The 230,686-nt window shown below is 31.2% G+C and carries 199 protein-coding genes and 4 tRNA genes (2 of these 203 only partly in view); 132 read left to right on the forward strand and 71 right to left on the reverse strand.

Translation table 11 applies throughout. The features are described 5' to 3' along the window. Nucleotides 1-653 carry the 3' portion of a hypothetical protein gene (locus AWN65_RS00250; RefSeq protein ID WP_060381319.1) on the forward strand. It extends 10 nt beyond the left edge of the window, so the window shows 653 of its 663 coding nt (coding positions 11-663); its start codon lies off the left edge, out of view; it ends in the stop codon at nucleotides 651-653. A gap of 96 nt (nucleotides 654-749) precedes the next feature. Here the strand turns inward: AWN65_RS00250 and mfd are convergent, their stop codons facing one another. Together mfd and AWN65_RS00260 are read right to left on the reverse strand one after the other, a co-directional pair. Further along, entirely contained in the window at nucleotides 750-4,103 is a 3,354-nt protein-coding gene (gene mfd / locus AWN65_RS00255) for a transcription-repair coupling factor (RefSeq protein WP_060381320.1), read from the reverse strand. A gap of 5 nt (nucleotides 4,104-4,108) precedes the next feature. Then, nucleotides 4,109-4,738 carry a hypothetical protein gene (locus tag AWN65_RS00260; protein WP_060381321.1) on the reverse strand — a complete coding sequence of 210 codons (630 nt, stop codon included), beginning with the start codon at nucleotides 4,736-4,738 and terminating at the stop codon, nucleotides 4,109-4,111. Between the two features lie 118 nt (nucleotides 4,739-4,856). Here AWN65_RS00260 and AWN65_RS00265 point away from each other — a divergent pair, with 118 nt between their 5' ends. Further along, on the forward strand, nucleotides 4,857-5,810 hold the full coding sequence (locus tag AWN65_RS00265; protein WP_060381322.1) for an NAD-dependent epimerase/dehydratase family protein: 954 nt from the start codon (nucleotides 4,857-4,859) through the stop codon (nucleotides 5,808-5,810). Between the two features lie 10 nt (nucleotides 5,811-5,820). Here the strand turns inward: AWN65_RS00265 and AWN65_RS00270 are convergent, their stop codons facing one another. From AWN65_RS00270 to AWN65_RS00310, 9 genes are all read right to left on the reverse strand, one after another. Further along, a complete protein-coding gene (locus AWN65_RS00270; protein ID WP_060381323.1) occupies nucleotides 5,821-6,309 on the reverse strand; it encodes a nuclear transport factor 2 family protein in 489 nt (162 codons plus the stop codon). Between the two features lie 272 nt (nucleotides 6,310-6,581). Beyond that, nucleotides 6,582-6,655 (reverse strand) — tRNA-Asp (locus AWN65_RS00275). 552 nt (nucleotides 6,656-7,207) lie between these two features. Beyond that, nucleotides 7,208-7,281 (reverse strand) — tRNA-Asn (locus AWN65_RS00280). Between the two features lie 35 nt (nucleotides 7,282-7,316). Further along, a tRNA-Asn gene (locus AWN65_RS00285) sits at nucleotides 7,317-7,390 on the reverse strand. Between the two features lie 71 nt (nucleotides 7,391-7,461). After that, nucleotides 7,462-8,811 carry an RIP metalloprotease RseP gene (gene rseP, locus AWN65_RS00290; protein ID WP_060381324.1) on the reverse strand — a complete coding sequence of 450 codons (1,350 nt, stop codon included), beginning with the start codon at nucleotides 8,809-8,811 and terminating at the stop codon, nucleotides 7,462-7,464. A 75-nt stretch (nucleotides 8,812-8,886) separates the two neighbouring features. Then, entirely contained in the window at nucleotides 8,887-10,842 is a 1,956-nt protein-coding gene (locus AWN65_RS00295) for a M1 family aminopeptidase (protein WP_060381325.1), read from the reverse strand. Nucleotides 10,843-10,921: 79 nt separating this feature from the next. After that, complete coding sequence (locus AWN65_RS00300) at nucleotides 10,922-12,523, reverse strand: fumarate hydratase (protein WP_060381326.1); 1,602 nt, start codon at nucleotides 12,521-12,523, stop codon at nucleotides 10,922-10,924. 52 nt (nucleotides 12,524-12,575) lie between these two features. Further along, the gene (locus AWN65_RS00305; RefSeq protein ID WP_060381327.1) at nucleotides 12,576-13,517 is read right to left on the reverse strand and encodes a leucine-rich repeat domain-containing protein; all 942 of its coding nucleotides are present in this window, start codon (nucleotides 13,515-13,517) and stop codon (nucleotides 12,576-12,578) included. 29 nt (nucleotides 13,518-13,546) lie between these two features. Beyond that, the gene (locus tag AWN65_RS00310; RefSeq protein WP_060381328.1) at nucleotides 13,547-14,221 is read right to left on the reverse strand and encodes an SCO family protein; all 675 of its coding nucleotides are present in this window, start codon (nucleotides 14,219-14,221) and stop codon (nucleotides 13,547-13,549) included. Between the two features lie 193 nt (nucleotides 14,222-14,414). On the opposite strand from AWN65_RS00310, the gene AWN65_RS00315 reads away from it, so the two are divergent. From AWN65_RS00315 to AWN65_RS00350, 8 genes are all read left to right on the forward strand, one after another. Continuing rightward, a complete protein-coding gene (locus AWN65_RS00315; RefSeq protein ID WP_060383786.1) occupies nucleotides 14,415-16,427 on the forward strand; it encodes a M13 family metallopeptidase in 2,013 nt (670 codons plus the stop codon). A 179-nt stretch (nucleotides 16,428-16,606) separates the two neighbouring features. Further along, nucleotides 16,607-18,289, forward strand: a complete 1,683-nt coding sequence (locus AWN65_RS00320) for a DUF6909 family protein (RefSeq protein WP_060381329.1) — start codon at nucleotides 16,607-16,609, stop codon at nucleotides 18,287-18,289. Nucleotides 18,290-18,533: 244 nt separating this feature from the next. Continuing rightward, nucleotides 18,534-20,822 (forward strand): polysaccharide lyase 8 family protein, encoded by a 2,289-nt coding sequence (locus AWN65_RS00325; RefSeq protein WP_060381330.1) that lies wholly within the window; start codon nucleotides 18,534-18,536, stop codon nucleotides 20,820-20,822. A gap of 2 nt (nucleotides 20,823-20,824) precedes the next feature. Continuing rightward, the gene (rfbC, locus tag AWN65_RS00330; RefSeq protein ID WP_060381331.1) at nucleotides 20,825-21,376 is read left to right on the forward strand and encodes a dTDP-4-dehydrorhamnose 3,5-epimerase; all 552 of its coding nucleotides are present in this window, start codon (nucleotides 20,825-20,827) and stop codon (nucleotides 21,374-21,376) included. Further along, complete coding sequence (gene rfbD, locus AWN65_RS00335; RefSeq protein ID WP_060381332.1) at nucleotides 21,370-22,224, forward strand: dTDP-4-dehydrorhamnose reductase; 855 nt, start codon at nucleotides 21,370-21,372, stop codon at nucleotides 22,222-22,224. The genes rfbC and rfbD overlap by 7 nt, the downstream gene beginning before the upstream one ends. After that, nucleotides 22,221-23,204, forward strand: coding sequence for a UDP-glucuronic acid decarboxylase family protein (locus AWN65_RS00340; RefSeq protein WP_060381333.1), 984 nt, complete (start codon nucleotides 22,221-22,223; stop codon nucleotides 23,202-23,204). The genes rfbD and AWN65_RS00340 overlap by 4 nt, the downstream gene beginning before the upstream one ends. A 3-nt stretch (nucleotides 23,205-23,207) precedes the next feature. Beyond that, the gene (locus tag AWN65_RS00345) at nucleotides 23,208-24,539 is read left to right on the forward strand and encodes an exopolysaccharide biosynthesis polyprenyl glycosylphosphotransferase (RefSeq protein ID WP_060381334.1); all 1,332 of its coding nucleotides are present in this window, start codon (nucleotides 23,208-23,210) and stop codon (nucleotides 24,537-24,539) included. After that, entirely contained in the window at nucleotides 24,540-25,292 is a 753-nt protein-coding gene (locus AWN65_RS00350) for a glycosyltransferase family 2 protein (protein WP_060381335.1), read from the forward strand. It abuts the gene before it with no gap. Here AWN65_RS00350 and AWN65_RS00355 read toward each other — a convergent pair. After that, on the reverse strand, nucleotides 25,289-26,599 hold the full coding sequence (locus tag AWN65_RS00355) for a phenylacetate--CoA ligase family protein (protein ID WP_060381336.1): 1,311 nt from the start codon (nucleotides 26,597-26,599) through the stop codon (nucleotides 25,289-25,291). The two genes, AWN65_RS00350 and AWN65_RS00355, sit on opposite strands and share 4 nt — an antisense overlap. A gap of 90 nt (nucleotides 26,600-26,689) precedes the next feature. Here AWN65_RS00355 and purD point away from each other — a divergent pair, with 90 nt between their 5' ends. Next, nucleotides 26,690-27,970, forward strand: a complete 1,281-nt coding sequence (gene purD, locus AWN65_RS00360) for a phosphoribosylamine--glycine ligase (RefSeq protein WP_060381337.1) — start codon at nucleotides 26,690-26,692, stop codon at nucleotides 27,968-27,970. Between the two features lie 80 nt (nucleotides 27,971-28,050). Here purD and AWN65_RS00365 read toward each other — a convergent pair whose 3' ends face one another. Further along, nucleotides 28,051-28,281 (reverse strand): DUF6341 family protein, encoded by a 231-nt coding sequence (locus AWN65_RS00365; RefSeq protein ID WP_060383787.1) that lies wholly within the window; start codon nucleotides 28,279-28,281, stop codon nucleotides 28,051-28,053. A gap of 47 nt (nucleotides 28,282-28,328) precedes the next feature. Here AWN65_RS00365 and AWN65_RS00370 point away from each other — a divergent pair, with 47 nt between their 5' ends. Further along, on the forward strand, nucleotides 28,329-29,261 hold the full coding sequence (locus AWN65_RS00370; RefSeq protein ID WP_060381338.1) for a DUF6427 family protein: 933 nt from the start codon (nucleotides 28,329-28,331) through the stop codon (nucleotides 29,259-29,261). On the opposite strand, the gene upp is transcribed toward AWN65_RS00370, so the two are convergent. The 3 genes from upp to AWN65_RS14970 are packed head-to-tail and all read right to left on the reverse strand — an operon-like array spanning nucleotide 29,256 to nucleotide 30,880. After that, the gene (gene upp, locus AWN65_RS00375) at nucleotides 29,256-29,909 is read right to left on the reverse strand and encodes a uracil phosphoribosyltransferase (RefSeq protein ID WP_060381339.1); all 654 of its coding nucleotides are present in this window, start codon (nucleotides 29,907-29,909) and stop codon (nucleotides 29,256-29,258) included. The two genes, AWN65_RS00370 and upp, sit on opposite strands and share 6 nt — an antisense overlap. Nucleotides 29,910-29,912: 3 nt before the next feature. Beyond that, nucleotides 29,913-30,410 carry a glycosyltransferase gene (locus AWN65_RS14965; RefSeq protein ID WP_201025143.1) on the reverse strand — a complete coding sequence of 166 codons (498 nt, stop codon included), beginning with the start codon at nucleotides 30,408-30,410 and terminating at the stop codon, nucleotides 29,913-29,915. Next, nucleotides 30,398-30,880, reverse strand: a complete 483-nt coding sequence (locus AWN65_RS14970) for a hypothetical protein (protein WP_201025133.1) — start codon at nucleotides 30,878-30,880, stop codon at nucleotides 30,398-30,400. Before AWN65_RS14970 ends, AWN65_RS14965 begins: the two co-directional genes overlap by 13 nt. Nucleotides 30,881-30,910: 30 nt before the next feature. On the opposite strand from AWN65_RS14970, the gene AWN65_RS00385 reads away from it, so the two are divergent. Both AWN65_RS00385 and AWN65_RS00390 read left to right on the forward strand, forming a co-directional pair. Next, nucleotides 30,911-31,513 carry a DUF4254 domain-containing protein gene (locus tag AWN65_RS00385; RefSeq protein ID WP_060381340.1) on the forward strand — a complete coding sequence of 201 codons (603 nt, stop codon included), beginning with the start codon at nucleotides 30,911-30,913 and terminating at the stop codon, nucleotides 31,511-31,513. Between the two features lie 81 nt (nucleotides 31,514-31,594). Further along, entirely contained in the window at nucleotides 31,595-32,623 is a 1,029-nt protein-coding gene (locus AWN65_RS00390; RefSeq protein ID WP_060381341.1) for a glycosyltransferase family 9 protein, read from the forward strand. Nucleotides 32,624-32,653: 30 nt separating this feature from the next. Here AWN65_RS00390 and AWN65_RS00395 read toward each other — a convergent pair whose 3' ends face one another. Further along, a complete protein-coding gene (locus AWN65_RS00395) occupies nucleotides 32,654-33,709 on the reverse strand; it encodes a ferredoxin--NADP reductase (protein ID WP_060381342.1) in 1,056 nt (351 codons plus the stop codon). 173 nt (nucleotides 33,710-33,882) lie between these two features. Here AWN65_RS00395 and AWN65_RS00400 point away from each other — a divergent pair, with 173 nt between their 5' ends. The 10 genes from AWN65_RS00400 to atpG all read left to right on the forward strand — a co-directional run bounded on the left by AWN65_RS00400 (nucleotide 33,883) and on the right by atpG (nucleotide 44,529). Beyond that, a complete protein-coding gene (locus AWN65_RS00400; protein WP_060381343.1) occupies nucleotides 33,883-35,496 on the forward strand; it encodes a galactose-binding domain-containing protein in 1,614 nt (537 codons plus the stop codon). 149 nt (nucleotides 35,497-35,645) lie between these two features. After that, nucleotides 35,646-38,240 (forward strand): type IX secretion system periplasmic lipoprotein PorW/SprE, encoded by a 2,595-nt coding sequence (porW, locus tag AWN65_RS00405; protein ID WP_060381344.1) that lies wholly within the window; start codon nucleotides 35,646-35,648, stop codon nucleotides 38,238-38,240. Between the two features lie 3 nt (nucleotides 38,241-38,243). Continuing rightward, a complete protein-coding gene (locus AWN65_RS00410; RefSeq protein ID WP_060381345.1) occupies nucleotides 38,244-38,633 on the forward strand; it encodes a bactofilin family protein in 390 nt (129 codons plus the stop codon). Continuing rightward, nucleotides 38,620-38,853, forward strand: coding sequence for an AtpZ/AtpI family protein (locus AWN65_RS00415; RefSeq protein ID WP_060381346.1), 234 nt, complete (start codon nucleotides 38,620-38,622; stop codon nucleotides 38,851-38,853). Before AWN65_RS00410 ends, AWN65_RS00415 begins: the two co-directional genes overlap by 14 nt. Before the next feature lie 534 nt (nucleotides 38,854-39,387). After that, nucleotides 39,388-40,602 (forward strand): F0F1 ATP synthase subunit A, encoded by a 1,215-nt coding sequence (gene atpB / locus AWN65_RS00425; protein ID WP_060381348.1) that lies wholly within the window; start codon nucleotides 39,388-39,390, stop codon nucleotides 40,600-40,602. A gap of 60 nt (nucleotides 40,603-40,662) precedes the next feature. Further along, a complete protein-coding gene (locus tag AWN65_RS00430) occupies nucleotides 40,663-40,857 on the forward strand; it encodes an ATP synthase F0 subunit C (protein ID WP_014165720.1) in 195 nt (64 codons plus the stop codon). An 88-nt stretch (nucleotides 40,858-40,945) separates the two neighbouring features. After that, entirely contained in the window at nucleotides 40,946-41,446 is a 501-nt protein-coding gene (locus AWN65_RS00435; RefSeq protein WP_060381349.1) for a F0F1 ATP synthase subunit B, read from the forward strand. Nucleotides 41,447-41,456: 10 nt separating this feature from the next. After that, nucleotides 41,457-41,990 (forward strand): ATP synthase F1 subunit delta, encoded by a 534-nt coding sequence (atpH, locus tag AWN65_RS00440; RefSeq protein ID WP_060381350.1) that lies wholly within the window; start codon nucleotides 41,457-41,459, stop codon nucleotides 41,988-41,990. Nucleotides 41,991-42,022: 32 nt separating this feature from the next. Continuing rightward, complete coding sequence (gene atpA / locus AWN65_RS00445) at nucleotides 42,023-43,600, forward strand: F0F1 ATP synthase subunit alpha (protein ID WP_060381351.1); 1,578 nt, start codon at nucleotides 42,023-42,025, stop codon at nucleotides 43,598-43,600. A gap of 71 nt (nucleotides 43,601-43,671) precedes the next feature. Further along, complete coding sequence (atpG, locus tag AWN65_RS00450) at nucleotides 43,672-44,529, forward strand: ATP synthase F1 subunit gamma (protein ID WP_060381352.1); 858 nt, start codon at nucleotides 43,672-43,674, stop codon at nucleotides 44,527-44,529. Nucleotides 44,530-44,622: 93 nt separating this feature from the next. Here the strand turns inward: atpG and AWN65_RS00455 are convergent, their stop codons facing one another. Further along, nucleotides 44,623-45,213, reverse strand: a complete 591-nt coding sequence (locus tag AWN65_RS00455) for a riboflavin synthase (protein ID WP_060381353.1) — start codon at nucleotides 45,211-45,213, stop codon at nucleotides 44,623-44,625. A gap of 54 nt (nucleotides 45,214-45,267) precedes the next feature. Here AWN65_RS00455 and pdxA point away from each other — a divergent pair, with 54 nt between their 5' ends. The 6 genes from pdxA (at nucleotide 45,268) to accC (ending at nucleotide 50,336) form a co-directional block, all read left to right on the forward strand. Beyond that, nucleotides 45,268-46,305 carry a 4-hydroxythreonine-4-phosphate dehydrogenase PdxA gene (pdxA, locus tag AWN65_RS00460; protein WP_060381354.1) on the forward strand — a complete coding sequence of 346 codons (1,038 nt, stop codon included), beginning with the start codon at nucleotides 45,268-45,270 and terminating at the stop codon, nucleotides 46,303-46,305. A 184-nt stretch (nucleotides 46,306-46,489) separates the two neighbouring features. After that, the gene (locus AWN65_RS00465) at nucleotides 46,490-47,005 is read left to right on the forward strand and encodes a YceD family protein (RefSeq protein ID WP_060381355.1); all 516 of its coding nucleotides are present in this window, start codon (nucleotides 46,490-46,492) and stop codon (nucleotides 47,003-47,005) included. Nucleotides 47,006-47,014: 9 nt separating this feature from the next. Beyond that, nucleotides 47,015-47,209, forward strand: a complete 195-nt coding sequence (gene rpmF / locus AWN65_RS00470) for a 50S ribosomal protein L32 (protein WP_014165712.1) — start codon at nucleotides 47,015-47,017, stop codon at nucleotides 47,207-47,209. Nucleotides 47,210-47,375: 166 nt separating this feature from the next. Next, a complete protein-coding gene (locus tag AWN65_RS00475; protein ID WP_060381356.1) occupies nucleotides 47,376-48,371 on the forward strand; it encodes a beta-ketoacyl-ACP synthase III in 996 nt (331 codons plus the stop codon). Nucleotides 48,372-48,399: 28 nt separating this feature from the next. Further along, on the forward strand, nucleotides 48,400-48,894 hold the full coding sequence (gene accB / locus AWN65_RS00480) for an acetyl-CoA carboxylase biotin carboxyl carrier protein (protein WP_060381357.1): 495 nt from the start codon (nucleotides 48,400-48,402) through the stop codon (nucleotides 48,892-48,894). A gap of 92 nt (nucleotides 48,895-48,986) precedes the next feature. Further along, nucleotides 48,987-50,336 (forward strand): acetyl-CoA carboxylase biotin carboxylase subunit, encoded by a 1,350-nt coding sequence (accC, locus tag AWN65_RS00485; RefSeq protein WP_060381358.1) that lies wholly within the window; start codon nucleotides 48,987-48,989, stop codon nucleotides 50,334-50,336. 292 nt (nucleotides 50,337-50,628) lie between these two features. On the opposite strand, the gene AWN65_RS00490 is transcribed toward accC, so the two are convergent. The 6 genes from AWN65_RS00490 to AWN65_RS00515 all read right to left on the reverse strand — a co-directional run bounded on the left by AWN65_RS00490 (nucleotide 50,629) and on the right by AWN65_RS00515 (nucleotide 58,558). After that, nucleotides 50,629-51,819 (reverse strand): C1 family peptidase, encoded by a 1,191-nt coding sequence (locus tag AWN65_RS00490; RefSeq protein ID WP_060381359.1) that lies wholly within the window; start codon nucleotides 51,817-51,819, stop codon nucleotides 50,629-50,631. 201 nt (nucleotides 51,820-52,020) lie between these two features. Further along, nucleotides 52,021-52,863, reverse strand: a complete 843-nt coding sequence (locus AWN65_RS14705) for a T9SS type A sorting domain-containing protein (protein ID WP_060381360.1) — start codon at nucleotides 52,861-52,863, stop codon at nucleotides 52,021-52,023. 91 nt (nucleotides 52,864-52,954) lie between these two features. Further along, the gene (locus AWN65_RS00500; protein WP_060381361.1) at nucleotides 52,955-53,920 is read right to left on the reverse strand and encodes a T9SS type A sorting domain-containing protein; all 966 of its coding nucleotides are present in this window, start codon (nucleotides 53,918-53,920) and stop codon (nucleotides 52,955-52,957) included. Nucleotides 53,921-54,239: 319 nt separating this feature from the next. Continuing rightward, nucleotides 54,240-54,578, reverse strand: a complete 339-nt coding sequence (locus AWN65_RS00505) for a T9SS type A sorting domain-containing protein (RefSeq protein WP_060381362.1) — start codon at nucleotides 54,576-54,578, stop codon at nucleotides 54,240-54,242. A gap of 96 nt (nucleotides 54,579-54,674) precedes the next feature. Next, a complete protein-coding gene (locus tag AWN65_RS00510) occupies nucleotides 54,675-55,844 on the reverse strand; it encodes a hypothetical protein (protein ID WP_060381363.1) in 1,170 nt (389 codons plus the stop codon). A gap of 35 nt (nucleotides 55,845-55,879) precedes the next feature. Further along, a complete protein-coding gene (locus AWN65_RS00515) occupies nucleotides 55,880-58,558 on the reverse strand; it encodes a TonB-dependent receptor (protein WP_060381364.1) in 2,679 nt (892 codons plus the stop codon). A gap of 182 nt (nucleotides 58,559-58,740) precedes the next feature. Between AWN65_RS00515 and AWN65_RS00520 the strand changes: the two genes are divergently transcribed. The 3 genes from AWN65_RS00520 (at nucleotide 58,741) to AWN65_RS00530 (ending at nucleotide 60,919) form a co-directional block, all read left to right on the forward strand. Then, nucleotides 58,741-59,424, forward strand: coding sequence for a response regulator transcription factor (locus tag AWN65_RS00520; RefSeq protein WP_060381365.1), 684 nt, complete (start codon nucleotides 58,741-58,743; stop codon nucleotides 59,422-59,424). Next, entirely contained in the window at nucleotides 59,424-60,479 is a 1,056-nt protein-coding gene (locus tag AWN65_RS00525; RefSeq protein ID WP_060381366.1) for a sensor histidine kinase, read from the forward strand. The genes AWN65_RS00520 and AWN65_RS00525 overlap by 1 nt, the downstream gene beginning before the upstream one ends. A 122-nt stretch (nucleotides 60,480-60,601) precedes the next feature. Further along, on the forward strand, nucleotides 60,602-60,919 hold the full coding sequence (locus AWN65_RS00530) for a toxin-antitoxin system YwqK family antitoxin (RefSeq protein WP_060381367.1): 318 nt from the start codon (nucleotides 60,602-60,604) through the stop codon (nucleotides 60,917-60,919). Between the two features lie 202 nt (nucleotides 60,920-61,121). On the opposite strand, the gene AWN65_RS00535 is transcribed toward AWN65_RS00530, so the two are convergent. Beyond that, nucleotides 61,122-62,189, reverse strand: a complete 1,068-nt coding sequence (locus AWN65_RS00535) for a glycosyltransferase (protein ID WP_060381368.1) — start codon at nucleotides 62,187-62,189, stop codon at nucleotides 61,122-61,124. An 85-nt stretch (nucleotides 62,190-62,274) separates the two neighbouring features. On the opposite strand from AWN65_RS00535, the gene trmB reads away from it, so the two are divergent. From trmB to AWN65_RS00565, 6 genes are all read left to right on the forward strand, one after another. Next, entirely contained in the window at nucleotides 62,275-62,949 is a 675-nt protein-coding gene (gene trmB, locus AWN65_RS00540) for a tRNA (guanosine(46)-N7)-methyltransferase TrmB (protein ID WP_060381369.1), read from the forward strand. Between the two features lie 944 nt (nucleotides 62,950-63,893). Then, nucleotides 63,894-64,520 carry a LysE family transporter gene (locus tag AWN65_RS00545; RefSeq protein ID WP_060381370.1) on the forward strand — a complete coding sequence of 209 codons (627 nt, stop codon included), beginning with the start codon at nucleotides 63,894-63,896 and terminating at the stop codon, nucleotides 64,518-64,520. After that, a complete protein-coding gene (locus AWN65_RS00550; protein WP_060381371.1) occupies nucleotides 64,514-64,855 on the forward strand; it encodes an MGMT family protein in 342 nt (113 codons plus the stop codon). The genes AWN65_RS00545 and AWN65_RS00550 overlap by 7 nt, the downstream gene beginning before the upstream one ends. A 168-nt stretch (nucleotides 64,856-65,023) precedes the next feature. Next, nucleotides 65,024-66,151: an Mrp/NBP35 family ATP-binding protein gene (locus tag AWN65_RS00555; RefSeq protein ID WP_060381372.1), complete on the forward strand. Its 1,128-nt coding sequence runs from the start codon at nucleotides 65,024-65,026 to the stop codon at nucleotides 66,149-66,151. A 70-nt stretch (nucleotides 66,152-66,221) separates the two neighbouring features. Then, nucleotides 66,222-66,461, forward strand: coding sequence for a NifU family protein (locus AWN65_RS00560; protein WP_060381373.1), 240 nt, complete (start codon nucleotides 66,222-66,224; stop codon nucleotides 66,459-66,461). Between the two features lie 105 nt (nucleotides 66,462-66,566). Then, entirely contained in the window at nucleotides 66,567-67,625 is a 1,059-nt protein-coding gene (locus AWN65_RS00565) for an NAD(P)/FAD-dependent oxidoreductase (RefSeq protein WP_060381374.1), read from the forward strand. A 148-nt stretch (nucleotides 67,626-67,773) separates the two neighbouring features. Here the strand turns inward: AWN65_RS00565 and AWN65_RS00570 are convergent, their stop codons facing one another. Further along, nucleotides 67,774-68,640 carry a DMT family transporter gene (locus AWN65_RS00570; protein ID WP_060383788.1) on the reverse strand — a complete coding sequence of 289 codons (867 nt, stop codon included), beginning with the start codon at nucleotides 68,638-68,640 and terminating at the stop codon, nucleotides 67,774-67,776. Nucleotides 68,641-68,733: 93 nt separating this feature from the next. Between AWN65_RS00570 and AWN65_RS00575 the strand changes: the two genes are divergently transcribed. The 3 genes from AWN65_RS00575 (at nucleotide 68,734) to rnpA (ending at nucleotide 76,108) form a co-directional block, all read left to right on the forward strand. After that, nucleotides 68,734-69,057: a heavy-metal-associated domain-containing protein gene (locus AWN65_RS00575; protein ID WP_235588335.1), complete on the forward strand. Its 324-nt coding sequence runs from the start codon at nucleotides 68,734-68,736 to the stop codon at nucleotides 69,055-69,057. Nucleotides 69,058-69,215: 158 nt separating this feature from the next. Further along, complete coding sequence (locus tag AWN65_RS00580; protein WP_060381376.1) at nucleotides 69,216-75,614, forward strand: S8 family serine peptidase; 6,399 nt, start codon at nucleotides 69,216-69,218, stop codon at nucleotides 75,612-75,614. 98 nt (nucleotides 75,615-75,712) lie between these two features. After that, the gene (gene rnpA / locus AWN65_RS00585) at nucleotides 75,713-76,108 is read left to right on the forward strand and encodes a ribonuclease P protein component (protein ID WP_060381377.1); all 396 of its coding nucleotides are present in this window, start codon (nucleotides 75,713-75,715) and stop codon (nucleotides 76,106-76,108) included. Here rnpA and AWN65_RS00590 read toward each other — a convergent pair. From AWN65_RS00590 to AWN65_RS14500, 4 genes are all read right to left on the reverse strand, one after another. Further along, nucleotides 76,101-76,754 carry a response regulator gene (locus AWN65_RS00590; protein WP_060381378.1) on the reverse strand — a complete coding sequence of 218 codons (654 nt, stop codon included), beginning with the start codon at nucleotides 76,752-76,754 and terminating at the stop codon, nucleotides 76,101-76,103. The genes rnpA and AWN65_RS00590 overlap by 8 nt on opposite strands. Nucleotides 76,755-76,774: 20 nt before the next feature. Then, nucleotides 76,775-78,739 carry a tetratricopeptide repeat-containing sensor histidine kinase gene (locus AWN65_RS00595; protein ID WP_060381379.1) on the reverse strand — a complete coding sequence of 655 codons (1,965 nt, stop codon included), beginning with the start codon at nucleotides 78,737-78,739 and terminating at the stop codon, nucleotides 76,775-76,777. Between the two features lie 238 nt (nucleotides 78,740-78,977). Further along, complete coding sequence (locus AWN65_RS14495) at nucleotides 78,978-79,181, reverse strand: hypothetical protein (RefSeq protein ID WP_081078364.1); 204 nt, start codon at nucleotides 79,179-79,181, stop codon at nucleotides 78,978-78,980. A gap of 111 nt (nucleotides 79,182-79,292) precedes the next feature. Beyond that, nucleotides 79,293-79,496 carry a hypothetical protein gene (locus tag AWN65_RS14500; protein ID WP_081078365.1) on the reverse strand — a complete coding sequence of 68 codons (204 nt, stop codon included), beginning with the start codon at nucleotides 79,494-79,496 and terminating at the stop codon, nucleotides 79,293-79,295. Nucleotides 79,497-79,599: 103 nt separating this feature from the next. On the opposite strand from AWN65_RS14500, the gene AWN65_RS00600 reads away from it, so the two are divergent. From AWN65_RS00600 to AWN65_RS00695, 20 genes are all read left to right on the forward strand, one after another. Continuing rightward, nucleotides 79,600-80,325 (forward strand): metallophosphoesterase, encoded by a 726-nt coding sequence (locus AWN65_RS00600; protein ID WP_060381380.1) that lies wholly within the window; start codon nucleotides 79,600-79,602, stop codon nucleotides 80,323-80,325. Nucleotides 80,326-80,358: 33 nt separating this feature from the next. Beyond that, nucleotides 80,359-80,856 (forward strand): DUF6646 family protein, encoded by a 498-nt coding sequence (locus AWN65_RS00605; RefSeq protein WP_060381381.1) that lies wholly within the window; start codon nucleotides 80,359-80,361, stop codon nucleotides 80,854-80,856. Next, a complete protein-coding gene (locus AWN65_RS00610; protein WP_060381382.1) occupies nucleotides 80,856-81,425 on the forward strand; it encodes a PhnA domain-containing protein in 570 nt (189 codons plus the stop codon). Before AWN65_RS00605 ends, AWN65_RS00610 begins: the two co-directional genes overlap by 1 nt. 278 nt (nucleotides 81,426-81,703) lie before the next feature. Then, nucleotides 81,704-81,776: transfer RNA gene (locus AWN65_RS00615), tRNA-Gly, on the forward strand. Nucleotides 81,777-82,298: 522 nt separating this feature from the next. After that, on the forward strand, nucleotides 82,299-82,685 hold the full coding sequence (tssD, locus tag AWN65_RS00620) for a type VI secretion system tube protein TssD (RefSeq protein ID WP_060381383.1): 387 nt from the start codon (nucleotides 82,299-82,301) through the stop codon (nucleotides 82,683-82,685). A 220-nt stretch (nucleotides 82,686-82,905) separates the two neighbouring features. Further along, nucleotides 82,906-83,295, forward strand: a complete 390-nt coding sequence (tssD, locus tag AWN65_RS00625) for a type VI secretion system tube protein TssD (protein ID WP_060381384.1) — start codon at nucleotides 82,906-82,908, stop codon at nucleotides 83,293-83,295. A gap of 33 nt (nucleotides 83,296-83,328) precedes the next feature. Next, nucleotides 83,329-85,248 carry a type VI secretion system Vgr family protein gene (locus AWN65_RS00630; protein WP_060381385.1) on the forward strand — a complete coding sequence of 640 codons (1,920 nt, stop codon included), beginning with the start codon at nucleotides 83,329-83,331 and terminating at the stop codon, nucleotides 85,246-85,248. A gap of 3 nt (nucleotides 85,249-85,251) precedes the next feature. Beyond that, nucleotides 85,252-86,769: a zinc dependent phospholipase C family protein gene (locus AWN65_RS00635; RefSeq protein ID WP_060381386.1), complete on the forward strand. Its 1,518-nt coding sequence runs from the start codon at nucleotides 85,252-85,254 to the stop codon at nucleotides 86,767-86,769. Between the two features lie 367 nt (nucleotides 86,770-87,136). After that, a complete protein-coding gene (locus AWN65_RS14870; protein ID WP_158447568.1) occupies nucleotides 87,137-87,280 on the forward strand; it encodes a hypothetical protein in 144 nt (47 codons plus the stop codon). A 145-nt stretch (nucleotides 87,281-87,425) separates the two neighbouring features. Continuing rightward, nucleotides 87,426-88,526 (forward strand): hypothetical protein, encoded by a 1,101-nt coding sequence (locus tag AWN65_RS00640; RefSeq protein WP_060381387.1) that lies wholly within the window; start codon nucleotides 87,426-87,428, stop codon nucleotides 88,524-88,526. A 20-nt stretch (nucleotides 88,527-88,546) separates the two neighbouring features. After that, nucleotides 88,547-89,002: a hypothetical protein gene (locus tag AWN65_RS00645; protein WP_123884601.1), complete on the forward strand. Its 456-nt coding sequence runs from the start codon at nucleotides 88,547-88,549 to the stop codon at nucleotides 89,000-89,002. Nucleotides 89,003-89,062: 60 nt separating this feature from the next. Further along, a complete protein-coding gene (locus AWN65_RS00650) occupies nucleotides 89,063-89,887 on the forward strand; it encodes a hypothetical protein (protein WP_060381389.1) in 825 nt (274 codons plus the stop codon). Between the two features lie 35 nt (nucleotides 89,888-89,922). After that, nucleotides 89,923-90,375, forward strand: coding sequence for a hypothetical protein (locus AWN65_RS00655; RefSeq protein ID WP_123862011.1), 453 nt, complete (start codon nucleotides 89,923-89,925; stop codon nucleotides 90,373-90,375). An 80-nt stretch (nucleotides 90,376-90,455) separates the two neighbouring features. Next, a complete protein-coding gene (locus AWN65_RS00660; RefSeq protein ID WP_201025134.1) occupies nucleotides 90,456-90,773 on the forward strand; it encodes a hypothetical protein in 318 nt (105 codons plus the stop codon). 78 nt (nucleotides 90,774-90,851) lie between these two features. After that, the gene (locus AWN65_RS00665; RefSeq protein ID WP_060381392.1) at nucleotides 90,852-91,238 is read left to right on the forward strand and encodes a hypothetical protein; all 387 of its coding nucleotides are present in this window, start codon (nucleotides 90,852-90,854) and stop codon (nucleotides 91,236-91,238) included. Between the two features lie 243 nt (nucleotides 91,239-91,481). Beyond that, nucleotides 91,482-91,694 carry a hypothetical protein gene (locus AWN65_RS00675; RefSeq protein WP_060381394.1) on the forward strand — a complete coding sequence of 71 codons (213 nt, stop codon included), beginning with the start codon at nucleotides 91,482-91,484 and terminating at the stop codon, nucleotides 91,692-91,694. A 2-nt stretch (nucleotides 91,695-91,696) separates the two neighbouring features. Beyond that, nucleotides 91,697-93,244 carry a hypothetical protein gene (locus AWN65_RS00680; RefSeq protein WP_060381395.1) on the forward strand — a complete coding sequence of 516 codons (1,548 nt, stop codon included), beginning with the start codon at nucleotides 91,697-91,699 and terminating at the stop codon, nucleotides 93,242-93,244. Beyond that, nucleotides 93,241-93,888 (forward strand): hypothetical protein, encoded by a 648-nt coding sequence (locus AWN65_RS00685; RefSeq protein ID WP_060381396.1) that lies wholly within the window; start codon nucleotides 93,241-93,243, stop codon nucleotides 93,886-93,888. Before AWN65_RS00680 ends, AWN65_RS00685 begins: the two co-directional genes overlap by 4 nt. A gap of 375 nt (nucleotides 93,889-94,263) precedes the next feature. Continuing rightward, a complete protein-coding gene (locus AWN65_RS00690) occupies nucleotides 94,264-94,569 on the forward strand; it encodes a hypothetical protein (RefSeq protein WP_060381397.1) in 306 nt (101 codons plus the stop codon). A gap of 478 nt (nucleotides 94,570-95,047) precedes the next feature. Continuing rightward, the gene (locus tag AWN65_RS00695; RefSeq protein WP_060381398.1) at nucleotides 95,048-96,202 is read left to right on the forward strand and encodes a beta-ketoacyl synthase N-terminal-like domain-containing protein; all 1,155 of its coding nucleotides are present in this window, start codon (nucleotides 95,048-95,050) and stop codon (nucleotides 96,200-96,202) included. On the opposite strand, the gene AWN65_RS00700 is transcribed toward AWN65_RS00695, so the two are convergent. Beyond that, complete coding sequence (locus tag AWN65_RS00700; RefSeq protein ID WP_060381399.1) at nucleotides 96,194-96,655, reverse strand: regulatory protein RecX; 462 nt, start codon at nucleotides 96,653-96,655, stop codon at nucleotides 96,194-96,196. The genes AWN65_RS00695 and AWN65_RS00700 overlap by 9 nt on opposite strands. Nucleotides 96,656-97,139: 484 nt before the next feature. Between AWN65_RS00700 and AWN65_RS00705 the strand changes: the two genes are divergently transcribed. The 6 genes from AWN65_RS00705 (at nucleotide 97,140) to AWN65_RS00730 (ending at nucleotide 105,333) form a co-directional block, all read left to right on the forward strand. Next, nucleotides 97,140-99,908, forward strand: a complete 2,769-nt coding sequence (locus AWN65_RS00705; protein ID WP_060381400.1) for a TonB-dependent receptor — start codon at nucleotides 97,140-97,142, stop codon at nucleotides 99,906-99,908. Nucleotides 99,909-99,934: 26 nt separating this feature from the next. Beyond that, a complete protein-coding gene (locus tag AWN65_RS00710; protein WP_063744152.1) occupies nucleotides 99,935-101,539 on the forward strand; it encodes an SGNH/GDSL hydrolase family protein in 1,605 nt (534 codons plus the stop codon). 187 nt (nucleotides 101,540-101,726) lie between these two features. Continuing rightward, on the forward strand, nucleotides 101,727-103,238 hold the full coding sequence (atpD, locus tag AWN65_RS00715; protein WP_060381402.1) for a F0F1 ATP synthase subunit beta: 1,512 nt from the start codon (nucleotides 101,727-101,729) through the stop codon (nucleotides 103,236-103,238). Nucleotides 103,239-103,314: 76 nt separating this feature from the next. After that, the gene (locus tag AWN65_RS00720) at nucleotides 103,315-103,596 is read left to right on the forward strand and encodes a F0F1 ATP synthase subunit epsilon (protein WP_060381403.1); all 282 of its coding nucleotides are present in this window, start codon (nucleotides 103,315-103,317) and stop codon (nucleotides 103,594-103,596) included. A gap of 127 nt (nucleotides 103,597-103,723) precedes the next feature. Further along, entirely contained in the window at nucleotides 103,724-104,188 is a 465-nt protein-coding gene (locus AWN65_RS00725; RefSeq protein ID WP_060381404.1) for a hypothetical protein, read from the forward strand. A gap of 2 nt (nucleotides 104,189-104,190) precedes the next feature. Continuing rightward, the gene (locus tag AWN65_RS00730; RefSeq protein ID WP_060381405.1) at nucleotides 104,191-105,333 is read left to right on the forward strand and encodes an aminotransferase class I/II-fold pyridoxal phosphate-dependent enzyme; all 1,143 of its coding nucleotides are present in this window, start codon (nucleotides 104,191-104,193) and stop codon (nucleotides 105,331-105,333) included. On the opposite strand, the gene AWN65_RS00735 is transcribed toward AWN65_RS00730, so the two are convergent. Beyond that, on the reverse strand, nucleotides 105,296-107,599 hold the full coding sequence (locus AWN65_RS00735; RefSeq protein WP_060381406.1) for a helix-turn-helix domain-containing protein: 2,304 nt from the start codon (nucleotides 107,597-107,599) through the stop codon (nucleotides 105,296-105,298). The genes AWN65_RS00730 and AWN65_RS00735 overlap by 38 nt on opposite strands. A 692-nt stretch (nucleotides 107,600-108,291) precedes the next feature. Beyond that, nucleotides 108,292-108,672 (reverse strand): hypothetical protein, encoded by a 381-nt coding sequence (locus AWN65_RS00740; protein WP_060381407.1) that lies wholly within the window; start codon nucleotides 108,670-108,672, stop codon nucleotides 108,292-108,294. Between the two features lie 66 nt (nucleotides 108,673-108,738). On the opposite strand from AWN65_RS00740, the gene AWN65_RS14975 reads away from it, so the two are divergent. From AWN65_RS14975 to AWN65_RS00795, 12 genes are all read left to right on the forward strand, one after another. After that, nucleotides 108,739-108,912, forward strand: coding sequence for a hypothetical protein (locus tag AWN65_RS14975; RefSeq protein WP_201025135.1), 174 nt, complete (start codon nucleotides 108,739-108,741; stop codon nucleotides 108,910-108,912). Between the two features lie 2 nt (nucleotides 108,913-108,914). After that, nucleotides 108,915-109,148: a hypothetical protein gene (locus AWN65_RS00745; protein WP_060381408.1), complete on the forward strand. Its 234-nt coding sequence runs from the start codon at nucleotides 108,915-108,917 to the stop codon at nucleotides 109,146-109,148. Next, nucleotides 109,136-109,705: an antA/AntB antirepressor family protein gene (locus AWN65_RS00750; protein ID WP_060381409.1), complete on the forward strand. Its 570-nt coding sequence runs from the start codon at nucleotides 109,136-109,138 to the stop codon at nucleotides 109,703-109,705. Before AWN65_RS00745 ends, AWN65_RS00750 begins: the two co-directional genes overlap by 13 nt. Before the next feature lie 292 nt (nucleotides 109,706-109,997). Continuing rightward, the gene (locus AWN65_RS00755; protein WP_060381410.1) at nucleotides 109,998-110,297 is read left to right on the forward strand and encodes a helix-turn-helix domain-containing protein; all 300 of its coding nucleotides are present in this window, start codon (nucleotides 109,998-110,000) and stop codon (nucleotides 110,295-110,297) included. Between the two features lie 83 nt (nucleotides 110,298-110,380). After that, complete coding sequence (locus tag AWN65_RS00760) at nucleotides 110,381-110,701, forward strand: hypothetical protein (RefSeq protein WP_060381411.1); 321 nt, start codon at nucleotides 110,381-110,383, stop codon at nucleotides 110,699-110,701. Between the two features lie 99 nt (nucleotides 110,702-110,800). Further along, the gene (locus tag AWN65_RS00765) at nucleotides 110,801-111,055 is read left to right on the forward strand and encodes a hypothetical protein (RefSeq protein ID WP_060381412.1); all 255 of its coding nucleotides are present in this window, start codon (nucleotides 110,801-110,803) and stop codon (nucleotides 111,053-111,055) included. Continuing rightward, complete coding sequence (locus AWN65_RS00770) at nucleotides 111,048-111,671, forward strand: DUF6046 domain-containing protein (protein WP_060381413.1); 624 nt, start codon at nucleotides 111,048-111,050, stop codon at nucleotides 111,669-111,671. Before AWN65_RS00765 ends, AWN65_RS00770 begins: the two co-directional genes overlap by 8 nt. A gap of 11 nt (nucleotides 111,672-111,682) precedes the next feature. Beyond that, nucleotides 111,683-112,747 (forward strand): head maturation protease, ClpP-related, encoded by a 1,065-nt coding sequence (locus AWN65_RS00775; protein WP_060381414.1) that lies wholly within the window; start codon nucleotides 111,683-111,685, stop codon nucleotides 112,745-112,747. A 33-nt stretch (nucleotides 112,748-112,780) separates the two neighbouring features. After that, nucleotides 112,781-113,656, forward strand: a complete 876-nt coding sequence (locus tag AWN65_RS00780) for a phage capsid protein (RefSeq protein WP_060381415.1) — start codon at nucleotides 112,781-112,783, stop codon at nucleotides 113,654-113,656. Nucleotides 113,657-113,814: 158 nt separating this feature from the next. Beyond that, nucleotides 113,815-114,000: a hypothetical protein gene (locus AWN65_RS00785; protein ID WP_060381416.1), complete on the forward strand. Its 186-nt coding sequence runs from the start codon at nucleotides 113,815-113,817 to the stop codon at nucleotides 113,998-114,000. Between the two features lie 294 nt (nucleotides 114,001-114,294). Continuing rightward, a complete protein-coding gene (locus AWN65_RS00790; protein ID WP_060381417.1) occupies nucleotides 114,295-114,651 on the forward strand; it encodes an arsenate reductase family protein in 357 nt (118 codons plus the stop codon). Then, nucleotides 114,644-115,537: a DMT family transporter gene (locus tag AWN65_RS00795; protein WP_060381418.1), complete on the forward strand. Its 894-nt coding sequence runs from the start codon at nucleotides 114,644-114,646 to the stop codon at nucleotides 115,535-115,537. The genes AWN65_RS00790 and AWN65_RS00795 overlap by 8 nt, the downstream gene beginning before the upstream one ends. A 47-nt stretch (nucleotides 115,538-115,584) precedes the next feature. Here AWN65_RS00795 and AWN65_RS00800 read toward each other — a convergent pair whose 3' ends face one another. Beyond that, a complete protein-coding gene (locus AWN65_RS00800; RefSeq protein WP_060381419.1) occupies nucleotides 115,585-116,607 on the reverse strand; it encodes a cytochrome-c peroxidase in 1,023 nt (340 codons plus the stop codon). 230 nt (nucleotides 116,608-116,837) lie between these two features. On the opposite strand from AWN65_RS00800, the gene AWN65_RS00805 reads away from it, so the two are divergent. The 5 genes from AWN65_RS00805 (at nucleotide 116,838) to nadD (ending at nucleotide 119,701) form a co-directional block, all read left to right on the forward strand. Next, complete coding sequence (locus AWN65_RS00805) at nucleotides 116,838-117,698, forward strand: YicC/YloC family endoribonuclease (RefSeq protein WP_060381420.1); 861 nt, start codon at nucleotides 116,838-116,840, stop codon at nucleotides 117,696-117,698. A gap of 42 nt (nucleotides 117,699-117,740) precedes the next feature. Continuing rightward, entirely contained in the window at nucleotides 117,741-117,959 is a 219-nt protein-coding gene (locus AWN65_RS00810; RefSeq protein WP_081078367.1) for a four helix bundle protein, read from the forward strand. Between the two features lie 150 nt (nucleotides 117,960-118,109). Beyond that, nucleotides 118,110-118,685: a guanylate kinase gene (gene gmk / locus AWN65_RS00815; protein ID WP_060381421.1), complete on the forward strand. Its 576-nt coding sequence runs from the start codon at nucleotides 118,110-118,112 to the stop codon at nucleotides 118,683-118,685. Nucleotides 118,686-118,720: 35 nt separating this feature from the next. Then, nucleotides 118,721-119,086: a four helix bundle protein gene (locus AWN65_RS00820; RefSeq protein WP_060381422.1), complete on the forward strand. Its 366-nt coding sequence runs from the start codon at nucleotides 118,721-118,723 to the stop codon at nucleotides 119,084-119,086. Nucleotides 119,087-119,119: 33 nt separating this feature from the next. Continuing rightward, a complete protein-coding gene (nadD, locus tag AWN65_RS00825; RefSeq protein WP_060381423.1) occupies nucleotides 119,120-119,701 on the forward strand; it encodes a nicotinate (nicotinamide) nucleotide adenylyltransferase in 582 nt (193 codons plus the stop codon). Nucleotides 119,702-119,823: 122 nt separating this feature from the next. Here nadD and AWN65_RS00830 read toward each other — a convergent pair whose 3' ends face one another. From AWN65_RS00830 to AWN65_RS00890, 14 genes are all read right to left on the reverse strand, one after another. After that, nucleotides 119,824-120,726, reverse strand: coding sequence for an N-acetylmuramoyl-L-alanine amidase (locus AWN65_RS00830; protein ID WP_060381424.1), 903 nt, complete (start codon nucleotides 120,724-120,726; stop codon nucleotides 119,824-119,826). 592 nt (nucleotides 120,727-121,318) lie between these two features. Next, nucleotides 121,319-121,447, reverse strand: coding sequence for a hypothetical protein (locus AWN65_RS15350; protein WP_256380903.1), 129 nt, complete (start codon nucleotides 121,445-121,447; stop codon nucleotides 121,319-121,321). Nucleotides 121,448-121,653: 206 nt separating this feature from the next. Beyond that, a complete protein-coding gene (locus tag AWN65_RS00835; RefSeq protein WP_060381425.1) occupies nucleotides 121,654-123,105 on the reverse strand; it encodes a nicotinate phosphoribosyltransferase in 1,452 nt (483 codons plus the stop codon). A gap of 124 nt (nucleotides 123,106-123,229) precedes the next feature. Then, entirely contained in the window at nucleotides 123,230-123,961 is a 732-nt protein-coding gene (locus tag AWN65_RS00840) for a metallophosphoesterase family protein (RefSeq protein WP_060381426.1), read from the reverse strand. A gap of 32 nt (nucleotides 123,962-123,993) precedes the next feature. After that, a complete protein-coding gene (locus AWN65_RS00845; RefSeq protein WP_060381427.1) occupies nucleotides 123,994-125,424 on the reverse strand; it encodes an ATP-binding protein in 1,431 nt (476 codons plus the stop codon). Nucleotides 125,425-125,535: 111 nt separating this feature from the next. Continuing rightward, nucleotides 125,536-126,018: a macro domain-containing protein gene (locus AWN65_RS00850; protein WP_256366393.1), complete on the reverse strand. Its 483-nt coding sequence runs from the start codon at nucleotides 126,016-126,018 to the stop codon at nucleotides 125,536-125,538. A 72-nt stretch (nucleotides 126,019-126,090) separates the two neighbouring features. After that, the gene (locus tag AWN65_RS00855; protein ID WP_060381429.1) at nucleotides 126,091-126,648 is read right to left on the reverse strand and encodes an RNA 2'-phosphotransferase; all 558 of its coding nucleotides are present in this window, start codon (nucleotides 126,646-126,648) and stop codon (nucleotides 126,091-126,093) included. A gap of 238 nt (nucleotides 126,649-126,886) precedes the next feature. Further along, nucleotides 126,887-127,522 carry a DUF4291 domain-containing protein gene (locus AWN65_RS00860; protein ID WP_060381430.1) on the reverse strand — a complete coding sequence of 212 codons (636 nt, stop codon included), beginning with the start codon at nucleotides 127,520-127,522 and terminating at the stop codon, nucleotides 126,887-126,889. 136 nt (nucleotides 127,523-127,658) lie between these two features. Beyond that, nucleotides 127,659-127,841, reverse strand: a complete 183-nt coding sequence (locus AWN65_RS15110) for a hypothetical protein (RefSeq protein ID WP_235588336.1) — start codon at nucleotides 127,839-127,841, stop codon at nucleotides 127,659-127,661. A 122-nt stretch (nucleotides 127,842-127,963) separates the two neighbouring features. Then, complete coding sequence (locus AWN65_RS00870; RefSeq protein ID WP_060381432.1) at nucleotides 127,964-128,527, reverse strand: MBL fold metallo-hydrolase; 564 nt, start codon at nucleotides 128,525-128,527, stop codon at nucleotides 127,964-127,966. An 85-nt stretch (nucleotides 128,528-128,612) separates the two neighbouring features. Beyond that, entirely contained in the window at nucleotides 128,613-129,455 is an 843-nt protein-coding gene (locus tag AWN65_RS00875) for an ADP-ribosylglycohydrolase family protein (protein WP_060381433.1), read from the reverse strand. Then, nucleotides 129,452-129,988, reverse strand: coding sequence for an NADAR family protein (locus tag AWN65_RS00880; RefSeq protein WP_060381434.1), 537 nt, complete (start codon nucleotides 129,986-129,988; stop codon nucleotides 129,452-129,454). Before AWN65_RS00880 ends, AWN65_RS00875 begins: the two co-directional genes overlap by 4 nt. Next, nucleotides 129,985-130,815 (reverse strand): ribose-phosphate diphosphokinase, encoded by an 831-nt coding sequence (prs, locus tag AWN65_RS00885; protein WP_060381435.1) that lies wholly within the window; start codon nucleotides 130,813-130,815, stop codon nucleotides 129,985-129,987. The genes AWN65_RS00880 and prs overlap by 4 nt, the downstream gene beginning before the upstream one ends. A 422-nt stretch (nucleotides 130,816-131,237) precedes the next feature. After that, the gene (locus tag AWN65_RS00890; RefSeq protein WP_060381436.1) at nucleotides 131,238-131,930 is read right to left on the reverse strand and encodes an NUDIX hydrolase; all 693 of its coding nucleotides are present in this window, start codon (nucleotides 131,928-131,930) and stop codon (nucleotides 131,238-131,240) included. A 309-nt stretch (nucleotides 131,931-132,239) separates the two neighbouring features. Between AWN65_RS00890 and AWN65_RS00895 the strand changes: the two genes are divergently transcribed. From AWN65_RS00895 to AWN65_RS00925, 7 genes are all read left to right on the forward strand, one after another. Next, nucleotides 132,240-137,225, forward strand: a complete 4,986-nt coding sequence (locus AWN65_RS00895; RefSeq protein ID WP_060381437.1) for a hypothetical protein — start codon at nucleotides 132,240-132,242, stop codon at nucleotides 137,223-137,225. Between the two features lie 28 nt (nucleotides 137,226-137,253). Then, nucleotides 137,254-142,596 carry a SprB repeat-containing protein gene (locus tag AWN65_RS00900; protein WP_060381438.1) on the forward strand — a complete coding sequence of 1,781 codons (5,343 nt, stop codon included), beginning with the start codon at nucleotides 137,254-137,256 and terminating at the stop codon, nucleotides 142,594-142,596. Between the two features lie 11 nt (nucleotides 142,597-142,607). After that, a complete protein-coding gene (locus AWN65_RS00905) occupies nucleotides 142,608-144,686 on the forward strand; it encodes a fibronectin type III domain-containing protein (RefSeq protein ID WP_060381439.1) in 2,079 nt (692 codons plus the stop codon). A gap of 57 nt (nucleotides 144,687-144,743) precedes the next feature. Next, nucleotides 144,744-147,221 (forward strand): hypothetical protein, encoded by a 2,478-nt coding sequence (locus AWN65_RS00910; protein WP_060381440.1) that lies wholly within the window; start codon nucleotides 144,744-144,746, stop codon nucleotides 147,219-147,221. A 71-nt stretch (nucleotides 147,222-147,292) separates the two neighbouring features. Continuing rightward, nucleotides 147,293-153,223 carry a fibronectin type III domain-containing protein gene (locus tag AWN65_RS00915; protein WP_060381441.1) on the forward strand — a complete coding sequence of 1,977 codons (5,931 nt, stop codon included), beginning with the start codon at nucleotides 147,293-147,295 and terminating at the stop codon, nucleotides 153,221-153,223. A 1-nt stretch (nucleotide 153,224) separates the two neighbouring features. Further along, entirely contained in the window at nucleotides 153,225-154,508 is a 1,284-nt protein-coding gene (locus tag AWN65_RS00920) for an endonuclease V (RefSeq protein ID WP_060381442.1), read from the forward strand. A gap of 712 nt (nucleotides 154,509-155,220) precedes the next feature. Continuing rightward, nucleotides 155,221-156,384: an iron-containing alcohol dehydrogenase gene (locus tag AWN65_RS00925; RefSeq protein ID WP_060381443.1), complete on the forward strand. Its 1,164-nt coding sequence runs from the start codon at nucleotides 155,221-155,223 to the stop codon at nucleotides 156,382-156,384. Between the two features lie 104 nt (nucleotides 156,385-156,488). On the opposite strand, the gene AWN65_RS00930 is transcribed toward AWN65_RS00925, so the two are convergent. Beyond that, nucleotides 156,489-157,373 carry a hypothetical protein gene (locus AWN65_RS00930; protein WP_060381444.1) on the reverse strand — a complete coding sequence of 295 codons (885 nt, stop codon included), beginning with the start codon at nucleotides 157,371-157,373 and terminating at the stop codon, nucleotides 156,489-156,491. Between the two features lie 181 nt (nucleotides 157,374-157,554). Here AWN65_RS00930 and AWN65_RS00935 point away from each other — a divergent pair, with 181 nt between their 5' ends. Continuing rightward, complete coding sequence (locus tag AWN65_RS00935; protein WP_060381445.1) at nucleotides 157,555-158,550, forward strand: NAD(P)H-dependent glycerol-3-phosphate dehydrogenase; 996 nt, start codon at nucleotides 157,555-157,557, stop codon at nucleotides 158,548-158,550. 277 nt (nucleotides 158,551-158,827) lie between these two features. Continuing rightward, complete coding sequence (locus AWN65_RS15115) at nucleotides 158,828-160,189, forward strand: hypothetical protein (protein ID WP_063744209.1); 1,362 nt, start codon at nucleotides 158,828-158,830, stop codon at nucleotides 160,187-160,189. A gap of 186 nt (nucleotides 160,190-160,375) precedes the next feature. Here the strand turns inward: AWN65_RS15115 and AWN65_RS00945 are convergent, their stop codons facing one another. The 3 genes from AWN65_RS00945 to AWN65_RS00955 all read right to left on the reverse strand — a co-directional run bounded on the left by AWN65_RS00945 (nucleotide 160,376) and on the right by AWN65_RS00955 (nucleotide 162,328). Then, complete coding sequence (locus tag AWN65_RS00945) at nucleotides 160,376-160,783, reverse strand: hypothetical protein (protein ID WP_060381446.1); 408 nt, start codon at nucleotides 160,781-160,783, stop codon at nucleotides 160,376-160,378. Nucleotides 160,784-160,865: 82 nt separating this feature from the next. Beyond that, nucleotides 160,866-161,885, reverse strand: a complete 1,020-nt coding sequence (gene pheS / locus AWN65_RS00950; protein ID WP_060381447.1) for a phenylalanine--tRNA ligase subunit alpha — start codon at nucleotides 161,883-161,885, stop codon at nucleotides 160,866-160,868. 86 nt (nucleotides 161,886-161,971) lie between these two features. Continuing rightward, the gene (locus AWN65_RS00955; RefSeq protein ID WP_060381448.1) at nucleotides 161,972-162,328 is read right to left on the reverse strand and encodes a hypothetical protein; all 357 of its coding nucleotides are present in this window, start codon (nucleotides 162,326-162,328) and stop codon (nucleotides 161,972-161,974) included. 124 nt (nucleotides 162,329-162,452) lie between these two features. Between AWN65_RS00955 and AWN65_RS00960 the strand changes: the two genes are divergently transcribed. Beyond that, nucleotides 162,453-163,019, forward strand: a complete 567-nt coding sequence (locus tag AWN65_RS00960) for a CvpA family protein (protein WP_060381449.1) — start codon at nucleotides 162,453-162,455, stop codon at nucleotides 163,017-163,019. A 196-nt stretch (nucleotides 163,020-163,215) separates the two neighbouring features. Here the strand turns inward: AWN65_RS00960 and sufD are convergent, their stop codons facing one another. From sufD to AWN65_RS00985, 5 genes are all read right to left on the reverse strand, one after another. After that, complete coding sequence (sufD, locus tag AWN65_RS00965) at nucleotides 163,216-164,532, reverse strand: Fe-S cluster assembly protein SufD (RefSeq protein WP_060381450.1); 1,317 nt, start codon at nucleotides 164,530-164,532, stop codon at nucleotides 163,216-163,218. 453 nt (nucleotides 164,533-164,985) lie between these two features. Continuing rightward, nucleotides 164,986-165,735 carry a Fe-S cluster assembly ATPase SufC gene (gene sufC / locus AWN65_RS00970; RefSeq protein WP_060381451.1) on the reverse strand — a complete coding sequence of 250 codons (750 nt, stop codon included), beginning with the start codon at nucleotides 165,733-165,735 and terminating at the stop codon, nucleotides 164,986-164,988. Nucleotides 165,736-165,746: 11 nt separating this feature from the next. After that, a complete protein-coding gene (locus tag AWN65_RS00975; RefSeq protein ID WP_060381452.1) occupies nucleotides 165,747-166,238 on the reverse strand; it encodes a flavodoxin family protein in 492 nt (163 codons plus the stop codon). Continuing rightward, nucleotides 166,238-167,686 carry a Fe-S cluster assembly protein SufB gene (gene sufB, locus AWN65_RS00980; RefSeq protein WP_060381453.1) on the reverse strand — a complete coding sequence of 483 codons (1,449 nt, stop codon included), beginning with the start codon at nucleotides 167,684-167,686 and terminating at the stop codon, nucleotides 166,238-166,240. Before sufB ends, AWN65_RS00975 begins: the two co-directional genes overlap by 1 nt. A 446-nt stretch (nucleotides 167,687-168,132) precedes the next feature. After that, nucleotides 168,133-168,462, reverse strand: a complete 330-nt coding sequence (locus AWN65_RS00985) for a HesB/IscA family protein (RefSeq protein WP_060381454.1) — start codon at nucleotides 168,460-168,462, stop codon at nucleotides 168,133-168,135. A gap of 164 nt (nucleotides 168,463-168,626) precedes the next feature. Between AWN65_RS00985 and AWN65_RS00990 the strand changes: the two genes are divergently transcribed. From AWN65_RS00990 to AWN65_RS01010, 5 genes are all read left to right on the forward strand, one after another. After that, entirely contained in the window at nucleotides 168,627-169,586 is a 960-nt protein-coding gene (locus tag AWN65_RS00990) for a YjgN family protein (protein WP_060381455.1), read from the forward strand. Then, on the forward strand, nucleotides 169,586-170,665 hold the full coding sequence (locus AWN65_RS00995) for a M48 family metallopeptidase (protein WP_060381456.1): 1,080 nt from the start codon (nucleotides 169,586-169,588) through the stop codon (nucleotides 170,663-170,665). Before AWN65_RS00990 ends, AWN65_RS00995 begins: the two co-directional genes overlap by 1 nt. 386 nt (nucleotides 170,666-171,051) lie before the next feature. Continuing rightward, complete coding sequence (locus AWN65_RS01000; protein WP_060381457.1) at nucleotides 171,052-171,912, forward strand: MBL fold metallo-hydrolase; 861 nt, start codon at nucleotides 171,052-171,054, stop codon at nucleotides 171,910-171,912. A 60-nt stretch (nucleotides 171,913-171,972) separates the two neighbouring features. Then, nucleotides 171,973-173,583 (forward strand): S8 family peptidase, encoded by a 1,611-nt coding sequence (locus tag AWN65_RS01005; protein ID WP_060381458.1) that lies wholly within the window; start codon nucleotides 171,973-171,975, stop codon nucleotides 173,581-173,583. Nucleotides 173,584-173,644: 61 nt separating this feature from the next. Then, nucleotides 173,645-175,510: a M1 family metallopeptidase gene (locus tag AWN65_RS01010; RefSeq protein ID WP_060381459.1), complete on the forward strand. Its 1,866-nt coding sequence runs from the start codon at nucleotides 173,645-173,647 to the stop codon at nucleotides 175,508-175,510. Between the two features lie 1,682 nt (nucleotides 175,511-177,192). Here the strand turns inward: AWN65_RS01010 and AWN65_RS01015 are convergent. The 6 genes from AWN65_RS01015 to AWN65_RS01040 form a co-directional block, all read right to left on the reverse strand. Continuing rightward, on the reverse strand, nucleotides 177,193-179,091 hold the full coding sequence (locus tag AWN65_RS01015) for an amidophosphoribosyltransferase (RefSeq protein ID WP_060381460.1): 1,899 nt from the start codon (nucleotides 179,089-179,091) through the stop codon (nucleotides 177,193-177,195). An 89-nt stretch (nucleotides 179,092-179,180) separates the two neighbouring features. After that, nucleotides 179,181-180,107, reverse strand: coding sequence for a PfkB family carbohydrate kinase (locus tag AWN65_RS01020; RefSeq protein WP_060381461.1), 927 nt, complete (start codon nucleotides 180,105-180,107; stop codon nucleotides 179,181-179,183). A 298-nt stretch (nucleotides 180,108-180,405) separates the two neighbouring features. Then, the gene (gene hflX, locus AWN65_RS01025) at nucleotides 180,406-181,626 is read right to left on the reverse strand and encodes a GTPase HflX (protein WP_060381462.1); all 1,221 of its coding nucleotides are present in this window, start codon (nucleotides 181,624-181,626) and stop codon (nucleotides 180,406-180,408) included. A gap of 96 nt (nucleotides 181,627-181,722) precedes the next feature. Next, nucleotides 181,723-183,159: a DUF5689 domain-containing protein gene (locus tag AWN65_RS01030; RefSeq protein ID WP_060381463.1), complete on the reverse strand. Its 1,437-nt coding sequence runs from the start codon at nucleotides 183,157-183,159 to the stop codon at nucleotides 181,723-181,725. 6 nt (nucleotides 183,160-183,165) lie between these two features. Beyond that, nucleotides 183,166-183,798, reverse strand: coding sequence for a choice-of-anchor J domain-containing protein (locus AWN65_RS01035; RefSeq protein WP_158447569.1), 633 nt, complete (start codon nucleotides 183,796-183,798; stop codon nucleotides 183,166-183,168). Between the two features lie 10 nt (nucleotides 183,799-183,808). Then, entirely contained in the window at nucleotides 183,809-186,619 is a 2,811-nt protein-coding gene (locus tag AWN65_RS01040; protein WP_060381465.1) for a carboxypeptidase-like regulatory domain-containing protein, read from the reverse strand. Between the two features lie 138 nt (nucleotides 186,620-186,757). On the opposite strand from AWN65_RS01040, the gene AWN65_RS01045 reads away from it, so the two are divergent. The 4 genes from AWN65_RS01045 (at nucleotide 186,758) to AWN65_RS01060 (ending at nucleotide 191,724) form a co-directional block, all read left to right on the forward strand. After that, complete coding sequence (locus tag AWN65_RS01045) at nucleotides 186,758-187,849, forward strand: endonuclease/exonuclease/phosphatase family protein (protein WP_060381466.1); 1,092 nt, start codon at nucleotides 186,758-186,760, stop codon at nucleotides 187,847-187,849. A 52-nt stretch (nucleotides 187,850-187,901) separates the two neighbouring features. Then, entirely contained in the window at nucleotides 187,902-188,432 is a 531-nt protein-coding gene (locus AWN65_RS01050) for a 3-hydroxyanthranilate 3,4-dioxygenase (protein ID WP_060381467.1), read from the forward strand. Between the two features lie 78 nt (nucleotides 188,433-188,510). Next, nucleotides 188,511-190,079, forward strand: coding sequence for an L-piperidine-6-carboxylate dehydrogenase (amaB, locus tag AWN65_RS01055; RefSeq protein ID WP_060381468.1), 1,569 nt, complete (start codon nucleotides 188,511-188,513; stop codon nucleotides 190,077-190,079). A gap of 496 nt (nucleotides 190,080-190,575) precedes the next feature. Beyond that, nucleotides 190,576-191,724, forward strand: coding sequence for a cystathionine gamma-synthase (locus AWN65_RS01060; protein WP_060381469.1), 1,149 nt, complete (start codon nucleotides 190,576-190,578; stop codon nucleotides 191,722-191,724). Nucleotides 191,725-191,772: 48 nt separating this feature from the next. Here AWN65_RS01060 and AWN65_RS01065 read toward each other — a convergent pair whose 3' ends face one another. Continuing rightward, nucleotides 191,773-192,576 carry a THC0290_0291 family protein gene (locus tag AWN65_RS01065; protein ID WP_060381470.1) on the reverse strand — a complete coding sequence of 268 codons (804 nt, stop codon included), beginning with the start codon at nucleotides 192,574-192,576 and terminating at the stop codon, nucleotides 191,773-191,775. Nucleotides 192,577-192,770: 194 nt separating this feature from the next. On the opposite strand from AWN65_RS01065, the gene gdhA reads away from it, so the two are divergent. From gdhA to recO, 4 genes are all read left to right on the forward strand, one after another. Beyond that, nucleotides 192,771-194,114, forward strand: a complete 1,344-nt coding sequence (gdhA, locus tag AWN65_RS01070) for an NADP-specific glutamate dehydrogenase (RefSeq protein ID WP_060381471.1) — start codon at nucleotides 192,771-192,773, stop codon at nucleotides 194,112-194,114. A 107-nt stretch (nucleotides 194,115-194,221) separates the two neighbouring features. Then, nucleotides 194,222-196,510: a type IX secretion system anionic LPS delivery protein PorZ gene (porZ, locus tag AWN65_RS01075; RefSeq protein WP_060381472.1), complete on the forward strand. Its 2,289-nt coding sequence runs from the start codon at nucleotides 194,222-194,224 to the stop codon at nucleotides 196,508-196,510. Between the two features lie 6 nt (nucleotides 196,511-196,516). Next, the gene (locus AWN65_RS01080) at nucleotides 196,517-197,512 is read left to right on the forward strand and encodes an acyltransferase family protein (protein ID WP_081078368.1); all 996 of its coding nucleotides are present in this window, start codon (nucleotides 196,517-196,519) and stop codon (nucleotides 197,510-197,512) included. A gap of 4 nt (nucleotides 197,513-197,516) precedes the next feature. Next, the gene (gene recO / locus AWN65_RS01085) at nucleotides 197,517-198,236 is read left to right on the forward strand and encodes a DNA repair protein RecO (RefSeq protein WP_060381474.1); all 720 of its coding nucleotides are present in this window, start codon (nucleotides 197,517-197,519) and stop codon (nucleotides 198,234-198,236) included. Between the two features lie 6 nt (nucleotides 198,237-198,242). On the opposite strand, the gene AWN65_RS01090 is transcribed toward recO, so the two are convergent. Continuing rightward, nucleotides 198,243-198,908, reverse strand: a complete 666-nt coding sequence (locus tag AWN65_RS01090; RefSeq protein WP_060381475.1) for a hypothetical protein — start codon at nucleotides 198,906-198,908, stop codon at nucleotides 198,243-198,245. A 5-nt stretch (nucleotides 198,909-198,913) separates the two neighbouring features. After that, nucleotides 198,914-199,624, reverse strand: a complete 711-nt coding sequence (locus AWN65_RS01095; RefSeq protein ID WP_088466442.1) for a hypothetical protein — start codon at nucleotides 199,622-199,624, stop codon at nucleotides 198,914-198,916. Nucleotides 199,625-199,780: 156 nt separating this feature from the next. Here AWN65_RS01095 and ileS point away from each other — a divergent pair, with 156 nt between their 5' ends. The 3 genes from ileS to AWN65_RS01110 all read left to right on the forward strand — a co-directional run bounded on the left by ileS (nucleotide 199,781) and on the right by AWN65_RS01110 (nucleotide 204,393). Then, on the forward strand, nucleotides 199,781-203,248 hold the full coding sequence (gene ileS / locus AWN65_RS01100; protein WP_060381477.1) for an isoleucine--tRNA ligase: 3,468 nt from the start codon (nucleotides 199,781-199,783) through the stop codon (nucleotides 203,246-203,248). Nucleotides 203,249-203,304: 56 nt separating this feature from the next. Beyond that, nucleotides 203,305-203,685 (forward strand): TraR/DksA family transcriptional regulator, encoded by a 381-nt coding sequence (locus AWN65_RS01105; RefSeq protein ID WP_060381478.1) that lies wholly within the window; start codon nucleotides 203,305-203,307, stop codon nucleotides 203,683-203,685. A gap of 114 nt (nucleotides 203,686-203,799) precedes the next feature. Then, a complete protein-coding gene (locus tag AWN65_RS01110) occupies nucleotides 203,800-204,393 on the forward strand; it encodes a lipoprotein signal peptidase (protein WP_060381479.1) in 594 nt (197 codons plus the stop codon). A gap of 565 nt (nucleotides 204,394-204,958) precedes the next feature. Here AWN65_RS01110 and rnhA read toward each other — a convergent pair. Together rnhA and purN are read right to left on the reverse strand one after the other, a co-directional pair. Continuing rightward, nucleotides 204,959-205,432 (reverse strand): ribonuclease HI, encoded by a 474-nt coding sequence (gene rnhA, locus AWN65_RS01115; RefSeq protein WP_060381480.1) that lies wholly within the window; start codon nucleotides 205,430-205,432, stop codon nucleotides 204,959-204,961. Nucleotides 205,433-205,450: 18 nt separating this feature from the next. Then, entirely contained in the window at nucleotides 205,451-206,014 is a 564-nt protein-coding gene (gene purN / locus AWN65_RS01120; RefSeq protein ID WP_060381481.1) for a phosphoribosylglycinamide formyltransferase, read from the reverse strand. A gap of 218 nt (nucleotides 206,015-206,232) precedes the next feature. On the opposite strand from purN, the gene AWN65_RS01125 reads away from it, so the two are divergent. The 3 genes from AWN65_RS01125 to rnc all read left to right on the forward strand — a co-directional run bounded on the left by AWN65_RS01125 (nucleotide 206,233) and on the right by rnc (nucleotide 208,673). Continuing rightward, nucleotides 206,233-206,469 (forward strand): acyl carrier protein, encoded by a 237-nt coding sequence (locus AWN65_RS01125; RefSeq protein ID WP_014166687.1) that lies wholly within the window; start codon nucleotides 206,233-206,235, stop codon nucleotides 206,467-206,469. 197 nt (nucleotides 206,470-206,666) lie between these two features. Further along, entirely contained in the window at nucleotides 206,667-207,917 is a 1,251-nt protein-coding gene (gene fabF / locus AWN65_RS01130; protein ID WP_060381482.1) for a beta-ketoacyl-ACP synthase II, read from the forward strand. A gap of 9 nt (nucleotides 207,918-207,926) precedes the next feature. Then, nucleotides 207,927-208,673: a ribonuclease III gene (gene rnc / locus AWN65_RS01135; protein WP_060381483.1), complete on the forward strand. Its 747-nt coding sequence runs from the start codon at nucleotides 207,927-207,929 to the stop codon at nucleotides 208,671-208,673. A 20-nt stretch (nucleotides 208,674-208,693) separates the two neighbouring features. Here the strand turns inward: rnc and AWN65_RS01140 are convergent, their stop codons facing one another. Continuing rightward, on the reverse strand, nucleotides 208,694-209,830 hold the full coding sequence (locus AWN65_RS01140; protein ID WP_060381484.1) for an ATP-binding protein: 1,137 nt from the start codon (nucleotides 209,828-209,830) through the stop codon (nucleotides 208,694-208,696). 174 nt (nucleotides 209,831-210,004) lie between these two features. Here AWN65_RS01140 and AWN65_RS01145 point away from each other — a divergent pair, with 174 nt between their 5' ends. From AWN65_RS01145 to AWN65_RS01180, 8 genes are all read left to right on the forward strand, one after another. Then, on the forward strand, nucleotides 210,005-211,009 hold the full coding sequence (locus AWN65_RS01145) for an AAA family ATPase (RefSeq protein ID WP_060381485.1): 1,005 nt from the start codon (nucleotides 210,005-210,007) through the stop codon (nucleotides 211,007-211,009). A gap of 70 nt (nucleotides 211,010-211,079) precedes the next feature. Then, a complete protein-coding gene (locus AWN65_RS01150) occupies nucleotides 211,080-211,946 on the forward strand; it encodes a DUF58 domain-containing protein (protein WP_060381486.1) in 867 nt (288 codons plus the stop codon). 131 nt (nucleotides 211,947-212,077) lie between these two features. Next, the gene (locus AWN65_RS01155) at nucleotides 212,078-213,664 is read left to right on the forward strand and encodes a BatD family protein (RefSeq protein WP_060381487.1); all 1,587 of its coding nucleotides are present in this window, start codon (nucleotides 212,078-212,080) and stop codon (nucleotides 213,662-213,664) included. Beyond that, nucleotides 213,665-214,666 carry a vWA domain-containing protein gene (locus AWN65_RS01160; protein WP_060381488.1) on the forward strand — a complete coding sequence of 334 codons (1,002 nt, stop codon included), beginning with the start codon at nucleotides 213,665-213,667 and terminating at the stop codon, nucleotides 214,664-214,666. 35 nt (nucleotides 214,667-214,701) lie between these two features. Continuing rightward, nucleotides 214,702-215,745 (forward strand): vWA domain-containing protein, encoded by a 1,044-nt coding sequence (locus AWN65_RS01165; protein WP_060381489.1) that lies wholly within the window; start codon nucleotides 214,702-214,704, stop codon nucleotides 215,743-215,745. A gap of 34 nt (nucleotides 215,746-215,779) precedes the next feature. After that, the gene (locus AWN65_RS01170; protein ID WP_060383790.1) at nucleotides 215,780-216,523 is read left to right on the forward strand and encodes a tetratricopeptide repeat protein; all 744 of its coding nucleotides are present in this window, start codon (nucleotides 215,780-215,782) and stop codon (nucleotides 216,521-216,523) included. Between the two features lie 17 nt (nucleotides 216,524-216,540). Then, nucleotides 216,541-218,337, forward strand: a complete 1,797-nt coding sequence (locus AWN65_RS01175; RefSeq protein ID WP_060381490.1) for a BatD family protein — start codon at nucleotides 216,541-216,543, stop codon at nucleotides 218,335-218,337. 86 nt (nucleotides 218,338-218,423) lie between these two features. Further along, nucleotides 218,424-219,170, forward strand: coding sequence for a tetratricopeptide repeat protein (locus tag AWN65_RS01180; protein WP_060381491.1), 747 nt, complete (start codon nucleotides 218,424-218,426; stop codon nucleotides 219,168-219,170). 254 nt (nucleotides 219,171-219,424) lie between these two features. Here AWN65_RS01180 and AWN65_RS01185 read toward each other — a convergent pair whose 3' ends face one another. Then, complete coding sequence (locus AWN65_RS01185; protein ID WP_060381492.1) at nucleotides 219,425-220,762, reverse strand: serine hydrolase domain-containing protein; 1,338 nt, start codon at nucleotides 220,760-220,762, stop codon at nucleotides 219,425-219,427. Nucleotides 220,763-221,326: 564 nt separating this feature from the next. On the opposite strand from AWN65_RS01185, the gene AWN65_RS01190 reads away from it, so the two are divergent. From AWN65_RS01190 to pyk, 10 genes are all read left to right on the forward strand, one after another. Next, nucleotides 221,327-222,541 carry an aminotransferase class V-fold PLP-dependent enzyme gene (locus AWN65_RS01190; protein ID WP_060381493.1) on the forward strand — a complete coding sequence of 405 codons (1,215 nt, stop codon included), beginning with the start codon at nucleotides 221,327-221,329 and terminating at the stop codon, nucleotides 222,539-222,541. A gap of 12 nt (nucleotides 222,542-222,553) precedes the next feature. After that, complete coding sequence (locus AWN65_RS01195) at nucleotides 222,554-223,078, forward strand: hypothetical protein (protein ID WP_060381494.1); 525 nt, start codon at nucleotides 222,554-222,556, stop codon at nucleotides 223,076-223,078. Nucleotides 223,079-223,103: 25 nt separating this feature from the next. After that, entirely contained in the window at nucleotides 223,104-223,523 is a 420-nt protein-coding gene (locus AWN65_RS01200) for a SufE family protein (RefSeq protein WP_060381495.1), read from the forward strand. A gap of 179 nt (nucleotides 223,524-223,702) precedes the next feature. Then, nucleotides 223,703-224,026: an SUF system Fe-S cluster assembly protein gene (locus AWN65_RS01205; protein ID WP_014166706.1), complete on the forward strand. Its 324-nt coding sequence runs from the start codon at nucleotides 223,703-223,705 to the stop codon at nucleotides 224,024-224,026. 70 nt (nucleotides 224,027-224,096) lie between these two features. Continuing rightward, entirely contained in the window at nucleotides 224,097-224,603 is a 507-nt protein-coding gene (locus tag AWN65_RS01210; protein WP_060381496.1) for a DUF2480 family protein, read from the forward strand. A gap of 11 nt (nucleotides 224,604-224,614) precedes the next feature. Beyond that, nucleotides 224,615-225,505: a DUF3078 domain-containing protein gene (locus tag AWN65_RS01215; RefSeq protein WP_060381497.1), complete on the forward strand. Its 891-nt coding sequence runs from the start codon at nucleotides 224,615-224,617 to the stop codon at nucleotides 225,503-225,505. Nucleotides 225,506-225,908: 403 nt separating this feature from the next. Beyond that, nucleotides 225,909-226,526 carry a dethiobiotin synthase gene (gene bioD, locus AWN65_RS01220; protein ID WP_060381498.1) on the forward strand — a complete coding sequence of 206 codons (618 nt, stop codon included), beginning with the start codon at nucleotides 225,909-225,911 and terminating at the stop codon, nucleotides 226,524-226,526. Nucleotides 226,527-226,582: 56 nt separating this feature from the next. Continuing rightward, entirely contained in the window at nucleotides 226,583-227,854 is a 1,272-nt protein-coding gene (gene bioA / locus AWN65_RS01225; RefSeq protein ID WP_060381499.1) for an adenosylmethionine--8-amino-7-oxononanoate transaminase, read from the forward strand. Nucleotides 227,855-228,273: 419 nt separating this feature from the next. After that, complete coding sequence (locus AWN65_RS01230) at nucleotides 228,274-228,759, forward strand: IPExxxVDY family protein (protein ID WP_060381500.1); 486 nt, start codon at nucleotides 228,274-228,276, stop codon at nucleotides 228,757-228,759. 2 nt (nucleotides 228,760-228,761) lie between these two features. Then, complete coding sequence (gene pyk / locus AWN65_RS01235; RefSeq protein WP_060381501.1) at nucleotides 228,762-230,195, forward strand: pyruvate kinase; 1,434 nt, start codon at nucleotides 228,762-228,764, stop codon at nucleotides 230,193-230,195. Nucleotides 230,196-230,201: 6 nt separating this feature from the next. On the opposite strand, the gene dinB is transcribed toward pyk, so the two are convergent. Further along, nucleotides 230,202-230,686, reverse strand: the end of a protein-coding gene (dinB, locus tag AWN65_RS01240; protein ID WP_060381502.1) for a DNA polymerase IV. It continues 592 nt past the right edge of the window; only the last 485 of its 1,077 coding nucleotides appear in the window; the start codon falls outside the window, past its right edge; its stop codon occupies nucleotides 230,202-230,204.

A 230,686-nucleotide genomic window follows, 5' to 3' on the forward strand; every position in this document is an offset into this window, starting at 1 on the left:
TTTCTTCTGTAGTAGAAAACTACATCAGGTCTAAGCCATTTTTATTAAATGCGTTATCGCAAGGTATTATCAATCTTACTTCTTTAGCAAGATTAATCACAGAAGAGCTCGAAGCTGAATTAGGAAAAGATGTAAAACAAGGTGCTATTATTATGGCTCTGAAAAGACTATCGGAAGATTTAAGCTTTCAGGTAAACCATAAGATTACAAAGGTTTTAAGAGAAATCGGTGAAATAACAGTTCGTTCTTCTTTGAATGATTATACGTATTTAGTTTCTGATAGTATTTTTCAAAAACAAGCCGAGTTAATAACTGAGCTTAATAAACGACAAGATGTATTTTTTACTTCTTCGAGAGGTGTTAATGAAACGAACATAGTTGTTAGTGATTCTGTAAGTGAACTCGTTGATAAATATTTTAAGGATGAAAGATTAACTCAAAAATTAGAAAATCTTTCCTCTATAACTGTTAAACTTCCTAAAGAAAATACTGTTACCCCTGGTATTTATTATTTTATTTTCCAGCGCCTTGCTTGGGAGGGTATTATTATATATGAAGTTATTTCTACCTCTAATGAATTTACAGTATTAGTAGATGATAATGTAGTAGATAAAGCCTTTAAAATAATTAAAGACTTAAAGTTAACGAAATAGAATTTTTCAACTAAGTAAGTGATTTCATCTAACTCATCAAGAAAATTTTCTTTTCTTGATGAGTTTTTTACCTTTTTTGAAATTTAAGATATTTTTCTAAATCATTTGAATTAACTCTAATGCTTTTTTGATAGATTTTACATTTTCGAAAGTTAACAATAAACGAAGCCCGTTTTTAGTTTCTTTTTCCTTCATTTTGCAAAGATTTGCATTTTGTTGTATAAATTGTAAGACTTTGTGAAAACGGGAAGATTGATAGTAATCACTTTGTTGATCTCCTACAAAATAACAAACCAGTTTACCTTGTTTTAATACTATTTTTTCAATTCCTAAATGAGTTGCTTTCCATTTTAAACGCAAGCTATCTAATAAGGCTAAACCAGATTTAGGTAATTTCCCGAAACGATCTTCCAATTGTTTTTGGTATTCTTGTAGTTTTTCTTCGGTTTTAATGATCGCTAATTCATTATACAAATTCAAACGTTCAGTTACACTGTTTATGTATTCATCTGAAAAAAGCAGTTCAAAATCAGTATCAATTTGAAGGTCTTTTACATATTCCTTTGTTTCAATATTACTTTCTTCTGGATATAAATCTTTAAATTCGTTTTCTTTTAATTCTTCAATAGATTCTTGCATAATTTTTTGATAGGTTTCAAAACCAATTTCATTAATGAAACCGCTTTGTTCACCACCTAATAAATCACCAGCACCTCGAATTTCTAAGTCTTTCATTGCAATATTAAAACCGCTGCCTAATTCACTAAATTGTGTCAATGCTTGAATACGTTTACGCGCCTCTTCGGTCATTACGGAATAAGGAGGAGTTATAAAATAACAGAAAGCCTTTTTATTACTTCTTCCCACACGACCACGCATTTGATGTAAATCCGATAATCCAAAATTATTGGCATTGTTTACAAAAATAGTATTGGCATTTGGTACATCTAAACCGCTTTCAATTATAGTAGTAGCAACCAAAACATCAAATTCGCCTTCCATAAATGAAAGCATAATTTCTTCTAATTGTTTTCCTTCCATCTGTCCATGACCAATACCAACTTTTGCATTGGGTACTAAACGTTGAATCATTCCAGCAATTTCCTTGATATTTTCCAAACGATTATTTATGAAATAGACTTGACCTCCTCTTTCAATTTCGTATGAAATAGCATCACGAATTACTTCTTCATTAAATCCTATTATTTGTGTATCAATAGGATAACGATTAGGAGGGGGAGTGCTAATTACAGATAGATCTCTTGCAGCCATTAAAGAAAATTGTAACGTTCTAGGGATAGGTGTTGCCGTCAGTGTTAATGTGTCCACATTATTAGCAATCGTCTTTAATTTGTCTTTTACGTTTACCCCAAATTTTTGTTCCTCATCAATAATTAGTAATCCTAAATCTTTAAATTTAATATTTTTGTTGACCAATTGATGAGTACCTATAATAATATCTAATTTACCAGATTCAAGATCTTTTAGAATTTCAGATTTTTGTTTGGTTGTTCTAAAACGGTTTAAGTAACTGACGTTTACAGGTAAGTCTTTTAATCGTGATTTAAATGTTCTAAAATGTTGGTAGGCAAGAATAGTTGTGGGAACTAAAACAGCAACTTGTTTACTATTATCTACGGCTTTAAAAGCGGCACGAATGGCAACTTCTGTTTTCCCAAATCCCACATCGCCACAAACTAAACGATCCATAGGACGTTCGTTTTCCATATCCGCTTTTACATCTTGAGTTGCTTTTAGTTGGTCGGGTGTATCTTCATAAATAAAAGAACTTTCTAGTTCGTGTTGTAAATAACTATCAGGTGCAAAAGCATATCCTTTATCTAAACGACGTTTGGCATAAAGCTGAATTAAGTTAAATGCAATATGTTTAACACGAGCTTTTGTTTTTTGTTTTAAGGTTTTCCAAGCATTTGAACCTAATTTATAGATCTTAGGAGGTGTGCCATCCTTTCCATTGTATTTTGATATTTTGTGTAATGAATGAATGCTTACATATACAATATCATTATCAGCATAAATTAGCTTAATAGCTTCTTGCGTTTTGCCTTCAACTTGAATTTTTTGTAGACCACCAAATTTTCCAATTCCATGATCTATATGTGTTACATAATCACCTACACTCAAAGAATTTAGCTCTTTTAGTGTGATATTTTGCTTTTTAGCATATCCATTTTTAATGGAAAATTTATGATAACGTTCAAAAATTTGATGATCAGTATAACAAGCTATTTGATTTTCTTCGTCTATAAAGCCTTGGTATAGAGGTAAAACAATAGTTTCATAATCTTTAGCAAAATGTTCGTGCTGTTCTTCATCCATTGACTCAAAAATATCATGGAAACGTTTAGCTTGTTGTTCATTAGCACAAAACAAAAAGTTTTTTAGCTCATTCTGACGATTATTTTTTAAATTTTCCATTAATAAATCAAATTGTTTATTAAAGGAAGGTTGTGGTTTTGTATAAAATTCAAAAGTGTTTTGAATCTTAAAAGTAGGTTTAGCAGATATTTCTACTATTGAAAAATTTAATGCTTGTTTGATAAATGTTTCTTGGTTTACGAATAAATCATTAGGGGTAGCATGTTTAAGATCTTTCGATAATTTTTCAAAACTTTCTTCTGCTTTTGCAAAAAGCTTATCTAAACTATTTAGTAAGGAATCTGCATTTTGAATAAAAATGGAGGTTTTAGGATGAATGTATTCTAAAAAACTTTCACGTTTTTCTTCTAATAATTTATTTTCAAAATTAGGAATAATCGTAATTTTATTCTTAGTTTCAATAGATAATTGAGTACTTACATCAAAGGTTCTTATGCTATCTACCTCATTGCCAAAAAATTCGATTCTATAAGGATTGTCGTTTGAGAAAGAAAAAACATCTAAAATACCTCCACGTACTGAAAATTCACCAGGTTCTGTAATAAAATCAACACGCTTAAAATCGTATTCAAATAGTACTTCATTGATAAAATCAATTGAAACTTTATCATTAATTGAAATTTTTAAAGTGTTTTTATCTAATTCTTTTTTAGTGACTACTTTTTCAAAAATGGCTTCAGGATAGGAAACAATAATACAAGGTTTCTTTCTAGAATTAATCCTATTTAGTACTTCTGAACGAAGTAAGACATTTGCGTTATCGGTTTCTTCTATTTGATAAGGTCTTCTGTAAGAGCTAGGATAAAAGAGAACCTCTTTTTCTCCTATTAAGTGTTCTAAATCGTTTAATAAATAAGCGGCCTCTTCTTTTTCATTGGCTAATAATAAAAAAGATTTGTCTGTTTTTTGAAATAAGGCTTCTATGACAAATGACAAAGAAGAGCCTATTAAACCTTTAAGATGAACTTTGTTATCATTGTTTAATAAATGAGCTATTTGACTGATCTTAGAATGATTAAAAAATGACTGCTTGATATAATCGGTATTCAAAATAATTACTTTATTTCTTCGAATGATGGAACTTCTTGTTTTGTTGGATTTTGGAGATCAGGATTTATATAATATTCTGATTGTTTTCCATTAATGCGTTTAATCATATCTTCCTCTCCTTCCTCCATTTGGATATGACTACGACGTACAATTTCTTCTATTTGATCGTTAAAAGCATTTACTTCTAAATTTAAATCTGAAACTAACATGACTACTCTTTGTTCAGGGATACGATCAACATTTAAGAACATATTTAGAGCTTTAATTTTTGTAATGATAGCTGAAAGCCTTACATTAATTTGGGGTTTTTGAAGTTTTATGGGAATTGTGTTGGGTAAAACATCTACTTTTTGTACCAAATTTTTAGTTTTCAATTTAAAAGCATTGAGAGAACTTTTGGGTTTCTGATATAACTCATTAATAAATAAACGCCATTCATTCCAGTTTAAAGCTATTATTTCTGATTCAGGAGTTAGTTTTCTTTCAGAAAAAACCCAAGCTTTGTCTAAAGAATTAAAAACTAATTCTTTTTGTTTAATTGATTTTTGAATTTCAATAGAATCGTCTTGTTTTTCTTTTTTACAAGAAATAAAAACTAAGATCAAACCTAAATTATAGATAAAAAAAGATTTCATTTTAAAAAATTATAGATTACAAAAATACAACTTTTGTGTAATGGAAACTAAATCTATAATAGATCTTGAAACAGCATAATCATAATTACGTATATTTGCTTCCTAACTATTTTTAAGAATGGACACTAAAATCTTGATTATTGGAGCTTGTGGACAAATAGGCACCGAACTTACACAAAAATTACGTCAATTATACGGCGTAGAAAATGTAATTGCTTCTGATATTAGAAAATTAAATATTGATGTTGTAAATGATGGTATTTTTGAAGTTGTAAACGCATTAGATTACAATCAAATAGAGTTTTTAGTTGAAAAATACAAAATTACGGATGTTTACCTAATGGCGGCTTTACTTTCAGCTACTGCTGAAAAAAATCCTGCTTTTGCATGGGATTTAAATATGAATTCTCTTTTCCATGTTTTGAATTTAGCTAAGGTTGGAAAAATAAAAAAGATATACTGGCCATCTAGTATAGCTGTTTTTGGTCCTACAACACCAAGAGAAAATACACCACAATATACCATTATGGAGCCTTCGACAGTTTATGGAATTAGTAAACAAACTGGAGAAAGATGGTGTGAATATTATCATAAACAGTATGGAGTTGATGTGCGTAGTTTACGTTATCCAGGATTAATTTCGTGGAGTACACCTCCAGGAGGAGGGACTACTGATTATGCAGTAGATATTTATCATAAGGCAATTACAGAAGGTAAATTTACCTCCTTTTTATCTGAAAATTCAGGATTACCTATGATGTATATGGATGATGCTATAAAAGCTACCATAGGAATTATGCAAGCATCTGCCGAAGATATAAAAATTAGATCATCCTATAATTTAGGAGCTATGAGTTTTACCCCAGCAGAAATAGCAGAGGAAATAAAAAAGCAATACCCTGATTTTACGATTGATTATGCTCCCGATTTTCGCCAACAGATAGCAGACAGTTGGCCTGCAAGTATAGATGATTCTTGTGCAAGAAAAGATTGGAATTGGCAAAATGATTTTGATTTAGAATCAATGACGAAGGAAATGTTTAAGCAATTGAAAGAAAATGTCTATAGATAATTTTTGATAATTATTTTTTTAACTTTTCAATTAAAGCGTCTTCTATAGGCGCTTTAATTTTGATTACCTCAGAAGTATTATCATTAGGTATTGTCATAGATAATACGTAATGTTTGATTTTCCAATTTTTGCCTTCTTTCATGAGAACGCCACTACCTCTACAAATTTTCATTTGAGTTTTGAGTAACTCATCAAACCAAGCCATTTTTTTGTTAGGAGATAAATAAATGTTTCTTTCTAAAACGGAAAAACTCCATGCTTTTCCTTTGTCAAAATAAGGTTTAGCAAAATTCATAAAAGCTTTTTTATTCCAATTTTCTGTGGCATCAGTACCAATGAAAACCGATTGATCAGACATAGCCTTGAAATAAGGGGTGAATTTTGCTTCTGAGGCAGCTTTATGCCAATTGTCTAGCAAAGTATGGATTTGAGTATTTTCTTTTGCTTGAGCTAAATAAAAATAAGGTGTAAGTAGTAATAATAACAAAGTTCTGCTCATATTATTTATTTTTATTTTAGAAAATCATAAGTTTTGTATTCAAATATATTAAAATAATTATTCTGATGAAAGTGGTTTAGGAGAGAAGATTAATTAAGTTGTAATTTAGAGGTGCTAGAAAGACGGGGCAAGTGTTGTTAGTGGTTATCCGATTTTTCTGCTTAGTGCCCAATCTTTGGTTTTTAGTGTTGATTCCTAGATCTTCTTTGAATGGACAATTGAATAACGTGAAGTGTTTAAAAAATAAAAGCTCTTCTAAAGAAGAGCTTTTGCGGTCTGGACGGGACTCGAACCCGCGACCCCATGCGTGACAGGCATGTATTCTAACCAACTGAACTACCAAACCTTTTGTAACAGTGTTTCTGTTTTGTGAGTGCAAATATACGACTGTTTTCTAGATTTACAAGTAAAAAAACGCATTTTTTTTAAAAAAAATAAATTTAAAAAATCAATATATTGATTTTTAGTGTGTTATGTTTTTGTTTTTTTGTTTGATAATAAGAATGTAGTCTTATTTATACTATTTAAACTTTGAGATTTCCTTATAATGCTATTTTTTAAATCTTGAGATTGTCTAAAAAGTTCGTAATCTTTCATTTCGACCTAAGGGAGAAATCACATAATATTGATTTAGGTACTATCCTATAAAGTAATAAAAATTAGTATTGATTCTCGATGCGCTTCGCGTTCGAACTAACGATGATTTCGGTTCAAGCTAAAAAGTTGTGGAGAAATTAAAAAATACATTCTTTTGTGTTTTTAATTTTTAGTATGACTTCTTCCGTGATTTCAATTATATACTTAACCGGTTTTGGACTTGATCCACTTGATCCTTGATCCATCCTTGATTGGTTTATAGTAAGTACAAAAAAAGTCGATACATAAGTATCGACTTTTGCTCCCCCTCTTGGGCTCGAACCAAGGACCCTCTGATTAACAGTCAGATGCTCTAACCAACTGAGCTAAGGAGGAATCACCTCATGGGTTTTATGTTTTGCTAAAAGTTGCTCCCCCTCTTGGGCTCGAACCAAGGACCCTCTGATTAACAGTCAGATGCTCTAACCAACTGAGCTAAGGAGGAAGATTATTACCGTTTAGCGAGTGCAAATATAAGACAGATTTTTGATTATACAAGCACTTTTTGAAAAAAAATTAAAAAAACTTTTGTGCAATTATTTCAAATATGTCCTTTCCAAAAGTTAATGCCATCAAACTCAATAATATAACCATTCCTATGGTTTGGACAATTTCTGCGGCTTTATCATTTAATTTTTTTCCAGTAATCATTTCTGCTAAGGTAAAAATGGCATGTCCACCATCTAAACCAGGTATGGGAAGCAAGTTCATAAAAGCTAATCCAATTGAGAACATAGCGGTGAAACCCCATATAAATTCCCAATCCCATACAGTTGGTAGCATTTTAGTAATGCCAATTGGACTCTTTACTTTTTTGTAAGCACCTGTTTTAGGTGATAATAATAATTTGAATTCTTTTATTTTGTATTTTATCTGGCTGTATGATTCTTTGATTGCTTCAGGAATGGCCTGTATGAAGTTTATTTGATTTGTTACTAAGTATTTTGCTTTCATTTCTTCTTCTGATGGCATTTTATTAGTAAAACCTAAACTTCCTTCTGAACTAACTTGAGCTTCTAAATTAAGGAGGTTTCCATTACGTAATATTCCTAGTTGTATTTTTTTATTTTTATAATTTTGTAAAGCATCTTTTAATTCGTCAAAAAATGTCACCTTGTTATTGTTAATAGATACAATTTGATCCGCTTTTTGTAGTTTAGCTTTATCTGCTGGAAATCCAGGAATAATGGAATCTATTACTACAGATCTTAATCTAGGTACTATAAAGTTTTTTCCTTCGGACGAAATAATTTCTCTTCTATGTGTGTCATTTATAGGTAAATCTAATTTAGTATTAGCTCTTTCCACTGTTACTTTATTAGCAAATAATACATCAATTCCTGCTTTTCTAAGATTTTTGTTTACTGGTTCTCCGTCGATGGCTATGATTTTATCACCATTTTTAAACCCTATCTTTTTGCCAACTTCGCTAAAAGCTAATCCGTTTTGTTGAATTTTATTTGTTGCAACATATTTTTGACCATAAGTAGTAAAAAGCATGATATAAATAAACCAAGCTAATACAATATTAACAGTTACTCCTCCGAGCATAACAATTAAACGTTGCCACGCTGGTTTTGAACGAAATTCCCAAGGTTGAGGAGGTAGAGCCATTTGTTCTTTATCCATACTTTCATCCATCATTCCAGCAAGTTTTACATAGCCTCCAATTGGCAACCACCCAATTCCCCATTCAGTATCACCTATTTTCTTTTTTAATAAGGAGAACCAAGGATCCATAAATAAATAGAATTTTTCAACTCTTATTTTAAATAGTTTAGCAGGAAGATAATGACCAAACTCATGTAAAATAACGAGAACGGAGAGAATAAACAGAATTTGTGCGATTTGAATAAGTGTATCCATTTTTACTTTTTAGTGTTTCTATAACAGCAAAAGTAAGACTTTCGTCTTACTTTTTTTAAAATATCTAGTTGAGTATTATTTTTTTAAGAGTTTTTTAAGAGCCCTGCCTTGGGTTGTTTCTATTAGCACTTGGTAAAGCCCATTGTTTAAATGATAAATGTTTATTTTTTTTTCATTTGTTTTTAGTACTTCTTGTCCTAAATGGTTTAAAATTTTAATTTTTTGTAATTGAATTGTATTAGGTAATTCAATTTGTATTTGATCGTAACTTGGATTTGGAAATAAATTTATACTTGTCGATAATTCAAAATTTTCGTCTGATAACGAGGTAGTACTCCCTTTGGAAATAATATCATTATTTGGATCAAAAAGTATTTTACTAACAGAGGTTCCTATTGGTAAATCTATAGTATAGAGCTGATTATTGAAAGTATTGTTTAATTTTAAATCTAAATGACTACCATTATTTAGGATTAATCTTATAGGTACAGGCATTTCAAAATAAGAAACATACCCAATTTGGGAATTATCAGTAATAGATTGTATTTGATTAATTCTTATTGTAGCTTGATTTGTTTCTGAATTATGTACTTTTATGTTGTAAATAGGGTACCCTTCTTTATATACCCAATCATTAAAAAATTCTTGTAAACTACTACCGTGAACTGCTTCTAAATGAGCTTGAAATTGAGGGGTTAATGCACATTTATAAGCTAATATAGGATCATTTAAATAATTGCGTAATGCTTGAAAGAAATTAGTATCTCCCATTATATAGCGTAGCATGTGAGAAACCATAGAGCCTTTATTGTAGGTAATTTGGTTACTAAATATTCTGTTTACATCACTTAATTGGTAGTCGTATAAATATAAATTATCTTTTGTATTAGAAGTGATACTAGTAATTTTTGAAGATTTCCACGCATTAAAATCTGTAATACCATCTAAATTTTCAACTACACAACCTGAGATGTATTCAGTTAATCCTTCATTTAACCATATATCTTTCCAAGAGCCGCAGGTTACTTTGTTACCAAACCATTGATGTGCCATTTCATGAGTTATTAAGTTTCTGTTAAAACTTTCCATAAATGAAATGGTGGTATGCTCCATTCCTCCTGACCAGTTAAATTGTGCGTGGCCATATTTTTCATTATGAAAAGGATAGGAGCCTAACTTTGTTTCCAAGAAATTTATAATAGGTATTGTGTTTGCTAATGAATGAGATGTATTTATATTATCAAATTCAGGATATATGTAATCTATTATTGGAAAAGTAGGGGTAGGAGGAGTGTTATTGCCTCCTGCTGTTCCTGTATTTTTAATAGAATAATTGGTTACCGCAAAGGCAACTAAATAGGCTGCAATAGGATAATTATGACGGAAATGAGTAGTAGCATTTGGACCGTTAATAATTCTGGATACTTGAATACCATTTGAAACGCTAGTATATTGTGAAGGTGCTGTTATATATACATCAATATGTTCTAATTTATCATTTAAATCCTGTTTGCATGGCCACCAATCAGCTGATCCATAAGGTTCTGAAAGTGTATATATAATAGGGGTACCATTGTGTTTAGAAGCCGTAAAAGCATTGTTTTGAAAAGAAGGAAGACCCGCGTAATTTATTTCAATTGTTTCTTCATTTCCAATAGTAATAATAGAAGGAAGTGTAATTATGAGTTCTCCATTTATGTTATGGATAAATTGTAAATCAGTATTTCCTTTCTTTACAGAGGATACAATTAAAGGTTTAGAGAGTTCAAAAGTAACAGTTTTTATGTCTTCTAAAGCCTTAAAGGTTAGAGTTACTTTACCATTAATATTGTAAATGTTAGGATCAACGTTAAATTCTAATTTTCCATAGATTAAATCATAATTTTGAGTATTAGGATTTATCTTTAGATTCATTTTTTTTGTTGCTGCTTTCATTTCAGAGAGAGCTATTTCTTCTGTTTTATGTTTCTCGTAATTTTGAGAAAAGCTAAAAGAAGACAACAATAAAAATAGGAAAGTTATTTTTTTCATTTATTAAAAAAGTTTAGCGAGCCAATTTACATAAAAATAAGCTCGCTAAATATTAAAAAATAGTCAAGTCTATTTTTCTTTATAGATTTGCAAAAAAGTCATTTCCTTTGTCATCTGTAATAATAAAAGCTGGGAAATCTTTTATTTCAATTTTTCTAACAGCCTCCATTCCTAATTCTTCAAAATCAACTATTTCTACAGAAAGAATATTTTCTTTAGCTAAAATAGCAGCAGGACCACCTATTGAACCTAAATAAAAGCCTCCGTATTTATGACAAGCATTTGTTACATCCTTGCTACGATTACCTTTTGCTAACATAATCATGCTACCACCTGCTGCTTGGAACTCATCTACATATACATCCATACGACCTGCAGTAGTAGGACCAAAACTACCAGAAGGCATTCCTTGTGGAGTTTTAGCGGGGCCTGCATAATATATTGGGTGATTTTTAAAATATTCAGGCATTGGTTTGCCAGCATCTAATAGTTCTTTGATCTTAGCATGTGCAATATCGCGTGCTACAATTAGAGTACCATTTAATTTTAAACGAGTTTTAATAGGGTATTTAGATAATTCTGCTAAGACTTCTTTCATTGGGCGATTTAAGTCTATGATTACAGGTTCTTCTAAGTGAGGAGCTGTTTCGGGTAAGAAGCGTTTTGGATTGGTTTCTAATTGTTCTAAGAAAATGCCTTCTTTTGTTATCTTTCCTTTAATGTTTCGATCTGCTGAACAAGAAACTCCCATGCCAACGGGACAAGAAGCTGCATGACGAGGCAAACGAATTACTCGTACATCGTGTGCTAGATATTTGCCTCCAAATTGAGCACCTATAGCACTCTCTTGACAAATTTTTTGAATTTTAACTTCCCATTCTAAATCACGAAAAGCTTGACCTGACATATTACCTGAAGTAGGTAAGTTGTCATAATAACCTGCTGAAGCCTTTTTAACAGCTGCTAAATTAGCCTCAGCTGAAGTTCCTCCAATTACAATGGCTAGATGATAAGGAGGACAGGCTGCTGTTCCTAAATCCATAATTTTTTCGCGAATGAATTCGTCCATTGATTTGTCATTCAAAAGCGATTTTGTTTTTTGATATAAGAAGGTTTTGTTTGCGGAACCACCACCTTTTGCTAGAAATAAAAATTCGTATGAACTTCCTTTCTTTGCGTAAATATCAATTTGAGCGGGTAAATTAGAACCTGAGTTTTTTTCCTCAAACATTGAAATTGGTACAATTTGAGAATAACGCAAATTCTTATTTTGATAGGTATTAAAAATACCTTTTGATAGCCACTCAGCATCATCTGAACCAGTAAATATATTTTCGCCTTTTTTGGCCATTACAATAGCAGTTCCTGTATCTTGACAAGAAGGGAGCTCACCTTCTGCCGCAACAATAGCATTTTGTAATAGGTTGTAAGCTACAAAACGATCATTATCAGTTGCTTCTGGGTCATCAATTATTTTGCGAAGTTTTTCTAAATGAGAAGAGCGGAGCATAAAAGAAACATCTTTCATGGCCTCTTCAGCTAATAATTCTAACCCTTTAGGATCTATATTAAGGATTTCACGATCTCCTAATTGTTCTACATTTACGTAATCAGAAGTCAGTTTTTTATATTGCGTATCATCTTTTAAAATAGGATACGGATCTTGGTATAAAAAGTCCATTATATATGTTTTTGAAAGGTAAATATACTAATTTATATAAAACAGCCGATATTTAGTCGGCTGTAGGTTTTTTTTGAGTTACTATTTTTTTTACTTCGTCTGATTGTCCATAGAGCATTTTTTCTAGCAAAGGTTTTAATGATTCTGGAAAAGAAGACCAAGGATTAGTACCTAAATAAATTTCTTTTAATAAGGATAATTGATTTAATTCTTCAGGCAGTGTGCGTAACTGATTTTCATCTAAATCTAGATACGATATTGTGATACATTTACCAATTGAAGCAGGTATTTTTTTAATCATATTTTTTTCTAAATTCAAATAACTTAATTTAGATAAGTTGCCAATCTCTTCGGGTAATACAGTTATTTTATTCTGATTTAAAAGAAGTGTTGTAAGATTTGTTAATAAACCTATTTCTGTAGGAAAAACTTCTATTTTATTTTTTTCTGCGTTTAGGATTTTTAAATTTCTCAAATTTTCAATACCTGGAAAAAAAGTTTTAATAGTATTATTAGAAAAATTTAATTCTGTAAGATTAATCATACCAGCCATTTCTATGGGTAAGTCAGAAATTTTATTACCACTAATATCTAATTTCTTTAATTTACTTAATTTGGCAACGGATGGTGAAATATATTCCATTTTATTCTTGTTTAATTCTAGTTTTTCTAGACAAGCTAATTTGCAAATTTCGATAGGAAAGCGTTGAATAAGATTATTAGTTAAGTAAATTTCTTTTAATTTAGTCAGATTTGTTATTTCAATTGGTAGAGAAACAATGGTATTATTTTTTAAATATAATTTTTCTACATTCACGAAATTACCAATTTCGGGTGGAATTTTGGTCATTTGTTTATTAGATAAATCTAATATCTTAACAGTGGCAGGATTTTCACAAAATAAATCATTTTCTACACGTTGATTACTTTGCGCTTTTGTTAAAAAACTAAAAAGTAGGAGTAAGTTCATTACTCCATTTAATGTTTTGTTCATAGTTTATAATTTGGGGGCTGGTTAAATTACTATTTTTTTTCGTCAGTACATAAAAATTCTATATCTTTTAATAATTTTTCTACTTCTTCTCTTTTGGTGCCATCATAAAAACCTCTTACTCGTTTTTTTTGATCTATTAAAATAAAGTTTTCTGTATGTACCATATCATAAAGCTCTTCTGGCTTGCCTGTTTTAACCGCTAAATAGGATTTTCTAGCAATATAATAGATATCTTTTTTATTACCTGTTACCAAATTCCATTTTCCACTAATAGCACCTTTTTCCAAAGCGTATTTTTTTAAAACAGGAACACTGTCTATATCAGGTGTTACAGAATGAGAAAGAAGCATAACTTTAGGATTATTTTTAATTTGTTCTTGTAACCACGACATATTATTTGTCATCAAAGGACATATAGTTTGACAACTCGTAAAGAAGAAATCAGCTACATAAATCTTGCCCTCATAATCTTTTTGAGTTACAATTTTTCCATCTTGATTGATAAAAGTAAAATCAGGAATTAAATGTTTATTAGCAATGTGTTGTACGGTAGTATCTACTAATTCTGGATTAACCATTGAAGGGGTGTAAATAGGTAATGTTTTCTTAGGTTTTAAAACCATATAAAAAAGTGAAATACACAATATAGAAATCACACTTAATGTGATTATAAAAACGCGATATTTTTTTATTCTTTCAATCATAACTTAACTTTGTACAAAGGTATAAAACCTAATTTAAGGAGTAAATACTAAATCTTTACTTAATTTAATTTTTTAGAACATAATCAAATCGTTTTTTGAATGTATTTTGTAACAAAAAACTATAAAGTATACTAATAGGCATTAAATAATTATAGAAGAAAACAAAAAAATGAGAAGAACTGTATGGCGTGTTATGACACTATTATCGTTTATTTCGATAAGTGTTATAGCTCAAGAAAAACCAGGAATTAACCTTAATTACATGGATAAGAATGTAAAGCCAGGAGATGATTTCTTTCGTTATGTAAACGGAGCTTGGTATGATAAAACAGAAATTCCCGCAGATAAAACACGTTGGGGAAGTTTTGATGAGTTGCGTTTTAACACAGATAAAGATGCTTTAGCAATTCTTAAAGAAGCTATATCTAAAAATTTAGATGCAAAATCAGATCAAGGAAAGGCAGTAAATGTTTATAAAACCTATATGGATACCATCACAAGAAATAAAAGAGGTATCAAGCCTTTGCAGCCTTATTTAGCAAAAATTAATGCTATTAAAAATGTACAAGACCTTAATAAATTAATTACAGAATTAACCCCAGAAGGAGGTATAGGATTTTATAATGCAGGTGTTGGTCCCGATGCTAAAGATTCTAATAAAAATGTAGTTTACATTAGTTTAGGTAGTTTAGGTCTGCCAGATCGTGATTATTATATCTCAGATGATAAAGATTCTAAAGAAAAACGTGAAAAATATGTTTTACACGTAACACGTATGTTACAATTTTTAGGCGAAAAACCAGAACTAGCAAAACAAAACGCAGAGAAAATTTTAGCTCTAGAAATAGAAATGGCTAGACCTAGATTAGATAGAGTACAGCGTCGTGATAGAAGAAATACATATAACCCAATGACTGTTGCTGATTTACAAAAATTAACACCATCAGTAAATTGGGATGCTTATTTACAAGGAATAGGACTTGGTAAAATAGAACAAGTTATTGTTTCGCAGCCTAAATACATGGAAGCTTTAGAAACTATTTTTAAAGCTAATAAAATAGAGGATTGGAAAGCTTATTTACGTTGGATTTTATTAGATGAATCATCAAATGAATTGACTACTGAAATAGAAAAAGCAAACTGGGATTTTTACAGTAAAACCTTACAAGGTGCTTTAAAACAAAGACCCCGTGAAGAAAGAGCTTTACAAGTTGTAAATGCCACTGTAGGTGAGGCATTGGGAAAATTATATGTTGAAAAAAAATTCCCAGCAGAAGCAAAAGCAAAAGCAAAAGCAATGATTGAAAATGTATTTCTAGCTTTTGAAAATCGTATAAATAAACTTCCTTGGATGACTCCAGAAACACGTAAAGGAGCGATTGATAAATTACGTAAGTCAACCATTAAAATCGGATACCCTGACAACTGGAAAGATTATTCTAAACTAGAAATTGTAGCGAAGGAAGCTGGTGGAAATTATTTTGAAAACATGAAAAATGTTGCAAAATGGGCCTATCAAGATGATATAGAAAAATTAAATAAACCTGTTGATAAAACAGAATGGGGTATGTCTCCGCAAACAGTTAATGCGTATTTTAACCCTACCTATAATGAAATTGTATTCCCGGCTGCTATCTTACAACCGCCATTTTATGACTATAAAGCAGATGAAGCAGTAAATTACGGTGGAATAGGAGCCGTAATAGGACATGAAATTTCACATGGTTTTGACGATTCAGGTTCTCGTTATGACGCTGATGGAAATTTAAAAAACTGGTGGACAGATGAAGATTTAAAACAATTTACAGGCTTAGGAAATGCCTTAGCATCACAATACAGCGCTTTACAACCACTACCAGGTATTTTTGTTGATGGAAAGTTTACTCTAGGTGAAAACATTGGCGATCTAGGGGGGGTTAATGCAGCTTATGATGGATTACAATTATTCTTAAGTAAAAATGGTAGACCTGCTACAATTGATGGTTTTACGCCAGAACAACGTTTCTTTATTTCATGGGCAACTATATGGCGTTCCAAAATGAGAGATGAAGCAATTAAAAATCAAGTAAAAACAGATCCACACTCTCCAGGAATCTATCGTGCCTATATACCACTTACAAACGTAGACGCTTTTTACCAAGCTTTTAATATTAAAGAAGGAGATAAACTCTTTGTTAAACCTGAAAATAGAATAAAAATTTGGTAGTTTAAACTATTTTAATAAAAGTGAAACCCTTGAAGTAATTATTATGTTATTCAAGGGTTTTTTTATTTTCTCAAAGTGTTAAAATAAATACAATATTGGGAAGTACTTTGATTCTTATCTGTTTTTATTATAAATTGCCGAATAAAATCGTACATTCGCAGGTTAGAAAAATATAAATGATGATAGAAATCAAGAACATTTCGCGCTCCAGAGCGCAAGAGTCGTCGGCGGCTATCGAACGACTGTACATTACCATGAGACATTTGTTTAACAGAGGTTTTTATAAACCAATGGGCGTTTCAGGGGATACTTTACGCGAAGCTTTATTAGAACTTCGTCCAGAAATTTATGGTTCCATTGCAGAAGAAAAAGTAGAATTAAACGGCTTGTTGTATGTAATTGAACGTTTGCCAGTAGGAATTGAAGAATGTCGTTATATCAACCTAACTTCCGATGAAGGGTATTCTAATTCGCATTTTCAACCAATTGTTCCTCCTAAACGTCGTAGAAATTGTTATCGAATTGATGACGAACAAATGAATGTAGAAATTACAAGAGGACGTTCGGATATCTATGATATTTTAACACACTTGACTTTTATTTTTATCGAATCACACAAAATTAAAGATCGTGTATTAATTAGTGATGAAGGAAGAGTTTCACGTGATTGGCAAAAATTAGAACAAGCTGCATTACAAACAAAAAAATTAACATTAATAGAACGTGAAAAAGCTATTTCACATGCTGCGAATGTATTAGGGAGAACTTTTGCAGAAGTAAACAGTATCTATGACTCTTTTGGAAACGCATCACAACCAGATCGTTTCTTACATGTAATTTATTGGTTAGGAAAATTAGCAATAGAAGAAGTAGTTGACAATAATAAACGTACAATTACTTTCAGCCCAATTTTAAGAGAACGTTTAGGACACCATATTTATGGAGATATATGGGCAACTAATATCAAAAAAACCTTAGCAGATAATAAATTATTAGAAAGACCTATTCATATTATTAGTGCTAATATGCACAGCGTAATGAATTCAGTATTTGCACCTTATGTTTTAGCCTCTAAATACAAAGGAAAAGGAGAATACCAAATTTATGAAGACTTATCAGCATCTGGTAATAAAGAACTGCGTAAAAAAGTAGAGGACTTTGCTTTACAAAATGGTATGATTTCAATACCCGATACATCAGGAACTAATATTGATGTTCAGATTTTTGATACAGCTAAGTTTGATTGGAAAAAAACAGCTTTCCCTCTAACAAATACTACGACTCAAGCCCCTGTTCTAATCGTAATGGATTACGCCTTTGGAGAACAAGCCTTTGAAACAATTGATGAATTATTAAAACCTTATAAAACAGAAAAAGGAAAAATATTCCTGAACGTAGAATCTGTTTCTATTATGGGTAAAGCAGGGATTCTAGAAGGAGGTAAAGGTGATATTATGATTCCTAACTCGCACGTTAATGAAGGTACAGCAGATAATTATCCTTTTGAAAATGAACTAACAAAAGAACTATTTGAAGGAAACGATATTCCAGTTTACGAAGGTCCTATGATAACTGTTTTAGGAACTTCTTTACAAAATAGAGATTTGCTTAAATTCTTCCACGAATCTACTTGGGCAGCTATAGGTTTAGAAATGGAAGGAGCGTATTATCAAAAAGCTATTCAATCAGCTTCCAAAATACGTAAAAGCATCAATCCTAATGTAAAAGTACGTTATGCGTACTACGCATCAGATAATCCGTTAGAAACAGGAAGCACACTGGCTTCAGGAGGATTAGGAACTACAGGTGTAAAACCCACCTATTTAATTACAATAAAAATCTTAGAGCAAATATTCAGTTAAAATACATCTTTGCTTTTACTTAAACTGTACACTAAACAATAATTAATGGAATCAAAAATCATTCATAAAAAATTAAAATGACTTCTTATTTTAAATGAATGATTTCCATTAAAAAACTTTTAAAAAAATAAAAGTACTACAATATGTATTCCTTATTGTACATATTGTAGTACACAAATAAATCAAATAATAATAAATTAAAAACAAGCACTTATATAGGGCTGTTTTTATAATTCACAAAATTATGAGACAAACAATTTTTCTATTTTTTCTGTTTGCATTAGGAATTAATGCACAGAACACCACCGATTTTGATAAAATGCTAGACAATATTAAAAGTGAATACACTCAAAATCCAAATAAAAAGAATATTGATGATATTAGAAAGAGTTTGAAAGTAGACGGGTCTTTTACAGGTATTGATTACACAATAAAAGACAAAGATTTAAGAAGTCATCTTAGTAAAATGTCTCGTTTAGCCCAAGCGTATTCAAATTCAAGTAATACATATTATCAAGATCAATCCGTTTATAACGATTATGTTAAATCTATAGAATTTTGGATTACAACAAATCATACACCTTCAAACTGGTGGTATAGACATATTGCATATCCTAAAGAGATGAATAAAGGACTTGTTTTTGTAATTGAAGAAATCAAAACCAAAAATCCAACTCTTTATAGAAAAATTATTGATTATCAAGAATGGGCTTATTTACAACAAGACCACATGGAAGGAGCTAATGGTGCAGATAAAACCATAGGGGCATTTGTTGCAGCAGTAGCAGAAAAAGATGCAAATTTACTAAAACAATTTAGTGATTTGATGAAGAGATTAACATCTATTCAAGAAGGAGGAGAAGGTATTGAAAAAGATTATGGATTTTATAGCCACAGTGGTAACGGTAGACAGATATACACTTTTGGATATGGAAAAGAATATTTAAAGTCAGTACTTGATTACTTCGTATTTACAAAAGGAACACAATACAATGTTCAAACGTTAGTTAATTTAGAAAAAATGGTAATTGATCATGTTCAATACCTTTTTCATGCAGGAAATTACGATCCTAACCCAACAGGAAGATATAATAATACTTTCGAGTACATGGATGATCTAAAAAATATTGTAACTAAAATGGTTGCCTTAAATACAGCTAATAAATCCGCATTACAAGATGCCCATGATAGAATGTCAGGACAAAAAAAGGATTTAGAAGGAAATAAAATGTTTTGGAGAGGAGATTATATGGCACATAAAAGATCAAATTTCTTATCTACAGTTAGAATGACTTCAACTAGAACAGTAGGTGCTGAAGCAGGTAATAATTCAGGGAATTATAACTATTATGCAGGGGCAGGAGTGAATTACACAATTCATACAGGAAATGAATACAATGGAACATATTTTTCTAAATTTAACCCAAGACAATTTCCAGGAACAACTGTTGAACAAAACACAATAACATTACCTGTACCTAATTGGGGAAAAGAGGGTAAAAACAACAATGATTTTGCAGGAGGAGTATCTGATGGGAAAAATGGAGCATCAGCTATGATCTATGATAAACAAGGCATAACCGCTAATAAATCATGGTTTTTTATAGGAAATCTAGTACTTGCATTAGGTTCAGAAATATCTCAAACGAATGGAACTTCGGATGTATATACAACGCTTAACCAAACAAATTTAGACGCTTCTAAATTGTCATATTTTCAAAATGGCACTCGTTTTCAGTTAAATGCTAATACTAATATGACAAAAAATGCCAATACATTTGTCTTATCTTCTGGTATTGGTTACGTACCTTTTGATAGTAATACATATACCATTTCTACTGAAAATGATCTTTTTAAAATGTATATAAATCATGGTGTTAATCCTAGTAAAATAAACTATGCGTATTTATTAATGCCGAATGTAACTGATTCTAATATTGTAAGTGAAGCAGCAAAAGCAAAAAACAATTTAAAAATTGAATCTCAAAATGAATCTTGTCATGCCGTATATGATTCTGCTACTTCTCAATATTATATTGCTTTTTTTAAACCATATACCTTAAATTTGTCAGGTGGATTAGTTGTTAAAGTAGATAATCCATGTATGATAATAATAAATAATAATGCTAGTAAATTTTATGTTTCAAATCCATACGGTGAAAACGCAACTTTCCAAAATATAAAATTGTCTATTACTAAAAATTCAAGATCTTTGTTTGATAATAATATTCAAATCATAAAAACAAATGAAAGTGGTAAAACATTTGAATATGCTTATTCAAGTCCTGGTCCTATAACAGCAAGATTAAATAAAGGTTTATCTTCAGAAGATAATATTAATATTGTTAGATCAGAAGGAAAATTAAAGATCGAATCAAAAGATATGAGAAATGTGGAATTATACACTATTAATGGTAAATTAATATTTTCTAAATACAACATGAATGCAAATGAATTAGTTATAGATGTAGTTGATAAAGAAGGAATTCTTATATTAAAAATTAACGAAAATAAAACAATAAAGATATTCTAATAATGAATTTTATAGAGACCAAACTAAGAGGTTGTTTTGTATTAGAACCTAAAGTTATTCATGATGAACGAGGTTATTTCATGGAAAGTTTTAATCAAAACACTTTTAATGAAGGAATAGGGAAAGAAGTAAATTTTGTACAAGACAATCAATCGTATTCTTCAAAAGGGGTTTTGAGAGGTTTACATTACCAATGTGGAGAATATGCTCAAGCTAAATTAGTACGAGTACTAGAAGGTGAAGTATTAGATGTAGCTGTAGATTTACGTCCCGATTCCGATACGTATGGTCAATCTTATAGTATCTTATTAACGGCTGAAAATAAAAAACAGTTTTATATTCCAAGAGGATTTGCTCACGGGTTTATTGTATTGAGTAATAAGGCCTCCTTTTTTTATAAATGTGATAATTTTTATAACAAAGAAAGTGAAGGAGGACTCATTTATAACGATCCAACTGTAGCAATTGATTGGGGTATACCTGAATCAGAGTTGATTATATCTGGAAAAGATAAAATATTACCAACTCTAGAAAATGCTCGAAAAGTATGGTAGTTTTAGTAACAGGAGCTTCAGGACAACTAGGCCAGTCATTACAATTTATTGCATCTCAGTACGCTGAGATGCAATTTATTTTTGCTAGCTCACAAGATTTAGATATTACAAATCAAGATCAAGTAAATACTTTTTTTGATAATAATAAAATAGATTTCTGTATAAACACAGCTGCTTATACAGCTGTAGATAAAGCAGAATCAGATCAAGAAAAAGCATATTTAGTTAATGTCATTGGTCCTAAAAACTTAGCAATTGCTTGTGAAAAAGTAAATGCAACATTAGTTCACGTGTCAACTGACTTTGTTTTTAATGGTTCAAATAAAGAACCTTATTTTGAAACAGATCAGACCAATCCCTTAGGAGTATATGGGCAAACCAAGTTAGAAGGAGAAAATGAGGTAATGACCAATTGTACCAAGTGTTTTATTATCAGGACTTCTTGGGTGTATTCTCAGTTCGGAAATAATTTTATGAAAACGATGCTCCGATTGGCTCAAGGACGTGAGGAACTAAATGTAGTGGCAGATCAAATTGGAACACCAACGAATGCTGTGGATTTAGCAAATGCAATTTTAAAAATTTTAGAGCAACAATCTACCACCCATAATTCATTTGGTATCTATAATTTTAGTAATGAAGGGGTCTGTTCTTGGTTTGATTTTGCAGTAGAAATTTTTAAACAAAATTCAATATCTATAAAAGTAAATCCAATACCAACAGAAGCTTACCCAACGCCCGCTAAAAGGCCTAAATATAGTGTGTTGGATAAAACAAAAATTAAAACTAATTTTAAAATTACTATTAAAGATTGGAAAGAAGCATTAGCGCAAACAAAATTACAATGAAAAAAATTCTTATAACCGGAGCTGCAGGATTTTTAGGATCTCATTTATGTGATCGTTTTATCAAAGAAGGTTACCATGTTATAGGTATGGATAATCTGATTACAGGAGATTTAAAAAATATCCAACATTTATTTAAACTTGAAAATTTTGACTTTTACCATCACGACGTTTCAAAGTTTGTACATGTTCCAGGAGAATTAGATTACATTCTTCATTTTGCCTCTCCAGCATCGCCAATTGATTATTTAAAAATTCCTATTCAAACCTTAAAAGTAGGTTCTTTAGGAACTCATAATTTATTAGGATTAGCTCGAGTAAAAAAGGCACGTATCTTGATTGCTTCAACTTCAGAAGTCTATGGCGATCCGTTAGTTCATCCTCAAACAGAAGACTATTTTGGTAATGTAAATACTATAGGACCTAGAGGAGTGTATGATGAAGCGAAACGCTTTCAAGAATCTATTACTATGGCATATCATCGTTTTCATGGATTAGAAACGCGCATTGTACGAATTTTTAATACGTATGGACCTAGAATGCGTTTAAACGATGGTCGTGTAATTCCCGCTTTTATTGGTCAAGCGTTGAGAGGTGAAGATTTAACTATTTTTGGTGATGGTAATCAAACACGTTCTTTTTGCTACGTAGATGATCAAATAGAAGGAATTTATCGGTTATTGCTGTCAGACTATCCTTATCCTGTAAATATTGGTAATTCTGATGAAATTACAATTAAAGATTTTGCAGAAGAAATTATTAAGCTGACAGGAACAGATCAGAAAATTGTATACCAACCGCTTCCAGAAAATGATCCTTTACAACGTCAGCCCGATACAACGAAAGCAAAAGAAATTTTAGGATGGGAAGCTAAGGTATCTCGTAGTCAAGGTATGAAATTGACGTATGAATATTTTAAATCACTTCCTAAAGAAGAATTATTAAAAGAAGAACATAAAGATTTTAAAGATTATATCCGTTAATAAATGGCAGTAGGTAGATACTCAAAATATATTAGACCTATTTCTTATTTAGTCGACTTTCTTTTGATTGTTTGGCTACTGCTATTATTATTTCCTGTTCTCACTTTTAATTTAAAGGAAATCATTTGTTTATTTATTATTTGGATAGTTACATCCAATTCTACCGAATTTTACGAGGTATTTCGTTTTACTGCACCTGTTAAAATTCTTTTTAAAGCACTTAAACAATTATCCATATTTTCACTGGTATTCATTACACTTGTTTTTATCTTACAAAAAAGAATTACACCTCAATTGGTTTTTAAATACCTTTCTTGTTTATCCTTTTTTGTTATTTTTTTTAAATTCGGAATTTATTATGCTTTAAGAAAATATAGACAATTTTTAGGAGGTAATTATAGAAAAGTAATCATTATAGGTCAAAAAGAAAAAGCAATAGAATTAGCTAACTTTTTTAAAGAAAATAAAGATCTTGGATATAGATTATACTCAATGATATCCGAAAACATTTCCTTTTTAGAATTAAAAAAAATAATTCAAGAACAATCAATAGATGAAATTTACTGTGATTTGAATAGCGTTTCAAAAGAATACTCAAACGATGTAATTGCCTGTGCACATAACCATTTTAAAACAGTAAAATTAATACCCGATAATTCTACACTTTCCCATAATATGTCTTTAGATTATTACGGGTATATTCCTTTGATCTCAATTAGAAAAACACCTTTAGAATTATGGTTTAATCATTGGGTAAAACGTTTGTTTGATGTCCTTTTTTCAACTTTAGTTATCCTTTTCGTACTTTCTTGGCTTATTCCTTTAATTGCACTTTTAATTAAAATTGATTCTAAAGGATCTGTTTTTTTTAAACAAGAAAGACACGGAATTAATAATGAGAGTTTTTATTGTTTTAAATTTCGTTCAATGAAAATTAATAAAACGGCAAATATACAATTAGCATCTAAGGGAGATCAGCGCGTTACCTCATTTGGTAAGTTTTTAAGAAAATCAAGTATAGATGAAATGCCTCAGTTTATTAATGTTTTATTAGGAGATATGTCAGTAGTGGGACCTCGTCCTCAAATGCTGAGTGTTAATGAGGATTATGCTAAGCGTTTTGATAAATTTATGGAGCGTCATTATATCAAACCAGGTGTTACAGGTCTCGCCCAAATAAAAGGATGTCGAGGGGAAATTCATACAGATCAAGACGTAGAAGACCGATTAAAATTTGATTTGTTTTATATTGAAAATTGGACCCTTTTGCTTGATATAAAAATTATTTTAGTGACTCTTAAAAAATTCATTTTAGGAGATGAAAAAGCGTACTAAATGGATAAATTAGTTTCTATTATAACGCCAACGTATAATTCTGAACGATATATAGCAGAAACCATACGGTCGGTTCAATCTCAAACCTACACAAATTGGGAAATGTTGATTGTAGATGATGGGTCTTCGGATAAAACAGTCGAAACCATTCTTAATTTTATGGATAAAGATAATCGTATTAGTTTAACCAGATTAGCTAAAAATTCAGGTGCATCAAAAGCAAGGAATGAAGTAATAAAATTAGTGAAAGGAGATTATATGACTTTTTTAGATGCGGATGATATTTGGTTTCCTTCTTTCATTGAAACAAGTGTTAAAACAATACAAGAAACAGGAATTAATTTTGTTTTTTCGTCATATAAGAGAGCAAATGAAAATTTAGAATTTGTTTATTCTGATTTTATAGTTCCACAAAAAGTTACTTATACAGATATATTAAAAACAAATTCAATCAGTTGTTTGACTGCTTTCTTAAATGTAAAAGTATTGGGCGTAAAACAAATGCCTGATATTTTGAAAAGACAAGATATGGGACTGTGGTTAAAATATTTAAAAGAGATACCCTATGCCTATGGTATTCAAGAACCAAAGGCAATTTATAGAATTAGACAAAATTCTCTATCTCGAAATAAAAAAGCATTGGTAAAATATCAATGGCAATTTTATAGAGAGGTTGAAAGATTATCTTTTTTAGAATCTACTTATTATATGATTCAATGGACTATTAGAGGTTTTTTAAAATATAGAAATTAAAGATAACTTTGAAATTGTTTTAATTTTCCTCTCTTATTTCTTAACAATACACTTTTTCGATTATAAATAAAATTTAAATCAGGTTCTAAATATAAATTGATCGCCTGATTTATTTTCTGAATTTGTTCTAAACGTAATTCTTTTTCACTTACGTAATCAATTTCAAACGTATTGAGTTTGGTTTGTTTAATAATAAACTCTTTTACATTTCCATCATCTTCTATGATGCTTTTTGTAACATAATAAAAAGTAAGACCAGGTGATTTTTTACCACTTGGTAGAATAGCTATATCATTAGTTCGTCCTACTAATTTTTTTAGTAAAGGTCTTGTAGGAGAACTTTTTTCATCAATAACCCCTATATCTCCTATATCATATCGTATAAAAGGATGTGCTTTGTTATAGAGAGAAGTAATTACGATACGCCCTTCTTGACCAAAAGGTAATGTCTTACCTTTTTCATCTACTATTTCTACAAATAATGTTTCATTATTAAGATGCCAAGTACTATTTGCATCCTGAAAAGCAATTAAATCTAATTCCGAAGCACCATATTCATTAATTACAGGAATACCAAATTGTTTTTCTATTAAATTTTTATCCTCATTAAATAGCATTTCTGAAGTTACAATACAAACAGTTAAAGAGGGACATACCTCTTTTAAAATTATATTTTTTCGTTGTAAAAATTTACCAAAAAGAACTATTGAACTCGTATAACCATTGATATAATCAAATTTCTTTTTTTTAAATTTTTGCAAAATATTTTCTAATACAGTATCTGATAAATCAAAAATTGGAAACCGATACCGATTGCTTAGAAAATCTTTGATGCGCTCTTTAGCATATCCAGAAAAATCTAATGGAATACCATAAAACCTAGCTTGATAACTTGTATTAAAATTAATGCCATGCCAACTAAATCGGTAAATTATAGATGCCCAAGTAAGAGCATGAGCGTATTTATCCTTTGCAAAAATAAAAGGATCTCCACTAGAACCAGAAGTTTTATTTTTGAAAACATTTTTTTCAGTAAAACCTTTAGAGAGTCTTTCTTTTAGCGGTTTTTGTAAATCTTTTTTGGTCATTAGAGGAATATCTTCCCAATGCTCAATATGTGTATTGCCTACGAAGTTTTTGTAATAACTATTATTACGTAAGTGATATTCTAGAATTTCTTTTTTTCTTTTTTCGACAAATTCAATAGGTGATTTTTTAGAAAGAGTAAGGATAGCGTCAAATTCCGCCTGTGCTTCTTTTATAGGAAAACCATTCAATTTTAAACTCCAATCGAAAAAACGAAACATATTTCTTTTTTTCCAAAAATAAGAAAACAAGTGTTTTCATAATAATTTTAAACGGACTATTTTTACAACTTAAAACAACAACACAACACGATGATAATTTTACTTTTAGGTTCAGGCGGAAGAGAGCACGCTTTAGCTTGGAAAATGCTCCAAAGTTCAAGATGTACAAAATTATTTGTAGCCCCAGGAAATGCTGGAACAGGGCAAATAGCAACTAATGTTTCTGTTAATCCATTGGATTTTAATGAGGTAAAGAATTTTGTAATTGAAAACAAAGTTGAAATGATCGTAGTAGGTCCAGAAGACCCATTAGTAAATGGTATTTATGATTATTTTAAAAACGATTTAGAATTACAAAATATTCCTGTAATAGGTCCATCAAAAATAGGTGCACAGTTAGAAGGAAGTAAAGAATTTGCAAAACAATTTTTGGTAAAAAATAATATCCCAACAGCTCGTTATGAAAGTTTTACTAAAGATACGGTTGAGCAAGGATGTGAATTTTTAACCACTTTGGAAGCACCTTATGTATTGAAAGCCGATGGTTTAGCGGCAGGTAAAGGTGTTTTAATACTAAATGATTTGACAGAGGCACAACAAGAATTACGAAATATGTTAGTTGATGCTAAATTTGGAGACGCTTCTTCAAAAGTAGTGGTTGAAGAATTTTTAGACGGTATAGAGTTAAGTTGTTTCGTTTTAACCGATGGTAAATCATATAAAATTTTACCTACAGCTAAAGATTATAAACGTATAGGTGAAGGAGATACAGGTTTAAATACTGGAGGTATGGGAGCGGTTTCGCCAGTTCCATTTGCTGATGCCGTTTTTATGGAAAAGGTAGAAAACCGGATCGTGAAACCAACGGTTGAAGGTTTGCAAAGAGAAGCGATTGATTATAAAGGATTTATATTTATTGGATTAATCAATGTAAAAGGAGAGCCCATGGTTATAGAATATAATGTACGTATGGGAGATCCAGAAACAGAAGTAGTAATGCTTCGTATTAAATCAGATTTAGTAGAATTATTTGAAGGACTAGCAAAAGAAGAATTAGATTCAATTATTTTAGAAACGGATGAAAGAGCAGCAACTACTATAATTCTTGCATCAGGAGGTTATCCAGAAAATTATGAAAAAGGAAAAGTAATATCCGGAATCGAAAATGTAAAGGATTCTATTGTTTTTCACGCAGGAACTAAAAAAGAACATGAAACTGTATTAACAAGTGGAGGACGTGTACTGGCGATTTCCTCTTACGGCACAACCTTTACAGAAGCTTTGACTAAGTCATACGATAGTATTTCCAAAATTTCTTTTGAAAAAATGTATTTTCGAAAAGATATAGGGAAGGATCTAAATACACTATAACAAATGCAAAAATCTTGCAGTTTTGTATAGCTGAATAATAATAAATAAAAAATGCCACAATAAAATTGTGGCATTTTTTATTATTTTAAGAACGAATGAGCGGTCGTATCTTGTTGGTCTTCGTTACTATCTTTGAATATTTTTAATTGTTTAATCCAATACCAAATATAATAACAAATAATAGCCCATAATACCCAGTTAATAAGGTTTGCAACCCACCAGTTTTCTAACTCCGCGGAGCGCATTAAGTCGTGTGGAGCAAGTAAAACAGCTTCAAATAACCATTGAATTGCTTCAAAAATTGATTTCATCATGACGAATGTATTATATTTACACAGCAAAAATATAAAATATACTTATGATTACAAGTGTTTTTAGTAAATCTCGACCAATAAATTATGTAATAGTGATCGTTTTATTGGTGGTTTGTTTTTTATTTTACCAATTCAGTATCAGTCCAGCAGATCTAACAGTAATGGAGATTGGACAAAAAATAGTAGTATTATTACTGTTAGTAGGATCTTTGTTAATTACTAATTTTATTACAAAGAAAAACGGATTAAGCAAAGATAACAGTTACACCTTTTTATTATTTTTTATTTTCTTAATATTATTTCCAGCTACATTGTCAGATCTTAAATTAATTCTTTCTAATGCTTTTATACTATTGGCTTTACGAAGATTGATTTCTATGCACTCCATGATCACACCCAAAGAAAAAATTTTTGATGCGTCATTATGGATTTTTTTAGCTTCATTAATTAATTTTTGGTGTATATTGTTTTTATTACTCGTTTTCTCTTCTATTATACTGCATGTATCAAGAGATTATCGTAATTGGCTTATACCTTTTATAGCTTTTTTCACTGTTTTAGTTATTGGACTGATGTTTTCCTTAGCTTTTTATCCTGATTTTTTAAGACTATATTCTAAACAAATTTATATAGATTTTACGATAAAAGATTTAACCAATGTTTTTCAAAATATAGCAGTAGCAATTTACGTCGTGGTTTCTTTGATTGCTTTTGTTAGCATGTTGTTTATTTTACAAAGTAAGATGTCTCATTTAATATCTTCTTATCGTAAAGTTATTTTTGCTTTTTTAATAGCATTAGTAGTTTATTTTATAATGCCTAATAAAAATAATAGCTACTTGATATATACTTTTGTACCCGTAGCTATTATGTTGACTAATTACCTAGAAAAGATTAAGAAAATTTGGTTAAAAGAAGGAATAGTTCTTTTTTTAGCATTAGCTAGTTTAGTAACTTATTTGTTGCAAATATTATAGTTTTTCACCGTATGCCAAATCACCAGCATCGCCAAGACCTGGTACTATATAGTTCTTTTCGTTTAATTTTTCATCTATAGAAGCAATCCATAAATGTGTGTTTTTAGGTAAGTTATTTTCTAAGTATTGTATACCTTCTGGAGCCGCAATGACTACAGCTATATGAATTTCTTTAGGTTGGTGTTCTGAACATAATTTGTTTAGTACTGCAACTATAGATTGTCCTGTTGCTAGCATGGGATCTATAAGAATAAGGCTTTTGTCTTCAAGAGAAGGACTAGCTTGGTATTCTACTAATATTTCAAAGTGGTCATCATGATTATAATGGTGTCTATAAGCTGATATAAAGCCGTTTTCAGCCTCATCAAAGTAGTTCATAAAACCTTGATGTAGGGCAAGTCCTGCACGCAAGATAGAGCATAAAACGATAGCGTTAGCTAATTTTGTAGTATGTTTTATTCCAAGAGGTGTTTTTACCTCTACATTTTCGTAATACAATGTTTTACTTATTTCGTAGGACATGATTTCACCAATGCGTTCTATGTTTTTTCTAAAACGCATACGATCCTTTTGTATGTTTGTATCTCTTATTTCAATTAAGAAATGATTTAAAATACTATTGTTTTCAGAGATATGATGTATTTTCATAGATTAAATTTGATTGGTTTTTTCAAAATATTTTTTCATGACAAGCAATCCTATTAATTTTTCTCTTTTTGAATCATAGAATTGTTTGCAGTATGTGTTTGCATTTTTAATAATTTGGATTGCTTCCGAAGGATTTTCTATATAGTAATTTATTTTTTCTTCCAAATTAGAAAAATCAGCATTAACTTCTATATAATGAAAGTCAGGTATTAATTTTCCTTCCATAAACCATGTTTCGTATGTAGGCTTGGGCATTACAGCAATTGAATTAGATGACATAACCCATTTTAAATTACTAGCTACATCATTACCTTCTAATGCCATAATAAATTTGTAATCTAGATGTTCCCACAATGTTTTTTTAGGAACTTTCCATTCTTTCTTTGTTACGCTTTTTGAAACATCTCCAAGATCAAACAAAGGATTTCCAAAGAATTTGTTCATAAAATCTATTCTTTGTTGCTTACCTATTATTTTGCCTCTAAATATTATTTTATTGATTTTTTTATCAAATGTCTTACCTTATCAAGATTTAATAATATACTATTTTGATTATTTCCTAAAATAGGTCTACTTTTTAGTATAGAAGGTTCATTAGGAATGTGCGTTATATCTCCATAACAACTAAAGAACTTTAGACTAGGATTAAAATATCTTGTTATAAACTCTGTATCGTAATAGTATACAGATCCTGCTTTTTCTATTTTGTTATCTTTTAGTTGCTTAGCGTTTGAAGGTAAGCTGGTGTTTTTATTTAATTTGTTATAATAGTTTACTCTTTCGAGTATATAATCTTTGTCTGGTCTTCTATTAAAATTTACAATTAATTTAGGATATTGACTTCTAAATATAAATTTTGGCAAGAAATTTAGGACAATATTAATGAAATAGTATTTCCATTTAGGATTTTTTCCACTATTAAATAAAAAATTAAGGTTCATATAAGATGAATTAATTTCGTAAAAATACATAATTTTGTGGAACATTTTAATAACGTACCTATGTTCGCAGAATTTGCTTTTCCTATATTCGAAAGAAGTATTCAAGAGTATCATATAAAAGACAATGTTTATCAAGAAATTACAAATCCTTATGAGAAAGGTTCTATAGAACATTTGTTATATGCAAAAAATTGGGTAGATACCGTTCAATGGCATTATGAGGATATTATTCGTGATCCTCAAATTGATCCTATAGCAGCTTTAGATTTGAAACGTAAAATTGACGCTTCAAATCAAGTGCGTACAGATATGGTAGAATACATAGATAGTTATTTTCTTAAAAAATATGAAACTGTTCAAGTAAAAGTAGATGCCCGAATTAATACAGAAAGTCCAGCTTGGGCTATTGATAGATTATCTATTTTGGCTCTTAAGATTTATCACATGAATGAAGAGGCTACTCGATTAACAGCTACAAAAGAGCATAGGGCAAAATGTCAAGAAAAATTAAGTATTCTTTTAGAGCAAAAGAAAGATATGTTTATTTCAATAAGTCAATTGATCGAAGATATTGAAAAAGGAGATAAGTACATGAAGGTTTATAAACAAATGAAGATGTACAACGATGAAGAATTAAACCCTGTTTTGTATCAAAATAAATAATGATTCTAATTTAATTTCAGAAAAACATTGATAAGATAAGTTCTTTACATTATCAATGTTTTTGGGTTTTAAAAAAATATTATGAAGCATCTATTGATTATTCGTTTATCAGCTATGGGAGATGTTGCTATGACAGTTCCTGTTTTAAGGGCTTTATCCTTAAAACATCCCGAGTTGAAAATTACAGTAGTTTCACGTCCCTTCTTTCAGCCTTTTTTCAACGGTTTAGAAAATGTTAGTTTTTTTCCAGTAGATCTGAATAAAAAACATAAAGGAATGATTGGACTTGTCCGATTATACAATGATTTGAAAAAATTAAATATTGATGCTGTTGCTGATTTTCATAATGTACTTCGTTCAAAAGTTATTAGAGGTTTATTTGCAGTCAATGGAAAAAAAGTAGCATTTACAGATAAAGAACGTAAGGATAACAAGGCATTAACTCGACCTAAAAATAAAGTTTTTGCTCCTGTAAAATCCATGTTTGAAAGACATAAAGATACGCTTGTTCGTTTAGGATTTTCTTTTGATCTATTAAATCCTCAGTTTCCAGATAAAGCCTTATTATCGGATCAAATTCTTGGTATAACAGGAAATAAAATGAATAAATGGATAGGAATAGCACCATTTGCTCAGTATGAGTCTAAAATATATCCATTAGATTTGATGCAAAAAGTTGTAGACGGCTTAGCAAAAGAAACGATTAAAATATTCCTATTTGGAGGAGGAAAAAAAGAAATAGAAAAATTATATCAACTTAAGAGAGATTATCCCAACGTTCAGGTAGTTGCAGGTAAAATTAAGCTTCAAGAAGAATTAAATTTAATTTCTAATTTAGATTTGATGCTTTCTATGGATTCAGGGAATGGACATATAGCCTCTATGTTGGGAGTTAATGTTATAACACTTTGGGGAGCAACTCATCCTTATTCAGGCTTTAGTCCTTTTAATCAACCTTTAGAAAATTGTCTCACAGCTGATAGAGAAAAATATCCAATGTTGCCAACTTCCGTTTATGGCAATAAAGAAGTAGAGGGGTATGAAGACGTAATGCGTACTATAGAACCAGAAATAATAATTAATAAAATTAAAAAGGATTTAGATTTATAAACAACCCAAATCCTTTTTCAAAATTATTTTTTATACATCATCAAAATCAATACTGATTTCAGCAGATGTTGGGTGCGCTTGGCAAGTTAAAATTAAACCATCTGAAATCTCTTTATCACTTAGGATAGAATTTTTCTTCATAATAGCGCTTCCTGAGGTAACTCGCGCGATACAACTACTACAAACACCACCTTGACATGAATAAGGAGCGTCCATACCTTGTTTTAAGATAGCTTCTAACAATGTTTGTTTTGTAGACATTTCAAAAGATTCTTCATCACCATCTAGTGTTACTGTAATCTTTGTGTGTTCAAAAGTGTCAGAAGAAGATGAATTATTTTCAATTGTTGGTGAAGTTGAAAATAATTCAAATTTTATATTTTTTTCTGCTATACCTTTTTCTTTTAGAGTACTATTAACATCATTGATCATTTCCTCTGGACCACATAAAAAATATTTATCAAACTCTTGACCAATATGTTTTTCGTGAATTCTATGAACAACTGATTTATTAATTCTACCTGCTAATTGTCCTTCTATTTCTTCTTGACTGTACACATAGTGTACCGTTAACCTGCCAAGAAATTGTTTTTGCAATTCAGCTAATTGATTGTGAAAAATGGTTTCATTAGATGTCTTATTTCCATAAACTAACACGAAAGAACTTTTAGGTTCTTCTAATAAAACGGTTTGTAAGATAGACATTACAGGTGTGATACCACTACCAGCCGCAAATCCCATGTAGTTTCGTTGACGATCTACTTGTGGTTCAAAACAAAAACGACCTTCAGGCAAACCAACATCTAGTATATGCCCTTTTTTTAATTGGTCATTTGCAAATTTTGAAAAAGTTCCGTTTTTTATAGCTTTAATAGTTACACAAAATTCTCCAGAAGAAGGAGCGGTACATAAAGAATATGCCCTTCTTATTTCATGACCGTCTAAAGTTAATTTAATTGTAACGTATTGTCCTGCTTTAAATTGATAAAAATCTTTAAACTCTAAAGGAACATTAAAAGCTATTGAAATAGCATTAGGAGTTTCTCTTTTTACTTCTTTTATAGATAGTTTATAGAATATTGACATAGGTTTTGTTTTATAATACAAAGGTAAAAAATATTAACTTTTATAAATTGTAATTTATAAATGTAATAATTTAATAATATTACTTTAAAAGTCCTTTTTGCTCTTTTTTTTTGGACTTTTAGAATAAAATTTAAAAAGGATTTTTGTTTTATATTTGAAAAAAATAAATATCTATGAAAAAAATTTACTTATTATGTGCTGCTTTTTTTACAAGCTTATCGATAAAGGCACAAGAAACAACTTTTTTTGTACATGCCCATCAAGATGATGCGGTTTATTTTTGTGGTGTACCACTATTTGATAAAGTAAGCTCAGGTGTTAAGACAGTTGCAATTGTAACGAGTGCTTCAGATCAAGGAGCACATGATGGTGTTTATACCCCTGATGCTGGGGTAGGTATTAAAACACCTTTTTATGAAGCTCGTGATAACGGTTACAAAAAAGCCTTAGAATATTGTTATACGAATGGAAACTTGCCTTTAAATTTCAATGAAACGACTACAGAAGTGTTAATGGCTGGTAAAAAAGTACGCAAATGGACTTATGGAAATAATATTACTATGTATTTTCTGGATTTACCAAACGGAGATTGTTGTAGTTTGAATATGAATGGTTATTCTGCAAATAATTATCAAAGTATTGAAAAATTAAAAAAAGGAAGTATATCGACTATCACAAATGTTACGGGTACAGCAACTTATACTTGGTCAGAATTAAAAGAGACAATAAAAGCTATTTTTAATACAGAAAAGAGTACCACATCAAATGTTTATTCTACAGATGTAGATATGACAATTAATCCTGGTGATCATGCGGATCATTATATTACGTCAGTTTTAGCACTAGAAGCTATGGATGGTATAACTGGTTTTAATTCGAAATTACACACAGACTATCAATTATCAAATTTAGACATCCCTTTACTTTCAAATGCTGAAATTATAAAGAAAGTGTCTACATTTGGAGCGATGATATCTGGAATTGTAGCCAAAGGATATAGACCTAATAGACACTTTGGAACAAATTATGAGAAATGGTTCTTAACAGAAAGTATAAGAGATGTAGCAGATATTCATGCACAATTAGTAAATCTTAGCTCAGATTTAGGAGGGAATCCATATGCCGTCACTAATAATATTGCATTAAACAAAGCAACAACAGTTAGTGGTTCAGATATACCATCAACAGATGGTCCGAAAGCGAATGATGGAAATATTGATACTTATTGGGGGAATACAGCTTATCCACAGTGGTGGAAAGTGGATTTAGGCGCTAACTATAATGTTAATGATATAACTGTAGTTAACTATTTTAAAGATACTAGACATTATAAATATACAGTTTCTTCATCTACTGACGGGGTAAATTGGACTCAGGTAGCTGACAAATCAGATACTTCTAATGCTACACAGGCTGGTAATACATTTACCTTTAATACACCTGTTCAAGCTAGATATTTTAAGGTAGATATGAACTTTAATTCCGTAAACCAAGGTGTTCATATATCAGAATTTATTGCTCATGGAGATTTAGTAAATACTAAGGTAAGATCTGTAAATAAAAATGTTAAATTTAGTTTTAAAAATCCAATAAAAAGAGGTGAACAATTAACTATAAATTTTGAAAAATTAGAAGATAATGAGGTTCAAATTTTTGATTTAACAGGGAAAAAGGTTTTCAATAAAAAAAGCAAAGATAATTCAATAACTATTGATACTGATATGTTAACCAAAGGTACATATATTTTAGATAGTAATAATTCGAAAAGTAAACTTGCTATTGAGTAGAAAAATTATAATCTTAAAAATCCCAAAAGTTATTCCGCTTTTGGGATTTTTTTTATTTTTACTTCATTACTTTTTAAAAGAAGTGTACTTTTACCAGTCAAAATACTAAAAAAATATTTTTAGAGTTTATATTTAAAAATTACAATCGTTTGAAAAATCACCTAATATATATAGCATCTTTTGGACTATGCGCATTTATAATTGCTTGTTCAACTAAAAAGGACACATTAATTTCTAGGAATTGGCATGCTTTAAACTCTAAGTATAATACGGTATATAATGGTGATGTTGCTTTGCAAGCAGGTATAGATGGACTTAAAAAAAGTTATGTTGATGATTTTTGGGGAATTTTACCTGTTGAACGTATGCAGGTTGAAGAGGAAAATTTCTTACCAGGACAAAAAGGAAAAAATGCTAATTTTACACGTGCAGAAGATAAAGCTGTAAAAGCCATTCAAAAACACTCTATGAATATTGAAGGTAGAGAACGAAATTCACAAATGGATGAGGCTCATTTACTACTAGGAAAAGCCCGTTATTACGATAAAAGATTTGTACCCGCATTAGAAGCGTTCAATTATATCTTATACAAATACTCTAATTCAGACAAAATTTATGAAGCTAAAGTTTGGAGAGAAAAAACAAATGTACGATTAGAAAATGACGCATTAGCAGTTAAGAATCTAACTTTACTTTTAAAAAGATACGACTTGCCACCTCATATAAAAGCAGAGGCCAACGCGCTTTTAACACAAGCATATATTAATCTTGAAGAAAAACAAAAGGCTCTAAATCCCATAAAGGAAGCTATTCAATATGCTTCCAACAAAGAAGAAAAAGCCCGCTATAGATTTATTTTAGGACAATTATACGAACAATTGAAATATAAAGATAGTGCTTATGTAGCTTTTCAAGAAGTCATAAACATGAAAAGACAATCCCCTCGTATATATGTTATTCAAGCACATGCCAAACAAGCAAGTTTAATAGATGTTACAAAAGACACATTAATTTTTACGAAAAAATATGCTAAACTATTAAAAGATAGAGAAAACCGCCCGTATTTAGATGTCTTAAATCATCAAGTAGCACTCTTTTATGACCAACTTAAAGTACACGAAAAAGCTAAAATATTTTACAATAAATCATTAAAATCAATTTCAAGTGATAATTACTTGATGGCATCTAATTATAGAAATTTAGCTAAAATTTATTTTGATCAAACAAAATACGAAATAGCAGGTAAGTATTACGATAGTACTCTAACCAAATTTACTAAAAAAAATAGAGAATATTTTCTAATAGAAAAGAAAAGAAAGAATCTAGATGCAGTCATAAAATATGAAAATATAGCCCAAAAGAATGATAGCATTATAATGCTTATTCAAATGTCAAGTGAAGAACGTATTTCTTATTTTCAAAAATTCATAAAAGAATTAAAGAAAAAAGATTCATTGAAAGTGGCATTAGATAAAAAAAAGCAGGTTATAGAACAAAATCGCCAACAGAATGATAACATGTTTTTTGATCCCAATATAGTGCCAACTCCAGGAGAAAAAAGAAGTATTGCACCATTAGGATTAGATGAGTCCAAAAATTCATTTTATTTTTATAATCCTTCAACCGTAGCTTATGGAAAACTAGAATTTACAAAAAAATGGGGTAAACGAGCATTGATTGACAATTGGAAATGGTTAGCACAAATACAAAATCAAAAAGATGAAGAGGTAAATCCAGTTGATTTAGAAGTTGCTAAAAATCAATCAGAAACAGTAATCGTTAACGAAAAATATACCCCAGAGTTTTATTTAGCTAAACTACCTACATCAAAAAAAGTAATTGATAGTTTAACAAAAGAAAGAAATAATGCGTACTACAACTTGGGCTTGATCTACAAAGAGAAATTCTTTGAAAACAAAGTGGCTGAAGAACGTTTTGAACGATTATTGGCAAATAAACCAGAAGAACGTTTTATACTTCCAGCCAAATATAATTTATTTCGTTTGTATGAAATTTCCGATACAGAAAAAGCGCAAAAATTAAAGGCAGACATCATTGAAAATTATCCCAACACTCGATATGCACAATTGGTAAACGGACAAATATCCGAAAATACGGATCCAGAAGCTCCAGCTGAAGTATATAAAAATTGTCTTTCTATATCTGATAATCAAGAATATAAAGCAGCATTAGAAAAAATCAATCAATCAATAGAATTATTCTCTGGAGATCCCTTATTGCCTAAGTTTGAATTATTAAAAGCTCTTTTAAATGGAAAATTACTTGGTTTGAATGCCTATCGTGAAGGAATCCAAAAGGTAATAAATGGATACCCAGACACAGAAGAAGCAACAAAAGCAGAAGATATTTTACGTTTAGATATTCCAAAGATGGAACAAATGACACTATCAGCGGATACTATTTCAACTAAGTGGAAAGTACTATATAAAGTAGGGCAGAAAGAGGATGAAGCCACTAAAAAGTTAATAGAAAAAATAGAAAGATATATAAAAGAGAAACAATATTACAAGTTTTTTGTATCTTACGATATCTATAATGAAACCGATAATTTTGTTGTAATTCATGGTATATCTTCTCGTGAATATGCACGTTTTCTAATCGAATTATTAGCTAAAACAAAAGGATATGAAGTAAAAGAAAAAGCTACAGTCATTTCAAGCCAAAATTATTCGGTCATTCAAACCAAGAAAAATTTAAATGAATATCTACAAATAAAACTTTAATTTATGTTTGACAAAAAGCCCAAAAATTATACAGACCTACTAGGAAAGACAAATCGTATTGTTGAAGGAACTACAATAAAAGGGGATATAGAATCAATCGCAGATTTTAGATTAGATGGTCACCTGATAGGTAATTTTAACTCAAAAGCTAAACTAGTAGTTGGGCCTGCAGGAAGTGTTTTGGGAGATATAAACGCCCAAAATGTCGATATAGAAGGCAAGTCCGAGGGAAAAATAATCGTAGAAGAAATGTTAAATGTAAAAGCAACCGCAATTATAAATGGAGATGTAAGTTGTGGTAAATTAGCTGTTGAGCCTGGAGCTAAGTTTACAGCAACTTGTGTAATGAAAACAACAACACCTTCGTCAAATCTAGTAAATGAACAACAATAATACAGAAGAAAAAGAAAAAATTAAAAGAAATAAATGGCTCTCACTAGTCGCTATTCCATCACAAATGGGAGTTACGATTTTTTTATTTTTCAAGCTAGGGCAATGGTTGGATACTAGTTATCCTAATTCGGTATTCTACTATGATAAAGTATTTACATTAGTGGGAGTCTTTCTAGCCTTGTATAATGTTATCAAACAAGTTAATGAAATCAATAAATAATGCTTATTAAAGATTTTTTTAAAAAGCTATCTCTTGCAGGGGTGGTTTTTTACTTCATCAATTTTGGATGCTTATTTTTGTTAAATCAAACAATCTCTCCTGCTTTTTATTTAATACACGCTTTTTTCTTCCTTTTCTATTTACTCGGAACTCTAGCGATGGCATTCTTGTTAGAAAATAAAAAAGATCAAGTAGGAGTAGGTTTTTTAGTGGTTATTACCAACCTTTTTATTTTTACATATATTTTTAATAAATGGTTATTGCAAAAGAATTTTATGTTCTCTAAATGGAACTTCTTTATTCTGTTTATAGCATACCTAACTACAATAACATTTTTAGTGGGTAAAAAATTAAATCAGATTAAATTTTAATTAATTGATATAGTGTGTTTAAAGAGGTAATATGGCACTCTAAAATGATTTAGTTTAAAATAGAATTAAGATTGATATATTTTTTTTCAAGCAATCGTTTTTCATATAAATAAAAAATGTACCTTTGCACCGAAATTTACGAACATAGAAATTTTTCATTCCTATGATGATTACAAGAAAACCTGTATCATTACTAATGTCGGCCTTTATAGGCTTATTCTCTTGGGTAGCAATGGCTAACCCAACGACGGATTCAACTCACGCAACTACAAAACCAGCTCATGAGGCACACGCAGTGGCGCACGACAGTGCACATGCTCAAGCAGCACATGCTGAAGGTGAGCACGCAACTGCTGGTCATGAAGCTAACCACGGTGGTCCAGTTGATGAGAAACCAGAAGTACAAGCATTTATCAAACATCACTTGTTGGATTCGCATGATTTCAATTTGTATGCTGATGGAGAAACGGGACACCATGTAGGTTTTCCATTACCAGTTATCTTAGTAGATAATGGTCTTCATGTGTTCATGTCATCTGCTTTTCACAATGAAAAAGAATTAGCAGAAGTGGATGGTAGCTTCTATAAAATGGTTCATGGGGTAATCTATAAATCAGATGTTGAAGGTACAATTACAAACGATGCACATGGTCACCCAACAAATGCTAAGCCTTTAGATTTTTCAATCACTAAAAATGTATTTTCATTATTAGTAACGGCAATCTTAATTTTCTTTGCTTTCACATCGTTAGCAAAAACCTATAAAAAAGGAAATCAGTTACCAACTGGTTTTGGACGTATCTTAGAGCCACTTGTAATTTATGTGCGTGACGAAATTGCTCGTCCAAACATTGGTGAAAAAAAATACAAAAAATTCATGCCGTATCTATTAACGGTATTCTTCTTAATCTGGACGTTGAACTTAATTGGTTTAACTCCGTTAGGAATTAACGTAACTGGGAATATTGCTGTAACTTTATGTTTAGCTTTATGTACTTTAGTAATCACAAACGTAAGTGCTAATGCTGATTATTGGAAACACATTTTCTGGATGCCAGGGGTACCTGTACCGATGAAAATCGTTTTAGCGCCTATTGAGGTTTTAGGGATTTTCACCAAGCCTTTCTCGTTAATGATTCGTTTGTTTGCAAACATCACAGCGGGTCACTCAGTAGTAATGGGATTAATTGCGATTATCTTCCTATTCAAACAACAGTTAACCGCTGGTGGAGCTATGGGAGTATCGTTAGCATTAACCTTATTCATCTCAGTAATTGAATTGTTAGTAGCATTCTTACAAGCATTCATCTTTACTATGTTATCATCATTGTTCATTGGTATGGCGGTTCAAGACCACCATCATGATGACCATCATTAATAGAATAAAAAAGTAGAATTTTTTAAAAAAATTGTTTAATTATTATATAAATCTTTTATTATGACAATTCCAAATTTAGTAGGTGCTGGTTTAATCGTAATCGGAGCTGGTTTAGGTTTAGGTAAAATTGGTGGATCTGCAATGGATGCTATTGCTCGTCAACCAGAAGCTGCTGGTAAAATCCAAACAGCGATGATCATCATCGGTGCCTTATTAGAAGGTTTAGCATTCGGTGCCTTAATCTTAGGTGCTTAATCAAATTTAAATTACGCTTTGCAACGGTTGGTTGCAAAGTGTAATTTTATTTAACCTATTTTTATTAATTAAACAGAAAACATCAATAATGGAAAAAATATTTAACGATTTTGGATACGGTCTATTCTTTTGGCTAATTGTAATTTTAACGATCTTAGTTGTTTTATTAGCTAAATTTGCTTGGAAACCTATTATGGAATCTATAGAAACCCGTGAAGAAGGTATTCGTAGTGCATTGCAAGCAGCTGAAAATGCTAAAAAAGAAATGCAAGAATTGCAAGCAAACAACGAACGTATTTTAAACGAAGCACGTGCTGAGCGTGATACAATGTTAAAAGAAGCTCGTGAAATCAAAGAAAAGATGATTGCTGACGCTAAAGAAGAAGCACAAACACAAGGTGCTCGTTTAATTGAGCAAGCTAAAGCTTCTATCGAAAGTGAGAAAAATGCAGCGATGGCTGAATTGAAAACACAAGTTTCTGCTTTATCATTACAAATTGCAGAGAAAATATTAAAAGACCAATTATCTAGCAACGATTCTCAAGTAAAATTAGTTGAGAAAATGTTGGATGAAGTGAAATTAAACTAATACGAGAAGTATGTCAGGTAATAGAGCCGCAGTACGATATGCAAAAGCAATTTTAGATGTTGCTACTTCAAAGAGTGTTGCTCAGGAAGTAAACAACGATATGACTTTGATTGCTAAAACTATCCAAGATAATGCTGAGTTAGCGTCATTTATTGCTAACCCAACTTTAAAAATCGAAGTAAAGAACAGTGCTTTATTAGAAGTTTTTAAAGACGCAGGTGCAGTAACAAAATCGTTATTTCAGTTATTATTAGAAAACAAACGTTTTGAACTTTTAGACAAAGTAGCTACGCAATATACAAAATTGTATGATGAAGCTAACGGAGTTGAAGTAGCAACAGTAACTACTGCTATTGCTATCACTCCTGAATTAGAAGCTAAAGTATTAGCTAAAGCAGGTACTTTAACAACTAAAAAAGTTACTTTAAAAAATATTGTAGATCCAGCAATCATTGGCGGATTTATTTTAAGAATTGGTGACAAGCAATATAACGCTTCAGTTGCAAACAGTTTATTAACATTAAAGAGAGAATTGAGTAATTAATTATAACACGAAAGTGTAAAAATTATAAAACAATGGCGGAAATCAAACCAGCTGAAATTTCAGCAATATTAAAGCAACAATTATCAGGTTTTGAATCTGGTGCTACTTTAGAAGAAGTAGGTACTGTACTTCAAGTAGGTGACGGTATTGCTCGTATTTATGGGCTTTCTAATGTACAATATGGTGAGTTAGTGGTTTTTGAAAACGGTATGGAAGGTATCGTATTGAACCTTGAAGAAGATAACGTAGGGGTAGTATTATTAGGACCATCTACAGGTATCAAAGAAGGTTCAACTGCTAAAAGAACACAACGTATTGCTTCTTTAAAGGTTGGTGAGCAAATGGTAGGGCGTGTTGTAAACACTTTAGGGCAACCTATTGATGGTAAAGGTCCTATTGGTGGTGATTTATACGAAATGCCTTTAGAGCGTAAAGCACCAGGGGTAATTTTCCGTCAACCAGTAACAGAACCATTACAAACAGGAGTAAAAGCTATAGATGCTATGATTCCAGTAGGTCGTGGTCAACGTGAGTTAGTAATTGGTGACCGTCAAACAGGTAAATCTACGGTTTGTATTGATACTATCATAAATCAAAAAGAATTTTATGATGCAGGTAAACCCGTTTTCTGTATCTATGTTGCAATTGGTCAAAAAGCTTCTACAGTAGCAGCTTTAGCAAAAACTTTAGAAGAAAAAGGAGCAATGGCTTATACAGTTATCGTTGCTGCTAATGCTTCTGATCCAGCTCCAATGCAAGTTTATGCTCCTATGGCAGGTGCTGCTATCGGAGAGTACTTCCGTGATACAGGTCGTCCAGCTCTAATCGTTTATGATGATTTATCTAAACAAGCTGTTGCTTACCGTGAGGTGTCTTTATTATTAAGAAGACCACCAGGACGTGAGGCTTATCCTGGAGACGTATTCTACTTACACTCTCGTTTATTAGAAAGAGCGGCTAAAGTTATCGCTGATGACGATATCGCTAAAAATATGAATGACTTACCTGAGTCATTAAAACCAATCGTTAAAGGGGGTGGTTCATTAACTGCTTTACCTATTATCGAAACGCAAGCGGGTGACGTTTCTGCGTATATCCCAACGAACGTAATTTCGATTACTGACGGACAGATTTTCTTAGAGTCTGATTTATTCAACTCAGGGGTTCGTCCAGCAATTAACGTAGGTATCTCTGTATCTCGTGTAGGAGGTAATGCGCAAATCAAGTCTATGAAAAAAGTATCGGGTACTTTAAAATTAGACCAAGCGCAGTTCCGTGAATTAGAAGCGTTCGCTAAGTTCGGTTCTGACTTAGATGCAGCTACATTAAACGTAATTGAAAAAGGTAAACGTAACGTGGAAATCTTAAAACAAGGTTTAAACTCTCCATTTACTGTAGAAGACCAAGTTGCAATTATCTATGCAGGTACTAAAAACTTATTAAGAAACGTACCAGTAGCTAAAGTGAAAGAATTTGAAAAAGATTATTTAGAATTCTTAAAGAACAAACATAGAGATACTTTAGACGCTCTTAAAGCAGGTAAATTTGATGACAACATCACTGACGTTTTAGAGAAAGTAGCAAAAGAAGTATCTGCAAAGTATAACTAATAAAGTAAATAGTGAGTAGTGATTAGTAATTAGCTAATCACTATTTACTAGTCACTAATTACTATAAAAAAATGGCGAATTTAAAGGAAATCCGTAATAGAATTACATCCGTTTCATCAACGATGCAAATAACGTCAGCGATGAAAATGGTTTCGGCAGCAAAGCTTAAAAAGGCGCAAGATGCCATTACGGCAATGCGTCCTTACGCTGAAAAATTAACAGAGTTATTACAAAATTTATCAGCTACTCTTGAAGGTGAAGTAGGTGGAGCTTATACGACGCAACGTGAAGCAAAGAAAGTACTTTTAGTAGTTATTACTTCTAACCGTGGTTTATGTGGTGCTTTTAACGCTAATGTGGTTAAGGAAGTAAAAAGCCTCACAGAAAAATATAAAAATGCACAACTTGATGTGTTAACTATAGGTAAAAAAGGTAATGACGTATTGCGTAAAACGCATACAATAATAGCAAACGAGAGTACAATTTTTGATAATTTAACTTTTGATAATGCGGTAACTATTGCTTCTGATTTAACTGAAAAGTTTGTTGCTGGTGAATATGATAAAATCGAGTTAGTATATAATCAGTTTAAAAATGCTGCTACCCAAGTAGTAAAATCAGAACAATTCCTTCCATTGGCTCCTATTGCTAAATCTGAAGCTGTTGCAGGTGATTACATTTTCGAACCATCGAAAGAAGAAATCATCATGACTTTAATTCCTAAGTCATTAAAAACGCAATTGTACAAAGCTATTCGAGATTCATTTGCTGCAGAGCACGGAGCGCGTATGACAGCGATGCACAAAGCGACAGATAACGCTACTGAATTAAGAAATCAATTGAAGTTAACTTATAATAAAGCACGTCAAGCCGCTATTACAGGAGAAATTTTAGAAATTGTAGGAGGAGCTGAGGCTTTAAATGGATAATTAATAATTAATATTTATAGTATTGATACAAAAAAAAGTCCTGTTATTAGGACTTTTTTTGTTTAAATAAATTGTCTTAACTTTCTAGTTTAGCTAAAGATGTAAAGAATGAAGTCTGCTAACATATTTTCCTATTACATCAAATTCAAGATTTACATTAGTACCTACACTGAAAGTATGAAAATTAGTATGTTCATAAGTATAAGGAATAATAGCCACACTAAATTCATTTAATTTTGAATTAACGACGGTTAGACTGGTTCCATTAACTGTTATAGAGCCTTTTTCAATGGTAATGTTCTTTAAGTCTTTACTATATTCAAATGTAAAATACCAACTACCATTCGCCTCTTCTATTTGTTTACAAATCCCTATTTGATCCACATGCCCTTGTACAATATGTCCATCGAGCCTATCTCCTAATTTCATGGCGCGCTCTAAATTAATAAGATCCCCTATTTTCCATTCGCCTAGATTCGTTTTTTCAATAGTCTCCTTAATTGCAGTAACAGTATATATATCGTTATTTATATTAACAACTGTCAGACAAACCCCATTATGGGATACACTTTGGTCTATTTTGAGTTCTTTTGTTATAGAAGATTGTACTGAAACATGAATGTTTTCACCTTCTTTTTCAAGAGCAATAATCTTACCTAGAGTTTCTATAATTCCTGTAAACATTAACTGATTAATTTTAGTAAATTTGTATTCAAAATTAGTATAAATATTAAAGCGATGACAAAAAAGCCTGAAAATATAATGGTCGGTATTTCAATAGGAGATCTAAATGGTATTGGTAGTGAGGTTGTATTGAAATCTTTTGAAGATACTCGTATGCTTGAATTGTGTACGCCTATTATTTTTGCTAATGTTAAGATTATATCTTATTTAAAAAAACAACTTAATCTAAACGTTAACCTACACGGTATTGATAAGATTGACCAAGCACTTGTTGGTAGAGTAAATGTTTTGAATGTTTGGAGAGAAGGTGTAAATTTAGAATGGGGAGTAGAAAATCAGAATGTTGGGAAATATGCCGTAAAATCTTTTGTAGAAGCTACGCAATCACTAAAAGATGGGAAAATAGATGTGTTAGTCACGGCACCTATTAGTAAAGTTAACATTCAAAGCGAAGATTTTTCTTTTCCTGGACATACAGATTATCTAGACCAAGAATTAGAAGGTGACGCTTTAATGTTAATGATTCAAGATTCATTAAGAATAGGTTTGTTAACAGATCACGTACCTATTAATAAAGTTGCATCTCATCTTACTGAAGATTTAATATTTAAAAAAATAAAAACGATTAATCATTCTTTAATTCAAGATTTTCAAATTAATAGACCTAAAATAGCAGTGCTCGGATTAAATCCTCATTCGGGAGATCATGGTGTAATTGGTCAAGAAGAAGAAAAAGTGTTAAAACCCACATTAAAAAAGTTATTTGAAGAAGGTATAATGGTTTTTGGTCCTTTTTCAGCTGATGGTTTTTTTGGTAGTGCTCAGTATGAAAAATATGATGCAGTAGTAGCCACTTATCATGATCAAGGTTTGATTCCTTTTAAAACATTATCTTTTGGAAAAGGAGTTAACTATACTGCTGGTTTAAATAAAATTCGAACATCTCCAGATCATGGAACTGGTTTTGATATTGCAGGTAAAGGAATTGCAAATCAAGTTTCTTTTACAGAAGCCATTTATACTGCATTAGATGTTTTTAAAGCTAGAAATATATATAAAGAAATAGTACTAAACCCATTGAAAATAAAATAAAATGAGTTATAAACAAAAAAATGTTTATAACCCTTTTGATTTTACAAATAATTTATATCTTTGCACACCTTAATTAAGGAGTAAATTGTTGACAGAATGAAGCGTAATTAAGTTTAAGTCTTTGATTAAAAGGGATTAAGTGATAATGTTTCATCTGAACCTATTAAAAATGTAGATTTATCTGATGAGAGTTACAAACGAGTATTTGATTCCTTATGCTGGATTGAAGATAGGAAAACATGAGTTTGAATACCTAATTAGTAAGACGTTCTTTGATTACTTTGAATATGACGAATTTGATTCGGCTGATATAAAAGTAAAATTGGTATTAGAAAAACAAAGTAATATGCTTGAGTTAAATTTTAAGCATAAAGGAACTGTAAATGTATTGTGCGATGTGAGAGGGGAACCTTTTGATTTTCCAATTAAAGGTAAGTTAAAGTTAATTGTGCGTTTCGGAGAAACATATAATGATGAAAACGAAGAACTCTTAATTCTTCCCTTTGGGGAGCACCAAATAGATATAGCTCAATACATATATGAGATGATCGTTCTTTCAATACCTTTAAAAAGAATAAGTCCTCAAGCTTTAGAAGAAGAAAGTTTTGAAGAAACAGAAATTGCAGAAGAGCAAGATATAAAAGAAGAAGAAATTGACCCACGTTGGGCAGCATTAAAGAAACTATTAACGGATAAATAATTTTGTAAAATGGCACATCCTAAGAGAAGACAATCGTCGACAAGAAGAGACAAGAGAAGAACTCATTATAAAGCAACTGTTGCTCAAATTGCAACTTGCCCAGTAACTGGTGAAGCTCATTTGTACCACAGAGCTTACTGGCATGAAGGAAAAATGTATTATAGAGGTCAAGTAGTTATTGATAAATCAGTAGCTGTTGCTTAATATATTTTTTAAAAGATACATGAATAACTCTCACAATGTGAGAGTTTTTTTGTTGAAAATGATTCATTTTTGAAAAAAAAACACCATTTTTGTATCTCTTTTGTAGAAATTTTGTAATTTCATCAACTTTTAGAATTGACCTTTAAAGGGTTCAAAATAAGACTTTATGAATAAGATTACTGCCGCAATTACTGCTATAGGTTCTTATGTTCCTGACTTTGTTTTGTCTAATCAAGTTTTGGAAACAATGATTGATACTACGGATGAATGGATTACCACTCGTACAGGTATTAAGGAGAGAAGAATCTTAAAAGAAAAAGGAGCAGGTACTTCCTATTTAGCTATTCAAGCTGCTAAAAACCTAATTGAAAAATCAGGAATAGATCCTAAGGATATTGACTTGATTATTATGGCAACAGCCACTCCGGATATGCCTGTTGCATCTACTGGAGTATATGTAGCATCTCAAATAGGTGCTGTTAACGCATTTGCTTATGATCTTCATGCGGCTTGTTCTAGTTTTTTATACGGAATGTCTACTGCTGCAGCCTATATACAATCAGGAAGGTATAAAAAAGTATTGTTAATAGGGGCAGACAAAATGTCTTCTATTATAGATTATACAGATAGGGCTACTTGTATTATTTTTGGAGATGGAGGAGGAGCTGTTCTTTTTGAACCAAATGAAGAGGGTTTAGGATTGCAAGATGAAATTTTAAGAAGTGATGGAATTGGTCGTGAATATCTTAAAATTGATGCAGGAGGATCTATTTTGCCAGCTTCTAAAGAAACTGTAGAGAAAGGAATGCACACCGTTTTTCAAGACGGGAAAACAGTTTTTAAGTATGCCGTTTCAGGTATGGCTGATGTGAGTGAAAAAATTATGAAACGAAATAACCTAACACATGATGATGTAAATTGGTTAGTCGCTCATCAAGCTAATAAACGTATAATAGATGCTACGGCCGAACGTATGGGGCTTGATGAATCTAAAGTTTTAATTAATATTCATCGTTATGGAAATACAACATCAGCAACTTTGCCACTTGTTTTGTGTGACTTTGAAAAACAATTAAAAAAGGGAGACAATATCGTCTTTGCTGCGTTTGGAGGAGGCTTCACATGGGGAGCTATTTATTTAAAATGGGCATATAATTCATAAAAACATAATAAACCAAAATCGAAATATCATGGATATTAGAGAAATTCAAAACCTAATTAAGTTTGTAGCTAAATCAGGTGCTACTGAGGTAAAGCTAGAGATGGATGATTTTAAAATCACGATCAAAACAACACCTGAAGGTACTGAAAACACTACGTTTGTGCAACAGGTGCCAATGCAAGCGGCTATTCAGCAAATGCCAGTTGCTGCTGCTCCAGTACCAACACCAGCTGCACCAGCTGCACCAGTTGTAATAGAATCAGTTGCTGATGATACTTCTAAATATATTACTGTGAAATCGCCAATTATTGGTACATTTTATCGTAAACCAGCTCCAGATAAACCAATGTTTGTAGAAGTAGGTTCTGTAATTTCTAAAGGTGATACTTTATGTGTTATTGAAGCAATGAAGTTGTTTAATGAGATTGAAAGTGAAGTGTCTGGTAAAATCGTTAAAATTTTAGTAGATGATGCCTCACCTGTTGAGTTTGATCAACCATTATTCTTAGTAGATCCATCATAAGTTATTTTAAATGCTAAATTTTGAGTAATAAATAACCTATTTATTCTCAAATAATTTAAAATTTATAATTCAACATTTAAAATTTCATTAAGATGTTTAAAAAAATACTAATCGCTAACAGGGGAGAAATTGCACTTCGTGTAATTAGAACTTGTCGTGAAATGGGAATTAAAACAGTTGCAGTATATTCTACAGTTGATGCAGATAGTTTGCATGTGAAATTCGCCGATGAGGCTGTATGTATAGGACCAGCTCCTAGTAATCAGTCTTATTTAAAAATGTCCAATATTATTGCGGCTGCTGAAATTACTAATGCTGATGCCATTCATCCAGGGTATGGATTCCTTTCAGAGAATGCTAAATTTTCTAAAATTTGTCAAGAACACGGAATCAAATTTATTGGAGCTTCTCCTGAAATGATTGAAAAAATGGGGGATAAAGCTACTGCTAAAGCTACTATGAAAGCAGCAGGTGTGCCTTGTGTTCCAGGTTCTGATGGAATTTTAGAGTCATTAGAAGAGGCTAAGAAAGTAGCTAAAGAAATAGGTTATCCAGTAATGATGAAAGCAACAGCTGGAGGTGGTGGTAAAGGAATGCGTGCGATATGGAAAGAGGAAGAGCTTGATAAAGCTTGGGAAGGTGCTCGTATGGAAGCTGCTGCTGCTTTCGGTAATGATGGCATGTATATGGAAAAGCTTATTGAGGAACCTCGTCATATTGAAATTCAAATTGTAGGTGATTCTTTTGGTAAAGCTTGTCACTTATCGGAAAGAGATTGTTCTGTACAACGTCGCCATCAAAAATTAACAGAAGAAACTCCTTCTCCATTTATGACGGATGAATTACGCCATAAAATGGGAGAGGCTGCTGTGAAAGCTGCTGAGTATATTAGTTACGAAGGAGCAGGAACAGTAGAGTTTTTAGTAGATAAGCACCGTAATTTCTACTTTATGGAAATGAATACTCGTATTCAAGTAGAACATCCAATTACGGAGCAAGTTATTGATTATGATTTAATTCGTGAACAAATTTTAGTTGCAGCAGGTGTGCCTATTTCGGGTAAGAACTACTTGCCGCAATTACATTCTATAGAATGTCGTATTAATGCAGAGGATCCTTATAATGATTTTCGTCCTTCTCCTGGTAAAATCACTGTTTTACATGCGCCAGGAGGTCACGGAGTGCGTTTAGATACGCATGTGTATGCTGGGTATACAATACCACCTAATTACGACTCAATGATTGCGAAGTTAATTACTACAGCACAAACTCGTGAAGAAGCAATTGCTAAAATGAAACGTGCTTTAGATGAATTCGTAATAGAAGGAATAAAAACAACTATTCCGTTCCATAGACAGTTAATGGATGAGCCAGATTATGTGGTAGGTAATTATACAACTAAGTTTATGGAAACTTTCAAAATGAAAGAACCTAAAAATTAAATAAAAAATTTGTACTGCACCCAAAAGTTTAGGCAAATTTAAACTTAATTTTGATAATAATGAGTTCGATGTTTTATCGGGCTCATTTTTGTTTAGATTTAGATTTTTCGTTATTGTGATATTAATGTATTCTTGAATTTCTTAGAGTTTTAATTTTGCTGCCCATTATTTTAAAACTTATATCGAAGATAATTTTTGTTTTCTACCTTTGATTGATCCTTTTTTTACGATTAAATAAAACAAAAAACCCGAATTAAAATTTTTCGGGTTTTTTGTTTTATATAGAGGTTTTTTATAGTTTTAATTTAGATACAATGCCTGTAGGTATCGCTTTTTTATGCAACATAATGGCGGTTGCTTTATATTTTGCAAATTCTTTCGTCATATACAAATATCCTTTGTAGTCATTTGTTGTACCCCAAGAGTTTTTAACAATATAATATTCTTTACCGTTTTGATCTTTAGAAATTCCAACAATGTGCATACCATGATCGTCAGTAGTTGTGTAATTATCAAATGCTTTTTGACGCATTTCCTCAGTTATTGTCATTTCTTTTTTAGGACCATTAAACATGTCTGATTTCTCATCAGCAGTCATCTCCTCAAATTTTTTCTCAGGAACATAAGCTACACCGTTTTTCCAAGAAAAACTTTTTTCGCTAACATCGCCAGCCCAAGCTACTGAATAACCATTTTTAATTGCGTTGTCAATGATGTCAGTTAATTCATTCATTTTTACATTGTAGACTTGATCAAAATTCCAATTGTCTGGAACCATTAGCACAAATTTAGTATAGTAGGGATATTCTTGCAAGGAAGAAATTTCTACATAATCATCGGCGTTAACCCCTACTACTTCTTTGGCAAAAGTTTCAGGAGTATAGGTTTTGCCTTCAAATTGAAAAGTTTTGGGTACTTGTCCAAGATAACTATCAATCATTGCAGTGTAGGCTTTTTCCCAATTAGGTGTTAGTTCTCCATTAGGATTGGTAACAACGGCTTTTAAAAAAGCTTCAATTAGAGAACTCATTTCAGCAAATTTATTTTTATCAGTTCCGTAATTTAAGCCTGTATAAACTGATTGAGGAACGGCTCCATATTTACGATACATATTAATTACGTCATGAAAAGCACCGCCATCACCTAAAGCAACTGAGCCATGCATACGGACATAGTTTCTACCTTTTTCTATATAAGCATTGCGAGCGGAATAAATTTGTGCTAATTCTACTGGTTTTTTACCCATGCGTATCATTTCTGATTCTAAAAATGAATTGGCAGAATAACTCCAACAAGTTCCCGAAGAACCTTGGTTTTTTATAGGTGTGTTTTCAATATTTATAACGTCAGTAAATTTGAAAGATTCTTTACTTTTTTCACTCGCATTTATTTTTAGTGAATTGACTAAATTATCTTGTGCAAAAGCACTGAAAGTTATAATAAACGAAGCTGTAAGGGCAATGTTTTTTTTAATTTTAAACATATCGTTTTTGGATTTTAATATTTTGGAAGTAAAAATAAGAATACTGAATGAATAAGATTTGAATTTAATGTTTTTTTACATTTTTTAGATAATAATATTTGGAAAAGCTAGTTTTAAAGAAGTCTGAATATCTTTATTGTAAAAAAAAGGCTGCCATATTTTTTTTGGGCAGCCTTTTATATTTTTGAATTAGTTGGAGTCTTATTCAACTATAATTTTTCTAGTTGCTGTTTTACCTTTTTCGGTGATTTTAGCAAAATAAATTCCTTTTGTTAATGATGAGATATTAACAGTTTGATCTGTTACTTTAGTTGATAAAGTTTTTTTACCCCAAGTATTATATACTTCAATTTGTTTTTCTTCAAAATTACCAGAAGTAATATTTAAAACTGAATTTGCGGGATTTGGGTGAACTGATAGCCCTTCTATTTCATTGTTTTTTTCATTGTTTAAAACGGAACTAGCTTCAATTTTTACGTTGTCTATTCTCCAGTTAGCGGTAGGGTCATAAACTCCTAAAATAGGTTCGTAGGTATCATTGTTTGGATTTACAATAGAAACAATTCGGAAACCAAAATTAGGATTGTTATTGCATCTGGGATCATTGATTAACAGAGACTTCATTGGAGAAGCTGTAAAACCATTTGTTAGGTCTCCATTGTTATTAGTTAAGATTTCCCAAGAATTTCCGCCATCAATAGTATATTCGTATTGTTGCCATTTAGAAGAAGCATCTTGTCCTCTTGGGTCAAATTTTATGATAATTCCTGAGTAGCCATTAGTACTTGCCATAAATTGATAACCAGCTGTTCCGGAAGCTGTTCCTTGAAGAGGAAAGTTTTTTATACTATGTGCAAACCCTCCGCCATTGCCGCTTTGATAAGTATTTGGGCTGACTCCTCCAATTAGGCTTAATGTTCCTGTTCCTAGGTTTGGATTGGTTGTTTGTCCATCAAAACTCCACGAGGTTAATGTGGTTTGTGCAAAGCTGTTCGAAATTAAAAGGAATAAACTGAATAGATAAAATAATGATTTTTTTTTCATTTTAATAGTTTTGTTTTTGTTTACAAAAGTATAAAAAATCCTCGTTAGATGTTTGTCTAAAGGGGTTGGCTTTGTTTTTATTGGGGATAATTTATTCAATTATGATTTTTCTGATGGCTATTTTGCCTTCTTCGGTGATTTTAGCTGTGTAAACTCCTTTGGTTAAAGGGGTAATGTTTATATTTTGATTAGTTGTTCTAGTGGATAAAATTATTTTTCCTAAAGAGTCATATATTTCAATTTGTTTTTCAGAAAAATTGTTTGATGTTATGTTTAAAATTGATTTGGTTGGATTGGGGAATATTTGTAGTCCAGAAATTTCATCTAATTTTTCATTAGATAAAAATTGTGGATCTATTGATGTTGCTTGAATACTGAAGTCGTCTAAGCCTATCATGGCATCATTTCCTAGATCGTTTGTGTCGGCCCATCTGATCCAAAGTGTGCCTCCATTAGCTAGCCAGCCATTACCTGTTAATCCAAAGGTAAAGGTGAAATTACTATTGTTTCCTAAAGCATTACCATCTATATTGGCTGTTGTGGGGGTCGTTGTGCTGGTAGTAGCATTTTGCTCTACTAAATCGCAGTTGGTTACCGTTGTCCAATTGCCTGTTGATAAAGAGGTAGCGTCATAGCTATAGGCAAATGCTATTTTTTCAACGATAGAACTAGTGGCTAATCTCCATTGTTCGGTTTTTCCACTAATTTGTATTTGGGTAATGTTTTGTGTCAGATTATTGATAAGGTTTAGACCTATTCCAGGGATTGTGCCTGAAGAGGCTAGTACTGCAAGGCATCTTTCATTAGTTGAATTAGTTCCTGCTGCATAAACTCCTCCGCTATTAGTAGATCCGTCATTATTTGTTAGTGTTAGAGCTGTAGTAGATGTGCCTGAAAGTCTTGCCATAAACCAATTGACGGGTAGGACTGGAGCTGTTGTTCCAGTAGTCATTGAGTTGAAATCCTGATTGTAGGGTGTGTTTAATGCTGAAATTGAAACTTGACAAAATCCAAAATTTGCTAATAATAACGTTCCAAATAGGTGATTTTTTTTCATGTGTTGTTGTGTGTAATTTGGTTTAGAAATAATTGGCTTTAAATTTAATGAAAAATATATTAAATTTATTTTTTTGATTGTTTTTTAATTATTTTGTAAGAATAATCTATATTTGTTTGAGTAAATTGAAATATATTTATTTTGAGGAATGATCTCAGGTCTTGTATTGGTTGAAAAAGAATGCTCTTAAAAATGAGTTTGTAAAAATCTATTATTAGTGTGTTTTGATGAGAAAAGGGGAAATGTTTTATAATAGATTCTCATTTTTTAATACATTAAAAAATGAAAGGTAGATTTAGGGGGGGATGTTTTAGGTAGATTATTTTACAATAAGTTTTCTAGTTATTCTTTGTTCTCCTTCTTTGATTTTTATTATGTAAACTCCTTCGTTTAAGCTTGTTATATTTAATTCTTTGGAGGATAATAAGGTTTGCAGTACTAATTTTCCAAGTACATCATAAATCTCAATTTCTTTTGAGGAAGTAGATCTGGAAGTAATATAAATTCTGCCTGTGCTAGATGGGTTCGGATATATTGTAAGGTTGTCTAAAGGTTGTTCTTGGTATTTTCCACTATAGGAGTCTCTAGCTTCCTGAGCTTGGAAGACTAACGTAAATAATGTGGAAATAAGGATACTGTACAAGTAGTTTTTCTTCATTTAATACGGATTTCTACAAAGTTAAAAAAAAAATATTTAGATAAAACAAAAGCCTCTATTTTTGAGGCTTTTGTTTTGTTAAAAAATGTTGAAAAATTAAAACGCGTATTTTGTCCAATTAAAAGCAGTTTTGTCAGCACCTATATTGGTTTCGTTTTTGTTTAATACTGCTGTTCCATTGATTTCTTTAGCTGGATTTGTTGTTAAATCTTTAAGATTAATATTAATTGTTGTAGTGGGATTTCCAGCTCCTTTTTTATCGTTCATGTTAACTAAGGTTACTGCATATCCTGTTCCCTTTACGACAGCGTTTGTTATTGTAGATTTTGCACCACGACGAACCATAAAGACATCCATCATTTGTTTTGTTATGTCATTAGTGGTTACAGGGTCTATTTTAAGGTCAATAGTTAAATTCTTGATGGTGTTATCAGATTGTAAGTTACAAGTAGGAGTGTTACCATCTAAATTACCATCTCCTTCTAGACCTCTTGGGTCGGCTTCTGTACTTGTAAAACCTTTTTCCCAAATTCCATAAGCATTGTCTAAAGTGCCTCTCCATCCTTGTGTGTAGTCAAACATATCGTCATCTGTGTTAATACATAAGATGTTTTTTAGGTTAACAGTTCCTCCAAAGAGTTCAACACCATCATCAGCGCAATTTTTTACAAGTATATTTTCAATAATGGTACTATTTCCAACACCATTTAGGGTTAAACCGTTGTGTTCAATATTGGCAGAGGATTTAGCTCCTGTATTATTGAGTATCAAATAACGAATAATGCCTGAGTTATCTGTATCATCATTGCCACCGTAAGTATAAGCTGAGTTAATTTCGGTTGAGCCAGTTGGGGTAGCATCTGATAATTTAGCTTTGCCATTAATGATTAAACCGCCCCAGTATCCTGATTCTGTTGTTTCTATGTCAGCTTGCATGATTACAGGTTTATCAGGAGTACCATTTATATTTATTTTGCCTCCTTGTAAGGCTAAAATGTAATTACTAAATCCTTTTTTAGATTTGATTATAGTACCTGCGGGAATGTTTAGAGTTCCTCCATTATCTATGATAAGAGAGCCATTTAAATAGTATGTTTTAGAAGGATCAAGAGTTATATTGTTTGTAATAGTACCTGATAAGTTTTCAGTTCCTACTGGAGTATTTGTATTTGAAAATGCTTCATCATCTGTTATCTTTGTACAAGATGTAAGGAAAGATCCTGTAACAGTTAGCAATGTTAATAAACTTAAAACTGATTTTTTCATTTTGGTTAGTTGTTTTAATTAGCAATTATATAATTTTAAAAATCATACGTTAAACCTAGGCTAAAATGGATTCCTTTTTGGAATGATTTAAGGACAATATTTTCGCCTCCATTAATGCCTTTTCTGCTTAGTGAATAAGTAGGATCTAGTAAGTTTCTGGCTTTTATTTTGATAGCGAGATGCTTATTGATTTTAGAAGTAGAAATAAAATCCAATCCTATTACTCCTTTTTCTATAATATCTTCATAAGTAAGGGTTCCAATAGTATAAATACGATCACTAAAATAGTTTAATACGAAGGTATTGGTAAAGTTTTTGTCATTTTTCGATAAAGTACTTGATAGATCAAAATTAACTAAGAAAGGGGAAGAACCTTCTAGTTGAGTTTCTTTTTTAGGTGTGTTCAAAACATCTAATGTTAATTTAGAGTAGATGTAAGAAGCATTAAGTCCTAATGCTAATTTAGCATCATAAGAATGAAATTGTGATTCTAAAATATTTTTTCTTAGTTCTACTTCTGCTCCTAAGACTTTGGCTACATTAGATATGTTTTTATATGTTAAATAACCTCCTGATCCCCCTTCTTCTACACGAGCTATTGGATTTTGAATATGTTTATAAAAACCGGTTAATGAAAATAGTTCTGATTTGCTTATATAAAAATCCCATTTAGCATCTAGATTATAATTTTCAGAGTACTTTAGATCTTTATTTCCTTGACTATTAAAGTTTACGTCTATGTAAATGTATGGCGAAATTTCTTTAGCTTGAGGAAGTGTATAGGTTTTGCTACTGGCTAAACGGAACGAGTTTTTTTCTGATGCGTCCCATTTTAAACTAGCGTTGGGTAATACGAATGTATTTTTAATAGTTGATTTTCCAATAGTACTACCTTCGTTTACATTGTATTGTACAGCTAGATTTACGTAATCTATGCTTGCTCCCATATTTAAGGTTAGTTTAGGAGTAACTAAGTAGGTTAAATCACCATATCCAGAATGTATATTTTTTTGTGTACTGTATTGATCTTTATTAGCATCAAATGTTACTTTTCCATCAATATAATTTTGTTTGTTATAAGCATTGTCTAAGTTTATATTTTCATCATATAATCCTGAAATAGCCCTAAAATTATATAGTATAGCTGAAAATTTATCTTCAACTTGTCTTCCATTGTAGCCAAACTTGATAAAAGAAGTTTTATCATTTGCATTTTGATTATTTAGTTTGTGAGAAACTTCTAGTTTTGTGTTTAAATCAGTTTCATCTAAATTCAAGAAAGTTCTTGTTTGTCTACCATCTCCTCCTGTAAAAATAAAATCTTTTTCGTTTCTTTGAGTTAGGTTGTTTACTCTTCTATCAGGCTCTTTGCCAGAAGTAATATTATATGATACGCCAGCATTGAAGTTTGTGTTTTTTCCTAATTGAAATTGAGTTAATAATTGATTTACAATTAATAAATTATCATTATTTTGTTGTCTAATCATTAACCCTTTATCATCAAAACCTCCCTGAAATTTATCATTATCTAGTCCGTAAAATTTTGAATAATATTGATTATTATTATGAATTGCCATACCGTTATAATCAAATCGGAACTTATTTAGTTTTAAAGATAAATTCAATAGTCCTAATTGATTAATACCGCGATTAAATTTATCGCCTACCTGATCTCTGAAGACTACTCCTGTGGTAGTTGTGTTTTTTACAAATTGTTTGGTGTAACTAAAATCCGTTGAATGTGACCCTACTAAAAATACAGAAAAACTATTTTCGCCAAATCTAATCTTTTTACCTATTGTTAGTCCCAAAGAGTGGTTGTATGGTAAGTGATTTGTGGTAGGATTAAGCTTGTTAGGGAAATTGTATTTTTGGTTAGTTAAACCAGGATTAGTGATATTAGATAATCCCCAGTAATCTACTCCTGATTGTTGTTTGAAATCAGTATTGAATACTCTTGTATTACTACCTGTTGAAAGGTCTAGTGATAAAACAGATGATGTATTTAATTCTTTAGAAGAAATATCTATATTAGCTCCGCCTACGTCACTAATTTTAGTAGAATTAAAAACTTTATTAACAGAAATGTTTTTGATAATATCAGTACCAAAAAAATCCAAGGAAATGTTTTTATATTCGGGATCTTCGGAAGGAATTGGGAAACCATTTAATGTTGTTGAATTATAGCGGTCTCCTAAACCCCTTACAAAAACATTTTTTACTCCTTCTTGTTTAGAAATTCCTGAAATTTTAGTAACAGCAGCCTGTGCATCACTTATTCCCTTTCTACCCATTTCTTGAGCACCCATGATCTGTTTCATTTCAACAGCATTTTTTTGCTCTAATAATAAAGCGGTTTCTTTTTCACGACTTACAGTTGCTTTTACTATTACATCTTCCATGGTTACGCTACCAGAACCAAGAATTTGATTAATTTCTTTTATTTCTTCAGCGTTAATAGTAACTTTTACCTCTTTAGTTTCATATCCTAAAAAACTGAAGACTAATATGTGCATACCCGAAGGGACACTTAATTTGTATTTACCTTGTAGATCAGTAGTGGTTCCTATTGAGGTACCTTTTAAAACAACATTAGCAAATGGCAATGCTTCGTTGTTAAGATCTTTATCGGATACTGTTCCTGTAATAGTAGCTTTTTGAGCCCATGTTAAGATTGTAAAAAATAAGAACAATAAAGAAAATTTGAATCTCATCTTGTTGTGTGTTTAATTTCGATGCAAAGTAATTTGAGCTATGTAAAAAAGAAGTTATTGAGATATTATAAATAAGTTTAGTAAATGTTACTTAATCGTTAACATATTAAATTTGTGTAAGGTTAAGTTTTTATATACGAATAATAGCTAATTTTACACTCAAACAAACACAAAACACAGTGATGAAAAAAAAGGATATCAGAATTCTGTTAGTAGACGATGAAATTGATATTTTAGAAATTGTTGGCTATAATCTTTCACAAGAAGGGTATCAAATATTTACCGCTGAAAATGGTAAAAAAGCAGTTGAAAAAGCAAAAAAATATTTGCCCCATTTAATCTTAATGGATGTCATGATGCCTGAAATGGATGGAATGGAAGCTTGTGAAATTATTCGTAATACGCCAGAATTGCAAAATACTATTATTGCGTTTTTGACTGCTAGAAATGAAGATTATTCCCAAGTTGCGGGTTTTGATGCAGGTGCTGATGACTATATAGCAAAGCCTATTAAACCTAAAGTGTTAGTCAGTAAAGTAAAAGCTTTATTAAGAAGATTTAAAGAAGTAGAAGTATCAGTTGAAAAATTAGATCTAGGAGGTATTGAAATAAATCGAGAGGAATACAAAATATATAAAGATAATAAAGAAATTATCCTTCCAAGAAAAGAATTTGAATTGTTCTACTTATTAGCTTCTAAACCAGGAAAAGTATTTAAAAGAGAGGAAATTTTAGATAAAGTTTGGGGGAATGAAGTGGTAGTAGGAGGAAGAACCATAGATGTTCATATCCGAAAATTAAGAGAAAAAATTGGCGAAGAACTATTTAAAACAATAAAAGGAGTAGGATATAAGTTTGAATACTAATGGGATTAAGACTTAAAAAATCATATAAATTCGCTTTTCGATCTTCTACATATATTACCCTGTTTTCAACAGGGTTAGTGCTTTTATTAACCTATTTGTTCTTTTTAATTAATTGGTTATTTATAAGTGTTTTTGCTTGCTTAACCATGTCTTTTTCATTTTTCGTTTTACAATATCGAGTAGAAAAATTTATTTACAAACGAGTAAAGAAAATTTATGATGAAATTTCTTTCTTAGATGCCGTAGATTTTAAAAACCAAGCTATAACTACCGATATGGCTACATTGACTAAACAGGTTAAAAAATTTGCAACGGATAAAAAGTTAGAAATTGAAATGTTAAAAGATCGTGAAGAATATAGAAGAGAATTTTTAGGAAATGTTTCACATGAACTAAAGACCCCTCTTTTTACAGTTCAAGGTTATATTTCAACCTTACTAGATGGTGCACATAAAGACAAAATATTAAGAAAGAAATATTTAGAAAGAGCAGAAAAAGGCGTTGAAAGATTGGTTTATATTGTTAATGATTTAGACATGATTGCTAAATTAGAATTAGGAGATGAAACGCTGAATATTCAATCATTTGATATTGTTGCATTAGCTCAAGAAGTAATGGATTTACTAGAGATTAAAGCAAATACTAAAGAAATTACCTTAAGTTTTGATGAAAAATATATTAAGCCTATAGAGGTAATGGCTGATAAACAAAAAATTCAACAAGTTCTGATTAATCTAATAGTAAATTCTATTAAGTACGGTAAAGAAAAAGGATCAACCGAAATTTGTATAGATGAATTAGAAAATAATAAAGTATTAATACGTGTTATGGATAATGGTGAAGGTATTGAACGAAAACATATTCCTAGATTATTTGAGCGTTTCTTTAGGGTAGATAAAAGTGGGTCTCGAATGGAAGGAGGCTCTGGTTTAGGGTTGTCTATAGTAAAACATATTATTGAAGCTCATCATGAAAAAATATATGTAAAAAGTACATTTAATAAAGGTTCTGAATTTTTATTTACACTTCAGAGTGCTAATCAACTTACTGCTTAAGACATTGTTTTATTATTTTTAATGTTAATAAATTGTAAAGTGAATGTTTTTTAATTGTTAATTGTATAAGTTTTTTTTAAATTTGATGGAGACTATTTGTAGAACCCATAAAATTTTGAATTATGAAAAAACGTATATCAATCATTACTTTATTATTTACAGTAGCCAGTTTTGCTCAGTTAATAGAGCCTAAATATGAGATTCAAAATAATTTAATAAAAGCCACTTACTATTATGACAATGGTAAAATAATGCAAGAAGGTTTTTATAAAGACGGGAAAGTTCATGGGAAATGGGTTTCCTATACGAAAGAAGGAAACGAGTTAGCTACAGGACAATATGAATCGGGACAAAAAGTAGGAACTTGGATTTTTAAAGAAAACGGGGTCATAGCTCAAGTAAACTATAATGATAATCGTTTAGTTAACTTTAAAAAATGATAACTGTTTGAAATAAATAAGGCGGTCCAAAAAGTAATAAATCAACATGCAGTTTGTCACTCCGAATGAGGAGTCTCATAGTCAACATTGTGTGATTTCTCCCTTTGGTCTAAATGAAAGATTGCGAACTTTTTGGACAGTCTCACTATAAATATTAATATCTTACCTTAAAAGAAGACAAGTAGAGTACGTTTAAAAATCACTATTTGTCTTCTAAATTAAAAACTTCTAAATATTTTTTCCAGTTAACTTTATTCTGAAATGGAATAAAACCTTTAAAATCATTTATTTGTTCTAGTTTTTTAAGACTAAATTCATCTTGCATACAATACGGACTTATCAGTTCATCACTTAGTTTATGTGCTAAATATATTTGTTCGTATTGTCCAGGAGTAGGAATAAAAAAAGCTTTTTTACCTATGCAAGCTAAATCCATAACGGTGGTATAGCCAGAACGGCAAATAATGTATTCACTCGTGTTAATGGCAATTTCTAATTGATCAGAACTCATGAAATTATAAAAAGTAAAAATGCCTTCATTGTTGATTTTTTGCTCTTTATCAACTTTCCCTTTTATAAATAAGACAGATCCCTTATAGTCTTTTAATTCTAATATTAATTTTTTTTCAAGAAGACTTCTTTGTGGTTCAGGACCTGATAAAATAACCATGAGATCATACTGAATATTTAATTTTTGTTTTTTAAAACGACTGATAGGACCTAAATAAAAAACATTTTTCAGAGGCTCTTTTAGATGACCTAAATCACCTGTTAAATTTTTATCTCCTTCAAAATCGGGTACCCAACAAGACGTATATTGTTTAACCACTAGTTGGTGTAACCAAGAAGTAATCAAAGTCGTATTGCCAGTTAAAACATTTAATTGATGAGTAATATAAACACAAGGTATTTTTTTTGAATAAATACCCAACCGATTATCAGAAATAATACCTTGTATATTGTAAATTCTAATAATCTTTTTTGTTGCTAATCTTTCTAAAAAAACGGCTTTTAAAATAGTATGACCATTGCTTATTAATTTCCATTTAAAAAAACAACCCTTTTTTGCATATTTTATTCTATACGAAGGAATTGAGATAAAAGTTAAATATGGAAATTCAAATTTTAATAATTCAAGAGCCTCACCATCTGAGGCTATAATAGGATTCATGCCATGGGCTAAGAGGGCTCTTATAATAGGAATACAACGCGTGGCGTGACCTAAACCCCAATTAAGAGGGGCTACAAGTATGTTTTTAGTTGTTTTCAAATACAATATTTATAAAAGAAAGGTAAAGATAAAACACTTTATTATACCACATAATTATTTAATTTTGCGAAAACTTTAAGAAATTGTGGGAAGTAAAAATAAATTAAAACGTTTTAAAGAAAATGAAATTTTTGATAATGTTATTCAACCTACTCGTGATGAGGTAGTTAATGGCGATTTTCCTTACAAAGGAAAATGGCGTTCAACATTTTTCAAAAATGATAATCCGATTATAGTAGAATTAGGATGCGGTAAAGGAGAGTATACCATAGGCTTAGCTTCAAGAAATCCGAATGTAAATTATATAGGAATAGATGTTAAAGGTGCTCGTTTTTGGAGAGGTGCTAAAACAGCCGTAGAAAATGGTATGAATAATACAGCTTTTGTACGCACTCAAATTGAGTTAATAGAAGGTGTTTTTGATGCGCATGAAATTGATGAGATCTGGATTACATTTCCCGATCCACAAATTAAATACAAACGTACAAAACATCGTATGACCAACAGTGAGTTCTTAAAAATATATAAAAGAATTTTAAAACCTGATGGAGTTGTAAATCTAAAAACAGACAGTGAATTTATGCACGGATATACATTAGGATTGCTACATGGTGAAGGACATGAAGTATTATATGCTAATCATAATATATATAAAAACGAGGGTGCTCCTAACGAAGTTCTAGAAATACAAACGTTTTATGAAAAGCAATATTTAGAAATTAATAAAGCAATTACCTATATCCGTTTTAGAATTAAATAGTGACAAAGAATAAAAAATAAAGAAAATATTATTTTTGATAACTATTCCTATAATATGAAGTTGCTCAACCAGTATTTCTACGAAGTTAGTAAATCAAAACTATTAAAAACTCAATGATAATAGCAACATAACAGTGTTAGAAAAGGATGATGCTTTGTCAAATAATTCAGAATTTATTGGATAGGTCAAAATTAGAGATACTGGATTTACTACTGATTTGCAGATATGACAAAGGCGTTACAGATGCAAAAAAATCAGGCAGAAATATTATAAAATTAATTAAAGCAAAAATATAAGAAATAAAAGGAAAATCCAGATTACTAGAAGATAGTGATTACGCACCGATTTACTTTCATAGACCGAGTTTTGCAATAAGAATTTTATTAGGTTGCAAAATAAAAGATTCTAATGATTTTATAATAGACAGGTTAAGGAATGAAAAAAAATGTTTATGAAACTAAGAATTTTGGTAGTCAGAGTTTTTGTGGAACTTTAAAAACGAAAGAAGAAATCAAAATTAATATCGAAAAGGAAAAGAATATTTCGTTAGATGTGGTATTAATTTAGGTGTCTTTATAGGGAAAGTTGAAATAGAATTAATCGAAAACCATATTAGAACGAGAGAATTAGATAAAATAGAATAAAGCGCTAAATAACCGTTTTACTAAACTATGGCTTTTTTGATTCATTACAATTGTTAGTTTTAGAAATTAAAATTGTATACATTTGCAACAAAAAGTGTTAAAAACATGCAACTTTATAAAGAGGTGATGTATTTAATAAAAGTCAAAAGAAGCTGTTTTAATAATCTTTTTTAATTTTGTAAAAGCTTCTTTTGATTTAGAAAAAACTTATTCAAAAGTAAAAATACGAGGTCATTTTCTATACTAAAAGACCAAAAGGTTTTCTTCTTGAATAAGTGCAAACCAACCAAATGATATAAAATGTCTATTCTTCTAGCCTTTTTTTTAGCTACTTTTTTTTCAAGTATGGGAGTTTTGCCACCAGGTATGCTTAATATGCGTGTAGCAGCTATCAGTATCAAAAAATCTATACGAAAAGCCAAAGAATTTATATTAGGAGTATCTATCATAGTAACATTACAAAGTTTTTTAGGGTTTTATTTTGCCACCTTTTTTCAAAACCATCCACAACTAACAAAAAATTTAAAACTAGTCGGAATCATTATATTTATTGCTTTAACTATATTTTTTTTAGGGAAAGGCGTACAAAACGTGATTCAAACCAGTAAATTAGAAGCAAGTGAAACAAAAAGTAAAATCTCTCCTTTTTATCAAGGAATTACATTATCCATATTAAATGTTTTTCCTATCCCTTACTATGCCTTTTTAAGTTTATATTTTTCCGCATTTATACCCAATTTTTTTACACCCATCATAGGAATAGCTTATGTTTTTGGAGCTGTATTAGGAAGTGCATTAGTTTATATCTTATACGCTTTTCTTTTTAAAAAATGGGAAAGCAAAATTTCATTTTTTGTAAAAAATGTTAATTTTATTATCGCTACAGTTACAGGAATAATAGCCCTTTTTACATTATACAAATGGTAATTTCTAAAAAAGATAATGAAAATTTTTTTGAACGAGTTTATGAAATAGTACGACAAATACCTTATGGTAAAGTAACGTCATACGGAGCCATAGCCAAAGCTCTTGGAGCTAGTAGATCTGCTAGAATGGTAGGTTGGGCAATGAATGCTTGTCATAGCATGAATGATGTACCAGCACATAGAGTAGTAAACAGAAACGGAGTCTTAACAGGCAAACATCATTTTGATGGATCTAACTTAATGCAACAACTTTTAGAAAATGAAGGTATTAAAATAGTAGACAACCAAATTATTAATTTTAAAAAACATTTTTGGGAACCCCAAGTAGAACTCTAAATAATACTCGATTTTTTAAAACTACCACCCATTGTTTTCATTTATTATAAGATAAAAACTTTTAAACCTCTAAAGTTTTAAACTCCTAAACTTCTCATTATCTTTGCAATCTAAAATCAGTTTAAATAAATATAAACTATTTAAATAGACTGCTAATAGTTATTAAAAATGAAACTAGATAGAAAAGAAATATTAAAAGCGTTAGAAACCATATCTATTGCAGGTGAAGGCAAAAATATGATTGAAAGCGGTGCTGTTACCAATGTATTAACTTTTGGAAATGAAGTAATAGTAGATGTTACTTTAACAACTCCAGCCATGCATATTAAAAAACGAGCAGAAGATGATATTCGTAAACTAATTCATGAAACATTTTCTCCAGAAATAACAGTAAAAGTAAACATAAAAGTAGAAGTACCTGAGAAAAATGAGATAAAAGGAAAAACAATTCCAGGAATTTCTAATATTATTGCGATTGCTTCAGGTAAAGGAGGAGTAGGTAAGTCAACAACCACTGCAAATTTAGCCGTTACTTTAGGCAAAATGGGATTTAAAGTAGGTGTTTTAGATGCAGATATTTATGGCCCTTCTATGCCTATTATGTTTGATGTTGAAAATGAAAAACCAACATCTATAGAAATAGAAGGTAAATCAAAGATGAAACCAGTAGAAAGTTATGAAATTAAGCTACTTTCCATCGGTTTTTTTACAGCACCTAGTCAAGCCGTAATATGGCGTGGTCCTATGGCAGCAAAAGCTTTGAATCAAATGATTTTTGACGCTGCTTGGGGCGAATTAGATTTTTTACTTATTGATCTACCTCCTGGAACAGGAGATATTCATTTATCAATCATGCAATCTCTACCTATTACAGGAGCAGTAGTAGTAAGTACTCCACAAGCTGTGGCGTTAGCAGATGCTAAAAAAGGAGTATCTATGTTTTTATCCGAAAGTATTAATGTACCTGTATTAGGAATTATTGAAAACATGGCATATTTTACACCAGAAGAATTACCAAATAATAAATACTATATTTTTGGTAAAGAAGGAGCTAAAAATTTAGCGGAAGATTTACAAGTACCATTCTTAGGTGAAATACCAATTGTACAAAGTATTCGTGAAGCTGGAGATTATGGTAGACCAGCAGCTTTACAGACAGCTTCACCCTTAGAAAAAGTGTTTGAAGAAATTGCTCGAAATGTAGTAGAAGAAACAGTTAAGAGAAACAAAGATCTTCCTCCTACAGAAGCGATTAAAATAACAACAATGGCTGGCTGTTCAGCTACAAAAAAATAGTCTTAAGATATCAGTCACAATGATTTGTCTATCTTGTGACTACAAGCCGTAAATGTAAATAGAAAGAAAGATGACAAATCAAGAATTAGAACAAAACGTTATAAAAGCTTTAGATGAAATACGTCCTTTTCTTAAATCCGATGGAGGAGATATTACACTAATTAGTATAGAAGATAAATTAGTGAAGGTTCGTTTAGAAGGAGCTTGTACAAATTGTAATTTAAGCATCAGTACGCTAAAAGCAGGAGTAGAAACCACAATCAAAAAATATGCTCCACAAATTGAAAGTGTAATTAATGTTAGTCAATAAATTTAAGAAATATTTACAAATTTTCTTATTGATAAATATCATGATTTTTATCCGATATTTAATAGAACTTTAAAACCTTAATCTCCCTTTTAAAATTTAAACGAAATGATAGAAACAGATATACTTATTATAGGTGCAGGACCTACAGGCCTTTTCGCGGTATTTGAAGCAGGTTTGTTGAAATTAAAATGCCACTTAATAGACGGTTTACCACAACCAGGAGGACAACTAACTGAATTGTATCCTAAAAAACCCATTTTTGATATTCCTGGTTTCCCTTCTGTAAATGCAGGTGACCTGATTGATAATTTAATGGAACAAATAAAGCAATTTCAACCTGGTTTTACACTAAATGAAGTAGCTGAAAAAATTCAAAAGTTAGAAGATGGAACCTTTATTGTAACTACCAATAAAGGAACAGAACATCATGCTAAGGCAGTAGCCATTGCTGGTGGATTAGGGATTTTTGAACCTAGAAAACCAGTTTTAAAAGACCTAGAATTTTATGAACAAGAAGATAGAGGAGTAGAATATTTTGTAAAAGATCCTGAAAAATTCCGTGATAAAAAAATTGTAATCTCAGGAGGAGGTGATTCCGCTCTTGATTGGACCGTTTTCTTGTCAAAAGTAGCTTCCGAAGTAACATTAGTACACCGTCGTAACGAATTTAGAGGAGCTTTAGATTCTGTTGAAAAAGTACAAGAACTAAAAAAACAAGGAAAAATTAAATTAATTACAGAAGCAGAAGTATGCGGTTTCAAAGGTTCTGAACGAATTGAATCAGTAGATATTCAAGTAGGAACAGCAAGAATGAACGTAGTTTGCGATTACTTTATTCCCCTTTTTGGTTTAACACCTAAATTAGGTCCCATCGCTAATTGGGGACTTGAAATAGAAAAAAACGCAATCAAAGTAAATAATGCGTTAGATTATCAAACAAATATAGAAGGTATTTACGCTATAGGTGATGTAAACATATACCCAGGTAAATTGAAACTTATCTTATGTGGTTTTCATGAGGCAACCCTTATGTGCCAGAGTGTTTACAATAAATTAAATCCAGGTAAAAAATACGTTTTAAAATATACTACAGTTTCAGGAATTGATGGCTTTGATGGATCAAGAAAAGAAGCTGAAAAAGCAGTTGTAAAAGCAATCCAATAAAATATAAGGCTGTTCAAAAAATAATAAAAACCTTTTTTATTAGTGATAGGAAGAAATTGTATCTACCTGTATTATCTAATTTGCTTCAAGTCTTCTTTTAAAATTAGTCAAAGCAAACAAATAAGAAGTATATTGTTTTAGAACAGCCTCATTTCTTACTCGCCAAGTATACTCCACTTAATATAATTCCTGTACCAACTAATTGCATAATATTTAAATCCTCACCATCTACTAGCCCCCAACCTAATGCTATAATAGGAATAAAATATGTTACAGATGAAGCAAATAATGGAGAAGATATTTGAATGAGTTGATAATATAAAATATTAGCAATACCTGTTCCTATCATTCCTAGTATTAATATAAATAAAGTTGATCGTATAGTTTCAGGTTGCGTGATAACTTCTCCATACCCATTATAAAATAAAATAAGAAGAGCAGGAACTAACATTATTGTAAAATTTCCAGTAGAAATACTTAATGGGCTAACATCAGGTAAGTATTTCTTTATTAAATTTATATTTAAAGCATAGCAAACAGTTGCAATAACCACTAATAAAACACAAAAATAATGTGTTTCACCATTGATTTCCTTTCCAAAATAAACTAAAAAAAGACATCCTATAAGCCCTAATAATATTCCGATAATCTGGTTTCTAATACAACTGAAACCAAAAGCCAATACACCTATTAATAAGGTATAAAGAGGAGTCAATGAATTGAGTATCCCACTCATAGAGCTTTTTATACCAGTTTGAGCATAAGCAAAAAGAAATACAGGCAAACCATTTCCAAATAAAGAGGTTAAGGCTACATATTTCCACTTATAAGAAGGTATTTTAAAAAGAGATTTAAATCCTACAATTATTAAAAAGCTAAAAGCAAAAATAAGCCGTAAAGCCCCTAACTGAAAAGGATTAAGTCCAACTAATCCTCTTTTCATTAAAATAAACGAACTACCCCAAATCAGAGATAATAAAAACAAAAGGAACCATTTGTTGTTTTTGCTCGGCATAATGTATGTTTTTGAGGTCAAAATTCTATTAAATTTTTTAATTACACTATTGAAATACATATTTTTGTTTCTAATAATTTTAAAATAATGATTATGAATAAAATAATTTGTGCAATAACTTTAGTAATTATGATGATCAGCTGTAAAAATGAGCGACAATCAGTAGATTCAAAAATTAAAAAAGAACTCGTTAAAACAGAAAAAATGACGGTAAAGATTAAAGGAATGACCTGTGCTATTGGATGTGCTAAAAGAATTGAAAATAAACTAAATGAATTAGAAGGAGTTCAAAAAGCGAAAGTTGATTTCAATTCAAAATTAGCAACTATTGAATATGATGGATCTATACATTCGAAAGAATCATTAGTTAAGTTTATTCAAGGTATTGCTGATGGTAAAACATATAAAGTTGAGTAAAATAATGAATGAGCCTCTTAAAAATGAATAAAAAACCAATTCTAAGTATTTGATTTTTTTTTATTTATTTCTGTTTATTTTTATTGAGTTTGTTTGTTTTTAAGCTTTTGATTTGGTATTTTGTTATTTTTTGATAGATTTGCGAAAAAAATAATAAAATGAGAAGAAAATTACTAAGCTTTAGTTTCTTTGCATTTTCATTTTTTGGTTTTGCCCAAGATGGTAATTTTATAACTATCAACGGTAATAGAATAAGTTCGAATGATGATTTTAAAAAATTGAAGTCAACTTATTCAAAAGAAAAAATGATTTCTGCAAGAAAAAAAAGTACAGAAGATCCAATTCTAATTGTACAATTTAAAAAACCTTTGAGTAAAAATGAGCAAAAAAGCTTATCGGAAAAAGGAATTAATGTATTGAGTTATTTCTCGGATAACGCCTATTATGCTAGATTAACATCTGGTTTTTATGAGAAAAATATTAGCAATTCTAATATCAAAACAATTTTTGTAATAAAACCAGAATACAAAATTGCATCAGAGATTGTTAAGAATGATATTCCGAACTATGCTAAGGATGGAGAATTGTTAGATCTAGTAGTTACGTATCATAAAGAAGGTAATAAAAATCGTCTAGACGAAAGTCTACGTGATATGGGAGTGAAAAACTTTAGAATAAATGAAGATTTTAATCAAGTTTTTTGTAAGCTATCAAAAGAAAAAATTTTAGAATTAGTAGAGTTAGGAATAGTTCAAAATGTTGAATTAGCTCCAGCACCCGCAGTTTTAGAAAATAATCCAGGAAGAACTTCTCATAAAGTAAATGTTTTATCATCTAATCTGAACGGATTAGGATATGGATTAACTGGTAGTGGTGTGAAAATTGGTATTTGGGATGGCAATGTAGAACCTCATAAAGATGCTACCAATAGACTCTTTACCAGAGAATATGAATCTCCAAGTACACATGGTAGTCACGTTTTTGGGACTATGGCAGGAGCAGGAATCATGGATCCTCTTGCAAAAGGAATGGCACCTAAAGCCACCGTATATGCTTGGAATTTTAATGTTCAATCTAACGGATTTAAAGTTTATGAGGAACGATTAATATGTGCTAATAATGATGGAATTGAATTAACACAAAATTCTTATGGTGTTAACCTTGAAAAAGGATACAGTACCACTAGATATGATGTTTCTGATAGAGGAGATGATGATGTAATGGTTAGAAAAAATTATTTGTTAACCATGTATTCAAATGGAAACTCACAATCAGCAAATCCTGCTGCTGGTGGGTTTTATACTTCTACTAAAAATTCTAAAAATGCGCTACACGTAGCAGCCAATGATCCTAATGAAAGTATAAGTAATTATAGTAGTTTTGGTCCTACAGCAGATGGACGTTTAGTTCCTCAAATTTCAGGTATAGGCTCAGATGTGTATTCTATGAGTTATAACAATTCATACGAAGTAATGAGTGGTACTTCTATGGCAACCCCAGGAGTTACGGGTACCGTAGCATTATTGTATGAACGCTATAAAAACAAGTTCGGAGGAAGACCTTTAGGATCTTTAATGAAAGCCATTGTATGTAATACAGCAGATGAACTAGGTAATATAGGACCAGATTATAAATATGGATACGGAAAAATTAATGGATTACGTGCCGTTCAAACAATTGATGAAAATAGATTTTATATAGGATCTATCACAAATGGAGTAGATAATCAAAAAGTAATTACAGTTCCAACTGGTACAAAACAGTTAAAAGTTATGTTATGTTATACTGACTTACCAGGTGTACCAGGTGCAAGTTCTGTTTTGGTTAATAATTTAGACCTTAAAGTGTTGCGTAATGGGGAAATTTATTTGCCTTGGGTATTAAATCCTATTCAAGCAAATAATCCAGCAACTAAAGGAATTGATAACTTAAATAATATAGAACAAGTTACAATTGATAATCCTGAACCAGGTAATTATACAATTGTTGTTAATGGTAAAAATATTCCCTTAGATGCACAAGAATTTTCAGTAGCGTATGATTATATAAAACCTGAATTTAAATTAACATATCCTATAGGAAATGAAAAATTAATTCCAGGAACAAAAGAATTTATTCGTTGGGATTATGTAGGAGAAGCAAAGCCTTTTATTTTAGAATATTCAAATGATGGAGGAAATAGTTACAAACAAATAGCAGAATTGCCTGCAGCAGCTAGAACTTATCTTTGGACAGTACCTAACGAAGTTGGAACTAATTTTAAAATTAGAATTTTAAATGGAGCAAAGATTGTATCGTCTAAACAAGTATTTACTTTAATGTCTAGACCTGTAAACTTCAAATCAGAAACCCTTACAACTTGCGGTACTACAAATTTTAAATTGACTTGGGATGCTATTCCTAATGCCAAATATGAAATTTTAAGATTAAGTGCTAATGGAGAAGAATTTGAAGTAATATCTGAAGTAGCAACAAACGAATATACGGTAAATGCTGTAAGTAATCAAGTTTATACAGTAAGAGCAATTGATTTAACAACTAATGCCCTTTCTGAAAGAGCAATTGCTGTAATGATAAATCCTATAGCTTCAAAAGAGTTAGCCGTAAATAGCCTACCATACAAAGAAGATTTTGAAACATTAAATCCTAACAACATTACCTTAACAGCTAATCCAACAGGTAATGCTTCTATCATGTATTCAAGTCCAAAAGGTAGAAACGGAATTGTATTTTCAGGTAATGGAATAGCAGGAGCAACACCATGGGTTGTGTCTTCTGTATCAGGATTTGGTGCTACATCAACTACAAATGCTTTTAAAGACAATCCAACATATATCAAAAAAGCTACATTTTGTGAATTTGATGCCACCGCTCTTGCAGGAAAAAAAATACGCTTAAAATATGATGTGCGTTATGAAAATCCTAATTTTTCATTAAATAAAATTTTCTTAAGAGTTCTTGTCAATGGTACAGAAATAGTAAGTGATCAAGGATATAAATTTATCACAGGAATAGCAGGTTCAGGATCGCCTATTTATGATCTAAGTGCTTATGCTGGTGGTAAGATAAACCTTGTTTTTGAAACGGTTATGGATGATAAGGATGTTAATACTACATCAAAAAAAACAAATACACTTAGCTTAGACAATATAATGCTTTATGAAGCAGCAGATGATCTAGGGATAAGTTTTGCTAATACTAGTGTTTCAACACTTTCAAGCACTTCAACAGCTGTAAAAATTTCACTTAGTTTGATTAATTATAGTCCTAATGAAATTACTAATATCCCAGTTTCGTATACAATAAATGGAGGGGCACCTATTAATGAAGTAATAGCAGGACCTATAGCACCAATGGGACGTTTTAGCTATGATTTTACCACAACTCAAAATATGAGTGCATTAGGAAAATACGCAGTAGTAGTTAAAGCAAATATGGTTGGAGATACTAATCCAGCAAATAATACCTATAGTTTTAATCGTACTAATAATGGTTCAGATATCGCAATTAGTTCACCTACACTTGTACATACTGGATGTGATATAAGTTTTACTGACGATGGTGGACGTTTTGATGACTATAAAAGTATATCAACTCCAACAGCTGCAAAAAAAGCTACTTTTAAACCCGCTATTGCTGGTAAAAAAGTTAAAGTAGATTTTACAAGTTTTAATTTAGAAGATCGTTGGGATTTTCTGAAAATATACAATGGACCAGATGAAAAATCACCATTAATTGCATCTTATACAGGAAATACTATACCTGCTTCTATAACTTCATCAGCCGCTAACGGAGAATTAACATTTGAATTTGTACCTGATGATGCCGTAGCAGAGAGTGGTTGGGTAGCTAATATTACATGTGTTGATTATGTACCATTTGTAGATGCTGGAATTATATCTATTACAAAACCTGAAATATTAGGTAAAAAGTCAACGGAAGTTGCTGTAACAATTGTAGTTAAAAACACCTCTTCTGATAGCAGATCTAACTTGCCTGTATTTTATCAGATTAATGGAGGACAAAAAGTGGAAGAAGTTATAGCTTCTATCAACGGTTTTGAAGAAAAAGAATATACGTTTACTACAAAAGCAAATTTGACCACAAATCCAGATGAAAAATTTGCTTATGTAATCAATGCAGGTATCAATGAAGATGATACGAATTTAGCTAATAATACAAAAGAAAAAGTAGTATATAATAAGTATGGTCTACCAGGAAATGTTAATACAGATGGATATGCAATCACAAACCTAAATTGGAATACTTTCTCTAATGCAAGCGGAGTAACAGGATATTCAGATTTTAAAAATTTATCCATTCCTGTATTCAAAACAAAGGTTTATTCTCCTAACGTTACTATTTCTAAAGCAGATTTACCTTTAACTAGATCATTAACGTTAAGTACAGGAGTATTTACAATTATGGTTGTAGACTTAAATAATGATGGTAATTTTGGAGATGAATATTATGCGGGTAAATATTGGGTAAATACAGAAGCAAACGAACCAATTTTAGCATCTACTAGAACTACTCACTATTTTAAAAATGTTCAAAACAATACAGTAGGAGTTTCCATCCCTTCTGATGTGCCAACAGGAAATCATACAGTTCGTTTTATACACATGTTTAGAGATAAAGCAGAATCTTTTAATGTAGTGTTAGGACCAACAAAAGACGGGTTAACAACTTCAAGAAATGATTTTGAAATTGAAGAATACACCTTAAATGTCCAAGAACTTCCAACTGCAGACGTTGAACTAGTTGAAATTCTTGATTTATATCCAAGACTTAATAATACAAGCGTTGTAACCGTTAAATTAAGAAATAATTCATCAGTTGCTTTAAAAAACTTTGATATTGCTTATAAAATAAATAACGGTGCAGAAGTTAAACAAACAGTAACAGCAGATGTTAATCCTGCTAGTGAAGCTATTGTTTCATTTACAACAGAAGCTGATCTAAGAGCTATTCAAGAATATACTATAGAAGCATATACCCAATTAGTAGGTGATGAAAATACTAGTAATGACAAGAAAGTTCTAACAATTAAACACGTAGCACAAAATATACCAAACAAAGTAGCTAATTTTGATGGTAATGATGATATATTGATCGCTAAGCCAAATCAATTATTTGAATTAACCAATGGATTTACCTTCGAAACATGGATTAATCAAAAAACACCAGCTCCAGGTTTTGGTAGATTTTTCGATAAAGGAAATATTATTGCATTTATAAACAATAATGCAGGACATTCACTATATAAAGAAAACAGTTTAATTATAAGCGTAACTAAAAATTCTGAAACATTTGCTTTAAATACAGCAGCAAACACCATCAAGTTAAACGAATGGATGCACATTGCGGTAACGGTAAGTAAAACCAATCAGTATAAAGTGTACATCAATGGAGTTGAGGTTCCTGCAAGATTGGTTTCTGGAACAGTTGGAGCAGTAAAAACTAATAATACTTCTCCCTTACTAATTGGTAATAGTGCAACTCTAACAAGAGGATTTAATGGAAATATTGACGAAGTAAGAGTTTGGAATACTGAAAGATCAGCAGAAGAGATTGCTAATAATCAAAATGTTAAGCTAACAGGAAATGAAGCAAACTTATTATTTTATCTTCCAATAGCTGAGGAAGAAGAAGTTTTTGCTTATGATAAATCAGCTTTAGATAATACAGCTAAGGCTAGTAATACAGGAACAAACTTTTTTGAGACACCTAAATTATTACGCAATTTTAATTTAGTAGGACAATTAAAAAACGTTTACAACGAAGCAGATAAGTCCTTTACTTTCCATGTATCTGATACATTTGATTTAACTAAAGCAATTTTTGATTTTACTACTAATATGTTTTCTAATGCAGTGATAAATAATGTTGTGCAAGTTTCAGGAGTAACTGAAAATAATGTTGCGACAGAGTTTGTTTTAACAGTTCTAGGTACAGGATTAAATGCAGAAATAATAGAAAACTATACCGTAAAAATTAAAAAAGGCCTAAATGCAGAATCAAAATTAATTAGCTATAAGTTTTTAACTACAGATAATAACGTCTTAGGTCAAAATTTAGAAACGATTATTAATGGAGTAAATGTAGTAGGAAATAAAAGAAATGCCAATCTTTCTAACTTAATTGCAACTTTTGAAACATCTCCAAATGCTACTGTTTTTATAGATGGAGTAAAACAATTAAATAATAAAACAGCTGCATTAAACTATGATGGACAATCAGTAGTGGTTTGCGTAGTGGCAGAAAATACATTGTCAAAAACCTATTATGAGGTAAGTTTTGAAGAATCTCTTTCTAATGATGATTTTGAAAATGAAATAATTTCAGTTTATCCAAATCCAGTAAATGAAGGAGAAACGATAACATTAAGCAAAGAAGGAAAAGTAGTTATATACGATTTAGTAGGGAAAAAAGTTTTAGAATCTAAAGACGAAACTAAAACAATTGATTTATCAAATCTAAAACCAAGTACTTATTTGTTAGAGTTAACGGCTAATAATAAAAATAAAATCCGTAAAAAAATTATTATTAAATAATAAATAGTTTTACCATAAAGAGAGGCTGTTCTTTTGAATAGCCTCTTTTTTTTGTCCTAAATGTCTTCTCTTTTAATATACTTTTTATCTTTGTTCAAATGAAGCAGAATTATCCTAACTATGAAAAATTAAAAAGTAGAACACTGATTGACCATTTGTTTGCAAATGGAAAATCCGTTTCAAAATACCCCATACGCTTAGTATTTGTTGAGGTACCAGAATTAAAAAATACAAGTACAAACATACAAATAGGGGTATCCGTTTCTAAAAAATATTTTAAGAAAGCCGTAGATCGGAATTATTATAAACGTGTATTAAGAGAAGTATATCGCTTAAATAAAACAGAATTTATAACGATTGTTTCAGAGAAAAAATACATAATGATGCTGATGTATCAAACAAAAGATCGCCTAGATTTTCATGAAATCAGTGATAAAATAAAAAGTTTATTAATCAAATTTAATGAACAATTAAATAAGCAGGAGTTTAAATAACTCCTGCCTTTTTTGCTGCCCTTACTATATCTTCATCACTTCCTACTTCAATATCTAAGAATTTTTTGATATTTGCCTTTCTCTTTTCAATAGAACTCATAGAAAGATTTATATAATTAGGAATATTTTTTGTTTTTATTCCCTTAGATAACAGGGATATGATTTGACGATTTGTTTCATCTAAATAAGCTTTATTTGATAATAATTCCTTTACATTATGATCTACCGTTAGACTCCTATAATTTTGCCCCTTTACTATTTTATCAAATGCTATTAATAATTCATCCGCAGTAAAATCACTTTTTACTAATATCCCATCTGGATCTACTCGTTTAATCATATCTAACAAAATGATAGATTCAGAGTGAGATGTAAGGAATACTATTTTTGTATTAGGTCTACTTTTTCTAATGATCTTAGCTAAATCTATCCCATTTTCAATATTACCTTCTTTATAAGGAGGTAAGTTATGATCCAAAAAAGCAATGTCAAAATGAGCATTTGATTCAATTAATTTTAAAGCACTCTCGCAGTTGTATGCAGCTGTGGTATTGATATTGTATCCAAAATCATTGTATGAAAGAATTACTTTATATCCTTCAATCATAGAAGGATGATCATCCACAATAAGTATTCTAATGTCCATGTTATTTTAAGTTAATTTTGTTAGTATGGCAATGATAAATTGATATGTGTTCCTTTGTTAATAGTTGAATAAAATTTTACCTCTCCATTCATTGATTTAGCTCTTGAATTTATATTTTTAATACCTATTCCTTCCTTTACTTTATTTACGTCAAAACCAACCCCATTATCTTCTATGTCTATCATTAAACGATCTAGTACCTTTTTGATTGATAAGACAACTAAGGTGGCATGAGAATATTTATACGTATTCTGAAGAGATTCTTGTAAAATTCTGTAGATATCAATTTTTATAGAAGTTTCAATAGCTTCCCAAACAATATTGGGATCTATATCCAATATATACTCTATATTAATTGCGTTGCAATAATCTTCAAATAGATTTTGAATAATTAATTTAAAACTTTCTTTTTCTAAAAAGGTGTCTTGATTTAAGTCATGTGAAATGTTACGTAATTCTTTTTCTATATTTTGAATGTTTTCAATGTGTTTTAAGCATTTTTGAATAGTTTCTGGGTCTTGTTTTTTTGATAGTATAAACAAATTTAGACGAGTACTGGTTAATTTACTCATAACTCCGTCATGTAACTCTTGTGATATCCTCTTCTTTTCTTGTTGTCTGGTGTCATTTATTACATGCTGTTGTTGAAGCATTAGTTTATAAATTTGTTCATTACTTTCTTGCTGCTCTCTTTCAAATTGAAGTTGTTTGTTTTTACTACTTTGACTTTTATTGTTATATAGCAAGATTAATAGAATAATCATACCGGAACTACCAAATAAAATAAGCCATCTTTGAGATGAAATTTGATCTTTTTCTTCTTGAATGATCCTTTTTTCGGTTAGAATCTCGTCTGTTTCATATTCAATTCTCGCAAAACTATTACGTTTGTTAAATTCAACCGTTTGTATACTATCATTTAAATTAATATATTCTTCGTATAAGTCATATTGATTTTTCTTGTCAATCTTAGAAAGAAGTCTTAACGATCTTAATTCATCTTCTAAAATCTTGTTTTTAGATGCAATTTGTTTAGCATTTCTAAGGAAATAAATAGCCTTTGAGATGTTTTTTTTATAAAGATAAAGTTCTCCTAAATAGATATTAGAAAGAACAATTCCAGGTATATTATTTTCTTTTTTTCTGATAGCTAATGATTCGTAAAGCTTTTCTTCTGCTATTTCTAAATTATCTAACTGCATTTCTGCATACGCCTTATTACTAATGAGTGATGAATAGATATAGGAGCCAATTTTTTCGGGGTTTGTAAAGAACAAACCTTCTTCATATTGGGCAATTGCTTCATGATAAGCCTTCTTTTTTGTATAAGCTTTCCCCAAAAAATTATAAATCTGGGCTTTTAATGATTCGTATTGAGGATCTTTTGTTAGTTGGGGTACAATAGAGAGTGCTTTGTTATAATATATGATGGCTTCATCAGGGCTGTTTAAACCTACAAGTACATTACCAAGATTTAAATAACAATCATATATAAGTCTTGTGTCATTAAGTATTTTGGCAATTTTTAAAACTTTTATAAATTCAACCTCCGCTCCAGAAAAATCTTTTTCATATAATAATATATCTGCTTTAGAAAACTTTACACGAGCTAATTCTTTTGTTTTTTTTAATAATTCATAGTTTTTTTCAGACTTGGTAAAATAATAATAAGCACTATCATTTTTAAAGTTTAAGTAAAAATAATCCCCAATATAATGGTAGCCTTTTGCTGTATTTTCGGAATCTTTAGCTTCTTTTGAAAGTTGAAAAGCTATCCTTGAAACGCGAAGATAATTTTCTGAATCCCCTAGATTATAATACTTTCCAGCCAGTTTGAAATAATTTTCTCTTAGGCTGGAGGTATTATGTGTATTTTTCTGTAACTCATTTTCAATTAAAAGTACATCTTTTTCTTTATCTTTTTTTAAAGAATTTGGATTATTAGCACTATCTAAATATTTTTTTATTTTTAGATTATGATCCATTTCTATTTCGTTTTTGCAAGAAATAGAACAAAGGATTAAGAAGATTATTAGTAAGTACCGATTCAAGTTTTTTTTACCAAATTTAATAAAAACTTTATTGATATGTTTTTTAAATAATGGCAAAACTCTTGAGATGTTATTATTGATTAAAATAAATTTATAAATGGTAATAAATTAATTAAAATGAGTTTTGTGGTGGTTGTTTAGTGTTGTAGAAAGAATCGGGTTTTAGTTGATACTATTCCGGTTTTTTAGGTTTAAGAATTGGTTCTCCATCTGTATCAATTTCGAATGTGTAATTAGATTGATCAATAGGCGGGATTTGTTCTTCAGACATTCTAGCGGTAGAGTCTATAGAATAAGATCCGTCTCCGTTTTCAGTACAAGTTACGGGAGAAATAAATAATAAAAACATGCCCGAAAGTAAATAAAGCTTTTTCATAATTTGCTAATTTTAATTTGTTAATATTTGAACTTAATGAAAGAACTAACGCTTTGAAAGCTTATAATTCTTTTTTAGATTTGTGTAAACCCAATCAGATTGTATATAATATTATTCTGGTTTTTTTGGTCTAAGTATAGGTTCCCCGTTTGCATCATACTCTAATGGGTAATTAAATTGGTTTAGAATAGGATTTTGTTTTTCAGTCATTTTAGTTTCAGGGTTTGTTGAGCAAGACTTATCTCCGTTTTCATTACAAGTTATAGGAGAAACAAATAGTAAAAACATACCCGAAAACAAATATAACTTATTCATAATTGCTTGATTTTAAGTTTGTTACTCAGGTTGTGAAATTAATTGTTTTTTTTTTGAATAAGTTACGGTTTTTCCGTACATTTTGTTAAATATTTTTAAGTTTATGGCAATTTACGTTATAGGAGACATTCACGGAGCTTATAGAGGACTATTACAAGTGATAGGTTTAACTCCTTTAGAATCAGGAGATACTATTATTTTTTTAGGTGATTACGTAGATGGTTGGAGCGAAAGTCCCCAAGTTTTAGATTTCTTAATAGAGTTAAACAAACAATATAATTGTGTTTATATAAAAGGAAATCACGATGAATTATTGTTAGACTGGTTAAAATATCAGAAAGAAAATTTATTATGGTACAATAGCGGAGGAAAATCAACTATTGAAGCCTATCAAAATGTAAGTGCAGAAATCAGAGATAAGCACATTCATTTTTTATCGAATTTAAAAGACTATTATTTAGATAATAAAAAAAGACTCTTTGTACATGCAGGATTTACGAGTCTAAAAGGAGTTGAATACGAATATTACCCAAGATTACTCTATTGGGATAGAACATTGTGGGAAATGGCTTTATGTTTAGATTCTAATATAAATTTTGAAAGTACATACTTTCCTAAAAGATTAAAAATATATAAAGAAATTTTTATAGGACATACACCTCTTACAGATATAGGGGTTACAACGCCTTTAAAAAAAGCCAATGTTTGGAATTTAGATACAGGAGCTGCTTTTAATGGTCGTATTACAATCTTAAATATTGAAAACAAGGAATTTTGGCAAAGTGATCCCATCTATAATCTCTACCCAAATGAAAAGGGTAGAAATTAATTACAAGTTTATATATTTGCCAAAAAAATAATTATGAAAAAAGTTTTTGTTTTAGTAGCAACTCTAATAGGATTTGCATCACAAGCTCAAGAAGCTTATAAAGGAAAAGGAGATACAAAGTTTCATGTTGGTGCTAATTTGCAGTCAGGAGGAACAGGTCTAAATGTAGGAACAGATTTTGGATTGGGAGAAAATATCTCAGTAGGAGTTGTAGCAAACTATTTATTAGGTGTAAAACCAATTGAAGGAGATGATTACGACTTTTTAGACAGAGCAGATCTTAAAGCGCGATTTAATGCAAACATAGGAAAAGTATTAACATTACCTGAACAAATAGATGTGTATCCAGGTTTAGATTTAGGATTAAGAAACTTTGGAGGTCATTTAGGAGCTCGTTATTTCTTTTCAGAAGGATTTGGCTTACAAGTAGAAACAGGAGTGCCTTTTGCTAAATATAAAAAAGATCCAGTTGGATTTGATCGTTTAAATAATCAGTTTTATGTTAATCTAAGCGCTGTTTTTAATCTGTAATGAGTGTTATTGAAAAAAAATTAAAGGATCGCAGTAATTCAAAATGTGAACTTTGCGGAACTGAACACGACTTACAAGTTTATACAGTAGCTCCTAAAACAGCTGAAAGTTTAGAAAATTCAATATTAGGATGCAAAACCTGTGTAGATCAAATAAACAATCCAGAACGAACAGATCCTAATCATTGGCACTGCTTGTCTGATTCTATGTGGAATGAACATTTGCCAGTACAAGTGGTATCTTGGCGTATGTTAACACGATTAAATAAAACAGATCTAGTTGATATGATGTACTTAGATGATGAATCATTAGAATGGGCCAAATCAACAGGAGAAGGTGTACAAGAAGAAAAAGTAATACATAAGGATTCTAATGGAAACGTGCTTCAAGATGGCGATTCAGTTGTTTTAATTAAAGATCTTGATGTAAAAGGTGCTAATTTTACAGCTAAAAGAGGAGCCGCTGTACATAACATTAAATTAGTTTGGGATAATCCTGAACAAATTGAAGGAAGAGTAGAAGGACAGTATATTGTTATTTTAACTCAATACGTAAAAAAAACAAAATAAGACCGCTTAAAAGTTTATGATTGTGTCATCCTTAACGAGTGAACCTGATCGTTTTATTTAAATACTTAAAATTAATTAATCCTATTAGGTGTAATAGTAAGACTATTTCTTGTGTTGGTATGATAAAATAGACATTTATTTTAAAAAGTTTGAAAATTTTATTTTGTTGTATTATTTTGATTGCTAGTCATTTAAAAAATAAAGTATATTTTTTTTTAAAAAAAGTCATTTGAGATTTGGAAATATAAAGAAAATGTGCTTATATTTGCACCAGCAATGCGGAAGTAGCTCAGTTGGTAGAGCTCCAGCCTTCCAAGCTGGTTGTCGCGAGTTCGAGCCTCGTCTTCCGCTCAAAGCCTTGAAGAAATTCAAGGCTTTTTTTATTTCCACTTTTTTGCTATAAAATAAATAGGGATCAAGGATCAAGTCCAAAACCTGTGGATTTGATAAATTAGGCATATAAATTTGCAAGTCTAAAAAGAAAGAACTCTATATTTCTTACGCCTCTAAATTTACGGATCAACTTCTAAAAGCTTTTGTTTTAATATTTAAAACAAAAGTTCCATAAAAAAAACGATAGAATTAATGCAAATCCTTTTTTAAAATAATAAAAAATAAAATACTGCTTACTTTTTAATTTTTTATAACAAAAACTTGTTTTTATAAAACAAGTTTACTATATTTGACTTAATCATATTTCCATAAATGGTTATTATTATTAAAAAAATATGTTATGAAAACACAAAAACCAAACGATCCTACTCAAATTGGTTATTACCTAACAAAACCCACCCCCAAATCATTTTTTAACCTACTCTATACCTTTATAGGTATATCCTTATGTATTTCTTAATTTTTTAAATATTTATAATTATGTCATTTAAAGCAAAATTAGCAGTAGCAGGAAAAGAGTACACAGTATTAAATGTAAACTACGGTTTATTTCAAGAAACAGACGCAACGGGTAGACCTTCTACTGTAACTAGAGGAGGAAAAATTGAATTAACAATTGAAGGTACTGCAGACACTTCATTCTTCGAGTGGATGACCAACTCATTTGAAAGAAAAGACGGAAGTGTAAAATTCTTTAAAAGAGACAGCGAAGCAGTTCTAAAAGAATTAAAATTTTCAGAAGCTTACGTAGTAAAATTCAGAGAAAACTTTGATTCAACAGGCGTAAATCCATTAACAGAAACCTTTACCATTTCAGCTAAAAAGATTGAACTAGGTTCAGGAGCTTACGAAAACGAATGGGTATAATCCCTTCAAAAAGGCGTTCCCTAAAAGCAACTTTTTAACCCCAGTTCTTTGTTACTTTCCATAAGGAAATGACATTGGCTAGATCAATCATTGTATTACCCCTAGGTTTTACACCGGTCAACCCTAGTCTAAAAAGAACTCCATTAAATGATAGTTGCGATCTTTTGGGATCGCCTTTTTCTTTTTTCTTTCAAATAAACAACCCTAAAAACAAATAAACATGTCCTTTTTAGCTAAATTAGAACTAGACGGAAACACCTATAACATACTCAGTTGCGACTATAATTTTACACAACAAATAGACGCTACAGGAAAACCCGAAGGAATGCCTCAAGGAGGCGAAATTAATATCCGTATAGAAAGCAACGGAAAATCCAACCTATTACAATGGATGCTCGACCACAGTCAAACCAAAAACGGTACCATTACATTCTTTAGAAGAGATGCCATGAGCAAACTACAAGAGTTAAAATTTGAAAAAGCCTATTGTGTTTCCTTTTCCGAATACTTTGATGCTAAAAACAACGAACCGCTACAAATAGCCCTACGCCTAATGGCCAAACGATTTGTTCTAAACGAAGCTACACACGAAAAGAAATGGAAAGATTAAACAACAACTAAACAACTAAAACACACACACGATATGGATACTTATAACAGTGACTACGGAAGACTCAATCATCCTGATGATATAGCACAATACGCCTCATTACGTTCCTTTAAAGACTTTTTAGCCGACAAATCAAGTCCATTAGTCTACTGCACCCTTACCATAGAAGGCAAATCCTTCCTAGAAAAATCCCATTTTAACCTACAATTCCATCAAAAAACCAATGAACACGACACCTTTACCCTAGATACCCGTGCCGATTCTCTAGACAATGAAGAAGCCTACATCATGGAAAATTCTAAAAATTATCTAGGAAAAACCATACACATCCACCTGCACCGATTTGGAGAAATAAAACAAACCTTTACAGGCATTATAACCCATTTAAACCTTTTAAAAAAAGACGGTTACGGCAGGCTATATATTACAGGACACGCTCCTACCATTATGTTAGAACAAGGACTTGAATCCCAAAGTTTTGAAAACAAAACCCTAGAAGAAATCTTTCAAGACATAACCGCCCAATACCCTAAAGACACCCTTCATACCATTGTCCGAAACAACAACACCCAAAATGTGTTGCCTTACACCGTACAATACAACCAAACAGATTATCAATTTTTACAACAACTTGCCATACGCTATGGCGAATACCTGTATTACAACGGACAGAGCCTAGTGTTAGGCAACAAAGTAGGTCCTAAAATCATAAACCTAGACGAAAGTGTAGACCTAGTACACGTATCCTTTGAAATATCAGTAAAACCACAACAATTTACCTACACCACCTACGATGTAGAATCAGGCACCAGCCTACAACGAGATAGCGCCTCGGCTCAATTACAAAACAAAGTCAACCCCTATCAACAAGTAGCCCTAAAAGCCTCAAAAAACGTATTCCATAAAAAACCCAACAAACTCCACAACCCCACGGGTATCAACAACCAAACCGATAGAGAGTTACAAGATGCCGTACGAAAACAAAAAGAACTCAGAGAAAACCTGATGATCGTAAAAGGCAAAAGCAAAGACCCCCAACTCAAACAAGGCGATCTAACCAAACTAGTTGATATAAACGACCGCCCTATGGAAACCTATCGCATCATAGAAATTCAACATTTTCATGATGGCAATAGCTATTACAACGAGTTCGTAGCCATTCCCGATTTATGGACCCCTCCTTATTTTGACGACAACACCTATCCTAATTGCGAAGAACAAACTGCACGGGTAGTAGACAACAACGATCCTATGAGCATGGGGCGTATACGCGTACAATTTCCATGGCAAGAAAGAAAAAACCAAAAAACCCCATGGATTCGCCTAATACAACCCCACTCAGGAGCAGGCAAAGGATTTCATTTTATCCCCGAAATAGGCGAAGAAGTCCTTGTAGGTTTTGAAAGCGGCAATGCAGAAAAACCTTTTGTACTAGGCACTCATTATAACGGAAGCGAAACCAGTGGGTACCATACTAGCGGCAATGATGTAAAAGCCATTCATACCCGATCTGGAACTAAAATTATTCTAAACGATGCCCAAGGTTCTGTTTTTATAGAGGATCCTAGTGGCAACACTTGGACGATGGACGGTCATGGGAATATTAATGTGAATGCGCCTAATGATATTACTATGAATGCTGGTGGAAATATTAGCATGACAGCAGGAATGAATATTACAACCTCCGCTGGTATGAATATAACTGAAAGTGCTGGAGCTAATAAATCAGCAACAGTGGGTATGATCAATAGTTTATTCGTAGCAGGCAATAGTTTAATAGATGTCAAAGGTAACTTAATAGAGAATATTATTGGAAATCTAGAATCGCACACTGAAAAGGAAAGGATTACAAATAGCCAAAAAGGAATTACCTCTAGTAGTGAAGGCGAAATAGCTAAACATTCAAAAAAAGAAGCAAAAATAAACAGTGCTGAACAATCTAAATCTTTTTAAAAAATGACTAGGATAAGAAATGTTGGCGGAAAAATTATAGAGACAACAAAAGGAAATGATATTTGGTATGCCAAAGAAGATATAGTATTAAATTCACTTAAATCTATAAGTTTTAAAGGTGATGAAAAAGGTGTGAGCTATGGGAAGCCTGAAGATCCTCCAGAATTTAAAATTGAGTCACAAGAACAAGTAGTATTTATAGAATCTGATTTATATTTTAAAAACACAGGAATATTAAAGCCCCCTTATTTAAACAGTAAAGATGTTTTTGATTATATAACCTCAAAACCATTTGTTGCTGGAATAAAAGGGATCTTTGGGAAAGATATTAAACATTCTTCAATTAAGAAATTGATGGAAAATTTAAAAAATGGATCTGTCCCAAAGTTAAATTGGAAAGCTAAAAAAGGACTTTCAGAATCAGAGTTAGGTTTTTATCATCAAAAAACAGTTTACTTAAATGAAAATTTAATATTTGAAGCGGAAAAAGATTCAAAAAAAAATTGGTTATTATTTAGAGTAATGCTTGAAGAGACAGGACATTACATTGAGGATCTTTTAAGAAATTATTATGATGATATTGGTGGAGAAACGTCTGGTGATGAAGGAACAATTTTTGCGGCTGATTTTATAAAATATAATAATTTATTAAATAAGGATTTTAATTATGCTTCTTTTAAGATTAAAAATTCAAAAGGAGAAATTCGTGATTTTGAAGGAAAAGTGGATAGTAATAATCCATCAAGAGAAGAAAAATCAAAAGATCTAATCTTCATTGAAGATGATTTAGACGACCATGGCTTGGTAACCCTTAAAAATGGTGAAAAAATAAATGTAGAGTTTTTTAAAATTAGAGGTGGTGGTGCTATCCATGAAGAGATTACAAAAACAGCGGCTAAGAAGGTAGGATTTGTTTATGACTATCGTTTAGATGAAGGATGTGCATGGCCAGATGTTCCTTGTAATAGTAACAATATTGAAACGTGTTACTATCGAACTTGGCGAGATTTAGATAAGAAGGGCACACTTGCCTACGAAAGTCACAATGGAAGTAAACAATTTTGGCATTCAATGGCACCAAAAGGTAAAAACACCAATGAACAAGTTAGAAATTTAATTCTTAACCAGGCTAAAATTTGGTTTACTGAAGCCATTAAGAGGAAAGGTGATGATGGTTTATTTGAAATAGGAAAAATATTGCATATGGTACAAGATTCATATTCATTATCGCATGTGCAGAGAAATAGTAAAGATGAAATAATTAAATTTCAGGGCTATGATGCACAAGATTCTCACAAACATGGGGAGCCTGACAAGCAAGGAAAATCAAAGGAGGCTATGAAGGCAACTATGGCTTCTGAAATTGTATTGTTAGTTTTTAAACGACACCGAGAAGAATGGAAAGACTTGAAAGTTTCAATAAAAGTCCTTGAAAATGTGTTGCTTGAAAAAATTTATCCTATAGAAAAAGGACAAGAAAACAAAATTGCGGGAGGATCTCTCGAGGCTTATAAAAAATAAAAAATCATGAATAAAGTTATTCCGTTTATAATATTTATATTTCAATTATTATCAATTGTAAGACTTTGGTATGTGCATAAATATCAAAGTTCAAAAATTCCATCAGATTTTATTGAATTTATTATTTTTTCAGGGGTTAATATAATTATATTGATTTTAGCATATTTTTATGTTTCAAATCTAAGAAATTCTGTTTGGCTATTTCCAGTAAGCATTTCAATAATTACAATAATAATAATGATAATCATACTCTTTATTATGTTAATAAATAAGTATTGATTTCCGTTTTTTTAAATTAAATGAGCTACAGGAAAGATAGAAAAAGCACCTTACACTGGCAATGGAAAATCGTTAAAAAAAATGTGCAATGAAACAATTGATAATTAATGCAATTTTATCACTATTAATGATGAATTGTAAAGGACAAATGACCTACGCTAAAAACACTAACAATCCAAAAAAAGATACAATGGAATACTTTAATAAAGATAAATATAAAGATTTCTATTAACTGTGCCCAAAAAGGCACATCATATAAAACGCCAATAGAGCCTCCCAAAATAGTATTAAACCAAGGAAAAGTAAAAAAAGTAGAACTAGTTACAAATTTAGATCTGGGTTCAAAGAATGATAAATCAGGAGGTACTCAGCTAGGAATGATTTTTGGAAAAGAATATACGTTTCAAGTCACACAATATGATAATGAAACACCTTTAACTCGTAGGCTAACCAAATGGCAAATGCGCTACCATAGTCCAAAATACTCACAAAATAAATGGATAGATGTACCGTTAAAAGTTACAGGGGACATTGTTAAAATTACTTTGAATGAAGAGGATATGTGTGACAGATTTATCTATGTTAGAGCTTATATTGACGACCCTAAAAGCGAAGGAGAAATAAAAGTTTGGAAACATAATAGGTTTAGATGGTTTGATAGAGAGGTGCTAGAAGAAGAAATGGAAGAGAGAACCACAAAAGGAATGCCTTGGAAAGTTAATCAAGCAGGAACTTCTTTGTGCGGAATGGCCTGCATATTCTATTTATTTGCTAAGGAAAAACCAAATGACTATAAAAAATTTGCTTTTGAATTGTTCAGAACAGGAGAAGCAACTTTTAATAGTTATACCTCTAAGCCCAGCAAAGAAGTTACAGAAAAACAAGTCAATAAAAATGGATTTCCGTTAAATACTGGAGGTATGCCTCTTGTTGATTATGTAACAATGGCAGGAACTAGAAATACAGATAATCCTGATTATAAAGGAGGGAATGAACAATTTCAAGCTATTAATTGGCCACCCTTAATGACCAATTTAAGTGAAATGTTATTAGGTTATAAAAATGTTATAACAAAAGGGATATATAATCCTGTTGCTCCGCTTATTTATACTTCCTTTGATATTGAAGAAAAAATAAAAAATATTAATAATCAATTTAATTCAGGATATAAATTAATTTTAATGATAGATTCTGACTTAATTGATGATGTTTGGGATTTTAAATCTTTAGATTTACATTGGGTAGTTCTAGAGAGTGAAATAAAAACTATAAATATGTTAAATGAAAAAGGAAAAAATGTAGAAATGTTAGATTTCAGAGTTTATAGTTGGGGAACCAATCCAAACAATGACATTCCATTAGTCCTAGATAAAAAATCTGGTAGAATGGTAGAGAATACTGAACATCGCTACTTAAAAAATCCTATTTCAAAAACTCACTTTATGAATAATTTTAATGGATATATTAAGGTAAAATGAAAAAAATAAAATATTTTATTATGCTAATTTTAGCTGTAATAATTAGTGGCATTTTATGGTTCTTTTATCAAACTTCTACAAGTAGTAAAAGACAAAAAAAAGATATAAGCAAATGTGTAAATACCTCGGTAATTACAGATAAACCTTCGTTTTGTATAAAAAACAATACTGCCAAAAATATAAATGAATTAAAAATTGTCCTTCTGAGAGATAATAAAGTTATTGATTCAGTTACTTTAAAAACTGGTGTTAAAAATAAAAACGGATATTTTATTTTCAATATACCCTTTAATCAATTTCTTAAAACTGATATTGTTGAGGTTTTTGAGAGAGAAAAGTTGTATAAAATTTCTGGATTTGGATATAGCTCAGATGGTGGACATTGGGGAATGTTTGGCTATTTAGGAGATGCTAATTGCTGTTTTGATTATTCTAATATAAAAATTAATGGTATAACCTATAAAGGAATAGAATAATTTAAAACTGAAGGAGAAACAAAAGTTTGGAAACATAATAGGTTTAAATGGTTTGATAAAATGGTTGTTTATGAGCAAGCAGAAGCAAGAGCAAAAGAACCGTGGAGAATTGATCAAGGTGGAACCTCACTATGTGGAATGGCAAGCTTATTTTATTTATTAGCAAAAAAAGATGGGAAAGGTTACGAAAAATTAGCTAAAGAACTATTCAGAACTGGCGAATATAAGTACAATAAATATATTGTGAAACCACACGAGAATGCTATTGAAATGTACTCTGTAAATCCCTACAAAGATAAAGACCACCCTAAATTACCAGAAGTAGATTGGTTAACTTTAACTTGTGTGAGGAGCAAAGAAAGTTCATTTTTTGGAAAATTATTGTATAAAGGTAAAAAAGGGCAAGATGCAGAGGCAATAAATTGGCCTACGCTAATGAAGCCTCTAGGAAAAAACCTTTTGGGTTACACAGATGTTGAAATGGATTATTATAAAGTTAATAAATCGTATTTGAGAGACTTTTTTGGTTCTGATGAAAAATTAAGAATACTTGAGAAAGATATTGATGTAGATTTTAAAAATGGATATCAAATATGCTTACTTATTGACGGAACTATGGTAGACTACAAACCAGGAGATGATTATTCATTAGATGATTTCAGCGAATATCACTGGGTTGTATATGAAGGTGGACTAGAAATTCTTAATGGTTTAAAACCTGAGTCAGATTATGACAATGTAACAAATATAAACTTCAATGTATTTACTTGGGGAGAGTTAAGAAATGATTCTGTGAATCCAACATCAGGTTTACCAATGAGAAAAATTAGATTAACAAAAAATCAGTTTAGAAGTAATTATTATGGTTATTTAAAGTTAAAGTAATGGAATATAAAAGTATAATTAAAATGTTTTTTTTAATGGCAATAATTAATTCTTGCAAAAGTGAAAAAAGAAAATGTGATAATGCAGAATTAAATAATGAAATAATTATAAAAGATTGGGGAGAAAATAAAATCAAGAAAGAAGACATCAAATTATACAAATATGACTCATTATTTTCAAAAAAAATAGATTCTTTTAAAATAGTTAAATTTTCCACTTATAATGATAAAAAAACAATAAAAGAATATTATGGTAGCATGAGTATTATTTTAGATAAGGAAATAGTATCAAAAGGCAACTATAGACTTATTTTATTAGACTCCTTAAAATACGACATTTCTAATATAAGAATTTTAACAAAAACAGTAATGATAGGGACGAGAGAAGAAAATATGTGTTTGATTGAAAGCTACAAAATAAATAACCGTGTAAGTAAATTAGGTTCTGGAGGAGTTCAAATAATTCTAAAAAAGGATTATAAACAGTAAGAGTTCACGATTATTTTTCAAATAGTGATTTAGAAAAATTAATAGAAATTGATAAAAGTCATAAATTAGGGCATACAAACTTGATGATGATTGATGCCGATATGATTGATAACAAATCGAGTTACAACTCTCTTGTAGATATTGGAAATGATTCACACTGGGTAGTTTATGAAGGTCGCTTACAGTTTTATGATAAAAATGGAAAAGTAACGTCAGTATTAGATGATGTTGACTCGTTAACTTTTAGAATTTTTACGTGGGGATATAACCCTGTGGATTACAAAAATGAAAAAGGGAAACCAATGTGGGATAAAAATAGTGTTTTTCTTTTGGGTAATAACAGAATTTCAGTTAAATCTTTTAAATCCAACTATTATGGTTATATCGAGGTATATTAAATTTTATTATTTATCATTTTTTTTATTTTATTAAGTTGTGATAATTATGAAACTATAAACGATTCTTTTAATTCTATAATGATAACAAATTGGGATTCTGATGAAGATTCTTTAAAAATTGACTTTTTTAAATACAAAAAAGGAAGTAACTTCAAAATAGTTGAATCTAAAAATTCTGATTTTATTATTGAAAACAATAAATCCCTAAAAATATTATATTTAACTCCAAAATTCAAAAATGAAGGAGAAATAAATTCGGATATTGTTTTAACAATAAACGATAGTTTGAAATATAAGTTTGAAAATATACAATCAATTAGAGACACTACCCATTTATCATTTACTTTAGGAAGACGATATACTATTTTTTATAAAATCAATGCTACAGTAAATAATCAAATTATAAAAGGGGAAGATTCTTTTATTGTATTGGATTCAAAATCTTCATTAAAAATAAAGAAATAACAACACCTAAAAACAGTTAGTACTAGGAGCAATGTACATTGACAGTGAAATTTCTGGTTATGAAACAGGCGGAAATGACAATAAAGTAATACAAACGCGAAGCGGATGTAAAGTCATCATTAACGACGCACAAGGTAGCATTCACCTTGAAGTCCCAAGCGGCAACACTTGGACAATGGATAGACAAGGGAATATTAGTGTGAATGCGCCAAAAAACTTTACAAAAACGAAACCATTGGAGCCATGAAAAATACTACAGTTGCAATGGATATGATGACGATAGTAACAGGTAAGTTGACGGAAGTTATTCAAGGAGATGTGCATAGTGAGACTAAAAAAGGCAAGACCTCCGTTAGCTCAGATAAAGGAATGGATATAACAAGTACAAAAAAATTAAATAAACATTCAGGCGAAGAAGTTCAAATAAATTCAGCTAATAAATCTAAGCAATATTAATTATGAGTAGAACTAGAATTGTTGGAGGGAAAATTACAGAAATTGTTGGAGGTGAATATAACATTTATTCTGAAGGACCTATTACTTTAACTTCTTTAGAAGGAAGTGTTAATATAACGGCAAGACAAGGAATTACACACGGAAATCCAGGAACTGCTCCTACAGTTAGCAAAATAACCACCGAATGTATTGTTGAGTTTAGAACAAAACAAGACGGCAGTTATACCGGACAATTTGGTTTTGACTGGTTGCGTGAAGATGATAATAGTTTAACAACAGAAGCTAAGTACTACGATTGTTTAGAAAATGGTTATGAAGCCCCTAATGGCAGAGCTCCACATAGAGACGCAAACACTGAATACGAATCTAAAGACGAAGCCTTTAAGGCACTACAAAAAGAATACAATAAAATACCTATTGATATAATTCCTAGACCAGCAACTGCACCGTTTACAAAAGATTATTTTGTTCCTTACCTAAACCTATTCCCCAAACCGTATAGTGACGCAGCAACAGTCCCTACGGGTATGCTAAAACCTCCTTTTGAAGCAGAACTCCGCACATTAGTAGAAGTAGGTGGTACAGATGCACCAGACCAAATAAGAATAGTTTTTGACAAACGTTATTTTGAAATAAATGGCAAAGACGGAAGCGATGCAAATCCTGTATTAATCAGCGACAAAGCACTTGGAGCAAAACGTGAAGCCACAGCCGATACTATAAAAATAAAATGTATTGAGGGATTTACAACAAAACAAGAAATAAAAGTTTTTGTTTACCCTAAAGGTACACTTGCAAAACCTGTAGCTGAACAAATTTTTGCCCGTAAATTGGCTGGCGAGATTATTGTATTACCTAATAAGAATACAACAGGACAAAATGCAGTGAAAAATATTAAAGAACAAAAGTTTGTGTTTGTGCAAGTAAGAACTAATTTATTAGGAGGTTTAACAAATATTAAGTTAGGAATTTTTACAGATTCGGAGAAAAAAAGTTTTCGAAATTCATTATACCAATCTTTAATTTTTCCAAAAATAGAAGATAAAGATACATCTGGAAATATATTGACATTTGATTTAACAACTGATATTGATTATAGTAGAGGTGGTAAATTTGACTTAGGAGGTAAATATAATGAGGATTATAGAAGTGGTGCCACTGATAAAGTTCCTCATTTTTTTAAAGATATGCGTACCAAATTTTTAGCATTACCGGGGAATAGCAAATACAACGATTATTTTACAGTATTTGTGATTGCTGATGATGTTTATGATAATGCAGCTGGACAAATTCAAGAAATTGGGATTAAAAATTTAGTTTTATTTAAAGGTAGAAATGATTTAACATTAAGTCACGAAGGTTTACACGGATTGGGTCTATTCCATGCGCATAAAGATGGTGTAATTACCAATCCAAATCAAAAATTTGCATACAAACATGCACATACAGATTCTCTTCATGGTACAGATAACATTATGAGCTATAATGGAGTATTAAGAAAAACAACGTGGAAATGGCAATGGGAAATTATTAAAAAAAATGCAAAATGAGAAGTATAATATTAATTACAAGTATTTTTATCTTTATATCTTGTAGGAGCCAAATAAAATCAAACACAGAAATTAATAATATGAAAAAATTTGATGTAAATCAATATATAGATTTGCCAACTGATGACATAACTGGGATGCAAATTCAAAAGAATGGAGATATGATCCAATATTTTCCGAATAATAATGGTTATATATTGAAAATAAAAAAGCAGAATAAACCATCTACCCAAACATTTGTGTATAATGATAAATTAAATCTTGTTGCTGAAGGAAATGACTTTTATAATTTCCCTATTAATTCTATTAAAGAATATGATGAAACAGGAAAACTAATTAAAGAAACTAATTTAGATTTACCTTATAAATTCTCGATAGAAGATTTAGAAAAAAAAATGAAAACTCAGTACGATGTTGATATTTATGACGTGAAACAAATTCATTCTATGAACAGGTATGAAGAAAAAAAGCATTTAAATATACCTTTATACGAAATTTGGACTAATCATAAAACTAACACGTTAAAATTCACTTGTTATATTATTAATGGGACTACAGGAGAAACCGTTTACGTTGGAGAAAGATTTATAGAAGGCAAGCAAGGAAGCTTACTTGATCAATACTTAAATTCTAAAAAAAATTAAACTACTTGCCCTAACAGCTAATATTTTAGACTGGTATGAGCCTTGGTTCGTTAATTCTTGGGGATATTTAGAAACAATTAAACATAAATTAGATAGTGACTTTCAGTATACTTCTGCACATGAACTTGGACATACTATTTTAAGAAAATATGGAGGTACATGGTTATCTTTTACCCACGATGGTTCATCCTCCATATTTCAAAATGCTAATGGAAATGAAAGCTATATAGTACAAAAAAATAATACCCAAATTAATTTAATGCATTATTTTAAAGATGACCCTAGTTTTTCAAATTGTGATTATAATTTAATTGTAGCTTCTGAACGTGATGTTTTAAGTCTTTTGTGGTTGACCAAAATTAAAATTCTATAAATATGAAACCAATCAATATCAGTTTATTCTTATTTCTAACTTTTGTCACTTTTAGCTGTAAAGACTATGCTTATATATTAGATGAAAAAGATCAGAAACCTTTAGAAAATGTAAAAGTGACAGATTTAGATGATAGCACTAATATCTCAATAACAGATAAAGAAGATAAATTCCAATTTAAAAGATGTGGAAATGTAGTAATTCAAAAAGAAGGATACGTAAAAGACACATTAGAGAAATTAGGATGTAAGCCTAATGGTAAATGCTTTGAAGGTCATATATTTTATATGAAACGTACTATGAGATAGTTATTTATTTTAGTTCTTCAAGGTTTAAATTACCATTGGGGAAGAAATAAAAATCATACAGTTGCAAAAGATGTTAAGATAAATGGAGTATCTTTTGAAGTTTATGTAAATGCTATCAATACAAAAGAAAAAGCTATAGTAACTATGGAGCTTGTTTATAATACAAATGGAGACTGGATGCGTTCGGGTTACTTCTTTCAAAAACGGTATCGTTAGCTGGGAATTTTATTTGAGATTTTCTATAATAAATTTATCTTGTAGATGATTTTTTAGGATTTCTAAAGGGAATTCAAAAAAGACAGAACTATAATAGGTCTAGATGGTTTTAAATAAAGGAATTGTAGAAATTTAAAAGAATAGAAAAACCACACTCTTGATAATTATTAAGAAAAGGTTTTATTCACAGAATACACGTTAAAATAAAAAGTTTTTTAGTGTTTTTTTAAAAACTTTGCGAACTTTGCCCAAACTTTATATTTTGAAACAAAAAATAGCCATCACTTCTGTAGCTTCTATGTCAGCTTTAGGAAATCAACCTAAACAAATTTGGAGTAACTATTTATTAGATTCTACCTGTATAACAACTCAAAAATTTAATAATAAAAAAGAATATATAGCTAAAATACCTAAAGATTGTAAAGTTGAACTAGAGGTTTTACGACAATCCGATTTAAAATATAAAGCATTAGATCAAACTGTTTTAATGGCAATTTTAACTTCTCGTAACGCTGTAAAACAAGCAGGTTGGAAAGAAGAAGATAATTTTGGAATTAATATAGGTTCATCAAGAGGAGCAACTCAACTTTTTGAATATTATCATAAAGATTTTTTAGAAACAGGTATTACTCCTACACTTACTTCTCCTACAACTACCTTGGGCAATATATCTTCTTGGGTAGCACATGATTTGAAGAATAAAGGATTGGCTATTTCACATTCTATAACCTGTTCTACAGGACTACACTCTTTATTAAATGGGGTAGCTTGGTTGCAGGCAGGAATGATGGATAAGTTTTTAGTAGGCGCTAGTGAAGCTCCTTTGACAGATTTTACGATTGCACAAATGAATGCACTAAAAATCTATGCTAAAGAAAATCAAGCGTATCCATGTCGAGCATTTGATTTACAAAAAACTAAAAATAGCATGATATTGGGAGAAGGAGCTACCTCTATTTGTTTAGATGCTAATCAAACAGTTAGTGCATTAGCTTATGTTGAAGGAGTTGGATTTGCAACAGATGAACTACAGCATAACATATCTATTTCAGAAGAGGCAATGTGTTTTCAAAAGTCAATGAAAATGGCGTTAGGTGATACTTCTTTAGATGCCGTTGATGTTATTGTTATGCACGCACCAGGAACCATTAAAGGAGATTCATCAGAATACAAAGCCATAGAAAAAATTTTTAAAAATAATAAGCCCTTACTCACAACTAATAAGTGGAAATTAGGACATACTTTTGGAACTTCGGGTTTATTAAGTATAGAAATGGCAATCTTGATGATGCAAGTTCAATATTTTATAGGAATACCTTATTTAAATATTTCCAATAGGCCTAAAACTATTAAAAAAGTATTAGTTAATGCAGTAGGATTTGGAGGAAATGCAGTAAGCGTTTTATTGTCAATCTAAAGTACATAAAGCTTCTATTTTTTCAAAAATTAAATGAGATTCATAGCCTTTTCTAAAAAGAAAATCACTTATTTTTCGTTTCTTTCTTTGAAGATCAATTGTTTTTGTATTATGCCACTCTTTTTCTGCTAACTCATTAAAATTTTGTACATATTTATCTTCTTCTATCTCTCTAAGAGCCGTTTTAATAATATAGCTAGATACTCCATGTAATTTTAACTCATTACTAATACGTATTTTCCCCCATTTTTTATAGTTATGTTTTCCCCTAGCAAATGCGCATGCAAAACGTTCCTCATTTAAATAATTATGATGAATTAGATAGACAATATATTCATCTATTAATTCATCCTCTATTTTTAGAGATTTTAATTTGATTCTAACTTCCTTATGAGATCTTTCTTGATAAGAACAGTAAAACTCTAGTTTTTTTAGTACAGTAGGATAAAGCATTTTATTTTAAAAAGAATTTACTCAAAATTTTAAAGTGTAAAAATAACAATCTTAAACTAGGTTATGTAATAGACTTTGTGATGAAGATGAAAAAGATGCAAAATTTTTTCCTACAGATGTAGTTTCGTTAAATTGAAAATGAAAAATGAAGTGCTTTTTTAGATTCAAAACATTTTTATTGGTAATAATTCCTATCCCATAATTGGAGCTAAAGATAGTTCAAAAATAAAAAGTAAGACTATTTTTTTCAACAATTATCAAGAATGTAAAAAAGAAATCCAGCAACTTAAAGTTTTGAAGTGAAATATTTAATTTTTATACATTCTTTGTGAAACTTAAAAAAGGCTACAAATTTAAAGTTTTTTTGATTTCATAATGTTTATAATAGTTAATAAAAAAATTATACTTTTTTGTTGTTTTGTTTAATTTTTCAAAAAAAAATATTGTAATTTGCTGACTATAAACCAATCAAAACCTTCAACGAATGAAAGTCTATTTTTCTATTTTAACATTGTTTTTTAGCGTGCTCACTTTTGCGCAAAATACAATAACAGGAGGTGTGACTGATGATAAAAATCAGCCAATACCAGGTGCAAATGTAAAGATCGTAGGATCAGCATCGGGAACATCATCTGGATTTGATGGCAATTTTACATTAAAAACAAATGCTCCGTTTCCCTTTTCTTTAGAAGTCTCTATGATGGGGTATTCTAGTCAAGTCTTAACTATTAATTCAAAAGAACAAAAAATAAAATTTGTTCTAGTTGAACAATCGACCTCTTTAAATGAAATAGTCGTTTCAGCGTCACGTGCTCCAGAGAGAATTTTAGAATCCCCAGTAACTATTGAACGAATGGGGTTAAAAGAAGTGAAAAATACAGCCGCCGCTTCTTTTTATGAAGGATTAGAGAATTTAAAAGATGTTCATTTTAATACTTCTAGTTTTAATTTTAAATCCGTTAATACACGTGGTTTTGCTACTATCGGAAATACCCGTTTTATGCAGTTAGTAGATGGTATGGATAACGCATCACCAGCACTGAATTTTGCAGTAGGTAACCTTCTTGGTATTTCTGATTTAGATGTGGCAAGTGTAGAGGTTTTGCCAGGAGCTTCGTCAGCACTCTATGGAGCAAACGCATTTAACGGGATTATGTTTATGAATAGTCGTAGTCCTTTTACTAAAGAAGGTCTTTCTACTTATTTTAAATATGGTCAAACAACACAAGATGTAGCAGGTACAAATAATTATTTTGATTTAGGTATCAGAGCCGCTAAAAAGTTTACAGATCACTTTGCCGCTAAAGTCAACTTTTCTTATATGAAAGCAACAGAGTGGATGGCAGATGATAGACGTAGTTTGACACCAGGAGGAATAGGGCATGAAAAAAATAGAAATTATGACGGATTAAATACTTATGGAGACGAAGTGAGTACATTTATTCCTAATGTCGGACAAGTAAGCCGTACAGGATATGCAGAGAGAGAATTATCAGATGGTAAAATTAACAGTGCTAAATTTGATGCGTCAATTCATTTAAGACCTTGGGTAAATACAGATTCTGAATTTGCTAAAAATATTGAATTAATAGCACAATATAAGGTAGGAATCGGAAATACGCTATATCAAGGAGCAAATCGTTATGCTCTAAAAAATTTCTTTATGGATCAAATTAAATTTGAAGTAAAAGGAGATAACTTCTTCATTCGTGTTTATAGATCAGGAGAAAATGCAGGTGATTCATACAATTTGGGTTTTGCAGCTTGGAATGTAAATAGAGAAGCAAAATCAGATAAAGCTTGGTTTACAGATTATGGAACTGCCTATGTGTTGTCAAGTACATTATTAGGTCTGCCAGCAGATCAAGCGGATAAAAGAGCTCGTGCTTTTGCAGATAATAATACCCCTTTTGAAATTCCACTTATTCCAAACGGAAATCCTCGTTTAATACCAGGAACAGCAGATTTTAATCAAGCCTTAACAAAAGTATTGTCAAATGCAGACTTAAGTAAGGGAGCTAAATTAGTAGATCGTTCCAGAATACATCATGGAGATTTGAACTATAATTTAAAAGATTTAATCAAATTCGCAGAAATTCAAATAGGAGGTTCTCTTCGTAGATATACGATGGAATCAGAGGGGTCTATTTTTACAGATAAACAAGGAAAACCTATTACATACGATGAATATGGGGTGTATACACAAATTCAAAAAAAAGCTGTTGACGAACGTGTAAAGCTTACAGCATCTATACGTTATGATAAGTCGCAAAACTTTAATGGAAATATTTCTCCTAGATTGTCCGTATCCTATGCTGGAGGAAAAGAAAAACAACATAATTTTAGAGTTTCCTACCAAACAGGCTTCCGAAATCCAACAACACAAGATCAATATATAGGATTAAATATAGGTCCCTTGGCCTTAATCGGTTCAGCTCCAGATAACTTAGATAAATATTCGGAAACTATTAAATTAAACTCAAACGGTAGTTTGGTTACTATAACAGGACGTGACGCTTATACTAGATCATTTACTACAGCTTCTGTAGGAGCTTTTAAACAATCATTAAATCCAGCAGATTTAAAGGTGGCAGATGTCTCCCTTGTAAAACCTGAAAGAGTACAAGCATTTGAAGTAGGATATCGTTCAATCTTTAAAGAGATTTCTTTTGATTTGAATGCGTACTATAACATTTACAATGATTTTATTAGCAACTCAAATGTAGTAACACCTTTATATGGTGATGCAAAAACGAACTTGCCAGTTGCAATATCAGCTTTGCAAAATGGAGATATTAGACCATTTCAAGTTTATACAAATTCTAAAAAACAAGTAACATCCTTAGGAGTAGGCGTAGGAGCCAGTCGTAAAATAGGTAAATTCAATTTGAGTGCAAGTTATAATTATTCTGATTTTAGATACGATGATAGTTTAGATCCTGATTTTGAAGCTGGATTTAATACGCCTAAACATCGTGTAAAAGCTTCTTTTGGAGGAGAAAACATATTGAAAAGTTTAGGCTTTAACGTAAACGCACGTTATAATTCTAAATATTTATGGGAATCAACAATGATAGATGCGTATGTTCCTGAAAATTACGTATACGATGCTCAAATTAATACAACTATTCCTGTTTTGAAATCGGTTATAAAAGTTGGAGGTACTAACTTGTTTGGTAAAGACTATATTCAAGTACCTGGAGCAGGTATGATAGGAAAACAATATTATATATCATGGACAATCAATCCATAACAATGTTTAATGAAAAACGAAAAATTATGATTAAAAAGATACAATGGGTTTTGTTTGTGTCGTATGCCTTAGTAGCATGTGAAACGAATTTAGAAGATGAAATAATAAAAGAAGTACCCGTAACAGCAGGAGAAGCTAATTTCTCAAAGTATGTAGCTATTGGAGATTCTTATGGGGCTGGCTTTAGTGATGGGTCACTGTTTATTGCTGGTCAATTAAACTCCTATCCAGAACAAATGGCAAGACAATTTGCAGCAGCTGGAGGAGGTTCTTTTAAATCACCATTAATGGCTGATAATACAGGAGGCTTGCTTTTTGGAGGAGCTCCTTTTCCTATTGATCCAACACAGTTTCCGCCTCGTTTAGTGTTTAGAGGGTTTTTGGGAAATGACACAAGCAAGCCTGTTATAAATTTAGTTTCAAGTCAAGGAACTCAAACAACAGAAGCTACTACTGTAATTTCAGGACCATTTAATAATATATCCGTACCAGGAGCTAAATCCTATCATATAGGTTTTGCGGGGTATGGTAGCGCACAAGGAAATCCTTATTTTAGACGTTTTGCTTCTTCTCCAGTAGCCACTATGTTGGCAGATGCCTTGTCTCAACAGCCTACATTCTTTTCGTTATGGATAGGAGGAAACGATGTGCTAACGTATGCTACTTCTGGAGGAATTGGGGTGGATCAAACAGGAAATCTTAATCCAGCAACCTATACGGGTAATGATATTACAGATCCAGCAGTTTTTGCAAATGTATTTAATAATGCTATTGATCTCTTAACGGCAAACGGAAGAAAAGGAGTGGTTGCTAATTTGCCAGATGTAAATACATTGCCTTTTTTTACAACCCTAGCGTATAACCCTATTCCTGCTTTACCTAAAGATAAAGCAACATCTTTAAATCAATTGTTTGGAGTTGTAAATCAGGTTACAAAAACCTTAAATTTACCTAATAGATTTGAAGTGATTTCTGAAGACGATAATAATCCTAATACAATTGAAAAGACAAATCCTTTGTTAATTGTTGATGAAACTTTAGTTGATTTATCAGGTCCCATAAGAGATAATTTAGCTCCTGTTTTAGGTTTACAAACAGCAACCTTTCTTGGGAATCTTTATGGTAGAGCACGTCATGCAAAAAACAATATAGCAGGAAGAGATTATATTTTGTTATCTACAAGTAGTATAATTGCTCCTCCAAATAATGTAGAACCAAATGTTCCGAGTGATTTTGCAATTAGGGGGATTTCGTATCCTTTGCAAGATGCTTCTGTCTTAACAATTGATGAAGCATCTAAAATAGCTAGAGCTACCGCTGCTTATAATCAAGTGATAGAAAATACGGCAAAAACTAAAAACTTAGCGTTTTTTGATGCAAGAAATGTTATGGATCAATTGGTAAGAGGAAATGTGCAGTTTGGTAATTATAGTTTAACTGCCAGTTTTATAACAGGAGGTGCTTTCTCACTAGATGGTGTACATCCAAGTCCTAGAGGATATGCGTTTATTGCTAATAAAATGATAGAAGCAATAAATTTACAATATAAATCTACAATACGAATGATAGACTTAGGAAAGAAGCCGGCATTGTTTCCAGTAGCGATTCCAGTGGGTAATTATGTAAATTAATTTGTAAAAAAAACAAATTTAAACCTCCTAAATTTTTAGGAGGTTTTTTGTACTATAAAAGGTATAATTTATATTTTAAAAAAAACAAAATTTTTATATTGGATTTCACAATATTAAAATTATCTTTGCAATCTGAAAAAACACAGCGTTTTTTATAACTAAATAGCTATTTAATAAATACATAAGTATGTCTAAGGTAATAGGAAAAGTTGCGCAAATCATTGGTCCCGTAGTAGACGTGGTTTTCAATGCTGCAGAAGTTGAACTTCCGAAAATTTACGATTCATTAGAAATCACTAACCAAGATGGTACTAAGTTAGTACTTGAAGTACAATCACACATTGGAGAAAATACAGTGCGTACTATCTCTATGGACTCTACTGACGGTTTAAGCCGTGGTGTTGATGTTGTAGCTACAGGTGCTCCTATTCAAATGCCTATCGGTGGTGATATTTACGGTCGTTTGTTCAACGTTGTAGGTGACGCTATTGATGGTTTAGGTGATTTACCAAAAGAGGGTGCTAACGGATTACCAATCCACAGACAAGCTCCTAGATTCGAAGATTTATCAACTTCTTCTGAAGTTTTATTCACAGGTATCAAAGTAATTGATTTGATTGAGCCTTACGCAAAAGGAGGGAAAATTGGATTATTCGGTGGTGCTGGTGTAGGTAAAACCGTATTAATCCAGGAGTTGATTAACAATATCGCTAAAGGTCACGGTGGTCTTTCTGTATTCGCAGGAGTAGGTGAAAGAACACGTGAAGGAAATGACTTATTACGTGAGATGTTAGAGTCAGGTATTATCAAATATGGTGATGATTTCATGCACTCTATGGAAAATGGAGGATGGGATCTAACTAAAGTTGATAAGACAGGAATGAGAGATTCTAAAGCAACTTTCGTATTCGGTCAGATGAATGAACCACCTGGAGCACGTGCACGTGTGGCATTGTCAGGTTTATCTATTGCTGAGTATTTCCGTGATGGAGCTGGTTCAGATCAAGGAAAAGATGTACTTTTCTTCGTAGATAACATTTTCCGTTTTACACAAGCAGGATCTGAAGTATCAGCGTTATTAGGGCGTATGCCATCTGCGGTAGGTTATCAGCCTACATTAGCAACAGAAATGGGTGCAATGCAAGAGCGTATTACATCAACTAAAAAAGGATCAATTACATCTGTACAAGCGGTATATGTACCTGCGGATGACTTAACTGACCCAGCGCCAGCTACAACTTTCGCACACTTAGATGCTACTACAGTATTGTCTCGTAAAATTGCTGAGTTAGGTATTTATCCAGCGGTAGATCCATTAGATTCTACTTCTCGTATCTTAACTCCAGAAATCTTAGGAGCGGATCATTATAACTGTGCTCAAAGAGTAAAAGAAATTCTACAAAAATATAAACAATTACAAGATATTATTGCTATCTTAGGTATGGAAGAACTATCTGAAGAAGATAAATTAGCTGTATCAAGAGCGCGTCGTGTGCAACGTTTCTTATCGCAACCGTTCCACGTAGCAGAGCAATTTACAGGTATTCCTGGTGTTTTAGTAGATATTAAAGATACAATTAAAGGATTTAACATGATTATTGATGGTGAGTTAGATCACTTGCCAGAAGCTGCTTTCAACTTAAAAGGTACCATCGAAGATGTGATTGAAGCAGGTCAAAAAATGTTAGCTGAAGCATAATCACGTATTTTAAATGCTGAATGTTGAATTATAAATTAATTTAAAATTCAAAATTTAAAATTCAAAATTTAAAAAGATGATTGTAGAAATAGTATCACCAGAAGCTACATTATTCAAAGGAGAAGTTACATCAGTAGCAGTTCCTGGAATTAATGGCGAGTTCCAAATGTTAAATAATCACGCTCCCATAGTGTCATTATTAGCAAAAGGTAATGTGAAAATTGTAGGTTCAAATATTAAAATTGCTAAAGAATTTCAAGATAAATTTAGTAAAATTAATGAACAAACATTTTGGTTGCCTATCAATTCAGGGACTATTGAAATGAATGATAATAAAATTATTGTTTTAGCTGACTAAAACGATAATAAAAATAGAAAGAAGCCAAGCATCACTGTTTGGCTTTTTTTTGTTATTTTAGTTTTTTATAATGATTTAAGCTCGTTATAATTTAGATCCGTTTATTTTGTAAATAATTTTTTTATTGATGAAAAAAATATACTTTCTTTTTACTTTTTTATTCTTAATGATAAATAGTATAATTGCCCAATCTGCTTGTGTATTGCAGCTAACAAATGTTAAAACAGGTAAGAAAATTAATATCTGTACAAAAATAGATCCTGATAAAGTAGAAGCTATTTTAGGTAAAGCGATTACTTTAGATAAAGAAATTCAAGAAAAAAATGAGCCTCCTGTTTTTAATTTCACATACGATGGATTGACGATGATTATGCAAGATAATCAGTTTAAAAATGTTACAATTACCAATAAAAAATGGAAAATTAATAATATTACTATCGGAACTTTGTTTGAAGAAATAGAGGCAAAGCATGAGCAGATAAAAAAAATTTATTTTGCAGATTATAAGTTTAAAATAAAAGATAGTAATGGGTTTCTTTTTATAGATGTTGATAATCTTAAAAATGTGAAGCGTTTAGGAGTTGAATTTTAGTTATGGTTAAATTTCCTAATAAGTTGGGACATAAACTCACCCATCGTAAAGAAATTAATGCTTTGAGAACACTTAATGCTCAGTCGTCTTTAATTGATTTTTCTTCAAATGATTATTTAGGTTTTTCAAAATCAGAAATCCTTTTTGATAAAGCACATGAGTTACTACTCGAAAAAAAAATTAAAATAAATGGTGCAACAGGATCCCGTTTGTTAACAGGAAATCATTTACTTTATACAGAAACAGAAAACCTTATTGCTCAATTTCATAATGCAGAATCCGCTCTAATATTTAATTCGGGTTATGATGCTAATGTTGGTTTTTTTGAAAGTGTTCCGCAAAGGGGAGATGTAATTTTATATGATGAATTATGTCATGCTTCTATTCGAGATGGAATTAGATTAAGCAACGCTAAATCCTATAAATTTCAACACAATGATCTAGAAGAATTAGAACGATTCATTCAAAAAAATCAAATAGAAACAGCAGATATTTATATTGTTATAGAGTCTGTTTATTCTATGGATGGTGATTCGCCTAATTTAGAAGAATTGACTACTTTGATTGAAAAATATAATTGTTTTTTAGTAGTAGATGAAGCACATGCTTTGGGGGTTTTTGGAGATCGTGGTGAGGGATTAATTCAATTATTAGGAGTGGAAGATAAGATCTTTGCTCGTATTATAACTTTTGGAAAAGGATTAGGATGCCATGGTGCAGCTGTTTTAGGCTCTCAAAAGTTAAAAGATTATATGATTAACTTTACTAGAAGCTTTATCTACACCACAGGACTTACACCACATACTCTGTCTACTATTTATACAGCATATAAAATGTTAACCGATCATTCAGAAGATCTAGGGAATTTAAAAGCAAATATCATTTGCTTTAATCAGCAAAAACAAATGTTAGGAATAAAACCTTTATTCGTTTATAGTAAATCAGCTATACAGTGTGCTATAGTACAAGGAAATGATAGAGTGAAATGGTTAGCTACTCAATTACAACAAGTAGGGTTTGATGTAAAACCTATTTTATCTCCCACGGTGCCTGAAGGACAAGAACGTTTGCGTTTTTGTTTACATTCCTATAATACCTCTGAAGAAATTATGACGTTGTTAAATTATTTTTATTCTTTTTTATAGCTGCTATATATAATCTTAATTCATCCCATGTAAATTGTTCTCCAAATTGTTCTTTTAATAAACCTAAACTTTCATCTTGGTATCCTTCAAAAGCAATTTCGAGTTCTTTTATTTTTTCCAATGGAAGTAAATCAGATAATTGAACTTGCCCTTCTAAAATTAATTTAGAAAAATGGTTATAAATGGTTTGATTCGTAAGTTTTCGCTCTTTGGCAATTTCGTGAATAGATTTAGTCTGTTTCCATAAATTAAGTGTTATTTCTATTGTGTTTTGTTTTATTTCATTGTTGTCTTTCTTTTTAGTTTTAGAACTGCTAGAAAGATTAGGAGTATATTCTTGATCAATAAGACCTGTAATTTGTTTGAATTGTTCTGAAAGTTGTGCCACTTTATTGATTTTGTAATACAATATATCATCTGATTGCATACTTTTTTTAGAAAGAGGAATCCCTTCTTGTGTATTTTTAAGTAGTAAGCGCATTTTTTTTAACCTTAAAATGGTTTTTAAGAGTGCTTCTTCTAAAAGTAATAATTCGTCTATAAATGTTTTTATCTTTTTTAGTTGTTTTATTTCTACTATTTTTAATAACAATTCACTATACTGTATATCATATTTATTTAAAAAATATAGATACCCTGCTTCACTCCGTTCGTTTAAATAAGCAATATCTACGGTTGGTTGATTTCCTATTTTTTGTAATTGAGAAATAAATTTTTTAGAAGTTTCAGTTAGTTCTGATAAATCTTTTAGTACTTTTTCTGCCCAAGATTTGTATTTTAATTTAGGAGAATTAGGTAATTCTTCTTTGAATGAAAATAAAAAATTACGCCATAATTGTGTTATATCATGACAATTAAAAGCTTTTATAACTTCTGTAAGTAAATAATTTTTAGTTTCTAAATTTAATGTATTGGATAAAATAGCCATATTAGCCTTATGTTGAGCGTAATTAATTACGGCTTGATCGGAAGGAATTCCATGTAATTCAATAGGTCTTAGAAGTGTTAATCCCTCTAAACTTTCTAATCTAGAAAGAGCTACATAAGCTTGACCTGGAGCAAATACAGATGATACATCTAATACTGCTTTTTTAAAAGTTAATCCTTGACTTTTATGTACCGTAATGGCCCAAGCTAATTTTAATGGATATTGGCTAAAAGTTCCTTCTGTTTTTTCTTCAACTTCTTGTGTATTACTGTTTAATTCGTATCGAATATTCTCCCAAGTGTATAAATCAACTTCTATGGTTTTATTTTCTTCAGGAAATGTTATCAAAATTTCTTCTTTTGAAAGAGATTTGACGATTCCTATTTTTCCATTATAATAACGTTTCTCGATTGAAACATCATTTTTTATAAACATTACTTGAGCTCCTACTTTTAACTCTAAAATAGAATCTAAAGGATACATTTTTTCGGGAAAGTCGCCTATAATTTGGGGTTTGTAAAAAATACTATCTGATCTCAAAGCCTCCAAAGCCTCTTTGTTTATACGGTCTGCTTTGACATTATGCGTTGTAATTACTATAGTACCTTTATCCTTTTTTATATCAAAATTGGGTTGGACATACTTGTTTAATATCAATAGATCTTGTGGAGTAATGGTATTATTTCTTAAATTATTGAGTATATCAATAAATAAATGATCTGTTTGTCTATAAATTTTATCTAATTCTAAATATAAAGGAGGTTCATCTTGCAAAACTTTTGAATAAAAGAAATACGAACCTTGATAATACTTTTGTAAAAAATGCCATTCTTCTTGTTTTATTACGGGAGGTAACTGCCATAAATCACCAATAAAGAGCAATTGTACACCACCAAATGCTTGACCAGATCTGCGCACCTTTTGTAATATAAAATTCATTGCGTCTAATACGTCAGGACGTAGCATAGAAACTTCATCTACAATTAATAATTCAAGACTGCGAAGTACTTGTTTTTTAGAAGCACTCATCTTAAATAATTTATCTAAACTTGTTTTGTTTTCTAAACGGATAGATTCATTTTGTAAATGACCAGAAACATAATCAGGAATAAATCCCGAAAAAGGAAGCTGAAATAGGGAATGAATGGTAACTCCTCCTGCATTAAGAGCAGCAATTCCAGTAGGAGCAACTATTGCAGTGTTTTTATGAGAGGTAGCAATAATTTCCTTTAGTAGAGTAGTTTTTCCAGTACCTGCTTTTCCTGTTAAAAAAACACTCCTATGAGTTTGATTTACAAATTGCAAGGCAAAAAGAGCAATATTCGATATATTTTCCACGTGGCATATAATTTTGATAATCAAATTTATAAAATAATTCTTTTGAGAAGTTTTAAAAAAACAAGTTTCTAGAAAAGATTATTCTACAGATGATATTTTTAAAAAGTATAAGACGACTTTAAAATTTACTTCCTTAATTTTATAGCCCCAATATTAAAATGTACATAAACTAATAAATATAAAAAAGGTCGAAAAGTCCAATAAAATCAACCTATTAGACCAAAAAAGGTCGAAAACTTTAAAAATTTAAATTGTACACAAACTTCTATTCACTTCCATTTAAACTCCATAAACTTCCATTTTAAATTAGCTTTAAAAGCCGTTTAAACGTATTTTCTACATTTATTAAGAGCATATATAGTTAAAAGGTTAATTACTTACTATTACTGGGTTTAATTGGCATTTAACTGCCATTAGATTAGTATCAAATTTAATAAGTATTCCCAAAACAAATAATTTTATGAATTTGGGATTAGTTGTGCGGTTAGTTGTGCAGTTAGTTGTGCAAAACCCTTTAAATTAAGCGATTGAAAGTAGCAATATATATCTATAAACACTAATTTTTGACTTATTTACGCTCTGAAACGTAGGGTATAACGACACTTTAAAACTGGTTAAAATCTTTGCGAGTACCTTATTTTATTGACTTTATTGTTATTTTAAACTGTTTTATACACCAATCCTGTGTACATTTATGCTTTCTCTTTTAGTGCCTGATCTAATTGTTCCTTTAACTCTTTCACTTCTTTTTCTAATTTCTCGATTAGCTTTTTTTGTACTTCAATCAGATAATCATTATTATTTGTTTCTTCTTCAATGTTATCGTGTAGATAAGTAGTTGGCTTTAAATTAAAAGTTTCTTTTAACATTTCGCCTTTATCCAAAACGAACCACTCTACGTTTAAATCAGGATAATTATCTATAATAAGACGCAGTTTATCAACTCCTAAACTACTACCACTGTCTAAAAAACCGACAGAAAGCCCTGTTGTAACATAAAATTTATTCTTACTAATACCTTTAATATTAAGGTATTGAAGTATTTTTTCTTTGTCAGTGATGATTTTTATCATTATTTATTTGTTTAGTAATGATTATTATCTATATATTTGCATATCTAATTTATAAAAACAAAGTAAATGAAAAATATTTTAATACACCCTACTTATAAAAATCAAATTGCAAAAGAATTTAAAGTTACCAAGCAAACGGTTGATATGAGTTTGAAGTATGTTTTTAAAAGTGAAACATCGCAACGCATAAGGAAACGTGCTAAAAAGCTATTAGAAATTGAAGCTAAAAAAATAAAATAGTTATGACAGCAGATGTACAAATACGTAGAGTTCACAAAAGGTCGCCTTTTAATGTTAAACATTATATTCCCGATGTGGCAGGAACAAACGAAAAACAAATTTTTGAAAGTGCTAAAATTCAGAACCTTATTAATGAAACCTTTGGCAATAAACTAATAGTAAGCATTATTCCTATTGGAATTGGAGGACAAACAGATTTTATAGTAACAAAAAACAAAGCAAGATGCAACAACTAATTAAGATTACTGAAAACAACGGCAACCGTGCCGTATCAGCTAGAGAATTATACGAATTTTTAGAAGTTGAAACACAATTTACTAAATGGTGTACAAGAATGTTTGATTACGGATTTGAAGAAAATATTGATTTTATTCTAGTCAAAAATGACCAGAATAAAGTTAGCAAATCTAATCCTATTGACTACGCATTGACCATAGACACGGCAAAAGAAATTTCGATGCTTCAAAGAACCGAAAAAGGTAAACAAGCAAGAAGATATTTTATTGAAATGGAAAAAGTGGCTACTAATCAAAAAGAAGCTCCAGTTATTGGTAATAGTATTGTTGAGAATAAAAAAAGGGAATTATTAGAAATCATAAAAGCCAATTTAAGGAGAGGAGATATAACTAAAATTGCAAGGGAACTAAATTCACGTAATGACAGAGTTAAAAACGCTCTACAGGGTGCATCTACTTCTAAAGTGGTATTAGAAGCTTTATATAAAACAGCACTTGACAATAAAAACACAATTTTATTTGACTATCAAACAATGATTGATATGTTAAAAGGCTAACTAAGTTTTTATAAAATGAAAAAAATCTTTAAAACAACAAAAACGCACTATTTAAACGATAGTTTAGATAAGATGACCACAAAGACAAATTACTATGTTTTTGGCATTTTAGTTTACTCTAGTAACTATGTTCAACAAGTACATTGCACAATCGAGGAGTAGATGAAAAAGAAAAAAATTATTACAATAGAGATAGTAAAACAATACAGTGAAAAATATTGTATTACAACTATTACTAAATATTTTATGTTTTTAGGTTTTTGCTTTTTCACTTATGAAATAATCGAATACAATGTGTGTGAGTAAAAACAAAGTACGCAAACGCCTTGCACTCGATTTATTAAACAACGAGGAGCTAACACAAAAAGAGGTGGCTTTAAGAGTTGGAGTAACGCAAAAGACTGTAAGCGATTGGGTAAAAAGATGGGAGCTATTGGATAGCGAAAAAAGAGAAACCATCACACAATTAAGAAAAGGGTTAAAATCTATGTCAATGGACGTAAGAACCAAGACAAACGAAATAGAAAGTTTAACCAATAGTATCTTAAAACTGGAAACCGAGCTTTATTTAAAACCAAGTTTCTACATATAAAAAAAGTAGCCACTACGAATGGCTACTCTTTAAAAATTCAAATTTTATTAACTAAAATTCAAATCCTTCACAGGTGCAAAATTATGGAAACAAATTTAAACAACCAAATCGTAACATTAAACCAAGAAAACAACAACCCAGTAAGTGGGGTAACGGCATCACACGCACTAATCACAAAAATAGAGTTAGAAAGTGGTAAAACCACTTCGATAGTAACGCTATTTGATTGTAGCGAAATTAGTTTTGAGGAGGTTAATTTAGGAATTACAAAAGCATTAGTAAGCGGAGCGAGTTTTGAAAATTATGTATCAAAAGAGGCATCACTTTACGCTTTGAAAAACGGAGCTTTAAAACAACAAATAACGTTTCCAAAAGTATATACAACTCAAAGAAATGCAAGTTAATTTTTTTTGTCAGCGGGTTGCTCGTCCGCATTTTTTTATTTGATGATAAACTCCGTAGCGATACGGAGTTTTGATGATTTTAGTAAGTAAGTAAAATATATGAATATAGAAAACGAATTAAACCGATTAGAACTACTTTTTTTAGTGTTACGCTATTGCTCCGAGAAAGGGCGATTTTTTACCATTGGGGAGCGTATATGTATCAATCAAGAACGTGCTTTATTGATACAGGAGGAGTACGATATTGAAAACCACAACTACCAACAACCGCAAACTATTTGCAATAAAATAGATTTTATAGTTAGAAAAATTAACGAAACAGGATACACTCCACAAACTGATTTTTATGAGTAACGATAAACGATACAATTTAGCTCAACTATTCCAAAAAGCCTTTGGCATTAACTCGCCAATATTTATAACCGAGCCACTATCAAAAAAAGAGGCTCAAAATTTAGACTTCAAAGGAATTGAAATGTTACCCGATTATTACAAAAAAGAGGCTACCAGTTGGATGGGAACGCCAATAATAGGGCAACTCACTTTTAAGGGCGGAACTTACAAATATTTTAACGGCATTGGCGAGGTTAAAGAAATAGAAATGGACGAATTTACCCTCCCACCAGCAACGCTATTTTCGTTCCGTAGAGCAAAGAATATAACCAAAACAAACCTATTAGGTAGTAACGGAACGGTTAAAGAGTTATTTGGTTTTGATGACTGGATAATTGATTGCAAAGGCATTGCCGTAGATACTCCCGATGTGAGTGCCTCTACTCAAATTGAAAATCTATTAAAATGGGAGCGTTTGGCATCTTCAATACAAATAAGTGGGAGCTTGTTTACCACTAAAGATATTAACGCCATAACCATTGAAGACTACAAACAAGATGCCGTACAGGGCAGTCCGAGTATTATACCATTTTCAATGGTTCTAAACTCCGATGAACCAATTGAACTAATACTATAAATTACAAAAATATGAGAATTGAAATTTCGCAAAATAGAGAAGAAACAACGATTTACTTCTATGGTAGAATTGGAGGCGTTACAAACGCAATAACCGATATTGATTTTATAAACGCTATAAATTCAGTCAATACCAATATTTTAAACATACGCATTAACTCGCCAGGAGGCGACGTATTTCAAGGCTATGCAATGTACCGAGCCTTGCAGTCTTTTAACGGCGTGGTTAATACCTACATTGACGGCGTTTGTGCCTCAATGGCTACCGTTATTGCACTTGCAGGAGCTAAAGTATTTATGGCTAAAAATGCTTTGTTTATGATACACAACCCACAATTAGAAACTCGTGGCGATGCACGAAAACTAATAAAAGAAGCGAAGCTATTAGACAAAGTAAAAGAAACTTTAATGAATGTTTATTCAGGGCGTACAGGTTTAGCCATTGACGAACTATCTACAATGTTAGACAATGAAACGTGGCTCAATGCACAGGAGGCACTCGATATGAAATTCATTGACGAAATAACGGGCGAGGTTCTAACAAAAGACGAAAACCAATCTGTAACCAATAGCACCTCAAACGAGGTGTATAATCTTTATAAATTTAAAAATGATGCAAATATGAATTTAGATGAATTAATCTCAAAATTGAAACTCCAAAAGGGTGCAGATATGCCAACAATTTTGGAAGCAATCGACAAACTCCAAAAAGAGAATGACGAGCTAAAACAAGTCAAGCAAAAAAAAGATGCTAAAGACAAAAAACAAATTGATAACATTTTAACCGATGCCGTAAGAGCCAAAAAGATTACGGCGGATTTAATGCCTCAATTTAGAAACTTATTAGAGAAAGACTTTGACGGAACTGTTGAGGCTCTCGATGGAATGCAAGGCGTTTCAAAAGTATCGGACTTACTCGATAGAGGCACAGGAACTGGAGGCGACTTTGACCCTGTTAAAACTCCGAAAAGTAGTTGGACTTTGGACGATTATAGAAAACACGCTCCAAACGATTTAAGAAGAAACCCTACTCTATATAAGCAATTATTAGAAAAAGCAGGAATTAAAGACGAATAACAACAAACAAAATTTTAAAACAATTATATATTTATGGCTACATTAAAAAAGCAAATTTGGACAGACCAACTAATGAAGAATTTTTACCCAGACGCATCGTTTTTAGCGTTCTCAAAAAACTTCACGGCATTAGTTGAGTATGATAAACTTCACATGGCTGAAGTAGGAGTTGATCCGCAGGTATTAATTAATAATACTACTTACCCAATTAATACAACCAATAGAGTTGATACTCCTATTGAAATTGAATTGGATTTATTTGAAACTGAAAATACATTGGTTCGTAGTCCCGACCTTGTGGAGCTATCTTATGACAAATTAGATAGCGTAGTTTACGGACACAAACAAGCGTTAAGAACTTCAACGGCTATGAAGGCGGCACACGCTTATGCTCCAAACTCCGACACTCCATTTACTCCAGTAATTGAAACAAGCGGAGAAGACAACGGCGAGGGATTTAGACGTTTAACCATCAAAGATATTCTTTTGCTAAAAAGAAGATTTGACGATTGCGATATTCCGAGCGATGACCGTTTTATTGTGTTGAACCCACGCCACACAGAAGATTTACTATTACAAGACTCAAACATTTTCAAAGATATTTTTGAAATGAAAGAGGGCAAACCGAGAAAATTTGCAGGGTTTAACTTTTTAGAGTTCAGTAAAACTCCAAAATACAACGCCGTTACAAAAGAAAAAATTGTTTTCGGAGCTGTTGGAGAAAATCAAACGCATTGTTCTTTTGCTTTTCACAAAGACGAAGTTATGCGAGCTGATGGAACGGTTAAGATGTATGCAAACAAAGACGATGCCGAAAAACGTGCCACAATTATTGGTTTTGACAAACGATTTATTGCTTTGCCAATCCGCAACAAAGGTATCGGCTCAATCATAGCTAAAAAGGTTTAAAAATAGCTCTTACCACAAAAAAACTTCTTACGGTGTTTTAGAGGTGTAACTTGAAAGGGTTGCACCTCTTTTTTTATGGTTTAATCAATATTTAAAAGCCATTTAAACGCAAAAAAAATCGGGTTGCACCAAACAAAAAGAGTTTTTAAATTTGCAATATGGCAGTAGAGAAAGACAACACCGCAAGACAATATAACGACATTAAAAAAGAGTTTACAAAACTTTCAAATGTTCGTGAGTTTGGAGTGCCTAAATACTCCGAAAAATGGATTTATGCTAAATTGGCTCATAGTTTTTATAAAAGCCCTAAAACGATTGAAAATATTGTTTTTAATAGATGTTGATGATTGTTTGATTTATATTTGTGTAATAAGCCTCTCGGCTTTTCCTTGAGGTGGTTTACTTAAAAATGCAGTTTTCGGACTGCATTTTTTTTGACTATATGAAATAAAAAAGCAAGGCGTTTGCCTTGCTTATGTGATGGACGTCCAAAGATTTACTAAGGCTTTAATCACACCACAAATATACTAAAAAAAGTATAGTTAAAAATAGTACATTAGCTCCGAAAAAATGTACATTTTAAAATTGAAATTTGCACTTTTTAATTTTTGGATTATAATTTTGCAAAAAAGATTTTTATGAGAAAAATATATTATCTTAAAACCTGTAGTACGTGTCAACGTATCCTTAAATCATTGCCACAATTAGATACTTTTATTTTACAAGATATAAAAACAGAACCGTTAACAGTTCAACAAGTTGATGAAATGAAGGGATTAGCAGGTAATTATGAAATTTTATTTAGTAAAAGAGCTACTTTATATAAAGAAATGGGATTAAAAAATGAAGTTTTAACAGAAACAGATTATAAAAGATACATTCTAGAACACTATACTTTTTTATCGCGTCCTGTGATTTTAGTTGATGGCAGAATATTTATAGGAAATAACGTTAAAGTAGTAACCGAGGTTGTAAACTTTTTAAACAATGAATAAAAGAACTTGGGCGTTAGTTGCTGCTTGGTGTGTAGCTATCATTTATGGTGTGACTTTTACTATTGCTAAAGATGTAATGCCGAAATATATTGACGCTTTTGGTTTTATCTTTTTACGTGTTGGGGGAGCAATGTTATTGTTTTGGTTAACAACGTTATTTGTAAAGACAGAAAAAATTGACAAAAAAGACTTCCCAAGAATTATAGCAGCCTCTTTTTTTGGAGTAGCTTTTAATATGTTGACCTTTTTTAAAGGATTGAGTTATACATCACCTATCATGGGAGCTGTTTTAATGGTGACTACCCCTATAATTGTATTAATTCTTTCAGCAATTATTATGAAAGAACGAATGAAAAATCAAAAAATATTGGGAATTCTTTTAGGTTTGGCAGGTACTATAACGCTTATATTATATGGAAAATCTTTAAAAAACGCCTCTAATGCTACTTTAGGGAATTTTTTAGTATTTGTTAATGCTATTTCTTATGGTTTTTATCTCATTATTGTTAAAAAATTAATGGACAAGTATAATGCCTTTTCCTTTGTGAAATGGATTTATTTATTTGGTTTTTTGATGGTTATACCGTTTGGATGGGGTGAATTTCAAGCTGTAGAATGGTCGAATGTTCCGACTATTGCATTTTTAAAAATAGGTTTTGTAGTCGTGTTTTCAACTTTTTTAACCTATCTTTTAAATTTACTGTCAATGCGCGAGTTAAAACCAACTACTGTGGCTGTTTTTATTTACTTACAACCGTTTTTTGCTTCAATTTTTGCTGTTGGATTAGGAAAAGATGAATTGAATTGGATAAAAGTAGGATCCGCTATTTTGATTTTTTTGGGAGTATACCTTGTAACACATAAAAAAAAGTTGTCAGAAAACTAAAATAATGCTTTTTTAGAAAAAAGTAAATTTTCTGACAACTTGATTATTTATGATTTTTTGTATTTTGATTCTACGTCTGCTGTAAGCGTTTTTAAAAAAGCTTCAATATTATTAACATCTTTTTCTGGTAAATCTTTATTTAATTGTGCTTTACCCATGATCTTGATAGCTTCAGATAATGAGGTAACTGAGCCATCATGAAAGTAAGGAAAAGTTTTTTCAGCATTTCTTAAACTAGGTACTTTAAACATGAATTCATCTCCTTTTTTCTGAGTTCTTTCAAAAACTCCCTTGTCAACCTTCTTGCTATGAGTTAGGTTTGTATAGCTTCCATAAATCCCAAATTTTTGTATCATTTGTCCGCCTAAAGCAACTCCGCTATGACACATTACACAGTTATTATCTATAAAAGATTTTAAACCTTCTTTTTCATTATCAGATAACGCATTTTCATCTCCATCTAAATATGAATCAAACCTACTTTTTGGATGTAATTTTCTTTCAAAAGAGCCAATTGCATTGGTAATATTTGAAAAAGTAATAGGCTCTTTTTCATTTGGATAAACGTTCTTAAATAAAGTTACATATTCAGGATTTTTACGTAATTTTTCTTCTAAAAAGGCTTTGCTAGGAAGGCTATGTTCTACAGGATTCAACAAAGGACCACCCGCTTGCTCTTCCACGTCCTTAGCCCTTCCGTCCCAAAATTGCATCGAATGTAATGAAGCATAAATAGAAGAAGGAGAATTTCTACCACCCAATTTTTTAGTATCACCCAAAGATAACGCTTTATTATCAACTCCATAATTTTCTAAATTATGACAAGAATTACAACTAATAGTTCCATTTTTAGAAAGAGAAGAATCAAAATACAACCTTTTTCCTAAATCAACTTTTTCCTCAGAAATATTTTCTTCTGCTACTGTAGAAATAGATTTGAAATAGTTAGAAGATTTGATTAATAACTCACTCTTATTACGACCATCTTCAGCTGGTTTGGAAAAATTTTCTTGATTTTCCTTTTTACAGGCTACCAAAATTAGAGGAATTAAAAATACTGTTTTTCTCATAAAATGTTTTTTAAAGTTTATAGTAAGAATCGTTTATTTTTATAAGACCTTTTAATTATAAATTAAATAGTGATATAATACCCAACTTATTGATCTTATTCTACACTAAATTAGGTTGTTTATCTGTCTAAAAAAATGATTTTTATCACTTAAAAATTAAGCCTGAAAACTATACTAGGAAACCATAACTACGACTAAAAATAGTTATCTTTGGCATCAAATAAAAAAGAATGATACTATCAATGACAGGTTTTGGAAAGGCAACATTACAATTGCCTACCAAAAAAATTACCGTTGAAATAAAATCCTTAAATAGTAAAGGTTTAGACCTAAATGTTCGTATGTCTTCTATTTATCGTGAAATGGAACTAGGCTTACGTAATCAAATTTCTCAAAGTTTAGAAAGAGGTAAAGTTGATTTTTCATTATATTTAGAAACAACAGGAGAAGAAACCACTTCCAAAATAAATATTCCCATCATAAAGGCTTACATTGCACAAATGAAGGAAATACTTGTTGATGCTGATCCTACTGAATTAATGAAAATGGCTGTACGTATGCCAGATGCTTTAAAAACAGAAAGGGAAGAAATAGATGAAACAGAATGGGCTGAAATTCAAAAAACAGTAAACGAAGCATTGATAAATATTAATCAATTTAGAAAAGATGAAGGACTCGCTCTTGAAAATGAATTCAAAACGAGAATAGGAAATATTCGTCAACTAATGGATAGTGCTGTAGCTTATGATGCAGAACGTATAGAGACTGTAAAGACGAGATTACGTACTGCTTTGGATGAACTTCAGGTAAGCACAGATGAAAATCGTTTTGAGCAAGAATTGATATTTTATTTAGAAAAATATGATATAACGGAAGAAAAAGTACGTTTAGGAAATCATTTAAATTATTTTTTAGAAACGCTGAACGGAACCGAGGCTAATGGTCGTAAGTTAGGATTTATTACTCAAGAAATGGGACGTGAAATTAATACTATGGGCTCAAAATCTAATCATTCTGAAATGCAGAAATTGGTTGTGATGATGAAAGATGAATTGGAGAAAATAAAAGAACAAGTATTGAATGTTTTATAAAATTAATAATTAGTAAAGAGTGACCAAGTAAAAAGTCAATTTATGAATACCATTAATTCTTATAAAGATTTATTGATTTGGCAAAAAGGTATTATTTTAGTCGTTAAAGTGTATCAATTGGTAGAAACATTTCCACAAGAAGAGTTATATGCTTTGACAAGCCAGTTGAAAAGAGCCGTAATTTCTATTCCTTCAAATATAAGTGAAGGATATGGTAGAAATACCGACAAATCTTTTAGCCATTTTATAGGATATTACTAAAGAATTAGGTTTTCTAACTAATTGGGACTTGTATCATGAAATTATGTGTTTAATAACAAAAGAATCAAAAATGATAAATTCTTTTTCAAAATCATTCAAATAAAAAATGCAACTTATCACTAATTACTAATCACTTTTTACTTTATTGAAATGAACAAAGAAGGAAAATTAATCGTATTCTCAGCACCATCAGGTTCTGGAAAAACCACTATAGTAAGACACTTATTAGGTATTGACGAATTGAATTTAGAATTTTCAATCTCGGCTGCAACTCGTGAACCTAGAGGACAGGAAGTAAATGGAAAAGACTATTACTTCATGTCGATCGAAGATTTTAAAAAACATATTAAAGCAGAAGACTTTGTCGAGTGGGAAGAAGTATACCGAGATAATTTTTATGGTACGCTGAAAAAAGAAGTAGAACGCATTTGGGCGATGGGCAAAAATGTGATTTTTGATATTGATGTTGCCGGTGGTTTGCGTATCAAAAAGAAATTCCCAGAACAAACTCTAGCCGTTTTCGTAAAGCCACCTAGTGTGGACGAATTGAAACGTCGTTTAAAAGAACGTTCGACAGAAAGCGAAGATAAAATCAATATGCGTATTGCTAAAGCTCACGTAGAATTAGCTACCGCTCCTCAGTTTGACACCATCATCAAAAACTATGATTTAGATGTGGCCAAACAAGAGGCTTATGAATTGGTGAAGGGGTTTGTATCCAAATAGTGATTAGTAAAAAGTAATGAGTAATTAATAGCTTTATGGGTAGTATTAATTCTTATAAAGATTTATTGATTTGGCAAAAGGGAATTACATTGGTTGTAAAAGTGTACCAATTGATTAGATTTTTTCCACCTGAAGAATTATACTCTCTAACTAATCAGATTAAAAGAGCAGCAGTATCTATACCTTCAAATATAGCAGAAGGTTATGGGAGGAATACGGATAAATCTTTTAGCCATTTTATTGATATTTCAAGAGGCTCTTTAAATGAGTTAGAAACACAGCTTATTATCGCTAAAGAACTTATATTCATTACAGATATAGATTTGTACAATGAAATTTTATTGTTAATTGAAGAAGAGTCAAAAATGATTAATGCTTTTTATAAAACTCTCAAAAACTAATTACTCTTCACTAATCACTTTTCACTATAAAAAATGAAAATAGGACTATATTTCGGTACATTCAATCCCATCCATATTGGGCATTTAATTATTGCGAGTCACATGGCGGAACATTCTGATTTGGAACAAATTTGGATGGTGGTTACCCCGCACAATCCGCACAAGCAGAAGAGTTCGTTGTTAGATGATTATCATCGCTTGCAGATGGTTCATTTAGCTACAGAAGATTACCCAAAAATCAAGCCTTCTGATGTTGAGTTCAAATTGCCTCAACCAAATTATACCGTCAATACGTTGGCACATTTACAGGAAAAATATCCACAGCATGAGTTTGCCTTGATTATGGGTGAGGATAATTTAAATTCACTACATAAATGGAAAAATTACGAATATATTTTAGAAAATCATAATATTTATGTCTATCCAAGATTAAACTCGGAAATACTAGATAGTCAATTTGTGGCTCACCCTAAAATTCACCGAGTAGATGCGCCTGTCATTGAAATATCCTCAACATTTATCCGTGAAAGTATTAAAAACAAAAAAAATGTAATCCCTATGTTGCCTAACAAAGTTTGGGAATATATTGACCATAATTTGTTCTATAGGAAATAAATTAAGTAATAATAAAAAAGAGGCTGTCTAAAAAGTTCGCAATCTTTCCACTAAAGGCAGAAATCGCATAATGTTGATTTATTACTTTTTGGACAGTCTCCTTTTTTATTTAGATAACACTGTTACTGTTTTTTAAAGATTGCATAGATAGTATTTAATGTTTTTTGATCTATAACCGAGTCAATTTCTGTTTTGATATAATGCAATTTAAACGCTTTGATTGCGGCACTCAAATTTTTAGTATCATATCCAATTATTCGTAAAGCCATTTCGGGATTAAAATCTGCGGGTGCAGTTTCTAATGGTGCATCTGGCCAGATTCCGAAACCTTTTTCAGCTAATAATTGCCAAGGAAATAAAGCACTAGGATCTACTTTTCTAGTTGGAGCAATATCAGAATGACCTATGAAATTTTGTGTAGGAATATTATAGTCTTTCTTCAATTTTGTTAATAGAGCTAATAAGCTATTGATCTGTTGTACTGAAAAGGGTTTAAGTCCATTGTTGTCAAGTTCAATCCCAATAGAAGCAGAGTTAATGTCGCTATTTCTTCCCCAAACTCCGCTGCCTGCATGCCATGCTCTTAAGTAATCATTTAGCATTTGTACTACCTTTCCATCTTTTGCTATTACATAATGTGCACTAACATTTGTACTGGCTAATGTGAAGGTTTTTAATGTTTGTCTTAAAGAATCTTGTGCGGTATGATGTATAATTACAAAATTTGGTTTCCTTAGATTAAAGTTTACTGTTCCAATCCATTCTGTAGTTATATTTTCGAATGTAGTTGGATTAAATTTAGAGATAGAATCCTTTAAGGTTTTAATTTGTTTCGTATAAAGCGTGTCCAAAGAAGTGGTGCTAGTCTCTACTTTTTGTAGAGTAATAGCTTCTTTTTCGGCTATTTTTCGCTGTAAAACTTTTAGTTGTTTCGCGTATATTTTATTACTTTCTTTATAAGGATTAGTTCCACATGAACTTATAAGTAAACCCAAAGTAATACTAAGTAAAAGTTGTTTGTACATTTGTAAATTGATTAGTTGTTATAGCAAGTTTGGCTTCTTTTATTTCTTTTTGAATCCTCTTGCAATTATTTTTTTGTAAATATATTTTTGATCTGAATTTAATAACTCTAGTATTTTTTGGTCGGTATTTTAAGAGATCACTTTAATATCCTCGCTTTTACTTTCGTTAGAATCGTCTTATTTTAGAATTACGCCTTGTGCATTTAGACTTTGGATCAAAATGTTTTTAATAGCAATCCCTTGCAAAGTATCCAAACTCATTATCTGTTTTTAAGATTTTCCATTACTCTGCTAGCTATTTCTTTATTAGAATGCAGTTTTAGAGTGCTTCGTGTAGGTCTAGATCCATTTGGTTTATTTGGCTCATTCTTTCATTGTTACTATATTCATTATTGAATTGTGTCAACTAGTTTGAGTGAAAACAAAGTGCATCCTAAAAAAATAAAAATGAAATCTTTTGCATTGCAATTGATTTATAAATTCAAATATACTAATTAAATAAGATTTAAACCAATTTGTTTATCAATAATTCTTTGGACTTTTTCTATATTGATTTCCATTTTATTTAATCTTCCTAAAAGTCAAACTCATTCTATCTTGATCCGTGTTGGATTTTGGGATAGCGAGATATCATTCGTTCGTCCCACGTAATTCCTTCTAAGTTATGAAATAAATTTTGGGGTTGCGAAATGAAATTTTCAACATATAAGATACCTTCCATTAATTTTATTTTTAAATAATGAACCACAGATGCACAGATATTCAATATTCAAATTGTATAACTTTATTTCACCTTATTTGAAAACAATCTTAGATTGACAAAGTAATTCGCATAATATTCGTGATGTGACTTCTCCTTTTGTCGAAGTGACAAATAAACGATTAATTATTACTAATTGAATACCATTTGCATCTGTGGTTAAAAACTTATTTTTTAATTCGATTTCGAATTTCGGACAATGAATCATCAACAATCAATTTCCCATCACGGAAAACTTCTTTTAATTCGCCTTGTTGTTCTTCTTCCCAAGAAACTTGATCTATTAATTGATATATTCCGTTTTCCAAAACCACTTTCATTAATCCTTTGGCTGATTTTTTGGTACCGTCATCTGTTATTGGATCTTTGAAAATTTCGCGTCCTTCGCCATTGACTTCACCATAAGTTGCTTTCATCGCAAAACCAAAGGTGTCGCGAGTATTATATTGATAGGTATAAGAGCCAATTCCTAACATGACATTAGTCGATGCAAATCCTTTTTGTTTTAGTTTTTCACAAATTTGAGTAGCTCTTTCAACCGTAATACTATCGCCATATATGGCTCCAATTTGTGGTGCTAATTCTTTATACCCTTTGGCGTTAGTCGTTCCACCGAAAACATCCCAAAGTAATTCTACTACTCCTTTGCGTTCTTGTTCGGTTTTTCCATCAGGGTTACCACATAAAATAAGTACTGGATTTCCACTATCAGGTCGAATCACTACTTTACCTTCTCTTGCCAATATCGTTTCTTTTAGTCGAGGCATATAATCAGTTAGTACTTTCCATAAATCCCAAGTATCTGAAACGATAGATACAATTCCTTTAGGATAGATTTCACAGATTAAACGTTGGAAGGTTTCAAACTCGCCTTCGGTTGTTCCCATACACATTACCGAATGTTCTGTTGCAGCTACGGATCCTCCCACTAATTCAGCATCGGAATTGGCATTATAATAAGTTTCCAAAGCATCAATCGCTGGTATAGTATCAGTTCCTGTAAAACTTAACAAGTGTCCCATTCCTGAAATCACCGCCGATTCTATGCCGCCCATTCCTCTCATCGAGAAATCGTGTCCTTGCCAATCTACAAATTCGGGGATGGAAGAAGTTTCTTGGGCGTAAGCGCCTAGTACTTTTCTGTACTCTTTGGCAATTGTTGCAGAGGTACAAGGCAACCAAACCACGGCGGATAATAGGGTTTCGAAATAATTGGTCAACCAAAAGAATTCGGATTTGGTGTTGTACATGGTAAACATTGGCACACGAACAGGCACGCTCACTCCTTCAGGTAGGGCTTTGAAAACCATTGGGATATAACCTAAATCGTGTAGGTCTTCGATGTGTTTTGTACCGACTTGGTTTTCGCCTAAGTAGTTGTTGATACGTCGGGCGTAACGCGACACTACAGTTTCTTTAGGTTGGTTGAAGAAATTGGTTTGAAAATCTTCGATAATGTATTTCTTAATAAAATACTGTAAACCGAAAAATACGACTTCATTCACTCCTTCTATTCTGGATTTACGCGGCGTCCAGTTGGAATATACTAAGGTGGTGTTGTTTGGGTACTGACGACGGTGGTCTACTTTGTAGCCATCGGTTAATAATAATGGATTCATATATTCTTTTATAAAATTAAAAACTTCTATAAACTTTGTGCTTGTACTTTGTGTGACATTGTGTAACTCAAAAATTGTTACACAAAGTACACTAAGTTTTTCACAAAGTTACACTAAGGGATATTTAATTCCTCCCTCTTTCATTTGGATATAATTCCCATACAATATCACTTTGCCAAAACTCTTTAGTTGCAACATCCATACAGGTTAGTTTCCCTGAAAAACCTGCTCCGGTGTCGATATTCCAAACATTGCCACCTTGCATAGGAACATCAACATCATAATTCAAGGTAGGTGTATGTCCAATAAAGATTTCGTGATAATGTAATAATCGCTTGGGGAACAATTTGGAATCTTTTTTGATTCGTTTGTCCATAGTCAAAGCCATTTCCCACAGGGTTCTATCAAAGCAAAAATCCAATCGGTTTTCTTCTTTTTCTACTCCGTGCATAGAAGTAAAACCCGCGTGAATGTAAAGACGGTTATGCTCGTCGATATGGTATTCTTGGAGATTTTCATAAAACATTTTATGTTCGGTAGAAACAAGTAAACCTGACTGGATATAACTCTGAATGGTTGCTTTCCCACCGTGTTCTTCCCAAACGGGGTTTGATACTCCCAAATTCAACCAACGTCCGCACCACAAATCGTGATTTCCTTGTATAAAAACACAATGGTGTTTTTTACTTAATTGGATAAGATATTCTACCGTTTGAGCAGATTCACTCCATCCATCGACATAATCACCAAGAAAAATTAATTTATCAGTCGGAGTGATGCCTACCTTTTCTATCAATTGTTCCAAGGCGCGAAGTCCTCCGTGTATGTCGCCAAAAACTAGTGTTCTTTTTTCCATTTGTATGTTTATAACTTTGAAAGCAGGATCCTTTATCTATTTTTCTTTTTTTCCAAAGTATTTTTCCCTATCGTATATGCATAGGATGAAGCAGGGAAATATTTTATATTTAAACCATTGTGTTCTAGATCACCTTCTTTGTCAATGGTCGTAACAATTGGAAAATCTAATTTATTTTCTTCACAAAATTTATACAGACTTTTAAGGTCACTTGGCTTATCAAAATATCGATTACTCCATTTTATTTCAAGTGCCCAAATAGGTTTTAAACTTGAATCACTTAAAGCAACCATATCTACTTCTCCATTATTCCAACGAGCATACCAAGGAGTAAACCACTCTCTGTGCATCCATTGAGCAAATACTGCTGTTTCTACCAAATTACCAATGAGCTCATCATTATATGTTATCGGAGAAAACAAAGCACTTCTCAAAGATGGATTGGTTAAATAAATTTTAAAGAAATTATCCCGTTTAAACTTTTTACCTGATTGGTCTATTCTTTTAACTTGCTTGATTAAAAAGGCTGCTTCTAAATATTCTATATATTTTTTTAAAGTATTTTTAGGTACTTGCGATTGAATACTTAATGTTTCTAATGAAAACTCATTTCCCGTATTATAAGCTATCGTTGTAAATAAGGAATTTAATTCTCTAGTATCACTTATCCCATATAGACTAGGCAAATCTCTTAATAAAACCTTATCTACTATATCTTGTCTAATATATCTACCAGGATTTTCTTGCATTCTTTGTGAAAATATTACTTCTGGATATCCTCCAAAATTTATATAATCTATAAAATGTTTATTGAGTTCTTCAATATGAGAAGCAGTAAAAAATTCGATCGTAGAATCCTGCCATTGTTTTTGAGTAGGTATTATTATTCTATCTAGTTTTTTTAAATGTATGTATTCATTAAATGTTAGTGGAGGTAATAAAAAGTCAGTGAATCTACCTGCACCACTCTCATTACTGGCAAATTTTAACGCTGCTGCCGCTGAACCAGATACCACAAATTTATCTTTACGATAACTATCAACTAAAGATTTGAGATGTACTTCCCAATTCTTACAGTATTGAATTTCATCAAAAATAATTGTCCAACCCTCTTTATCTGTTAAACCAGTAGCTTCTTTTCCTAAAATAAAAAGTTGCTCAAGGCTAATATTGTTATAAATTGGGTTTTCGATAGTCAAAAAAATAATTTTTTTTGGATCATAATTATTATCAATTAAGTCTTGAACTGTATGATACAGCATTACTGTTTTTCCTACTCGACGTGGTCCCATTAATACTACCGCTCTTCGGATTTCTCTTTCGTGCACCAATGGTTTGAATAATTCGAAATACAACCTTCTTGATAGTTCATTATAGTCACTTTCAATACAACCATCAACCCACCAAGGATTTTCAAAACGCATTCTGTCCTGAACCTGTTTTTTAGATATTTCTTTTAACATAAAATTCCTTATTTTATACAAAAATAAAAAATAAGATCAAATAGTTGACTCTATTTTCAATAAATATTAATTTTAAGAATAAATATAAAGTTAAAAATGCTTATTTACCGATTAATAATCCCAAATAAATCCCTTTTCATTTAGTCGGTATTGATACTTTTGAGCATCGCCAAAGTTTTCATAGGTTCTATGATTCCCATTGATGACCTCATCATACGCTAAAAACATTTGGTTGGAAGCAATATGAAAAGGCATTCGTCCAGAACCTGTACAAAGTCCTGGTATTGAAACCGTTTGTATTTTATCATTTTTGCTAGCCGCAATTAATATTGCTTTCATTGCTAAATAAGCATTTACCGAAGTAGCAATATTAAAACTCATAGGTACTCGCATAGTGGGTGCCGAAATGAGATAAGGAATTTTATCATTTCCTGTTTCAATGGTGATAGATTTGCCAATTAGCAATTCTTTTTCATCTAATTGCGCTATTTGCTTTTGCAGGTTTTCTTCAATATGCCAACCCAAGGTTTCCGAAATATGCAAATCGAGTCCGCCATCCATAAATCCGAAGGAATTTGTAAAATATCTCTTGATATAATTTCAACATTTTGACAGTCTGCAAAATCGTTTCTCCCAAAGCTTCTTCTCTATATACTAATTGAATTTTTAACATCGCTGAATATATTTTGGTGGTACTTCATCGGTCAGCCAAACGCCATTTTCGGAACAATAAAACAGATAGCCGTCTTTGGTCATTTGGTGGGTATTGATTTTTAAAATGATAGCTGCTCCTCGACGACTACCTACTTTGATTGCGGTTTCTTTGTCTTTGCTTAAATGTACGTGTTGCCGACTCATTTTTTGTATTCCGTCTTTCAAAATGGCATCCATAAACTTTGCCACTGTCCCGTGGTATAATTCATCCGGTGGGGTTTGTGGTTGTAATTCTAAATCTATAGTAATGGAATGTCCTTGATTGGCTCTGATTTTTGTTAAATCCTCATTGAAGGAAAATCGTTTTTTGTCATTAGTTTCCACCACTTGACTTATAATTTCAAAATCCAATTCCTTGTGAAATTCATTTCTATTTTTATTGGCTTTTTCAATGAGTTCGTCAACGATTGCCCATCCGTTTTCGTCTAGATTCAGATGAATTGTTTCTGGGGAATGTCTGAGAATTAGACTCAGGAATTTGCTTATATTTTTTATCTCTTTTTCGTTCATTGTAATATTAGTTTTGTTACACAGAGTTACACAAAGTTTTTCACGAAGTCACACAAAGTTTTTTAAATTTTGTGAATCTCTGAGTCATTTCTCTTTAAATCTCTGTGATATTTAATTTTTTTATAATTCAATTTTTATTTAAAGGATTTCTATTAAAATATCCATTTTCATTTTTTTTCTTGTTACACAAAGTTGCACAACGTTTTTCACGAAGTCACACGAAGTTTTAAAATTTGATTTAAACTAACTTCAATTTTTTATTCAATTCTTCATTTTTAAACCGAAGTGGTTTTTCTTCAGGAATAAGAAGTTGTTCTAATTCATTTTTTTTCACGAATTCGTATTGTTCAGCTACAAATGGGCTTATATTTTCGATTTGAAGTATATCCGTCTTTGCAAATGACCGACTAAATTCGTTTCGTAATCCAATTTGTATGGCTCTTCTTTCTAATTTGTTTCCGTAAGGGTCGTGATCTGGATCCCATTGCAAACGAACATTGGATGTTTTTACTGCTTCCTGCCATTGTTCGATAGACATACCTTCTACTTGATTAAAGGAAGAATAGACAGCATTTTCCAAATATTTTTTGAAGGCTTCTAGTTTTAAATGAATGGCTAAAACGACTTCTTGTCCTTCTTTTGTTCCCCAACCGTTGCGATACATCATCCAAAGGAAATTGGGTTTAATCCACGTCATTCGGTCGAGGCTAAAAGCACCTCCAAAATATTGATTCTGGACTGCAAAATTTCCAATTTCCGGTCGGTACGATTGATAAACGATTATTTTTTCTTGGTCATACTGCGCCATAATATGGTGTCCGCTTTGTGGCCATTCTTGTAATTGTTCTGTATATTTTTTTAATTCTAAGTTCATATTTTTTCTTGTTACACAGAGTTGCACAAAGTTTTTCACGAAGTCACACGAAGTTTTTCAAATTCTGTGCATCTCTTAGCTATTTCTCTGCGCATCTCTGTGACATTTAATTTTTATAATTCAACTTTTTAGGTTTTTAATTTACAGTATTCCCATTCAAAATATCCTTTTTCATTTTTCCAATAGGCATCAAATAAATAGGCACTTTGATGTTGTAATGTATACTCCATTTTTTGATGGCTTCGATAATTTGTTCGTTGGTGTAGCGTGATGAAAAATGTCCTAAAATAACTTCTCCGACTTCAATTTCTGCGATCATTTGCATTACTTCTTCCAGTGAGCTATGTTGGTTTTTGTCATTTTTAGTGGCTTGCTCTTCTTTGGTTAAAAAAGTGGCTTCGTGAATTAAAACTTTTGAACCGTTATACCGTTGGTAATCCGTTACAGGGGTGTCGCCTGAATAGGATAGAAGTAGTGATTTTTGTTCCTCGAATAGTGCTGTTTCCCTTTTTCTATTCGTAATTCTTTTAATTCGTTAGCCGAACAAGCTAAAAACTCCTGTTTCAGTTTCTTCTTGGTTTCCCAAACTTTGTAACTCAAACTTTTATTTTCACCATTGGGTGTGTAAATATGTTCGTTTTTTATGGCTTCGACTACTAATTTTTCTTTTATGGCTATCGTCTCCTTTGCTTCAATTCCTATCCACTGTGTGCCTTTTGACTGCGGATCAAAATTTGCTGTAAACGTCTCCAAAAACGGGAAGGATTTACAATCTTTTGGATAATAAATCGTTGATTTATTATATCCGTACATTTGATTGAATGCTAATAAGCCAGTAAGATGATCCCTGTCTGGATGCGTAATAAAGAGATTTTTGAACTTTCCGCACTTTCCCATCAAGCCCGAAACGAGTCCGTCGCCTGCATCAAAAATAATTCCGAGTTCTTCTATGGCGTACCAAGTGGAAAATAATGCAGTGGAATAGCCGTGTATAGTGAGTTTCATTTTTTAGTTTGTTTTTTTAACCGCAAGGGCGCTAAGGTTTACGTCAAGTACTCAATGTTTTTATAGTTATGTTTTTGAATCGTTTTCATTTTCTAAACTTCTCTTCTAATTTATTATCCAAATTCATTAAAAACTCTCTTCCATAAAGTCCATTTTCTAATTCTTCATATAAAAACGCTGGAAGTGAATTTTCACAATTCGTTTTTTGACTCAAAATTGCCATACATAAAGCAGCAACCGTGTCTGTATCTCCCCCATAACTTATCCCTTTTTGTAAACATTCGTAGATTGAAGTCGCTTCTGAAACCAACTTAATCACTGCTTTTGTAGTAGGATAACCGTGCATATCAATGGGAGCGATAATTTCATAGGTTTCATTTTCGTTCAAAGTCAAATTTAAAAATTCAATCAAATCATACTTTGTGTCTAAACCATATCTGTAAAAATGCACTGCCAAAGCGATACGTTTTGCACATTGGATTCCTTCAGTGGTATTATGTGATGTTTTAGCCTGAATTTCGGAACATTTCAACAACGTTGGAATATCCTTTATAAATCCAATAGGATACGCCCGCATTGCCGAACCATTACCACTACTTTGAAAAGTAAGATTTGCCATAAATTCATTTCCATTCTTACTTATGTCAAGCGCGTTATAAACCCTATCTGAATAGCCTCTTCGTTTATCCCTATGAAAAACCTCCACAAACTTTTGAGCTACTCGTTCTTCAGTCCAATCAAGGTCTTCCAAAACTAGTTCAGTGATAGCAATCGCCATTTGTGTATCATCGGTATATCGTTTATGTATTTCCGTATATAATCCGTGTGGATAATAGGTCGTTACATCATTATATTCATCAATAAATTCTTGCTTTTGAAACTCAAAACCAGCTCCATAAGCGTCTCCTATAGCTGCTTGTAAAATCATTGTTTCTCAATTAATATATCCCTCACTTCCATCAATGCAAATCCCAATAAATTTAGTCCGTTCCAAGTTTTAGGATTATTTGCCTTTGGATCATCACCTGTTAGACCAATACCCCAAATTTTATCCACAGGACTCGCTTCAACTATGACTCTGTTATTGGTATTTAGTAAAAATTCTTTCAAGGCTTCATTTTGAGAGAACTTATGGTAATTCCCTTGAACCACAATTTCGAATCGGTTGTCTTCCCAAATCTTTTGGTCAAATCCTCGGACTTGTCTGCCAAACTGTTTTACTTGAGCTGGCGATTTAGCGTGAATTATTTTATCAAACATTTCATCGTCGTTAAACAATTTTGCTTTTTGTGCCATCATCCAATGTTCGGCAGTTGGAAAGACAATTCCGTCCACAGTAAATGAACTCTGCCACCATTGACTAAAACAGGTTTTGGTTATACTTCCGTCATTTGAAGGTTGATGTCCCCAAAAGAAAAGGAACTTCGCATTTTTATCTATATTTTCTATTGTGTATTTCATTCTATTTCAATCTTAATCGTTTGAACTTTTTCTTCTTCAAAATCCTTAACCGAATTGGTTGTAAAGATTTTTTCAAAAATTTGTAATTGATCGAATCCTTTGTTAAAAATTCCGTGGCTAACAGCCAAATATAATTTGCCAGCCTTCTTTTTTTGTAATGCTTCGGCTAATCCTATAAAAGTGCCACCTCCGTCGCATATATCATCTACAATTAAACAAGCTTTTCCTTGTAAATCATCGGTATATACTTTAAAATCTTTCAGTTTTCCTGTTTTTACATCGCGGCTTTTGCTTGCTTCAACCACTTCGATTCCGCCTAAATATTCAGATACTTTGTAAATTTTCTTTAAAGCACCGCCATCTGGGGAAATTAAAATTACTTCTTGCCCTATGTTTTCAATTACCTTTTCAATAAATTTATAATTGGTTATGACTTGGCAATTGTTAAGTACCGCAGGAGTTACTTCACTATGCGCATCAAAAACATACACTTTAGAAAGGTTTAAACTGTTCAAGATATCAGCATATACTTTTACCGAAAGTGGTTCGCCAGGAATCATTACACGATCTTGTCTTGCTGCTGGAAAGTACGGAATGAAAAGTTCAATTTCTTTTACCTCCATTCTTCTCAAAGCATCAATCGTTAAAATAATTAATCCAAAATCGTTAAAACTATTTGCACGATGGGTAATGATAACTTTTTGAGTAGTATCAAATGGTTGAATTTTTATATGGGGTTCTCCTCCAGAAAAAGTGAATGTTTGACATTCAATTTGGTTTTGTATTCCAAAGGGAGTGAAGCTGTTATCTAAATTTAATACGAACATATCTTTATGGGTTTGCGTTAATGTTACGCAAATATAAAGCGTATTTTTTTACTGACAAAACATTTTGTGTTTTTTTTACGCAAAGTTGATTTTAGAGACAGCCACAGATTAAAGGATTAAAACACATTAGTGCAGTAAATCTTTACGATCTTTGTTGTATAAATTTTAGAGCTTCAAATGTACTTGTACTAAAGTACAAAGTTTTAACTTATTTTGATACGAATAAATGCTTTACCACGGCATTCGCGTTTAAAAAAATGCCACAGATGCACAGATAAAAATAAATTGATAAAATATAAATTTTAATATTTATTTCCGCAAAGCGGATAATTTTACAATTAATTTTCTAAAAAAAAAGTATATAAAATCTGTGCATCTGTGGTTATTTCTTCAAATATTTTTAAAAGCGAATGCCCTGTGCTTTACGCAAATTTGATTTCGAAAACCATGCCTTCTTTTGAAAGTTCTTCGTATTTAGCTACGTTAAATTTAAAAAATTTAGCTGGACGACCAGATTTTGGATGATGGATATGATCTGTTTCTTCAATAAAACCTAAACTGAGAATCTTTTTTCTAAAATTACGTCGGTCAATTTCTTTTCCAATGATAGATGTATATAGATGTTCTAAATCAGAAAATAAAAATTCTTTAGGAAGTAAATCAAAACCTATAGGTTGGTACCTTAGTTTAGCTTGTAAACGTTCCAATGCTTTACTTACAATTTTATTATGGTCAAAAGCCATTTTAGGAATTTCATCTACTTTAACCCAACATACGGCGTCAGCATCAGTGTCGGCGATTAATTTTAATTTAGATGGATTCACAAGTGCAAAATACGCAACAGAAATTACTCGGTTTCTAGAATCGCGATACACATCATCCCCAAAAGTATAAAGTTGCTCAATATAGTTTACTGTAACATTGGTCTCTTCTTTGAGTTCTCGTTTTATAGCATCTATCAATGATTCATTTTCTTTTACTAATCCACCAGGTAGTGCCCAGTGTAATGTATCTGTACCAAATTTTTGTTGAATAAGTAAAACATATAACGACGAATTTGCATAAGCAAAAACAACCCCATCAACTGCTATTCGTATGTTTTGTGAGATACTCATATCCTGCGTTATTTTTACGCAAAAGTAGAAAATCTGTTTTCTTTTTTAAACTTTTTGTTTGACGAGTTGATTATTTACTGATTTTGTGAGAAGCTTCTTGTTTGAATTTGTGGTGTGTTTTTTAAAAAAATCAATTAATACGGGGAAAATATTGTTGATTTAAAAGAATAATAGCTTATATCTAATTCGTGAATGTTAATTTTAAACACATCTACCGCTAGTTAATAACATTTATTTAAAAAGATGTATTTGTGATGTTTTTTTATTTAAAAATTATATTTTTGTTCTCAAAAAAACAAACTAGATTTCATGAGGCTCAAAATAGCAGTTCTTTTTTTATTTACCTCTTTGTATAACTATTGTAATGTTTTTTCAGAAGAGAGAGACACAATAGTAAAAGAAAGTAAGGAGAAAACAAGTTTTTCAAGATTAGATTCAAAGATAGTATTTCGAGAATCTATGGGGTATAAAACCCAAAATAAATGGATTAGCCCAGAATATATATCCTCTTTTTTTGATATTGAAGATAAAGTTATTCAAGACGATTTTTTGAGTAAAATCTTCAATGAAAAAACGCTAAAATACGTTCAGAATATATCAAAAGAAGAATTAGTACAACTACCAATAGGCTTAAAAGGGCAAACAAATGATGGCTTTAAAGCAGAAATGGTTATAGTAAAAGCCAAAGTTACTCCCGAATATTTAGAATTAACAGCTTTTGCACGTTTAGAAACTCAATTTTTAAATACGCACTTATATTTTGCAGCAGAAGATTTAAAATTGTCTCATTCTGGAGGTATTATAGGAGATTGGAAGTTACATTCTTTAGGTAATACGAGTTTACCTCAATTGGGCGGTAAAGTTTTGTTAACTGTTTTAGGAGGAGACATAAATCGGAAAGAGGGATCAATAAAGGGGGATAGTTATATAGAATTTGATTGTAATGGATTCAAAGGTTTATCTTTTAAACTAGACGTTCGATTGTCTCGTTCGTTGGTAGTACCAATTGATGGAGAGGGTAAGCGTAAAGAATACGGCTCAGATTTGTCGGAAGATAAAAAGAAAGCAATTGGGAATGATCATTATGTAGGAGCTACTTTAGGAATAAAAGGGGGAGGATGGAATGATTTATTGCTCGAATTAGACTTACCTGCTTTTGAGATAACGAAGTTAAAAAATTGGAGTTTTAAACTTAAAAAAGCTACAATAGATCTAAGTGATGTTAAAAATAACCCAGAGGTCGATAAAAGTTTCCCAAAAGTGTATGATACGAATGGTTTTTTTCCAGAAGGAAATAAAAATATATGGAAAGGTTTTTTTGCGGAAGAAGTAGAAATTACTATGCCCAAACAATTTTCAAATAAATCCACAGGAGAAAGAACGAAAATTCAAAGCACAAATTTATTGATAGACAATTTTGGTGTAAGCGGCACTTTTGCAGGATATAAACTTTTAGAAAAAGGGAGTGCATCAGGATGGCAGTATAAATTAGATTATGTAGGTATAGGTTTAGAATTAGGACGGATAAAATCAGCAAAAGTATTAGGTTATATAAAACCATCTGCAACAGGTGATTTTATAGAAATTTTAGGAACTTTTAATGAAGATAAATACTTGTTTCAAGCATCTGTTACGAAATCTAATTTTAAGATGTTTAAAGGAAAGTTAATCTTTGAAAAGAATTCTTGGGTAAAATTAGAAATGGATGATAGCAATGCTGAGTTCAAAGCTTCCGCTTTTTTAAATGGGAAAATGGCTTTTAAAGGGGGAATAGAAAAAAATAATACTGGTCCGAACGATAATAGTACAATTCATACCTTTGATAGTTCTGATAGTAATGTAGATCAGGCTTTGGGAGGTGTTCAAACAGGTAGTCAAGTAGTTGTTACGAAAGTACACGATTATTTGAATAATAATTTTTCATTTATTAAAGCAGATCCCAAGAAAAAAGCCGTTGAGCAACTTAAAGAATATGTTGATAAAGGATATGATCAGTTGAGAGTTTTTGTTCAAGCCCAGGTTTTTTCTTATGCCGCGGAAATAGCAAGTGAAAAAAATATAGAAGCAGAAAAAGAAAATAGTCAGGAAGAGAAGGATAAAGAATTCTATAATTTTCAAGGCATAGTTTTTCAGAATTTAAAATTACAATCCCACGCATTGCCTTATATAGAGGCGGATTATTTTGGTTATCCAGCCTCAGCAGAGCAAAAATTTGGAAATTTTTCGGTAGCAATAAGTAATATTCACCTAATAACCCCATCAAAAGAAGAATTAGGATTAGCATTTAATATGAAAGTGAACCTAATGGGAGGAGGTTCTCAATCAGATACAAACGGATTTATATCAGCAGAAGCAGGACTCAAGATTTTAAGCAAATTTGAAAATAAAACATTCCATTCTTATAAATTTAATAGAGTAGTAATAGACGAGATAAAAGTAGATGTAGAAAAAAGTGGTTTTACACTAAAAGGAGGTTTAAAAGTATTTAATGAAGATCCTATTTATGGCAAAGGATTTCAAGGAGAATTAGCTGTAGAATTAAAGAAGTTAGAGGTAAAAGGTATAGCTAAAGGAATTTTTGCTAATAAAGACTTTGCCCATTGGTTTGTAGATTTTCAAATAGAAAATACAGGATCTTCAGGAAAGTTTGGTTTACAACGGGTAGAAGGCGGTTTGTCTTACAGAATGAAGCGTGTTGATGGCGGGATGATGGCAAATATAGCTACTAATGTGTATAAGCCCGATGCAAAATCAGGACTGGGCTTTAGAGCAGGGGTAAAAGCAAAATTTGGCGAATCTACTTCATTTAAAGCGAAAGTATTTTTAGAGATGGAGTATAATCACACAGGAGGATTAAATCGCATTTATTTTCTAGGCGAAGGAGCCATGATGTCTGGTAATGGTCAAACAGAAGGGAATCTTCGAGATACATGGGCAAGTTATGACAAAATATTTTCAGGTAACGAAGCGAGTGAAATGAATAATTATCTTGCTAATGGTAATATGTTGGCCATTTCTAAACGTACCCACCCAGTATCAGAAATAGCTAAAGATGGAAAAGTAGGTGTATTTGTGAGTATAGAAAAAGATTTTGTTCATGATTCTTTTGATGGACTCTTTGAATTATACCTCAATTTAGAAGGGATAAAGGGATCTGGAGAAAATCATAAATTTGGTATGGTACACATGTATTCAAGTCCTACCAAAAATTATTTGCATGTAGGGACTCCTATGGATAAGTTAGGGGCCATTTTTAAAATAGGATCATACGATGTAAATGTAGGCGCATATTTTATGACAGGAGATGTGCTGCCTTCCCAAACCCCACCGCACCCAAGAGTTTTAGAAATTCTTGGTCCAGATATCATGAACGATAATCGTAATTTAAGTTTATTAAACGATGGCAAAGGTTTTGCATTCGGATTAAACTTTAGTGTTGCCATTTCGTATGATGAAGATTGGTTTTATGCGTTTCTAGAAGCAGGAGGAGGATTTGATATTACCCATAGAAAGCTAAATGGAGTGAGTTGTGCAGGACGTCCGGGGTTAGTGGGGAATGATGGATGGTACTCTATGGGACAGGTGTATGCCTATATTTATGGAGAAGCCGGTTTACGCATAAAAATCTTTGGAATCAAAAAAGATATAAAAATACTAGGGGTAGGTATAGCCGCCATGTTACGAGGAGAATTTCCTAATCCAACCCACATGGAAGGTTATGTGGGAGTGTATTACAATGTGCTAGGAGGTATGATAAAAGGACGATTTAAATACAAAGCAGAAATAGGAGAGAAATGTGAATTTATAGGAATGTCACAACCTCTATCAATCCCACTAATAGCAAGTGCAAGTCCAGATGGAGAAACCAATGTAGATGTGTTTAAAAAACCACAAGTAGCCTTTAATTATAGCATGTTAGAACCTTTTTCAGCTGAGGATATGAATGGGAACCGTAAATTAGTTCGTATCAATCTAAAAAAATACGTACTAAAAGTAGACGGAACCCCTTTGTTAGGAGATATTCAGTGGATGGATCATAATACAAAAGTCAACTTTGTATCTTCAGAAGTACTTCCACCTCAAAAAGAAATAGTAGCAGAAGTAGAAGTAGGAGTAGAAGAAAAAATAGGTTCCTCATGGATTGCTCTTCAGGGAGGAAATACAGATACAGAAAAAAAGACGTTTACCTTTAAAACAGGTAATGCACCAGAATACATACCTTTAGAAAATATTAGTTACAGTTATCCTGTAGTAGCTGCAAACAACTTTTATCCAGAGGAACATAAAACCGTTTATATAAAACTAAAACAAGGACAAAAATATTTGTTTGACGGATCAGTACAAAACTGGGTACTCAAAGGTGAAGTTAAAGAAGGTAACCAGCTGAAAGTTCAAGCGGCTTTAAACTATGAGGCGAGTGCTAAAAAAGTAAGCTTTACCTATGATAAATTAGCAACCCAAAAGAATTATCAATTGCAATTAACAGCCTATCCAGTAGGTACGGTAATAAGCACAGGAACAAGTATAGATTCTACCCAAAATTCAGGAACAACTACTATGGTTACTGATACTAGCTTTACTAATGAACAAATCATTACTCAAAACACAGCATTGGCTCAGAATAATACAAATTTAACCAAATCGTTTTTAAACTATGAGTTTAAAACCAGTAAGCATGCTACGTTTACAGAAAAGATAAAAAGTATAAAGACAGAAGATAATTTCTTTATACCTGTTTCAGCAGACGTTCATAAAATACAATTAGCAACAAATAAGTACGAAAATTTTAATGAAGCAGAATTGTTTGGAAACCAGTATACAAATGGCAAAGCCTTGATTAGTGTAGAGGCGGTTTTAGAAGATTCTTATTATAAAGAAATAATTTTACCGTTGATTTATCAAAATTATCCACTTGAAAAAGGGAAAATTACAATAAAAAACAGAAATATATTCGAGTTAGGATTGCCCCCAGTTCGAGACATCAGTATTATAGAATATTACAGGAATGAGATGTCTAATAATTCCAATTCAATATTTATAAACCAGCGATTTCCTTATGAATATAGTTTGGTGAAAACCTACAAACAAGATTTTTTAAATATAAGAGATCAAGTAATCAATAGCTATTTAAGTACTCCTATTAATTGGGAAAAATACAATCAGTATAAGGATCTAATAAATGGTGTTTTTCCTATATTGATGAAAGGAGAATATTTAATAAAGTTGATTTATCAAAATAGTCCAGAAAAAGAATTTTCTAGAGAGGTTATAATAAAATATAAGCGAATAAATTAAAAGATAGATTCGTGTCTAATTTAAGATTATGAAAAAAGTTTTATTTTTTTTTATTTTATTTCCAGTATGCTTTTTAGCACAAGGATCATATAAATATTTGGTCGTTACTAGAGATAAAATTTATGTAAATCATGGAAAAAGAAATGTTGGACTAACTTCGGAAGGATCAAGTAGTCTAAATCTAGATATTTATTCCCATAGTAATAAAAAAATATATTCAAAAAATTTTTATACTCAAGTTCTTGGTATTTATAGGGAGTATTATTCAGAAAATTTGTATCCTACGCGTAGGAGGTCTGAAATATTAGAAATTTCTTCAGATCAATATCCAATTCGAGTAGAGTATTCTACTAATAAACGCTATTTAGGTAATGATTGTTCAGGTAATTCAACAAAAATTATAAAACTTGAGGATGCTACCCAAAATATTTTTTTTGATGTTACAGAGGGAGAAGATATTTGTGAAATACCTCCAGCAATAGGGGATTTAAATTATTTCAGTGATACTGTTTTTGGATATTCTTTATCAAGTAAAGATTATCCCAAATGTGGTTCTTTTGAATGGGAAAATAATGTTAATTATCTTGTTGATTATTATGAATATAGTTTTGATAAGATAAATTTTTATAAGTTGCCTATAAGATCAGATTCGAGAGTTTATTTTGAAGATCTTGTAGGTTTGTCGTCAAATCTACCTCAAACAATCTTTGTTAGAGGAATTTATAAAAATAGCTCAAATTATTTGTATAGTTCTAATTTTGGTTTTCCTTTGTATACAAATGTTGCTGTATATACTTTTTATAGATGCCCTCCAAAATTAATTTCATCAATTGGTGTTGATACTAATTGTTCAAGTATTTCAGACGGCTTAATAAGGTTTAAATTTGATAATGATCTAGAGCCTGATGAAATTTTACATCTTCTTTTAAAAGACGCAAATACTAGTGGTGTCTTTGGACAAAAAGATGTTTCTTCTACTGAATTTAATAACAATAGAGGAAATTTAGTTTGGAATGGTTTACCAAAAGGAAATTATATTTTAGAGTATCAAACTATAAAATCAGGAAGTCAACCTTCCAGTTTAGTGATTAGCCCAAAGATTCAAATTGATTCTCCCTCAAAACTTACCTTTACTACTACATCAACGCCTATATTATGTTATGGAGATAACAGCGGCTCAATAACAATCAACGCCATTGGAGGGAAAGGCAATTATCAATACAGTAAAGATGGAGGAAATAGTTGGCAACCCTCAAATGTATTTAATGGATTAAGATCTGGGAATTATTCTGTACAAGTAAAAGACAGCAATGGCTGTTTAGCTCCCGATGGTGCACAAGATGTACTAATAAATCAACCTAATGGATTATTAGGGATCGAGTTAGTCAAAACCATTTCCCCTTCAACAGATGTATCTACAGATGGTCAAATAGATGTGCGTATTATAGGCGGAGTAGCCCCTTATACTTATTTTTGGCAATCTACCACAAATAACCTCAATGGTCAGATAAACAATGAAGACATATCAAGTTTATCAGGAGATGCGACTTATACTTTGATCGTTAGAGATAAAAATAATTGTACAGCCTCTTTTACTCAAACTTTAGAAGCTCCTGAACCCATAGTCATAAAATTTGACAATCCTCTGATTAAATGCCATGGAGGCACCGTTAGATTAACAGCAACCGTATCAGGAGGAAATCTACCTTATAAAAATTTAGAATGGATACCTAATAATTATCTACCAATAAATACTGCCAATACTTCTAGTATAAACAATCTATCAGCAGGAGATTATCTATTTCGAGTAGTAGACCAAAGAGATGTTATCCGAACAGCCCTTTACAAGGTTGATACAGCCCCTTCAAAACTAAATATAACAGGATTAAATACTACAATTATAAGGGGTATTTCTACAGTTTATCAAAAATGTTCCAGCGATACCAATACAAGAATAGACGTAACCATTCAAGGTGGAGTAGCTCCTTATAACTATGTTTGGACCAATAAAGACAATCCTAGCATAGTACTTAGTACTACTGAAGATCTAATAGCACCAACCTCTGGTAGTTATCAGTTGAATGTAACTGATGCTAACAGTTGTACAACAACCCAGTTATTTAATGTGGTAGGAGCTACCCCACTTGATTTTACCCCATTAATTGAAACGGCTATACTTGATCCTGGTACAGCTACAGGAGCCATACGTATCAACGCCAATGGCGGTACAGGAGATTATACCTATAGTAAAGAAGGTGTCAATTGGCAACCTTCAAACATTTTTACTAATTTAAAAGCAGGTAACTACGATTTTTATATAAAAGATACAAACGGTTGTATAATAGGCCCTAAAAGAATCACTCTTACAGAACCACCAGTATTTCAAATAACTATTCAAAAAATAGAAGGGATTAAATGTTTTGGAGAAACAACAGGAAGTCTCAAAGCCATCGCAATAGGAGGAACACCTAATGCCACTGCTCCTTTTTATAATTATAGTTGGACTCATACCACTACAGGTACGGTTTATACAGGAGAAACCCTAACAGATTTACCAGCAGGGACATACACAATACTAGTAACAGATAAAAATAATGTTACACGTTCAGCTCAATATGAACTGTTATCTCCAAGTGTATTAAACTTTACTACTACTACCAAACAATTGAGTTGTTTTGGAGCTAATGATGGTCAAATTAGTCTAGATGTACTAGGAGGAACCCCTCCGTATACATATTATATAAATGATACAATATATCCAAATGCCATAATAAGCGGTTTATCACCAGGTAATTACACACCCAAAGTAAAAGACGCAAATAATTGTATTTCAGAAAAAGCAGTAATAATACTAACACAACCTGATCCATTAAAAGCCACAGAAAAGATTCTTCCTGTTTCCACATTAACAACAGCAGACGGAGCCATACAGGTTACCGTGAGCGGAGGCACGCCCCCTTATAATTATAGTTGGACCCCTGATTTGGGTAACACAAACAATCCTCGAAATCTTCTAAAAGGAGAATACAAACTTAGATTAACCGACGGTAAAGGATGTCATTTAGATAAAGTATACAACGTTGGACTCATAGAACCACTAAACCTACATTTAGATGGAACAAATAGTCATTTAGATTTAAATTGTTTTGGCGAATCAACAGGTAAAATAAGCATCCTTATAAATGGAGGAAGACCAGGACCTATAGAAGCACCTTATACAATAAGGTGGTATGATGCTAAAAATCAGCAGATAGGAGATAAAGAAACTATTAGTAATCTACCAGCAGGAAATTATAGCGTTACGATAACCGATTTTAATACCCCGAAAGGAGAAATAAAAAAAATAGTTACAATTACTCAACCTTTAGCAGCTTTAAATTTACAACTCACACAAACAAAAGCAGTAATTTGTAATCAACAAAAAACAGCCGAATTGCAAGCAACGGTTCAAGGAGGAACGCCCCCTTATACTTATCAATGGAAAAATTCATCCAATAAATTAATAGCAACAACAAAATTACTGTCTAATATAGGGGCAGGAAGCTATACCCTTTTTGTAGAAGATGCCAAAGGTTGCAAGACCAATCAAAACAGTATAATTACGGAACCAGCAGTTTTACAAGGAGTATTAAAATCTACTATGGGGACTATTTACGGACAACCAACAGGAACTATAGAACTACAAGAAATTTTAGGAGGAACAAAGCCCTATCGTTATAAGATGAATGCTGGTAGTTGGCAAACCACAACAAAATTTGAAAAATTAAAGGCAGGCAATTATACCATAACGGTTGAAGATGCCAATGGATGCTCACTAGATTTAAAGACCAAAATAACAGAACCAGAAGAACTCATAACCCGTATTTTAAATACCAATCAAGGCATTATCCAATGCCATGGCGATCAACCAGTCAATTTAGAAAGTATAACAACAGGAGGGATACAACCTTATTTTTTTCAATGGAAAAAAAATGGAATAATAATTCCAAATGCGCAATTAAACAAACTGAATTCAGTAGGAGCAGGAACCTATGAAGTACAAATAGTAGACAATGCAGGTGCCCAATCTTCCGCATTGATAACAATAAAAGAACCAGAAACATTACGAGCTATTTATACTAAAGTAGATGCCTCATGTGAAGCTCCCATAGGAGGGAAGATTATCCTAGAAGTAAGCGGCGGAACAGCCCCCTATACTTATCAATGGAGCAATGGATTCAAAGGAACCAACTCCCTAGCTACAGATTCCTATCATGAATTAAAAAATATAGGTATAGGAAATTATAGCGTGCAGGTTACCGATGCAAATCATTGCGTTTTAGTAGATCCAAAACTCACTAATATAAATATAAAAACTACTGGAGGATTACAATTAAACGAAAAAGTTACAAATGTAAGCTGCGGTCAAACCAATAACGGAAGCATCCTTTTAAACCCTAGTGGAGGAACAGGGAAATACCATGTAGAATGGGATAATCCATCTTGGCAAGGTTTAGAATTAACAAATCTAGAAGCAGGAACGTATAAAGGAACGTTGACAGATCTAGGCAGTGATTGTAAGCTACCATTTACATTAACCTTACAAGGATCAATCCCTTTAGTGGTAAATCTAGGAGAAGATATAGTGTTATGTAAAGGACAATCCCATACAATAGATGCAGAGATCAAACTACAAGGGTTGGATTATTTATGGACTTCTGAAAAAGGGTTTAGTTCAACCAATCCAAAAGTCACCTTCACTCAAAGTGGTACATATACCCTTCAAGTAAAAAATGGACATTGTGTATATAGTGATCAAATTGTAGTTAAAGTTTTAGATCAAGCCATTGAAGCAAATTTTATGATAGCAACCCAAACCTATCGAGACCAAGAGATTGTTTTAGTAAATATTAGCAACAATTCTACTCCCAATACGTATGAATGGATCTTGCCAGACAGTGCAGAAATTATAGCGCAAAATAAAGATAACATTATTGTAAAATTCAAACAAAATGGAAAATACCAAGTAGGAATTAAAAGTAAAACAACTTCAGGTTGCCAAGAAGAACAACTAAAAGAAATTATAGTAGAAGAAAACACAAAAAATACAACAACCCATGCAAGCAATTTATTAATTAAGAATTATAAAATTTACCCTAATCCATTAGAATCAGATGATAAAGAAATGAATGTAGAAGTAGAATTAGCATTTGATTCTCCTATTACCCTATCAGTATATCGTATGGAACTAGGAGCCTTAATTTTAGAATTAGAAAAACCAGCAAGTAAAAATCACGTAGAAAAAATTCCATTCCAACACGCTGCTGGAGTGTACTATGTGATAATGAAAACCAATGGAGCAGTTCAAGCCAAAAAAGTAATAAGAAAATAATAGTAATAAAAATGGAAAAAAAAATAAGAACGTTACTCATTATTATTGTAATCTTAGTATTTATCCCAAAAAGAATCTCAGCACAGATAGATACAACAATTGTAAAACCCGCCGTTTTTGTAAAAGGGAAAATAGTCAATGGAAAAATCCTATTAAAATGGAACGTTAACGACCCCTATTATTGGAAAAAGTCGTTAAATTTTGGTTATAAATTACAACGTAGCACGGTACTTCGTGATGGGCAACCAATTAACAAAGAAGAACATGTGATACTAAAAGAAGTTTTAAAACCCTTACCATTAGCTCAATGGGAACCCTTAATCAAACAAGATTCACTTACTGCTGTTTTAGCACAAGCAATATATGGTGATGATTTTGAAACCACCACAAAAGAAAAAGGATTTGCAAAAATGATGATGCTAAATGATCAAAATCAACAACGTTACGCATTTTCCATGCTAGCAGCGGAGCAGTCCTACCTAGCCACAAAAGCCGCGGGTTGGGGATATGAAGATACCAGTGCAAAACCCAATGAAAAATATGTATACACCCTTACTTTGCTAGGAGTAAAAGAAGGAGAAGTAACACACGGAAGCCTTTATATAGGTCTATCAGACCAAAATGATAACACCCCCCCAGTTACCCCAGAAGCCATTTTTGGCAATCAAACGGTCATGCTATTTTGGGATTTTGTATCCCAGAAAGCATTATTTTCATGTTACAATATAGAACGCTCCATTGATGGGAAAGTATTCAAGAAATTAAATGACATCCCCATATTTCCTACGATAAGCAAGTCATCCTACACAACATTTACAGATAAACTACCTGAAAATAATGTAAAATACTATTATCGTATTCGAGGTATAGATACCTTTGGTTCTTTGAGTGAACCTTCTAAAATAATCTCCGGAATGGGAGCTGATTTCTTAGAATATTCACCCCAAATCACAGCCAAAGCAGCTTTAGATGACCAAACAGTAAATTTAGAATGGGATTTTCCCAAAGAAGGCGATGAAAAAATCAATGGTTTTAATATTTTACAAGCCGATCAAGAAAGCGGTCCCTTTGAAATGGTTAAAAAAGAACTACCCGCTACTACCCGTAAAATAGTTTTTAAAGCCAAATTAAAACCATCTAATTACTTCAAAGTTCAAGCGGTAGCTAAAAAAGGAGGTTTTAAAGAATCGTATGCCATGTTAGTCCAACCCATAGACTCTATTCCTCCCATTGCCCCACAAGGATTAGAAGGAGTAATAGATACATTGGGCATAATAAAATTAAAATGGAAACCCAATACAGAACCCGATTTATACGGTTACAAAGTATTTCGAAGTTATGAAAAAGAAGGCTTATATGTAGAATTATCCACAAAAGTTTTTAATAGAACTCATTATCAAGACACCATCACTATAAAATCTTTAAATAAAAAAGTATTTTATAAACTAAAAGCTTTGGATATACGCTATAATGAATCGCCCCTTTCAAATGCTTTCGAAATTAAGAAAAAGGATAAAATAGCCCCGTCTATTCCCGTACTATCCGATTACGAACTAGAAGAAAAAAAAATAAAAATTCATTTTCTACAAAGTCAGTCAGAAGACGTTAAAAAACACAGTTTATACAGAAGAAGAGAAGATGAAAAACAATGGAAAGTTATTTTTGAAACCACAGATCCAAACATAATAGAATATGAAGATCAATCAGTAGACAGCAAAAAGAAATATTATTATGCGATGACAGCAACAGATCAAGACGGGAACGAAACAAAACCATCAGATACCCTAATCTTAGAAACCCTGCCGAGTATATTACAACCCGCTATAACTACATTTAGTGGTATGGCAGATATATCCTCTAAAGCAATTGAATTGTATTGGAATACAAAATCAACAGATCTAGTAGAATATCATTTATACAAACGAGTAAATGAGGGACAAAATATCTTGTTTAAAATACTACCGCCAAGCAAAAAAAATCAATTCATAGATACCACTTTAAATATTGGGAACACCTACTATTACAGCATAAGAGGTGTTTTTAAAGACGGAAGTTTTAGTGCATTTAAAGAAGTAAAAGTAGTCTATTAAATACTCATAGTAACGATTTTTGATAACAGAATTAAGAAAACAAAAAACAAGCAAGCATTGCAAACTAAAGTAAATCTAAGATTAATTATTTTAAATAGTTTATTCCTACTAGGAATAAACACTACAGCTCAAACCATAGATTTAGGCGCTTTTCAAGGAAAACCTTTAAAAATAGGAGGAAGCGCATCAGTTGGTTCCACCTTTTCTGAATCTAATAGAGATGCTAGAGCTCCCTTTGTTTATAATTTTACAGGAAACCTAAATGTTTCCCTCTATTCCTTTTCGATGCCCATTACCTATAATTTTTCCAATATGGGAGGAAAATTAAGTTATCAAGTACCTTTTAACTTCAATCGTTTAAGTCTAAACCCCCGTTATAAATGGATTTCAGTTTATATTGGTGATGCTTCTATGACCTTTTCCCCCTATTCCTTAGCAGGTCACATGTTTACAGGAGGAGGAATAGAACTTACCCCCGATAGTCCTATAAAAATATCCGCCATGTACGGCCGATTACTAAAAGAAGTAAATGATATACACAATCCAAAAAGTTTACCCGTATTTGAACGTTGGGGATACGGAACAAAAATAGAGCTCATAAAAAATAAATATAAACTAGGATTTATAGGTTTTTATGCAAAAGATAAAGAAAACCCATTGTTATACCAATCGATGGCATCTAATGTAGGGAATTTGAGCCCCAAAGAAAACTTAGTGATAGGTTTAAATTTTGAAACACAAGTATCCAAAGAAGCTAAAATTTATGGTGATTATACCAATTCATCATTAACAGAGGATGTTCGATCAACAGGAAAAAACAGCCCTCAAGGAGTTGCTTCTTTACTACTAAAAGGCAATGCCTCTACTCAAAATTTTAACGCCTTCAAGTTAGGATTCGACTATAAAATCCAAAAAACGCTAGTAGGAGCCAGTTTTGAACGTATAGATCCAGGTTATCAAACCATGGGAGCCTATTTTTTTTCCAATGATTTGCAAAACATCATGATTAATGCCTCTAGACCATTGTTTAACGATAAAGTACAATTAACAATGAATCTTGGGATTCAAAAGGATAATTTAGACCATAAAAAAGCACAAACAACCAATAGACTCGTAGGAACTGTAAATACAAATATTAAGATAAACGAAAAGCTCTCAACCAACCTTAGTCTTACCAATCAATCTACTACAACTAATGTAAATCCAGATCAATTCGTACAAATTAATCAAAACAATCCTGCTATTAATGCTATTAACCAATTAAATTATAGACAATTGTCCAATAGCTTGATATGGAATACAAATTACCAACTCCCCGAATCAAAACAATCAAAACGCAATTGCAGTTTCAACTATAATTACAATCAAGTAGAAAATGAACAAGGCGGACAAATAAGCCCCAATCAAAAAACAGTCTTTCATAATTTAAATGCCCTCTACACCCATTTTTTAATGAAAACCAAATGGGCATTCAACACCTCTTTAAATTATACAATAAGTCAAATAACAGGTCAGAACACCCATACATTTGGTTCTGTACTCGGTATTAGTAAAAAATATTTTAAAGATAAACTAACCACCCAATGGGCCACTTCATATAATTCCAGTAAAAGCCCTTCTAGTAATGCTCACAATTTTAATTGTCGTTTTAACGCAACCTACAAAATGTTAGAAGAACATAACTTTAATTTTATGTTATCTCAACTAATATCAAATTCTTCAAACGCTTCAACATCCAATAGTATCAATGATTTGACAATCACTATTGGTTATAACTTTAATTTTGCAGGAACTAAAAAGAAACAAAAAGAAGAAGAAGAAAAAAAAGTATCCCTAGAATCACTAGAAAAAACCAAAATTACCCTTAACATATCAGGAATCAGTACAGATTTAGACTCAAAAGCCATAGGCATCCTCATAGAAGAAAAAAACAATGCCATAGATTTTGAAGGATTAGAACCCCTTCAAGAAATACTATCAATACAAAAAAAGAACTTACAAGAAAACGTATCGAAATATGATCAAAGCACAGATCCAAAAGAAAAAAACAAAATTGAAAAAACAATAAAAAAAGAATTTCATCTTTGGGATTTAGAATTGCAAAAAATAGCAGCGTTTAATGACTTATACAAAGAATCAAAAAACAAAGCTCTCAGTAAAATAAAAGAAGAAATAATAGAGAACTTAGACGTTAATAAAAAACATTTAAAAACCAAATACAAGTCAGAATTTTTTAAAGAAGATGACGAGAATAGTCAAGAAACCTTTTTAGCCTTTGAAGAAGAAATGATCAAACAAAAAGCCAAGCACACCCCAAAAGATCTTTTTGCAATGGCACAAATCAGTCTATACTTTCAATTGGAAACCCCAGATTTAAACAATTCCTACAACAAAACAGTAATAAGTTTAAAAAACCAATATTACCAACAATTCAAAAAGGCAAAAGAACCGCTAGGAATCGTTGAAGCATTAGTAGTTAAAGGAATAGACACTTATGTAAAAAACTACAAAGAAAAATTTAAAAATAAGTCATAAAGACAGGAGTCATTTTTCACTCCATATAACTGATAAAAAATAAACAAACAAAATTCAATAAAAAATTGAATATGAATAGATTAAAATATTTTTTCTACCTTCTGTTACTACTGTTAAATAGCGTAGGATGGTCACAACTTTACCCAGTACAAGTAAACAGCAGCGTATTTCCTCCTTATTTATCCAGTTTGTCGAGCTATGCTACAACAGTTGATCAAAAATATCTAGTCAATATCTACACAGCGGATCTAAATGTTGTTCATCGTCAAGTACGATTACAGCTATACATAGAAGGAAATGGTATTCAAGCCCAATCCCTTCCAATGGTACAAGGAGCTCCCATTATGTACCTAAACGGAGGCGAAACCCTACAACTATCCAATCTAGATCTAGCCCCTTATTTTCAATTAGAAAACCTATCCGGAATTAATCAAAACCAATACAGCAGTACCTTACCACAAGGCAATTACAAATACTGTATAGAAGTATATGATTTTATAACCAACCAGCGAATTTCACAAAAATCCTGTACCTTCTATTATTTTGTATACAATGAACCCCCGTTACTGAATAGCCCTAGTAATCATGAACTGGTTGGTTTTCAAGAACCCCAAAACCTTATTTTTACCTGGACCCCGCGACACCTCAATGCCGTAAATATAGAATACGAATTTGAACTAGTAGAACTCCTAGACCAGCAAGTACCCTCTAACCATGCCTTTCTAACCAGCATACCCTTATACAAAACCACCACCTCCACGACCGTTTTACATTACGGTCCCGTAGAGCCCCAACTAATTGCAGGACGTAAATACGCTTGGCGCGTAAAAGCCCTAAGTCAACCTGGATTTGGCGATAAAGCCATATTTAATAACAATGGTTATAGCGAAATTTTTGATTTTATCTACCCAGGTAATTGCCCCCCTCCAAAATTCGTAGTAGCTATTTCCCTTAATGCCACCCAATCCAAAATTACGTGGCAAACCAATCCCGACTTTGTAGATTATAAAATAGAATACCGTAAAAAAGGAACCAATAGTTGGTACCCAACAGCCTACTACAATAACGAAGCCAAACTATACGATCTAGAAGCAGGAGCAACCTACGAATATCGAGTAGGAGGAGAGTGCATAGGAGGACTTATAAATTATACCCCCGTAGAAGAATTTACCCAACCCCGTAAAGAAGAAATAGCCATCAAATGTGGCATAAAACCCAATATAGATTTAAGTAATACAACCCTTTTTGAAGGAGAATTACCCAATGATCAAATCATTCTTGCAGGCGATTTTTCCATCAAACTCACCGAAGTAAGAGGCAAAAGAAGCTATAGCGGCAAAGGCTACGTGAACGTCCCTTATTTATCCTTTGTAAAAATAGGCGTAGAATTTAAAGACATTACCCTTAATACAGACTTTAGGCTAGTAAAAGGCGAAATCAAAGCCCTATATGATCCAAGTTGGAAAAATATAATAGATCTCAGTAGCCTATACGATCAAATAGAAGACGGTTTTGATCTTCTTTCCCCCGATACCGAAGAACATCAATTTCAAACCAATTTTGATATTCCCGATCTGTCACATATTACAGTAAACAGTAATGAAGTAGTAGTCACCGGTACTAATGGACAAACCCAAAGTTTTGATCTAGACCCCAAAGAACTCATAATCATCCGCGACCCCAAAGGAAACGTATATGCAGTGCCCCCAGGAAGCGATAAGCCCGTGGTTTTAAATGAAGGACAAGCCGCAGGATTTATTCCTGATGCTTCTAATACACAAGGTATTACCAGCGCAGGCATGGTAACAAAGCTAGCTCCTATAGCCGCTCGTGTTACTTTTGAGCGATCGGCAGAAAGTAAGTATGCTGACGATGTAATGCCTGCAAAAGCACATCCTGACATTCAAAAACTATACAAAACCATTGCTGACGGAGCGACACCTTATACTTTATATCATAAAGGAATCCAAAATGAAGGAAAAGGAAGTCGTAGTTTTGATTTTATAGATGCAGTAATAGCCGTTAATGGTACAACAATAAAGCCTGAGAGTATCCTATTTAATATCAAAGGCAGCGTGGCTAAAAAAATAGGGGGGCTGGTTATGAAAAATGGCAAGGCCTATCAACGACTAGAAGTACCCGTATATCATAGCTCAACCCCTGAGGAACTATTGGCACTAATACCAGGAAAAGACGGAGCCAAGCACCAAGTATTAGGCGCGGCAAAAATTATTCCAATCAAAACACAAACGGATGTAAATATAACCTTAGTACCCGTAAATAATGCGACCATACCTGATGGGATCGCTACGCAACTTAATGCCATTTATGCAGATGCTGGAGTACAATTTAAAGTGACAATTGCGCCCAACCATGAGGTAGCAAAAAACACCTTAGAATGTGGTAAAGATGCCCTATTAGAAAAATTATCCGAAGACCAATCGCAATTTGTAGAGCAATACAAAGCGGGTAAAGACATCCAAAAAGACCAATACTATGTGTTTGTTACCAAGGGGATTACCCCTAGCAGAGCCATTTCAGGTTTCATGCCACGCCATTCACAGTTTGGTTTTGTGTTTACCAATCAAAGTGGAGAAGAGGTAAAAGCAGGCAATGACCTAGCAACAATAATTGGGCACGAATTAGGACACGGCGTATTCGAGTTGCAGCACCCATGGGAACAATTTTCTACAGGTGATAAAAACAGTAATACTCCATGGTTAATGGATTATGCTTTGGGCACAAAACTAGCTTATCCACACTGGCAACGCATTAGCCACCCTAAATTTGGGGTGTATGTGTTGGATGGGAGTGAGAAGGGGGAGTTTTCAAAAAGTGTAATGACACCAAATTTTAAAATTGTTAATATTGATCAATCGTCTATAGTTTTAGAACCAAAAGACAAAAATATACCTACAGGAACTGTACCTGGTTTTGTTGTAATTGAGAAAGACAAAGAAATAATAACTAAAAAAAGATATTATTATTGGGATCAAGATAGGTATGTAAATACTACCAGTTTAAGTTGGAATAATGAAAAAAACAAATTTGAAACAATAGCAAATAGTGAACCTATATTTGGTGTAGAAAATAAAACAAATGATCCAGAAATATTATTTTTCTTGAATCTAATTGATTGTCCAGCAAGAAAACTATTTTTAAATAAATCAAAATTACCTACAAATTATAATTCAAATAAAGTTTTAGCTGATTTCTTAGCATCAAAATTAAATTCCTCGTTACCATTAGAATGTAATCCTTTAGATAATAGTAAGCCTAATCAAATTACTGGTTGGTCATTAGCTAAAGATGATACGATTGTGTCATGTAACATTGCGGATGATGTAGTTATTAAAAAGCAATTATTAAACATAGCTGAAGCTGTAAATAAATCAAATAATACAATCAAAGATTTAGAACCAATTTTTAGAGCCAATATCACTCTGTGTTCGATGCAAAAAATGGAAGAATCTTTGAGAACTAAAATATTATCTAAATATTTCAAAGAGGCTACTGATGACAGTGATCTAGAAATTAGTATGTGTGAAAATTCAGGATGTGATTATTTCTTTATTGGAGATCTAATTAAATATACTCCTAATGAACAACGATTAAATTTATTGTTAAAGTTTAAGGAAAATAATTTTGTATGGCTTAAAAAGCTATACAACTTTGGGAGAACAAACGGCGGTTTTGGAAATGATATAGATATAAATCAAGTTTCTGAGGTTTATTTGGAATTGAGTAAATGGATTGTTACCCATTATGATAAATTAAATATAAAACCAACTGTTAAACAGGCTTTTGTTTTTGATGGACAAGCTGTGTCTGATTATTATCCGGGTATGAAGCCTTATGTTTTAGGAAAAGATAATGAAGATATAGTTCTACAAATTGATAACAATAGTGAAATAAATATTCAAAAAACCGAACTTGAATTTTTAGAGGATGGAAAGCTAAGATTTTTTAATAAATATATGATGACAGATTTGTCACCTAGAATTTATGATCCAAATAATCCACCTCCATTAAGTAGCTATTATTCTTATTTTGAATATGACGAAAATTACAATCCGTATGAACCTGTAACAGTAATATGTGGTATTGAAAATAAATTAGGATTAGAGACTAAAAAAGAAATAGTAATGCCTGCTATAGCTGCTTTTGCTTATCAGGCTATACTTGATGAAGAGGGAAAACAAGAAACGTTGAGGCAATTCGGAAATGCAGTGATGATAACTACTGGAGTTTTGGCTGTTCCTTTTTCAGGAGGTTCTTCTCTAGTTGGGGTTTTATCTACAATATCTTCTGTAGGTATTGCAGTAGGTTCCATAGATGCTTATGTAACTTCTTTAGCTAGTTCAGATCCTAGTTTTAAAGATAGTTCTTTTTACAAAGCTTGGGATACTACATATACAGCTTATAGTTTTATTGATGGAGCAGGAGCAGTAACTAATTTAGCTAATACAGGTTATAATATTTTAAAGCTGTCCAATTTTGCAAAAAGTTATAATGCTTTTGACACCGCAATAAGTAGCTCTAACCTTTTTAAAAATACAGTATTCACCGAAAGATTGAGCCACTTAAAAAATATTTTCAAGAATACCTCAGCTGATCTTAACTTGCTAAATAGAGGGAAAACTTTTAGTAATTACATTTCAAAAATAAATACAGGTTTTAAGAAAACAATTTTAGCCTCTGTCCTTACTCTAAATTTAAATGTTAATGCAACTGATAATATTTTACAATTATCAAATAATGCAAACAAAATTGAAACTGTTTTAAACCTTTCAGGAAAAACAGAACAATTAACGGATGTTATTAGAAGTACTATTACGTCAAAATCAGATGAGATATTAAAAGCATTTGATAATGAAATTGTCGTAAGTATTAAGACTTCTCCAACTGCCCAAGCCGTAGATGGAAAATTTGTAATTCTTAATGTGGGACAAGATAACATCTTAGCTACTTTAATTAATAATCAAGTAAAGATTAATTTTATAAAGTCAGCTGTAGATGGTTATCATATTTATGAGTTTACAGAGGATAAAGATCCAACTAACACCAATACTTCGCCTAAATGTACCTTTTGTCCTGATAAAATTGGGAATAGCAAAGAAAGCGAGCTTTGTAAAAAATTAGAAAAATTAGCTTCAAATACACAAAATGCTGTCGCGGTACAAAAACTATGTGACAAGGGAATTAATTTAAAGATTTTAGATAAAGTGCTAAGCTATACCATTGCAAAGCAAAAAGTATTTGTAGATGATTTTTCAGGTATTTCTGAAGGAGGAATGGCTATTTTGAAATCAAAAGAGCATTTAGTTGATTATTGGAAAGAAAATGGAGACTTTTATAAAACGATTCGACCTTATCACGGAGAAGATCATAGAGACTGGGATACAAGTTCTAAAATTGTTAAAAGTATGGGAGCAAGAGAGAAATTATTGGTTGAAGCTATTGATTATGATGGAATTCATAGTCAAAAAAAGTTAGATAGTATAAATTCTAATGAAAATAATGGTTCCCTCGATGCTATGAAAGTTTCATCTGGTAATCTGCCAAACGGAAATATAATAGTAAAATATAATAGGAAGCAGTATCATAATGAACCTCTAGAAAAATCTGATATAGAATATAATAATTTCACAAAAACTTTGCATCCTTTTTTGCAAAAGCATATAGAATATATGGATTTTATTAGAAAAGATTGTTCTAGTTTTAGTGATGGTAAATTGTATGAAAAATTATATGGTGGTAAAATTACATTAGGTAAGTTAAATAATGCTCAACGACCAGGGATTCATACGGAAGTATTAGTTTTGAATGAATTAATAAAAGATAAACAAAATATTACCAGTGTTGCAGATATAAGAGCACTTGATATCAAAATTGTTATAAGATGGAAGGTTAATAAAAAAAGTAATGAGATTAAACACATGGTTACTTGCCCGCATTGTTTTTATATAACGGAAGGGGTTTTCTTTCCTAATAGTAAATAAAATGATAAAATATTTTGAGCTACAAAACTGGGAAAAATTAAAAGTGAATGGTTCTATAAAACATAATGGTAAATCATTTACAGGAATAAAAGAAAATATAAATTTAGAAAATAACTCATGTAGTAAAGAAACTTATGTAAATGGAATAGATCACGGTTGTTCTTTGCAATGTGGTTTTAAAGATTGTGAATTATATTTGGCTATATATATATATATATATGGGGTAAAAAGGTTCATTTTTAGGTTTCGTATGTCTAAAGAAATTTATAGCACTGAATATGAGTTGTGTTATGATTTTGTTTTATTAAATAATTTTGCTATTAATAATCGTGATAGAAAACAAAGAGAAGTGGGTTCAACTGAAATGTTGATTAGTCGTAATGATTTGGATTATGAAAAGTTAATTGCAAATAATCAAGATATAATAGATAAGTATCATTCTTATGATGAAAAAGGGTATATTGAAATAGATCTAGATACATTTGTTTATGTACATGGAGATGTTGAAAGATATTCAAAAGTTATTGTCGCTTATGCCATTCATAATCAAATGAAAGAATATCTAGGAAAGACAATTCCTGATACTTTCATGGAAAAGTTTGTATGGCAAGAAGAACAAATTGGTAAAACAATAAACGAGGATCAACTGCCAACTGATATACAATTTATTGGAGGAGTAACAGTAGCCTATCATGATATTACCCAAAAAATAGTAGCAGTCGTTACTGTTATGGATGTAAATAGTCAAGAAATTGTAGATCAAGCAATTTATACTGAGGACAAGATCACTATGCATATTCCAGATGTTTTTGGTTTTAATGAGACCGTTTGGGCAATTAAAGCATTTGAAAAGTTAACTATAAAACCCCAACTTATTTTTTGTGATGGTCATGGTATAGAACACCCTAAAAATATGGGATTCGCTACATTTTTAGGTATACAACTGGATATACCTACTATTGGTTGCGCCAAAAAACGTTTAGTGGGATATTGCAAAAAAGAAGATTTAGGAGGTAAAAGAGTAGATCATATAGAACTTATATTTGACCAAAAAGTTGTTGGAAAAGCCCTCCGAACAAAAGAAAATACAAACCCAATATATGTTTCTATAGGACATAAGATTTCTTTAGAGACAAGTGTAAATTGGGTGTTAGAAACAACGCAATCAACAAGACTTCCTTTTGTACTTGAAAAGGCAATTGAGATTGCTCGCCAACAGATGCCTGAGCAATTCAGAATCGATTTTATGAATGATGAACCTAATGAATATGGAATTATAAAATGATACTAGCCATAGATGTATATTACGTAAACAACACAGCCAAAAGTGTTGGCGTGCTTTTTAATTGGGAAGATACAGACCCGATCGCTCGGATTTACACAATCCAAATCTAAACGTCTAGTTTTCAACGAAACAGTTGGCGCATAACCCGATCGCTCGAATTTATACAATCCAAATCTAAGCGTCTAGTTTTCAACGTGGCAGTTAGCGCAGAATTGTATTCTGTGCCCACAAAGAGAATGCCCTGCTCCCCAGAGTCTGAGCTATAATTTTAAGATAGACATGCTGGCAAAGTCTCCTGACTTTGCGTTAAGCTAGTAATGTATATTATTTTACATTTTTGCATTTTCATTAAAAATCAAAATAAGTGACTTATTGCAAAAAAGTTTAATTTGTGATAGTTCAAAGTCGGGAGACTTTGCCAGTTGGGTCTTGTGAATTTAATTAAAGAGCTATATGTAGAAAATGTACAAGGAGATTTGGTAGTGTATTAAAAATTTGTAATAAAAAAGACAGATTGGTAATGAAGCAAGATATAATACACTACCGTTAAAAATATATATTTTTAAACAAATGCTTGCTTTTGTTTTTAGAGTCAATTATTTGTAATACAGATGTTTGTGTTTTTATGGTGGGTGGCTATTGAAATTTAACTTTATTTTATAATATTAAAGATAAATTCTTTTCTAATTTTAGATCTTTAAACACAAAAAACATGACAAACTTTGAGTTATACAATCCTGTAAATTATATTTTCGGGAAAGGACAGATAACAAAATTAACGGAATTATTACCTCAAAACACTAAGATCTTACTTACTTATGGAGGAGGTAGTATTTTTAAAAACGGAATTTATGATCAAGTAAAAACAGCTTTAAATGAATTTGAAGTAATTGAGTTTGGGGGTATAGAGCCAAATCCTCGTTTTGAAACTTTAATGAAAGCAGTTCAGATAATTCGAGAACAAAATATAGGTTTTATTCTTGCTATTGGAGGTGGTAGTGTAATAGATGGAACTAAATTTATATCAGGAGCTGTTAAATACCAAGGAGATGAAGTAGAAATTCTTCGTCAACGAATATTGTTTAAAGATCTTAAAGAGGTAGTTCCTTTTGGAACAGTTTTAACTTTGCCTGCTACTGGCTCTGAAATGAATTCAGGTGCTGTAATTACAATTGAAGCAACACAAGAAAAGTTAACTTTGGGAGGTAGTGCTTTATTTCCTGTGTTTTCTATTTGTGATCCAACTGTAATAGAATCATTACCTAAGCGTCAGTTACAAAATGGCGTAGTAGATGCTTTTACACATGTTATGGAACAATATTTAACGTATCCACATGATGCGCTACTACAAGATAGGATAGCAGAAAGTATTTTACAAACTTTAGTTGAAATAGGTCCCTCTGTAGTTGAAAATCCAACCGATTATAAATTAGCATCTAATTTTATGTGGTCTTGTACAATGGCACTAAATGGGTTGATCCAAAAAGGAGTCCCATCAGATTGGGCTACTCACATGATAGGTCATGAATTAACTGCTTTGTACGAAATAGATCATGCAAGAACTTTAGCAATTATAGCACCTAATTTGTATAAAGTAATGTTTGATACTAAAAAGGAAAAATTAACTCAATACGGAAAGAGAGTTTGGGATTTGACAGGATCAGATGAAGATATTGCCCAAAAAGCGATTGAAAAAACAACAGAGTTCTTCCATACCATGGGAATGCTTACTCGTTTATCTGAAAATACGGAAAATTATACAGAAACAGCTTCTATAATTGTAAATCGTTTTGAAGAAAGAGGGTGGAAAGCTTTAGGAGAAAAACAAAACATTACACCTGAAAAAGTAAGAGCCATTGTAGAAATGAGTTACTAAAATATTTTAAATCTTAACCTAATTCAAAAAGCGCACTTGATTATTTCAATGTGCGCTTTTTTACTAAACACCAAAAACAAAACGTAACTTAACTTTTAACCCAATTATTTTTCTACATCTGTTTTGGTTTTGCTAACAGTTAATCGAAGATACTGAATGAATCCTCTGCCTTCAAATTCATAAGTTGTACGACTTGCATTGTGAAACAATTGAATGCGATGGTCATTAATAACGCTTAGTGTAAAAGATTCATTGCCCCAAAAATCATAATCTAATGTTAAATTTTTAGTATAAGGATTAAGATTGTTTGAAACACCATATAAACCATTAAAATCCCAGTATATATTATTTACATTGGTTCCTCGTAAATCTTTTGAAGAACGAAAATGATCGTTTGTTCCACCCGCTAGAAATTGTATGAAATTTTCTTTATCAAAATCATTTAAAGCACCTATTCTACTAGTGTACACTTTTTCCCAAGCTTCATATTCTTGTAAAAAGTAATGAATGTTATCGTTAAATAATTTGTTATAACCAAAGTTATTTCGTTGGTATCCCGTTAAATAATAGCTTACTTTTCGAGAGGGATCATGTATCTTAATTTTATTATTTGTTAATTGACTTATTTCTAATTCAAATGTTCCATATACATCATGAAAAATACGAATAGAATTAGAATAATAATTATAGGCTCCTATTCTTATTCCAAATCCGTTGCCAGTTGATCCAATACCTGCTAAGTTATTGTTAGCATATAAAGCCCCATTTAAAAAAGAAATAGTAAAAGCACGTGTTATGAAGGGAATATCACCAGAACCTTCTGTAGTATTATAATCTACATACCATAAATCATAACTTTCCATTAATTTGGATAGACTTTTATTACTATTAGTAGATGTATGACGATCTTCAATTATTACTTCATTAGTACAAGATTGAAATAAGGAAGGTATTATTATGATTAACAAAAATATTCTTATTGTTTTCATACTATTAAGATTTTGAAGTTTCCTTATTTAACTATTCAATATGCGTGCCATTTTTTTGTAACTTTGGTTTTTTGTTTAGAATTGTATCTTTACAGATAAAACTATTTTATCTTAATCTAATAGACAGATGATAAAAACGTTTGCCTCGAGCGTGGTAAAAATTGATCGGGAATAATAAAGTATGAATACACAACCCAAATTTGCTGTTATTGGTGGTGGTAGTTGGGCTACCGCGATTGTAAAAATGTTATGTGAAAATGTTGATCAAATTGCTTGGTATATGCGAAGTATTTACGCATTAGAGCATTTGAAATTACACAAACATAATCCTAATTATTTAAGTTCTGTAGCATTTGATATTAATAAATTACAACTTACTAATGATATAAATAAAGCAATTCAAGATGCTGATTATGTAATTTTTGCAATACCTTCTGCTTTTTTGAGTGCAGAACTTGAAAAAATGACTGAGAGTCTGGAAGGAAAAATAGTTTTTTCAGCTATTAAAGGAATTGTTCCTGAAAGTAGTTTAATAGTAGGAGAGCATTTTCATACAAAATACAATATACCCTATGAAAATATTGGTGTAATAACAGGTCCTTGTCATGCAGAGGAAGTAGCATTAGAACGACTTTCTTATTTAACTATAGCATGTGGAGATATGGAAAAAGCAAAAGTTGTAGCGACTAATTTTTCCAGCTATTATATTAAGACTAAAACATCAGATGATATTGTAGGTACGGAGTATGCGGCTGTTTTAAAAAATATTTATTCTATAGCAGCAGGTATAGCTCATGGATTAGGATATGGTGATAATTTTCAAGCGGTATTAATGAGTAATGCTATTCGAGAAATGAAGCGCTTTATTAAACAAGTACATCGTATGAAACGAAATATAAATAATTCAGCTTATTTAGGAGATTTGCTTGTAACAGGATATTCTGTTTTTTCAAGAAATCGTATGTTTGGTAATATGATTGGTAAAGGATATACCGTAAAATCAGCTCAAATGGAAATGAGTATGGTAGCAGAAGGATACTATGCTACCAAAAGTGCTTGGACATTAAACCAAAAATACGAAGCTAAAACTCCCATATTAGATGCAGTTTATCAAGTTTTGTATGAAAACAAAGAAGCAAAGAAAGTCTTTAAAAAATTAACAGAAAAATTAGATTGATTTTTAGATAATAAATGAGTCTATATGAATAGAAATTTTATAACATTTAGTTTGTTGTTTTAATGAAAAGGAGAAGTCACATTACAAAAGGTATTATGTGATTTCTCCTAGTCTTTCTGCCAAAGTAAAAGATTAAACAAAATAAAATTAGGAATTATCTTGGCACATTCATAATTACCCAAACACTTGCATATCAACAAAATAAGTGTTATTTTAGAAGAAACAAACCCCGAAATTGCTCAAAAAGAGTCAAAAACGGGGTTTTTCTTTAAATGCTATGCCAAAAATAATACGTTTAAGCGAATTTCAATACCAAATTCCATTTTTTACTATCAATAAAGATTTTGATGGTTTTTACGCCCAATTTTTAAAAACAGATTTGGGTAAAATTTATCTTTCGATGCCTTTTTCAGAGCTTGCTCAAGCCTTCAAACTGAAAGATTCTCAAAAAGGGACTCATTGTTATTTTAGTCCTAAAGGCAAAATTGCTCTGATGATGCTTAAAAACTACTACGGTTGTTCGGATAAAAAGTTGATTGAACTTCTCAATGGAAATATCTTTATGCAATTTTTTTGTGATATTCTGATTCCGATTGATAAACCTTTGAAAAACTTTAAAATCGTGAGTCAAATCAGAATGGAGCTATCCAAGACTTTAACCATTGGCAAAGCTCAAGAAGTACTAGCTAAGAACTGGATTCCTTATATGGGAGATTTAGATAAAATGCTTACGGATGCTACTTGTTACGAGAGTGAAGTGCGCTTTCCTACGAACCAGAAATTGCTTTGGGAGTGTGTACAGTGGAATTATAAGCAAATGGAAGCTTTGTGTCATTTGTTTAAAATAAAACTACCAAGAACTAAATATTTAGATTGGTGTAAGCGATACAATCAATATTCAAAAAAGAGAAAAAAACAATCAAAACATCGCACAAAAGTTACCCGAGGTTTACTTAAATTATTATACAAACTCAATGGCGAACTTAGCCGTATTGAAGCACAAAATCCGTTTGAAGCCACTACAAAATATAGCAAACAGCGCCTGATTATCAAACAAGTATACAAACAACAAATTCAGATATTTAAAACTGGTAAAAGTGTTCCAGACAGGATTGTAAGTATTAGCAAAAGTTATATCCGCCCAATTGTTCGCGGGAAAGAAGTAAAGCAAGTTGAATTTGGAGCCAAAGTAAACAAAATTCAAATCGATGGCATTAACTTCATCGAACACATTCAATATCGAGCTTTCAACGAAGGAACTCGTCTGCAAAGCAGTGTTTTTTGCGCTCAGAATTTAACTAAAACAAAAGTAAAAATACTTGGAGCCGATGCCATTTATGCTACCAATAAAAATCGAACCTTCACGTCTACCAATACTATCCAAACCGATTTTGTACGTAAAGGAAAAGCTGGAAAAAATGAAGAACAACGCAAAATTTTAGCGCAACACATCAAGAAAGAACGAGCTACTCGACTAGAAGGAAGTTTTGGCAAGGAGAAGGAACATTACCATCTCAAGAAAATCAAAGCCAAAACCCAAAAAAGTGAGATCCTTTGGATTTTCTTTGGCATTCACACAGCCAATGCATTAGAAATAGGGAGACGGATTTATCTACAACAGCAAACTTTAGTAGCATAAAAAAAATGTAAGACCAGCATCATAGGGGAACGTGCGTCGTGTTGCGACCCAAAAACCTATTTTTAAACATTTGAATCCTTTAAAAAACAAAAATGACCCAAATTTGTAAATCAAAATGGGTCATTGTTTTATTTTTTTACAAAAGTGAGGTTACTTCTGAATGTGCCTATCTTCTTTTTAGATCATTTATTTTACTACCACTCCATTTTGCCATAAAATAGGGACTTCTTCAGTAGCACGTTCATTAATTGTATTTTGTCGGAAAGTAAATTTTTTGTCGTAAAGTGTATTTTCTATAAAATAAGTTACCATAAACTCATTATTAAGGGCTAGAACACTATTTTCTATCATTTCTATTTTTAAAGCAGAAACACTTGGTAATGTTTTAAATCCGTGACGTAACAAAGATGTTTTGCGCATTTCACCTTCTATTTTGCCGTAAGCTTTAGAAACGACTATAATATTTTCTAATTCAAAATCAGAATCATTAATAAGGTAAACATTCCATACTTTATCCATAAAATCATCATTCCATTCTTGTACAGCGGCTAAAAATACATTTTCTACTTTAGGGATTATAATGTCTTTTTTCATTTTAGTATTAATATTAAAAAGAAGAAAGTCAAAAGTTTGTTTCATTTCGCACTTTTGACTTTCAATATTTGGCTATATGTAATTATATACTTGATTTAAATTGTTCTAAGAAACGTACATCATTTTCATAAAACATACGAATATCTCCAATTTGGTACAATAACATAGCAATACGTTCAATACCCATACCAAATGCAAATCCGTTATATTCTTCAGGATTAATATCACAATTTTTTAGTACGTTAGGATCGACCATTCCACATCCCATGATTTCTAACCAGCCTGTTCCTTTGGTAATACGATAATCTATTTCGTTCTTTAATCCCCAGTAAATATCTACTTCAGCACTTGGTTCAGTAAAAGGAAAATAGGAAGGGCGTAAACGGATTTTGGATTTGCCAAACATTTCTTTGGTGAAATAAAGCAAAGTTTGTTTTAAATCAGCAAAAGAAACGTCTTTATCAATATATAAACCTTCTACTTGATGAAAAATGCAGTGGGAGCGTGAAGAAACGGCTTCGTTACGAAAAACACGTCCTGGAGAAATGGTACGAATAGGAGGCGTATTATTTTCCATATAACGCACTTGTACAGATGAGGTGTGGGTGCGTAATAAGATATCGGGATTAGTTTGAATAAAGAAAGTATCCTGCATATCACGTGCTGGATGGTATTCAGGTAAATTTAAAGCGGTAAAATTGTGCCAATCGTCTTCAATTTCAGGGCCTTCAGAAACGTTAAAGCCTACATTTGAAAAAATATCAATAATTTGATTTTTTACTAATGATATAGGATGTCTTGAGCCTAATTTAATAGGTTCAGCAGGACGTGTTAAATCACCATATAGTCCTTTGGTTTCTTCTTTGCTTTCTAAAGCTTCTTGAATTGATTTTACTTTTTCTTCTGCTGTATTTTTTAATGTATTAATAATTTGACCAAAATCTTTTTTTTGATCATTAGGGACATTTTTAAATTCAGCAAAGATGTCTTTTACTAGTCCTTTGCTTCCAAGAAACTTAATTCGGAATGCTTCTAATTTTTCCTTATCCTGTGTATCAAAAGCTTGGGCTTCGGCAATGTATTCTTTAATCTTATCTATCATCGGTTCTCCTTTGAAAGGTGCAAATTTAATTTTTTTTTAGTGATTAGTTTAATTAATATTTCTAATTATTTGTTTCTGTGTGCTGACTATTCAATAATTTTTTTTTCTACAAAATAATTCACAATGGCTTCTTTCATTAAAACAGATTGTTCACCTGCCTTTAACGGTGGTAGTTCTTCTTTTATTTTGTAATGAGGCCAGCCTTCTTGATCAAAATAGTCAAATTCGTAATAGCCATAGGGTTCTAATAATCTACAGATGGCTATGTGCATTAGGTTTACTTTTTCATCTTTTTTAAAGTTTTGATTAAATTTTCCTAATTCTTGTATACCTACAAGGTAAATAATGGCATCTAAATCAAGTTCATCACCATCGGCAAATTTATTAGATAGAAACCTAACAATTTGTTCCCAACGTTTTTTTAATTGTATATCTCGACTCATTTTATATAGACGAAAGAAGATAGATTAAAAGATTTCTTCTTTCTGCAAATATAATACTAATAAGGGATAGCCTTCTTTTTTCTTTCTTGTTTTCTCTTTTTATTATATTTGAAAAAAAGAAAAAATGGGATTTATAGATTTTATTATAGGAACTTTATTAGTTTTTGGATTTTATAAAGGATTTAAAAATGGTTTGTTTGTTGAGCTAGCTTCTTTGGTGGCGTTTTTTGTAGGAATTTTTATCGCTATTAAATTTTCGTATTTTGTGAGTGGTATTTTAGAAGAGAATATATTGTGGTCGTCTAAAACAATTCAAGTTTTGGCATTTGTTATTACTTTGGTATTGGTTGTATTAGGAATTCATTTGATTGCAAAATTACTTTCAAGTATTGCTAGTTTTGCTTTTTTAGGGTGGGCTAATACGTTAGTTGGAGGACTTTTTGCAACATTAAAATCAGCTTTATTAATTGGTGTAGTTTTAAATCTTTTTCAGAAAGTAAATGTAAATGATATGATTGTAAGTAAAGAAACACAAGAAAATTCTTTGTTTTTTAACCCTTGTATGAAAACATCTGAAATATTATTGCCCGTTTTAGGAGATTGGTTTGCTGATTTAAAAGAGAAGTCCGATAAATGGGATGAAAAAACGGATGATGTAAAAAAACAAGAAGGTCAAGAGGGTATACATTGAAAAGATGATATAGGGTTGAACTAATATTAATTGTTTTTTATACTTAGTAAAATGGTATTGATTAGCAAAATCAATAAATTATAGTTGAAAACCCCGTTTTGGCAAGAATAGCTAAAACGGGGTTTTTATATTTTAGAGTAGTTATTTTGTACGAATTGAACAAATGCTTTTTAATTAGGTTTTATAAATAAGCGTTTTATAGATCAAATCCCATATTGACACCTAATTTAGTGGCGATAATTTTGCCAATTTTTTCTTTTAATTCAGGTATTTTTATGCTTGAAGTTACTTCGCTGGTAAAAGCATACATTAACAGTGCTTTGGCTTCTTTTTTAGGAATGCCACGTTGTTGCATATAAAATAAAGCACTTTCGTCTAGTTGACCAATGGTGCACCCATGTGAGCATTTTACGTCATCAGCAAAGATTTCTAATTGTGGTTTTGCATTTATAGATGCTTTTTCACTTAATAAAACGTTGTTGTTTTGTTGGAAAGCATCTGTTTTTTGAGCTTCTTTTTCAACGTAAATTTTGCCATTAAAAACACCCGTTGCATGATCGTCTAATATACATTTGTAGTTTTGATGGCTTTCACAATTTGGTTGCGCATGCTGAACTAATGTATAATGATCCACGTGTTGTTTATCTCCAATGATTGTAATTCCTTTCAGGGTAGAATCAATACGTTCTCCTTGGTGATAGAAATTTAAATTATTACGTGTAATATTTCCTCCAAAAGAGAATGTATGTACAGAAACACGACTTTCTTGTTTTTGAGCAATATAGGTATTGTCAATTAAATTAGCGGATTGTAAATCATTTTGAATTTTATAGTAATCTACAATGGCTCGTTTTTGGGCAAAAACTTCTGTTACTGAATTAGTGAAGACAGGATTTTTGTTTAAACTTTGATGACGTTCGATAATTTGTACATGTGCATTTTCACCTACAATAACTAGATTACGAGGCTGTATCATTAGAGCATTTTCAACACCAGTTGAGAAATAAATAATTTCAATAGGTTTTTCAACTACTTTACTTTTAGGAATGTTTATATAAGCTCCTTCATAGGCAAAAGCGGTATTTAAGCTAGTTAATGCTTCTTCCTTACTTGCTATTTGATTAAAGTAGGTGTCAATAACCATTTTATATTTGGGTTTTGTTAATGCTGAGGACATTAAACAAACATCTAATCCGTCATGCGTAGTTGAGGATAAAAAAGTGCTAAAAACACCGTCAATAAATACTACTTTGTAGGTGTCAACATTGTTGATAAAGTATTTTTTTACATCCTTAATTTCAACTGCATTTTCTTTTTTAGGGAAGATACTAAAATCATTTTTTAATACTGTATTAAGCGATGTATATTTCCAAGCTTCCTCTTTTTTTGTTGGAAAACCTTTAGCTTCAAAATTTTTTAATGCGGAAGTACGAAGGTCGTGTAATTCAGTGGTTACATCTACCTTTTCTTCAAACGCCATAAAAGAGGAAAGTAATTTTTCTTTTAAATCCATACTTCTTTTGTTTCAAGTTTCAAGTTTCAAATTCCAAGTTATTGGAATTAGGTTTCTTTGAAATCTTTCTTATTTAAATAAGCAATAAAATTTTTAATAATTCTATCGCTTAGATTTTATACTTATTTTTTAATTCTATGAATTTATCTTTTAAAATATATTCATAGTCATAAAGTCTATATATTTGAGAACCGTATTTTTTGTTTGAATCTTTTGAAATAGATAAGAGTTATTTGGTTTTTATGTTTCTATCTTTTTCAAAATCTTCTGTCTATTACTGATTCAGAAGAAGATCTAACTTGTTCTTTAAATCTGAAATCAGTTTTTAGTTCCGTTTCTTTTAAAATTAAATGAGTTTTTTTAGTTAATAATTGTGTTTCTTGCTAGATTTCTAATTTTTCAAACTTATTTATTGTAGTCATATAATTTGAAATCCGAAACTTGAAACAAAATTTATACGAGTTCATTTTTAATCCAATCGTATCCTTTTTCTTCTAATTCAAGGGCTAATTCTTTAGTACCTGATTTTACGATTTTACCATCCATTAGTACGTGAACAAAATCAGGAACGATATAGTCTAATAAGCGTTGATAGTGTGTAATTACTAAAACCGCGTTGTTTTGATTTTTTAATTTATTTACGCCATTAGCTACAATACGTAAAGCATCAATATCTAAACCTGAATCTGTTTCGTCAAGAATAGCAATTTTAGGTTCTAACATTGCCATTTGAAAAATCTCATTACGTTTTTTTTCACCTCCTGAAAAACCTTCATTCAGTGAACGAGAAAGGAATTTTCTATCCATTTCTAATAACTCTGACTTTTCACGGATTTTTTTCAGCATTTCGTTAGCAGGCATTTCTTCCTCACCATTTGCTTTACGTTTTTCATTAATGGCTGTTTTAATGAAGTTAGTTACTGAAACTCCTGGGATTTCAATAGGGTATTGAAATGATAAAAAGACACCTTTGTGTGCTCTTTCTTCAGGTGCTAATTCAGATAAATCCTCACCATCAAGGATGATTTCACCTTCTGAAACTTCATAATTTTCATTACCAGCGATGATTGACGATAATGTTGATTTTCCAGCACCGTTTGGTCCCATAATCGCGTGAACTTCTCCTGCTTTAATTTCTAGGTTGATACCTTTTAATATTTCTTTATCTTCTACTGAAGCGTGTAAGTTACTAATCTTAAGCATTTTGTTTTATTTTATAAAAAAGCTAATTCTATGTTGTTTAATTCTTTAGGATTGTCAGCGTTAATATGCTTATTTCCTATATATTGCATTCCTAAATATTCGGCTGATTTTTGAAAAGGAATATAGAAACTATAATCTAGATCTTTTTCGGAATCATGTGAATTAGAGATTACGACCATTTTTTTTTCTCTTAATTTTCTACCCCAATCTTTATCAATTCGGATTAAATCAGAAAAACGATCAAAAAAAACCTTCATGATACCGCTCATGTTGTACCAATATATTGGTGTAGCAAATAGGAGGGTATCGTATTTTTCTATGATTTCCTTCATTAGTGGAAGAAAATCATCTGTTATATTTTTGTTCTCATAATCGTAATATGTAAATTGATAATCACTTAGATTAATGATATCCATTTTATATTGCTCTGCAATAGCATCAGCAATTGTGGTGGTATTACCGTTTTTACGAGATGAACCGACTATAATTACTGAATTGCTCATTATCCTACTGAACCTTCTAAAGAAATTTCTAATAATTTTTGTGCTTCTACTGCAAATTCCATTGGAAGCTTATTTAATACTTCTTTGCTAAAACCGTTTACAATTAAAGCAATTGCTTTTTCTGTAGGAATGCCACGTTGATTACAGTAAAAAATTTGATCTTCACCAATTTTAGAAGTGGTGGCTTCGTGTTCAATTTTAGCGGTTGAATTATTGGATTCAATATATGGAAACGTATGTGCACCACAGTTGTTACCCATTAATAAAGAGTCACATTGAGAGAAGTTACGTGCATTTTCGGCACGTGAACTAATTTGCACTAATCCTCTATAGCTGTTTTGTGATTTTCCAGCAGATATACCTTTAGAGATAATGGTTGATTTGGTGTTTTTACCTAAATGGATCATTTTCGTTCCAGTATCTGCTTGTTGAAAATTGTTAGTAACGGCAATAGAGTAAAATTCGCCTATTGAGTTATCTCCTTTTAGTATGCAAGACGGGTATTTCCAAGTTACGGCAGAACCTGTTTCAACTTGTGTCCAAGAAATTTTAGCGTTTTTTTCGCATAAACCACGTTTAGTTACGAAGTTGTATACACCGCCTTTTCCTTCTTTATTTCCTGGATACCAGTTTTGAACGGTTGAGTATTTAATTTCGGCATCGTCAAGAGCGATTAACTCTACTACTGCTGCGTGTAATTGGTTTTCATCACGACTTGGAGCTGTACAACCTTCAAGGTATGATACATAACTTCCTTCATCTGCAATGACTAAAGTTCTTTCAAACTGACCGGTTCCTCCTTGGTTAATACGGAAATAGGTAGATAATTCCATAGGGCAACGAACGCCTTTTGGTATATAACAGAAACTGCCATCAGAAAAAACAGCGGAATTTAAGGCAGCATAGAAATTATCTTTTTGAGGAACAACTGTTCCGATATATTTTTGAACTAATTCAGGGTGTTCCTGAATAGCTTCTGATATAGAACAAAAAATAATACCTTTTTCAGCTAAGGTTTTTTTGAATGTAGTGGCAACCGAAACGGAGTCCATTACGATGTCAACGGCAACACCTGCTAATTGTTTTTGTTCATCAATTGATATTCCTAACTTTTTAAATGTTTCTAACAACTCGGGATCTACTTCATCTAAGCTATTGTACTTATCTTTTTTCTTGGGTGCGGAATAATATGATACTGCTTGAAAATCAGGTTTTTCATAATGAACGTTAGCCCATTCTGGTTCTGTCATTTCATTCCAAATACGAAATGATTCCAAGCGCCATTCAGTCATCCATTCAGGTTCATTTTTCTTTTTAGAAATGGCACGAACAATATCTTCGTTTAAACCTGCAGGAAACGTTTCTGATTCGATATCGGTATAAAAACCATATTCGTACTCTTTGTTTTCTAATTCTATTTTTAAATCGTCTTCGGTATATTTTGACATAATGTATCTAAAAATGTAAAAATTTTAAAAATTTAAAAATCTATAAAAATGAAACAAAATATTGTACTTTTTTATTTTTAAATCTTTTTAATTTTTGATTCACCTTATTCTGTTTCTGTTTTAAATATTTAATAAATTCTCTGGTTATTTTGAAATTTAACTTTGTTATTTCTACCTCAATAGAATTAATTTCTGTTTATAAATCTGACATAAATAGAGAAAATTAAATACCTTTTTATATTTATTTGCTGATTTTTTGTTTTTTCAAAAATCAGTGATAATTAATTGAATATATAGAGCGTTTTCTATAGATAAAGCTTTTGTAGATCCAAAAAATGATAATTTTTAATATTAAAATAAATGGTTTTCAATATGTTTTGATCTCTATCAGATTTAAAACGTATTACTCATTTCTTTTAGTTTTTATTTCTTGGACCTTTGTTTAACTATAAAGAAAAACTCTCTCCACATCCACAGGTTCTTTGTGCATTGGGATTGTTAAAAACAAAACCCTTACCATTAAGCCCTCCTGAATATTCAAGTACAGTGCCTATTAGATATAAATATGATTTTTTTTCAACAGCTATTTTAACGTTATTGTCCTCAAAAACCTTGTCATTTTCAGTGGTTTCTTTGTCAAATTTAAGTTCATAAGACAAGCCTGAACAACCGCCACTTTTTACCCCTACACGTACGAAATCTTTTGAAGCATCAAAGCCGTCTTCTTTCATCATATCTATGATTTTCTTACTTGCTGATTCTGAAACTTTTATCATTTCTTATTTTGATTTTGTCTAAATTAATTGCAAAGGTACAACATAAAAATTCTTTTTCATAATCTCTAACATTTTTGTAATCAATTTTATAATAAAAAATAGTTATGATAGATTATTGAAATCCTTTATATTGCGTTACAAAAAACAAATTAACTATTTAAAAAATGGATCAAAAATTAAAGCAAGCTAAAAACTACAATGTGGACTTTTGCGGAAAAGGTGAAACGTATTTTGGAATTTTAATTCTTAATTGGGTCTTAAATGCTGTAACATTAGGCTTTTATCATCCTTGGGCAAAAGAAAAACGACTAAAATATTTGTATAGTGAAACAACTTTAGACGGGAGTCCTTTTGAGTTTCATGGTACAGGAAAAGAAATGTTTAAAGGATATATAACAAGTATTGCGGTTTTTTTAGGTTTAGCGGTTATTTTTGGTTTAATTTATTATGCAGGATTTGAAAGTATTGCTTTCCTTTTTTTAGTAGGTGTTATTTTAGTTATAGTACCTTTTGCCATACACGGATCTTATCGTTATAGAATGTCTAGAACTTCATGGAGAGGGATTCGTTTTGGATATAGAGGAAACCGTAAAGAATTGATGGTTAATTTCTTAAAATGGTTTGGGCTTACTGCAATAACATTTGGTATTTATGGATCTTGGTTTACAATTAATTTAAGAAAATATACTCTTCAAAATATTCGTTTAGGAAATATAAAAATGGAGTATGAGGGAAATGGGGGAGATTATTTGATACTAAATATTAAAGGCTATTTTTTAACTCTGTTTACTCTTGGTATTTATGGTTTTTGGTGGCAAAAAGAAATTATTGAATATTACATTAATAATCTAAAAATGTATAAAGATGAAGACGAATTAAAAATTTCTACCAATATTACAGGGGGAGAACTTCTTAAAGTAGCCATTGTAAATCTGTTAATTATCACGTTTACTTTTGGTATTGGAACAGCTTGGGTTGAAATGCGTATTATGAAGTTCCTATTGTCCTCTATTCAATTAGAAGGAACAATTGATCTTAGCACAATTAATCAAACAGAAGAGATTTATAAAGATGCTACAGGTGAAGATATGGAAGATATGTTAGATATGGATTTAGTAATATAATGACAATAACTAAGGCACAAGCTATATATTATGATGGGGTTTCTTCTAAACCCCATTTCGTTGAACTTTTTTTAGATGTTACAAAAAACTGCCTGTTCTTTGAAAATAAAGAAAAAGGTTGGTTAAATTGGTCAATTAATGAATTAGATAAAACTTTTCAATCCAATATAATAATATTGCATTATAAACCAGATATTTCGCAAAGTATTCAAATAACGGATCAAAAATTCATACAAGACTTTAAAGTATATTTATCCGAAAATAAACAACTTAACTGGAGTCAGAAAATTAGAAATTTAAATTTAACTATAGTTATTTCTATAGCCATGGTTTTATTTGTCTCCGTTATTTTGAGCTATTTTTATGTAGTACCATGGTTAGGAGAAAAAGCCGCCGTTTTATTACCTCAAAGTTTTGATGATAAGTTGGGAGTTTCAGCTTTTAATCAATTTATTTTAACTGAAAATAAAAAAGAAAAAGAGTCTCAATTATTACAAGAATTTGCAGATCAACTAAAATTAAAAAATACTAAAAAATTACATTTTACGATAGTAGATTCACCTGTAGTAAATGCGTTTGCTCTTCCTGATGGAAATATAGTGGTTTATAAAGGAATATTAAATAAGATAAAAACGTATGAAGAATTAGTAGCCTTACTAGGTCATGAAACAGCTCATGTAAACCAAAGGCATGCAATAAAATTATTATGCAGAGATTTATCAGGGTATCTTTTTTTATCAGTAATGTTGGGGGACATAAACGGTATCATGTCTGTGGTAGGACAACATGCAGATAGTTTGTATTCGCTCTCCTTTTCTAGAAACTTTGAAACACAGTCAGATGAGGAAGGTTTTAAACTAATGTTGGCTAATCAAATAGATCCCAAAGGAATGATAGATTTATTTACCACATTAGAAAAAGAAGAAAACTCTACAGCTTTATCAGTTCCTGAATTTTTGAGCTCACATCCTATAACTAAAGAACGAATTAATACTATACAAAAATTGATCGTAAAAAAGACGTATAACTTTAATAAAAATAAAAAGCTTGAGTACCTGTTTAATGAATTAAAAAAATGAAAACTATTCTTGTTCTAGAAATTTTATATTCTGGAATTATTGCTTAATGTGAAAACCAAATTATATGTTCGATTTTATGATAGAAATAAAAGCATAAAGAAAAAGTTAAAGATAAAAAAATATTAAAAAATACTCTGTGTAGATGATAAAATGATTCAAACATTCAAAATAATACAGTATGAATCATATAAAACGTGAATATAAAAGAAAACGAACTCCATTTAATATCTATTTTGTGTAAGTAAAGTTATAAGAGAAACCTCATACATCTTTTTAGTATATTTGACTTTCGTAATCATAAATTAAAGACATAAAAAAGATCTTCTCAAAGCCTATACTAAAACAATGGCTTTATGTATCAATATAAAAAATAAAGTTTGAATATTATGAAAATATATCCCATAGAATCAGGTAATTTTAAATTAGACGGAGGCGCTATGTTTGGAGTTGTACCCAAAGCTATTTGGAATAAAACCAATCCTGCAGACGCTAATAACTTAATAGATATAGCAGCTCGTTGTATGCTCATTGAAGAAGGAAACCGGTTAACTTTGATAGATACAGGAATGGGAAATAAACAATCCGAAAAATTTTTTGGTTATTACTCTTTATGGGGAGAGGATACTTTGGATAAATCATTAGCTAAATATGGTTTTCATCGAGAGGATATAACAGATGTATTTATGACCCATTTGCATTTTGATCATTGTGGAGGATGTGTCAACTGGAATAAAGAAAAAACAGGCTATGAAGTAGCATTTAAAAAGGCAACCTATTGGACTAATGAAAACCATTGGGAATGGGCTACTAAGCCCAATCCAAGAGAGAAGGCCTCTTTTTTGAGTGAAAATATTTTACCCATGCAAGAAAGTGGGCATTTAAATTTTATAAAAAGACCTGATTCAGACTATGGAATTTCAGATGAGTTGAATTTTGGTATTTTATATGTTGATGGTCACACGGAAAAACAAATGATACCCCACATACAATATAAAGATAAAACAATCGTTTTTATGGCAGATTTGTTAGCTACAGCAGGACATATACCTCTGCCTTATGTAATGGGATATGATACTCGCCCGCTACTAACACTATCCGAAAAAGAAAAATTTTTGAACGAAGCAGCCGAAAAAAACTTTTATTTATGGTTGGAACATGATGCACATAATCCTATTATAACAGTTGAAAAAACAGAAAAAGGAGTTCGATTAAAAGAAACTTTTCAACTAGAGGATATATTAATCTAATGTTAAAACAACTTTTTGATATTAATATAAATAAGATATTTACAGCCTAAAATTATATTTATGAGAATTTTAAAAACGATAACTTTTACAGGTACTATAGGAATGATGATTGCTAGTTGTAGTACGCCAAAAGGAATTGTGAGCATTGACCCTAAAAAAATTGATCAAATCCCTTTAAAAATGACTCCCATTAAGGAAAAAGACTTACAACGTTGGAGTCATCTAGATCTTATTAAAGATACAATTCCAGGAATGGGAGTTGATAAAGCGTATGAACAATTATTAAAAGGGAAAAAAGCAAATAAGATCATTGTAGGTGTTATTGACTCTGGAATTGATATTGAACATGAAGATTTAAAACCAGCCATTTGGAAAAATTCCAAAGAAATTCCAGGAAATAAAAAAGATGATGATAATAATGGTTATATAGACGATGTTCATGGATGGAACTTTCTAGGAGATGCAGATAACGAACAGTTAGAATTAACCCGCATCGTGAAAAAAGGAAATGATGGTTCCGTTCAATATGAAAACGCCTTAGCACTTTTAACACAAAAAAAATCTGAGCTAGAACCTCAAAAAACACAAATAGATGCAATTGTAAATGCAGATAAAAATATTGCAGAGTATTTAAAAAAGAAAAATTACACCCTTACAGAAGTAAAAACAATCAAAACAACAGATCAAACACTACTTCAATCTCAAAACATTATTGGGCAAGTATTGTCTAACATGGGAGGAGATAAAGCAAAATTTGATACTGAAATAGGAGAGTATAAAGACTATGTTTATGATCAATTAAATTATAATTTAAATACAGAATTTGACGGACGTAAACCAGTAGGCGATAATCCTTACGATATTACCCAAACAAAATATGGTAATAGTAATGTTATAGGTCCTAAAAAAGAAAGCGGTAAACACGGAACTCACGTAGCGGGAATTATAGCACAAACTAGAGGTAATGGAAAAGGAGGAGATGGTGTAGCATCAGAATATGTTCAAATTATGGCATTGCGTGCAGTTCCTAATGGAGATGAATATGATAAAGATATTGCATTAGCCATTCGTTATGCAGTAGATAATGGTGCTAAGGTAATCAATGGAAGTTTTGGAAAAGCTTTTTCTCCCAATAAAGAATGGGTTTACGACGCTATTAAATATGCAGCCTCCAAAGATGTACTTTTTGTTCATGCAGCAGGAAATGATGCAGAAAATATTGATATAAAACCTAATTATCCTAATGATGCAGAAGGAAGTAATCCCGAATTTGCAGATAACGTAATTACAGTAGGTGCTTTAAATTACGAATATGGATCAAAAGTAATGGCTAATTTTTCTAACTACGGAAAGATAAATGTAGATGTTTTTGCACCAGGAGTAAAAATATACGCAACCGTTCCTGACAATAAATATGAATATTTACAAGGTACCTCTATGGCATCACCCAATGTTGCTGGAGTAGCAGCCTTAATAAGAGCCTTTTATCCATCATTAAAAGCAGCTCAAGTAAAACAAATTTTAATGGAATCAGGAACCTCTCTAACTAACAATTTCGCTCTAGCTGGCGAAAATGCAGAACCTACTACTTTAGATAAAATTTCTAAATCCGGTAAAATAGTAAATGCTTATAATGCCTTAAAAATGGCTGAAAAAATCATAAAAAAATAACTCTTAGTTTAAATTATTACATTTGGAAGGGATTTAATCCCTTCTTTTTTATTTAATAGATATGAAAAAATACGTACTATTCTTTTTCCCTTTATTGGCTTTAGCGCAAAAAAATCCTAATTCCGGTTATTGGCAACAGCATGCTGATTATAAAATGGAAGTTAATATGGATGTGAAAAATTATCAATATAAAGGAAAACAAACATTACTATATACTAATAATTCTCCAGACACCTTAAAGAAAGTATATATACACTTGTATAACAATGCTTTTCAGCCTAATAGTCCTATGGATGCGCGTTTAAAATCAATTAAGGATCCCGATGGACGTATGGTAAATAAAGTAAAAGTAGAAGGTAAAGAAGTAAAAGAAAGTAGAATTAGCACCCTAAAACCTAATGAAATAGGATATTTATATGTCAATAATTTAAAACAAGACGGAATAGCCGTTATAAGTAAACGTGTAAGTACCATTTTAGAGGTAAATTTGGCAAAACCTCTTATGCCTAAAACAAGCACTACCTTTACAATGGATTTTGATGGACAAGTACCTGTTCAAATTCGTAGAAGTGGTAGAAATAACAAAGAAGGAATAGAGCTATCTATGTCACAATGGTATCCTAAAATAGCTGAATATGATATAGATGGTTGGCAAGCAGACCCTTATATTGGTCGTGAATTTCATGGCGTATGGGGTAATTTCGATGTTAAAATTACAATAGATAAAGAATATACATTAGGAGGAAGCGGATATCTACAAAATGCAAATGAAGTTGGAAAAGGATACGAAGAAAATGGTTTTAAAGTAATATATCCTAAAAAAACAAAAAACCTGACATGGCATTTTATAGCTCCCCAAGTTCATGATTTTACTTGGGCTGCAGATAAAGAATATCTTCATGATAAGTTAATACGTCCTGATGGTATTACACTACACTTTTTATATCAAAATAAGCCTGAAATTATTCAAAATTGGAAAAATTTACAACCTAAAACTTCTCTGTTGATGGATGTATACAATAAAACAATTGGTCAATATCCTTATAAACAATATTCTGTTATACAAGGTGGAGATGGAGGTATGGAATATGCAATGTGTACCTTAATTTTAGGAGAAGGAACGCAAGAAGGCCTAATAGGGGTTACAGCTCATGAAATGGCACACTCTTGGTTTCAACATATTTTGGCAACAAATGAAAGTAAATACAGTTGGATGGATGAAGGTTTTACCACTTGGTTAGAAAATTATGGATTAAATGAAATAGCAGAAAAAAAAGTAGAAAATCCTCATGAAGATTCTTATAAGGCGTATTTTTTATTAGTAAAATCAGGAAAAGAACAACCACAAACCACCCACGCAGACCATTATGATGAAAATAGACCGTATAGCATTCAAGCCTATAGTAAAGGTAATCTATTTTTAACACAATTAGAATATCTTATAGGGAAAGAAAACTTAAGAAAGGTTTTAAAACGTTATTATGCCGATTTCAAATTTACACACCCAACCCCAACAGATATTATTCATACAGCTGAAAAAATAACAGGAGCCAATCTAGATTGGTATCTGACAGAATGGACTAAAACAACAAATACCATTGATTATGCAATAAAAGAAGTAGTTGAAGAAAAACAGTCAACAAAAGTTATCCTAGAAAGATTGGGAAGAATGCCTATGCCACTTGAAATAACTGTTTTTTACGAAAATGGTACCCAAGAACTCTATTATATACCTCAAACAGCTATGCGTTGGTCAAAACCCAATGAATCTAATTTAAAAAGAAATGATTTAGAAAGCTGGGATTGGGCTTATCCAGTGTATGATTTTGTCATACCATCTTTGAAACAAAATATAAAAGCAATAGTAATTGATGCTAAAGGAGAAATGGCTGATATAAAAAAAGAAAATCAAATATATAAATTGTAAAAAAAAAATAATGAAATCTATTTTAGGTTTTGAAAAATTCTTTTAGCTATCAAAAAAAGATATTATAGATTTAGCTGTTGAAACAACAACTTTATAACAGCTTTTTTGGTCTCCATAAATAAGTTAAGAATATTGTAAAAATCTAATAAAGAAATAGTTTCTAATACCATTTAAACTTAAAATATACTGGATTAAAAAATAAAGTTCTCGATACGTTTTTTTATTTTAGAAACAACTCGAACAAACGGTTGAGTATATAATTGAAATCATCGTTAGTTCGAGAGCGAAGCACATCGAGAACCAATACTAATTTTTATTGCTTTTGTAGGATAGTGTCTAAATCAACATGCAGTTTGTCACTCCTGCGTAAGGAGGAGTCTCATAATCAATATTATGTGATTTCTCCCTTTGCTCGAAATGAAAGATTGCGAACTTTTTGAAAAGTTTTAAGGTTTAAAAAATAGTATTATAAGGAAATTTCAAAGTTTAAATGGTATAGTATAGATTTTCAGCTAAAAAGCAGAAATACTTATTTTTTGAAATATACATTCATAAAAAATATCAACCTCTATTTTTTGCTCCTAAAAATAGGGGTTTAATTAAATTATGAAATGCTTTAAATGTTTTACTGTATTTGGGACAAAAAATGAATAGTTTTAGATTAAAAGCTGTTTATATGTAATAAAAATCCATTGTTTGACTTAGGTTTTTTTAAAAAAAAAGGTAGAGAAACTCTCTACCCATTTTGCCCCAAATCTACCATAACTTAACCTACTTACGTAATGGTAGATCAAATTTAAGATGAGGGTGTGTGTTATCCAAAAATAATCGTTAAAAGGAATGAATAATCGTTGAAAATAAAATGATTGTAAAAAAAATGTATCTAATTGATAATTAAAAAGATAAAAACGTTTTTAAGAGCTAAAAAAACAAGTGTATAAAAAAAGACAGAACAAAGTTCTGTCTTTTTTTTTGCCCCAAATCTACCATAATTTGACCTACTTATTGTAATGGTAGATCAAATTTAAGATGAGGTTGTATGTTATCCAAAAATAATCGTTAAAAAGAAAGAATAATCGTCGAAAATACAATGATGAACTTTAGTTGTATCTAGTTGATCCTTAAAAGTATAAAAAAATATTTTTTAAGAATTAGGAAGAAGTATTTAAAAAAAAGGCAGAACTTAATTCTGCCTTTTTTTGCCCCAAATCTACCATAACTTAACCTACTTATTGTAATGGTAGATCAAATTTAAGATGAGGTTGTATGTTATCCAAAAATAATCGTTAAAAGGAAAGAATAATCGTTGAAAATGAAGTAATTATGCGTTAAACTCAATAAATGGAGTGAGCTTGCTTTTTTGTGATTCAAATTAATATGAATTGTATACTTAATTTATCAATTCTATAAATATTTGACTTGATCCATTAATTGCGTGAAATAAAAAAGAGAGTATAATTTTTGAATGAATATTAGTTTACGGAATTTAGAGTTTGATCTTTTTAATAATTAAGAAAGTTACTAAAAATAAAAAAGACAGAAGCTTATTCTGTCTTTTTTGCCCCAAATCTACCATAAACTTAACCTACTTATTGTAATGGTGATCCAAATTTATAGAGAGTATAGGTTATATTGAAATAAAATCGGTGAAGTGTTTAAAAACTCGATAAAATACACTTTTTTTAGTAAGCTCTCATGTTTTTGCCTTCGTAGAAGTTCATAAAAGCTCTATTTACAACACGATTTCCTCCATCCGTAGGATAGTTACCCGTAAAATACCAGTCACCTAAATTTTTTGGACAAGCTTCATGTAAATTTTGAACAGATTGGAAAATAATTTTTATTTCTGCATTTATAGTAGGTTCTTTTAACATTTCAGCAATTTTGTCTGAAATTTGTTCATCTGTAAATTGAGCATATAATTCATTTACATAATTTACAACCTCTGAGTCTTGTTTATGCTCTTGTGCCTTACATTTTGTGTAAACTTCGTCTACGAGGTGGTATTTTTTGTTCTCTTTTAATAACTCTAACATAGCTTGAAAAGCTATTAGTGTTTCAAGTTTAGCCATATCAATACCATAACAATCTGGATAACGAATTTGTGGGGCAGAAGATACTATAATAATCTTTTTTGGATTTAATCGATCCATCATTTTGATAATACTTTTCTTTAAAGTAGTGCCTCTTACAATACTATCATCAATAATAACAAGATTGTCTGATTTTTTTACCACTCCATAGGTTACATCATATACATGAGCTACCATGTCATCACGAGAATCATCATTTGTAATAAAAGTTCTGAGTTTTGCATCTTTTATTGCAATTTTTTCAGATCGAATTTTTACATCTAAAATTTCTTTAAGTTTATCAGGTGATAATTGTTCTTTGTATTGTAAAATGGTATCTATTTTACGTTGATTTAAGAAATCATTAGCTGCTTCTATCATTCCAAAGAACGAAGTTTCGGCTGTATTAGGAATATATGAAAAAACGGTATTATTTGTGTCGTGGTTGATAGCTTTTAAAACTTGTGGAAGGATTAATTTGCCTAGATTCTTTCGTTCTTGGTAGATTTCAGCATCGCTTCCTCTAGAAAAATAAATACGTTCAAAAGAACAAGCTTTTTTAAGCGTAGCTTCTCTTATTTTCTCATCAATAACGAGGCCATTTTTCTTTATAATAATGGCATGACCAGGGGTAATTTCTTGTATAGATTCAAAAGGTACATTGAAAACGGTTTGAATTACGGGACGTTCAGAGGCTACTACAACAATTTCTTCATCATGGTAATAAAAAGCTGGGCGTATACCTGCTGGATCGCGTGTAACAAATGCGTCTCCGTGTCCAATTAAGCCTGCCATGGCATATCCGCCATCCCAATTTTTAGAAGCTCTTCGTAAAATACGTCCTACATCTAATCTTTCTGCAATAACAGGTGTTGCTTCTTGTTTGCTAAGACCTTCTTCTTTGCATTTTTGGTATAATTCCGTTACTTCATCATCAAGGAAATGACCAATTTTTTCCATAACGGTTACAGTATCTGTCATTTGCTTAGGATGTTGTCCTAAACGTACTAAATCGCTAAATAATTCTTTTACATTGGTCATGTTGAAGTTGCCAGCAACGATTAAGTTACGGTTCATCCAGTTATTTTGACGTAAGAAAGGGTGTACGTTTTCAATGCTATTTTTTCCAAATGTTCCATAACGAACGTGACCAAGGAAGACTTCCCCAATATAAGGAGTGTTTTCTTTTAATAAATCTATATTGTTTTTGTATTCAGGATGTAATTCTAATTCATGATTGATGCGTGAATTAATTTGTGCAAAAATGTCTTGAATGGGTTGTGCTTGATTAGAACGTATTCTGCTAATATAGCGTACTCCTGGATTTATGTCTAGTTTTATACTGGCTAAACCAGCACCATCTTGACCTCTATTGTGTTGTTTTTCAAGAAGTAGGTACATTTTTTCAACCCCATAAAAAGCAGAGCCGTACTTTTCTTTGTAATATTCTAAGGGTTTTTTTAATCTCAAAAGTGCTATGCCGCACTCGTGTTTAATTGCATCGCTCATTGTGTTGTTGTTGTGTGTAGTTATGACCGAAAAGCATCGGTTTTTTATGAAATTTAATTAAAAAAGCCCCGAAAAATCGAGGCGTAAATTTATGATAATTCTATATCAAACTGTGTTAAAGCTTTAAACTGTTTTAATCGGCTTTGGGCTTCTTCTTTTGTTAGGCTAACCATTCGTTCTGTACCAAATTTTTCTACACAAAAAGAAGCTAAATTAGATCCGTGTACAATTGCGGATTTCATGTTTTCAAAAGAAATGTTTTCGCTTTGTGTTATAAAACCAGAAAAACCTCCCGCAAAAGTATCTCCAGCTCCTGTTGGATCATATACTTCTTCTAAAGGTAATGCAGGGGCAAAAAAGACTTCTTTTTCATTGAATAATAAAGCACCGTGTTCTCCTTTTTTGATCACTACATATTTAGGTCCCATCTCATGGATTTTAGCAGCAGCTTTAACTAAAGAATATTCGCCAGATAACTGACGTGCTTCTTCATCGTTAATAGTAATTACATCCACTCGTTTCATAACTGCTTTTAGTTCTTCTAAAGCACAATCCATCCAAAAATTCATTGTGTCTAGAACAACTAATTTTGGTTTTTCTGTTAATTGATCTAATACACTTGATTGTACTAATGGGTGTAAATTACCTAGCATTATTACATCCGAATTCTTGAAGTTTTCAGGAACTACGGGTTTAAAATCAGCTAATACGTTTAATTCAGTTACTAATGTATCGCGAGAATTTAGATCATTATGATATTTTCCACTCCAGAAAAAAGTTTTACCTCCTTTTACAACCTCTAAGCCACTTACATCTATGTTTCTAGATTTTAATAAGTCAATGTATTCTTGAGGGAAATCTTCTCCCACAACAGATACAATGGCTGATTGTAAATTAAAATTAGAAGCAGATAACCCTATGAAGGTAGCAGCTCCTCCTAAAATTTTATCAGTTTTACCAAACGGGGTTTCAATAGCGTCAAAAGCTACTGTTCCTACAATCAATAATTTGTTCATAAACGAATTGAAAATTAGAGCGCAAAGTTACAATTATAAGTTGTAACGTGCAAAGTTTTGATTGTTAGAAAAAGGAAAGGTGTTAATTTAAGCAAAAAGAATAAACAACAAATGCTTCTATAGTTTTGTGAAAAAGATAACAAAAAGAGGAGGCATCCAAAAAAGTAAATCTTGTGGTTTTCTTTAATTGATTTGTTCTTCTTGGTTAAAAATTGAAATACTTTAGAATACAAGATTATGATGTAAGTAAAAGTTATAAACTAATTGTTTTACTTTTTTGGATGCTTTCTCTTTTATTTTATTCTCCATCAGCTTCTTTATAATCAGGATATAAGAAATTATTATAAGGAAATCGTGTAATGTGAATTTGTCTTACAGCTTCGTAAACTTTTTCTCTAAATTCTTCGAAATTATGTTTTTCAGTGGCTGAAATAAATAAAGCATGATTTTCGCCTAGGCGGTTCATCCAAGTGTTTTTCCAATCTTCAAGAGTGTAATGTTTGGTTGTTTTTTCAGTAATCAAATCATCTTCTGCTATGGTTAAATGTTGGTAAGAATCAATTTTATTAAATACCATAATAGTAGGTTTATCTGAACTCTTGATGTCTTGTAAAATTTGATTAACCGACTCTATATGGTCTTCAAATTCAGGATGTGAAATATCTACTACGTGTAGTAAGAGATCAGCTTCTCGGACTTCATCTAGTGTGCTTTTAAAAGATTCGACTAGTTGAGTGGGTAATTTTCGAATAAATCCTACTGTATCTGAAAGGAGGAAGGGTAAATTTTTGATTACTACTTTTCTTACTGTAGTGTCTAAAGTTGCAAATAATTTGTTTTCAACAAATACTTCACTTTTTCCAACGGCGTTCATAAGAGTAGATTTTCCTACGTTAGTATAACCAACTAAGGCAACGCGAACCATAGCCCCTCTATTACTACGCTGAATAGCCATTTGTTTGTCTATGGTTTTAATTTTTTCCTTTAATAAGGCAATGCGATCGCGTACAATACGGCGGTCGGTTTCAATTTCTGTTTCTCCAGGACCACGCATTCCAATGCCTCCTCGTTGACGTTCTAAGTGTGTCCACATACCTGTTAGTCTTGGGAGCAAATATTGGCATTGTGCTAATTCAACCTGCGTGCGAGCATATGAAGTTTCGGCACGTTGAGCAAAAATATCTAAAATAAGATTGGTACGATCTAATACTTTACAATCTAATTCACGTGTAATATTTTTTTGTTGTGCGGGCGAAAGTTCGTCATCAAAAATAACTGTTTTGATGTCGTTTTCTTTAATGTATAGATTGATTTGTTCAAGTTTTCCTGTTCCTACAAAAGTTTTTGGATTGGGTTTATCCATTTTTTGTGTAAAACGTTTCACTACTTCACCACCAGCAGTAAAGGTCAAGAACTCCAATTCATCTAAATATTCATTTAGTTTATCTTCGTTTTGGCTTTGTGTTACGATACCTACAATTACAGTCTTTTCAAAAATATGTTTTTCTTTTTCTAACATTGCATTTAATTGAGGTACAAAATTAAGCAATAAAACGATAGAAATAAAAAAACCCAATTCATGAGAATCGGGTTTTATAATAAATTTATTTTTTATTTAGTTTACTACGATGTCATCTATGTGAATTGTAGTTGTTCTAGCTGGACTAAGACTGTATCCTCCTGAATATTCAAAAATGATATAACCATTGCCTGTTAAATTAACGGGGAAATTAAATACACCACTATTAACGAAAGGTTTCGTTGTGCCAGTTAGAGTACCTGAAGCAATTGTAAAATTAGAAGTTATGTCTGTCAAAGAAGCATCGCTTACTTTTGAAAAAGGAACATAGTTAGTAGAATAGTAAACTTTTAAAACACTTCCTGTATTAAAGCGATCCTGTGTTTTAAATGACATACTATTTGCTGCTGTAAAGTCTACAGGAACAATAAAATAAGATTTATTATTTTGTTCTTGTCCGCTAGATGCAGAGTTAAAAGCAGACATAACGATGTATTTATTACTGCTAAAGCTAGTTACATACCAATATTTAGATCCTAATAAAGGGTCATTAATATATTTAGGAAAATCTTTTGTTCCAGTTGTAACACTTCCAGCGGTATAGGTATCAAAATTTTCTGTAAAAGATCCAGAATATGTTAAAGCAGAACCTCCTAAAGCAGGAGCTAAATCAACTTCTTTTCTGTCTTCAGTTAACTGAATGTCTCTTTCTGTGCGCGGTATAAATTGGTAATCAGAACCAAATTTTGTTAAGATACCTCTAATTTTACCATTTTTGTTAGAAATGATTTTACTAGCAAATTTTGCAAACTCACTAATTCTTACAATAATTTTATTACCATTTAAATCTGTTATTAAATGATTTGTTGCGCTACCTAAATTGTTAAGAGTCGGGTCGAAGTATTTTTTACCAACCGAAGCATCTAAAAATTGAACATCCTTTAATTCAATTAATTTATTGATATAGGAATCATTTAATATTTGATTGATGAATAAAGGTTTTTTAACAATTCTTTCCTCTCCTACGTTTTCGCATGACTTTTTGATGATATTTTTATAGGTAACGAAAGAAATTCTTCCAACCTGATCGTCTGCGGTGTTATTAGGTGTTTCATTATTAAAGATTTCACCTATTATTGTAGAAGCGTTTTTATTGGCGTAAGATAAGCCATTCATTTTTATATAAACTTTTCTTCCTGGCTCAAATTCAGTATGTAAATTGCTTTGATCTACAGGTATACTAAAGCCTACAGTACCAGATCCGTTATCAATTGATTCGAATGAAATAGATTTGTAAAAAGTACCTCCTTCGTCGCTTGACGTAACTACTGCCTCAATGATATCATCTGCTTTATGAGTTGTAAAGCCACTAGTAGGAGCTTGAGTTGTAAAATCAGTAACTTTTTTATTAGCTGTTAGACTTTCACAAAGATTATTCGTACTAGGTGTATCGAACTTTTCATTTACACAGGCTACGCTTGTACATAGTATAAACGAATAAACTAAAAAACTTTTAATATTTATATTTTTCATAACGTCTTAGTTCATAAAAAGTTTAATATTGTCTAACTGATAAGTAGTAGTTAAACCGCTTGTTTTGTTTCCTGCGTACTTAAACGCAATTTGGATGTTTTTGCCTTTATAAGCTGATAAGCTAAGGATTCCGCTTGAAATGAATTTATCTACTTCTGTAGAGGTAGGTAACTTAACGTTTAAAGGAGTCCATGAGGCAGTACTTATACCTGCTTTTGTACCGTCGTAATTTTCAGAAATCAAAACCGTTAAATTACTACCTGTCCAAAATCTAACTTTAGTATCGAAAGAGAAAAAAGTTTCTTTTTCAGAATCTAATTTGGTGCTTGGAATGATCAACCATGCTTCATCTGTTGTGTTAGGAGCAGAATAGAAAGATGAAAATTCAGCATACTTATTAGAGTCAGCTAAACGGCTGTTCCATAATCTAGATCCTGTTGTGCTTAGATTATAATTAGACCAACCTTTAATATTGATGGGTATTTCTGTAGATCCTGAACCTGATGTTGTTGCTTCAAAGTTTTCAAATAAATAAGCAATTTTAATTTCAGGGATATCAAAATCCTTTTCCTTATCACAAGCCATGAATAATCCAGCAGCGATAACTGAAATAATAATTGAATTAAAAAAATTTTTCATAGTTGTGTTTTTAGAAATTAACATATAAATTCACAAAGAAATTTCTTCCATAACCGTAGAAGTATTTTGAGCCAAAGGTTCTGATGCCGCTTTGTGAGTCTTGGTTTAGTAAAGGGAATGTTGCTTTTCTTGATTGTTCAAAGCCACCTGTTTTAAATACTTTGTCAAGAACGTTATTAACTGTAGCAAAGAACCCAAAGGTAACTCCTCCTTTTGCTCTCCAAGATTTACCTCCACTTAAGTTTAGTAAGAAATAGGCAGGTAATCTTTCTTGTTGAAGTGCTTTTCTTACAGAAGTTTCATTAACACCATCGTAAGAAATCCCTGTTTTGTCATCAATAGTAAAATTATTTGTTCTTAAAATATTTGAAATACCAACATAAGTTTGATCAAAATAGTTATAATTAGCACCTATATACCAAAAGTTAGGATTACGATATTCTAAACCAAATGAACCTGCTATTTGCGGCATACCACCAACTCTATATCCTTTTAGATATGTTTTTCCAAAATCTTCAATAGGATACTTGTTAGATTCTGTTGCAGCAGCATCATTATTAACTCTAAGAGTTGGATTATTATCATAAGTATATTCACCGTATGAACCAGCCAACGAAGCTTTAATTGTTGATGTAATTTGGTATTCTACGCCTAACTCACCACCTATATTTTTTCTGTTCATACCTGTAACGATTTCACTAACAAAAGCATCTTCGTTACCATCATTCGTATCTTCATCAGCAACGCCCTCACCAAAAAAGAAAGCCACATTAGTTGCGTTTGATACGGTATTGTAAAATCCTGTAATTCTAGATTTAAATTTAGGTGTACGGATGATATAACTAGCGTCTGCACTTACTATTTTTTCATTAGCAAGATCAATCGTTACATTGTTGTTGTAACGTGCATTTGCAAACGTATTTCTTAAGTTAGGAGCTTTCGTTAAAAAAGCACCATTAAAGTCTAGTAAATGACGACTAGATAATTTAAATGTTATTCCTCCTTTTAGTCCGTAGTTTTCAAAAGTAGGACGTTCGCTTTTTCCGAATGAATTAGAAGCATATTTTCCATTTTTATATAATCCTTCTCTTTCGTATTCAGATTTAGAGAAAGTTTGAGAAAAATAAAAATCAGCTTTTTTAAAGTTAAATTTAAATTGTGTAAAAGCGTCAACTACAGTAGCTCTTAAGTTATAATTATATCCAAAAATATCATTAAGATAAATTTTTTGATTAGGATTATTTAAGTCAAATTGAGCAAAATTTCCTTTTGAAACATAAAAAGGGTCAAAGTTTTCTGTGTATTTTGCACCTAAAAGATCTGTTACTACAGCATATTGATGTGATTTTAATTTTTTGAAATTTACACCAGCATTAATACTTATATTTTCAGAAATTTGAGAATTTAATATAGAATTTGCCGTGATTTGTGTGTCGTCGTTTCTTTGCTCAGTCAATAAGTAATAGGCTTTTCCAGCTACATTGTTGGGGTTTGTATTAGCATAATACATTTCATCCCAGTTAATTTGACCATTGTTTTTAAAATCAGCTAAAGCGTTTGCAGCTCTTGCGTAATCTGGAATCCATGCACCTGTATTTTCATTTGTTAAGTTTAGATAAGTGCTTGGCAACTTTTTGTAGTATGTAGGGTCAGGATTATTACCACCTGGATATTCTAGTCTTGCATTGGCAATAGAACCCGATTGAAATGCTAAATTAGTATTTAATCTCGTTTTGTCGTTAAATTTCCAGTAATGATTTAACATCATAATAGGCTCATTTATGATACGGTCTCTACTATTGCGTTTTTTTCCTTCTTGCCAACCCCAATATGAATTGTATTTATATCCTTTGATATCAGTTACCTCGTTCGTATTAGGAGAAGTTCTACCTCTTCTATTTTGAGCATAAATAGAAGTGAAGTTTAGAACATGTTTTTTACCAAATCTTTTTTCAACACTTGCAAATAATGAATTGGCCGCCATATCCGTTCCTTCAAAATGTCCTTCTTGAGCCCATCTTCTACTAGCAGATACAACAAAAGCCCACCCTTTACTGTCTAGACCAGAAGCATGAGTACCCATTGCTCTCCAGTTATAGTTAGTGTTAGTTCCTGAAAAAGAAACTCGTGTTCCAGGTCTGTATAAAGAAGCTCTAGTGTTTATTTCTTGAGTACCTAATATACTACCAAATGTATAGTCTGAAGCGGTACTTCCCATAGTGAATTCTTGATTTCTAGTGGCATCGTTAAGACCACCCCAGTTGCTCCATTGCGGGCGACCGTCAAATAATTTATTCATAGAAACACCATTTATCATAGTATTCCCGTATTCGTTATCTAATCCTCTAATTCTAAAACGAGCCCCTCCCCAGTTAAATGCAGCAGCTTGTTGATAAGTATCTCTTGTAGCCTGTAAAAGACCTGAAGTGCTTTCTGAACCGCTGTTGTCATCACTCAAATCATTTTCTGTTAAAGTAACTAAGCTTAATTGTTGTTCTTGATTTTGAGAATCATCTTCAAGAATAATTAGTCCTAAATCTAAAACTTGATTAGCTATAATTTCTAAAGATAGAAGCTGCTCTTTGTAGCCATCTCCTTTAATTTTTAAAAGTTGCTTGCCTACTGGAACACCTTTAATAGAAAATTTACCATCTGAGTTGGTTAACTGTGATAAATTAGTGTTTTCAATAGTAGTTACTACATTCTGTAGAGGCTTATTAGTTTTATAGTCAATAACCTTCCCTGAAAATCCTGTTGGTTGTTGTGCAAAAACTAAAACAGCCTGTAGTACCAATAAGGTACTAAAAACTAGTTTTTTCATAAATAAAATTAAAAATTAATTTACTTTTCCTATATTTAAATCGTTAAAAATAGGGTAACAAATGTATGACATTTGATATAATTATTTACTTTTGATGCGAAAATATTCTGTGTCTTAATGATTTTTTAATATAAAAGTATGAAATTTACTAAAATTACTTGTCTGTTTTTTATTATGTTAGCGATTGATGGTGTTGCGCAGACAAAAAGAGTAGCTGTTAACACAATAGCATTTTACAACTTAGAGAACTTCTTTGATACTGTAAATGATCCTAATACGAATGACGAAGACTTTGTTTACTCTCCTGAAAATTACGCAAAAAAAATAGATAACTTAGCTCGTGTTATTTCACAATTAGGAACAAGTGATAAGCAAACAAATGCACCTGTAGTATTAGGAGTCGCAGAAATTGAAAACCGTCGTGTCTTAGAAGATCTTATTAAACATCCCTTACTGATTAATTTAAATTACGGAATTGTGCATTTTGATTCCCCAGATCGTCGCGGTATAGATTGTGGATTTTTATATCAAAAAAAACATTTTAATCCAAGTAGTTATCAAAATTATCCTTTGATCATTTCAGAAGATCAACAAGATAGTAAAGCAAAAGATAAGGATAAAAATGAAGGAGATACTGATGAAAATATTGTAGATGTTAAAACGAAAAGAATTTATACAAGAGACCAAATTTTGATGACAGGTACTCTTGATGGCGAAGAAATGAGTTTTATAGTGAATCACTGGCCTTCACGCCGAGGAGGAGAAAAAGCAAGCAGTCCATTGCGTGAAGCTGCTGCGGCATTAAACAGAAAAATAATAGACTCCTTACAAACCGTTAATCCTAATGCGAAAATCTTTACAATGGGCGATTTAAATGACGGACCATTCAATAAGAGTGTTAAAGAAATTTTAGGAGCCAAAGGAGAAATAGAAGAAGTAAAACCACAAGGATTGTATAATCCAGCAGAAAAAATGTTGAAAAAAGGAATTGGAACCTTAGCACATCGTGACGCGTGGGATTTCTTTGATCAAATTATTTTTACAGAAGCCTTATTACCTCATAATAATGATTATTCAACATGGAAATATTGGAAAGCAGGTGTTTATAATAAATCATTTATGATCCAACAAACAGGACAATATAAAGGATATGCCCTTAGAAATACAAGTGAAGGGCCTGGTTTTTCAGATCACTTTCCTTCCTATATTTACTTAGTTAAAGAATTTTAAAAAATAAATCCCGAATAAACGGGATTTTTTTATTCATAATTTTATATAAAAAATGTCAGTGCAACAACCATTCAATTTAAATAAGTGGATAGAAGATAATCGTCATCTTTTAAAACCACCCGTAGCTAATAAAAATCTGTATGTTGATTCAGGTGATTATATTGTAATGATAGTGGGCGGGCCTAATGCTCGTAAAGATTATCATTATAACGAAACAGAAGAGTTGTTTTACCAAATAGAAGGAGAAATAACAATTTACATTCAAGAAAATGGTGAAAAAAAAGAAATCAGGCTAACCGAAGGAGATATGTATTTACATCCAGCTAAAATTCCCCATTCACCTAATCGAACAGAAGGTTCTATAGGTCTAGTAATAGAACGTAAAAGACCCCAAGGAACAGATGGTTTATTATGGTTTTGTGATAACTGTAACCAAAAACTACACGAGGTATATTTTAGCTTAAATGACATTGAAAAAGATTTTCTTACTCACTTTAAAGAATTTTATTCTTCCGTAGAAAAAAGAACCTGTACAAATTGTAGTCATGTTATGAAAACAGATCCTCGATTTGTTGAAGAATAATAATTACGGACTCAATTTTTTAGATAATAAATCATAAATTTGCATTCGATTTTAACAAAACTTGATAAAAAAGTTACAATGTCAACAATAACACAATCAGCAGTAGCTCAACAATTTGGAATTGTTGAAGCGTTAGAACAATTAGGCGTAAAAGAAATCAATTTAGGGACATCAACTGGATCTAATTGGTTTGCTAATGGTGAAATCATTGAATCATATTCACCTGTAGATGGTCAATTAATTGGAAAAGTACAAGCTTCTACAAAAGAAGATTATGAAAGAGTAATGGAAGCGGCTACTACCGCGTTTAAAACTTTTAAAATGATGCCCGCTCCTAAACGTGGAGAAATTGTACGTCAATTTGGAGAAAAATTAAGAAAATATAAAGAACCTCTAGGAAAACTTGTTTCTTATGAAATGGGTAAATCCTACCAAGAAGGTTTAGGAGAAGTGCAAGAAATGATTGATATCTGTGACTTTGCAGTGGGTCTTTCTCGTCAATTACATGGTTTAACAATGCACTCTGAGCGTTTTGGACATAGAATGTATGAGCAATATCATCCACTAGGAGTAGTAGGAATTATCTCTGCTTTTAACTTTCCAGTAGCGGTTTGGTCTTGGAATACAGCTTTAGCTTGGATTTGTGGAGACGTATGTGTATGGAAACCATCCGAAAAAACACCTTTATGTTCAATAGCTTGTCAAAATATTATTGCTGAAGTTTTAAAAGAAAATAATTTACCAGAAGGTATTTCTTGTATCATTAATGGTGATTATAAAGTGGGTGAATTAATGACACATGACAAAAGAGTCCCTTTAGTATCTGCTACAGGTTCAACTCGTATGGGGAAAATAGTTGCGCAAGCTTGTGCCGCACGTTTAGGAAATTCATTATTAGAATTAGGAGGAAATAATGCCATTATCGTTACTCCAGATGCGGATATTAAAATGACCGTAATAGGAGCTGTTTTTGGAGCTGTAGGTACTGCAGGCCAAAGATGTACTTCTACTCGTAGATTAATTATTCATGAGAATATTTATGATAAGGTAAAAGATGCTATCGTAGCAGCTTATGGTCAGTTAAGAATAGGGAACCCATTAGATCAAAACAACCATGTAGGACCACTTATTGATACAGATGCCGTTGAAGCATATAATAAAGCCTTAGAAAAAGTGGTAGCAGAAGGAGGAAATGTTATCGTTCCTGGTGGTGTATTAACAGGTGAAGGATATGAAAGCGGTTGCTATGTAAAACCAGCAATTGCCGAAGCTCAAAATCATTTTGAGATTGTTCAACACGAAACGTTTGCACCTGTATTATATTTATTAAAATACACAGGAGACGTAATGAATGCTATTGAAATTCAAAACGGTGTAGCACAAGGTTTGTCATCAGCTATTATGACAAATAATTTACGTGAAGCAGAAGCGTTCTTGTCACACGCGGGTTCTGATTGTGGTATTGCTAATGTAAATATTGGTACATCAGGAGCAGAAATTGGTGGCGCATTTGGTGGTGAAAAAGAAACAGGTGGGGGGCGTGAGTCTGGATCTGATGCTTGGAAAGTATACATGAGAAGACAAACAAATACAATTAATTATACAACTGATTTGCCTTTAGCACAAGGTATTAAATTTGATTTGTAAGATTTTATAAACTATGTTTAAAAAATTGTTGGAAAATGATTGTTTCAAAATTTTAAATATATTTAAACTTAGTTTTGATGATAATGAGCTCGGTATTTTATCGAGCTCATTTTTTTTAAATTAGATTTGAGTTTCTCGTTGTTCAATAACGTGTTGTATTATTGTATTTTAAGAGGTCTTATTCTGAAATAAGTTTATTTTTATAAAACTAAAATATAGAACGATATTCAGAAAGTGAATTTGGTATTTAGAAGAATTTAAAAGATTTATTTGTAATGCTTACTTATCTAGTTCCATAAATAAAATAAAAGAATAGCAGAAAAGAAACCTTTATAAAAAATGGTGCACAAGTGTTTAATTAATTATTTTTGTTCAGACAAAATGTCTTTTTGATTTTAAATTAAAATGATAAAATTGTCGGAAACTAATAATTAACTTATTTAGATACAACAGTAAAAGATAATATTATATTATTCTAAAAATAAAATTTAAATATATGAAATTTAATACAAAAACCATACATGGTGGTCAACAACATGATCCCAGTACAGGGGCTGTTATGCCTCCTGTTTATAATACCTCTACTTTTGCACAACATGATCCAGGTGTTCCAAATAATGGATATGAATATAGTAGAGCAGCAAATCCTACTCGTACAGCCCTAGAAAATGCCTTGGCAAGTATAGAAAACGGAACACGTGGATTAGCTTTTTCTTCTGGTTTAGCGGCTACTGACTGTGTTTTAAGAGGGTTAAAAGCAGGAGAAGAAGTAATTGCTATGGATGATTTATACGGTGGAACCTATCGTATGTTTACCCGTATTTATAAAGAATCAGGTATTAAGTTTCATTTTGTAGATATGAATGATCTACCAAAATTTGAATCATTAATTAATGAAAATACTCGTTTAGTTTGGGTAGAAACGCCTACTAATCCATTAATGAAATTGGCTGATATTAAGGCTATTGCAGATATAATTAAAAAGTATTCTAATATTCTTTTTGCTGTTGATAATACATTTGCAACACCTTATTTACAAAAGCCACTGGATTTAGGAGCGGATATCGTAATGCATTCAGCTACTAAATATCTAGGAGGACATTCAGACGTAATTGCTGGGGCTTTGATCGTAAAAGATGAAGCGTTAGGAAATCAATTGCATTTTCAACAATTTGCTACAGGAGCTACTTTAGGTCCTAATGATTCATTTTTAGTTTTAAGAGGAATTAAAACATTGCATTTACGTGTTCAACGTCACTGTGAAAATGGAGTTAAAATTGCTGAATTTTTAGTAGATCATCCCAAAGTTGAAAAAGTATATTATCCAGGTTTAGAAAACCATCCTTTTCATGAAGTAGCAAAAAAACAAATGATAGGAGGCTTTGGAGGGATGGTAACTTTTACATTCAAATCAGGAGCTAAGCAAGATGCTGTCGATTTTTTAAAGAAATTAAAGGTCTTTACTTTGGCAGAATCTTTAGGAGGTGTAGAATCATTAGCCAATCATCCAGCTCTTATGACACATGCTTCAATACCAGAAGATAAAAGAAAAGAAATAGGTATATCAGACGATTTAGTACGTTTGAGTGTGGGGGTTGAAGATATTCAAGATTTGATAGAAGATTTGCAACAAGCATTAGCATAAAAAAGCCCTTTCTAGGGCTTTTTTGTAATTCTTCTTAAAAATTTATTGTTAATTTAAATAATAGATATATCCAAAGTTTAACCAAACTAACCAATCATTGGCTTTGTTTTCAGGATATAATTTTTGGTTTGGGTTCAAACCGTCTACCCAGTTTGAATTAAAATATTGCCAACGTAAGTCAATTACTAAATCAGACATTAAATTTAATTTATATCGAGAACCCACACTTCCTACAATAGACCAAGTACTGCCAGAATCATTAGAAAAACCATGAGGTTTTCCGTCAGAAGGACTCCAGTATTTTGGAAAAATATTATTTTGATTTAAAAGAATCCCATCTCCATAAGAAGTTTTGACTTGAGGATTGAAAAAACTATACTGAGCACCTAAACTGATGTATGGTGCAAAACTTCCTGCATAAGCTGAAAAATCACGAATGCTCAAGGGGTAATATTCTAACTGAGCTCCAATATTGGTTATTGAAGAAGAACCTTCCATTGCATTTAATTGTCTACCACCAATAGAAGATTTATCTGCTAATTTGCCAAAATGATTTAGTTTGGTTTTGTTGTATGATAACTCAGCTCTTACTTTAAAGTGGTCATTAAAGTAGGTGTCATGTGTGTAACAATTACAATCTGAGCGGTAGGCAAAATTTAGATAGTATGCAAGCCCAATCCCTATTCCTGTATTTCCTGCGTCTGTTTCTAAATTATTGCGTTCCCCATAATCTGATTGAAAAGCAACAGGTCCGACCACCAATCCTAGCTCATTGGAAAAACCAGACTGAGCAAATAAATTAGAATTCGCCCCTAAAAGAAAAAATAAAATAAAATAATATATTTTCTGCATAAACTCATACTTTAGCTTGATTAGACAAATATATAAAAACATCACCCATTCTTTAGATAAAATATTAAAAATATTTAGAAAAAAGCTTGAATTTTATTAAATTTTTACTATGTAAATTATTCAGATAAATGTATATTTGCTCACCAAACAGAAAAACGTTTTTTATATTAAAACGAAAATAAAAGAATAAAATTATGTCGCAAAGTATCGAAGCTTTTGTTGAAGCAGTTGCAAAAAACAATCCAAACGAACCCGAATTCTTACAAGCTGTAAGAGAGGTTGCAGAAACAGTTATACCTTTTATTGAATTAAACCCTAAGTACCAAGGAAAAACATTATTAGAGCGTATGGTGGAGCCAGAGCGCGTAATTATGTTCCGAGTAGCGTGGGTAGATGATAAAGGTCAAACGCAAGTTAATAAAGGATATCGTATTCAAATGAATTCAGCTATCGGACCATACAAAGGAGGGTTACGTTTCCATCCTTCTGTAAACTTAAGTATTTTAAAATTCTTAGCTTTCGAACAAGTTTTTAAAAACTCTTTAACTACTTTACCAATGGGTGGTGGTAAAGGAGGTTCAAACTTTGATCCTAAAGGAAAATCAGATAACGAAATTATGCGTTTTTGCCAAGCATTCATGACAGAATTATCACGTCATATCGGTGCTGATACAGATGTTCCTGCAGGAGATATTGGTGTTGGAGGTCGTGAAGTAGGCTATATGTATGGTCAATACAAAAAATTACGTAACGAGTTCACAGGAGTATTAACAGGAAAAGGAATTACATTTGGAGGCTCATTAATCCGTCCTGAAGCTACAGGTTATGGTGATGTGTATTTTGCTCAAAATATGTTAGCTACTAGAAGCGAAAGCTTTGAAGGTAAAACAGTGGTAGTTTCTGGATCAGGTAATGTGGCTCAATATGCTATCGAAAAAGCAACTCAATTAGGAGCTAAAGTTGTTACAGCCTCTGACTCTTCTGGATATATTTATGATGCTGATGGTATTGATGCAGATAAATTAGCTTACATCATGGAAATTAAAAATGTAAGATACGGTAGAATTAATGAGTATGTAGCTAAATATCCAAACGCTAAATTCGTAGAAGGAAAACGTCCTTGGGAAGTAAAATGTGATATTGCATTACCATGTGCAACTCAAAACGAATTAAACGGAGAAGAAGCTCAATTATTAGTCAATAATGGATGTATTTGTGTAGCTGAAGGAGCTAATATGCCTTCTACTCCAGAAGCTGTTGAAATTTTTATCAAAAACAAAATTTTATTCGCTCCTGGGAAAGCTTCTAATGCAGGTGGTGTAGCTACTTCAGGTCTTGAAATGTCACAAAACTCTTTACGTTTAAGCTGGACTAGAGAAGAAGTAGACCAAAGATTACAACGTATTATGAGTGATATTCATGAAGCGTGTGTTACTTATGGTAAAGATGAATCTGGTTTTGTAGACTACGTAAAAGGCGCAAATATTGCTGGTTTCGTAAAAGTAGCAGATGCTATGTTAGCACAAGGAGTAGTATAATCCTAAATTATATATAATTTTAAGGCACTTGTTTTCAAGTGCCTTTTTTATTTATACAAAAATAAACTTGTTTTTAGAGTATATTTGTTGCAAGAAATCAGAAAGACATGAAAAATTGTACTGCATTTTTATTTATACTCTTAAACTTTTCTTGCGTTTTTGCTCAAGAACTCAACCCTTGGCAAGGCTATTATTCCTATAATGCAGTTAAAGATCTTGAATTAGTAGATAATAAAATACTAATAGCTGCTGATAATGCCTATTTTTTGTCTAATTTAGATACAAATCAAAATGAGAAAAAATCAACAATAGAAGGCCTTTCAGGAGATCCTATCACACAAATTCATTATAGTCCAACTTATAATAAAACCATTGTAGGGCATTCAACTGGGTTGGTTATTATTGTTAATGAAACAGATGGTTCTATGTTTTATTTAAAAGGAATAGAAGAAAAATCTAATATTTTAGCAAGTAAAAAAAGAATCAATCATTTTGAAGAATACAAAAACAAAATATACATATCAACAGGATACGGTATCACTGTTTTAGATATGGATCATTCCCAATTTGGAGATACATTTTTTATAGGCGCAGGAGGAACAGAGCAAGACATTGTTAGAACAACTATAATTCATGATACCATTTACGCAATTGTAAAATCAAATGGACTTTATGCAGCCAAGTTGAGTAATCCTTTTTTGATCGATTTTAATCAATGGACTATGGTACAACCAGGGAGTTGGTTTGGTTTAAAATCTACTAAAACAAAAAATATTTTATTATCAGAGACGGGAGCCATACATGAGTTGAAATCAAATAATTCGCTTTCCTATATAACCTCCGTTTTACAAAGTCCGAAAGATATTAATTACAATGAAGATAAATTAATTATAACGTCATCTAACTATATTGATATTTTTGATGAAAATGGCATTGTGATACAACAATTAATTTGGAGAGATCAATTTCAATCATTTTTTACAAACTCATCTTTTAAAAATAATAAAATTTATATAGGAACAGAAAGTAATGGTTTGTATTCGATGGATTTAAATAATCCTCAGGTTGTCATTAACTTAACACCAAGTTGCCCAGAAAAAAATCGTTTTTTTAGAATTAAAGCAACTAACGATATACTTTGGGGTGTTTTTGGAGGGTATAACAGACAATATAATCCTTATGGGTATTGTTGTGGAGGACCTAGTAAATCTGGACTTAGTGTTTATTCTAATGAAAAATGGATAAACCTGCCATATAAAGATCTATTAGAAGCAAGAGCTCTTTCAAGTATTGCTTTTAATCCCAAAAATAAAAACGAAGTATTTGTAGGTTCCTTTTTTAGCGGATTACTAAAATTAGATAATCTTACTCCCACTAAATTATATAATAAAGAAAATACTCCACTAAAAGATGAATTAATTGCTAACGTCCTTCTTGTAAATACACCTAACTTTGATTTGAATGGAAACTTATGGATCACGAGTAGTAGAGCAGAAAATGCACTCTTTAGCCTTGATAAAAATAATAATTGGAAAGACTATTCATTCAAAAATATTTCTGTAAACCCTAAAGAAGAAAATTTTTCTTCAATGAAAATTGATAAAAATGGGACTAAATGGTTAGGAACACTAAAAACAGGAGTAATAGGATTTAATGAAAAATTAAATAAAAATATAATTATTAATAATGTTAAAGGAAAAGGAAGCCTACCAGATAACGATATTCGCTCTTTAGCCCTCGACAACAATAATCAATTATGGATTGGTACCTTTAATGGTTTGCGTTATTTATCAAATACTAATTCTTTTTTGACAGATACTAACTTAGATACAAAACCAATTATTTTATTGGAAGACGGTACGGCTCAAGAACTTTTTTATCAATCTAATATTTTAGATATAGAAGTAGATGGAGCAAATAATAAATGGGTTTCGGTTGAAGAATCAGGTGTTTTTTTAATTTCCCCAGATGGACAACAAACAAAATTACATTTTACAAAAGAAAATTCACCTTTACCTAGTAATATAATAGATGATATTGAAATAGATCAAACAACAGGTAAAGTCTATTTTGCAACTAATAATGGGACTGTTTCATATCAAAGTTTAGCTACTGTAGGTGCTAAAGATTATTCAAACACCTATATTTATCCTAATCCCTATAGACCAGAACATAAAGGAATGGTTAAAATTACAGGATTAAAAGATAAAAGTAATGTTAAAATTACGGATATAGAAGGGAATCTAGTTTTTGAAAACATTTCACAAGGAGGTACTATTGAGTGGGATACCCTGTCTTTTGCTAAAACGAAAGTATCATCAGGTGTTTATGTAGTGTTAGTTTCAGATCAAGAAGGAGAAGAAACCGTTGTTAAAAAGCTTTTAATTATTCGATAAATATAGATGCTAAGAAAAAATAGTATTAACTTCCTTCGTTTTTTAATGGCCAATATAATCATGCTGGCTCATTTAGCAGAGCTAACAAAGGATAAATCATTGTATTTTTTAAGTTGTTTTTGTAAATCCAATTTAGCGGTTAGTGGTTTTTTTGTCCTAAGTGGCTTTTTAGTCACTAAAAGCCTAGTAAATACCCCCAATTTAAAAATGTATTTTCTAAAAAGGGCAAAACGTATTTTACCAGCATACATTACAGTAATAATTCTTTCTGTAATAATTTTATCGGCTCTTTCCACTCTTTCTTATCAAGATTATTTTAGTGATAAGATGACGTGTCGTTATTTTTTTTGGAATCTATTTTTTTTAAATTTCATAGAACCCTGTCTTCCAGGTGTATTTGCTGAAAATCCGATTCCTTTTATAAATGGCTCTCTGTGGACTATGAAAATAGAAGAAGGTTTTTATATTATATTACCTATCTTATTCTATTTAATCAACAAATTTAAAAATAAAAACAAAGTCTTAGCCTTTTTTTACCTAGCTTCTATTTTATATTCTTATGTAATGTTAGAATTGTTTCATTTACCATTATTTGAAAAACAACTCCCAGGAAAATTAGCTTATTTTATTATTGGCATCTATATTTATCTCAACTTTAATTTTTTTATTAAAAACAAGTGGAAGTTTCTAACAGGAGCGTGGTTTTTATTTTTAGTTCAAATATATGGTTTGAATATGGACCTCTTTTTTCCTTTTGTGTTAGGTGTTACAGTGTTGTTTTTTGCTTATTCGCTTCCTTTTTTTAATAACTTTAGTTCAAAAGCTGATTATACGTATGGCATCTATCTCTATCATTTTCCCATAATACAACTGTTTGTATATTTTGAATATTTTAAAAAATACAATCCTTTCTTTGTAAGTTTAATAATGATTTTATTAACCTATATAATTGCCTATTTTTCATGGCATTTAATTGAAAAACGTTTTTTAAACCGTAAATGATTTTATGCTAACAAAAACTAAAGCAATCGTTTTAAGCACTATTCGCTATCAAGAAAAATCCCTGATAGTAAAATGTTTTACACAAAGTCAAGGTGTAGTTTCTTATTTTGTACCTTCTGCTTTTTCTAACAAAAAAAATAGTCAACGTATTGCGTACTTTCAACCTCTAACTATTCTTGAAATTGAGGTTAATCATAAAAACAAAGGAGGGTTGAAATATTTTAAAGAAGTTAAAGTAGCAGTTCCTTATCATACTATCCCTTTTGATGTTGTTAAAAGTACTATTGCCTTATTTTTATCCGAAATTTTGCATTATGTAATTAAAGAAGAAGAAAAAAACGAATCCCTTTATTTATTTTTAGAAACTGCCATGACATGGTTGGATACCCATGATCATGCAGTCAATTTTCATCTTAACTTTTTAATAGAATTAACTAAATTTTTAGGTTTTTATCCAGATCTAACGAATGCTGATTTTCCCTTTTTTGATTTGAATGAAGGTTGTTTTGTTTTAGAAGCTACTTCTTCTGTTATAGATGAGGAAATCTCTCAGATTTTAAAACTTTTTATGTCTTCAAGTTTTGATGATACTGCCAATTTTAAATTAGATTATTTAAAACGTCAAAGGCTTTTAGAAGTTCTTTTAGATTTTTATGCCTTACATATAGAAAATTTCAAAAAGCCTTATTCATTAGAGGTTTTAAAAGAGTTTTACCATGTCTGACAATATTTAATTACTAGAATAAATAAAAACCCTGGCTGTAGTACCACTAATATTATGCTCAATCCGATAACCTGCACCACTTGGAGCGTCGGCTTTTATATTTATTCGTAAGGTATAGGTGCCAGGTGTGGTAACTGTAATATTTCCTGATAAGTTGGAGTAATGAGTTTCCTTCAAACGATTTCCTCCACTAAAAAAAACAGTTTCATGTGCAATTGTATTGTCGCTCCCAGTATTTAAAATACATTCATAGGTTAGAACTCTAGTAGAAGCATGATAAGCAGGTGGGTTGCTTGTAATGGTGTTATCACAAAGACGATAAGGAATTAAACAACTGATTTGTAATACCTGATTAGCCACACTTGTAGTTACAGTAGCACTATACAAAGTGTTAGTAGTTTGTGTATCGCTTGTTATATTCGTATCCAAAGTAAAAGAAGGTTCTAAGGAAGTGAATAATTTAGATGGTCTGTCTGCTTTTGCCAGATTTCCTAGTGCATCTGCTACGACAAAATAAGGATAGGTAGTGCTGTTAGAACCATCATTTAAAGTTCTAATCCTCGTCGTTCCATTAACATCTAAAGTTGCTGTTGGTGTGTCTGTTCCAATTCCAACTTGTGCTATCGAAAAATTAGAAACCAAAATAATAATTGTTTTTATAATATTTTTCATGTCTCTTAATTTACTGAGGTTAGTTTTAAATAATTTGTTTTTCCCACAGTAGTAGGATTATAGTTTATTCTAAATGAAGATCCGTTAATACAATTAGTCTCTACACGAACCGTAATTGTATATGTACCCAGTGTAGGTAATGAAATCTGAGAACTCAAATTAGTACCATAAATTCCAGTTTCTTTGAAACTTCCACTTAGATATTGAGTTTTTGCTGCAATTAATTTATTGGTATAAGAGCCCCCATTTAGGTAAATAAAAGTCTTTACAACACGAGTATCCGCGCTAAAAATTAAAGGTGTTCCGTTGTGCCCAGGTGGAGTAGTTGATGCAAACGCAGATATTCTAAAAGGAAGGTCTAAATTAACGTCAACAACTTGATTGGGTTTTATAGTAGTAAAATTTTGTGTAATCATATCAAAACCTGCCGTACTTGTCGTATTCCAATAATATACCGCTAAAGTAGATAAAACATCTAAAAAAACATGCCCGTCAGTATAGGCTCCTCCATCCGTTAGTACCGTATTGGAGCTATTAGTTACCAATGTTTTTGAATAAGTATTCGCATTATTTCCATCAGGTAAGTTCTCTATTCTTAGATCACCATTAATATCTAACGTTTCGGTAGGAGTTGTGGTGTTAATCCCAACGTTTGATTGAGCGTAGGAAATGATTGTGCACAACCAAAGAAAAAAGGGTATATTTTTTTTCATCATTTAGGAGCTCATTAAGGATGAACGTAAAAATACATTTTTTTTTAATTTTTTAGACTAATAATTATTTTATTTGTTGTATTAAATATGTCTTTTTTTTTTGCTATTGATTTATAAATCATTACATTCGCCGATTGATTTTTAATAGAATATAACGATATGAATTTCAACGAATACAAAGGACTTAACTTGCCAACAGTGGCCTCTGAAGTACTTGATTTTTGGAAAAAAAACAATGTCTTTGAACAATCGGTAACTTCACGTGACGGAGCTACCCCGTATGTGTTTTTTGAAGGACCTCCTTCAGCAAACGGTTTACCGGGTATTCATCACGTAATGGCACGTGCGATTAAGGATATTTTTTGTCGTTATAAAACTCAAAAAGGGTTCCAAGTAAAGCGTAAAGCGGGTTGGGATACGCACGGACTTCCTGTAGAATTGGGGACCGAAAAAGAATTAGGTATCACCAAAGAAGATATTGGAAAAACCATTACGGTAACTGAATACAACGAAGCATGTAAACGTACCGTGATGCGTTATACCGATGTTTGGAATGACCTTACTGAAAAAATGGGGTATTGGGTAGATATGGAAGACCCGTATGTAACCTATAAATCCAAATACATGGAATCAGTTTGGTGGTTGCTAAAACAAATCTATACTAAAGATTTATTATACAAAGGCTACACGATTCAGCCGTATTCACCAAAAGCAGGAACAGGATTATCTTCCCACGAAGTAAACCAACCAGGTTCGTACCGTGATGTAACTGATACTACGATAGTAGCGCAATTCAAGAGCCTCACCCCAGCCCTCTCCGAAGGAGAGGGAGCCAACAGTGTGGCTAAAGCGTTTCGCATCTCTCCTCCTTCGGGGGAGTTGGAGGGGGTCTTCTTCCTAGCTTGGACGACTACGCCTTGGACGTTACCAAGTAATACTGCTCTTACCGTTGGTCCTAAAATTGATTATGTTTTAGTAAAAACCTTCAATCAATACACGTTTGAACCAGTTAATGTGATATTAGCTAAAAACTTGGTTTCAAAACAATTTGATAAAAAATATAAGTCGGTAGAAACTAATGATGAATTTAAAGAGTTAGAAGATAAGTTTCTACATGTTCCCCCTTCGGGGGCTAGGGGGCTAATCCCTTACCAAATTTTAGAGGAATGTAAAGGTACAGATTTAGTTGGAATCAAATACGAACAATTATTGCCTTGGGCATTACCATACCAAACGCCTGAAAACGCGTTCCGAGTAATTGCAGGTGATTTCGTTACTACCGAAGATGGTACAGGTATCGTGCATACGGCACCTACCTTTGGTGCTGATGATGCTAAAGTAGCAAAAGAAGCAACTCCTGAAGTACCACCGATGTTGGTGTTAGACGAAAACGGAAATCCAGTTCCTTTAGTGGATTTACAAGGTAAATTTGTAGCACAATTAGGAGAATTCGGTGGTAAATACGTTAAAAATGAATATTACAACGAAGGCGAAGCCCCTGAAAAATCCGTAGATGTAGAAATCGCAATTTTATTAAAAGAGCAAAACAAAGCCTTCAAAGTAGAAAAATATGTTCACAGTTACCCACATTGTTGGAGAACTGATAAACCCATTTTATACTATCCATTAGACTCTTGGTTTATCAAAGTAACGGAGGTGAAAGAAAGAATGTTTGACTTAAACGAAACCATCAACTGGAAGCCAAAAGCTACGGGTGAAGGACGTTTTGGAAATTGGTTGAAAAATGCTAACGACTGGAATCTTTCACGTTCGCGTTATTGGGGAATTCCATTGCCTATCTGGAGAACGGAAGACAAAACAGAGGAAATCTGCATAGGCTCAGTGGAAGAGTTGTTCAATGAAATTGAAAAAGCAGTATCAGCTGGCGTAATGACGGAAAATCCATACAAAGGTTTTCAAATAGGAAATATGGAAGAAACCAATTACGACTTAGTTGACTTACATAAAAATGTAGTAGATACTATCGTTTTAGTTTCTCCATCTGGTAAACCAATGAATCGCGAAACAGATTTAATTGATGTATGGTTCGATTCAGGTGCAATGCCTTATGCACAATGGCATTATCCATTTGAAAACAAAGAATTGATAGACGGAAACCAATCCTTCCCCGCTGATTTTATTGCAGAAGGAGTTGACCAAACACGTGGATGGTTCTATACGTTACATGCTATCGGAACTTTGGTTTTTGATAAAGTAGCTTATAAAAATGTAGTTTCTAACGGATTGGTATTAGACAAAAACGGACAAAAAATGTCGAAACGTCTAGGAAATGCTGTAGACCCATTTGAAACTTTAAAAGAATATGGTCCTGATGCGACGCGTTGGTATATGATTTCCAATGCAAATCCTTGGGATAACCTGAAATTTGATATTGAAGGAGTAGCAGAAGTACGTCGTAAGTTTTTCGGAACATTATACAATACCTATTCATTCTTTGCGTTATATGCTAACATTGATGGATTTGCTTACAAAGAAACAGAAATACCTTTGGAAGAAAGACCAGAAATTGATCGTTGGATTTTATCGGAATTGCATACGCTAATTCAAACGGTTGATGAAGCTTATGCAGATTACGAACCAACGAAAGCGGCTCGTGTGATTTCTGATTTTGTTCAGGAAAATTTAAGTAACTGGTATGTACGTTTATGTCGTCGTAGATTCTGGAAAGGTGATTACGGAACAGATAAAATCGCGGCGTACCAAACTTTATATACTTGTTTAGAAACAGTAGCTAAATTAGCAGCGCCTATTGCACCGTTCTTTATGGACCGCTTGTATAAAGATTTAAATGCAGCGACTCAAAAAGAAACTTTTGATAGCGTACACCTTGCTAACTTCCCAGTTTACCTTGAAAACTGTGTTGATAAATCGCTAGAAAGCAAGATGTTGAAAGCGCAAACCGTTTCTTCTTTAGTATTGTCTTTACGTAAAAAAGAAATGATAAAAGTACGTCAGCCGCTTCAAAAAGTAATGATACCTGTGTTAGACGAAGTACAACGTACAGAAATCGAAGCAGTGTCTGATTTGATTAAGGCAGAAGTAAATGTAAAAGAAATTGAATTACTTGATGATGCTTCAGGTATTTTAGTAAAGCAAATCAAGCCTAATTTTAAAGCATTAGGACCTCGTTTTGGAAAAGATATGGGGGCAGTTGCAAAAGAAATTCAAGGTTTTTCACAAGAACAAATTGCAGAAATTGAAAGAAAAGGAGAAATAAACGTTGCTGTTTCTGGAAATACTACTACTTTGACAATTCAAGATGTAGAAATTACATCTCAAGATATTGAAGGTTGGTTGGTAGCAAATGCAGGAGGAATTACAGTTGCTTTAGATATCACTATTTCAGATGAATTAAAAAAAGAAGGAATTGCGCGTGAATTGGTTAATCGTATTCAAAATATTCGTAAAGATTCTGGCTTTGAAGTAACCGATAAAATTAAAGTTACAATGATGACTCAAAATGAAATAGAACGTGCTGTAACAGATAATTTAGAATACATTCAAACAGAAACCTTAACAGAACAATTGATCTTTGCTGAAAATATAGAAAACGGCACAGAAATTGAATTTGATAATCTCAAAACAAAAATTTATATAACAAAATAAACAACGTTTATAAAAAACAAACTAAACTAGATATTAACCAAAAAACGCATTAAATTATGGTGGAAGAACAAATTAGATATTCGGATTCAGATTTAGCGGAATTTAAGGAGTTAATCCAGACTAAATTAGAAAAGGCCAAAGCCGACCTAGAACTTATAAAAAGTGCTTATTTAAATGATTTGAATAATGGTACTGATGATACCTCTCCTACATTCAAAGCATTTGAAGAAGGAAGCGAAACTATGAGCAAAGAAGCTAACTCCCAACTGGCTACCCGTCAAGAAAAATTCATAAGAGATTTGAAAAATGCCTTAATTCGCATTGAAAATAAAACCTATGGAATTTGTAAAGTAACGGGTAAATTAATTGCAAAAGAACGCTTAAAATTAGTTCCACATGCTACGATGAGTATCGAAGCTAAAAATTCGCAAAAATAAAATAGAGAAAACAATTTGCAAAACGCTCTTGAAAAAGGAGCGTTTTTTATCTTATTTAAGTTTCCTTAAATTATATTACAATATTCCTTATTTTTGCTCATCAAAAATTTAAAAATGAATCTAAAAAAAGCCTATTTAATAGTTTTCCTAGTTTTATTAATAGATCAAATATCAAAAATATATGTAAAAACAAACTTCATGTTGCATGAAGAAGTTGTTATAGCTAAATGGTTTAAATTCCTTTTTGTAGAAAATGAAGGAATGGCGTGGGGGGTTGAGCTACCTGGTATCTATGGTAAATTAATTCTTACAACTTTTAGGATTTTTGCAGTATTTGGAATTGGTTATTGGTTGTGGCAGTCTGTAAAAGAAAAAGCGTCTAGTTTATTAATTGTAGCCATTTCGCTAATTTTAGCAGGTGCTTTTGGTAATATATTAGACTCTGTTTTTTATGGTGTTATTTTTGATCATAGTGAAGGACAATTGGCAACAACTTTTTCAGATAAGCCTTATGGAACTTGGTTGTATGGGAAAGTTGTTGATATGTTTTATTTTCCTATTTGGCAAGGTGAATTACCATCATGGTTGCCTGTTTTTGGAGGTAAGTACTTCACCTTTTTCAATGCGATCTTTAATGTAGCAGATATTGCGATCTCTACTGGAGTAGGTATATTGATTGTTTTTAACAAAAAAGTATTTGGAAAATAATAATATCTTAAAAATTTTATTACTGGCTCCTTATGGGGCTTTTTTTATATAAGCATATTGGCTACCAGTTGAAAACTTTATAAAAAAGTTGAACGGACTATTTCTCATTCCGGATTAGAAATTAAAGAATAATATTAAGTTTTAGCATCAACTCAAATCTCGTGGTAAAAATTTGCTACGGATAAAAATAACTTTAGATCGTAAAAAAACAGTCATTTTTCCTCAAAGCAATAAAAACTATGTCTGTGAAACAAAAATTCCGTATATCTTGATCTTCTTTGTTTTTTGAAAAATATTTAATAAATTCTTTTAAAACCCATAGAAATATAGATTATCTCTATAAATCACAGAGATAATCTATATTGAATTTTTATCAATATTATATCTCGTTATTGCTTAAATAAATTGATTTAATAATGTGTTAAAAAAAAATAATTTAATTAAGTGAGACTAAAATTAATTTAAATAAAATAGACTAGTGCTTTCTTTTTTATTGTTTTATAATCAATTTGCTTGATATGAATGCTTTCGGACTTTTGATTAGTAATTTATGAGTTTATTAAAATTATTTATCGTTTTCTTCTTCATAAAAAAGATCGACTGAAAGTGCTTTTAGTTGTGATGCCATAACAGCTAATTGATCACAACGCTCGTTTTGTGGGTGATTATTATGTCCTTTAACCCATTGAAAATCTACCTGATGCTGACGGTAGATTTTTAAAAAACGTTGCCACAAATCTGGGTTTTTCTTTCCTTTAAAACCTGTTTTTTCCCAACCAATTACCCATTTTTTTTCTACTGCATCTACCACATATTTAGAATCCGAAATTATTAAAACTTTCATGTTAGGCTGTTTTAATTTTTCAAGTCCTACGATAGCTGCCAATAACTCCATTCGGTTATTAGTGGTTAGGCGAAACCCTTCAAAAAATTCTTTCTTATAGAGTGTTCCTACAAGTTCCATAACTACCCCGTACCCTCCAGGACCAGGGTTTCCTTTTGCAGCTCCATCAGTATAAATATGAACTTGGTATGGCATTTGTATGTGTTTTATGAGTTAAAAATTTAAAAGTTTTTCTATTTCAACGGAGAAATAAGTATGCTCTAATAAATGAACCGCCATGGCTATTTTTTCTGCGTTTTCGTAATTTTCTATATTTGTAGAATATTGTGCAATAATAGCTCCTTCATCATAATGTTCATTTACATAATGAATTGTAATACCCGTTTCTTTTTCTTTATTTTTTAAAACAGCTTCGTGCACGTTCATTCCGTACATTCCTTTGCCTCCATACTTAGGTAAAAGAGCAGGATGTATATTAATAACTTGATTTGGGTAAGCATTGATAATGTTCTCGGGAAATTTTAATAAAAAGCCAGCTAATACAATTAAATCAGGCTTTAATTCTTTTAATTCTTTTAGAACAAATCCTGTGTTTAGCTCTTCTTTGGTAAAAATAGAAGTTGGGATTTTATGATTTTTAGCTCGGTCTAAGACTTTGGCTTTTGGATTGTTTGAATAAACTTGTACCACATTTATTTTAGAACTATTTTTAAAATACAAGATGATTTTTTCAGCATTAGATCCTGAGCCAGAAGCAAATATTGCAATTTTTTTCATGATTTTGTAAGTGTTGTTATCGTAGTAAAAATATGCTTTCAGAAAAATAAAAGCATTTAAAAATGCAAAAAAAAGAATAATTCATGAGAAATAATGAAAAACAATCTTCTTTGTAAAATTAATTTTATAATTTCGTGACTAGATTTATGAAACAAAAAAGGAGGAATTAAATTATTTTTTTATTTTTGCCAACTAATTAAAATTTAAAATTAAAGATTATGTCAGACATTGCATCAAGAGTAAAAGCGATTATCGTGGACAAGTTAGGTGTTGACGAGAACGAAGTAGTTTCTGAAGCAAGCTTCACTAACGATTTAGGAGCTGATTCATTAGACACTGTTGAGCTAATCATGGAATTCGAAAAAGAATTTGATATTCAAATTCCAGATGACCAAGCTGAAAACATTGCTACTGTAGGTCAAGCTATCTCTTACATCGAAGAAGCTAAAAAATAATAAATAATGGCATCTGTAAGTAAAAAAGCTTACAGATGTTCTTATTTTTTACTGTCTTTATCAAAATCTTTTTTAGATTTGTACAAACATTGATTGTATTACAATCATATAGCATATTCTGTAATACCCATTGTTTCTTTTAGTTATTATTAAAAGTGCTTTGGGGTTTTTTATATTAAAACAAAACCAGCTAAACTATGCAATTAAAGCGAGTAGTAGTAACCGGATTAGGAGCTTTAACTCCTATTGGAAATAACCTTCAAGAATACTGGGAAGGTCTAATTAATGGAAGAAGCGGTGCGGCTCCCATTACTTATTATGACACAGAAAAACACAAAACAAAATTTGCTTGTGAAGTAAAAAACTTTAAAGTAGAGGAGTTTATTGATAGAAAAGAAGCTAGAAGAATGGATAAATTTGCTCAATATGCCATTGTAGCAAGTGATGAAGCCATTAAAGACTCTGGTTTAGAATTAGATAAAATTAATAAATATCGTGTTGGAGTTATTTGGGGAGCGGGAATTGGAGGACTAGAAACTTTTCAAGAAGAAGTACTTAGTTATGCCAAAGGAGACGGTACGCCGCGTTTTAATCCTTTCTTTATCCCTAAAATGATTGCTGATATTGCTCCAGGACATATCTCTATGCGTAATGGATTTATGGGGCCTAACTATACCACAGTTTCTGCTTGCGCCTCTTCAGCTAACGCTTTAGTTGATGCTTTCAATTACATTCGTTTAGGTATGTGTGATGTAATCGTTTCAGGAGGATCTGAAGCAGCTGTTACTATTGCAGGTATGGGAGGTTTCAATTCAATGCAGGCATTATCAACAAGAAATGAAAGTCCTGAGACAGCTTCTAGACCTTTTGATGCTACTCGTGACGGATTTGTGTTAGGAGAAGGAGCAGGAGCATTGGTATTAGAAGAATATGAACATGCAAAGGCGCGTGGTGCAAAAATTTACTGTGAAGTAGGAGGATGCGGAATGTCTTCGGATGCGTATCACTTAACAGCTCCTCATCCAGAAGGAATTGGCGTTATAGCGGTAATGAATAATACATTACAAGATGCAGGTTTAAGACCAGAAGATGTAGATCATATTAATACGCATGGTACTTCTACTCCTCTTGGAGATGTAGCTGAATTAAAAGCAATCAGTTCTGTTTTTGGGCAATACGCTAAAAACATTAATATTAATTCAACTAAATCTATGACAGGGCACTTATTAGGTGCTGCAGGAGCTATTGAAGCGATAGCTTCTATTTTAGCAATTAAAAATGGTATTATTCCTCCTACAATTAACCATACAGTAGTAGATGAAAATATTGATCCAAACCTAAACCTTACTTTAAATAAAGCTCAAAAACGGGATATAAAAGTGGCTATGAGTAATACTTTTGGTTTTGGAGGTCATAATGCGTGTGTTTTATTTAAAAAAGTAGAGTAATTCTATCTTATGAGAATTATTAATAGAATATTTAAAAAAAACCGTTTTCAGAATCCTGAAGACGGGATTTTTTTTAAAAAAATGACTTATATTTTAGGTTTTAAACCTGATAATATAGAACATTATCGTCGTGCTTTTACTCATAGATCTATGAATAAAACAGATGAAAAGGGATACCCAATAAATTATGAACGACTTGAATTTTTAGGAGATGCTATGTTGGGTTCTGTAATAGCAGCTCATCTATTTAGTAAAGTTCCTAATGGTGACGAGGGATACTTAACTAAAATGCGTTCTAAAATTGTTTCGCGAGATCATTTGAATGAATTAGGAAAAGATTTTAAACTAATTGATTTTGTTGAAACCAAAGTTTCAGCACAGCATTTTGGAGAAAATGTACACGGAAATATTTTTGAAGCTTTTATTGGGGCAATATATCTGGACAAAGGATTTGAATGTTGTGAAGAATTCATCCAAAAAAAAATTATAAAACCTTATGTAGATATTGATCGATTAGAAGGAAAAGTAATAAGTTACAAAAGCCTTTTCATTGAGTGGTGTCAAAAAGAGAAAAAAACATTTCATTATGAAACGTATGATGATAATGCTGCTGGAAATGTAAAATATTTTGCGGTAAAATTACACTTAAACGGAGAAGTCATAACCAAGGCTCGCGCTACTTCTAAAAAGAAAGCAGAAGAAATAGCTTCTAAAAGGGCTTATTTTGTTTTTCAATCACAAATTAATCATAAGTAGATCTTTTTACTTTGAGAATATTATTGATTGTATTTCATTTTTCGTAATACTCTTAAAGCCTCTTTAAAAGTAATATAGACTTTCTGGTAATGTTTTAAAAAAGGTTTAGATGCAATGAGTTTTTGTTTAGCATCTTCAAACCCATTTAAATAACAAAGCATTAGAGTGTGGGGTAGATTTTCAAGATCTTTTAAATCTTTATTCGTAAGAGGTATTTCTTTACTTAGTTTTTCTAGTAATAATAGATTTGTTTTATAAACATGATGTAATAGTTTTTTGTTGAATTGAGGAGGCTCAAATACAACCTCGTTCTCTATTTTGTAATACCCATTATCAAAAAAAGAAATATTAACCTTTTCAAGAGGGTAATAGCTCGTTTTATCGTTAATGCCCAATTGTATAAATTCAGTAATCATAAAATTGTTTTCTGAATATTCAATTGTAACTTCATCTAATGCAGAATAAAAAAGTTTAATCTGTTCATTAATTAACTCAATATCTACTCTAGAAAAATAAGTTTTGTCTTTCCATTCTTTTTTGTTGCCTGCCCAACACACAATAAAAAGTTCTTTAAAAACTTTATATTGTGTTTCCATATCTTTATGCCTAACATTTATGAAATCTAAAACAGACTCTAGAGTGTGTTCAACACTATTTCTAGAATTATTTTCAATACTAATAACCGTTTGTGTATTTTGTTTGCTATAGGGGATTTTGTCATGTGTAGGAACTGTATTACTTCCAATTCTTTTAAATGTACTTCCCAGCTCTATAGTGTTTATACTTTTTTTAAAATAAGATACCTTATGATTTGGCTTAATGGTAACTAATCCTACTACTTTTTCTTTTGGTAAATTGGGGAAAGGAATGTTTTCATATTGTATTTTCGGTGGATTTTGAAGAAACGCATTTACTAAATTCTGGATTCGACTGTCATCAAAAAAATCATCTCCTACAATTTCATTACTTTCATCTTCAACTCCTATAACAAGATAAGAATTATTGTTAGGATTAGAATTAGATAGGGCACAAATGTGTTTTAGAAATTTAGCTTTCCCTTCTTGATTGTGAAGGTTAAGTTGTCTTTTTTTATCGTAAAAGCTGTTCTCATCATTATGAGCTAACAAGTTTTTTATAAGAAGTCGTTTATTAATCATTTCTTTAAATTCCCAAAAGTTACTTAAAAATAATAAAAAGCTTTCATAAAATGAGTCTTAATAAGGGATAAAAGAAAATATTTAACTGATTGTTAACACCCTAAAATCAATTAAATTTTCAATTTGCATCATATTGAATAAGATATTAATTTCACGACTTTAAAAAAACAATCGATGGAAGAGAATACGACCACTTTAGATATTAGAGTAATTAATGAAAAAATAGAAAGAGAAAGCGCTTTTATTGATCTATTAACGATGGAGATGAATAAAGTTATTGTTGGGCAAAAACACATGGTAGAGCGTTTGTTGATAGGTCTTTTAGGACAAGGACATATTTTACTAGAAGGAGTTCCAGGATTAGCAAAAACTTTAGCAATAAACACATTATCACAAGCTGTTTATGGTAGTTTTAGTCGCATTCAATTTACGCCTGATTTGTTACCAGCAGATGTGGTAGGAACTATGATATACAATATTAAGGATGATGCTTTTTCTATTAAAAAAGGTCCCGTTTTTGCTAACTTCGTTTTAGCAGATGAGATTAACCGAGCTCCTGCAAAGGTTCAATCAGCTTTGTTAGAGGCAATGCAAGAAAAGCAAGTAACAATTGGCGATAGTACCTTTAAATTAGATAAACCCTTTTTAGTATTAGCTACACAAAACCCAGTAGAGCAAGAAGGAACATATCCGTTGCCAGAAGCACAGGTAGATCGTTTTATGTTAAAAACAGTAATAGACTACCCTAAAATGGAAGAAGAAAGAATGGTTATTCGTCAAAACTTAAATGGAGGTTTTGATAAAGTAAAACCAGTGGTTTCTATAGAACAGATACTTCGTGCTCAAGAAGCCGTTCGAGAAGTATATATGGACGAAAAAATCGAGAAATACATTTTAGATATTATTTTTGCAACACGCTATCCTGAAAAATATAAACTAGAATCATTAAAACCTTTAATTAGTTTTGGGGCTTCACCACGCGGTAGTATTAATTTAGCTGTGGCAGCTAAATGTTATGCTTTTATCAAACGCAGAGGATATGTTATTCCAGAAGACGTTCGAGCTGTTGTACATGACGTATTACGTCATCGTATAGGTATTACTTATGAAGCAGAAGCCGAAAATGTAACTTCTGTAGATATTATTAATAAAATTGTAAATGAGATAGAAGTACCATAGAAAGTAAAAAGTATATGTAATTCCACAACAAATGGTTATTACTTATTGTTTATTGCCTATTACTTAAAAAATGGAAACAAAAGACTTACTTAAAAAAGTTCGAAAAATAGAAATTAAGACCCGAAGACTCAGTGATCATATCTTCTCGGGAGAGTACCATACTTCCTTTAAAGGAAGAGGAATGACCTTTTCTGAGGTACGCCAATATCAGTATGGAGATGATGTACGTGCAATTGATTGGAATGTAACTGCTCGATACAAAGAACCTTATGTGAAAGTTTTTGAAGAAGAGCGAGAATTAACCATGATGTTAGTAGTGGATATTTCAGGATCAGAAAGTTTTGGAACAAAAAAACAGCTAAAAAGTGAAATTGTAACCGAAATAGCGGCAACTTTAGCTTTTTCTGCAACCCAAAATAATGATAAAATAGGATTAATCCTATTTTCTGATCAGATAGAACTCTATATTCCACCTAAAAAAGGAAAGTCACATGTATTACGCATTATTCGTGAATTAATTGAATTTGAACCCAAAAGTAAACAAACTAATATTGGAAATGCTCTAGAATTTCTTTCCGCAACCCAAAAGAAAAAAGCGATTGTATTCATGATTTCAGATTTTATAACAGATGATAATTATGAGAAAATATTAAAGATTGCCAGTAAAAAACATGATATAACAGGTGTAAGAGTATTTGATATTCGAGAGGAGAAAATGCCAGATATAGGTTTAGTAGCTATGCAAGATGCAGAAACAGGACAAACACAATGGGTTAATACAAGCTCTCAAAATGTTCGTCTACAATATGAAAAATATTATCAAGAAAAAATAAATTATTTCAAAGACATTTTTTCAAAATGTGGAGCAGGAACAATACATACAAGAGTAGACGAAAGTTATGTGACAAAATTGTTAGGTTATTTTAGGTCAAGATAAAGATTTAAGAATGAAAAAAGATAAATTAAAAAGCATATTAATAAATTTCATATTTGACAAAATGTCGTTTAGCAAAAAACAATAAAGTAAATATGAAAAACAATATCCTTTAAATCAAAAAACGTTAATCAATGAAAGATAAACTATATATATTATTACTTTTTTCATCATTTTGTTTTGCACAAAAATTAGAAACTTCTATTGATAAAAAACAAAACAAAATAGGAGCACAATTTACTCTAAGTTTAAAAGTTAACGCAAATAGAAAAAACAATGTAACTTTTTCAGATGATAAGAAATTTGGCTCTTTTGAAGTAGTAGAATCTTACCCTGTAGATACAATACAAGAAGAATCAAAGTTTGAATTAATTAAAAAATACGGTCTAGTTCAATTTGATTCAGGTAAATTTGTAATACCTAAAATACCTGTTTTAATTAATAATAAACCTTATTTTTCAGATAGTATTAAAGTAGAAGTATTTAATGTTAAAGTAGATACTTTAAAACAAAAAATGTATGATATAAAACCTATTATCCAGGCAGAAAGACCAGTAGGAGATGGGTGGAAATACCTATTAATACTGATAACCTTCGTAGGTTTAATGTTTTTAGGATACAAACTATATAAGAAATACAAAAAAACAATAGAAAAAGAACCCGTATACAGTACACCCATAGAAAAAGCAACAGGACTATTACAGCTATTAGAAAAGAAAGAACTTTTAGTAAAAGGAGAGATTAAAGCCTATTATTCAGAATTAACAGATATTGCTCGAGAATACATAGAAGAAGCCATTGAAATTCCAGCTAAAGAAAGTACCACTTCCGAACTTATTTTAGGTTTAAGACAGGCAGCTCAAAAAAGAAAATTAAAACTTTCTAGAGAAACAGTTGAAAGCTTAGAAAAAGTTTTAAAACAAGCCGATTTAGTAAAGTTTGCGCAGTCTAAACCTTTAGATTTTGAAATTGCAGATGATAGAAAAAAGGTAGAATTAAGTATTATTAATATTCATAAATCTATCCCAATAGTAATAGATGATACAAGTGTAAAATGGCAAAAAGAACAAGAAGAAAATCGCAAAAAACAACTGCGTAAAAAGAAAATGACCGCTATTGCAGGTATTATAAGTTTCTTAATACTATCTGTATTCATATTTATTGGAATAACAAAAGGAATAGACTTTATTAAAAACGGTTTTACAGGACCATCAACAAAAGAATTAGTTAATACAAATTGGATAAAATCAGAATACGGAAATCCAGCAATCACGATAGAAACACCTGAAGTTCTAAAACGTACAGATGTATCTAAAGCCCTTCCTAACGATATAGCAGGAATTGTAAAGAATACACAAATGTTTGAATATGGGAGTTTAATTCAAGGTTTTTATATAGCTATTTCATCAACTGAATTTAAACAAAAGAATAATGTAGATTTGAGTCAAGCCTTGACAGGAATGATTCAAACGTTGCAAAATCAAGATTGCGAAGATGTCGTAGTAAAACAAGAAGATTTTAAAACCAAAGAAGGATTACAAGGCCTAAAAGGATATGGTAGCCTGATGAAAAATGGAGAAAAAATGATATATCAAATACTTCTATTTAGCCAAGAAGGAGGTTTGCAACAAATAATGATTGCTTTTAAAGAAGGAGATGAAAATGCTCAAAAAATAGCAAATCGTATGTTACAATCTGTTGAACTTAAAAAAGCACCCTAAATGAAGAACGTAACATTTTTAAATCCTGATTTTTTTTGGTTGTTCCTAATATTACCCTTATTGATAGTATGGTACTTTCTTACAAATAAAAAAGAAAAACCAACACTTAAGATAAGTTCATTAAAAAGTTTTCAAAAAACAAAATCAATTTTACCTAGTTTAAAACCCTTGCTTTTTGTTATGAGACTATTGGCCTTAAGTGCTTTAATTATAGCTATGGCAAGACCTAGGACAGTAGATGTAAGCAATAAAACAAATAGTACTTTTGGTATAGATATTGTCATTGCTTCTGATGTTTCGGGAAGTATGTTAGCAAAAGATCTAAAACCTAACAGAATGGAAGCTCTAAAACAAGTAGCATCTAATTTTGTTAAAGAACGTTTAAACGATCGAATAGGAGTAGTCGTATACGCAGCCGAAGCTTATACAAAAACACCTGTAACAAGTGATAAAGCAGTTGTCTTACAAGCTATCGAAGACATTAAATATGACAATGTTTTACAGGACGGGACAGGTATAGGAATGGGATTGGCAACAGCTGTTAATAGGCTGAAAGACAGCAAAGCCAAAAGTAAAGTAATTATCCTAATGACAGATGGCGTAAATAATGCAGGTTTTTTAGATCCTCAAACTTCAGCCGAAATTGCAGCTGATTTAGGAATTAAAGTTTATACAATAGGAATTGGAACTAACGGGAATGCTTTATTCCCGTATGCGTATGCTCCTAATGGTGGATTTTTATTTAAAATGATGCCCGTTCAAATAGATGAAAAACTAATGAAAGGAATTGCTCAAAAAACAGGAGGAAAATATTTTAGAGCAACAAATAATTCAAGTTTAGAAAATATTTATAACGAAATAAACAAGTTAGAAAAAACAAAAGTAGATGAGTTAAAGTTTGTTAATTATGATGAAAAATACCGTCCTTGGGTTTGGTTAGCAGGCTTGTTGTTATTAATTGAATTAATATTAAGAAAAACAATTTTTAAAAGTTTTTTATAATAAAAAATAATATTGAAAATTGCAATTGAAAAAAAATGTACGAATTAGACGAATCAAAATATCTGTATTTATTTTTCTTGTTGCCTTTCTTGGTAGGGCTTTTTCTTTGGAATCAATTTTGGAAAAGAAAAAAACAGCAAGAGTTTGGCGATTTAGAACTACTTAAAAAATTAAGCCCTGAAAAATCAACGTTTAAACCAATATTAAAATTTGGGTTACTATTCTTTGCATTAATCATGTTAATTTTAGGCTTAGTGAATCCTAAAATAGGAACTAAAGTAGAAAAAGTAAAACGTGAAGGAATTGATATTGTTTTTGCAATAGATATTTCTAAAAGTATGCTTTGTGAAGATATTGCACCTAGTCGATTGGAGAAAAGTAAACAATTAGTTTCCCAAATTATCAATGGTCTAGGAAATGACCGTATCGGAATTATTGCTTATTCAGGAAGTGCCTTTCCTGTGTTGCCTATTACAACAGATTACAACGCAGCTAAAATGTTCTTACAAGGAATGAATCCTGGAATGATTTCATCACAAGGAAGTAATTTAGACGAAGCAATTCGATTAACAGAAAAATACTTTGAAGGAAGTGGAAATACCAGTAAACTTCTAGTAATGGTAACCGATGGAGAAGATCATTCCGAAAAGGCCCAAGAGGCAGCAACACAAGCTCGAAAAAGAGGAATAAAAATTATTACAATTGGCGTAGGAACCCCTAAAGGAGGACCTATTCCTATCAGAAATGGTCATTCGATAGAATACCATAAAAACAAGGAAACAGGAGAGACAGTTACCACTAAATTACGCGCAGAAGCATTAGAAGCCATTGCTAAAGCAGCTAATGGGGGATATATTAATGGAACAAATACCAAACAAGTAGTTGATTTTATGCGAAAATCACTCAATAACATTCAAAAAACACAATTTGAAGCTACTGAAATGGCTAACTTTCAATCACAATTTCAATGGTTTTTAGGAGCTGGATTTTTCCTATTACTACTAGATGTATTTCTTTTAGAAACAAAAACAAAATGGGTACAAAAACTAGATTTGTTTAATGAAAAAGATAAAAAATAAAAATCCCTTTCAAAAAAAGATTAGAGAGATATTCATGAAAAGAATTGTATTACATATCGTTTTATTCATTTCTGTTAGTATTTTTGCGCAACAGAAGAAAGATTTTGAATTGCCAGATGGCGTTTCGCAATTTGAAAAAAAACAATATGTTGAAGCCGAAGCAAATTTTAGAATTTCAAAAAGCAATCATCCTAAAAAAGGATTATCAGCATATAATTTAGGAAATGCAATTTATAAACAAAATCAAGCTTCTGAAGCTAAAGTAGCCTATGCTAGAGCAACAGAAACTGCAAAAACAAAAAATGAAAAACATTACGCTTATCATAATTTAGGAAATACCTATATGAAAGAAAAAACGTATGACAAAGCAGTTGAAGCCTATAAGAATGCATTACGTAATAATCCAGCAGATGAAGAATCACGCTATAATTATGCTTTAGCAAAAAAATTACTGAAGGAAAATCCACCTTCAAAAAATGATGATAAGAAAAAAGATAAAAAAGGAGATAGTCCTGATAAAAAACCTAATCAAGATAAAAATCAAGATAAGGACAAAAATCAAAATGATAAAAATAAAGACAAACAGGATAAACCTAATAATAAAGATCAAAACAAAGATCAAAACCAAAATAATCCGCAACCTAAACCCAATAATGTTCCAAAAGATAGGATGCAAAATTTGTTAGATGCGGTAAATAATGAGGAGAAAAAAATTCAAGATCGAGTAAATGCTCGAAAAGTAAAAGGAGCTCCAAAACAAGAAGGAAAAGATTGGTAGAAAAGAAAACAAGAAGAATGAAAAAACTATTTTTTATACTTATTTTATTTTGTGTAAAAATTACTGCCCAAGTTCAGTTTGTAACAAGTGTCAGCAAAAACAATTTGGGTATAAACGAACGTTTACGAATTGATTTTACAATGAATGATGATGGAGATAACTTTGATCCTCCAGCATTTGATGGTTTCCGAATTATAGGAGGTCCCAATCAATCCGTTAGTTATTCGTGGATTAACGGAAGAAAATCCTATGAAAAAACGTATTCCTATTTTCTTCAACCTACAAAAAAGGGAACTTTCCTTATAAAAGGAGCTTCTGTTGAAATAAATGGACAAATATATAAATCTAATTCTGTTAAAGTTATTATAGGTAATGCAGTCCAAGAAGAACGAGATCCTTACGATCCTTACGGAGGAAATAGCCCTTATTATCAACAACAACGCCAACAAACACCTCCTTCATCCGCTATGGGTAAAGAAGGAGTGCATTTAGTAGCCGAAATTTCTAACAATAATCCGTATCTCAATGAACCTATTACGGTAGTTTATAAAATTTATGTAAGTCACCGTTCAGGAGTTGGAGGTTGGCAGGAAACACAAAATCCTAAATACAATAATTTTTGGAGTCAAAATATAGACATCAAACAATTAAAAGTAGAAGAAGGAAAATTTAAAGGCGAAATGTATCGTTATGCTGTATTGCGTAAAACGGTTCTTTACCCTCAAAAATCAGGTAAATTAATAATAGAACCCTTAACTTTAGACGTAGAAGTAGAGGTCCCATCAGGAGAGGTTGATTTTTTTGGTCGTCCAGTTATGACTATGGGACATAAAAAAGTTTCAGCAGGAGCAAAAACAATTATAGTTAAACCTCTTCCTGAAGCAGGAAAATCAACTGATTTTACAGGAGCAGTAGGGGATTTTGAATTTAAAGTAATTCCTTCTAAAACCAGCGTAAAAGCAGGTGAATCAATTGATCTAAAAATAATCGTTTCAGGAAAAGGAAATTTAAAACTATTTACATTACCTAAACCTATAGTACCCTCTTCATTAGAAATGTATGATCCACAACACCAAGAAAGTGTACAAACATCACTTTCAGGTATGACTGGAAACATTCAAGATACTTATACCATTATTCCACAAAGTGAGGGGAAATATTTAATAAAACCGATGACTTTTACGTATTTTGATTTGAATACAAAACATTATAAATCAATTACTTCAAAAGAAATTACACTATTTGTAGAAAAAGGAAATGTTTTAGTAAACAATACAGTTAGTACAAATAAATCTAAAGTAACGGCAACTTCTACTTTTGGATTTATAAAAACAAAGACTAATTTAGAACCAAAAACGTCTTCGGATTTCTTAGGATCAAGTTTATTTTATAGCTTATTATTTGCGCCTTTTTTAGCTATTCCACTTATCATAATTTTACGTCGTAAAAGAAAAGAACGTAATGCGGACATTTTAGGGAATAAGATTAAATTATCAAATAAGTTAGCTAAAAGATATTTGTCTGAAGCCCAAAAACAATTAGGAAATAAAGAACCTTTTTATATTGCTTTAGAACGTGCGTTGCATAATTTCTTAAAAGCCAAACTACATATTGAAACATCAGACATGAGTAAAGATAAAATTTGCGAATTATTAATTCAGAAGAAAGCAAACAAAGATACTGTGAATCAGTTTATAGGATTAATAGAAAGTTGTGAATTTGCTCGATATGCACCTTCAACAAATACAAGTATTCAAAATGATTACAATCTCGCAATAAGTATTGTTTCTGATTTAGAAAAGCAGATAGTTTAAATACAAAAAGAATAAAAAGAAATTAAAAAATAAACACTGTAATTACACCTTATTTAGTGTCTTTTGTGTTTTAGTGATTGAATAAAATGAAAAAAATATTCTACATATTATTATTCCTTTCTCAATTTATTTGGGCAAATGATTTATTTGAAAAAGGTAATGATTGCTATCAAAAAGGAAAATACCAAGAAGCAATCCAATCCTATGAAAGTATTTTAGCTCAAGGAAAAGAATCAGCAGAAATATATTTCAATCTAGGGAATTGCTATTACAAATTAAATAGAGTAGCACCAGCTGTTTTTAATTTTGAAAAAGCTTTGTTATTGAACCCTAATGATATAGAAATACAAAATAACTTAGCATTTGCTAAAAAAATGGTAATTGATGATATTCAAGAAGTACCACAGGTTGGCTTTTCAAAAATCATAATAGATTTAACCTCCGTTTTTCATTATGATACTTGGGCTTGGGTATCTATTGTTGTAGCTTTCTGTATGCTAATTTGTTTTATAATCTATTATTATTCCTATGAAACCATTTTAAAAAGAATTTTCTTCGCCGGAATTTTATGTAGCCTATGTTTAGTTTTGTTAAGTCTTTTTGCTGGTTTTTATGAACAAAGTCGTTTAGAAAAAGAAAAACCAGCGATCGTTTTTGTTGATGTAGTCAATGTAAAAAGTGAACCTAATGCAGTTGCGGCTAATGCTTTTGTCCTACATGCAGGAACAAAAGTAAATATTATAGATCATTTAGATAATTATTACAAAATTCAAATAGCTGATTTAAAAGAGGGATGGTTAAATAAAAGTGCCATAAGAAAAATTAAAAAATAAATTCACTTTCTGTTTCATTCAATTAAAAGAAAAAATGCTGTAGAAGATGTTTTATACCATTTAAACTTTGAAATTCCCTTATAATACTATTTTTTCAACCTTGAGACTGCCCAAAAAGTTCGTAATCTTTCATTTCGATCAAAGGGAGAAATTACATAATATTGATTATGAGACTCCTCCTTACCGGAGAGACAAACTGCATGTATGTTGATTTATTACTTTTTGGACAGCCTCTTCAAAAAAAGTCTTTATAATCACTTTATACTTGCTAAAACCTCTTTTACTAAAGCATTTAGATCAATATGACCATGACCCAGACGTACAATTACCATATCATGAGAAGGTATAATGAATACCCGTTGTCCTTGGAATCCATCTGCATAATAAATGTTTTTAGGACAGTCAGGTAGAACACCACTAGCATTTAGCCAAAATTGAGCACCGTATTCATTATTAGAAGTAGGAGTAGGAGTAGCAACATAACTAGACCAGCTAGGTTCAAATAATTGTTCACCATTCCAATTCCCTTTATGTAAGTATAACAAACCAAACTTAGACCAATCACGCGCGTTGGCCCAAGCATAAGAAGATCCTATATAATGACCCGATAAATCTGTTTCAACAATCATTGAGTGCATACCAATTTTATCAATTAAAGCACCATACCAAAAATCTAAATACTCTTGATGTGTTTTAAATTGACTGCGAATAATTCCAGAAAGTAAATTAGTTGTACCAGAAGAGTAGTTCCAACTAGCATTAGGTTTGCCTACCAAAGGTTTTTTAATTTGAGATTTTGTCATATCACTTTCTTGAAACAGCATTTTCGTAGCATCTGATAGTTTATCATAATTTTCATCCCATTCTAAACCTGAGTTCATTTGTAATAAGTTATGGATGGTAATGTTTTTGCGCGCATCATTCTTCCATTCAGCAACAGGAGCAGGTTGATTAATATTTAATTTACCTTGTTTTTGAAGAATACCAAACAGTGTTCCTGTAATACTTTTAGTCATAGACCAACCTAGTAATCTTGAATCTTTTGTGAAATTAGGAGCGTATTTTTCAGAAATAATTTGATCCTTATAAACTACAAGTACCGCGCGAGTACATCTTTTTCCTTTTTTATTAGGTTCAAAAGCTTGAGAAACCGCTTTATCTAATCGGTTGTAGTCAATATTTGTAAAAACAGATTTTAAAGGTTCTCCATCTCCATAAGGAAAAGGAATATTTTTATTAATTGTAAAAATTCTTTTAGGAACCAAATAAGGCATATTTGGATCATAGTCGTCATTTACTAATACAGTACCTAAACCTTCTCTATATACAGCTTTTCGTTTTTTTAATCCGTATACAGAAGCCTCGGCAAACTTAAACTTATCATTAATTTCATTTTTTGCTAAATCAATCAAATTAATATCATTATCTGTTTTTTCAATAAGAGAAAGAGGACGATTATCTAAAAAATGACCAGAGGCAACACTTTTTGCAGAAAAACCAGAAATCAAGTCTAATTTTGGATAGTTTTGAAATAATAAGATACCTATAACACCTATAAAAGATAAGCTGATAATCCCAAATATTTTCTTCATAGTATATAAATTTTAAGTTAAAGAGGATGCAAAAAAATATCTTACCTCTTCCTAATAAGTGTATTTTTTATGATAGGTTATTTATGAAAAAAAATACTTACTGCAAGATAAAGTTTTTTATAATTTTAAAAAAATATATCTACTTCTTCTTCATATTAAGGATAAAGAATATCCTTTACAACCAAGTAGTATTTTTATATTGAATTTGTTTCAACAAAGATTGTTTTTAACTAAAAAAGAATTTTGTCTTTTCTTTTATAAAATTCATCTTTAGTATTCACCCTTATTAAAACGTAATAAATAGAATAAAGCTTTAAAAAATATTTTTTATTCGTCAGATACCTTCATTTCGTGATATTTAAAGAAAATAAAAAGTAAAAAATATAACACTTTAAATACTAGAAAAATATGCTTTAAGATGCCAGTTATTATAGTTTAAAAGCATATTATTGAATTTGTATAGAAACACTTTAATAGAAGATCAAATAAAGAAAGTTTTTGAAAACTTTGATAAAATATCCTAACTAATTAACTAATTTTGCTTTTAGATTTTTTTTGAATAATATGTTTGATATCCAAAAAGTTAGAGAAGATTTTCCTATTTTAAAACAAAAAGTAAATGGAAAGCCCTTAATATATTTTGATAACGGAGCAACTGCTCAAAAGCCCAAAGTAGTTATAGATGCTATTTCAAAGTACTATAACGAAATTAATGCTAATATTCATCGTGGGGTACATACGTTGAGTCAGTTAGCAACTGATGCCTATGAAGAATCTCGAAACAAAATCCAATCACATCTTAATGCAAAACATAATTATGAAGTTATTTTTACATCAGGAACCACACAAGGAATTAATTTAGTAGCCAATGGTTTTACAACGTTATTAAATGAAAAAGATGAGGTAATGGTGTCTGCATTAGAGCATCATAGCAATATAGTGCCTTGGCAAATGTTGTGTGAGCGTACAGGAGCAAAATTAGTTGTGATTCCAATAAATGAAAAAGGAGAGTTAATTCTATCGGAATTTGATAAACTACTCTCTGAGAATACTAAAATAGTTTCAGTTAATCATATTTCAAATGCTTTAGGAACAATAAATCCTATTGAATATATTATTGAAAAAGCACATCAAGTAGGAGCCGCTGTTTTAATAGATGGAGCACAAGCAACTCCCCATTTAAAACCAGATGTACAAAACTTAAATTGTGATTTTTATGTTTTTTCTGGACATAAAATTTGTGGACCAACAGGAGTAGGTATCTTATACGGAAAAGAAGAGTGGCTAAATAAATTACCACCCTATATGGGGGGAGGCGAAATGATAAAAGAAGTAACGTTTGAAAAAACAACGTATGCTGAATTACCCCACAAATTTGAGGCAGGAACACCTAATATAGCAGATGGAATTGTTTTAGGTACTGCTATTGATTATCTAAACCAACTAGGTTTTGAAAATATTCAAAAACAAGAAAAACAACTTTTAGTGTATGCAACTGAAAAATTATTAGAGATAGAGGGACTGAAAATATTTGGAACTTCAGAAAATAAAACCTCCGTAATTTCTTTTAATATTAAAGGCATTCATCCATACGATATTGGCACAATTATAGATAAATTAGGTATAGCCGTTCGCACAGGCCATCACTGTACACAACCGATTATGAATTTTTTTCAAATCCCAGGTACTGTAAGAGCAAGTTTCTCCTTTTATAATACAAAAGAAGAAATAGATGTCTTTGTAGAAGCTGTAAAAAAAGCAAAAATGATGTTATCTTAAATAATTATACAGATGAAAAAAAATGCACTCACTCTATTTTCGGTTTTTGTTTTATTAGTTTCCTGTAAATGCAAACAAACAACCTTACCCCAGGCAGAATCAACTTTTGTGAAAAATGAAAAAAACAAAGAAAAAGAGTCAATAAAACCAGTTGAAGAGGGAAGAACGGATAAACAAGAAAAAGGAATGTTTGTAGAATATGTAGCAAATACAAGAGGTTATCATTTAAGAATTAAATTAACCCCAAACTCTTTAAGTTATACCGAAAATCGTGATGCAGATGATTTTAAATCAGTAGATCTAACAGCCCAACAAATAGATGAATTACAAACTTTGTTAAATCAAATTAATTTGAAAGCGTTAGACAAGCTGAAAGCACCTACTGAATTACGTTATCATGATGGAGCGGCACACGCAGATATGAAGATAAAAAAAGAAGATCAAGAATATCAATCAGCTGGCTTCGATCATGGACACCCACCTGTAGAAATTGAAAAATTTGTATCCAAATTAATTTCTTACATAAAACAAGAATAATTAACAGAAATAAATTCTATCAAGAATGACCATAGAAGAAATTCAAAATGAAATTGTAGATGAGTTTTCAATGTTTGATGATTGGATGCAACGCTATGAATACATAATCGAACTAGGAAAATCATTACCCCTAATTGAAGAACAATACAAAACAGAGGAAAATATCATCAAAGGATGTCAATCTAAAGTTTGGGTTTATGCTGAAGAAAAAGAAGGAAATATTGTTTTTACAGCTGATAGTGATGCTATTCTAACAAAAGGAATTATTGGAATATTAATAAGGACATTTTCTAATCAACCAGCACAAGCTATTCTAGATGCCAAAACAGATTTTATAGACGAAATAGGTTTAAAAGAACATTTATCACCTACAAGAGCTAACGGTTTAGTATCTATGATAAAACAAATAAAAATGTATGCTTTGGCTTTTTTAAGCAAAAAGTAATTTTTTAAAATATTATACTAGTAAATATAAGTTAAGAATGTAGAAAATAAAAAAAACAGCAAAATTTAACTTATAAAGTAAAAAGTAATAATATGTATAAAATCATAAAAAAATAAAGGCTAAAATTATAAGAAAAAGAGAATTTAAAAACTTAAACGACTTATAAGATCTAAAAAAATATGGAAGAATTTAATGATAATATAAATTTAGGAGAAGAAGTAGTAAAAGTATTAAAACGAATTTATGATCCTGAAATACCTGTAGATATTTACGAATTAGGCTTAATTTATGATGTTTTTGTAAATGAGGACATGGATGTGAAAATTTTAATGACATTAACCTCCCCCAATTGTCCTGTGGCAGAAACACTTCCTAATGAAGTAAAAGAAAAAATAGAAAAACTAGAAGCAGTTAAATCATGTGAAGTAGAAATTACTTTTGATCCACCTTGGAGCAAAGATTTAATGAGTGAAGAAGCAAAATTAGAATTAGGAATGCTTTAATGAAAAAACAAATTTTTCAGTTGCAGTATACAGTTTTGCAATGACTGAAAATTAGAGATTGCAACTAAATATGGAAGAAATTATAAATAAAGTAACGAATAGTTCTTTAGAAGTATTTGATCTAGAGGATTTTTATCCTAGTGGAATAAGAACGGCTGTTGATATTAAACAATGGCTCATAGATGGATTTTTGTTAAAAGAAAAAGATTTTAGACAAGCTTTGAAAAATCATGATTGGTCACAATATAAAGATCATTATTGCGCCATTTATTGTAGTTCAGATGCTATTTTGCCAACTTGGGCACCTATATTAATAGCTTCTTATTTAGACAAATACGCCAAAAAAACTATCCTCGGAAATAAAGAAGATATTGAGGTTAATGTATATATAGAAGAAATTCTACGAATAGATTTCAGTAAATACCTTGATAAACCAGTAATTTTGAAGGGTTGCTCAAAAAAACCAGTCCCGAAAGAAGCATACATCATGGCCATCACACAACTACAAAAAGTAGCAAAAAGTGTAATGTTTGGAGAAGCTTGTTCAGCGGTTCCGATTTTTAAGAGAACTAAATAAAAATTTACATCATGAAAAAATCACTTTTATGCTTGGCATTATTAATCTGCCAAACTTTGCTTAACGCACAAACAATTGAAGGAGAATTAATAAAAAGAACTTCTGAAACTGAAAAAAAAGCACAAGATACTACCAATGTAGGTTGGAAAAGAGGAGGTAATTTCAATTTTTTATTTAACCAATCAGCCTTTAATGATAAATGGAGAGCTGGAGGAACTTCTAATATAGCAGGAAATATAAATATCAATTATGATTTTAATTATAAATCAAAAGATCTAATTTGGGATAATAAAATCATAGCTGCTTATGGATTGACAAAACTTAAAGACGCTGATGTTCGCAAGTCAGACGACCGATTATTATACAATTCAGTACTAGGAAAAAGAGCAAAAGGATATTGGTTTTACTCAGCTTTCTTAGATTTTAAGACACAAATGGACTCTGGTTTTGATACAAATGGTAATAAAATATCGCACTTCTTCTCTCCAGCTTATTTACAGTTAGGTCCTGGTATGATGTGGAAAAAACATGAAAATTTTAAATTCAATATAGCTCCTGCAACAGCTCGTTTAGTAGTAGTTCATTCTCATTTTACTCAAAACGGAAGCTCTTTTGGAGTTGAACAAGGAAAATCCACTCGTTTTGAATTTGGTGCTGGTCTACAAGCATATTACAAATTTAAACTAATGGATAATGTTACCTGGGAAAATATTTTAAACCTGTATTCTAATTATTTAGATAAACCACAAAATGTAGATATTGATTATCAAGCAAATTTAGTAATGAAAATCAATAAATACATATCTACTAATTTAGCTTTTCAAGCAATTTATGATGATAATGCTGTGGGAGCCTTTCAAATTAGAGAAGTATTTGGTCTAGGTTTTAATTACGGATTTTAATTAAATATTAAATTAATTTTTTTTAAAATACACATATATTTCTATCTATAATTCAAGAAAAACATTACAAAAAGAATAATTTAGAACAGCTACCAAAAAAAACATAAGAATAACCAGACTGTCATTCTTGTCTTTTAAATAGTACACTAAATTTAAAACATTTACTTTTTGTAATGTTTTTTTAAATTATTTACCACTATTTTTTAAGAATAAATATTTAATAAAAAAATATTTGTCAAATCCTCCTTTTTAAAATAAGATAAACTATTTTTCGCTCCTTTCCTAAAAAAACATTTATAAAGAGAATTTCTAAAAATAGAAACAGATACAAATAAAGAATCAAAAGAAGAAACTAAAAAAGACCTGTTTTTCTTATTTTTGTAAGAAATTAGAATTTTATAAAATGAAAATTTTTGTTACAGGTATAGGAACAGACGTAGGTAAAACAATTGCATCAGCTATTATCACACAGGCTTTAGAAGCAGATTATTGGAAACCTATTCAAGCAGGAGATTTAGATAATTCAGATAGTCATAAAATAAAAAAAAGAGTAAAAAATACCAGACTTACCATTCACCCTAATGCTTACGCATTAAATACGCCTGCTAGTCCACATTTAGCTGCAACAATTGATAATCTTACCATAGATTTAAAAAAAATTATAGAACCTACAACAGACAATCATTTAGTAATTGAAGGAGCGGGAGGGATTTTAGTTCCACTAAATGAAACAGACTGCGTTGTAGACCTTATTCAACCTGATTATAAAGTAGTAATTGTTTCTAGACATTATTTAGGAAGCATTAATCATACTTTAATGACTTTAGAATTACTAAAAAATAGAAATATAAAAGTATCCGGAATTATCTTTTCAGGAGATGAAAATACATCAACAGAAAATATTATTCTTCATAAATCGGGTATAAAATATATAGGACGTATAGATAATGAACCCTATTTTGACGAAAACGTTATCTCATATTATGCTGAAAAATTTAGAGAAAAATTATTGGAACTTTAAAAGCTCTAAAAAAAATAATAAATCCTTAATTTCCTTTAGTTAAAAAAAACAGTTTTATGACTTTATCTGAAAAAGATCAATTATATAATTGGCATCCTTATACACAACATCAAACAATAGGTATACTACCTGCTATAGTAAAAGGAAAAGAAGCTTTGTTATGGGATGAAAAAAATAAAGAATATATAGATGCTATTGCTTCATGGTGGGTAAATCCTTTTGGACATTCAAATGAGTTTATCGCTAAAGCCATTTACGATCAATTAACTACTTTAGAACACGTTTTATTTGGTGGTTTTACACATAATAAAGCAGTACAATTAGCAGAAAAATTAATTGAAATACTACCAATAAATCAAAAAAAATTTTTTTATTCGGACAATGGGTCAACGGCAGTTGAGGTGGCAATAAAAGCTTCATTTCAATACTTTTTTAACAAAGGGATAAAAAAAGATACGATAATAGCCTTTGAAGAAGCTTTTCATGGCGATACCTTCGGCGCTATGGCTGTAAGTGGGATAGGTTTGTTTACAGAAGCTTTTCAAGACTCACTAATCAATGTTATCCGAATTCCCGTTCCAACAAAAGGAAACGAAGAAATTACAAAAAAAACACTTCAAAAAGCTTTAAAAGAAAATCAAGTAGCCGCATTTATTTTTGAACCGTTGGTTTTAGGAGCTGCGGGTATGATAATGTATGAAGCCTTTATTTTAGATGAATTAATTACAATTTGTAAATCCAATTCAGTTTTTACTATTGCTGATGAAGTGATGACAGGATTTGGAAAAACAGGACGCTTTTTTGCATGTAATTATCTCAAAGAAAATCCCGATATGATGTGTATGTCTAAAGCATTAACAGGAGGTACAATTCCTATGGCCATTACTTCCTTTACAGAATCTATTTTTAATGGTTTTAAAAATGAATCTATTAATCATGCGTTTTTTCATGGACATACTTTTACAGCTAATCCAACAGGTTGTGCAGCTGCTTTAGCCAGTATTGAACTATTACAAAGAGATGAAACACAAAAAAATATTGATAGAATTCATCAAAAACATTTAGCCTTTCAGATAAAAATGAATTTGAATCCAAAGGTTAAAACTACTCGCGTAATAGGAGTGATTTTTGCTTTGGAAATTATAACAGATGAAGAAATTTCATACTATGGAACCATTCGTAATAAGCTATATAACTTTTTTATAGAAAAAGGAATTATACTTCGTCCTGTAGGGAACACAGTCTATATATTACCCCCTTATATTATAACAGATCAGCAGTTAAAAAAAATATATGATACAATTGAAGAAGCACTCTTAATACTTTAATATCATTTGAATAAAAATAAATCGTTAAAAAACTTATAAACTTATCTTAAAAAGAATTGTAAGCCTATCTAGGTTTAAAAAATGTCGTAAATTTAGCAAGATTCATAAAGTCAAAAGAATTTTATTATAAAATTCTTTTTATAAATGTAGCTCTCTATATTCAGGACAAAAGAATACTTTTAAAAATTCAAAGTTATTTTTATCCGTAATAAATTTATGTTGTTAAAATAAAAAAAGTATATCATTAATTGAATTAACAATAAAAAGTAAATCAATAATAGATAAAATACGATCTGAGAAAAAAACAAGAAAGACAGTGTACTTTGTCGGTTTTTATTTGTCTTTTATCGATTATTTTTAAAGATAAATATTAATGATTTTTTAAAAAAGATTTACCTTTGTTTTTAATGTTGAATAGTATGACCAAACTTAAACATCAAATTCATCTTGGGGATTTTGATCAAGTAGATTATGACCTACTTGCTATTCATACTACTTTAGAAGATTATCGGTTAGCTTATAAGATTAATCAGAATTTAGAGATTTTGCTTTCCAAGAACGAGGATGAAATTCCAGTCGAAATTAACAAACAATTAGCTACTTTTTCTAGATTCACATACGAAGATGATGAAGCAATGATGACGTGGGATTTAATACAAAATAAACAAGAAATAGAATTTCCCCCTTCAGATATTGTAAATTCATTATTTCAAGAAAATAGTATTACAACTCAAGTAAATTTGGTAACAGATTTAAAAAAAGTTGATTTTGTATTAAAAATTGAACACGACGAACAGATAGAGTTAAAAGAAATAATTTATAAGTTGAATAAAATTGATTTGATTTCTGCAGTTTATGAAGTAAACCCAAATGAAATTAAATCTAAGAATAATTTGATATTTTAAGAATGCGTACACAAAAAAAAACAAAGATAGTAGCAACTCTAGGCCCAGCCTGTAGTTCTAAGGAAGTGATTAAAAAGATGATGGATGCTGGAGTTGATGTATTTCGTATCAATTTTTCCCATGCAGACTATGCAGATGTTGCAGAGCGTATACGTATTATTCGGGAATTAAACGAAGAATACGGTTATACAACCGCTATATTAGCTGATTTACAAGGGCCAAAACTACGTGTAGGCGTAATGAAAGAAGATGTGGTTGTAAATGAGGGAGATCTGGTTACTTTTCAAACAATAGAAGATGTGCCAGGAACACCTGATAATATATATATGACCTATAAAGCATTTCCTAAAGATGTAAATCCTGGAGAACGTATTTTATTAGATGATGGAAAGCTTATATTTGAAGCAATATCAAGTAATGTTGAAACAAGTAGAGTTGTTTGTAAAGTAATTCAAGGAGGGCCATTAAAATCTAAAAAAGGAGTTAATTTACCCAATACAAAAGTATCATTACCAGCCCTTACCGAAAAAGATATTCGTGATGCACTATTTGCAATTGAAAGTAAAGTTGATTGGATTGCGTTATCTTTTGTAAGAACACCAGAAGATCTTAAAGATCTCAAAGAATTAATAGAAGAAAATTCAGATCACAAAATCCCAGTTATTGCCAAGATAGAAAAACCAGAAGCAATTGAAAATCTAGATAAGCTAGTGGCTCATTGTGATGGTTTTATGGTAGCGCGTGGTGATTTAGGGGTAGAAATGCCCGCACATGAAGTTCCATTAATTCAAAAAAAATTAATTAACCGTGCCAAATTGGCTCGTATTCCTGTAATTGTAGCAACCCAAATGATGGAAACCATGATTACAAGTCTTACTCCTACTCGTGCAGAGGTAAATGATGTCGCTAATTCAGTAATGGATGGAGCAGATGCAGTAATGCTGTCAGGTGAAACCTCAGTAGGTAATTATCCAATACAAGTAATTGAAAAAATGACCCAAATTATTGAGGCAGTCGAAGATTCACCACTAATTCATGTGCCTCAAAAACAACCACAAGTAAAAACCAATCGCTTTATAACAAAACACATTTGTTATCACGCAGCTATTTTAGCTGGAGATATAGGAGCCAAAGCTATTACTACACTAACAAATAGTGGTTATACTGCCTTTCAAGTTTCTGCATGGAGACCCAATGCACATGTTCTAGTCTTTACATCCAACCCTCGTATTTTAACTCAGTTAAATTTATTGTGGGGAGTTCATGCGTTTATGTATGATAAATTTGTAAGTACAGATGATACAATAGATGATATTAATGAAATAGCAGAAGAAAAAGGATTTGTAAGGCCAGGAGATATTTTGGTAAACTTAGCAGCCATGCCAGTTGTAGCAAAAGGAATGGTAAATACATTAAGAATTTCTGAAATAGAATAAAAAGAATTAAAAATCAAACCGTAGCTGAATCACTACGGTTTTTTTTATTTCTGTATTTAAATTAGAAAGAGAAATACCTAATAAACGAACAGAGTCTTTCATACGATCTTGATAAAGAAGCTCTTTAGCTACCTCTAACAATACATCTCGATCGGAAACAAAATAAGGAAGTGTTTTGCTTCTGGTTTGTTGACTAAAATCAGAATATTTTATTTTAAGTGTTATGGTTTTACCAGATAATTTATGCTTTTGAAGTCTTTTAGCTAATTCATCAGCAATACGTTCTAATTTTTCCTCCATAAAAATTTCAGAGGTTAAATTGGTATAAAAAGTATGCTCCGCTGCAACAGATTTAGAGGCTCGATTAGGTTTTACAGGACTGTTTGAAATTCCTCTAACAAGATGATAATAATGAGTACCACTTTTTCCAAAATGTTCTTCTAAATATTCTATTGTTTTAGATTTTAGATCTAGACCAGTATAAATCCCTA

Source organism: Flavobacterium covae, from assembly GCF_001534645.1.
In the GTDB taxonomy this organism is placed as follows: domain Bacteria; phylum Bacteroidota; class Bacteroidia; order Flavobacteriales; family Flavobacteriaceae; genus Flavobacterium; species Flavobacterium covae.

Coding starts and splice junctions, on each gene's coding strand:
- AWN65_RS00260 (WP_060381321.1), bottom strand. CDS start 4,738: ATGAAATCTTTTTTTATCTATAATTTAGGTTTGATCTTAGTTTTTATT.
- AWN65_RS00265 (WP_060381322.1), top strand. CDS start 4,857: ATGGACACTAAAATCTTGATTATTGGAGCTTGTGGACAAATAGGCACC.
- AWN65_RS00270 (WP_060381323.1), bottom strand. CDS start 6,309: ATGAGCAGAACTTTGTTATTATTACTACTTACACCTTATTTTTATTTA.
- rseP (WP_060381324.1), bottom strand. CDS start 8,811: ATGGATACACTTATTCAAATCGCACAAATTCTGTTTATTCTCTCCGTT.
- AWN65_RS00295 (WP_060381325.1), bottom strand. CDS start 10,842: ATGAAAAAAATAACTTTCCTATTTTTATTGTTGTCTTCTTTTAGCTTT.
- AWN65_RS00300 (WP_060381326.1), bottom strand. CDS start 12,523: ATGGACTTTTTATACCAAGATCCGTATCCTATTTTAAAAGATGATACG.
- AWN65_RS00305 (WP_060381327.1), bottom strand. CDS start 13,517: ATGAACAAAACATTAAATGGAGTAATGAACTTACTCCTACTTTTTAGT.
- AWN65_RS00310 (WP_060381328.1), bottom strand. CDS start 14,221: ATGATTGAAAGAATAAAAAAATATCGCGTTTTTATAATCACATTAAGT.
- AWN65_RS00315 (WP_060383786.1), top strand. CDS start 14,415: ATGACACTATTATCGTTTATTTCGATAAGTGTTATAGCTCAAGAAAAA.
- AWN65_RS00320 (WP_060381329.1), top strand. CDS start 16,607: ATGATAGAAATCAAGAACATTTCGCGCTCCAGAGCGCAAGAGTCGTCG.
- AWN65_RS00325 (WP_060381330.1), top strand. CDS start 18,534: ATGAGACAAACAATTTTTCTATTTTTTCTGTTTGCATTAGGAATTAAT.
- rfbC (WP_060381331.1), top strand. CDS start 20,825: ATGAATTTTATAGAGACCAAACTAAGAGGTTGTTTTGTATTAGAACCT.
- rfbD (WP_060381332.1), top strand. CDS start 21,370: ATGGTAGTTTTAGTAACAGGAGCTTCAGGACAACTAGGCCAGTCATTA.
- AWN65_RS00340 (WP_060381333.1), top strand. CDS start 22,221: ATGAAAAAAATTCTTATAACCGGAGCTGCAGGATTTTTAGGATCTCAT.
- AWN65_RS00345 (WP_060381334.1), top strand. CDS start 23,208: ATGGCAGTAGGTAGATACTCAAAATATATTAGACCTATTTCTTATTTA.
- AWN65_RS00350 (WP_060381335.1), top strand. CDS start 24,540: ATGGATAAATTAGTTTCTATTATAACGCCAACGTATAATTCTGAACGA.
- AWN65_RS00355 (WP_060381336.1), bottom strand. CDS start 26,599: ATGTTTCGTTTTTTCGATTGGAGTTTAAAATTGAATGGTTTTCCTATA.
- purD (WP_060381337.1), top strand. CDS start 26,690: ATGATAATTTTACTTTTAGGTTCAGGCGGAAGAGAGCACGCTTTAGCT.
- AWN65_RS00365 (WP_060383787.1), bottom strand. CDS start 28,281: ATGAAATCAATTTTTGAAGCAATTCAATGGTTATTTGAAGCTGTTTTA.
- AWN65_RS00370 (WP_060381338.1), top strand. CDS start 28,329: ATGATTACAAGTGTTTTTAGTAAATCTCGACCAATAAATTATGTAATA.
- upp (WP_060381339.1), bottom strand. CDS start 29,909: ATGAAAATACATCATATCTCTGAAAACAATAGTATTTTAAATCATTTC.
- AWN65_RS14970 (WP_201025133.1), bottom strand. CDS start 30,880: ATGTATTTTTACGAAATTAATTCATCTTATATGAACCTTAATTTTTTA.
- AWN65_RS00385 (WP_060381340.1), top strand. CDS start 30,911: ATGTTCGCAGAATTTGCTTTTCCTATATTCGAAAGAAGTATTCAAGAG.
- AWN65_RS00390 (WP_060381341.1), top strand. CDS start 31,595: ATGAAGCATCTATTGATTATTCGTTTATCAGCTATGGGAGATGTTGCT.
- AWN65_RS00395 (WP_060381342.1), bottom strand. CDS start 33,709: ATGTCAATATTCTATAAACTATCTATAAAAGAAGTAAAAAGAGAAACT.
- AWN65_RS00400 (WP_060381343.1), top strand. CDS start 33,883: ATGAAAAAAATTTACTTATTATGTGCTGCTTTTTTTACAAGCTTATCG.
- AWN65_RS00410 (WP_060381345.1), top strand. CDS start 38,244: ATGTTTGACAAAAAGCCCAAAAATTATACAGACCTACTAGGAAAGACA.
- AWN65_RS00415 (WP_060381346.1), top strand. CDS start 38,620: ATGAACAACAATAATACAGAAGAAAAAGAAAAAATTAAAAGAAATAAA.
- atpB (WP_060381348.1), top strand. CDS start 39,388: ATGATGATTACAAGAAAACCTGTATCATTACTAATGTCGGCCTTTATA.
- AWN65_RS00430 (WP_014165720.1), top strand. CDS start 40,663: ATGACAATTCCAAATTTAGTAGGTGCTGGTTTAATCGTAATCGGAGCT.
- AWN65_RS00435 (WP_060381349.1), top strand. CDS start 40,946: ATGGAAAAAATATTTAACGATTTTGGATACGGTCTATTCTTTTGGCTA.
- atpH (WP_060381350.1), top strand. CDS start 41,457: ATGTCAGGTAATAGAGCCGCAGTACGATATGCAAAAGCAATTTTAGAT.
- atpA (WP_060381351.1), top strand. CDS start 42,023: ATGGCGGAAATCAAACCAGCTGAAATTTCAGCAATATTAAAGCAACAA.
- atpG (WP_060381352.1), top strand. CDS start 43,672: ATGGCGAATTTAAAGGAAATCCGTAATAGAATTACATCCGTTTCATCA.
- AWN65_RS00455 (WP_060381353.1), bottom strand. CDS start 45,213: ATGTTTACAGGAATTATAGAAACTCTAGGTAAGATTATTGCTCTTGAA.
- pdxA (WP_060381354.1), top strand. CDS start 45,268: ATGACAAAAAAGCCTGAAAATATAATGGTCGGTATTTCAATAGGAGAT.
- AWN65_RS00465 (WP_060381355.1), top strand. CDS start 46,490: ATGAGAGTTACAAACGAGTATTTGATTCCTTATGCTGGATTGAAGATA.
- rpmF (WP_014165712.1), top strand. CDS start 47,015: ATGGCACATCCTAAGAGAAGACAATCGTCGACAAGAAGAGACAAGAGA.
- AWN65_RS00475 (WP_060381356.1), top strand. CDS start 47,376: ATGAATAAGATTACTGCCGCAATTACTGCTATAGGTTCTTATGTTCCT.
- accB (WP_060381357.1), top strand. CDS start 48,400: ATGGATATTAGAGAAATTCAAAACCTAATTAAGTTTGTAGCTAAATCA.
- accC (WP_060381358.1), top strand. CDS start 48,987: ATGTTTAAAAAAATACTAATCGCTAACAGGGGAGAAATTGCACTTCGT.
- AWN65_RS00490 (WP_060381359.1), bottom strand. CDS start 51,819: ATGTTTAAAATTAAAAAAAACATTGCCCTTACAGCTTCGTTTATTATA.
- AWN65_RS14705 (WP_060381360.1), bottom strand. CDS start 52,863: ATGAAAAAAAAATCATTATTTTATCTATTCAGTTTATTCCTTTTAATT.
- AWN65_RS00500 (WP_060381361.1), bottom strand. CDS start 53,920: ATGAAAAAAAATCACCTATTTGGAACGTTATTATTAGCAAATTTTGGA.
- AWN65_RS00505 (WP_060381362.1), bottom strand. CDS start 54,578: ATGAAGAAAAACTACTTGTACAGTATCCTTATTTCCACATTATTTACG.
- AWN65_RS00510 (WP_060381363.1), bottom strand. CDS start 55,844: ATGAAAAAATCAGTTTTAAGTTTATTAACATTGCTAACTGTTACAGGA.
- AWN65_RS00515 (WP_060381364.1), bottom strand. CDS start 58,558: ATGAGATTCAAATTTTCTTTATTGTTCTTATTTTTTACAATCTTAACA.
- AWN65_RS00520 (WP_060381365.1), top strand. CDS start 58,741: ATGAAAAAAAAGGATATCAGAATTCTGTTAGTAGACGATGAAATTGAT.
- AWN65_RS00525 (WP_060381366.1), top strand. CDS start 59,424: ATGGGATTAAGACTTAAAAAATCATATAAATTCGCTTTTCGATCTTCT.
- AWN65_RS00530 (WP_060381367.1), top strand. CDS start 60,602: ATGAAAAAACGTATATCAATCATTACTTTATTATTTACAGTAGCCAGT.
- AWN65_RS00545 (WP_060381370.1), top strand. CDS start 63,894: ATGTCTATTCTTCTAGCCTTTTTTTTAGCTACTTTTTTTTCAAGTATG.
- AWN65_RS00550 (WP_060381371.1), top strand. CDS start 64,514: ATGGTAATTTCTAAAAAAGATAATGAAAATTTTTTTGAACGAGTTTAT.
- AWN65_RS00555 (WP_060381372.1), top strand. CDS start 65,024: ATGAAACTAGATAGAAAAGAAATATTAAAAGCGTTAGAAACCATATCT.
- AWN65_RS00560 (WP_060381373.1), top strand. CDS start 66,222: ATGACAAATCAAGAATTAGAACAAAACGTTATAAAAGCTTTAGATGAA.
- AWN65_RS00565 (WP_060381374.1), top strand. CDS start 66,567: ATGATAGAAACAGATATACTTATTATAGGTGCAGGACCTACAGGCCTT.
- AWN65_RS00570 (WP_060383788.1), bottom strand. CDS start 68,640: ATGCCGAGCAAAAACAACAAATGGTTCCTTTTGTTTTTATTATCTCTG.
- AWN65_RS00575 (WP_235588335.1), top strand. CDS start 68,734: ATGAATAAAATAATTTGTGCAATAACTTTAGTAATTATGATGATCAGC.
- AWN65_RS00580 (WP_060381376.1), top strand. CDS start 69,216: ATGAGAAGAAAATTACTAAGCTTTAGTTTCTTTGCATTTTCATTTTTT.
- rnpA (WP_060381377.1), top strand. CDS start 75,713: ATGAAGCAGAATTATCCTAACTATGAAAAATTAAAAAGTAGAACACTG.
- AWN65_RS00590 (WP_060381378.1), bottom strand. CDS start 76,754: ATGGACATTAGAATACTTATTGTGGATGATCATCCTTCTATGATTGAA.
- AWN65_RS00595 (WP_060381379.1), bottom strand. CDS start 78,739: ATGGATCATAATCTAAAAATAAAAAAATATTTAGATAGTGCTAATAAT.
- AWN65_RS14495 (WP_081078364.1), bottom strand. CDS start 79,181: ATGAAAAAGCTTTATTTACTTTCGGGCATGTTTTTATTATTTATTTCT.
- AWN65_RS14500 (WP_081078365.1), bottom strand. CDS start 79,496: ATGAATAAGTTATATTTGTTTTCGGGTATGTTTTTACTATTTGTTTCT.
- AWN65_RS00600 (WP_060381380.1), top strand. CDS start 79,600: ATGGCAATTTACGTTATAGGAGACATTCACGGAGCTTATAGAGGACTA.
- AWN65_RS00605 (WP_060381381.1), top strand. CDS start 80,359: ATGAAAAAAGTTTTTGTTTTAGTAGCAACTCTAATAGGATTTGCATCA.
- AWN65_RS00610 (WP_060381382.1), top strand. CDS start 80,856: ATGAGTGTTATTGAAAAAAAATTAAAGGATCGCAGTAATTCAAAATGT.
- tssD (WP_060381383.1), top strand. CDS start 82,299: ATGTCATTTAAAGCAAAATTAGCAGTAGCAGGAAAAGAGTACACAGTA.
- tssD (WP_060381384.1), top strand. CDS start 82,906: ATGTCCTTTTTAGCTAAATTAGAACTAGACGGAAACACCTATAACATA.
- AWN65_RS00630 (WP_060381385.1), top strand. CDS start 83,329: ATGGATACTTATAACAGTGACTACGGAAGACTCAATCATCCTGATGAT.
- AWN65_RS00635 (WP_060381386.1), top strand. CDS start 85,252: ATGACTAGGATAAGAAATGTTGGCGGAAAAATTATAGAGACAACAAAA.
- AWN65_RS14870 (WP_158447568.1), top strand. CDS start 87,137: ATGAAACAATTGATAATTAATGCAATTTTATCACTATTAATGATGAAT.
- AWN65_RS00640 (WP_060381387.1), top strand. CDS start 87,426: ATGATTTTTGGAAAAGAATATACGTTTCAAGTCACACAATATGATAAT.
- AWN65_RS00645 (WP_123884601.1), top strand. CDS start 88,547: ATGCTAATTTTAGCTGTAATAATTAGTGGCATTTTATGGTTCTTTTAT.
- AWN65_RS00650 (WP_060381389.1), top strand. CDS start 89,063: ATGGTTGTTTATGAGCAAGCAGAAGCAAGAGCAAAAGAACCGTGGAGA.
- AWN65_RS00655 (WP_123862011.1), top strand. CDS start 89,923: ATGGCAATAATTAATTCTTGCAAAAGTGAAAAAAGAAAATGTGATAAT.
- AWN65_RS00665 (WP_060381392.1), top strand. CDS start 90,852: ATGATAACAAATTGGGATTCTGATGAAGATTCTTTAAAAATTGACTTT.
- AWN65_RS00675 (WP_060381394.1), top strand. CDS start 91,482: ATGAAAAATACTACAGTTGCAATGGATATGATGACGATAGTAACAGGT.
- AWN65_RS00680 (WP_060381395.1), top strand. CDS start 91,697: ATGAGTAGAACTAGAATTGTTGGAGGGAAAATTACAGAAATTGTTGGA.
- AWN65_RS00685 (WP_060381396.1), top strand. CDS start 93,241: ATGAGAAGTATAATATTAATTACAAGTATTTTTATCTTTATATCTTGT.
- AWN65_RS00690 (WP_060381397.1), top strand. CDS start 94,264: ATGAAACCAATCAATATCAGTTTATTCTTATTTCTAACTTTTGTCACT.
- AWN65_RS00700 (WP_060381399.1), bottom strand. CDS start 96,655: ATGCTTTATCCTACTGTACTAAAAAAACTAGAGTTTTACTGTTCTTAT.
- AWN65_RS00705 (WP_060381400.1), top strand. CDS start 97,140: ATGAAAGTCTATTTTTCTATTTTAACATTGTTTTTTAGCGTGCTCACT.
- AWN65_RS00710 (WP_063744152.1), top strand. CDS start 99,935: ATGATTAAAAAGATACAATGGGTTTTGTTTGTGTCGTATGCCTTAGTA.
- atpD (WP_060381402.1), top strand. CDS start 101,727: ATGTCTAAGGTAATAGGAAAAGTTGCGCAAATCATTGGTCCCGTAGTA.
- AWN65_RS00720 (WP_060381403.1), top strand. CDS start 103,315: ATGATTGTAGAAATAGTATCACCAGAAGCTACATTATTCAAAGGAGAA.
- AWN65_RS00725 (WP_060381404.1), top strand. CDS start 103,724: ATGAAAAAAATATACTTTCTTTTTACTTTTTTATTCTTAATGATAAAT.
- AWN65_RS00730 (WP_060381405.1), top strand. CDS start 104,191: ATGGTTAAATTTCCTAATAAGTTGGGACATAAACTCACCCATCGTAAA.
- AWN65_RS00740 (WP_060381407.1), bottom strand. CDS start 108,672: ATGATAAAAATCATCACTGACAAAGAAAAAATACTTCAATACCTTAAT.
- AWN65_RS14975 (WP_201025135.1), top strand. CDS start 108,739: ATGAAAAATATTTTAATACACCCTACTTATAAAAATCAAATTGCAAAA.
- AWN65_RS00745 (WP_060381408.1), top strand. CDS start 108,915: ATGACAGCAGATGTACAAATACGTAGAGTTCACAAAAGGTCGCCTTTT.
- AWN65_RS00750 (WP_060381409.1), top strand. CDS start 109,136: ATGCAACAACTAATTAAGATTACTGAAAACAACGGCAACCGTGCCGTA.
- AWN65_RS00755 (WP_060381410.1), top strand. CDS start 109,998: ATGTGTGTGAGTAAAAACAAAGTACGCAAACGCCTTGCACTCGATTTA.
- AWN65_RS00760 (WP_060381411.1), top strand. CDS start 110,381: ATGGAAACAAATTTAAACAACCAAATCGTAACATTAAACCAAGAAAAC.
- AWN65_RS00765 (WP_060381412.1), top strand. CDS start 110,801: ATGAATATAGAAAACGAATTAAACCGATTAGAACTACTTTTTTTAGTG.
- AWN65_RS00770 (WP_060381413.1), top strand. CDS start 111,048: ATGAGTAACGATAAACGATACAATTTAGCTCAACTATTCCAAAAAGCC.
- AWN65_RS00775 (WP_060381414.1), top strand. CDS start 111,683: ATGAGAATTGAAATTTCGCAAAATAGAGAAGAAACAACGATTTACTTC.
- AWN65_RS00780 (WP_060381415.1), top strand. CDS start 112,781: ATGGCTACATTAAAAAAGCAAATTTGGACAGACCAACTAATGAAGAAT.
- AWN65_RS00785 (WP_060381416.1), top strand. CDS start 113,815: ATGGCAGTAGAGAAAGACAACACCGCAAGACAATATAACGACATTAAA.
- AWN65_RS00790 (WP_060381417.1), top strand. CDS start 114,295: ATGAGAAAAATATATTATCTTAAAACCTGTAGTACGTGTCAACGTATC.
- AWN65_RS00795 (WP_060381418.1), top strand. CDS start 114,644: ATGAATAAAAGAACTTGGGCGTTAGTTGCTGCTTGGTGTGTAGCTATC.
- AWN65_RS00800 (WP_060381419.1), bottom strand. CDS start 116,607: ATGAGAAAAACAGTATTTTTAATTCCTCTAATTTTGGTAGCCTGTAAA.
- AWN65_RS00805 (WP_060381420.1), top strand. CDS start 116,838: ATGATACTATCAATGACAGGTTTTGGAAAGGCAACATTACAATTGCCT.
- AWN65_RS00810 (WP_081078367.1), top strand. CDS start 117,741: ATGAATACCATTAATTCTTATAAAGATTTATTGATTTGGCAAAAAGGT.
- gmk (WP_060381421.1), top strand. CDS start 118,110: ATGAACAAAGAAGGAAAATTAATCGTATTCTCAGCACCATCAGGTTCT.
- AWN65_RS00820 (WP_060381422.1), top strand. CDS start 118,721: ATGGGTAGTATTAATTCTTATAAAGATTTATTGATTTGGCAAAAGGGA.
- nadD (WP_060381423.1), top strand. CDS start 119,120: ATGAAAATAGGACTATATTTCGGTACATTCAATCCCATCCATATTGGG.
- AWN65_RS00830 (WP_060381424.1), bottom strand. CDS start 120,726: ATGTACAAACAACTTTTACTTAGTATTACTTTGGGTTTACTTATAAGT.
- AWN65_RS15350 (WP_256380903.1), bottom strand. CDS start 121,447: ATGGAAGGTATCTTATATGTTGAAAATTTCATTTCGCAACCCCAAAAT.
- AWN65_RS00835 (WP_060381425.1), bottom strand. CDS start 123,105: ATGAATCCATTATTATTAACCGATGGCTACAAAGTAGACCACCGTCGT.
- AWN65_RS00840 (WP_060381426.1), bottom strand. CDS start 123,961: ATGGAAAAAAGAACACTAGTTTTTGGCGACATACACGGAGGACTTCGC.
- AWN65_RS00845 (WP_060381427.1), bottom strand. CDS start 125,424: ATGTTAAAAGAAATATCTAAAAAACAGGTTCAGGACAGAATGCGTTTT.
- AWN65_RS00855 (WP_060381429.1), bottom strand. CDS start 126,648: ATGAACGAAAAAGAGATAAAAAATATAAGCAAATTCCTGAGTCTAATT.
- AWN65_RS00860 (WP_060381430.1), bottom strand. CDS start 127,522: ATGAACTTAGAATTAAAAAAATATACAGAACAATTACAAGAATGGCCA.
- AWN65_RS15110 (WP_235588336.1), bottom strand. CDS start 127,841: ATGATCGCAGAAATTGAAGTCGGAGAAGTTATTTTAGGACATTTTTCA.
- AWN65_RS00870 (WP_060381432.1), bottom strand. CDS start 128,527: ATGAAACTCACTATACACGGCTATTCCACTGCATTATTTTCCACTTGG.
- AWN65_RS00875 (WP_060381433.1), bottom strand. CDS start 129,455: ATGATTTTACAAGCAGCTATAGGAGACGCTTATGGAGCTGGTTTTGAG.
- AWN65_RS00880 (WP_060381434.1), bottom strand. CDS start 129,988: ATGAAATACACAATAGAAAATATAGATAAAAATGCGAAGTTCCTTTTC.
- prs (WP_060381435.1), bottom strand. CDS start 130,815: ATGTTCGTATTAAATTTAGATAACAGCTTCACTCCCTTTGGAATACAA.
- AWN65_RS00890 (WP_060381436.1), bottom strand. CDS start 131,930: ATGAGTATCTCACAAAACATACGAATAGCAGTTGATGGGGTTGTTTTT.
- AWN65_RS00895 (WP_060381437.1), top strand. CDS start 132,240: ATGAGGCTCAAAATAGCAGTTCTTTTTTTATTTACCTCTTTGTATAAC.
- AWN65_RS00900 (WP_060381438.1), top strand. CDS start 137,254: ATGAAAAAAGTTTTATTTTTTTTTATTTTATTTCCAGTATGCTTTTTA.
- AWN65_RS00905 (WP_060381439.1), top strand. CDS start 142,608: ATGGAAAAAAAAATAAGAACGTTACTCATTATTATTGTAATCTTAGTA.
- AWN65_RS00915 (WP_060381441.1), top strand. CDS start 147,293: ATGAATAGATTAAAATATTTTTTCTACCTTCTGTTACTACTGTTAAAT.
- AWN65_RS00920 (WP_060381442.1), top strand. CDS start 153,225: ATGATAAAATATTTTGAGCTACAAAACTGGGAAAAATTAAAAGTGAAT.
- AWN65_RS00925 (WP_060381443.1), top strand. CDS start 155,221: ATGACAAACTTTGAGTTATACAATCCTGTAAATTATATTTTCGGGAAA.
- AWN65_RS00930 (WP_060381444.1), bottom strand. CDS start 157,373: ATGAAAACAATAAGAATATTTTTGTTAATCATAATAATACCTTCCTTA.
- AWN65_RS00935 (WP_060381445.1), top strand. CDS start 157,555: ATGAATACACAACCCAAATTTGCTGTTATTGGTGGTGGTAGTTGGGCT.
- AWN65_RS15115 (WP_063744209.1), top strand. CDS start 158,828: ATGCCAAAAATAATACGTTTAAGCGAATTTCAATACCAAATTCCATTT.
- AWN65_RS00945 (WP_060381446.1), bottom strand. CDS start 160,783: ATGAAAAAAGACATTATAATCCCTAAAGTAGAAAATGTATTTTTAGCC.
- pheS (WP_060381447.1), bottom strand. CDS start 161,885: ATGATAGATAAGATTAAAGAATACATTGCCGAAGCCCAAGCTTTTGAT.
- AWN65_RS00955 (WP_060381448.1), bottom strand. CDS start 162,328: ATGAGTCGAGATATACAATTAAAAAAACGTTGGGAACAAATTGTTAGG.
- AWN65_RS00960 (WP_060381449.1), top strand. CDS start 162,453: ATGGGATTTATAGATTTTATTATAGGAACTTTATTAGTTTTTGGATTT.
- sufD (WP_060381450.1), bottom strand. CDS start 164,532: ATGGATTTAAAAGAAAAATTACTTTCCTCTTTTATGGCGTTTGAAGAA.
- sufC (WP_060381451.1), bottom strand. CDS start 165,735: ATGCTTAAGATTAGTAACTTACACGCTTCAGTAGAAGATAAAGAAATA.
- AWN65_RS00975 (WP_060381452.1), bottom strand. CDS start 166,238: ATGAGCAATTCAGTAATTATAGTCGGTTCATCTCGTAAAAACGGTAAT.
- sufB (WP_060381453.1), bottom strand. CDS start 167,686: ATGTCAAAATATACCGAAGACGATTTAAAAATAGAATTAGAAAACAAA.
- AWN65_RS00985 (WP_060381454.1), bottom strand. CDS start 168,462: ATGATAAAAGTTTCAGAATCAGCAAGTAAGAAAATCATAGATATGATG.
- AWN65_RS00990 (WP_060381455.1), top strand. CDS start 168,627: ATGGATCAAAAATTAAAGCAAGCTAAAAACTACAATGTGGACTTTTGC.
- AWN65_RS00995 (WP_060381456.1), top strand. CDS start 169,586: ATGACAATAACTAAGGCACAAGCTATATATTATGATGGGGTTTCTTCT.
- AWN65_RS01000 (WP_060381457.1), top strand. CDS start 171,052: ATGAAAATATATCCCATAGAATCAGGTAATTTTAAATTAGACGGAGGC.
- AWN65_RS01005 (WP_060381458.1), top strand. CDS start 171,973: ATGAGAATTTTAAAAACGATAACTTTTACAGGTACTATAGGAATGATG.
- AWN65_RS01010 (WP_060381459.1), top strand. CDS start 173,645: ATGAAAAAATACGTACTATTCTTTTTCCCTTTATTGGCTTTAGCGCAA.
- AWN65_RS01015 (WP_060381460.1), bottom strand. CDS start 179,091: ATGAGCGATGCAATTAAACACGAGTGCGGCATAGCACTTTTGAGATTA.
- AWN65_RS01020 (WP_060381461.1), bottom strand. CDS start 180,107: ATGAACAAATTATTGATTGTAGGAACAGTAGCTTTTGACGCTATTGAA.
- hflX (WP_060381462.1), bottom strand. CDS start 181,626: ATGTTAGAAAAAGAAAAACATATTTTTGAAAAGACTGTAATTGTAGGT.
- AWN65_RS01030 (WP_060381463.1), bottom strand. CDS start 183,159: ATGAAAAATATAAATATTAAAAGTTTTTTAGTTTATTCGTTTATACTA.
- AWN65_RS01035 (WP_158447569.1), bottom strand. CDS start 183,798: ATGAAAAATTTTTTTAATTCAATTATTATTTCAGTTATCGCTGCTGGA.
- AWN65_RS01040 (WP_060381465.1), bottom strand. CDS start 186,619: ATGAAAAAACTAGTTTTTAGTACCTTATTGGTACTACAGGCTGTTTTA.
- AWN65_RS01045 (WP_060381466.1), top strand. CDS start 186,758: ATGAAATTTACTAAAATTACTTGTCTGTTTTTTATTATGTTAGCGATT.
- AWN65_RS01050 (WP_060381467.1), top strand. CDS start 187,902: ATGTCAGTGCAACAACCATTCAATTTAAATAAGTGGATAGAAGATAAT.
- amaB (WP_060381468.1), top strand. CDS start 188,511: ATGTCAACAATAACACAATCAGCAGTAGCTCAACAATTTGGAATTGTT.
- AWN65_RS01060 (WP_060381469.1), top strand. CDS start 190,576: ATGAAATTTAATACAAAAACCATACATGGTGGTCAACAACATGATCCC.
- AWN65_RS01065 (WP_060381470.1), bottom strand. CDS start 192,576: ATGCAGAAAATATATTATTTTATTTTATTTTTTCTTTTAGGGGCGAAT.
- gdhA (WP_060381471.1), top strand. CDS start 192,771: ATGTCGCAAAGTATCGAAGCTTTTGTTGAAGCAGTTGCAAAAAACAAT.
- porZ (WP_060381472.1), top strand. CDS start 194,222: ATGAAAAATTGTACTGCATTTTTATTTATACTCTTAAACTTTTCTTGC.
- AWN65_RS01080 (WP_081078368.1), top strand. CDS start 196,517: ATGCTAAGAAAAAATAGTATTAACTTCCTTCGTTTTTTAATGGCCAAT.
- recO (WP_060381474.1), top strand. CDS start 197,517: ATGCTAACAAAAACTAAAGCAATCGTTTTAAGCACTATTCGCTATCAA.
- AWN65_RS01090 (WP_060381475.1), bottom strand. CDS start 198,908: ATGAAAAATATTATAAAAACAATTATTATTTTGGTTTCTAATTTTTCG.
- AWN65_RS01095 (WP_088466442.1), bottom strand. CDS start 199,624: ATGATGAAAAAAAATATACCCTTTTTTCTTTGGTTGTGCACAATCATT.
- ileS (WP_060381477.1), top strand. CDS start 199,781: ATGAATTTCAACGAATACAAAGGACTTAACTTGCCAACAGTGGCCTCT.
- AWN65_RS01105 (WP_060381478.1), top strand. CDS start 203,305: ATGGTGGAAGAACAAATTAGATATTCGGATTCAGATTTAGCGGAATTT.
- AWN65_RS01110 (WP_060381479.1), top strand. CDS start 203,800: ATGAATCTAAAAAAAGCCTATTTAATAGTTTTCCTAGTTTTATTAATA.
- rnhA (WP_060381480.1), bottom strand. CDS start 205,432: ATGCCATACCAAGTTCATATTTATACTGATGGAGCTGCAAAAGGAAAC.
- purN (WP_060381481.1), bottom strand. CDS start 206,014: ATGAAAAAAATTGCAATATTTGCTTCTGGCTCAGGATCTAATGCTGAA.
- AWN65_RS01125 (WP_014166687.1), top strand. CDS start 206,233: ATGTCAGACATTGCATCAAGAGTAAAAGCGATTATCGTGGACAAGTTA.
- fabF (WP_060381482.1), top strand. CDS start 206,667: ATGCAATTAAAGCGAGTAGTAGTAACCGGATTAGGAGCTTTAACTCCT.
- rnc (WP_060381483.1), top strand. CDS start 207,927: ATGAGAATTATTAATAGAATATTTAAAAAAAACCGTTTTCAGAATCCT.
- AWN65_RS01140 (WP_060381484.1), bottom strand. CDS start 209,830: ATGATTAATAAACGACTTCTTATAAAAAACTTGTTAGCTCATAATGAT.
- AWN65_RS01145 (WP_060381485.1), top strand. CDS start 210,005: ATGGAAGAGAATACGACCACTTTAGATATTAGAGTAATTAATGAAAAA.
- AWN65_RS01150 (WP_060381486.1), top strand. CDS start 211,080: ATGGAAACAAAAGACTTACTTAAAAAAGTTCGAAAAATAGAAATTAAG.
- AWN65_RS01155 (WP_060381487.1), top strand. CDS start 212,078: ATGAAAGATAAACTATATATATTATTACTTTTTTCATCATTTTGTTTT.
- AWN65_RS01160 (WP_060381488.1), top strand. CDS start 213,665: ATGAAGAACGTAACATTTTTAAATCCTGATTTTTTTTGGTTGTTCCTA.
- AWN65_RS01165 (WP_060381489.1), top strand. CDS start 214,702: ATGTACGAATTAGACGAATCAAAATATCTGTATTTATTTTTCTTGTTG.
- AWN65_RS01170 (WP_060383790.1), top strand. CDS start 215,780: ATGAAAAGAATTGTATTACATATCGTTTTATTCATTTCTGTTAGTATT.
- AWN65_RS01175 (WP_060381490.1), top strand. CDS start 216,541: ATGAAAAAACTATTTTTTATACTTATTTTATTTTGTGTAAAAATTACT.
- AWN65_RS01180 (WP_060381491.1), top strand. CDS start 218,424: ATGAAAAAAATATTCTACATATTATTATTCCTTTCTCAATTTATTTGG.
- AWN65_RS01185 (WP_060381492.1), bottom strand. CDS start 220,762: ATGAAGAAAATATTTGGGATTATCAGCTTATCTTTTATAGGTGTTATA.
- AWN65_RS01190 (WP_060381493.1), top strand. CDS start 221,327: ATGTTTGATATCCAAAAAGTTAGAGAAGATTTTCCTATTTTAAAACAA.
- AWN65_RS01195 (WP_060381494.1), top strand. CDS start 222,554: ATGAAAAAAAATGCACTCACTCTATTTTCGGTTTTTGTTTTATTAGTT.
- AWN65_RS01200 (WP_060381495.1), top strand. CDS start 223,104: ATGACCATAGAAGAAATTCAAAATGAAATTGTAGATGAGTTTTCAATG.
- AWN65_RS01205 (WP_014166706.1), top strand. CDS start 223,703: ATGGAAGAATTTAATGATAATATAAATTTAGGAGAAGAAGTAGTAAAA.
- AWN65_RS01210 (WP_060381496.1), top strand. CDS start 224,097: ATGGAAGAAATTATAAATAAAGTAACGAATAGTTCTTTAGAAGTATTT.
- AWN65_RS01215 (WP_060381497.1), top strand. CDS start 224,615: ATGAAAAAATCACTTTTATGCTTGGCATTATTAATCTGCCAAACTTTG.
- bioD (WP_060381498.1), top strand. CDS start 225,909: ATGAAAATTTTTGTTACAGGTATAGGAACAGACGTAGGTAAAACAATT.
- bioA (WP_060381499.1), top strand. CDS start 226,583: ATGACTTTATCTGAAAAAGATCAATTATATAATTGGCATCCTTATACA.
- AWN65_RS01230 (WP_060381500.1), top strand. CDS start 228,274: ATGACCAAACTTAAACATCAAATTCATCTTGGGGATTTTGATCAAGTA.
- pyk (WP_060381501.1), top strand. CDS start 228,762: ATGCGTACACAAAAAAAAACAAAGATAGTAGCAACTCTAGGCCCAGCC.